159 protein-coding genes, 1 tRNA gene and 1 pseudogene (1 of these 161 cut by a window edge) are annotated in these 162159 nt (G+C 65.5%); 53 read left to right on the top strand and 108 right to left on the bottom strand.

What is annotated here, in order from left to right:
• Nucleotides 1–2: 2 nt before the first annotated feature.
• The 5 genes from ACY65G_RS25975 to ACY65G_RS25955 form a co-directional block, all read right to left on the bottom strand.
• The gene (locus ACY65G_RS25975; protein WP_464995882.1) at nucleotides 3–713 is read right to left on the bottom strand and encodes a succinate dehydrogenase iron-sulfur subunit; all 711 of its coding nucleotides are present in this window, start codon (nucleotides 711–713) and stop codon (nucleotides 3–5) included.
• An 11-nt stretch (nucleotides 714–724) separates the two neighbouring features.
• Nucleotides 725–2503 (bottom strand): succinate dehydrogenase flavoprotein subunit, encoded by a 1779-nt coding sequence (gene sdhA, locus ACY65G_RS25970; protein WP_464995883.1) that lies wholly within the window; start codon nucleotides 2501–2503, stop codon nucleotides 725–727.
• A 3-nt stretch (nucleotides 2504–2506) separates the two neighbouring features.
• Nucleotides 2507–2869 carry a succinate dehydrogenase, hydrophobic membrane anchor protein gene (gene sdhD / locus ACY65G_RS25965; RefSeq protein WP_130188206.1) on the bottom strand — a complete coding sequence of 121 codons (363 nt, stop codon included), beginning with the start codon at nucleotides 2867–2869 and terminating at the stop codon, nucleotides 2507–2509.
• 1 nt (nucleotide 2870) lies between these two features.
• Nucleotides 2871–3293 (bottom strand): succinate dehydrogenase, cytochrome b556 subunit, encoded by a 423-nt coding sequence (gene sdhC / locus ACY65G_RS25960; RefSeq protein ID WP_465000164.1) that lies wholly within the window; start codon nucleotides 3291–3293, stop codon nucleotides 2871–2873.
• Between the two features lie 323 nt (nucleotides 3294–3616).
• Entirely contained in the window at nucleotides 3617–4456 is an 840-nt protein-coding gene (locus ACY65G_RS25955; RefSeq protein WP_465000163.1) for a GntR family transcriptional regulator, read from the bottom strand.
• 427 nt (nucleotides 4457–4883) lie between these two features.
• Between ACY65G_RS25955 and ACY65G_RS25950 the strand changes: the two genes are divergently transcribed.
• The 5 genes from ACY65G_RS25950 to ACY65G_RS25930 all read left to right on the top strand — a co-directional run bounded on the left by ACY65G_RS25950 (nucleotide 4884) and on the right by ACY65G_RS25930 (nucleotide 11908).
• Nucleotides 4884–5873, top strand: a complete 990-nt coding sequence (locus ACY65G_RS25950; RefSeq protein WP_465000162.1) for a malate dehydrogenase — start codon at nucleotides 4884–4886, stop codon at nucleotides 5871–5873.
• Nucleotides 5874–5974: 101 nt separating this feature from the next.
• Nucleotides 5975–6976 carry an HpcH/HpaI aldolase/citrate lyase family protein gene (locus ACY65G_RS25945; protein ID WP_465000161.1) on the top strand — a complete coding sequence of 334 codons (1002 nt, stop codon included), beginning with the start codon at nucleotides 5975–5977 and terminating at the stop codon, nucleotides 6974–6976.
• Nucleotides 6976–7608, top strand: a complete 633-nt coding sequence (locus tag ACY65G_RS25940; protein ID WP_465000160.1) for a hypothetical protein — start codon at nucleotides 6976–6978, stop codon at nucleotides 7606–7608. Before ACY65G_RS25945 ends, ACY65G_RS25940 begins: the two co-directional genes overlap by 1 nt.
• 82 nt (nucleotides 7609–7690) lie before the next feature.
• The gene (acnA, locus tag ACY65G_RS25935) at nucleotides 7691–10402 is read left to right on the top strand and encodes an aconitate hydratase AcnA (RefSeq protein ID WP_465000159.1); all 2712 of its coding nucleotides are present in this window, start codon (nucleotides 7691–7693) and stop codon (nucleotides 10400–10402) included.
• Between the two features lie 240 nt (nucleotides 10403–10642).
• Nucleotides 10643–11908, top strand: a complete 1266-nt coding sequence (locus tag ACY65G_RS25930; protein ID WP_465000158.1) for a DUF2863 family protein — start codon at nucleotides 10643–10645, stop codon at nucleotides 11906–11908.
• Nucleotides 11909–11968: 60 nt separating this feature from the next.
• On the opposite strand, the gene ACY65G_RS25925 is transcribed toward ACY65G_RS25930, so the two are convergent.
• The 6 genes from ACY65G_RS25925 to ACY65G_RS25900 all read right to left on the bottom strand — a co-directional run bounded on the left by ACY65G_RS25925 (nucleotide 11969) and on the right by ACY65G_RS25900 (nucleotide 18007).
• Nucleotides 11969–12316, bottom strand: coding sequence for a hypothetical protein (locus tag ACY65G_RS25925; RefSeq protein WP_465000157.1), 348 nt, complete (start codon nucleotides 12314–12316; stop codon nucleotides 11969–11971).
• A gap of 5 nt (nucleotides 12317–12321) precedes the next feature.
• Nucleotides 12322–12789, bottom strand: coding sequence for a hypothetical protein (locus ACY65G_RS25920; RefSeq protein ID WP_465000156.1), 468 nt, complete (start codon nucleotides 12787–12789; stop codon nucleotides 12322–12324).
• Nucleotides 12790–12927: 138 nt separating this feature from the next.
• A complete protein-coding gene (locus tag ACY65G_RS25915) occupies nucleotides 12928–13392 on the bottom strand; it encodes a CYTH domain-containing protein (RefSeq protein WP_465000155.1) in 465 nt (154 codons plus the stop codon).
• The gene (locus tag ACY65G_RS25910; RefSeq protein WP_465000154.1) at nucleotides 13392–14516 is read right to left on the bottom strand and encodes a M14 family metallopeptidase; all 1125 of its coding nucleotides are present in this window, start codon (nucleotides 14514–14516) and stop codon (nucleotides 13392–13394) included. Before ACY65G_RS25910 ends, ACY65G_RS25915 begins: the two co-directional genes overlap by 1 nt.
• Before the next feature lie 380 nt (nucleotides 14517–14896).
• Entirely contained in the window at nucleotides 14897–16360 is a 1464-nt protein-coding gene (locus ACY65G_RS25905; protein WP_465000153.1) for a catalase, read from the bottom strand.
• Between the two features lie 141 nt (nucleotides 16361–16501).
• Nucleotides 16502–18007: an acetyl-CoA hydrolase/transferase family protein gene (locus ACY65G_RS25900; protein WP_465000152.1), complete on the bottom strand. Its 1506-nt coding sequence runs from the start codon at nucleotides 18005–18007 to the stop codon at nucleotides 16502–16504.
• A gap of 95 nt (nucleotides 18008–18102) precedes the next feature.
• On the opposite strand from ACY65G_RS25900, the gene ACY65G_RS25895 reads away from it, so the two are divergent.
• Nucleotides 18103–18987, top strand: a complete 885-nt coding sequence (locus ACY65G_RS25895; protein ID WP_465000151.1) for a LysR family transcriptional regulator — start codon at nucleotides 18103–18105, stop codon at nucleotides 18985–18987.
• Here ACY65G_RS25895 and ACY65G_RS25890 read toward each other — a convergent pair.
• A complete protein-coding gene (locus ACY65G_RS25890; RefSeq protein WP_465000150.1) occupies nucleotides 18984–19775 on the bottom strand; it encodes a transporter in 792 nt (263 codons plus the stop codon). The genes ACY65G_RS25895 and ACY65G_RS25890 overlap by 4 nt on opposite strands.
• 63 nt (nucleotides 19776–19838) lie before the next feature.
• A complete protein-coding gene (locus ACY65G_RS25885; RefSeq protein ID WP_465000149.1) occupies nucleotides 19839–20576 on the bottom strand; it encodes a metallophosphoesterase family protein in 738 nt (245 codons plus the stop codon).
• Between the two features lie 91 nt (nucleotides 20577–20667).
• On the opposite strand from ACY65G_RS25885, the gene ACY65G_RS25880 reads away from it, so the two are divergent.
• Entirely contained in the window at nucleotides 20668–20913 is a 246-nt protein-coding gene (locus ACY65G_RS25880) for a hypothetical protein (RefSeq protein ID WP_465000148.1), read from the top strand.
• Here the strand turns inward: ACY65G_RS25880 and ACY65G_RS25875 are convergent.
• Both ACY65G_RS25875 and ACY65G_RS25870 read right to left on the bottom strand, forming a co-directional pair.
• Nucleotides 20904–21398 carry a DUF6644 family protein gene (locus ACY65G_RS25875; protein WP_465000147.1) on the bottom strand — a complete coding sequence of 165 codons (495 nt, stop codon included), beginning with the start codon at nucleotides 21396–21398 and terminating at the stop codon, nucleotides 20904–20906. The genes ACY65G_RS25880 and ACY65G_RS25875 overlap by 10 nt on opposite strands.
• Nucleotides 21398–21742: a DUF6152 family protein gene (locus tag ACY65G_RS25870; RefSeq protein ID WP_465000146.1), complete on the bottom strand. Its 345-nt coding sequence runs from the start codon at nucleotides 21740–21742 to the stop codon at nucleotides 21398–21400. The genes ACY65G_RS25875 and ACY65G_RS25870 overlap by 1 nt, the downstream gene beginning before the upstream one ends.
• A 170-nt stretch (nucleotides 21743–21912) precedes the next feature.
• On the opposite strand from ACY65G_RS25870, the gene ACY65G_RS25865 reads away from it, so the two are divergent.
• The 5 genes from ACY65G_RS25865 (at nucleotide 21913) to ACY65G_RS25845 (ending at nucleotide 27816) form a co-directional block, all read left to right on the top strand.
• Nucleotides 21913–22245, top strand: a complete 333-nt coding sequence (locus tag ACY65G_RS25865) for a hypothetical protein (RefSeq protein WP_465000145.1) — start codon at nucleotides 21913–21915, stop codon at nucleotides 22243–22245.
• 82 nt (nucleotides 22246–22327) lie between these two features.
• Entirely contained in the window at nucleotides 22328–23581 is a 1254-nt protein-coding gene (locus ACY65G_RS25860) for an MFS transporter (RefSeq protein ID WP_465000176.1), read from the top strand.
• A 56-nt stretch (nucleotides 23582–23637) separates the two neighbouring features.
• Complete coding sequence (locus ACY65G_RS25855; RefSeq protein ID WP_465000144.1) at nucleotides 23638–24042, top strand: DUF2946 domain-containing protein; 405 nt, start codon at nucleotides 23638–23640, stop codon at nucleotides 24040–24042.
• An 80-nt stretch (nucleotides 24043–24122) separates the two neighbouring features.
• On the top strand, nucleotides 24123–26255 hold the full coding sequence (locus tag ACY65G_RS25850) for a TonB-dependent receptor (protein WP_465000143.1): 2133 nt from the start codon (nucleotides 24123–24125) through the stop codon (nucleotides 26253–26255).
• 16 nt (nucleotides 26256–26271) lie between these two features.
• The gene (locus ACY65G_RS25845; protein WP_465000142.1) at nucleotides 26272–27816 is read left to right on the top strand and encodes a PepSY domain-containing protein; all 1545 of its coding nucleotides are present in this window, start codon (nucleotides 26272–26274) and stop codon (nucleotides 27814–27816) included.
• Here the strand turns inward: ACY65G_RS25845 and ACY65G_RS25840 are convergent.
• Both ACY65G_RS25840 and ACY65G_RS25835 read right to left on the bottom strand, forming a co-directional pair.
• Entirely contained in the window at nucleotides 27762–28250 is a 489-nt protein-coding gene (locus ACY65G_RS25840; protein WP_465000141.1) for a DUF4265 domain-containing protein, read from the bottom strand. The genes ACY65G_RS25845 and ACY65G_RS25840 overlap by 55 nt on opposite strands.
• 102 nt (nucleotides 28251–28352) lie before the next feature.
• Nucleotides 28353–29567, bottom strand: coding sequence for an MFS transporter (locus ACY65G_RS25835; protein WP_465000140.1), 1215 nt, complete (start codon nucleotides 29565–29567; stop codon nucleotides 28353–28355).
• Nucleotides 29568–29720: 153 nt separating this feature from the next.
• On the opposite strand from ACY65G_RS25835, the gene ACY65G_RS25830 reads away from it, so the two are divergent.
• Entirely contained in the window at nucleotides 29721–30632 is a 912-nt protein-coding gene (locus tag ACY65G_RS25830) for a LysR family transcriptional regulator (RefSeq protein ID WP_465000139.1), read from the top strand.
• Between the two features lie 212 nt (nucleotides 30633–30844).
• On the opposite strand, the gene ACY65G_RS25825 is transcribed toward ACY65G_RS25830, so the two are convergent.
• Nucleotides 30845–32074: a glycoside hydrolase family 53 protein gene (locus ACY65G_RS25825; protein ID WP_465000138.1), complete on the bottom strand. Its 1230-nt coding sequence runs from the start codon at nucleotides 32072–32074 to the stop codon at nucleotides 30845–30847.
• A gap of 240 nt (nucleotides 32075–32314) precedes the next feature.
• Here ACY65G_RS25825 and ACY65G_RS25820 point away from each other — a divergent pair, with 240 nt between their 5' ends.
• From ACY65G_RS25820 to ACY65G_RS25810, 3 genes are all read left to right on the top strand, one after another.
• Nucleotides 32315–32602: a hypothetical protein gene (locus ACY65G_RS25820; protein ID WP_465000137.1), complete on the top strand. Its 288-nt coding sequence runs from the start codon at nucleotides 32315–32317 to the stop codon at nucleotides 32600–32602.
• 110 nt (nucleotides 32603–32712) lie between these two features.
• Complete coding sequence (locus tag ACY65G_RS25815) at nucleotides 32713–34497, top strand: methyltransferase domain-containing protein (RefSeq protein ID WP_465000136.1); 1785 nt, start codon at nucleotides 32713–32715, stop codon at nucleotides 34495–34497.
• A 154-nt stretch (nucleotides 34498–34651) separates the two neighbouring features.
• Nucleotides 34652–34918, top strand: a complete 267-nt coding sequence (locus ACY65G_RS25810; RefSeq protein ID WP_465000135.1) for a hypothetical protein — start codon at nucleotides 34652–34654, stop codon at nucleotides 34916–34918.
• Between the two features lie 29 nt (nucleotides 34919–34947).
• On the opposite strand, the gene ACY65G_RS25805 is transcribed toward ACY65G_RS25810, so the two are convergent.
• Nucleotides 34948–35079, bottom strand: a complete 132-nt coding sequence (locus tag ACY65G_RS25805) for a hypothetical protein (protein WP_465000134.1) — start codon at nucleotides 35077–35079, stop codon at nucleotides 34948–34950.
• A gap of 279 nt (nucleotides 35080–35358) precedes the next feature.
• Between ACY65G_RS25805 and ACY65G_RS25800 the strand changes: the two genes are divergently transcribed.
• The 3 genes from ACY65G_RS25800 to ACY65G_RS25790 all read left to right on the top strand — a co-directional run bounded on the left by ACY65G_RS25800 (nucleotide 35359) and on the right by ACY65G_RS25790 (nucleotide 38077).
• On the top strand, nucleotides 35359–36123 hold the full coding sequence (locus ACY65G_RS25800) for a PEP-CTERM sorting domain-containing protein (protein WP_465000133.1): 765 nt from the start codon (nucleotides 35359–35361) through the stop codon (nucleotides 36121–36123).
• Between the two features lie 387 nt (nucleotides 36124–36510).
• A complete protein-coding gene (locus ACY65G_RS25795; protein WP_465000132.1) occupies nucleotides 36511–37104 on the top strand; it encodes a PEP-CTERM sorting domain-containing protein in 594 nt (197 codons plus the stop codon).
• 229 nt (nucleotides 37105–37333) lie between these two features.
• The gene (locus tag ACY65G_RS25790; RefSeq protein ID WP_465000131.1) at nucleotides 37334–38077 is read left to right on the top strand and encodes a PEP-CTERM sorting domain-containing protein; all 744 of its coding nucleotides are present in this window, start codon (nucleotides 37334–37336) and stop codon (nucleotides 38075–38077) included.
• A 414-nt stretch (nucleotides 38078–38491) separates the two neighbouring features.
• Here ACY65G_RS25790 and ACY65G_RS25785 read toward each other — a convergent pair.
• Nucleotides 38492–38568 (bottom strand) — tRNA-Pro (locus tag ACY65G_RS25785).
• Nucleotides 38569–38693: 125 nt separating this feature from the next.
• Here ACY65G_RS25785 and ACY65G_RS25780 point away from each other — a divergent pair.
• Nucleotides 38694–39527: an SIR2 family NAD-dependent protein deacylase gene (locus ACY65G_RS25780; RefSeq protein WP_465000130.1), complete on the top strand. Its 834-nt coding sequence runs from the start codon at nucleotides 38694–38696 to the stop codon at nucleotides 39525–39527.
• A 6-nt stretch (nucleotides 39528–39533) separates the two neighbouring features.
• On the opposite strand, the gene ACY65G_RS25775 is transcribed toward ACY65G_RS25780, so the two are convergent.
• Nucleotides 39534–40259 (bottom strand): fumarylacetoacetate hydrolase family protein, encoded by a 726-nt coding sequence (locus ACY65G_RS25775; RefSeq protein ID WP_465000129.1) that lies wholly within the window; start codon nucleotides 40257–40259, stop codon nucleotides 39534–39536.
• Nucleotides 40260–40278: 19 nt separating this feature from the next.
• Entirely contained in the window at nucleotides 40279–40890 is a 612-nt protein-coding gene (locus ACY65G_RS25770; protein ID WP_465000128.1) for a TetR/AcrR family transcriptional regulator, read from the bottom strand.
• Nucleotides 40891–41015: 125 nt separating this feature from the next.
• Between ACY65G_RS25770 and ACY65G_RS25765 the strand changes: the two genes are divergently transcribed.
• Nucleotides 41016–41510 carry a GNAT family N-acetyltransferase gene (locus ACY65G_RS25765; protein WP_465000127.1) on the top strand — a complete coding sequence of 165 codons (495 nt, stop codon included), beginning with the start codon at nucleotides 41016–41018 and terminating at the stop codon, nucleotides 41508–41510.
• A gap of 217 nt (nucleotides 41511–41727) precedes the next feature.
• Here ACY65G_RS25765 and adeC read toward each other — a convergent pair whose 3' ends face one another.
• Genes adeC through ACY65G_RS25750 form a run of 3 tightly spaced genes read right to left on the bottom strand, consistent with a single transcriptional unit; the run spans nucleotide 41728 to nucleotide 47508 of the window.
• Nucleotides 41728–43137 carry an AdeC/AdeK/OprM family multidrug efflux complex outer membrane factor gene (adeC, locus tag ACY65G_RS25760; RefSeq protein WP_465000126.1) on the bottom strand — a complete coding sequence of 470 codons (1410 nt, stop codon included), beginning with the start codon at nucleotides 43135–43137 and terminating at the stop codon, nucleotides 41728–41730.
• Nucleotides 43138–43151: 14 nt separating this feature from the next.
• Entirely contained in the window at nucleotides 43152–46292 is a 3141-nt protein-coding gene (locus ACY65G_RS25755) for an efflux RND transporter permease subunit (protein WP_465000125.1), read from the bottom strand.
• A gap of 19 nt (nucleotides 46293–46311) precedes the next feature.
• Entirely contained in the window at nucleotides 46312–47508 is a 1197-nt protein-coding gene (locus tag ACY65G_RS25750) for an efflux RND transporter periplasmic adaptor subunit (protein ID WP_465000124.1), read from the bottom strand.
• A gap of 449 nt (nucleotides 47509–47957) precedes the next feature.
• Here ACY65G_RS25750 and ACY65G_RS25745 point away from each other — a divergent pair, with 449 nt between their 5' ends.
• Entirely contained in the window at nucleotides 47958–48293 is a 336-nt protein-coding gene (locus ACY65G_RS25745; RefSeq protein ID WP_465000123.1) for a four-helix bundle copper-binding protein, read from the top strand.
• Nucleotides 48294–48544: 251 nt separating this feature from the next.
• On the opposite strand, the gene ACY65G_RS25740 is transcribed toward ACY65G_RS25745, so the two are convergent.
• From ACY65G_RS25740 to ACY65G_RS25725, 4 genes are all read right to left on the bottom strand, one after another.
• Nucleotides 48545–48886: a hypothetical protein gene (locus ACY65G_RS25740; RefSeq protein WP_465000122.1), complete on the bottom strand. Its 342-nt coding sequence runs from the start codon at nucleotides 48884–48886 to the stop codon at nucleotides 48545–48547.
• A 167-nt stretch (nucleotides 48887–49053) separates the two neighbouring features.
• Nucleotides 49054–49824: a hypothetical protein gene (locus tag ACY65G_RS25735; RefSeq protein ID WP_465000121.1), complete on the bottom strand. Its 771-nt coding sequence runs from the start codon at nucleotides 49822–49824 to the stop codon at nucleotides 49054–49056.
• Between the two features lie 118 nt (nucleotides 49825–49942).
• A complete protein-coding gene (locus ACY65G_RS25730) occupies nucleotides 49943–51841 on the bottom strand; it encodes an MFS transporter (protein ID WP_465000120.1) in 1899 nt (632 codons plus the stop codon).
• Nucleotides 51842–51932: 91 nt separating this feature from the next.
• A complete protein-coding gene (locus tag ACY65G_RS25725; protein WP_465000119.1) occupies nucleotides 51933–52661 on the bottom strand; it encodes a class I SAM-dependent methyltransferase in 729 nt (242 codons plus the stop codon).
• An 83-nt stretch (nucleotides 52662–52744) separates the two neighbouring features.
• Between ACY65G_RS25725 and ACY65G_RS25720 the strand changes: the two genes are divergently transcribed.
• Entirely contained in the window at nucleotides 52745–53674 is a 930-nt protein-coding gene (locus tag ACY65G_RS25720) for a polysaccharide deacetylase family protein (RefSeq protein ID WP_465000118.1), read from the top strand.
• Here ACY65G_RS25720 and ACY65G_RS25715 read toward each other — a convergent pair whose 3' ends face one another.
• From ACY65G_RS25715 to ACY65G_RS25620, 20 genes and pseudogenes are all read right to left on the bottom strand, one after another.
• The gene (locus ACY65G_RS25715; protein WP_465000117.1) at nucleotides 53675–54268 is read right to left on the bottom strand and encodes a 4'-phosphopantetheinyl transferase family protein; all 594 of its coding nucleotides are present in this window, start codon (nucleotides 54266–54268) and stop codon (nucleotides 53675–53677) included.
• A 4-nt stretch (nucleotides 54269–54272) separates the two neighbouring features.
• The gene (locus tag ACY65G_RS25710; RefSeq protein ID WP_465000116.1) at nucleotides 54273–54716 is read right to left on the bottom strand and encodes an excinuclease ATPase subunit; all 444 of its coding nucleotides are present in this window, start codon (nucleotides 54714–54716) and stop codon (nucleotides 54273–54275) included.
• A 42-nt stretch (nucleotides 54717–54758) separates the two neighbouring features.
• A complete protein-coding gene (locus ACY65G_RS25705; RefSeq protein WP_465000115.1) occupies nucleotides 54759–55985 on the bottom strand; it encodes a beta-ketoacyl-ACP synthase in 1227 nt (408 codons plus the stop codon).
• Entirely contained in the window at nucleotides 55982–56743 is a 762-nt protein-coding gene (fabG, locus tag ACY65G_RS25700) for a 3-oxoacyl-ACP reductase FabG (protein WP_465000114.1), read from the bottom strand. The genes ACY65G_RS25705 and fabG overlap by 4 nt, the downstream gene beginning before the upstream one ends.
• Nucleotides 56740–57219, bottom strand: a complete 480-nt coding sequence (locus ACY65G_RS25695) for a hotdog family protein (RefSeq protein ID WP_465000175.1) — start codon at nucleotides 57217–57219, stop codon at nucleotides 56740–56742. The genes fabG and ACY65G_RS25695 overlap by 4 nt, the downstream gene beginning before the upstream one ends.
• Nucleotides 57208–58380, bottom strand: a pseudogene (locus ACY65G_RS25690) (beta-ketoacyl-ACP synthase); the annotation flags it as partial. The pseudogene ACY65G_RS25690 and the gene ACY65G_RS25695, both read right to left, overlap by 12 nt.
• A gap of 19 nt (nucleotides 58381–58399) precedes the next feature.
• Nucleotides 58400–58930, bottom strand: a complete 531-nt coding sequence (locus ACY65G_RS25685; protein ID WP_465000113.1) for a DUF3261 domain-containing protein — start codon at nucleotides 58928–58930, stop codon at nucleotides 58400–58402.
• Entirely contained in the window at nucleotides 58927–60180 is a 1254-nt protein-coding gene (locus ACY65G_RS25680) for an NAD(P)/FAD-dependent oxidoreductase (RefSeq protein ID WP_465000174.1), read from the bottom strand. Before ACY65G_RS25680 ends, ACY65G_RS25685 begins: the two co-directional genes overlap by 4 nt.
• Nucleotides 60161–62551: an MMPL family transporter gene (locus ACY65G_RS25675; protein ID WP_465000173.1), complete on the bottom strand. Its 2391-nt coding sequence runs from the start codon at nucleotides 62549–62551 to the stop codon at nucleotides 60161–60163. The genes ACY65G_RS25680 and ACY65G_RS25675 overlap by 20 nt, the downstream gene beginning before the upstream one ends.
• A gap of 2 nt (nucleotides 62552–62553) precedes the next feature.
• A complete protein-coding gene (locus tag ACY65G_RS25670) occupies nucleotides 62554–63156 on the bottom strand; it encodes a LolA family protein (protein WP_465000112.1) in 603 nt (200 codons plus the stop codon).
• Nucleotides 63153–63578 carry an acyl-CoA thioesterase gene (locus ACY65G_RS25665; RefSeq protein WP_465000111.1) on the bottom strand — a complete coding sequence of 142 codons (426 nt, stop codon included), beginning with the start codon at nucleotides 63576–63578 and terminating at the stop codon, nucleotides 63153–63155. The genes ACY65G_RS25670 and ACY65G_RS25665 overlap by 4 nt, the downstream gene beginning before the upstream one ends.
• Nucleotides 63565–65142: an HAL/PAL/TAL family ammonia-lyase gene (locus tag ACY65G_RS25660; RefSeq protein WP_465000172.1), complete on the bottom strand. Its 1578-nt coding sequence runs from the start codon at nucleotides 65140–65142 to the stop codon at nucleotides 63565–63567. Before ACY65G_RS25660 ends, ACY65G_RS25665 begins: the two co-directional genes overlap by 14 nt.
• A gap of 1 nt (nucleotide 65143) precedes the next feature.
• Complete coding sequence (locus ACY65G_RS25655; protein ID WP_465000110.1) at nucleotides 65144–66115, bottom strand: LpxL/LpxP family acyltransferase; 972 nt, start codon at nucleotides 66113–66115, stop codon at nucleotides 65144–65146.
• The gene (locus ACY65G_RS25650; RefSeq protein ID WP_465000171.1) at nucleotides 66112–66855 is read right to left on the bottom strand and encodes a glycosyltransferase family 2 protein; all 744 of its coding nucleotides are present in this window, start codon (nucleotides 66853–66855) and stop codon (nucleotides 66112–66114) included. The genes ACY65G_RS25655 and ACY65G_RS25650 overlap by 4 nt, the downstream gene beginning before the upstream one ends.
• A gap of 1 nt (nucleotide 66856) precedes the next feature.
• Nucleotides 66857–68629 carry an ApeI family dehydratase gene (locus tag ACY65G_RS25645; RefSeq protein ID WP_465000109.1) on the bottom strand — a complete coding sequence of 591 codons (1773 nt, stop codon included), beginning with the start codon at nucleotides 68627–68629 and terminating at the stop codon, nucleotides 66857–66859.
• Nucleotides 68622–69167: a COG4648 family protein gene (locus ACY65G_RS25640; protein WP_465000108.1), complete on the bottom strand. Its 546-nt coding sequence runs from the start codon at nucleotides 69165–69167 to the stop codon at nucleotides 68622–68624. Before ACY65G_RS25640 ends, ACY65G_RS25645 begins: the two co-directional genes overlap by 8 nt.
• A 4-nt stretch (nucleotides 69168–69171) precedes the next feature.
• Entirely contained in the window at nucleotides 69172–69441 is a 270-nt protein-coding gene (locus ACY65G_RS25635) for an acyl carrier protein (RefSeq protein WP_465000107.1), read from the bottom strand.
• A 9-nt stretch (nucleotides 69442–69450) separates the two neighbouring features.
• Nucleotides 69451–69705, bottom strand: a complete 255-nt coding sequence (locus ACY65G_RS25630; RefSeq protein WP_130188152.1) for a phosphopantetheine-binding protein — start codon at nucleotides 69703–69705, stop codon at nucleotides 69451–69453.
• On the bottom strand, nucleotides 69698–70486 hold the full coding sequence (locus tag ACY65G_RS25625) for a lysophospholipid acyltransferase family protein (RefSeq protein WP_465000106.1): 789 nt from the start codon (nucleotides 70484–70486) through the stop codon (nucleotides 69698–69700). The genes ACY65G_RS25630 and ACY65G_RS25625 overlap by 8 nt, the downstream gene beginning before the upstream one ends.
• Nucleotides 70479–71216: a beta-ketoacyl synthase chain length factor gene (locus ACY65G_RS25620; protein ID WP_465000105.1), complete on the bottom strand. Its 738-nt coding sequence runs from the start codon at nucleotides 71214–71216 to the stop codon at nucleotides 70479–70481. Before ACY65G_RS25620 ends, ACY65G_RS25625 begins: the two co-directional genes overlap by 8 nt.
• 464 nt (nucleotides 71217–71680) lie before the next feature.
• On the opposite strand from ACY65G_RS25620, the gene ACY65G_RS25615 reads away from it, so the two are divergent.
• The 4 genes from ACY65G_RS25615 to ACY65G_RS25600 all read left to right on the top strand — a co-directional run bounded on the left by ACY65G_RS25615 (nucleotide 71681) and on the right by ACY65G_RS25600 (nucleotide 75623).
• Nucleotides 71681–73102, top strand: coding sequence for a HAMP domain-containing sensor histidine kinase (locus ACY65G_RS25615; protein WP_465000104.1), 1422 nt, complete (start codon nucleotides 71681–71683; stop codon nucleotides 73100–73102).
• Nucleotides 73092–73703 carry a hypothetical protein gene (locus ACY65G_RS25610; protein WP_465000103.1) on the top strand — a complete coding sequence of 204 codons (612 nt, stop codon included), beginning with the start codon at nucleotides 73092–73094 and terminating at the stop codon, nucleotides 73701–73703. The genes ACY65G_RS25615 and ACY65G_RS25610 overlap by 11 nt, the downstream gene beginning before the upstream one ends.
• Entirely contained in the window at nucleotides 73703–75082 is a 1380-nt protein-coding gene (locus ACY65G_RS25605; protein WP_465000102.1) for a sigma 54-interacting transcriptional regulator, read from the top strand. The genes ACY65G_RS25610 and ACY65G_RS25605 overlap by 1 nt, the downstream gene beginning before the upstream one ends.
• A 223-nt stretch (nucleotides 75083–75305) precedes the next feature.
• Complete coding sequence (locus ACY65G_RS25600) at nucleotides 75306–75623, top strand: BON domain-containing protein (protein ID WP_465000101.1); 318 nt, start codon at nucleotides 75306–75308, stop codon at nucleotides 75621–75623.
• Nucleotides 75624–75917: 294 nt separating this feature from the next.
• Here the strand turns inward: ACY65G_RS25600 and ACY65G_RS25595 are convergent, their stop codons facing one another.
• Nucleotides 75918–77240, bottom strand: coding sequence for a homoserine dehydrogenase (locus ACY65G_RS25595; protein WP_465000100.1), 1323 nt, complete (start codon nucleotides 77238–77240; stop codon nucleotides 75918–75920).
• Nucleotides 77241–77321: 81 nt separating this feature from the next.
• Nucleotides 77322–78551 (bottom strand): pyridoxal phosphate-dependent aminotransferase, encoded by a 1230-nt coding sequence (locus ACY65G_RS25590; protein WP_465000099.1) that lies wholly within the window; start codon nucleotides 78549–78551, stop codon nucleotides 77322–77324.
• A gap of 180 nt (nucleotides 78552–78731) precedes the next feature.
• Here ACY65G_RS25590 and ACY65G_RS25585 point away from each other — a divergent pair, with 180 nt between their 5' ends.
• From ACY65G_RS25585 to ACY65G_RS25575, 3 genes are all read left to right on the top strand, one after another.
• A complete protein-coding gene (locus ACY65G_RS25585) occupies nucleotides 78732–79118 on the top strand; it encodes an Mth938-like domain-containing protein (protein ID WP_465000098.1) in 387 nt (128 codons plus the stop codon).
• Nucleotides 79119–79230: 112 nt separating this feature from the next.
• Entirely contained in the window at nucleotides 79231–79707 is a 477-nt protein-coding gene (locus ACY65G_RS25580) for a peroxiredoxin (protein ID WP_465000097.1), read from the top strand.
• A 261-nt stretch (nucleotides 79708–79968) separates the two neighbouring features.
• Nucleotides 79969–81846, top strand: coding sequence for a PhoH family protein (locus tag ACY65G_RS25575; protein WP_465000096.1), 1878 nt, complete (start codon nucleotides 79969–79971; stop codon nucleotides 81844–81846).
• A gap of 135 nt (nucleotides 81847–81981) precedes the next feature.
• Here the strand turns inward: ACY65G_RS25575 and ACY65G_RS25570 are convergent, their stop codons facing one another.
• Nucleotides 81982–82800 (bottom strand): alpha/beta hydrolase, encoded by an 819-nt coding sequence (locus tag ACY65G_RS25570; protein ID WP_465000095.1) that lies wholly within the window; start codon nucleotides 82798–82800, stop codon nucleotides 81982–81984.
• A gap of 273 nt (nucleotides 82801–83073) precedes the next feature.
• On the opposite strand from ACY65G_RS25570, the gene ACY65G_RS25565 reads away from it, so the two are divergent.
• The 3 genes from ACY65G_RS25565 to ACY65G_RS25555 all read left to right on the top strand — a co-directional run bounded on the left by ACY65G_RS25565 (nucleotide 83074) and on the right by ACY65G_RS25555 (nucleotide 85319).
• Entirely contained in the window at nucleotides 83074–84204 is a 1131-nt protein-coding gene (locus ACY65G_RS25565; protein ID WP_465000094.1) for a sensor histidine kinase, read from the top strand.
• Between the two features lie 2 nt (nucleotides 84205–84206).
• Nucleotides 84207–85028 carry a LytR/AlgR family response regulator transcription factor gene (locus tag ACY65G_RS25560; RefSeq protein WP_465000093.1) on the top strand — a complete coding sequence of 274 codons (822 nt, stop codon included), beginning with the start codon at nucleotides 84207–84209 and terminating at the stop codon, nucleotides 85026–85028.
• 90 nt (nucleotides 85029–85118) lie between these two features.
• The gene (locus tag ACY65G_RS25555; protein WP_465000092.1) at nucleotides 85119–85319 is read left to right on the top strand and encodes a heavy-metal-associated domain-containing protein; all 201 of its coding nucleotides are present in this window, start codon (nucleotides 85119–85121) and stop codon (nucleotides 85317–85319) included.
• Between the two features lie 3 nt (nucleotides 85320–85322).
• Here ACY65G_RS25555 and ACY65G_RS25550 read toward each other — a convergent pair whose 3' ends face one another.
• Complete coding sequence (locus tag ACY65G_RS25550; protein ID WP_465000091.1) at nucleotides 85323–86042, bottom strand: glutathione S-transferase; 720 nt, start codon at nucleotides 86040–86042, stop codon at nucleotides 85323–85325.
• A 90-nt stretch (nucleotides 86043–86132) separates the two neighbouring features.
• Between ACY65G_RS25550 and ACY65G_RS25545 the strand changes: the two genes are divergently transcribed.
• Nucleotides 86133–86891, top strand: a complete 759-nt coding sequence (locus tag ACY65G_RS25545) for a sulfite exporter TauE/SafE family protein (RefSeq protein ID WP_465000090.1) — start codon at nucleotides 86133–86135, stop codon at nucleotides 86889–86891.
• A 4-nt stretch (nucleotides 86892–86895) separates the two neighbouring features.
• Here ACY65G_RS25545 and cueR read toward each other — a convergent pair whose 3' ends face one another.
• Both cueR and ACY65G_RS25535 read right to left on the bottom strand, forming a co-directional pair.
• A complete protein-coding gene (gene cueR / locus ACY65G_RS25540) occupies nucleotides 86896–87288 on the bottom strand; it encodes a Cu(I)-responsive transcriptional regulator (protein ID WP_465000089.1) in 393 nt (130 codons plus the stop codon).
• Nucleotides 87285–89522, bottom strand: a complete 2238-nt coding sequence (locus ACY65G_RS25535) for a heavy metal translocating P-type ATPase (protein WP_465000088.1) — start codon at nucleotides 89520–89522, stop codon at nucleotides 87285–87287. The genes cueR and ACY65G_RS25535 overlap by 4 nt, the downstream gene beginning before the upstream one ends.
• Nucleotides 89523–89732: 210 nt before the next feature.
• Between ACY65G_RS25535 and ACY65G_RS25530 the strand changes: the two genes are divergently transcribed.
• Genes ACY65G_RS25530 through ACY65G_RS25515 form a run of 4 tightly spaced genes read left to right on the top strand, consistent with a single transcriptional unit; the run spans nucleotide 89733 to nucleotide 93403 of the window.
• Nucleotides 89733–90629, top strand: a complete 897-nt coding sequence (locus ACY65G_RS25530) for an MBL fold metallo-hydrolase (protein ID WP_465000087.1) — start codon at nucleotides 89733–89735, stop codon at nucleotides 90627–90629.
• The gene (locus ACY65G_RS25525; RefSeq protein WP_465000086.1) at nucleotides 90626–92551 is read left to right on the top strand and encodes an ATPase, T2SS/T4P/T4SS family; all 1926 of its coding nucleotides are present in this window, start codon (nucleotides 90626–90628) and stop codon (nucleotides 92549–92551) included. The genes ACY65G_RS25530 and ACY65G_RS25525 overlap by 4 nt, the downstream gene beginning before the upstream one ends.
• Before the next feature lie 7 nt (nucleotides 92552–92558).
• The gene (locus tag ACY65G_RS25520; RefSeq protein WP_465000085.1) at nucleotides 92559–92984 is read left to right on the top strand and encodes a hypothetical protein; all 426 of its coding nucleotides are present in this window, start codon (nucleotides 92559–92561) and stop codon (nucleotides 92982–92984) included.
• 32 nt (nucleotides 92985–93016) lie between these two features.
• Nucleotides 93017–93403 carry a VOC family protein gene (locus ACY65G_RS25515; protein WP_465000084.1) on the top strand — a complete coding sequence of 129 codons (387 nt, stop codon included), beginning with the start codon at nucleotides 93017–93019 and terminating at the stop codon, nucleotides 93401–93403.
• A gap of 1 nt (nucleotide 93404) precedes the next feature.
• On the opposite strand, the gene ACY65G_RS25510 is transcribed toward ACY65G_RS25515, so the two are convergent.
• The 11 genes from ACY65G_RS25510 to rpsF all read right to left on the bottom strand — a co-directional run bounded on the left by ACY65G_RS25510 (nucleotide 93405) and on the right by rpsF (nucleotide 100941).
• Nucleotides 93405–94367 carry a GNAT family N-acetyltransferase gene (locus ACY65G_RS25510; protein WP_465000083.1) on the bottom strand — a complete coding sequence of 321 codons (963 nt, stop codon included), beginning with the start codon at nucleotides 94365–94367 and terminating at the stop codon, nucleotides 93405–93407.
• The gene (locus tag ACY65G_RS25505; RefSeq protein WP_465000082.1) at nucleotides 94364–94735 is read right to left on the bottom strand and encodes a cupin domain-containing protein; all 372 of its coding nucleotides are present in this window, start codon (nucleotides 94733–94735) and stop codon (nucleotides 94364–94366) included. Before ACY65G_RS25505 ends, ACY65G_RS25510 begins: the two co-directional genes overlap by 4 nt.
• A gap of 72 nt (nucleotides 94736–94807) precedes the next feature.
• Nucleotides 94808–94930: a helix-turn-helix domain-containing protein gene (locus ACY65G_RS25500; RefSeq protein ID WP_465000081.1), complete on the bottom strand. Its 123-nt coding sequence runs from the start codon at nucleotides 94928–94930 to the stop codon at nucleotides 94808–94810.
• A gap of 38 nt (nucleotides 94931–94968) precedes the next feature.
• Nucleotides 94969–95970, bottom strand: coding sequence for a bile acid:sodium symporter family protein (locus ACY65G_RS25495; RefSeq protein ID WP_465000080.1), 1002 nt, complete (start codon nucleotides 95968–95970; stop codon nucleotides 94969–94971).
• A 64-nt stretch (nucleotides 95971–96034) separates the two neighbouring features.
• Nucleotides 96035–97045 carry an anion permease gene (locus ACY65G_RS25490; protein WP_465000079.1) on the bottom strand — a complete coding sequence of 337 codons (1011 nt, stop codon included), beginning with the start codon at nucleotides 97043–97045 and terminating at the stop codon, nucleotides 96035–96037.
• Between the two features lie 23 nt (nucleotides 97046–97068).
• Nucleotides 97069–97695 (bottom strand): DUF47 domain-containing protein, encoded by a 627-nt coding sequence (locus ACY65G_RS25485; RefSeq protein ID WP_465000078.1) that lies wholly within the window; start codon nucleotides 97693–97695, stop codon nucleotides 97069–97071.
• A 66-nt stretch (nucleotides 97696–97761) separates the two neighbouring features.
• Nucleotides 97762–99147, bottom strand: a complete 1386-nt coding sequence (locus ACY65G_RS25480) for a replicative DNA helicase (RefSeq protein WP_130188127.1) — start codon at nucleotides 99145–99147, stop codon at nucleotides 97762–97764.
• Between the two features lie 293 nt (nucleotides 99148–99440).
• Entirely contained in the window at nucleotides 99441–99893 is a 453-nt protein-coding gene (gene rplI / locus ACY65G_RS25475) for a 50S ribosomal protein L9 (RefSeq protein ID WP_465000077.1), read from the bottom strand.
• 33 nt (nucleotides 99894–99926) lie between these two features.
• Nucleotides 99927–100217: a 30S ribosomal protein S18 gene (gene rpsR / locus ACY65G_RS25470; protein ID WP_107143310.1), complete on the bottom strand. Its 291-nt coding sequence runs from the start codon at nucleotides 100215–100217 to the stop codon at nucleotides 99927–99929.
• Nucleotides 100218–100249: 32 nt separating this feature from the next.
• Nucleotides 100250–100540: a primosomal replication protein N gene (gene priB, locus ACY65G_RS25465; RefSeq protein WP_465000170.1), complete on the bottom strand. Its 291-nt coding sequence runs from the start codon at nucleotides 100538–100540 to the stop codon at nucleotides 100250–100252.
• A gap of 14 nt (nucleotides 100541–100554) precedes the next feature.
• Nucleotides 100555–100941 (bottom strand): 30S ribosomal protein S6, encoded by a 387-nt coding sequence (rpsF, locus tag ACY65G_RS25460; protein WP_465000076.1) that lies wholly within the window; start codon nucleotides 100939–100941, stop codon nucleotides 100555–100557.
• A 314-nt stretch (nucleotides 100942–101255) separates the two neighbouring features.
• On the opposite strand from rpsF, the gene lexA reads away from it, so the two are divergent.
• Entirely contained in the window at nucleotides 101256–101972 is a 717-nt protein-coding gene (lexA, locus tag ACY65G_RS25455) for a transcriptional repressor LexA (protein ID WP_465000075.1), read from the top strand.
• Nucleotides 101973–102083: 111 nt separating this feature from the next.
• Here lexA and ACY65G_RS25450 read toward each other — a convergent pair whose 3' ends face one another.
• The 20 genes from ACY65G_RS25450 to ACY65G_RS25355 form a co-directional block, all read right to left on the bottom strand.
• Complete coding sequence (locus ACY65G_RS25450) at nucleotides 102084–102947, bottom strand: pepsin/retropepsin-like aspartic protease family protein (protein WP_465000074.1); 864 nt, start codon at nucleotides 102945–102947, stop codon at nucleotides 102084–102086.
• 3 nt (nucleotides 102948–102950) lie between these two features.
• Nucleotides 102951–104192 (bottom strand): cystathionine gamma-synthase family protein, encoded by a 1242-nt coding sequence (locus ACY65G_RS25445; protein WP_465000073.1) that lies wholly within the window; start codon nucleotides 104190–104192, stop codon nucleotides 102951–102953.
• A 140-nt stretch (nucleotides 104193–104332) separates the two neighbouring features.
• Complete coding sequence (purF, locus tag ACY65G_RS25440; protein WP_465000072.1) at nucleotides 104333–105853, bottom strand: amidophosphoribosyltransferase; 1521 nt, start codon at nucleotides 105851–105853, stop codon at nucleotides 104333–104335.
• A 39-nt stretch (nucleotides 105854–105892) separates the two neighbouring features.
• Nucleotides 105893–106396, bottom strand: coding sequence for a CvpA family protein (locus ACY65G_RS25435; RefSeq protein ID WP_465000071.1), 504 nt, complete (start codon nucleotides 106394–106396; stop codon nucleotides 105893–105895).
• Between the two features lie 20 nt (nucleotides 106397–106416).
• Nucleotides 106417–107397, bottom strand: a complete 981-nt coding sequence (locus ACY65G_RS25430; protein WP_465000070.1) for an SPOR domain-containing protein — start codon at nucleotides 107395–107397, stop codon at nucleotides 106417–106419.
• Nucleotides 107398–107404: 7 nt separating this feature from the next.
• Nucleotides 107405–108691 (bottom strand): bifunctional tetrahydrofolate synthase/dihydrofolate synthase, encoded by a 1287-nt coding sequence (gene folC, locus ACY65G_RS25425; RefSeq protein ID WP_465000069.1) that lies wholly within the window; start codon nucleotides 108689–108691, stop codon nucleotides 107405–107407.
• Between the two features lie 149 nt (nucleotides 108692–108840).
• Entirely contained in the window at nucleotides 108841–109713 is an 873-nt protein-coding gene (accD, locus tag ACY65G_RS25420; protein ID WP_465000068.1) for an acetyl-CoA carboxylase, carboxyltransferase subunit beta, read from the bottom strand.
• Nucleotides 109714–109917: 204 nt separating this feature from the next.
• Nucleotides 109918–110715, bottom strand: a complete 798-nt coding sequence (gene trpA / locus ACY65G_RS25415) for a tryptophan synthase subunit alpha (protein ID WP_465000067.1) — start codon at nucleotides 110713–110715, stop codon at nucleotides 109918–109920.
• A 119-nt stretch (nucleotides 110716–110834) separates the two neighbouring features.
• On the bottom strand, nucleotides 110835–112097 hold the full coding sequence (gene trpB, locus ACY65G_RS25410; protein WP_465000066.1) for a tryptophan synthase subunit beta: 1263 nt from the start codon (nucleotides 112095–112097) through the stop codon (nucleotides 110835–110837).
• A 71-nt stretch (nucleotides 112098–112168) separates the two neighbouring features.
• The gene (locus ACY65G_RS25405; RefSeq protein WP_465000065.1) at nucleotides 112169–112855 is read right to left on the bottom strand and encodes a phosphoribosylanthranilate isomerase; all 687 of its coding nucleotides are present in this window, start codon (nucleotides 112853–112855) and stop codon (nucleotides 112169–112171) included.
• Between the two features lie 17 nt (nucleotides 112856–112872).
• Entirely contained in the window at nucleotides 112873–113697 is an 825-nt protein-coding gene (gene truA, locus ACY65G_RS25400) for a tRNA pseudouridine(38-40) synthase TruA (RefSeq protein ID WP_465000064.1), read from the bottom strand.
• Between the two features lie 91 nt (nucleotides 113698–113788).
• Nucleotides 113789–116599 carry a motility hub landmark protein FimV gene (locus ACY65G_RS25395; protein WP_465000063.1) on the bottom strand — a complete coding sequence of 937 codons (2811 nt, stop codon included), beginning with the start codon at nucleotides 116597–116599 and terminating at the stop codon, nucleotides 113789–113791.
• A 142-nt stretch (nucleotides 116600–116741) separates the two neighbouring features.
• The gene (locus tag ACY65G_RS25390) at nucleotides 116742–117482 is read right to left on the bottom strand and encodes a PEP-CTERM sorting domain-containing protein (protein WP_465000062.1); all 741 of its coding nucleotides are present in this window, start codon (nucleotides 117480–117482) and stop codon (nucleotides 116742–116744) included.
• A 178-nt stretch (nucleotides 117483–117660) separates the two neighbouring features.
• Nucleotides 117661–118788 carry an aspartate-semialdehyde dehydrogenase gene (asd, locus tag ACY65G_RS25385; RefSeq protein ID WP_465000061.1) on the bottom strand — a complete coding sequence of 376 codons (1128 nt, stop codon included), beginning with the start codon at nucleotides 118786–118788 and terminating at the stop codon, nucleotides 117661–117663.
• A 68-nt stretch (nucleotides 118789–118856) separates the two neighbouring features.
• Nucleotides 118857–119930 (bottom strand): 3-isopropylmalate dehydrogenase, encoded by a 1074-nt coding sequence (leuB, locus tag ACY65G_RS25380; protein ID WP_465000060.1) that lies wholly within the window; start codon nucleotides 119928–119930, stop codon nucleotides 118857–118859.
• A 17-nt stretch (nucleotides 119931–119947) separates the two neighbouring features.
• Nucleotides 119948–120595, bottom strand: coding sequence for a 3-isopropylmalate dehydratase small subunit (gene leuD, locus ACY65G_RS25375; protein WP_465000059.1), 648 nt, complete (start codon nucleotides 120593–120595; stop codon nucleotides 119948–119950).
• A gap of 42 nt (nucleotides 120596–120637) precedes the next feature.
• Nucleotides 120638–120760 carry an entericidin A/B family lipoprotein gene (locus ACY65G_RS25370; protein WP_465000058.1) on the bottom strand — a complete coding sequence of 41 codons (123 nt, stop codon included), beginning with the start codon at nucleotides 120758–120760 and terminating at the stop codon, nucleotides 120638–120640.
• Nucleotides 120761–120872: 112 nt separating this feature from the next.
• On the bottom strand, nucleotides 120873–122276 hold the full coding sequence (gene leuC / locus ACY65G_RS25365) for a 3-isopropylmalate dehydratase large subunit (RefSeq protein ID WP_465000169.1): 1404 nt from the start codon (nucleotides 122274–122276) through the stop codon (nucleotides 120873–120875).
• Nucleotides 122277–122631: 355 nt separating this feature from the next.
• Nucleotides 122632–124566 (bottom strand): chemotaxis protein CheA, encoded by a 1935-nt coding sequence (locus ACY65G_RS25360; protein ID WP_465000057.1) that lies wholly within the window; start codon nucleotides 124564–124566, stop codon nucleotides 122632–122634.
• A complete protein-coding gene (locus tag ACY65G_RS25355) occupies nucleotides 124566–125405 on the bottom strand; it encodes a protein phosphatase CheZ (protein ID WP_465000056.1) in 840 nt (279 codons plus the stop codon). The genes ACY65G_RS25360 and ACY65G_RS25355 overlap by 1 nt, the downstream gene beginning before the upstream one ends.
• A gap of 342 nt (nucleotides 125406–125747) precedes the next feature.
• Between ACY65G_RS25355 and ACY65G_RS25350 the strand changes: the two genes are divergently transcribed.
• From ACY65G_RS25350 to ACY65G_RS25325, 6 genes are all read left to right on the top strand, one after another.
• Nucleotides 125748–126215 (top strand): universal stress protein, encoded by a 468-nt coding sequence (locus tag ACY65G_RS25350; RefSeq protein WP_465000055.1) that lies wholly within the window; start codon nucleotides 125748–125750, stop codon nucleotides 126213–126215.
• Between the two features lie 217 nt (nucleotides 126216–126432).
• Nucleotides 126433–127077, top strand: coding sequence for a response regulator (locus ACY65G_RS25345; protein ID WP_131144470.1), 645 nt, complete (start codon nucleotides 126433–126435; stop codon nucleotides 127075–127077).
• Nucleotides 127078–127498: 421 nt separating this feature from the next.
• Entirely contained in the window at nucleotides 127499–128302 is an 804-nt protein-coding gene (locus tag ACY65G_RS25340) for a Crp/Fnr family transcriptional regulator (RefSeq protein ID WP_465000168.1), read from the top strand.
• Between the two features lie 181 nt (nucleotides 128303–128483).
• Nucleotides 128484–128660 (top strand): hemin uptake protein HemP, encoded by a 177-nt coding sequence (hemP, locus tag ACY65G_RS25335; protein ID WP_465000054.1) that lies wholly within the window; start codon nucleotides 128484–128486, stop codon nucleotides 128658–128660.
• Between the two features lie 68 nt (nucleotides 128661–128728).
• Complete coding sequence (locus ACY65G_RS25330; RefSeq protein ID WP_465000053.1) at nucleotides 128729–129055, top strand: hypothetical protein; 327 nt, start codon at nucleotides 128729–128731, stop codon at nucleotides 129053–129055.
• Nucleotides 129056–129057: 2 nt separating this feature from the next.
• Nucleotides 129058–130227 carry a DUF2325 domain-containing protein gene (locus tag ACY65G_RS25325; RefSeq protein WP_465000052.1) on the top strand — a complete coding sequence of 390 codons (1170 nt, stop codon included), beginning with the start codon at nucleotides 129058–129060 and terminating at the stop codon, nucleotides 130225–130227.
• Nucleotides 130228–130614: 387 nt separating this feature from the next.
• On the opposite strand, the gene ACY65G_RS25320 is transcribed toward ACY65G_RS25325, so the two are convergent.
• From ACY65G_RS25320 to ACY65G_RS25300, 5 genes are read right to left on the bottom strand one after another with little or no spacing between them, the layout of a single operon-like run.
• Nucleotides 130615–131970: a sulfite reductase subunit alpha gene (locus ACY65G_RS25320; RefSeq protein WP_465000051.1), complete on the bottom strand. Its 1356-nt coding sequence runs from the start codon at nucleotides 131968–131970 to the stop codon at nucleotides 130615–130617.
• Between the two features lie 10 nt (nucleotides 131971–131980).
• Nucleotides 131981–133006 (bottom strand): FAD:protein FMN transferase, encoded by a 1026-nt coding sequence (locus ACY65G_RS25315; protein WP_465000050.1) that lies wholly within the window; start codon nucleotides 133004–133006, stop codon nucleotides 131981–131983.
• Complete coding sequence (locus ACY65G_RS25310) at nucleotides 133006–133842, bottom strand: DUF4198 domain-containing protein (RefSeq protein ID WP_465000167.1); 837 nt, start codon at nucleotides 133840–133842, stop codon at nucleotides 133006–133008. Before ACY65G_RS25310 ends, ACY65G_RS25315 begins: the two co-directional genes overlap by 1 nt.
• Before the next feature lie 10 nt (nucleotides 133843–133852).
• Entirely contained in the window at nucleotides 133853–134368 is a 516-nt protein-coding gene (locus ACY65G_RS25305; protein WP_465000049.1) for a DUF2271 domain-containing protein, read from the bottom strand.
• 15 nt (nucleotides 134369–134383) lie between these two features.
• Nucleotides 134384–135049, bottom strand: a complete 666-nt coding sequence (locus ACY65G_RS25300) for a PepSY-associated TM helix domain-containing protein (protein WP_465000166.1) — start codon at nucleotides 135047–135049, stop codon at nucleotides 134384–134386.
• A 221-nt stretch (nucleotides 135050–135270) separates the two neighbouring features.
• Between ACY65G_RS25300 and ACY65G_RS25295 the strand changes: the two genes are divergently transcribed.
• Entirely contained in the window at nucleotides 135271–135768 is a 498-nt protein-coding gene (locus ACY65G_RS25295) for a pyridoxamine 5'-phosphate oxidase family protein (protein WP_465000048.1), read from the top strand.
• 47 nt (nucleotides 135769–135815) lie between these two features.
• Here the strand turns inward: ACY65G_RS25295 and ACY65G_RS25290 are convergent, their stop codons facing one another.
• The 10 genes from ACY65G_RS25290 to ACY65G_RS25245 all read right to left on the bottom strand — a co-directional run bounded on the left by ACY65G_RS25290 (nucleotide 135816) and on the right by ACY65G_RS25245 (nucleotide 149407).
• Complete coding sequence (locus ACY65G_RS25290) at nucleotides 135816–136073, bottom strand: hypothetical protein (RefSeq protein ID WP_130188098.1); 258 nt, start codon at nucleotides 136071–136073, stop codon at nucleotides 135816–135818.
• Nucleotides 136074–136113: 40 nt separating this feature from the next.
• The gene (locus ACY65G_RS25285) at nucleotides 136114–136431 is read right to left on the bottom strand and encodes a KGG domain-containing protein (protein ID WP_465000047.1); all 318 of its coding nucleotides are present in this window, start codon (nucleotides 136429–136431) and stop codon (nucleotides 136114–136116) included.
• 191 nt (nucleotides 136432–136622) lie between these two features.
• A complete protein-coding gene (pdeM, locus tag ACY65G_RS25280) occupies nucleotides 136623–137306 on the bottom strand; it encodes a ligase-associated DNA damage response endonuclease PdeM (protein WP_465000046.1) in 684 nt (227 codons plus the stop codon).
• A complete protein-coding gene (locus ACY65G_RS25275) occupies nucleotides 137303–139762 on the bottom strand; it encodes a ligase-associated DNA damage response DEXH box helicase (RefSeq protein ID WP_465000045.1) in 2460 nt (819 codons plus the stop codon). Before ACY65G_RS25275 ends, pdeM begins: the two co-directional genes overlap by 4 nt.
• The gene (locus tag ACY65G_RS25270; RefSeq protein ID WP_465000044.1) at nucleotides 139759–141405 is read right to left on the bottom strand and encodes an ATP-dependent DNA ligase; all 1647 of its coding nucleotides are present in this window, start codon (nucleotides 141403–141405) and stop codon (nucleotides 139759–139761) included. Before ACY65G_RS25270 ends, ACY65G_RS25275 begins: the two co-directional genes overlap by 4 nt.
• Nucleotides 141398–142555: a ligase-associated DNA damage response exonuclease gene (locus ACY65G_RS25265; protein WP_465000043.1), complete on the bottom strand. Its 1158-nt coding sequence runs from the start codon at nucleotides 142553–142555 to the stop codon at nucleotides 141398–141400. Before ACY65G_RS25265 ends, ACY65G_RS25270 begins: the two co-directional genes overlap by 8 nt.
• A 127-nt stretch (nucleotides 142556–142682) precedes the next feature.
• A complete protein-coding gene (locus ACY65G_RS25260; protein WP_465000042.1) occupies nucleotides 142683–144389 on the bottom strand; it encodes a RecQ family ATP-dependent DNA helicase in 1707 nt (568 codons plus the stop codon).
• 127 nt (nucleotides 144390–144516) lie between these two features.
• The gene (locus ACY65G_RS25255) at nucleotides 144517–144915 is read right to left on the bottom strand and encodes an MAPEG family protein (protein WP_465000041.1); all 399 of its coding nucleotides are present in this window, start codon (nucleotides 144913–144915) and stop codon (nucleotides 144517–144519) included.
• A gap of 50 nt (nucleotides 144916–144965) precedes the next feature.
• Complete coding sequence (locus tag ACY65G_RS25250) at nucleotides 144966–148298, bottom strand: hybrid sensor histidine kinase/response regulator (protein WP_465000040.1); 3333 nt, start codon at nucleotides 148296–148298, stop codon at nucleotides 144966–144968.
• The gene (locus tag ACY65G_RS25245; RefSeq protein ID WP_465000039.1) at nucleotides 148295–149407 is read right to left on the bottom strand and encodes a hybrid sensor histidine kinase/response regulator; all 1113 of its coding nucleotides are present in this window, start codon (nucleotides 149405–149407) and stop codon (nucleotides 148295–148297) included. The genes ACY65G_RS25250 and ACY65G_RS25245 overlap by 4 nt, the downstream gene beginning before the upstream one ends.
• 167 nt (nucleotides 149408–149574) lie before the next feature.
• On the opposite strand from ACY65G_RS25245, the gene ACY65G_RS25240 reads away from it, so the two are divergent.
• Nucleotides 149575–150081 (top strand): GAF domain-containing protein, encoded by a 507-nt coding sequence (locus tag ACY65G_RS25240; RefSeq protein WP_465000038.1) that lies wholly within the window; start codon nucleotides 149575–149577, stop codon nucleotides 150079–150081.
• Between the two features lie 22 nt (nucleotides 150082–150103).
• On the opposite strand, the gene ACY65G_RS25235 is transcribed toward ACY65G_RS25240, so the two are convergent.
• Nucleotides 150104–150940, bottom strand: coding sequence for an HDOD domain-containing protein (locus ACY65G_RS25235; RefSeq protein WP_465000037.1), 837 nt, complete (start codon nucleotides 150938–150940; stop codon nucleotides 150104–150106).
• 76 nt (nucleotides 150941–151016) lie between these two features.
• Entirely contained in the window at nucleotides 151017–151307 is a 291-nt protein-coding gene (locus ACY65G_RS25230) for a putative quinol monooxygenase (protein WP_465000036.1), read from the bottom strand.
• 186 nt (nucleotides 151308–151493) lie between these two features.
• Here ACY65G_RS25230 and mutS point away from each other — a divergent pair, with 186 nt between their 5' ends.
• Both mutS and ACY65G_RS25220 read left to right on the top strand, forming a co-directional pair.
• On the top strand, nucleotides 151494–154178 hold the full coding sequence (gene mutS, locus ACY65G_RS25225) for a DNA mismatch repair protein MutS (protein ID WP_465000035.1): 2685 nt from the start codon (nucleotides 151494–151496) through the stop codon (nucleotides 154176–154178).
• Nucleotides 154175–155209, top strand: coding sequence for a hypothetical protein (locus ACY65G_RS25220; protein WP_465000034.1), 1035 nt, complete (start codon nucleotides 154175–154177; stop codon nucleotides 155207–155209). Before mutS ends, ACY65G_RS25220 begins: the two co-directional genes overlap by 4 nt.
• Nucleotides 155210–155316: 107 nt before the next feature.
• Here the strand turns inward: ACY65G_RS25220 and ACY65G_RS25215 are convergent, their stop codons facing one another.
• Complete coding sequence (locus ACY65G_RS25215) at nucleotides 155317–155859, bottom strand: FKBP-type peptidyl-prolyl cis-trans isomerase (protein ID WP_465000033.1); 543 nt, start codon at nucleotides 155857–155859, stop codon at nucleotides 155317–155319.
• Nucleotides 155860–156035: 176 nt separating this feature from the next.
• Here ACY65G_RS25215 and ACY65G_RS25210 point away from each other — a divergent pair, with 176 nt between their 5' ends.
• The 4 genes from ACY65G_RS25210 to ACY65G_RS25195 all read left to right on the top strand — a co-directional run bounded on the left by ACY65G_RS25210 (nucleotide 156036) and on the right by ACY65G_RS25195 (nucleotide 158944).
• Nucleotides 156036–156704, top strand: a complete 669-nt coding sequence (locus ACY65G_RS25210) for a PEP-CTERM sorting domain-containing protein (protein WP_465000032.1) — start codon at nucleotides 156036–156038, stop codon at nucleotides 156702–156704.
• Between the two features lie 67 nt (nucleotides 156705–156771).
• On the top strand, nucleotides 156772–157905 hold the full coding sequence (locus ACY65G_RS25205; RefSeq protein WP_465000031.1) for a ribosomal protein uL16 3-hydroxylase: 1134 nt from the start codon (nucleotides 156772–156774) through the stop codon (nucleotides 157903–157905).
• A gap of 9 nt (nucleotides 157906–157914) precedes the next feature.
• Nucleotides 157915–158385, top strand: a complete 471-nt coding sequence (locus ACY65G_RS25200) for a DUF7931 domain-containing protein (RefSeq protein ID WP_465000030.1) — start codon at nucleotides 157915–157917, stop codon at nucleotides 158383–158385.
• A 277-nt stretch (nucleotides 158386–158662) separates the two neighbouring features.
• Nucleotides 158663–158944, top strand: coding sequence for a hypothetical protein (locus tag ACY65G_RS25195; protein ID WP_465000029.1), 282 nt, complete (start codon nucleotides 158663–158665; stop codon nucleotides 158942–158944).
• Nucleotides 158945–159130: 186 nt separating this feature from the next.
• Here the strand turns inward: ACY65G_RS25195 and bamC are convergent, their stop codons facing one another.
• The 4 genes from bamC to ACY65G_RS25175 form a co-directional block, all read right to left on the bottom strand.
• Nucleotides 159131–160258 (bottom strand): outer membrane protein assembly factor BamC, encoded by a 1128-nt coding sequence (gene bamC / locus ACY65G_RS25190; protein WP_465000165.1) that lies wholly within the window; start codon nucleotides 160256–160258, stop codon nucleotides 159131–159133.
• A gap of 132 nt (nucleotides 160259–160390) precedes the next feature.
• On the bottom strand, nucleotides 160391–161278 hold the full coding sequence (gene dapA / locus ACY65G_RS25185) for a 4-hydroxy-tetrahydrodipicolinate synthase (protein WP_465000028.1): 888 nt from the start codon (nucleotides 161276–161278) through the stop codon (nucleotides 160391–160393).
• Nucleotides 161279–161357: 79 nt separating this feature from the next.
• Nucleotides 161358–161939, bottom strand: a complete 582-nt coding sequence (locus ACY65G_RS25180) for a class I SAM-dependent methyltransferase (RefSeq protein WP_465000027.1) — start codon at nucleotides 161937–161939, stop codon at nucleotides 161358–161360.
• A 114-nt stretch (nucleotides 161940–162053) separates the two neighbouring features.
• Nucleotides 162054–162159 carry the 3' end of a site-2 protease family protein gene (locus ACY65G_RS25175; RefSeq protein ID WP_465000026.1) on the bottom strand. Its footprint extends 569 nt past the window's final position, so 106 of the gene's 675 nt are visible here — the last part of the coding sequence; the start codon falls outside the window, past its right edge; its stop codon occupies nucleotides 162054–162056.

Raw genomic sequence — 162159 nt, 5'->3', positions numbered from 1 at the left:
GATCAGATCGCGCGGCGGACCATCAGTTCCTTGATCTTGCCGATGGCCTTGTTCGGGTTCAGGCCCTTCGGACAGACGTCCACGCAGTTCATGATCGAGTGGCAGCGGAACAGGCGGTACGGGTCTTCCAGGTTGTCCAGGCGCTGGCCGGTGGCTTCGTCGCGCGAGTCGGCGATGAAGCGGTAGGCCTGCAGCAGGCCCGCCGGGCCCACGAACTTGTCCGGATTCCACCAGAACGACGGGCACGACGTGGAGCAGCACGCGCACAGGATGCATTCGTACAGGCCGTCCAGTTCCTCGCGCTCGGCCGGCGTCTGCAGGCGTTCCTTCTCGGGCGGGATCGACTCGTTGATCAGGAACGGCTTGATCGACTCATACTGCTTGAAGAACTGCGTCATGTCCACGATCAGGTCGCGGATCACCGGCAGGCCCGGCAACGGGCGCAGGATGATCGGTTCGGACAGTTCGTTCAGGTTCGTCGTGCACGCCAGGCGGTTCTTGCCGTTGACGTTCATCGCGTCCGACCCGCACACGCCTTCGCGGCACGAGCGGCGCAGCGCCAGCGAATCGTCCACGTCGGACTTGATGCGCTGCAGCGCGTCCAGCAGCATCTTGTCGGTGTCCTTCAGCTCGACCGTCAGGTCCTGCATGTAGGGCTTGGCATCCTTGTCCGGATCGTAGCGGTAGATCTTGAATTTGAGAGTACGTGCCATGTTTTGCTACCTTAGAAAGTGCGTGCTTTGGGCTTGAAGGTTTCCACCGTCAGCGGCTTGGTGACGACCGGCTTGTACTCCAGGCGGCAGCCTTCGGAGAACCACAGCGTGTGCTTCATCCAGTTTTCGTCGTCGCGGTTCGGGAAATCGCTGTGCGCGTGCGCGCCGCGCGATTCCTTGCGGGCCACCGCGGAGGTGATCGTGGCCTTGGCCGTCTCGATCAGGTTGTCCAGCTCCAGCGCTTCGACGCGGGCGGTATTGAACACCTTCGACTTGTCCTTGAACGACACGTGCTTGCGGCGCTCGTCGAGCTTCATGATCTCGTCGAAGCCCGCTTTCAGCAGCTCGTCGGTACGGAACACGCCGCAGTATTTCTGCATCGTGGCGCGGATGTCGTTGGCCACGCCCTGCACCTTTTCGGAACCGGTCGAGGTTTCCAGGCGGTTCAGGCGGTCCATCGCGAAGTCCGATGCGTCCTTCGGCAGATCCTTGTGTTCCTTCGCCTTCAGGTTCGAGGCGACGACATGGTTGCCGGCCGCGCGGCCGAACACCACCAGGTCGAGCAGCGAGTTCGTGCCCAGGCGGTTCGCGCCGTGCACCGACACGCAGGCGCATTCGCCGATCGCGTACAGGCCGCCCACGATCTTCTGCGAGCCGTCGGCCGACGGTGCCACGACCTGGCCATGGATATTGGTCGGGATGCCGCCCATCTGGTAGTGGATCGTCGGCACGACCGGGATCGGTTCCTTCGTCGCATCCACGTTGGCGAACTTGTGGCCGATTTCCAGGATCGACGGCAGGCGCTTCTCGATCGTCTCCTTGCCGATGTGGCGCAGGTCGAGCAGCACGTGGTCCTTGTTCGGGCCCACGCCGCGGCCTTCCTTGATTTCCTGGTCCATCGAGCGCGACACGAAGTCGCGCGGCGCCAGGTCCTTCAAGGTCGGCGCATAGCGCTCCATGAAACGCTCGCCCTGCGAGTTGATCAGGATGCCGCCTTCGCCGCGCACGCCTTCGGTGATCAGGACGCCCGCGCCGGCCACGCCGGTCGGGTGGAACTGCCAGAACTCCATGTCCTGCAGCGGCAGGCCGGCGCGTGCCGCCATGCCCATGCCGTCGCCGGTGTTGATGAACGCGTTGGTCGATGCGGCGAAGATACGGCCGGCACCACCGGTGGCGAAGATCGTCGTCTTCGCCTGCAGGATCATCACGTCGCCCGTTTCCATTTCCAGCGCGACCACGCCGATCACGTCGCCTTCGCTATCGCGGATCAGGTCCAGCGCCATCCATTCGACGAAGAAGTGGGTGCGCGCGCGGACATTGCGTTGATAAAGCGTGTGCAGCAGCGCGTGGCCGGTACGGTCGGCCGCGGCGCAGGCGCGCTGCACGGCCTTCTCGCCGAAGTTCGCGGTATGGCCGCCGAACGGGCGCTGGTAGATCGTGCCGTCGGGGTTGCGGTCGAACGGCATGCCGAAGTGTTCGAGTTCATACACGACCTTCGGGGCTTCGCGGCACATGAATTCGATCGCGTCCTGGTCGCCCAGGTAGTCGCCGCCCTTGACGGTGTCGAACATGTGCCAGAACCAGTTGTCCTCGGCCATGTTGCCCAGCGAAGCACCGATGCCGCCCTGTGCGGCCACCGTGTGCGAACGGGTGGGGAAGACTTTCGACAGCACGGCCACGTTCAGGCCGGCTTCTGCCAGTTGCAGGGAGGCGCGCATGCCGGAACCGCCGGCGCCGACGATCACCGCGTCGAAGCGGCGTACCGGGATGGAAGATTTGATTGCTGCCACGATTTACACACTCCAGAGGATCTGCACCGACCACACGGCGCACGCGATCAGCCACATGGCCGACGCGGTTTGAATGAGGAAGCGAACGCCCACGTTCTTGATGTAGTCCTGGTAGACGGACACGACGCCGACCCAGGCGTGGTAGAACAGGCCGATCAGCGTGGCCAGGGTGAACAGCTTGAACCATGTCTGGGCGAACAGGCCGGCCCAGCCCTCGTAGGAGAAGTTATTGCCGGTCAGGAAAGCGCCCAGCAGCACGACGGTGTATACCACCATCACGATGGCGGTGGCGCGCTGCGCGAGGAACTCGCCCAGGCCGTAGTGGGCGCCGACGACGAGGCGCTTCGGTCCGATATTGTTTTTCATCTCAGAACACTCCGAACAGTTTCAGGGCGACCAGGAACGTCACGACCAGGCTGATGGCCAGCACGGCGACCGACGTCTTGCGGGCGGAATCCTTGTCCAGGCCCACGTGGGTATCCATCACCAGGTGGCGGATGCCGGCGCAGAAGTGGTGCATGTAGCCCCACACCATGGCCAGGATGACCAGCTTCGTGAACGGATGCTGGGCGATGCCCTGGAAGTGCGCGAAGGAGATCTCGGAACGGATGCTTTCCTGCAGCAGGTACAGGATGAACGGCAGCAGCACGAACAGCAGCATGCCGCTGATGCGGTGCAGGATCGACACGATGGCCGACAACGGCATGCGGTACTGGCCCAGCTCACCGATGTGGATGTTGCGGTATTCCCGGCGCGGCTTGCGCCGGGGGTCCTTGATGGCTTCAGTCATGGCTTACCTCCCCTTGAGTCTTGCTTGTTATCAGTCGCTATCAGTTGCTATTAGCTGCCTAAGCGCTGGCTGGTCGCCGCAACAGGCCATCCCTTGCTCACCGTGACTTTCCCGTCACTTGTTCATGTCTTCTGTTGCTTATTTTCTGCTTACTTGCTGCTTATTCGCAGCAACTTTGCGTAACGACAATGATGAGACTGCGATTGTTACCCATTTCCCCACAACGACCAATATCTATTCTTACATAACACCAAATTTTTGCTGCACCGCTCCATTCGTTTGCGCTGCCCATCGATTTTTTGGGTGCACAGCGCTCCGGATCGTCAATTCAAGTCATTCTGGTAGTGGTGGCGGCTGGTCAGATACAGGCCGCGGCGCAGCTCCACCGGTTTGTCGCCGTACGTGAATGACACCCGTTCGGCTGAAAGGAGAGGCGAGCCCGCCTCCACATGGAGCAGCGCGGCATCTTCGGCGCCCGCCAGCACGGCGCGCACCTTCTCGTCGGCGCGGATCATCCGCGTGCCGAACTCGGATTCGAACAGGCCGTACATCGGCCCCTTGTATTCGGACAGCCGCTCGGCCGTCAGGCCCTTGAACAGCTGGCCGGGCAGCCACAGCTCCTCGACGATCGTGGGTACGCCGTCGAACGACTGCACCCGCTTGATGTAGACCGTGGCGTCGCCGGTCTTCATGTCCAGCAACCGCGCCACATCTGCCGGGGCGCGCAGGCGCTTCACTTCGAGGAAGCGGCTTTCGGGGTAATGCGGCTGCCCCTCGTCCGGGCGCAGCCGCAGGAAACGGATATGGGCGCGCGCCTCGTGGTGGGTGGACACGAACGTGCCCTTGCCCTGCCGGCGCATCACCAGGTTGTCCGCCGCCAGTTCGTCGATCGCCTTGCGCACGGTGCCCTGGCTGACCTTGTAGCGATTGGCCAGCTCCACTTCGCTGGGAATCATTTCGCCCGGCTTCCACTCGCCCGACTGCAGGCTCTGCGTGATCAAAGCCTTGATCTGCTGGTACAGCGGAGAGAAGGTCGGCGCAGGTGCCGCGGGAGCCGGGGCGGAAGCTGGCGCGGGAGTACTCGGGGTCGCGCCCGGGGCCGGTACAGCCGGCGCGTTCGCACTGCTGCCTGGGCTGGGCTGGTTGGGCGTGACAGGATTCATAGACCGCGATTTCACCACAAAAGGAACTGTCCGTCCAGTAATAAACCGACTAAGTTATATGTCTTATATAAGACATAAGATAGCATTGACAGAAGGCTTCTACAAGCCTACACTCGCCGTCGATGTTATTCCGGGCGACGCTCCGATGGCGCACCGGACGGGATGGCATCCAGGCCCCACCGCAGGCGAAGGTTGGCGAAACCCGTGCGAGATTCGCGCGAAAATCGTTGAAATACACCCGCAAGGCTGAGCCTTTGCAAGGAACGAATTTGGTATCATTGCAGTTTTACCAGCAGGCCGCCGCTTCGGCGCGGCGCCGGTAAGGTTCTGCACCCCGGGTCTTGCAACCAGGTTCTGCGACGCAGGCCCTGCAAGCAGGTCCGGCAACCAGATCCGTCAGCTTCTTTATTCCACATGGAGATTCATCATGGCTAAAACCCCAATGCGTGTTGCCGTAACCGGCGCCGCCGGCCAGATCGGCTATTCCCTGCTGTTCCGCATCGCCAACGGCGACATGCTGGGCAAAGACCAGCCGGTCATCCTGCAACTGCTCGAGATCGACAACGAAAAGGCACAGAAGGCGCTGAAGGGCGTCATGATGGAAATCGACGACTGCGCGTTCCCGCTGCTGGAAGGCATGACCGCCCACGCCGATCCGCTGACCGCCTTCAAGGATGCCGACGTGGCCCTGCTGGTCGGCGCGCGTCCGCGCGGCCCGGGCATGGAGCGCAAGGACCTGCTGGAAGCCAACGCGCAGATCTTCACGGTGCAGGGCAAGGCGCTGGACCAGGTTGCTTCGCGCAACGTGAAAGTGCTGGTCGTGGGCAACCCGGCCAACACCAATGCCTACATCGCGATGAAATCGGCACCGAGCCTGCCGGCCAAGAACTTCACCGCCATGCTGCGCCTGGACCACAACCGCGCCCTGTCGCAAGTGGCACAGAAGACCGGCAAGCAGGTGAAGGACATCGAAAAGCTGACCGTGTGGGGCAACCACTCGCCGACGATGTACGCCGACTACCGCTTCGCCACCGTGAACGGCGAGTCCGTGAAGGACCTGATCAACGACCAGGAATGGAACGCCAACACGTTCCTGCCGACCGTCGGCAAGCGCGGCGCCGCCATCATCGAAGCGCGCGGCCTGTCGTCGGCCGCATCGGCAGCCAACGCCGCCATCGACCACGTGCGTGACTGGGTGCTGGGCACCAACGGCAAGTGGACCACGATGGGCGTGCCGTCCGACGGTTCCTACGGTATCCCCGAAGGCACGATGTTCGGCTTCCCGGTCACCACCGAGAACGGCGAATACACGATCGTGCAGGGCCTGGAAATCGACGAATTCTCCCAGGAACGCATCAACCTCACGCTGAAGGAACTGACCGAAGAGCGTGAAGGCGTGAAGCACCTGCTGCCGTAATCATCTCCCCCGTGGAACCGGTCGACAATTCGCCGCTCCACACAGCTCGCCGCGCCGCCGTCACCGGCCGCGCGGCGGTCTCTTCATCCGGAACATCCACGATGCATCCATCCGAGGTCTTATTCCAGGGCGAACGCCAGCCGCTGTTGTTGCCGGCCTGCGACCATTACGCAGGCTCCGAAAAGCTGATGCGCAAATCGATGGCCCTGCAACAAGAGCTTGGCCCCGTGTTCGACATCACGTTCGACTGCGAGGACGGCGCCGCCGCCGGCAACGAGGAAGCACATGCGCAGCTCGTAGCAAGCCTGGTCAACTCCGCCGACAACAAATTCAACCGCATCGGCGCCCGTGTGCACGACGTGTCGAGCCCGCATTTCGCGCGCGATGTCGAGATCATCGTCGGCGCCGCGGCCAGCCGCCTTGCCTACATCGTGCTGCCCAAGCCCGACAGCGTGCAGGACGTCATGAAAGCCATCGACGCCATCAACCAGCACGCCGTGAAGGCTGGCCGGGAAAACTTGCCGGTGCATGTGCTGATCGAAACGCACGGCGCGCTGCGCGGCGCGTTCGCGATCGCCGCCCTGCCCCAGGTCGAATGCCTGTCGTTCGGCATCATGGACTTCGTGTCCAGCCATTACGGCGCGATTCCCGCGAATGCGATGCGCACGCCGAACCAGTTCACGCACCCGCTGGTGGTGCGCGCCAAGCTGGAAATGGCGGCCGCCTGCCATGCGCATGGCAAGGTGCCGTCGCACAACGTCACCACCGACATCAAGGATTCGGCCGTGGTCGCGAACGACGCGCAACGCGCGCTGGCCGAATTCGGCTATACGCGCATGTGGAGCATCCACCCCAGCCAGATCAAGCCGATCGTCAAGGCGTTCGCGCCCCGGCTTTCCGAAGTGAATGAATCGGCGGCGATCCTGGGCGAGGCCGCAAAAGCCAACTGGGGGCCGATCAGCCAGCATGGCCGCTTGCACGACCGTGCGAGCTATCGCTACTATTGGACGGTGCTGCAGCGCGCCAGGCTGGCAGGCCTGAATTTGCCGGAGGCGGCAAGCGCGCTGTTGGAGCCGCAACCCAACGCAACGGAAAATACCTGATGTCCATCCTGAAATTCATCGCCGCCTGCGGCGCCGCGTGGGCGCTGGCCTGCGCCCCGGCCGCCCATGCCGCCGTCGAAACCGCGAAGCCGAAAGCGGAGGCGAAGAAAAAGCCCGCCCCGGCCGCCAAGCAGCAGTCGAAGGCAAAGTCGAATACGAAATCGAACGCGAAAGCGAAAGCCAAGCCGGCGCCCGTGGTGCCGGCCGCACCCGATCCCGAGGCGGACGAGCCCGACGTGCTGGGTTCCGCCGTGGTCGACTATGACTGCGAACTCGGCAACAAGGTCACGATCTACCAGAACACCGGCGACGAAAGCCATGTCGCCCTGCGCTGGAAAACCCGGCTGCACCGCCTCACGCGCGTGGCCACCACGACGGGTGCGCAGCGCTTCGAGAACAAGTATCACGGCCTGATCTGGATCGGCATTCCCGCCAAGGGCATGCTGCTCGATTCCAAAAAGAATCGCCAGCTGGCCAACGAATGCCGCAATGCCGAGCAGCTGAAACCGGCGGAAGCGCCGGCGGTCATCGAAGCGGCCGCAGGCAAGCCGACTTCGGCCCCTTCCGCGCCCCCGGCCACGTCGGCCGGTGCCGTACCCGCGGCGCCGGATGCGCCCAAGACACATATGTAACGCTGTAATAAAGAACAGTGCAGTAAAGAACAGCAGTACCCTCGATCAATAAATGAACCGACGCCCACCTGAAGGAGAGGTTATGTCTAGCAACACTTTCAACACGCTCAAGGATTTTCCGATTTCCGGCAAAACCAAGGGCAAGCTGTACTCCCTGCCCGCGCTGGAACAGGCCCTGGGCGCCAAGATCTCCCGTCTGCCGGTGTCGATCCGCGTGGTGCTCGAATCCGTGCTGCGTAACTGCGACGGCAAGAAAGTCACCGAAGAACACGTGAAGCAGCTGGCCAACTGGGGCCCGACCGCCGACCGCACGGACGAGATCCCGTTCGTCGTCGCCCGTGTGGTGCTGCAGGACTTCACCGGCGTGCCGCTGCTGGCCGACCTGGCCGCGATGCGCAACGTCGCCTACAAGCAGGGCGCGAACCCGAAGAAGATCGAGCCGCTGGTGCCGGTCGACCTGGTCGTCGACCACTCGGTCACGATCGACCACTTCCGCGAGCCGGGCGCGCTGGACCTGAACATGAAGCTGGAATTCTCGCGCAACAACGAGCGCTACCAGTTCATGAAGTGGGGCATGCAGGCGTTCGACACGTTCGGCGTGGTGCCGCCGGGCTTCGGCATCGTCCACCAGGTCAACCTGGAATATCTGGCGCGGGGCGTGCACAACAACAACGGCGTGTACTACCCCGATTCGCTGGTGGGCACCGACTCGCACACCACGATGATCAACGGTATCGGCGTGGTGGGCTGGGGCGTGGGCGGCATCGAGGCGGAAGCCGGCATGCTGGGCCAGCCCGTGTATTTCCTGACGCCGGACGTGATCGGCGTGAACCTGACCGGCCGCCTGCGCGAAGGCTGCACCGCGACCGACCTGGTGCTGACCATCACCGAACTGCTGCGTAAAGAGAAGGTCGTCGGCAAGTTCGTCGAATTCTTCGGCGAAGGCACCGAATCGCTGTCCGTGACGGACCGCGCCACCATCGGCAACATGGCACCGGAATACGGCGCCACGATGGGCTTCTTCCCGGTCGACGACAAGACCATCGAGTACTTCGAAGGCACCGGCCGCACGCCGGAAGAAATCGCCGCGTTCCAGGCCTACTTCAAGGCCCAGGGCATGTATGGCGTGGCCAAGGCCGGCGAACTCGATTTCACCCGCGAAGTGAACCTGGACCTGTCGACGGTGACGCCGTCGCTGGCCGGCCCGAAGCGCCCGCAGGACCGTATCGAGATCGGCAACGTGAAGTCCACCTTCACCGACCTGTTCTCCAAGCCGACCACGCAGAACGGCTTCAACAAGAACCCGGCCGACCTGACCACCGCATATGAAACGACGAACGGCGTGCAGGTGAAGAATGGCGACATCCTGATCGCCGCGATCACCTCGTGCACCAACACGTCGAACCCGAGCGTGCTGCTGGCCGCCGGCCTGCTGGCCAAGAAAGCCGTGGAAGCCGGCCTGACCGTGGCACCGCACATCAAGTCGTCGCTGGCTCCCGGCTCGCGCGTCGTCACCGAGTACCTGGAAGCGGCCGGCCTGCTGCCTTACCTGGACAAGCTGGGCTTCGGCGTGACCGCCTACGGCTGCACCACCTGCATCGGCAACGCGGGCGACCTGACCCCGGAACTGAACGCCGCGATCACCAGCAACGACATCGTGGCTGCCGCCGTGCTGTCCGGTAACCGCAACTTCGAAGCACGTATCCACCCGAACATCCGCGCCAACTTCCTGGCATCGCCACCGCTGGTCGTCGCCTACGCGATCGCCGGCAACGTGACGCGCGACCTGATGACCGAGCCGGTCGGCAAGGGCGCCAATGGCCGCGACGTGTACCTGGGCGACATCTGGCCGACCTCCGCCGAGATCGAATCGCTGATGAAGTTCGCGATGAACTCGGATGTGTTCAAGGCCAACTACGCCCAGGTGAAGAGCAACCCGGGCAAGCTGTGGGAAGCCGTGTCGTCCGTCGAAGGCCAGGTCTACAACTGGCCTGACTCGACGTACATCGCCGAGCCGCCATTCTTCGAGAACTTCGAAATGACCCCGCCCGCTTCCGACAGCGCCAACATCACCGGCGCCCGCGCGCTGGGCGTGTTCGGCGACTCGATCACCACCGACCACATCTCCCCGGCCGGCTCGATCAAGGAAGACGGCCCGGCCGGCAAGTGGCTGAAGGAAAACGGCGTGATGAAGGCCGACTTCAACTCCTACGGCTCGCGCCGCGGCAACCACGAGATCATGATGCGCGGCACGTTCGCCAACGTGCGCATCAAGAACAAGATGATCCCGCCGAAGGCCGACGGTTCGGCAGTCGAAGGCGGCATCACGATCCACCAGCCGTCCGGCGAACAGCTGTCGATCTACGACGCGGCCATGAAGTACGTGGGCGAAGGCACGCCGACGATGATCTTCGGCGGCGAGGAATACGGCACCGGCTCGTCGCGCGACTGGGCGGCGAAAGGCACCCAGCTGCTGGGCGTGAAGGCCGTGATCACCCGTTCGTTCGAGCGTATCCACCGTTCGAACCTGGTGGGCATGGGCGTGCTGCCGCTGCAGTTCATCGGCAACGACAGCGTGGAATCGCTGGGCATCACCGGCAAGGAAACCTACGACCTGGTCGGCCTGGAAGGCGAGATCAAGCCGCAGCAACTGGCCACCCTGGTGATCACCCGCGAAGACGGCTCGAAGCAGGAAGCCACGGTGCTGCTGCGCATCGACACGCCGATCGAAGTCGACTACTACAAGCATGGCGGCATCCTGCCGTTCGTGCTGCGCCAGCTGCTGGCCGCGTAAGTACTCACCGCTTCGCCAAGAACGCCGGGTTTCCCCGGCGTTTTTTTTGCCTCAAAAATGGGGCGGTACGGCGGCCGCCGTCCCCATTTCCCGGGCAATGTTTCTCCAAAAATGGGGACGTACCCCATTTTTGGAGAAACATTGCTGCTACTCATCCGTCCCGCACGCTCGGACAGTCCTCGGCGAATCAACTACAATACGTTCGATAAGTTTTTCACCACTACCGAGATTGATAGCGCCATGCGTCGCCCATCCAAAGATTCATCCCCAAAATTGTCTGCCGACAGCCAGCGCCTTTCCACCCTTGCCCAGGCCGTCGGCCAGGCGGGCAGCCGTCTCGAGGAACGCAGCTGGGAGCGCGCGCTGGACGTGCAGTTGACCAAGCTGCTGAAGACGAGCCACCAGGACACCGTCGATGCCGCCCTGAACAGCCTGTTCGCCGCCGACCTGAATGCCTATGACGTGCTGATGGACAGCGTGGAAGCCGTCAGCGAATCGGCCACCATCACGGTCGAGACGGAAGGCGCGCCGGTGCAGCACGACGTGCTGCTGGTGGCGGCGCCGATCCTGGCGTGGACCCGCTATGCGATCGCGTCCGGCCCGATCCCGGCCGATGTCCTGAACACGCTGTCGGCCCACTTCTCCGCCCACCTGTTGGCGGACGGCACGAAGCTGGCCATGGCCTCGAACCTGTTCTCGATCGACCAGTTGCCGCGCACCCATGCGGAAACGTATGCCAAGATGCACAAGCTGGCCCAGGCCGCGGTGAAGGGCGTGGCCGTGAAGTCGGACGTGAAGCCGCCGGAAACGGCGCCTTTCCTGGCCGACACGCGCTACCTGATCGCCGCCATCGTGGCACCGGCCGGCGGCCCCATGTTCCGCTGGCAGATGCCGGGTGCCCACCTGCACCAGGCGGACGAACGCCGCACGGCGCTGGAATCGTGGCGCACGCAGGCCACGCCCACCGTGGCCCGCCTGCTGCCGGGCTGCGGCATCGAACTGCTGCTGCCGGAAGCCTATTACATGGCCTGCCGCGAAGCCGACAAGCTGATCCGCCCGGTATCGATCCGCGCCGCCGTCCACTACCTGACGCACACGCTGGCCTGCGAACCGGCCGACCTGCGCGCGGTCATCGCCGGCTTCGGCGAGGAATCGGCCGATGGCCAGGTGGACGAGTACCGCGTGGCGTTCACGCGCCGCTCGGATACCGACGTGATCTACGGCGTCGTCTGGCCGCTGTACGGCCAGGAAGACGAGGAAGGCACGCCGCCCGAAGGCCCGCTAGCGGGTGGCCTGGCGAACCTGCTGCAGCCGCGCACGCCGGTCGAGGAAATCGTCGAGCACCTGAGCGCGGCCGGCGTGACCGTCGTGAAGAAACTGTCGGAGCGCTACGTGGCCGAGTATTGCGACGATTGCGGCGCGCCCCTGTTCGCCGATCCTGTGGGCGAACTGGTACATGCCGAAATGCCGGAAGACGCGCCGGCCGGTACGGAACACTTCCACTGATCCACGCCGGCAAATAAAAAAACCTCGCACATGCGAGGTTTTTTTTCTCCCGGCGGAACGTCAGCGCGTCAGGTTACTGTTACCCGACGTATTGTTGCCATTGCCGGCCTTGCGGGTGTCGGCGTTCGGGTTGCCATGGCCGGACGTGTCGTCCGGCGCGGCCTTGTCCCGCCCTGCCCGGTTCGCCGTACTGCCCAGCGGCGCCGGGTCCCTGCCGGGTACCGGACGCACCTTGTCGCTGGTCTTCGGCGCCGTGGGGGCCGCCTTGCGGTTCGCTGAACTGCTGCTGGCGTCGGCATCCTGCAAGCCCACGCTGCCGGGCTTGTTCTTCAGCGCATCGCCAACGGTCGACTGGGCGGCGGCGCCACCCACCACGGCCAGACCCAGTGCGAGGATGAGCGCACGCATGGCGGTCAGCGCTTCAGCGAACCCGCCGAATTGCTTTCGGTACCCGAATTACTGCCGCTGTTCGAGCCGTTGCTCGTGCCGCCGCTTGTACCGCCGCTCGTGCCGCCGCTTGTACCGCCGCTTGTACCGCTATTGATGCCGGCGCCGGTGGCGCCGCCCGTGGTGCCGGTATTCGAGCCGCCGCTCGTGCCGCTCTCGGTGCGCGTGGCATCCATGCCCTGGCCCGGCGTGCCGGCCGCCTGGCTGCCGGTGGTCGTGCCGCCGGCCGAGGTGCCCGAGCTGGCGCCCGCTTCCTTGCCACTATGCTTGCTGCCATGCTTCTTCGATTTGGACTGCTTCGTGTCCCCGGAAGTCGCCTGGTTGCTGGAAGCGCCCTGCGCGCGCTGCGGGTCGGTAGAGTTGCTCTGGCCGCTCTGGGCATAGGCGGCGGTGGCCATCGTGGCGAGGACTGCTGCGATCAAGGTCTTGCGCATGGTAGGGCTCCTGTCATGGTCGGTACGGTCCCGATGACCGTGGACGACAAGATTAGCGTTTTCGCCATGCGCGCAGCATCGGCGCCCGCACCGTCATCCGGTCGGAGGGCTCCTACCTGCCTCGACAATAAGCCCGCTCTACCACCGCGAATACGGATGTCCGATCAGGTTGGAATTCAGGTAGCGCTTGTCGTGCGTGACCTCGGCGCCCACCCAGTCCGGCTTGTCGAACACCGTGTCCTCGGCCGGCAGTTCGATCTCCGCCACCACGAGGCCGGCGTTCACGCCGAGGAATTCGTCCACTTCCCACACGAACCCGGCGAACGGGATGCGGCGCCGGTACTTCTCGATGATCGGCTGCTCGCACAGCCGGTCGAGGAATTCGGCGGCATCGGCCATCGGCAGCGGATATTCCCACTCGCCGCGCGACACGCCGACCGCCTTGCTCTTGATCGTCATGACGGCATGGTCCCCTTCGATGCGCACGCGCACCACGCGCTCGGGGTGCGACGACAGGTAGCCCTGGCGCAGGAGGACCGGTTCGCCCTCCTTCAGCCAGCCGTCGCCCAGCACGAGGAATTTGCGTTCGATTTCGATGCCCATCAGTCGTCCAGCGAAAGGAGGATCGGTTGCAGGATCGCGGCGCCCAGCGCGGCGCTGCGCGCGCCGTTCCAGCCCACGTGCGGCACGGGCAGGTCGGCGTTGTCCTTGAACGGCATTTCCAGCGTCAGCGACAGGCAGCCGAAATGGTGGCCCACATATTTCGAGGCCAGCGTCAGCACGTCCGCCTTGTACTTGCTGATCGGGTAGCCGACGGCATCCTGGAAGTCCGGGCTGGCGTTCTTGTAGCGCTCGATGAACGCCTTCTGCGATACCCCCTGCTGCGGCGTGAACGTCTCCAGCATCTCGTTGCCGGCCACGAAGTTGTACGGCAGCGCCTCGTCACCATGGATGTCGAAGAACATGTCGACGCCGGTCTGGTGCAGCTTTTCCTTCACGCACAGCACTTCCGGCGAGCGCTCCGCCGTCGGCGTCATCCATTCGCGGTTCAAATTCGCGCCGGCCGCGTTCGTACGCAGGTTGCCGCGCACCGAACCGTCCGGGTTCATGTTCGGCACGATGTAGAACACGCAGCGCTGCAGCAGCTTGCGGGCGATCGGGTTGGCGTCGTCCAGCAGCGCATCGATCAGGCCTTCGACGAACCACTCGGCCATCGATTCGCCCGGGTGCTGGCGGGCGATGAACCAGATCTTCTTTTCCGCCGCCGGGTCCCCGATCACCACCAGGTTCATGTCGCGGCCATCGACGGAGGAACCCAGGTCGAGCACGCGCGCGACGGGATTCTCGGCCACTTCGCCCAGCAGGCGCAGGTGGCGTTCCCACGAATACGGCTCGAAGTACGCGTAGTACACGCTGTCCAGGTCGGGCGTGTGGCGGATCGTCATCACCTCGCCGTCGAACGACGTCGGCACGCGGAACCAGTTCTCGCCATCGTAGCTGGCCACCGCGTTGTAGTCCTCGAAGCCCTTGGCATAGGTTGCCTGGCCGGCATTCAGGAAGCGCAGGTTCAACCCCGTGCCGCGCACACCCTGCACGCGGAAGTGGAACCACTGGTGGATGTCTGCATGCGAATCGCTGCGCAGCTTCAGCTCGATATTGGCGGGATTCTCCGCGCTCACGACGTCGATCGCGCCGGAGTCGAAGTTCTGACTGATTTTGATGGTCATTGGGGGATCCGTTGGGTTTGGATGGCGTTATTGTCCTTGGTTTGAGTCCTGAATGCAAAAAAGGCGGACCTCACGGCCCGCCCCTTTTACCAGTTGAGCCCGTGTCCCGGTGGTGAAGCAGGGGTTTCGCGGAGCATGCTCCGCGCCTGCGTAACGGCGCTGCCTTGCAAGGCAGCGCTCCTTCCTGGCACGAGGACACGAGCTCAGCAGGTTTCTCTCATTCGAGATTCTGCCAGGTTTCTTACGGTTCGGTTGCTGCTGAGCCCGTGTCCCGGTGGTGAAGCAGGGGTTTCGCGGAGCATGCTCCGCACCTGCGTAACGGCGCTGCCTTGCAAGGCATCGCTCCTTCCTGGCACGGGGACACGGGCCCGGCAGGTGAATCAGTCGACGTTCCGCCCGCGCGCCTTCAATGCGGCGCGCACGCCGGCACCGTAGGCCCTGTCGGCCTTGTCGAAATGCCCCAGCTGACGCTGGACGATCTCGTCGGACACCTGCGACAGCGGGCCGGCCAGGTTGTCGAACAGGTTCTGCTGCTCGGCCGCGTCCAGCACGCGGAACAGGTTGCCCGCCTGCGTGAAGTCGTCGTCCGTGCCGCGCGGGTCGTACAGGCCGGCCGGGCCGTTCACCGCCATCGCCGGTTCGCCGTTGCCCAGGCCCGTGACACCCGTGCCGCCTGCCTGGATCGTGTGGTAGTTCTGCTCCGCGCCACCGTTCGTAAAGGCCATCGCGCCATCGCGCTGCTGGTTATGCACGGGGCAGCGCGGCGCGTTCACCGGCAGGTACTGGTGGTTCGTGCCCACGCGGTACAGCTGCGCGTCGTGGTAGGCGAACAGGCGGGCCTGCAGCATCTTGTCCGGCGAGTAGCCCATGCCCGGTACCACGTTGGCCGGCGACAGCGCGGCCTGTTCCACCTCGGCGTGGTAGTTGGCCGGGTTGCGGTTCAGTTCCAGCACGCCCACCTGCTGCAGCGGGAAGTCCGCATGCGGCCACACTTTGGTGAGGTCGAACGGGTTCCAGCCGGTGCGCTGCTCCCATGCGGCCAGCTCGGCTTCGGTCGCCACCTGGATCGACACGGTCCAGCGCGGGAAGTCGCCGCGGGCGATCGCGTTGAACAGGTCGCGCTGCGCGTAGTCCGGGTCTTCGCCGGCGATGCGGGTCGCATCCGCGGCGGTCAAATTCCTGATGCCCTGCTGCGTGAGGAAGTGCCACTTCACGTAGACGCGCTCGCCAGCATCGTTGACCAGGCTGTAGGTGTGGCTGCCGAAGCCGTGCATGTGGCGGTAGCCGTCCGGCGTGCCGCGGCTGGAGAACAGCGTGGTCACCTGGTGCAGGCTTTCCGGCGCCTTGCTCCAGAAGTCGAACATCATCGTGGCCGACTTCAGGTTCGTTTGCGGATCGCGTTTCTGCGTGTGGATGAAGTCCGGGAACTTGATGCCGTCCTTCAGGAAGAATACGGGCGTGTTGTTGCCCACCAGGTCCCAGTTGCCTTCCTCGGTATAGAAGCGCACCGCGAAACCGCGCGGATCGCGTTCGGTGTCGGCACTGCCCTTCTCGCCGCCCACGGTCGAGAAACGCAGGAACGTTTCCGTTTGCTTGCCGATCGCCGAGAACAGTTTCGCCTTGGAGAAGTTCGAAATGTCGTGCGTGACGGTGAATGTGCCGTAGGCGCCCGAACCCTTGGCGTGCACCACGCGCTCCGGAATGCGCTCGCGGTTGAAGTGCTGCAGCTTCTCGATCAGGTGGAAGTCCTGCAGCAGCAGCGGACCACGGGAGCCGGCGCTGGCCGAATTCTGGTTGTCGGCGACGGGAATGCCGGATGCGGTGGTGATTGGCGGCTGGCTCATGGTTGGCTCCTCAGTGGTGTGAACGTGAGGAAATTTTACGTTCAGATGCCGCATTGGAAAAGCCAATTAATTAAATCGATATGATAGCTATTCCCAATGGAAGAGCTACCCCTCCCCGTTCTCGCAGGGAGTCGTTGCTTTTCAAGCAGCACGCATATGCCGCGCGGTGCGATACCGCTCGTGCCACGACAGCGCTTCTTCCAGCACGTGCGGTGTCTGGCCGCCGCGTTGCAGCGCGCGCTCGTAATAGTCCCGCAACTGCGGGCGGTAGAACGGGTGGGCACAGCGTTCGATGATCAGCGGCGCCCGTTCGCGCGGGGCCAAACCCCGCAAATCGGCAAAGCCCCATTCAGTGACGAGCACGTCCACGTCGTGTTCCGTGTGGTCCACGTGCGCGACCATCGGCACCACGCTGGAAATGGCGCCATCCTTCGCCTCCGACTTGCTGACGAAGATCGCCAGCTCGCCGTTGCGGGCGAAGTCGCCGGAACCGCCGATGCCGTTCATCATGCTGGTGCCCCCCACGTGCGTGGAGTTGACGTTGCCGTAGATGTCAAATTCCAGTGCGGTATTGAGTCCGATGATGCCGAGACGGCGCACGATTTCGGGGTGGTTGCTGATTTCCTGCGGACGCAGCACGATCCAGTCGCGGTACTTGTCGAGATTGGCCAGAAAGCGCTCACGTACCGGTGCCGACAGGGTGATCGACGACGCCGACGCCAGTGCCAGCTGCCCCGAATCGAGCAGGGCGATCGCGCTGTCCTGCAGCACTTCGGAGTACATCGACAGGTTGTGGAACGACGATTGCGTGAGGCCATGCAGCACGGCATTCGCAATGGTGCCGATGCCGGCCTGCAGCGGCAACAGTTCGGGGCCCATGCGGCCGGCCGCCACCTCGCCTTCGAGGAAGGCCACCACGTGGCGGGCGATCGCGTCGGTCTGTTCGTCCGGCGGCAGCACGGAAGACGGGCTGTCCGGACTGTCGGTCACCACGATCGCGGCGATCCGCTCCGGGTCGACCATGATCGCGGTGGTGCCGATGCGCTGGCCCGCCTGCACGAGCGGGATCGGCTCGCGCGCCGGGCGCGGGCGCGGCACGTAGATGTCGTGCAGGCCTTCCAGCGCCATGGGCGCGGCCAGGTTCAGCTCCACGATCACGTGCCTGGCACCCTGCACGAAGCTGGCACTGTTCCCTACCGCCATCGTGGGCACAATGGCGCCATCCTCGCGGATCGCGCAGGCTTCGATGACGGCGATATCGATCTGCGGCAGCGCGCCGCTGCGCAGCTGCTCGGCCGTTTCCGACAGGTGCTGGTCGATGAACATCACCTCGCCCGTGTTGATCTTGCGGCGCAGCGATGCGTCGGCCTGGAACGGCAGCCGGCGTGCGATCACGCCGGCGTTGGCCATCATGCCGTCGCTGTCGTTGCCCAGCGAGGCTCCGGTGATCAGCGTGAGGTTCAGCGCCTGTTCGCGGGCGCGCTCGACGAGCGCGCGCGGCAGCGCCTTCGCATCCCCGGCCTTCGTGAAGCCGCTCATGCCGACCGTCATGCCGGGTTCGAACAGGCGGGCGGCCTGCTCGGCAGGCTGGATCCGGGCCAGCAACCCGGGCCGGCGGATGCGTTCCGCCACGTTGCGATCATCCATGGTGTCCTCCCCTAATCTTTATTCGATAAGCGGAGTATAGGATCGCCATTCATGGATAATATGACTTATATTCACCGAATCCATTCGCAAAATTCATGGACATCCGATCCCTGCGCTACTTCGTCGAAACCGCCCGCCTGTCCAGTTTCACGCAGGCGGCCGAGCTGCTGCACGTAACCCAGTCCACGATCAGCAAGATGGTGCACCAGCTCGAGGAGGAACTGGGCACCCCGCTGTTCGTGCGCGACGGCCGCCGGCTGGGCCTGACCGACACCGGCCGCGTCGTCTACGGGCGCGGCCAGGAGATGCTGGCCACGATGCGCACGCTGGCTGCCGAGGTGCGCGACGTGCAGGCCGTGCGGCGCGGCACCCTCACCGTCGGCATCCCGCCGATGATCAACCTGCTGTTCACGCCCGTGCTGAAGGCGTTCAGGGAGCGGCACCCCGACATCGCCCTCGTGCTGCGCGAGGAAACCGGCCCGGGTGTCGAGCGCCTGGTGGCAAGCGGCGAGCTGGAAATCGGCATGACGGTGCTGCCGGCCGATGCCGGGCTGTCCGTCGCCACGCTGCCGGTGGCCAGCTACCCGATCTGGGCGCTGGCGGCCGCCGGCACCTTCCAGCGCCAGCGCCGCACGGTGAAGCTGTCCGCCCTGAAGGATGTGCCGCTGGTGCTGCTGACGGACGACTTCGCGCTCACTCGCACGCTGCGTCGCGCGTTCGCGCAGGCCGGTTTCGAACCCGCGGTGGCCGCGCAGAGCGGCCAGTGGGACTGGCTGGTGGAAATGGCCTCCGCCGGCATCGGCGTCGCGCTGCTGCCGGAACCGTTCATCGACCGGCTGGCGGACGAATCGCTGCAGGCCGTGCGCATCGTGGAACCGGAACTGCCGTGGCAGGTGGCGCATGTGTGGAACGGCCGCTACCTGTCGCACGCGGCGCGGGCGTGGCTGGACGTGTGCGGCGAGGTGCTGGGACCAGCTTAGAGCCGGAACGACAGCCCCAAGGTGAATGCATGGTCGGGCGTGCGCCCGTTCAGGCCGCGCGAATACATCGCGTCGACCTGGCAGTCGCGCGTGAGCAGCCATGCGGCGCCCACATCCACCTGCGCCTGCGTTCCGCCATTCTTCGCCTTGGCAATGCGCGGCGCGGCGTATTCCACGAACGTGCGGAATCGGTCGTTCCATGAACGGTCCAGCACGATGCCGAAGAAGCCGTTGACGGCATGCGAGCCATCGTCGTTCTTCGCGCGCGTCACGCCCGGCATGACACCCAGCGACAGGTCGCCCGGCAATTCCCATTCGGCCGCCATGCTCAGCGACGGCTGCACGCCGTTGCCGCGGAATGCCCGGGAGCCGCTGTCGAAATCCGCTTCGAGGATGAAGCCCAGCGACGGCATGCCCCCTGCCCCGTCGCGCGCATGCCATTTGATGCCCAGCGTATCGTCGGCCCAGCCCCGGTCCCGCGCATGGGCCGCGCCATCGGTGCGATGGTCCACGTGGCCATCCGTTTCGATGCGCAGCTCCAGCGTATCGGTGACGCCGACCCGCAGCAGCAGCGGCGTGGTAACGGTGCGTTCCGTCGCATCGCCGTCCCGGTCGCGCTCGATGCCGGCGCCCACCTCGACCTGCACGCGCCCTTTTCCCACCACTTCGCTGGAATCGACGAAGTCGGGACGGTCGGTATTGATTGGCTCATCCTGCTGGGCCAGCGCGGCCGGCGGCGCGAGCGCAGCGCACAACAGCAACCCTGGCATGAGAGAGTACAGGCGCATCGGCGTTCCATTTCAGACAGATGACGCCAGTCTAGCGCCGCGCCGGCGGCGCTGCCGTACGATTCAGGGCATGCGCCCCGTGCGCAGTGCGTGCCCCCAGTCCGGCCGGCCATTGCTCTCGGCCAGCAGCGCGGCAAACTCGTAGTCATAGGGCACGGCGATGTGTTCGACCAGCCAGCCGGCCGGCGTGCGTTCGACGATGGCGTAGCGCGCATGCGGGGTCAGGTTTTCCGCCTTGTTGGGGAAGTCCCTGTCGTCGTTAAAGGCCTGCAGGCCCACGCTGCCGGGGTTGACGACCAGCCGGCCGTCGTCGAGCAGCACGCTGCGCGGGCCGTGGGTATGGCCGCACAGGATCAGCGATGCGCGCGCATCGCCGGCGCGCTCCAGCACCTCGTCGTAGGTGGCCGGGCGGCGGCCCGTTTCCAGCACGGTATCGGTCCAGTACACGATGTCCGACGATGGCGTGCCGTGCACCAGCAGCACATCGTCCGTCAGCCGCAGCGTGGCGGGCAGCGAGTGAAGCCAGGCGCGCTGCACTTCGGTGATCTGCTCGTGCGCATAGCGGTCCGAAGCGCCCATCTTTTCCGGCACGTGCATCAGCACCTGGCGCTCGTGGTTGCCGGCGATCGTGGGCATGTCCAGCGCCATCAGGCGCTCGGCCGTTTCGCGCGGCTGCAGCGGGCCGGACACGATATCGCCCAGGTTCACCGTCACGGTCGCGCCGCGCCGTTCGATATCGGCCAGCACCGCTTCGAGTGCGCCGAGATTGCCGTGGATATCCGTGATTGCCGCGATCTTCATGGGCTTCTCCTGTGTGGTTGGTGGCCAGTATAAGCGCGCGGCGCCCGGCGCAGCGCGATGCTACATTGCGCTTTTCACAAAGGAACCGACGATGGAATTCGAATACCGGGGTTACACGATCCGCACGGAAGAATACGAAGACACCACGGCGGTGCACGGCCACCAGTGGCTGTGCACGATCATCATCAAGGGGCACGTGGATACCTGGCAGGACCGTTTCCCTGCCGATCAGGGATTCGCCACCCAGGCCGCGGCGGCCGAGGGCGGTGCGCTGATCGCCCGCGCATACCTCGACAAGAAGCTTGCCGGCTCCGGGCAGGGCAACCCTCAGGTATAAGCCAGCAGCCGTCCGCAGGCGATCACGCCGAACCACAGCAGCAGCGACAGCGCCGCATGCGCTTTCGCGCCAGCCGGCGCAGGCGTTGCCACGTCCCATGCGGCCACGCCGCGGTAGACGCCCATGTGGAAGACGAGGGCATTCACCCCGGCGACAGCGATCAGCGCCAGCTTCAGTGCGAATGTGGGGTTGGCAAGGAAGTCGCGGGGCTGGCTGGCGAACAGCAGCAGGCCGGCCGGCACGATGAGCAGCAGGCTGGCCACCGCCCACGGCAGCAGGTGCGCCCCCAGCGCCCGCACGGGCAGGCCGCGCGCGCAGCCGAGCACGCGCAGGTCGAACATGGCCACGGCACCCACGAGGATCGCGAAGCCGGCGATATGCACGGTCTCGACGATCGGGTACAGCCAGACACCGTCGCGCATGGCCGCCGCCACGGGCGTGGCGGCCAGCCGGTCTGCCTGTGCCGACAGCCAGCCCACCTCCATCAGCGCAGTTCGGTGGTCTTGTCCTTGACCGTGATGCGCTCGGCCCGCAGTTCATCGGCCTTGCTGCGGTGCGGGTAGCCCTGCACCGTCACCTGGCCGCCCGATGCGAGCGCTTCCTTCGGCAAGCCGCGGCTTTCCATCCGCGATGGCGGCGCCAGCACCACATGCCATGTCTTGTCGGCCGTTTTCAGCGACACGTGGCCATGCGGCTGCGAATAGCCGCTTTCGGTGATCGTGCCGGTCAGGGTCAGCGGCTTGTCGGCGTTGTATTCGCTCCAGCCATGGTGGGCGAAAGCGGTGGCGGCGGTGCCGAGCGCAAGGAACACAGCGAAAACACGTTTCATTGATGCCTCCTTCGATGGGGATGCGAGCACTTTAGCCGAACGGTGTGAAAGAGCAAGCATCGCACGGCCTGTGCCGGGAATTCGCTACCACGCGATCGACGTGGGGGCGGCGGATTCTGGCACAATCGTTCGTGCCAGTTGGCAAGCATCCAACGACATCCCGGGAACGTATGTCTACCGACCTCGATGAATCCAGGCGCGCGCATGGTGTCGGCTTCGTCACCGGCGCCGCACCGCCGGACGGCGAGTCGTACACGCTGAATTTCTGTTTCCCCGGCTGCGCCGTGGAACATGTGTCACCTGTCGAGGTCTTGTACAGCCGGGTGACCGAAGGCGGCAGATATCGCCACGGCGCACGCTTTCATGCATTGCCGGAAGCTACGGTCGCGCAGATCGTCGACTACGTCACGAGCAGCAAGCGGGACGAATCGACGCACGATGCACTGGCTACCGCGGCACAACGTTCCATACAGGAGAAGATAACAGGTGAGCACAACAGTTGAATCAGCAGACAAAGCAGAGCCATCGGCCGCAAGCCGGCCGCGTCATCCTGCCGGAACCAGGGAAGCGCAGCCGTCGTCCCCCCTGAGCCGCCAGGATTACAAGACGCTGTCCCTGGCGGCGCTCGGCGGTGCGCTCGAATTCTACGACTTCATCATCTTCGTGTTCTTCGCCACCACGATCGGCGCGCTGTTCTTTCCGCCCTCGATGCCGGACTGGCTGCGCCTGTTCCAGACCTTCGGCATCTTCGCCGCCGGCTACGTGGTGCGGCCGCTGGGCGGCATGGTGATGGCCCACTTCGGCGACCTGCTTGGCCGCAAGAAAATGTTCAACCTGTCGATCGTGCTGATGGCGGTGCCCACGCTGATGATCGGCCTGCTCCCCACCTACGCCACCGTGGGCCTCGCCGCGCCACTGCTGCTGTTGCTGTTCCGCGTGCTGCAGGGCGCGGCCGTGGGCGGCGAGGTGCCAGGCGCCTGGGTATTCGTGTCCGAGCACGTGCCGGCGCGGCGCATCGGCTATGCATGCGGTACACTGACCGCCGGCCTCACGTTCGGCATCCTGCTTGGTTCCCTGATGGCGAGCGGCATCCATCGCTTCTTCACGCCCGCCGAAGTGCAGGCCTACGGCTGGCGCATTCCGTTCCTGCTGGGCGGCGTCTTCGGGCTGGGCGCCATGTACCTGCGGCGCTGGCTGCATGAAACGCCCGTGTTCACCGAACTGCAGCAGCGCAAGGCGCTTGCCGCCGAGCTGCCGATCAAGGCCGTGCTGCGCGGGCACCGGCGCAGCGTCGTGCTGTCGATGCTGCTGACGTGGATGCTGTCCGCGGGCATCGTCGTGGTGATCCTGATGACGCCGGCGCTGCTGCAGAAGCTGCACGGCTTCGATGCGCCCACGGCGCTGCAGGCCAACACCGTGGCCACGCTGTGCCTGGCGTTCGGCTGCGTCATCGCCGGCCTGCTGGCCGACCGCTTCGGTGCGCGTCCCGTGCTGCTCGGCGGCGCCCTGCTGCTGGGCGCCTGCACCTGGGTGTTCTACACCACGGTGCCAGTGCGGCCCGACCTGCTGCTGCCCCTGTACGCCGTGCTGGGGTTCAGCGTGGGCGTGGTGGGCGTGGTGCCGGGCGTGATGGTGCGCGCGTTTCCGGCGCCCGTGCGGTTCTCGGGAATCTCGTTTTCCTACAACCTGTCGTATGCGATCTTTGGCGGCCTCACGCCGATCATGGTGACATTGATGCTCAAGAGCCAGCCGCTGGCGCCGGCGTATTACGTGATCGGGCTCTGCGCGCTGGGCGTCGTCGTGGCGCTGGCCATGGGCCGGCAGTCGCACGAGACCTGAGCACACGCCTGCACGCACGGCGCGCGGCGGACGTGCCGCGCTGCTAGAATGCCCGCATGTTCAAGACCCGACAATGGCGCACTTGCTTCACTTGGCTGGCTTTCATTGCCATCCTGGCTGCCGCATTGATGCCGTCCGTGTCGCGCGCGCTGGCGGGCGACCAAGCCGGGAACCTGATGATGGCCGAGATCTGCGCGCCCAGCGGCATGAACTACGCGGACATGAGCTATGCCGACATGGCCGCCGCGGGCATGGTCGAGCCGGACGACAGGCGCGTCGGCCATATGGATGATTGCGCCTGGTGCCGGCTCCAGGCCGACACCCCGGCGCTGCCCGCCACCGCGATCGCCGTCGCACGGGGCAGCATCGCCGCGCCCCGCCCGCCGCTGTTCTACCACTCCCCCGCCCCGCTGTTCACCTGGGCCGCCGCCCAGCCGCGTGGCCCGCCCCTGCCGGCCTGATCGCTCCAACGCACGTGGCCACCCACGGCCACCGAACCATGCCGCCTCCGCGGCTACCGATCATTTCAGGCAGGACCACCATGAACATCGCATTTCCCGCGTCGGTGCCGGCGCGCACCCGTCTCTTCCTTTGTTGCCTGCTGGCGATCGCCGTTCGGCCCGGCCCGGCCGCCGCGCAGGACGCTACGCTGCCCACCGTACTCGTCACCGCGCGCGCCGACAACGGCGGGCTGGAAGCGCGGGCGTCCGCCGGCTCGAACCTCGACCTGAGCCGCTTCGACACACCGGCCAGCATCGACATCATCACACGCCGCCAGCTCGAAGAGCGCGGCGACATCAACCTGCTTGACGCCATCACCCGCGCACCCGGCATCAGCGCCATGCCACACCCCGGCAACGGCAATTCCTCCGTGGCGGCACGCGGCTTTACCGACACCACGTCCGTCATGCGGCTCTACGACGGCATGCGCCAGTACGGCGGTGCCGGGCTGACGTTCCCGTTCGACACCTGGTCCGTCGAACGCATCGAGGTGCTGCGCGGTCCCGCTTCCGTCATCCACGGTGACGGCGCGATCGGCGGCGTCGTCAACGTGGTGCCGAAGCAGCCCACGCGAGGCGCGCCGGAACACGAACTGCAACTGGGCATCGGCAACCAGCGCAGTCGCCGCGCGGCCTTCGGCAGCGGCGGCGCCATCGACGAACGCTGGTCGTACCGCATCGACGCCAGCATGGAGCGGGCCGACGGCTGGGTGGAGATGGGCGAGCACAGCAACCGCGCCGTCTCCGCCGCGCTGCGCTTCGATGTGTCGCCGGCACTGAACATTCGCGTGGGCACCGCGCGCGGCAGGCAGGAACCCATGCGCTACTTCGGCACGCCGCTCGTCGACGGCAAGCCGGTGCCCGCGCTCGCGCACAAGAACTACAACGTGGCCGACAGCGTGATGCGCTTCGACGACCGTTGGACCGACGTGCTGGTGAGCTGGACGCCGACCGAGACTGCTGCCGTGCGCAGCCGCTTCTACCGCATCGGCAGCGACCGACACTGGCGCGATGTGGAAGGCTACTACTACAACGCTGCAACGGGCCTGCTCGACCGCGCCGATGCCACGGAGATTTACCACGACCAGTCGCAGACCGGGAACACCACGTCCATGACCGTCAAGGGCAGGCTGTTCGACATGGACAACGCGGTGTCCGCCGGTTTCGACATCAACTCGTCGAAGTTCACGCACACGAACAACACGTATGTCGGCAGGGTCGCCTCGGTGGATTTGTACGATCCCGTTCCCGGCAATTTCGCCAGCCCGGTGCCGACGATCCCGAGGTATCACACACAAGCCAAACAATATGCGCTGTTCGCCGAGGATCGTTTGCAATTGACGCAGAAGCTGTCGGTCCTGGCGGGACTGCGTTATGACCACGCGGCACTGCGCCGCGACGACCTGGTGGCGCGGCAGCAGGCCTACGACCGCACGTTCACGAACGTGGGCTGGCGCGCCGGCACCGTGTACCAGGCGACGCCGGCGCTGACGTTCTATGGGCAGTATGCGAAGGCGGCCGATCCGATCGGCGCGCTGCTGTTCCTCTCGACCGGCAACAGCAAGTTCGACAACGCGAGCGGCCGGCAGCTGGAAATCGGCGTCAAGCACGCGTTCGCGCAGGGCGGCGAATGGACGCTGGCCCTGTACGACATCGCCAAGAACAACCTGCTTACGCGCGATCCGGCCAATCCGTCGCAGAGCCTGCAGGTGGGCGAGCGCTCGTCGCGCGGCATCGAGGCCACGGTGGCGGCGGCGCTGGCCCCGGGCTGGCGCATCGACGCGAATGCTTCGCTGCTGCGCGCCCGCTTCGAGGACTTCAACGAAACGGTGGGCGGCAAGGCCATTTCACGGGCCGACAACACGCCGCCGGATGTGCCGGAACGCCTGGCCAACGTGTGGCTGAACTGGGACTTTGCAACCGCCTGGACGGCTAGCGCCGTCCTGCGCCACGTAGGCGAGCGCAACGCCGACAACGCCAACACCTTGAAGCTGCCCGCCTACACAGTGACCGACCTGTCGCTGCGCTGGCAGGCGGCGCCGCGCACGCGCGTGACACTGCGCGCGGCGAACGTGTTCGACAGGCGCTACTTCACCACGGCCTATTACATGCCGCAGCAGTGGTTCTACGGGCCGGATCGCAAGCTGGACCTGGTGGTGGATCACCGGTTCTGACGGCCGGGCACGTGCCATGAAACGCACCCTCTACCTGATCCACCGCTGGACAGGCATCGGCATGTGCCTGCTGATGGCCATCTGGTTCGCCAGCGGCATCGTCATGCTGTTCGTCGGCTACCCGAAGCTGACGCCGGCCGAGCGGCTTGCCCCGTTGCCGGCCTTGCAGCGGCAGGGGTGCTGCATCGATCCCGGACTGGCGATCGAAAACAGCCGCACGGGCGCCGTGGAAGCGCTGGCGCTGACATCGATCGGCGGCACGCCGCACTACGTGCTCCATGGCCCTGGAGGGTCCCGGGTCGCGGTCGATGCCATGACCGGCCGGGAACATGCCGCCGTCGATGCGGCGCAGGCGGTGCGTGCCGCCAGCGCCTGCGCGGCCGGCGCACCCGCGCGGTACGAAGGCACCGTGCACGAAGACCGCTGGACGCACGCGCGCGGCCTGAACCCGCACCGTCCACTTCACGTCGTGGAACTGGAAGACGCGGCTTCGACACGCGTCTATGTGTCGTCCACGACCGGCCAGGTAGTGCTCGATGCACCACGCGCGGAGCGCCGGTGGAACTTCGTCGGCGCCTGGCTGCACTGGCTGTACATTTTGAAGAACCAGCCGACCGATCCCGTGTGGACGTGGACGCTGATCGCCATTTCCAGCGTAGGCGTATTCACGTCCGTCACCGGCATCGTCAACGGCATCTGGCGGTGGCGCTTCAAGGGCCGCTACAAGAACGGCTTCCGCACGCCGTATCGTGAGACGGCCATGCGCTGGCACCACCTGCTCGGGCTCACGTTCGGCGCCATCCTGTGCACGTGGGTGTTCAGCGGGTTGATGTCGATGAATCCAGGCGGGATATTCGATGCGAAGGGCTTGAGGCCCGATGTCGTGGCGATGCAGGCCGGCAGTCCTGGCACCTCGCGATTGCCGTTATCCGCCGGCGATGCGCTGGCGTTGCTCGGCCGCGAGGGGTTTGCGGCCCGCGAGCTGGAATGGCGGGTGCTGGATGGCGAGCCGTTCATCCTGGCGCGCGATGGTTTGAACGACACGCGCATCGTGCGGGCTTCCGGCGGGAGCTTCGCGGTGGCTTCGTCCTGGCCCGAGGAAAAGCTGCGTCGCATGGCGGGCAAGGCACTGCCCTATCCCATCGCTTCTTTCGAAATGCTGGCGGAATACGACGCCCATTACTACAGGCGCGATACAGCTTCGATGTACGGCGGGAACGAACGGCGCCTGCCTGCGCTGCGTGTCGTGTTTGCCGATCCGTCGGCCACGTGGGTGCATGTCGACATGCGCACCGGCCAGGTGGAACTGAGCGCCGACCGCTCGCAGCGCGCGGGCCGGTGGCTGTTCAACTTGCTGCATAGCTGGGATCTGCCGGCGATGCTGTCGGCGGAATGGACACGGATCGGTGCCCTCATCGCACTGAGCATTGGCGGCATGCTGCTCAGCGGGACAGCGGTAGTGATCGCGCTGCGGCGGGTGGCAATCCGGCGCACCACAGCATCACGTCATTGCCACCAGTCGAGCAGCGTTTCATCCTCCACGTCTTCGAAGTTCTTGTAGATGTTCGCGAAATACCATTGGATGCCGGTCTCCTCGGTGAACGCATCGAACACCCGGCAGATGGCGGGCAGCCCGGCCGAAGCAGGCACCGTGAGGGCGAGATTGCCGCGATACGTGCCGTCCAGCGTGCCATACAGCTGCTCGCCCACGTTCCGCTCCAGGTCCGCCACGGCCCGCGCCGGGATATCGTCGGCATAGACGTGGATGCAGAAATTCCCGCCACGGTCCACCACGGTGGCCGGCACTGCGCCGTCGCCGATCTCCACGATATCGCCCCGCGCCAGATTGAGCGCGAGCCCGGGCGACGACAGCAGCTCGTACCGGTCCCCGCCAAGGCTGTGCGCGGGTACTTCCTCGCACACCGGGCCGTTTTCCCGCATTGCCACGAACAACGCGATCAGCGTGGTTCCTTCCTCGTCCATCCGGTGTGCCACGGCTTTCTCCTCATTCCATACGCTGGTGTGCCGTGATGATACGCCGTCCCGGCTGCCTGCCCTGTGCGGGCAAGGCGCGGTTTCCGCAGCCACCGGTTCGGCTCACCGATGGTCGGTGCGGGATGTCCGGAACGCCAGCACCGCAGCCGCCACCAGCAGCACGGCGCTGGCAACGAAGGTGGCACGATAACCGCTGCCATCGAACAGCATGCCGCCGATGACGGAACCCACGGCGATACAGAGCTGCACCACCGCCACCATCAACCCGCCGCCGGCTTCGGCATCCGTGGGCAGGGCCTTCGCCAGCCACGACCACCAGCCGGTCGGCGCCGCGGTTGCCATCAGGCCCCACAGGCCAAGCAGTACGAACACCGCCGGTGCCCAGCCGCCGAAGGCAACGAGGGCCAGCGCGACGAGCGCCATCGCCAGCGGGATCAGTACCAGCGTGCGGTACATGCCCCAGCTCAGCAGTTTGCCGATCAACAGCGTACCGGACAGCCCGGCAATGCCGATCACCAGCAGCACCATGGACAGGGTGGCGAAGTCCACGCGGGTGACCGTTTCCAGGAACGGGCGCACATAGGTGAACAACACGAACTGGCCCATGAAGAACGCGCCCACCGCCAGCATGCCGGTAACGACCAGCGGTCGTTTCAACAGGCTGAAGACATTGGCCGAACCGGTCGTGCGCGGCGCAACCTTCATCGAAGGCAGGCTGACCCATTGCCATGCCAGCACCAGCAGCGCCATGGGAACGAGGCAGAAGAACGCGCCACGCCAGCCGATCGTGCCGCCAAGGTAGCTGCCCAGCGGCGCCGCGACGACCGTGGCCAGCGCATTGCCGCCATTGAAGATCGCCAGTGCCTTGGGCACGCTTTTCGGCGGCACAAGCCGCATCGCGACCGCCGCCGACATGGACCAGAAGCCCCCCACCACCACGCCGATCAGCGCCCGGCCGATCATGTAGGTGGCATAGCTGGTCGCCATGCCGACCACCAGGCCGGAAACGCCCATCAGGGCGGTCAGCCACAGCAGCAGCGTCTTGCGGTCCATCGTGCCCGCGAGCCTGGCAATGGAAAGGCTGGTCAGCACGGCGAAGGCGCCGGAGATGGCGATGCCATAGCCGGCCAGGCCTTCGCTCACGCCCAGCTCCCCGGCGATCGGCGTGAGCAGGCTGACGGGCAGGAACTCGGACGCGATCAGCGTGAACACACAGAGCGTCATCGCCAGTACGGCGCCCCATCGTGCCGGCGCATTGCCTGTTTCGCCTGCCCTGGCAGGGTCGCTCGCAGCGACTTCGGATAGTTGTGCGGTCATGGATACTCAGATATGCAGCGTTGTGAATCACCAAAACAGGCGGAGCCGGTCCACCCGCGGTTGGCTTCTTGAGAAAAGGGCTCCATGGTGCGCGATGTCGATTACTTTGATTAGTGGGTACAATCTTGATGTACTTGTGAAAAAAACTCAGCAATGAAAAATGCGAAGATCAACGACCTGCAGGCATTCCTCGCCGTCGCCCGCGAGCAGAGCTTCACCAAGGCTGCCGCGAGGCTGGGGGTGACGTCATCCGCATTGAGTCACACGATGCGGGCGCTGGAGGAAAGGCTGGGCGTGCGCCTGCTTGCCCGCACCACGCGCAACGTCTCCTGCACCGAGGCCGGCGAGCGGCTGCAGCAGGCGATCGCGCCCCTGTTCGACCAGATCGTGCTGGAGGTGGAGGCGCTGGGAGAATTGCGGGAAAAGCCGAGCGGCACGATCCGCGTGACGTGCACCGACGATTCGATCGAACAGTGCCTGCGGCCGATGCTTGCCACCTTCCTGCACGACTACCCCGATATCACCGTGGAGCTGTATGTCGACTACGGCTTCACGAACGTGGTCGAGGAGCGGTTCGACGCAGGCATCCGCCTGGGCGAAGCCATCAGCAAGGACATGATCGCCACCCGCATCGGCCCCGACTGGCGGATGATCGTCGTCGGCTCGCCGTCATACTTCGAACGCAGCGCACCGGTCGAAACGCCGTACGACCTCACGGCGCGAGCGTGCGTGAACATCCGGCACCGCGCGTCGGGCGCCATCTACGCGTGGGAGTTTGAAAAGGATGGCAAGGGATTCACCGTGAAGGTGCCTGGACAGCTGGTGTTCAACAGCTCCCTGCATGTGCTGAATGCCGCCGTGGACGGTATCGGCCTGGCCTACGTGCCCGACTACATGGCCGAGCCTTACCTGGCCGATGGACGGCTCAGGCAGATCCTGCCGCAGTGGTGCCCGTACTTTTCGGGCTTCCACCTGTATTACCCGAACAGGCGCCATGCATCGCCGGCTTTTTCGGCCTTTGTCGAGGCCGTCAGGTATCGCCAGCCAGCGGCAACCGGCGAATGATGCATGGCCCGTGCGGCATGCCCCGCTGGCAATGAAGTACCTGTGCTATCCAGCAATGCCGTGACGTGAAAGTGGTCAGAAAAAACCAATATCCTGTCTGTCCCGATGGATTTCAGCGCATTTCACGCGATTCCGCTCCTGAACAACGGCGTTCCAGGACAGACCTCAGGCCATCGCGGCGCCGGAGACGGCCCGCGATGTGGCCGTCACGCCTACCTGGCCTTCGGCTTCGTATAGGTCTTCCAGCTATCGAGCACCGGCAACGCCCGCCCTTCGAAATCGAACAGCGTGGTATTCGACACCACGTTGGAGCCGGGCGTGCCGTTCTCCCACACGGCCCAGCCGACGCCCGGCGTTTCGATCATCACCGGATCCCAGTACAGCACGCCGATCACGTGCGGGGTCGCTTTCATGGTCGCCAGCAGCTCGTCCATGAACGCCTTCTGCCCTTCCGGTGAACTCATCGACGCCGGGTAGGGGCCGTTGTGCGTCAGCTGGCCGGGCCAGCCGCTCGGCAGCAGCGGCGCGAAGTTGAACCCGGCTTCCATCACCAGCAGTTCCTTCTTGTAGCGCGCGGTGACGGTCTTCGCGAAGCTGGCCATCTCCGACACGGTCTTGCCGGTCCAGAACGGATAGTACGAAGCGCCGATCACGTCGTACTGCACGCCGTGCGCCTTCAGGTTATCGAAGAACCAGTTGTACTTGCCGACGTTGCCGCCATCGTCCAGGTGGATGACGACACGTGTCGCCGGCGACACCGCCTTCACCGCATCATGGCCCGCCTGCAGCAGCGACGCCAGCCGCGTCCAGCCCAGCGGGTTCGCTTGCCCGTTCGGGAACAGTTCGCCATAGGGGTACAGGATGCCGCCGGCGATCTCGTTGCCGAGGGAGACGAATTGCGGCGCGGTGCCCTGCTCCTTCATGGCCAGCATGACTTCGCGGGTGCGCTCGTACACCAGTTCCCGCACTCGTTCGAAGCGCTGGCCTTCGTCGGCGATGGCGGCGAGTTCGTCGCGCCACGCGAACGGCACGGCCTGCTGGCCGCCGTTGGTCCAGAAGTCGCTGTAGTGGATCGTCAGCTGGATCTGCATGCCCAGGTCGGCGCTGCGCCTGGCGAGCGCCAGTACGTCGTCCAGGTCCTGCGACCCGGCCGGCCAATGCCAGCCGCCATTTCCGTGGCCCGGGCCGGGCTGGTCGTAGAGCCGCAGCCGCGCGATATTGTGGCCCGCGGCGGCAAGGATCGAGAGGGCGTCGCTTTCGCGGCCCTCGCGGTCGGTGTAGCGCGCGCCGTTGTCTTCCATGAGGGTCAGCACCGATACGTCGCCGCCCGCCAGGAACTGGTTCGATTTGCCGACGGGCGCCGCGTGGGCATGGATGGCAAAAGCGCACAGCAGCGCCGCGACACAGCCACCGGCGATACGGTCAAGCATCCTGTTGATCATTCGTCTCCTCCGAGGTTTTGCATAGTTGTTGTCGGTCCGCGGCTGGTGCCACGGACCATCGAAGTCTAGCGAGGGACGATGCTTTTAAGTTAAGCATTTTTTGCAACGAACTATGCTTTGTTGGCATAGCGGGGATGCGTGACGGCGTCCGCCCGGCGCACATGCATATGCGATGGCTGGTCTGGACAAGGGGAACGTGGAACGGGAGCGTAGAATACGGCCTTTTAAAGGGTAAACAATATGAAGAAAACGGATCTCGCAAAGTTCGATGCGAAAAAATTGATGGGCAAGACGACCGCGCCGGGCGTGGCGGGGTTCGGGAACGCCGGTGCGCCTGCCGTCGACAAGCGCGAGCAGCGCAAGCGTGACCAGGCACTGGGGCTGGTGCCGTTTGCGGTGAAACTCAATGGCGACCTGGTGAAGCAACTGCAGGCGCTGGCCGCTGAAACGGGCGCTGATTTGAATACGACGGTTGCCGAGGTGCTGGCGAAGGGGCTTGCCGTCCAGGCGGGCGCAGCGAAAGACTGAAACTGGCGGGCACTTGCCAGGGTGCCTTGCAAAATTCCCTGGCGATCCGCGCCAGGATCGTACGAGTCCGACTAGAATCGTTCGACGTCACTAAAGCGAACCGGCAGTCGATGCCAGCAATCCCTTTCTACGAACAACACGCGGCCCGGCTGGCCGCCCAGTACGAGTCGCTGGACTTCCAGCAGGTGCATGCCGGGTTGCTGGACCTCCTCCCCGCCCCCGGCGCGGCAGTGCTCGATATCGGCGCCGGCTCGGGCCGCGATGCCGCATGGTTCGCGGCGCATGGCTACGAGGTCGTTGCCGTCGACCCCTCCGATGCCATGCTCGCGCAGGCGCGGGAACTCCACCCCTCCCACAAGATCCGCTGGCTGTCCGACAGCCTGCCGGACCTCGTCAAAGTGCCACGGCTTAACCTGCGGTTCGACCTCATTTTGCTGTCCGCCATGTGGATGCACATTCCGCCGGCGGACCGCCAGCGCTCGTTGCGCAAGCTGGCAACGCTGCTGGCGCCGAACGGCCGCATTGCGATCAGCCTCCGGCTCGGTGCGCCCGACACGGAACGGGCGATGCACGAGGTATCGCTGGCGGAGCTGACGGCCCTTGCCCAGCAATTCGGACTGCGCATCGTTCGCACCACCGATAGCGCGGACAGGCTGGGCCGGGCAGAAGTCTCCTGGACGAACGTCGTACTGGGGCTGCCCGACGACGGCCTCGGTGCCCTGCCGCTGCTGCGCCACCTGATCCTGATGGACGAGAAGGCGTCCACCTACAAGATCGCACTGCTGCGCGTGATCGCCCGGATCGCCGATACCGCATCGGGGCTGGCGCGCCATGAAGCCGATTCGGTGGTGGTACCACTGGGACTGGTATCGCTGTTCTGGCTGCGCATGTACAAGCCGCTGATCGAGAGCGGCCTGCCGCAGATGCCCCCATCGCGGCTGGGCACCGGCCCCGGCTTTGCGACGGACAATTTCCATGCACTGCGCCCCATCGCGGCGGTGGAGCTGCGCACGGGCTCCCGGTTCAAGGGCGACGTGGCGTGGCACCTGCACCGCAGCCTGTCCGAGATCTCGCAGATCATCCGCGACATGCCGGCGAAATACCTGCGCTGGCCCTCCGGCGGCAATCCGATTTTCGAGATCGTTCGGCGCCGCCTGGCTTCCACGCCGCCGGAACTGGTGATCGACGAAGCGTTCCTGTGGAGCTTCGGTGACTTTCGCGTGCCGCTGGAGATCTGGCAGGCCCTGAGCCACTACAACGTGTGGATCGAGCCGGTGCTGGTGGCCGAATGGGTGCGGCTGATCGAAGGCTATTCCGCCAATCGCCAGCCGGACGTGCGCATGCTGGCGCACCGGCTGCTCGCCTGGGCGGACCCGGTCCGCGATACCGGCTTTGCCCGGGCCGCGGTCGACCGCCTGCGCGCGGCGGGCAAGCCGGTGTACTGCGTGTGGTCCGGCGCTCGCCTCAACGGTGCATACGACGTCGATCACTGCTTCCCGTTCGCGGCATGGCCTTGCGGCGATGCGTGGAACCTGATGCCGGCTGCGCGCCAGATCAATATCCAGAAATCGAACCGTCTCGTTACGCAGACGGCGCTCGATCACGCCAGCGAACGGATCGTCGACTGGTGGTCCAATGCGTTCCTGGACCAGGGCGAGGACCATCGCGATGGATTCTTCCTCGAGGCGGCACAGACCTTGCCGCTGCTCGTCGCCACACCGGGCACGGCGGATGTCATCGATGCGATGAAACTTCATCGCGTGAGGCTGGGCAAGGACCAGGGGTTGCGGGATTGGGAACTGCCCGGTGCCGCTGGCCGCCAGCGGGCGCCTGCCGACAGCTCGCCGCATGCTGCAACGGCGTTGTCGGGGGACGATCCGATATTACGGTCCTGAAATTGCGGCAGATTCCTGGCAGGCTTCGCCACATCGTGCCTTCAGGTCAGCTTGCAAGGCAGGCGTTCCAGGATGGCAAGGGCTGGAAAGCTTTGAGAGGATGGTAGAGAAGCCGCGAATTCAGTTTGCACAAACGTCCGCCCCATTGCACCCCATGCAAGGCGCCATCGGATACGATCATGAGCCAGGCCAGGAAGCCCTTATTGCGGAATTCAATCTGCGCGCCCGCCCATGCGTGGTCGTAAACTGTGCGGTGATCGAATCGCCCAAGCCGCCGATGATCGTGCCGCCGATGATCGTGCCGCCGATGATCGTGCCGCCGGCCATCGCGCCGCCGCCAATCGACAACTGCTGGCCACTCTGCGAACGCACCACCGCGAACGAGTTTCCGGCCGAGTCCACCTCGACCATGACGGGGTAGTGCCGATCTGGCGGAACCGGCGGAGCCACCTATGCGACGCCGTCCCCGAGATCGGTGATCGCCAGATTCGCTGCGATCAGCCCTGCTTCGGCAGCGGCATCGGGCGTGACGATGGTGTTCGCGGTGTAGATGCCATGTCTGGCGAGCAGTTTGACGCTCATGCGGAGGCCCTCTTCATGAAATCTCGGTTGGCGGTTTCAGACACGTCTGATTGCTCTGCCAGGGCTTAGGGAAATCATCTGGACAATAAAAAACCGGCGCTTGCCCAGTTGGATCCTCGAGCTTTTGGCCACCTGCTCCATGCATTTCCACCGATGACGACAAACTGTTTCGAATAATGCCAAAAATACATTATTATCGAGGTCGCATGGCTGGCGGCAAACGATCAGCCCAGAATGCACTGCGACCACGATACTCTCACAACGACTACGGAAGAAAAAATGGCATCCAATCTTGCTTGTACAGCGCTCGCTGCGCTGATCTTGGCGACCTCGGCTATGACCAATGCAGCACCGATCGTTGTACCCACCTTCTCGCTCGACCTGGCACCTGGTTCCAGCGGACAATTTGCAAGCATCGTGTCGAGCAATGCCGCCGAAACTGTTCTGTCATTGGACATTCCAGACGACGGGCTGCACTTGGCTGCTAGCGGTGGCAATCCCCAATCCGAATACTTCAGCAGCTCCGCGATACTGAATGCTGCGGAAGGATATCGCGTGACGGGAATTCGCTTTACCGCCTCTGTTACGGGGTCGTTCCAAGCTGGACAGCCGCCGGCCGGTGCCACCAACATCCGCTATGGCGATGCCGGTAATCGATTCGGAATATATTTCGGCATGGATTCTGCACCGGGTGCTTATATCTACCAGGAAAGCTACCTCACTGAGGAAACGATCGACGTCACGGTGCCAATTTCCAACAGTGGCTCGCCACTGGATTTCCAATTTGAAATCGCTGCGACTGCGTGGGGATACGCGACTTACTTTACTCCTTATACGCCTACTCCTGGTATTCCTAATCCTGATTGGGATTGGGCATCAGACAAGGTATATGGCCGTGGACAGATCGACGTCTGGAATCCGCAATTGACGATCTACACCGAAGCTCTGCCAGTTCCCGAACCAGCGACTTACGCGATGTTTGCTGCTGGCATGCTCGTTGTGCTGGGCGCCCGCCGCCGCAGAAAAGCCGGCTGCAAAATGTAAAATCCCGCGACCTTTCGAAGCGGATTCTTCGCGGGAATGGGTACATTCAGCGGCATCCACAGGAAGGAATCCACCGCCAAACGCAGAAAGCCCGCAGGTTGAAGCGCGGGCTTTCAGCGCTCATCCCTATCTCGTCAGCAGCAATGTGTTTCGGCGATAGTTTTCGAGACTCACCATACGGGCTGCAAAGGTGGTCCGCGTCACTTTCGCGCCACCCGGTTCAAGGTCTGTTCCTTGACGCGTTGGCCGCTGCCCTGGTTTGCAAAAATGGCTACTTCATCTATGAAAGTGTTGCAGCTAAACAACTTCTAATTGTTTTATTATTGCTAATATGGTTCGGTGTTACGTCGTGACGTGGCTTCTTTTGACAACCATAGCGGGGAAACAATGATTCTTAGAAATGTATTGTCAGCTGCGGTACTGGCTTTCTGCAGTTCGTTCGCGCAGGCAAGTGCGCCTGTCCCGACATACTGGGAATTTACCTGGCAGGGCTTTTGGGTCTATCCAGGTGGCTGGTTTGGTTACGACGACCCCGATCGTGTTTTCAGCGGCACTTTCGCAGGCATAGACGGCGACTCCGACGGAGTGCTTGCATTGGATGAGGTGACCGAGCTTATCCTCGACGGTTTTAACTATGCAGCATGCCCTCCTGAAACGCCGACCTTTCAATGTGGCATCAGTTCTTTCTCGTACAGTGCTACTGGCGGCTTGGAATTCAAAGCTTCCAAAGTGAGCTATACCAATAACCCCTGGACAGGAGCGGGGAGCTGGATGGGTTTTAGCGACACGTATGAAGCCAACTACCGCATTTCACATGGCACTTTTGGATTGCAAATGCCCCTCGAGGAAAATGCATTGGAATTCAGGCCGTTCACCCGAACAACGATTACGCAAACAAGCCCCATTCCTGAACCAGCGACCTTTGCAATGCTGGGTGCTGGATTGCTTCTAGTGGGCGCGTCGAAGCTTCGCCGCAAATAGGTACAGCCGTCGTTTTGTGTCGCCGTATCTGCAGTTATCAGCCTGCGAAGGTGGTCCGCGCCACCTTTACGCCACAAGGTTTTAAACCACCTGGAGGGACGATAAATGTTCGAACTGCCCGGCAACATACAAAGTGAAGTGCTTTCATAACAACTTTTATTTTGGAAATTTTTTCATTTTTAGGGGGGTGACGTAAAAAATGAACTTCTTAATTAAGAATAGAGATCTCATGCGCTTATCCAATGCAATATTGATTGTCGCTGCCTTTGCACTTCCTGCAGCACACGCTGACACAATCTCCGTGCCGATGTTCTCTATGACGTACAGCAGTTTCGGTGAGGGCAATACGATTGACTATCCCGAAGGCCCTGACGGCATCAATATCGTAGCAAGCGGCGCAAACGCCACCACGCTGAGCCTCGGCCATGTCGGGCAATACATGCAGATGGAAGGAGCATGGTCCATACCAAGCTCTGTCCAGTCTTACACATCGATGCAGTTCCAGGCCGCGGACGGTTATAGAATCACCGGGATCGAATTTTCCGCGACCGTCTCCGGCATCCTCACGCCAGCTGAAGTTCCCGCCGATGCCGTGGGTGCTTCTCACACCGCCGGTTTCAACATCGCAAGTGCTTATGCTGGAATAAACGGCTCTTCACAAGCGCTTTATAGCCAGAACGATGTCACTAATGAAGTGATGCTTGGAGGATTTGTCGAGAATAGTGCCGGGTTCGGCGCGTTCGACTTCAGTCTTCAGGTTGGTGCGATGGCGCAGGCGGCCTACGCAAACTGGTGGGCTTTGGAGGACGGTACGCCCGTCGAATATTTTTCCATCGGTACATCGGCTCTTCAGTATCTGAACCCGACGCTGACCGTCTATACCGAGGCACTGCCCGTTCCGGAACCGGGTACGTGGGCCATGCTGGCAGCTGGGCTCGTTTTCTTCGCACTCCGCCGGCCGCGTCACTCCTGATGCCCATGAGGGCCGCAACCGTACGGCCCTCATGCTGCAGCAAGTTGCTCCGCAGCTTTTCGCCAGCACACCGGGAATCACGGCTTCATCGTGAACTCGACATGGTTGTCCGGTCAGACACGCCTGTTTGAGGGTCGATTCCTTGCAGAAAACCGTGTCCGCTCGGGGAAGCGAACGTGCAGGAGGCGTTGCAACCGCAGATAAAGCCTTGGAGCACCGCATTGGTTATCCCCTACTGGCTTGAATGGTACTGGTGCACTCGGTCAGCAATTTCTTTCGACGTCCTGCTCGTGGGCGTGGATGGCCCCCAACACTCAGCAGAAATGACAAACCCACCTGCCGAGTATTGGACAAGTGTCCAATACTCGGCAGGTGGGTTCATGTACAGCACGCGCTGTATGTCATTGATTCTTCTGGTCGGGGCGAGAGGATTCGAACCTCCGACCCCTTGCACCCCATGCAAGTACGCTACCAGGCTGCGCTACGCCCCGACGAGAGCCCGGATTATAGCAGAGGGGTTTGAGTTTTTGCCATGCCATTTTTGCACAAGAGCAGGCTTGCCTGTCGGCAGCGATCGCCGGCACCGCATTTGACATGGAGAACGGTAGAATCCAGGATGACCAACCTGCCCGATATTCTCCAACTCGACCGTGCCGCGGACCTGCTCCGCCAGGCGGACGCACTCATCGTGGCGGCGGGCGCCGGCATCGGCGTCGATTCCGGCCTGCCCGACTTTCGCGGCAACGAAGGCTTCTGGCGCGCCTACCCGGCGCTGGGCGCAGCCCGCATCGCATTCACGACGGCCGCGTCGCCGACCACCTTCAGGGAAAATCCGGGCCTGGCCTGGGGGTTCTATGGCCACCGATTGAACCTGTATCGCGCCACCATCCCGCACGACGGATTCAGGCTGCTGAAGGCTTGGGGCGAGCGGATGCCGCATGGCTGCCACGTCTTCACCAGCAATGTCGACGGCCAGTTCCAGAAGGCCGGCTTCGCCGCGGACAGGATCCACGAATGCCACGGCTCCATTCACCACCTGCAATGCCTGGAACCGTGCAGCGACGCGATCTGGGAGGCGGATCGCTTCATCCCTCGAGTGGACGAAACGGCGTGCCAACTGGAAAACGCGCCGCCCCGCTGCCCCCGCTGCGGCGGCATGGCGCGGCCGAACATCCTGATGTTCGGCGACTGGGGCTGGATCGAACGGCGCAGCGCGCAGCAGGCGGCGCGGCTGGAGCGGTGGCTGGACCAGGTGGAGCGGCCGGTCGTGATCGAACTGGGCGCCGGCACGGCGGTTCCGTCGGTGCGGCACTTCAGCCAGCAGGTGATACGGCGCGGTGGGAGGCTCGTGCGGATCAATCCGCGCGAGCCGCACGTGCCGACCGACAAGGATGTGGGACTGGCGGCCGGCGCGCTCGAAGGCCTGCAGGCCATCGCAGCGCGCCTGTAGGCCGGCTTAAACGAAGCGGACGGCGATGTCCGTCAGGCCGTCGACATGGCCGACCAGGGTCTGGCCGCGCTGCACGGCGCCCACGCCTTCCGGCGTGCCCGTGAAAATCAGGTCGCCCGGCTGCAGCGTGAAGTAGGTGGAGAGGTTGGCGATCGTTTCGGGGATCGACCAGATCAGCTCATTGATATGGCCGGACTGCTTCGTGGCGCCGTCGATCTGCAGCGTGATCGCCGCGTCTTCGATACCGGCCACCGAGGCCACAGGGTGCAGCGTGCCGACCGGTGCCGAGAAGTCGAACGCCTTGCCGATTTCCCACGGGCGGCCGGCGTCCTTCATCCTGTTCTGCAGGTCGCGGCGCGTCATGTCGAAGCCGACCGCGTAGCCGAAGATATGCGATGCCGCAGCGTCGACGGCGATGTCGGCGCCGCCCTTGCCGATGGCCACGACCAGTTCGCACTCGTGGTGGAAATTGTTCGTCTGCGGCGGGAACGGCAGCTCGGCCGTGGTGCCTGGCGCCACCGCGACCACGGCGTTCGCGTCGCCCGGCTTGGTGAAGAAGAACGGCGGTTCGCGGCTCGGGTCGGAGCCCATTTCGCGGGCGTGGCCGGCATAGTTGCGGCCCACGCAGTAGACGCGGCGGACGGGGAAGCGGGCGTCGGTGCCTTCGATGGCCAGCGATGCCGCTTCGTGCGGCGGGAAGATAAAGTTGGTAGAACCAGTGAAGTCGGTCATTGCGTCCTTTGTTTGGATGTCAGCTGAACAGCAGGGCCCGCAACGCCAGGCGGAACGACTCGGTCAGCATGTCCGGGTCCATGTCCGGATTGTGCACGGCGCGCACGGGCAGGCCCTGGAACATCGTGATCATAACGTTCATCCGCGCATCGAGCAGGGCGTCGTCGACGGACAGTCCGTGCCTTGCCCGCCCGGTCTTCAGGATCGTGCGAAGCAGGACCCGCGTGCGGCGGTCCGCGTCGCGCGCCACCGCGGCGATCTGCGGATTGCGCGATGCTTCGGCCGTGATTTCCAGCGGCAGGATCCACGTTTCCGGTTTGAGATCGTCGCGCACGGCGCGCGGCACTTCGTCCAGCAGCGCCTGCAGCGGATCGTCCTTCAGCTCGAAGCCGCGCATCAGCGCCGACACGCGCTCCACGTTTTCCTCGACGAACGCGGCAATGATCGCGTCCTTGCTGTCGAAGTAGTTATAGATGTGGCCCGCGCTCATGCCCGCGGCCTTCGATATCTCGGCCATGCTGGCGCCATGGAAGCCGCTGCGGCCGAAACAGGCGGCAGCCGCGTCGAGCACCTGGCGGCGCCGGTGGCGCGCCTTTTCCGGGTCGTGATGGCGTTTTTCGGTATTGCTCATACTGCCTTTCAGGGGCGCTGGCGGCTGATCCCATAGCTGGCCACCCCGATATTGTCAAACGTATCCCCCGTGCACGCGCACGGATGCTATCATTTTCTACGACCGCTACTTGCGCAAGGATGACCATGTCAACCAGGACTTCCCGCACGATCGAAATGCGGCCGGCGGAAGCCGCCGACCAGGCCTTCATGGAACTGCTGTACGCCAGCACCCGTACCGCCGACCAGCGCATGGGAGCCTGCGATGCCCGTACCGAGGCGATGCTGATGGCCCTGCAGTGCCGTGCATGGCAAACGCAGCAGCATTCCCTCTACCCCTATGCCGACACGGCCATCATCGTCGAACGCGAGCGGCCCATCGGCGCCCTGCACGTGAACTACGGTTCCGACGAAATCCGCATCCTCGACATCAGCCTGCTGTCCGAATGCCGCAGCCGCGGTATCGGCCTTGGCCTGCTGCGCAGCCTGCAGGCACAGGGCGTGCGGATGCGCGTGCCCGTGCGGCTGGATGTGCTGCCCGGTACCCGTGCGCAACGGTTGTTCCAGCGCTGCGGGTTCACGCTCAACGGGGCAAATGGCTTGTATCTCTGCATGGAGTGGATGCCGCCGTTGTTGACTTGATGGGTTGCTCGGCTATAGCGTGGCTGTGAACGGTGCACGCCGAGCATGCTTGATTCCACCCCAAGCCCAAAACCTGGGATCAGGAAGGAGTGCTGGCATGCATGCCAGCACCGTTCCGCAGGCGCGAACCATGCTTCGCGAAACCCCTGCGCCACCCCGGCGGATCTGACCCCGGCTTCTGCCGTTGGGTTGAATGACGCCAACGGCTCGCCGGCTATTACTGCCAGCCGCCACCGAGGACCTTGTACAAGGTCACCTGGTTCGAAGCTTTCGCCAGCCGCGCGCTGATGTACGTCTGCTGGGCAGCGTAGAGATTACGCTGCGACACCAGTGCGTTCAGGTACGACTCCGCGCCCTTCTGGTAACGCTGCTCGTGGATCCGGTAGCTCTTGTTGGAAGCTTCCACCAGCGCGGCCTGCGATGCCACGCGCTCGTCGAGCGTGCCACGCTGGGCCAGCGCGTCCGATACTTCGCGGAACGCCGACTGGATCGACTTTTCATACTGTGCCACGGCGATGTCGCGGTTGGCCCGGGCCAGGTCCAGGTTGGCCTGGTTGCGGCCGCCCGCGAAGATCGGCAGGTTCAGCTGCGGGATGAACGACCACGTACCGGCGCCCGCCTTGAACAGGTTCGACAGGTCGGAACTGGCCGCGCCGGCCGACGCCGTCAGCGAAATGCTCGGGAAGAACGCGGCCCGGGCCACGCCGATATTCGCATTCCACGCCTGCAGCGTGCGCTCGGCGGACAGCACGTCCGGCCGGCGCTGCAGCACTTCGGACGGCACGCCTTCCGGCAGCTCGGCCAGCTGCGTCACCGATTGCAGCTCGCCTTGCGGCAGCAGCTCGGCGGGCACCGGAGCACCGGCCAGCAATGCCAGCGCGTTCTGGTCGGCTGCCACCTGGGCCGTATAAACGGCCACGTCGCTGCGCGCCGTTTCCACGCTGGTCTGGGCTTCGTACATATCCAGGCCGGACGTCGCGCCCGCCTCGAAGCGGCGCTTGCTGAGCTCATAGGAGATCTGCTGGCTCTTCAGCGTGTCCTGCGCCAGGCGCAGGCGTTCCTGGTCCGCGGCCAGCGTCAGCCAGGCGTTGGCCACTTCGGCCACGAGGCTGATCTGCTGCGAACGGCGTGCCTCTTCGGTGCCCAGATATTGCTGCAGCGCCGCTTCGGACAGGTTCTTCACCCGGCCGAAGAAGTCGAGTTCGAAGGCTGGGATGCCCAGGCCCGCGGTGTACTGCCGCGTGATGTAGCTTTCGCCGGTGGCGGACAGGTTGTCCGGCACGCGCTGGGCCGTCTGGCTCACCGAGGCGTTCAGGCCGGGCACGCGGTCGGCGCGCTGCACGCCGTACTGGGCGCGCGCGGCTTCGATGTTGAGGATCGAGACGCGCAGGTCGCGGTTGTTCGCCAGCGCCAGCTCGACCAGCTTTTCCAGCTGTTCGTCGGCGATGAATTCGCGCCATTGCACGTCGTAAGCCTGCTTCGCATCCTGCGATGCGGCCGTGGGCTGGTACGCATCGCCCTGCGGCCATGCCGGCGTCACCGGCGCCGCGGGGCGTTCGTACACGGGCGCCAGGCTGCAGCCGGCCAGCAGCGCGGTCACGGCCAGGGTAATCAAGGTCTTGGTCATGTTTCTGTTCACTTTCATACGGTAGTGCCGGCGGCGGGTTGCGCGGTCTTCGCGTCCTTCGACGCGAACATGCTGCGCACCAGCACGAAGAACACGGGCACGAAGAAGATGCCGAGGAACGTTGCCGACAGCATCCCGCCCAGCACGCCCACGCCGATGGCGTTCTGGCTGCCGGAGCCGGCGCCGCTCGCCAGGGCCAGCGGCAGCACGCCCAGGCCGAAGGCGATCGACGTCATCAGGATCGGGCGCAGGCGCAGCTTTACCGCTTCCAGCGTGGCTTCACGCACGTGCATGCCGCCTTCCTGCAGTTCCTTGGCGAATTCCACGATCAGGATCGCGTTCTTCGCGGCCAGGCCGACCACGGTCAACAGGCCCACCTGGAAGTACACGTCGTTCGCCAGGCCAAAGCCCCACGTGGCGAGCACGGTGCCGATGATACCCAGCGGGATCACCAGCAGCACCGAGAACGGTACCGACCAGCTTTCATACAGCGCGGCCAGGCACAGGAACACGATGAGGATCGAGATCGTGTACAGCATCGGCGTCTGCGAACCGGATTCGCGTTCTTCCACCGACAGGCCGGTCCACTCGTAGCCGATGCCCGGCGGCAGTTGCGCGATCATCTTTTCCACTTCGGCCATGGCTGCGCCGGAGCTCACGCCCGGCGCCGGGCTGCCCTGGATGTTAACGGACGACAGGCCGTTGTAGCGTTCCAGGCGCGGCGATGCGTAGATCCACTCGCCGGTGGCGAATGCGGAGAACGGCACCATCTCGCCGGCGTTGTTGCGCACGAACCATTTGTTCAGGTCTTCTGGCACCATGCGCGAATCCGGCTGGCCCTGCATGAACACCTTCTTCACGCGGCCGCGGTCGATGAAGTCGTTCACGTACGACGAGCCCCAGCCCACGGACAGCACGCGGTTCACGTCGGCCACCGCCAGGCCCAGGGCCGTGGCTTTCTGCTGGTCGATCGTCACCTTGTATTGCGGCGTGTCTTCCTGGCCGTTCGGGCGCACACCCACCAGCGCCTTGTTCTGCGCGGCCATGCCGAGCAGCTGGTTACGCGCGCCCATGAGCGCCGTGTGGCCCACGCCGCCCACGTCCTGCAGCTGCAGGTCGAAGCCGGAGGCATTACCCAGTTCGATCACGGCCGGCGGTGCGAACGAGAACACCATCGAGTCGCGCAGCTGCATCAGCGCGCCCATGGCGCGGCCGGCAATGGCGCTGACCTTGTTTTCGGCACCCGAACGCTCGGACCAGTCCTTCATCCGCACGAACGCGATACCGGTGTTCTGGCCATTGCCGCCGAACGAGAAGCCGGCCACCGCGAACACGGAAGCGACGTTGGCCTTTTCCTGGTTCATGAAGTAGTCCTCGACCTTCTCGATCGTCTTCAGCGTACGTTCCTGCGTGGCGCCGGTCGGCAGCTGGATCTGCGTGAACAGCACGCCCTGGTCTTCTTCCGGCAGGAAGGAGGTCGGCAGGCGCATGAACACCACGGCCAGCACGGCCAGCAGCACCGCATAGAGGATCATCGACGGTGCGCGGCGGCGGATCATGCCGGCAACGACGCCCTGGTATTTGTTGGTGCTCTTCTCGAACGTGCGGTTGAACCAGCCGAAGAAGCCGCGGTTCGTCAGGTGATGGCCCTTTTCCACCGGCTTCAGGAACGTGGCGCACAGCGCCGGCGTGAAGATCATCGCCACCAGCACGGACAGCACCATGGCCGACACGATCGTGATCGAGAACTGGCGGTAGATCACGCCCGTGGAACCGCCGAAGAACGCCATCGGCACGAACACGGCGGACAGCACCATGGCGATACCCACCAGCGCGCCGGAGATCTGGCCCATCGATTTCTTCGTCGCTTCCTTCGGCGACAGGCCCTCTTCCGTCATCACGCGCTCGACGTTTTCCACGACCACGATCGCATCGTCGACCAGCAGGCCGATGGCAAGGACCATGGCGAACATCGTCAGCGTGTTGATCGAATAGCCCAGTGCGGACAGCACGGCGAAGGTGCCCAGCAGCACGACCGGCACGGCCATCGTCGGGATCAGCGTGGCGCGGAAATTCTGCAGGAACAGATACATCACGAGGAACACGAGCACGATGGCCTCGATCAGCGTCTTGACCACTTCCTCGATCGACAGTTCGACGAACGGCGTGGTGTCGAATGCGACAACGGCCTTCATCCCTTTCGGGAACAGCTTGCTCATCTCCTCGACCTTGGCTTCCACGGCCTTGGCGGTATCGAGCGCGTTGGCGCCGGTGGCCAGCTTCAGGGCGATACCCGTGGCGGCCTTGCCGTTGAAGCGTGCCACGGTGGCGTAGTTCTCGCGGCCCAGCTCCATCCTGGCCACGTCGCGCAGGTGCACGGTGGCGCCGTTGGACTGTGTCTTCAGCAGGATCGCGCCGAACTGCTCGGCGGTCTGCAGGCGGCTCTGCGCCGTCACGGTGGCGTTCAGCTGCTGGCCGGGCACGGCGGGGGCACCGCCCAGTTCACCGGCCGAGACTTCGGCGTTCTGCGCCTGCACCGCCGTGATCACATCGGCCGGCGTCAGCTGGTAGCTCGTGAGCTTGGTCGGGTCGAGCCAGATGCGCATCGCGTACTGGGAACCGAACAGCGTCACGTCGCCCACGCCCTGCACGCGCGACAGCGGGTCGAGCACGTTGGCCGCCACGTAGTCGCCCAGGTCGGCCTGGTTCATGCTGCCGTCTTCGGACACGAAGCCCAGCACCAGCAGGAAGTTCTTGGTGGCTTTCGATACTACCAGGCCCTGTTGCGTCACGGCGGTAGGCAGCAGCGGCGTAGCCAGCTGCAGCTTGTTCTGCACCTGCACCTGGGCGATGTCCGGGTTGGTGCCGCTCTTGAACGTCAGCGTGATGCTGATGCCGCCCGTCGAATCCGACGAGGAGCTCATGTAGCGCAGGCCGTCGATGCCCTTCATCTTCTGCTCGATGACCTGGGTCACGGCGTCTTCCACGGTTTTCGCGGAGGCGCCCGGATACGAACCGGAGATCGAGATCGACGGCGGCGCGATACTCGGGTACTGCGCGATCGGCAGTCCCCAGATCGCCAGGGCGCCCCCGAGCATGATGACGATGGCGATCACCCACGCGAAGATGGGGCGATCGATGAAAAATCTAGCCATTTATTGGACTCCTGCTTGCTTAGTGAGCCGCGGCGGCCGGCTTGGCGGCGGCGGTGTTGGCGGCGGCAGGTGCCACGACAGCGGGTGCGCCCGGCTTCACCTTCTGGATGCCTTCGACGATCACGCGGTCGCCGGCGGCCAGTCCGGAACTCACCAGCCACTTGTCGCCGCTGGTGCCGGTGGTGGCGATCACGCGCTGCTCGACGATGCCCTGCCGGTTCAGTACCAGCGCCGTGGCTTCGCCCTTCTGGTTGCGGGTCACGCCTTGCTGCGGCACGGCGATCGCCTGCTCGTTCACGCCATTCTCGACGACGGCGCGCACGAACATGCCCGGCAGCAGATCATGCTTCGGGTTCGGGAACAGCGCGCGCAACGTCACGTTGCCGGTGCCCGGGTCCACGGCCACGTCGGCGAACTGCAGCTTGCCTTCCTGCGCGTAGGTGGAGCCGTCGGCCAGCTTGAGCGTGACCTTGCCGGCCGATTTCGTCACGCCGCCGCTTTCCAGCGACTTCTTCAGGCGCAGCAGTTCCCCGCTGGACTGCGTGACGTCGACATAGATCGGGTCGAGCTGCTGCACGGTCGTCATGGCCGATTCCTGGTTGGCCGTCACCAGCGCGCCAGCAGTCACATTCGAGCGGCCGATGCGGCCCGAGATCGGCGCTTCCACGGTCGTGTAGCCGACGTTGATGCGCGCGCTCTGCAACTGCGCTTTCGCGGATTCCACGTCGGCACGGGCCTGCGCTTCGGCAGCCACGGCGTCGTCATAGTCCTGGCGGCTCACGCCTTCGATCTCCACGAGTTCCTTGTAGCGCTTCACTTTCGGGCCGGCCGTCAGCAGGTTCGCTTCGGCACGGGTCAACGCCGCCTTGGCCGCGCTGAACGTGGCCTGGTAGGTGGCCGGGTCGATCTGGTACAGCGGCGTGCCAGCCTTCACATCGGCGCCCTCCGTAAACAGGCGCTTCTTTACGATACCGGCGACCTGCGGACGCACTTCGGCGACCTGGAACGCGGACGTGCGGCCCGGCAGTTCGGTGACCACGGCCAGCGCTTCCGGCTGCACCGTGTAGACAGCCACCTGCGGCGGCGGCATCTTGCCGCCCGGCGCGCCGGCCTGCTGTTTTTTGTCGGAATCGCAGCCGGCGGTCAGCGCCGCCGCGCATGCGAGGAAAAGAATGCCGGCCGAACGCAGCGGCGGGCGGGAGAGCGTGTGTGCCATACCTGGTCTTTCTGATTTGTGGGGGCGTTGCGCGATAGAATGAACGATCATTCTAATACAAATCAGAAACGCACGCATTAAATGACTTTAGAGTCACCAATAAGCGACAGCGTTTGACATCGTTTTCAACATGATGGCAATTTTGCCATTGCCTGGCGCCGAACAGTCGCCGGCAGGCCGTTGACGTGGTGGATTGCCTCCCCGGTCACACCCCGCCTCTCCTCTCGCGCCGGTCGACGCAACGGCGCTGGCTGGTGGCACGCGCAGTCGGGCTTGCAGCAAATGCCCCGGCAGCGCGATGGATGACAATCCGAAACGTGTGCCGGTTCGTGGCCGCACAAGCGAAAATTCGCTTTTCGCCAGCGGGAGCGGCGGCCGAACCCACGCCTGGCCTCCCGCACATCTCACCGTGCCGGCCCCGACCGGCCACCATCATTTCGGAGAACTTCATGAACGACCAGGACTTCCGTGAATGCATCGATGCCTGTAACGCCTGCGCCACCGCGTGCGACAACTGCTCGACCGCCTGCCTTGCCGAGGAAGACGTCAAGATGATGGCGCGCTGCATCGCCCTCGATATCGACTGCGCACAGATTTGCCGCCTCGCCGCGGCCTGCATGGCGCGCGGCAGCCAGTTTGCCGCTGCACTCTGCGGCTTGTGCGCCGACGTCTGCCAGGCATGCGGCGACGAGTGCGCACAGCACGAGGCGGACCATTGCCAGCGCTGCGCGCAGGCATGCCACCACTGCGCCGAAACTTGCCGGGCCATGGCGGCGAGGTCGTGAACCAAACCGCGGAAAAGAAAGAGTAGAAGCGTCACGCCATTGCCGCTTGGCAGGCACGGAGCATGCCAAGCGAAACCCCGGCCGCGCCTGCAGGCAAACAATAAAATGTGCCCCAGGTCGTTCGATGAGAAGACCGATTTTGGCAGGTTGCGGCCGGCCGGGACAGGCCCTGCCCAACCCGAAGCGAACCTTTCAGGACGCTGCGGGCGCGCGGCGCATCCTGGTTGCACAGGTTGTCGATGCCAGGCCCGTTATTCCGCCGACGACGACAGCACAGCCGGCGACTTGCGCCGCACGTTCTCTTGCGCAACCAGGCGCTCGGCGGTGATCCGCGAGATGCCAACGTCGAGAAGGGCTTGCAGACAGCGGGACGGCTCGAAGCCTGGCTGGCCATTGAGAACGGCATCGATATAGAGTGCGGTGAGCTTGTCTCGACGTTTTTCCATCGCTCCAGTATGGCACACATGAGTCGTGAATAGCTCACCTTCGCCATGCGTGCGTGCAGGGCACGCGCCGTTCAAGCGGACCTTCGGGCCGATCTCGGCAACCGAGTAACTGGCACCGCTTTGAGCAGCCCAACCGTGGGCGGCCATGGCAATATCCGGTCGAGTGAAAAGAAGTGATACGTATCGTCCCAGCTTTCATCACCGTACTGAAGCCCTGGGCGAACGACACGCTTTCCGGTGTTGTTTTGATGCCAGCTCAGCAATAAAAAAGCCTCCCGGCCGGTGGCGGGAGGCTGTTGCCGAAGAGCGGCAGATCAGGTGGTCGTCGGGGCCACGTAAGGCACGAACGTCATCGTCACGTTCTGCAGGTAGATGCTGGTGGTCGCCTCGAAGCCGGAGTCGATGCCGAGCAATACCCAGACTTTGCCTTCGCCATCGGTCTTCACCTTGAAGCCGGTATTGTTGCGCACCATTTTCGATGCGTATTTCGGCGCGCCTTCGCATGGCAGGCCGTTGGCGATGTTACCAAGCATCATCGACGCGGCGCCGGGGGCCGCCTGGTTGCCGTGGTCGATGTTGAGGCGGACGTCGCCGTTCGTGGTGACGGGTTTCGGTTCGGCGGCCGACGCGGCGGCGATCACCCACACGGATTCTCCCGGCGCGCCACCCACGCCCATGCAGCCCGACTGGGCATTGCTGAGCAGGTTCAGCGACGTGACGGCGAATGTGTATTCCGTGTTGGCCACCAGCCCGGTGATCTGCTTCTTCACATACAGCAGCAGGTCGTCGCTGCGGTTCGTGCCGCTTACGTAGTAGGCCTTCGTGTCCTTGTAGCCGCTGATGCCCAGGTCGTCGGTGCTGCGGTGTTCGAAGACGACGTTGGCGGGCGCGGTGTCGGTCGTGTAGTCGCTCGACTCGCCAACCCAGCCTTCCGTGCCCCGCTGGAAGTCCTGCGTCACCACCACCGAGTAGGCGCCCGAGGTGCCGGTACCGGTGGAAGTCTCCGCCGGATCGTCATCGCCGCCGCAGGCGGCCAGCAGGGCCAGGGTTGCTACCGACAGGGCGGCTTTCCAGTTACGGGTCATGTTCGTTGTCTCTCTTCTATGCATGGGAAAGGAGGCAACATTTTAGAAAGGAAACTGCAACTTGTGTGATCTAATTGTAACGAGTTGTACACCTGCGCATCGGCATCGCTTCTTCCCTTTATTTCCAATCTCCGCGTAACGCCAGCACCGCCTGCTGCAGCACCTCCGGCGTGGCTGCATCCGGCGGCATCGGCTGGCCCACCGCCAGCGCAAGCCGCGAACGCAGGCCCTTGCGGAAGGCGCGCTCGAACACGTTGTCCTGGCTGCGCGACAGCACGTGGCCCCACAGCCCGCGCAGCGCCATCGGAATGACCGGCACCTGCGAGCGCTCGATGATCTTGGCGATGCCGCCCTTGAATTCGTTCATCTCGCCGGTCGTTGTCAGGCGCCCTTCGGGGAAAATGCACACCAGTTCGCCATCGTGCAGCGCGTGGGCGATGTCCACGTAGGCCTTCTCCAGCAGCCACGGGTCTTCCTTGGCCGGCGCGATCGGGATCGCCTTCCCGGTGCGGAAGATCCAGCCCAGGATCGGCGTCTTGAAGATGCGGTGGTCCATCACGAAGCGGATCGGCCGCGGGCTGGCCGCCATGATGACGACCGCGTCGACATAGCTGACGTGGTTGCAGACGAGGACTGCGGCGCCCTGCTCCGGGATGCGGCCCGCTTCGACCACCTTCACCTTGTGCACCGTGTGGATCAGCAGCCAGGCCAGGAAGCGCATGAGGAATTCCGGCACCAGCGAGAAGATGTAGACGGCCACGAGGCCGTTCATGATGGCGGTGGCCAGGAACAGTTCGGGAATCGTCAGGCCCTGGCCCAGCAGCAGGATCGCCACGCCGGCCGCCGCCACCATGAACAGCGCGTTCAGGATGTTCATGCCGGCGATCGTGCGCGACAAGTGCTTCGGATCGCAGCGCAGCTGGATCAGCGCGAATAGCGGCACGATGAAGAAGCCGCCGAAGATACCGATCATCACCACGTCGAACAGGATGCGCCAGCTGCCCTGCTGCGCCAGCATGGCGGCCGCATCGATGGTGCCGGCCGGCACGGCATAACCCTGGCTGGCGAAATACAGGTCGATGCCGAACAGCGACAGGCCGATCGATCCGAACGGCACCAGGCCGATTTCCACCTTGTGGCCGGACAGCTTCTCGCACAACAGCGAACCGGCGCCGATCCCCAGCGAAAACACCGTCAGCAGCAGCACGAACACGCTGTGGTCGCCCTTCAGGTACGTCATCGCGTACACGGGGAACTGCGCCAGGATCATCGCGCCATAGAACCAGAACCACGAATTGCCCAGCATCGACAGGAACACCGTGCGGTTGCCGGACGAGTACTTCAGGTTGCGCACCGTTTCCGCGAACGGATTCCATGCGATCCGCAAGTCCGGTGCCGAGGCCGGCGTGACGGGAATCCGGTAGCTGGCCACCAGGCCGAGCACCGCGAAGCCGACGGTGGCGGCAGCCACCGCGGGAATGCCCATCTCGCCGTGCATCACCAGCACGTCGCCGAACACCTGGCCCAGCAGAATGCCGACGAAGGTACCCATCTCCACCATGCCGTTGCCGCCCGTGAGTTCCTCGGGTTTCAACTGCTGCGGCATGTACGAATACTTGACGGGGCCGAACAGCGTGGAGTGCGTGCCCATCGCGAAGACGGCCAGCACCAGCAGCCACAGGCTGTGCGTCATCCACCCGAGGGCGGCGATGCCCATGATGACGATCTCGGCCCACTTGACGAACCTGACCAGCGCCGATTTCTCGAACTTCTCGGCGATCTGGCCGGAGGTGGCGGAAAACAGCACGTACGGCAGGATGAAGAGGCCAGGGATCAGGTTCGTCACGATCGACGGCGACAGCGTGGTCCAGCTGGCCGCGTCGAACGTGAGCACCACGATCAGCGCCGTCTTGAACAGGTTGTCGTTGAAGGCGCCCAGGAACTGGGTCCAGAAGAATGGCGCAAAGCGCCGCTGCTTCAACAGCGTGAACTGGCTTGCGTGGTGCGTCTGGCTCATGGGCAGGCGTGATGGTCGATGAAAGAATGCACAAAATACAGCACAAGCGGGCAACGGACAACCGCCGCCCGGCTCCCGGACAGGTAGCCGCTCAGGGCTTCCTGGCCACGAGGTTGATCAGCGTTTCCTCGCGCACGGCCGGCGGCTTGATGCGCAATACAGTCTCCAGCAGGCCCAGGTCTTCGCGGCTCCACCACAGGAACGGATACGACACGGCGCTGTCCGGCACATCGAAGCCGGCGTCGCGCACCATCGCCAGGTATTCGGGTGCCGTCTTCTGTACGTCCATCGGGTGGCGGAACAGCAGGCGGATGATCCACGAATGGATATAGCGCCGCGTCGATTCCGCGAACAGCAGCACGCCGCCCGGTTTCAGCACCCGGAAGAATTCGGCGATCGCGCGCTCCTGGTCGATCAGGTGGTGGAACGTCTGGTGGCAGAACAGCAGGTCCACGGACGCATCGGGCAAGGCGATGTTCGAACTGGAGCAGCAGACGAATTCCGCCGCGATGCCGTGCTGCGCCACTTCCTTGCCGGCAGCATCGATCATCTCCGGGTCGATGTCCATGCCGATCAGCCGCTTCGGCGCGAAGCGCTCGTGCAGCTTGGCCAGCGAGCGGCCGTAACCGCAACCCACGTCGGCCACCACGTCGAAGCTCTTGCGACCGGCGGGCATCAGGCGATCGAGGTCGGCCAGCGCCCGTTCCAGCACGTGCACGGTCCACGTTGGCGTGCGCAGGAACCATTTGCCGAATTCCGTTTCCGGCACGTGCGGATCGGTGGGCGCCGCCGCCTGGGCGCGCTGTGGCTGAACATTCATACAATTTTCCCCAATATTGATGCGGGCACGCCCGCTTTCGCCAATTTATAATGCAGCCCCGATTTTCATCCCGAGCTTTCAACGTGCCGTTCCGAACCTTGCTGCTTGTCGTTCTTGCCGCTGCGGCGAACCTGACCCATGCGCAGGACACCGGGCCAGCGCCCCTGCCCGCCGCGCCGCCCGCGTTGTGCCCCGCCCCGCTGGCGCCGGAGCGCGTTCCCGATACGCCGGCCGCGCCGGCCCCGATACGCTTCCTGCTCAGCTTCGACGACGGCCCGAGCGGCTCCAGCGGCGACAACTCCACCGTGCGCGTACTCGACACCCTTGCCCACAACGCCGTGCAGCCCGGCATCAAGGCCGTGTTCTTCACGCAAACGCGCCACTGGCACGGCGGCGGCACCGACGTCGGCCGCGCGCTCATCCAGCGCGAACATGCCGAGGGCCATGTGGTCGCCCTGCATTCGGCAACCGCCACGCATGCCAACCACCGCTTCATGGCGACGGCGGAGCTGGACGACTCGTTGCGCCGCGGCGTGGACGACCTGCGCACGCTGACCGGCACTGCGCCGCGCCTCGTGCGCCCGCCGTTCTGGGCCTACGACGCCGCCACGCTGGACAACTACCACCGCCACGGCCTGCGCATGCTGCTGACGGACCTGAACGCCAACGACGGCAAGATCTGGGGCGTCAACTTCAGCTGGCACAAGCGCTCCAACATGCTGGCCATGCTCACGGAAACCCGCAAGCGCTGGGCCGCCGGCGCCATGCACACCGTCGACGGCACCACGCCGGTCGTCGTCACGTTCCACGACGTGAACAGCTATACGGCCCGCAATCTCGAGGTCTACCTGCGCATCCTCGTCGACGTCGCCCGCGAACTCGACATGCCCGTGGCCGCGAAGCCGTTCTACGACGAGCGCGACGCGCTGGAACGGGCCGCGCTGGCCAGCACCGTCGACAGCGCCGCCGAACATCCGCGGCTGCCGGGGTTCTGGAACTGGCTGTGGCAGTAGTCACAGCTCCACGACTTCCAGCAACACGGGCCGCGCCAGCGGCACGGCGCTGCACACCGCTACCGCCAACTCCTCATGCGGCAACGCATACGTGCCGCCAGCCTCCCCCCCCAGCTTGACCCGCGCCTCCTGCGCACTCCACTCGCGATAGAACGCCTCGACCTGCCCCTCCCGGGGCAGCGCGGCGAGGCGCGCGCACGTGGCCGCATCGAACGCATGTTCGGCCAGCGCGGCGACATCGCGCGCAGCATCCTTCATCTCGATATCCAGCCCGAGCGCCGTATCCAGGCTGGCCGCGCAGGACACCCAGGGCCCGCTGTGCGACACCGACAGCCCCGGCAACGGCACACCCGGCGACACCAGCCAGGGCGCCCGGCCGGGTGCCCCGCCCAGTTCCACGGACCGTGCCGGCACGTGCAGCAGCGCGCCGATGGCGATCCGCAGCAGCGCCCGCGCGGCGATGAACTGGCGCCGGCGCGCTTCGCGCACGAAGGTGCGTTCGCGTTCGCCGGCGCCGAGCCACTGCCGATACTGTGCGAGCCGCGCCTCGTCCAGCCCGTCGATACGGGCCAGCCACACGTGCGCGGCCGCCATGGCCTCAGTCGGCCAGCTTGACGAATTCGGCCTTCAGCGCCACGCCGCTGACGATGTTGCCGTCATGGCATTCGAACTCCGTCTGGCTCGACATTTCCTTGTGCTTGTAGTTGCTGACGATGTTGACCACCGCGTTGGCCCCTACCGACTCAGCCTTCTTCTTCAGTGCCAGCATGGCGGACAGGAACGCCCAGTTGCAGGCTTCTTCCGGCGACTTGCCGACGCTGTTGGTCTTCTGGCTCGTGCTGTCGGACGTAATTTTCGACGCCACCTTCGGGGTCTTCTGGTCGCCGAAGTAGAACTTCACCGTGTCGCCCAAACGCCCTTTCGCGTCGTTCACGTTCATCGCGCCTTCGATCGGCATCATCATCTGGCGGTCCGCCGCGACGGCCGGCAGGGTGGCGATGGCGCTTGCCGCGAGAACCATCGTCAACATCGCTTTTTTCATTTTTCTTCCTTTGCTGTGGTGGATAAACCTGGTTTCTTCTTTTCAGACGCGCTTGAAGATCAGCGACGTGTTGATGCCGCCGAACGCGAAATTATTGGACATCACGTACTCGCACAGCAGCGCGCGGCCTTCGCCGGCGATATAGTCGAGCGGGGCGCATTGCGGGTCCACGGCGTCGAGGTTGACGGTGGGCGCGAACCAGCCCTCGCGCATCATCTCGATGCTGATCCATGCTTCCAGCGCGCCGCAGGCGCCCAGCGTGTGGCCCATGTAGCTTTTCAGTGAGCTGATCGGCACGGCGCTGCCGAACACCTGCTGCGTGGCGTGCGATTCGGCCACGTCGCCCTGGGCGGTGCCGGTGCCGTGCGCGTTGACGTAGCCGATCGCGGACGGTGCGAGCCCTGCGTCTTCCAGCGCCAGCAGCATGGCCGTCTTCATCGTTTCCGCGTTCGGCTGCGTCACGTGCACGCCGTCGCTGTTGGTGCCGAAGCCCACCAGTTCGGCGTGGATCGTGGCGCCGCGCGCCAGCGCATGCTCGCGCTCTTCCAGCACCAGCGCGCCGGCGCCCTCGCCGATCACGAGGCCGTCGCGCTGCCCGTCGAACGGGCGCGGCGACGTGTGCGGCGCATCGTTGCGCGTGCTCGTGGCGAACAGCGTGTCGAACACGGCCGCCTCGGTGGCGTCGAGTTCCTCGGCGCCGCCGGCCAGCATCGCCGTCTGCGCACCGCTCTTGATCGCTTCATACGCATAGCCGATACCCTGGCTGCCCGACGTACACGCCGACGACGTGGTGTAGACCCGCCCCGTCATGCCGAAGAACACGCCGATATTGACCGGTGCCGTGTGCGCCATCATCTTGATGTACGTGGTGGCATTGATGCCCTTCGTGGTGCGGTCCTCCATCATGCGGCCGAAGTCGCCGATGGCGCTCGGCGTGCCGGCCGAGGAACCGAACGACACGCCCATCCGGCCCGACGTGAGCAGAGGATGGTCGAGCAGGCCCGCATCCTGCAGCGCCAGTTCGCTGGCGCGCGTGGCCATCAGCGCCACGCGGCCCATGCTGCGCGTGGTCTTGCGGTTGTAGCGCGCCGTGAGTTCGAACGGCGCGGCCGGCGCGCCCAGGTTCGTGTTCAGGCCTTCGTAGCTGGCCCACTCCTCCATCCGCACGATGGCGTTGCGAAACTCGCCCAGCCGCCGGCGCACGGCGGCCCAGTCATTGCCGATCGGGCTGATGCCGGCCATGCCGGTGACGACGACGCGGCGGCTCATGCCAGGCCACCGTTGACGGAAATGACCTGCCGCGTGATGTAGGCGGCATCCTCGCCCATCAGGAAGCTGACGGCGGCGGCCACCTCTTCCGGCTTGCCGATGCGGCGCGCGGGAATCAATTTCAGCGCCTCGTCCATCGGCACCTCGCTCGTCATGTCCGTTTCGATCAGGCCGGGTGCCACGCAGTTCACCGTGATGGCGCGCTTGGCCAGTTCCAGCGCCAGCGCCTTCGTGGCGCCGATGATGCCCGCCTTGGCCGCACTGTAGTTGACCTGCCCGCGGTTGCCCACGAGGCCGGACACGGACGCCAGCGTGACGATGCGGCCCGGTTTGCGGCGCTGTACCAGCGGCATCACCAGCGGGTTCAGCACGTTGTAGAAGCCGTCCAGGTTCGTGCGCAGCACGATGTCCCAGTCTTCGCCGGGCATCGCGGGGAACGCATTGTCGCGGGCGATGCCGGCATTGGTGACGACGCCGTAGTAGCAGCCGTGCTCGGCGATGTCCGCCTCGAGTGCGGCGGCCGTGGCGGCACGGTCGGCAACGTCGAACTGCAGCACGCGCGCAGCACGTCCTATCTCGACGATCTGCGCGGCCACCGCGTCGGCTTCGGCGCGCCCGCTGCGGCAATGCAGCACCACGTCATAACCGTCGCGCGCCAGGCGCAGCGCGATCGCCTTGCCGATGCCGCGCGACGATCCCGTCACCAGCACGCTTGGCGGCCGTGCCATCGGCCCGTTGTTAAGTTGTTCCGTACTCATACCGCTGTTCCACCTGAAAGAAACTCATTGACATTGTCGGGCTGGTACACCGTGACGGTGGCCGTGGCCACCGTGCTGCCCCCGGTGTCGATCCGGCACTCGAACGCGCCCAGGCCGTTGTCGCCCTGGAGCGCGCGGTGCGCGTGCACGTGCAGCACGCTGCCCACTGTAAATGCGGGAATGCCCGCTTCATATTTGCGCGATCCCAGCAGGAACCCGACCTTGACGGGATCGCCGCGCCGGCGCGCCAGCCAGCCGGCATGCGCCGCGATCGCCTGCGCCATGTATTCGATGCCGACCCACGCGCCGACGGCCGTACCGTCGCAGAACATGCTGTCCGGCCGGATCGTCACCTCGGCGCACAGGTCGTCGTCGCCCGCGCTGATCACGCGGTCGAGCAGCACCATCTGGCCGGAATGCGGGAGGATGTCGGCGACCGGTGGAATGGCCGCCTCCGTCTCGCCGCGTGCCAGCACCAGCACGGCGTTCGAACCGCCGAAGGCAAAGGAATTGCTCATCACGCGGCGCAATGGCCGGCCCAGCGTGGCGCCGGCCGGCACCAGGTTCAGCGCCGGCAATGCGGGGTCGGGCGCGCCGTCCCACAGGTGGGGTGGCAGCGCGCCCTGGTCGTTGTCCGGTTGCAGCGCGATCCAGCACAGGGCCGCCTCGATCGCCGCCGCGGCACCCAGCGTGTGGCCGGTAAACGGCTTCGTCGAACTGGCCGGCATCTCGCAGCCGAACAGGTCGGCGATCACCTTCGATTCCATCGCATCGTTCTGCTGCGTGGCCGTGCCGTGCATGTTGATGTAGTCGATGTCCGCCGGCTGCAGGCCGGCGCGGCGCAGCGCGTCGGTCATGGCAATCCGCGCGCCGGTGCCCGCCGGATCGGGCGCCGACATGTGGTGGCCGTCGGACGATTCGCCCCAGCCGGCCAGCCTTACCGCCGCCGGTTCGCGCGTCAGCAGGAACAGCGCGGCGCCTTCGCCGATATTGATGCCGTTGCGGTGCGCGCTCATGGGGTTGCAGCGCGCGGCGCTGACCGATTCCAGCGCCGAGAAACCTGCCACCGTGAAGGCGCACAGCGAATCGGCGCCGCCCGTCACCACCGCGTCGCACAGGCCCATGCGAATCAGGCGCGCGGCGCTGGCCATCGCCTTGGCGCTGGACGAGCAGGCGCTCGAATGCGCATAGGCGGGCCCGCCGATCTTCAGTTCCTCGGCCAGCATGGCGGCCGGCGACCCCATCTCCTGCTGGCCATAGTGGAAGCCTGGCGCCAGTTCCCCGTGCGCGGCGCGGTACATCAGCGCTTTCTCCGTTTCGGCGATGCCCGACGTGCTGGTGCCGACGATGACGCCTACCCGGTCCGCGCCGAAACGCGCCACGGCCGCATCGACGGCCGGACGGATCTGCGCCAGTGCGGCCAGCGCCAGCGCGTTGTTGCGGCTGCGCCACGCAAGCGGCAGATGCTCGACGGACGGCAGCGCGGCGCGCACCTGCCCCAGCGGCAGCTCGCGCCCCGGCGAGCAGTCGGCCGTGGGCAGCACGCCGCTCTGGCCGGCGAACAGGTTCGCCCGCACTTCGGCGAGGCCGCTGCCCAGCGCGCACACGATGCCGCATTCGTTCAGGTAGACGTTCATTGCTTTCATCACCAACTCTTCATTCGGGGGCGAACTGGATCGTCAACCGGTATTTATACCGCAGGTTCTCCAGCACGACCGTGCCGCTCCAGCGCGGCTGGCCGCTGTAGGCGATCTTCATGATGGGCTCATCGTTCAGGTACAGCGTACGGCGCAGGCCTTCCTCTTCGATGCGCCAGCCGGCCGGCAGCGCCCGCGCCACCGCTTCCACGGGCCACAGCGTGAGCTGCATGTCTTCCAGCACGTCTTCCGCACGCACCTGGCGCGGCAACATCACGTGCCGCCATTCCTTCACTTCCTTGCCGTCGAAATGCACCGTCAGCACGCGCTGGCCGAACGCCAGGCCGACCATGTCGATCGCTTCCGGCTCGACCTGCAGCGCCACGTCCATATCGTCCGTGCGGCCCGCTCGCTCCACCTTCAGGTGCTGCTGCACGCTGATCGTCTCGCCCAGCGCGGCCGGGGGCAGCTTGAGCCCGAGCCTGGCGGGTGGTGGCGGCGCCGAAGCGCAACCGGCCAGCGCGGCGGCCAGCGCCAATGCTGAAATCAACCGAGCTCGCACGCCGCCTCCAGGGCCGCCAGCCGGCGCGCCGTCTCTTTCACATACGGGTTCGACTGGTCCCACGCGTAGCCCGCGAGGATCGCCGAGATCATGCGGCGGATTTCCGGCTGCTGGCGCTCATGGAAGATGATCGTCTGGAAACCGCCCTTGTACCACGATTCGACAAAGGCACGGAAAGTATCGACACCGCGGCGCAGCGGCGCACCGTAGTCGGCCTGCCAGTCCACCGTTTCGCCGGCGAACTGGCGTTTCAGCGCGGCGGCGGCCAGGCTGGCCGACCGCACGGCGATCGTCACGCCCGACGAGAACACCGGGTCGAGGAATTCGCCGGCATTGCCCAGCAGTGCGTAGCCTTCCCCCCACAGCTTGTCGACATTGGCCGAATAGCCGGTGATCTGGCGCGCCGGCGTGTCCCACGTGGCGTTTTCCAGCAGCGCGGCCAGCGACGGTTCCTCGGCCACGATCATTTGCAGCCGCTCGGTCGGCGAACCCTGGTACTGCTCGAGGTACGACGTTTCGGCGACGACGCCCAGCGAGCAGCGGCCGCCGGCGAACGGAATCGTCCAGAACCACACGTTCGTGTGCTTCGGGTGCACGGTGACGCGGATCTTGTTGCGGTCGAAGCCGGGTTCGGAGCCACCGCGAGCGCCGATACCGTCCTGTACGTGCGTGAAGATCGCGCCGCGCACGGGAAAGTTCGACGGCGTTTCCAGCTTCAGCAGGCGTGGCAGGATGCGGCCGAAACCGCTGGCATCGAGGATGAAGCCGGCGTCGACCTGGTACTGTCCGCCATCCGGGTTCCTTACCGTGACAAGCGCCCGGCCGCCCGGCTGGCCCAGCGCGATGTCCAGCACTTCATGGCGGAAGCGGATCTCGGCGCCCTGCTTTTCGGCCTCTTTCGCCAGCAGGTGGTCGAAGTCGGCGCGCTGCACCTGGTACGTGGTGCCCCAGCCTTCCGAGTGCTTGTCGCGGAAATCGAAGTCCGTGTACACGCCGTTCCTCATGAAGGCGGCGCCGTTCTTGTACTGGAAGCCTGCTTCGACGACGGCGCGCAGCATGCCCGCCTCCTCCAGGTACTGCATGCTCTGCGGCAGCAGGCTTTCGCCGATCGAAAAGCGCGGGAACTGTTCGCGCTCGATCACGAGCACCTGGCGGCCCTGCTTGCGCAGCAGCGCCGCGGCCACGGAACCGGCGGGCCCCGCGCCAACGATCAGGATGTCAGCTGATTCCAATTGCATCTGCATTTGTTTTCTCTTTTATATTGTGGGATACACCGAAACAGGGAACCGCCAGCCATACCAGCAGCGTGCCGAGCAGCATGGTCAGCCCGAACGCCTGCAACGCCGGCGTATTCGACAGACCCAGCAGGCCGAATGCCAGCAAGGTGTTGGCCGCCGACAGGCCCACCGCCAGCCAAGGTGTCGCATCCTTGCGGTCAGCGCTCCTTCCCGATTCTTCCTGCATGAAGATGCCGTAGTCGACGCCCACGCCCAGCAGCAGCATCAGCGCCAGCACGTGGAACAGCTGCAGGTTCTGGCCCGCGTAGCCGAGGATCGCCAGCGTGGCCACGCTGGCCAGCGCAGTCGGCGCGATCACGCGCCATGCCCGGCCCCGGTAGCGCGGCAGCAGCAGCACGAACACCACGCAGTAGGCCGCCAGCACGACAAAGCCCATGTTCACGCGGTAGCGGCCCAGTACCGACGAAATCTCTTCCACCTTGTCGACCCACTGCACGCCGGCCAGGCCATCGGCCAGCGGGCGCACCTGCGGCACGGCCGCCATCGACAGCCCGCGCAGCGCGACGATGCTGGCGAATTCGCCATGCTCCTTGCCGAGCCACAGGTGGCGCCACGGCTCGCTGGCCGGCGCCGCCATGAACGCATCGATGCCGAGCGGCGTGCCGGCCGCGCGCAACGCATCCGCCGTTGCCTTGACCCATCCTGCATCTTCGCCGGCCTGCCGCGCGACAGCGGCCAGCGGCCCGTCCGTTCCCAGCAGCTTCAGGTCGACCAGCGCGCGGCGCTCCTGCTGCGTGCGCGCCGACGGCACCCAGTTCGACACGGCCTGGTACCCCGAGAGCTTGCCTGCAGCCACCAGGCGGTCGAGCCGCAGCTTCAGCGCTTCCTCGCGCTGCAGCACGGTTTCGGCCGAATCGCCGCGCACGAGGAAGAACTGCACCGGCGTGGGCGCGTCGAGCAGCTTGCCCAGCTTGATCTGGTCGTCAACCAGGTGCTTCGGCGGGTTTTGCAGCAGGCGGATGTCATCGTTCGCCCCCAGTTTGGAGATACCGAATGCGGCCACGGCACCGAACGCCGCGACCGCGATCCACGTGCCGGCATTGGCGCGCAGCAGCGGCCAGCGCGCCAATGCCGCGCCGTAGCGTTGCACCAGCACGCCACCCTTCAGGCTGCGCGGGCCGATCAATTGCGGGAAGCAGCAGATCACCGTGAGCCACGCAAAGATCAGCCCCAGCGCGGAAAACACGGCCATCTGGCGCAGGCCCGGGAATGGCGTGAACGCCAGGCCCATGTAGCCGATGACGGCGGCCAGCAAGGTGAGCGCGAGGCCGGGCAGCAGCTTTTTCAGCAGCGCGCGCGAGTCGACCGATTCGCCGGCGGAGAGCCGGTTGCACAGGAAGTAGATGCCGTAATCCTGCGCCACGCCCACGAGGCTGGCGCCGAACACGAGCGTCATCAGGTGGATCTGCCCGAACAGCAGCCAGCACACCGACAGCGCTCCCAGCACGCCCACGCCGATCGACGTCAGGATCAGCGCGATCGGCTTGAGGGTGCGGAACGCGAGCCACGTCAGCAGGATGATGCCGGCAACGGACCCGGCGCCGATCGTGTGCATTTCCCGGCTGGCCTGCGAACCGGCATTCGCGGCATGCAGGACCACGCCGGCCTGGATCACGCGCGCCTGCGGCGCGGCCTCGCGCGCCGCGGCCACGGCCGCCTCGAGCACCGGCAGCACCTGGCCCTGCGCCGTCATCGACAGCGCGGGCACCTTCAGCTTCAGCGGCAGCAGCACATACTGTTTTTCATCGTCGGCCACGAACAGGTGGCCGTCGCGTGGCCGCACCGGCGTTTCCTGCGCCCGCTCCTGCACCCAGCCGGAGAACAGGCCGAACGGGTCGTCCTGCCAGGCCCCCAGCTTGGGGCCGCCGAACGGCGCGTAAAGTTTCGCCAGCGCCTGCTGAGACCAGAACGCCGCGCCCTCCTTCTGCAGTTGTGCCTGCTGGGCCGGCGTCATCAGCACGAGCCGGTGCTGCTGGAACAGCGACAGCCATTCGGCCTGCACGCTGTCGCCCGCCGACGCCTTGTCGAACAGGCCGGGATGTTTCGCCAGCACGGCGGAATAGGCGTCCGCGGCCCGCTTCGCGTCGTCCCATTCGGCGGCGCCCACGAGGACGATCACGCGCTGCTGGGCCGCATCCACCATATGCGCGAAGGAACGCTGCAGGATCGGGTCGCGTTCCTGCACGGGCAGCAGGGCCATGATGTCCGTGTCCGGCACGATGCGCTTGACCAGCCACAGGTAGCCGTTATGGCCGAGCAGCAGGGCCACGGCGACGAGCCATGCCAGCGCAAGCGTGCGTCCGCGCGTCATCATCAGAACAGCGCCGCCTCTTCGGCGGTCATCGCCTTGTCGCCCGCCTCGATCTTCGAGAACACGATGCTCGTGCGGTCGCCGGATGCTTCGCTGATGACGATATTGTTCACGTAGGCGCCGCCATCGAGCTTGATGGTGCCGATCGCCTTGGCCAGCGCGGGCTCGCGCGCTTCGAGCGTGACGTTCCAGCTGGCGGCGCCCACGGTGCCGTCCACCTTGAACAACTGTTCGAGCTGCGCCAGGTCGCCGGCCAGCAGCGAGAACAGCACCTGGTTGATCATGCGCACCGTCGGTTCCGTCCTGGCGTCGAGGCGCATCGCCACGCGGTCGCCCTGGTAATGGACGATCTCGCCCTTGGTCAGGCGCAGGGTGTTCGGGAACGGCTGCAGCGTGCGCCACAGCACGCCCTTTTCCTGCACCACGCAGAAGCGGCCGTTGGCGGCCAGCGGCTTCTTCATGCCGGCCAGCGTCTTGCTTTGGTCGAAGCGGCCGCACATCACCTTGGGCTTGGCCAGCATCGCCTGGATCTTCGCCACCGGCACGGCGGCCTGCGCGCCCGCGGCGGAGAGAACCAGCACGGCGATCGTCATCATTGTTTTCATTGCAGTCCCAGTTTTGTCAGCAGCACGGGCGGCGACACATAGCACATCTCGTTGCTCGCGATATTCACCGCCACCATCGTGGTGGTGGCGCGATTGAGGCGCTTGCCCGATGCCGCGTCCGTGATCAGGTAATCGATCTTCAGGCAGTTTTCCCACTCGACGATATCGGCGCGCAGCCGGATCTTCTGGCCGAACGTGGCCGGGGCCACGTAGCGCAGGTGCATGTCCACGACGGGCCACGCATAGCCGGATTCCTTCATCTGCGGGTAGTTGTAGCCGATCTTGTCGAGCAGCGCGCAGCGCACCACTTCGAGGTATTTCACGTAGTTGCCGTGCCAGACGATCTCCATCGGATCCAGGTCGAAGAACTGGACTTCCATGTCGACCTCGGCGAACCAGCGGCTCTCCTTAACCTTGCGCATACAACTCCCAGGCCCGGCCACGGATGCGCGCCACCAGCGAGCGCAGTTCGCCGTCCAGGCGGCGGTCCTCGTCGATCGGCGCGATGTCCAGCGCCTCGATCATCGCGGCCAGATGTGGTTGCAGCGCCAGTTCCGGGCTTGCGCGGCCGCGCAGCCAGGCCCCCTGCCGTACCGTGATCAGCAGCGCCGCCACGACCTGCTCGGTCAGTTCCAGCACGCGCAGGCAATCGCGCGCGGCGATCGTGCCCATGCTGACCTTGTCCTGGTTGTGGCATTCCGTCGAACGCGAGAACACCGAGGCGGGCATCGTCAGCTTCAATGCCTCGGCCGTCCACGCCGAGGCGCTGATCTGCAGCGCCTTCAGGCCATGGTTGATCGCCGCGCGCGGGCCCGTGCTGCCGGACAGGTTGGCCGGCAGGCCGTTGTTGTAGCGGGCATCGACGAGCAGCGCCATCTGGCGGTCCAGCAGGTCGGCCACATTGGCCACGGCATTCTTCATGCCATCCATTGCGAAGCCCACGTGGCCGCCATAGAAATGGCCGCCATGCAGCACGCGCTCGTTGTCGCCGTCGATCAGCGGGTTGTCGTTGGCGCTGTTCAGCTCATTCTCGATGTTCTGGCGGAACAGCGGCATCGCATCGGCCAGCACGCCGATCACGTGCGGCGCGCAGCGGATCGAGTAGCGGTCCTGCAAGCGCTTGCCGTTGCGCTCCCACTCGGTGGTGGGCAGGTCGTGGCGCAGCATCGCGGCCACGTGCTGCATGCCCGGGTGGGGTTTCACGGAGAACAGCACTTCGTCGAAATGGTGGGCATTGCCGTCCAGCGTGTAGGACGCCAGCGCGGTGATGCGGGTTGCCAGCTTCACCAGGTATTCCGCGCGTTCGTAGGCCAGGCAGGCCAGCGCCGTCATCACGGCGGTGCCGTTCATGATCGCCAGGCCTTCCTTCGGCCGCAGGCGCAGTGGCGTGATGCCGGCCTCGCGCAGCGCGACGGCGGCATCGACGGTCTCGCCGTTGCGCAACACCTCACGCTCGCCGCACATCACCGCCGCCAGGTAGGACAGCGGCGTGAGGTCGCCGGAAGCGCCCACCGAGCCTTCGGACGGGATCAGCGGCAGCAGGCCGGCGTCGAGCAGGCGGGTGATCTGCAGCAGCAGCTCGACCGACACGCCCGAGTATCCCTTGGCCAGCGATGCGAGCCGGGCGGCCAGGATGGCGCGCGTCTGCGCCGCATCGAAATACTCGCCCAGGCCGCAGCCGTGGTATGTGTACAGGTGGTGCGGCAGTTCCGGCACCAGCTCGGGCGGCACGGTCACGGTGCACGAATCGCCGTAGCCCGTCGTCACGCCATACACGGTGCCATCCTCGCGCAGCAGGCGGTCGAGGAAATCGGCGCCGCGCGCGATCGTGGCGCGAAATGCCGGATCCGGCGACAGCTCCGCGCCGGCACGGCCATGGGCGATGTCGGCGATGTCTTCGATCGTCAGCCGGTCGCGGTCGAACCGGACCGCGCGCCGCGTGGCCTCGAGTTCAGCCTCGAATTCAGCCTTGACGTCAGCCTGCATGTCATTGAGTTGCATCGTTGTCTTCCAGTTTCTTGTTCTGTTCCGGCAGGTGCCAGAAATCGTAAAAATTGAACCACTGCAGCGGTGCCCGCGCGGCATGGTGTTCCAGCCGGGCCGCGTAGGCCTGGGCCATCGACGCGAGCGCCTCGGTGCGGCCCTTGCGCGGCAGCCGCACGCCATCGCGGAAGCGCTCGATGTGCACTTCGGTGACGCCGTCGACGCATACGGTGAACAGCAGGTAGACCGGGCATTGCAGGATGCCGGCCAGCAGGTAGGGGCCGACCGGGAACGGTGCCGTCTCGCCCATGAATTGCGCGGATGCCACGTGCTCGTTGCCGGACACTGGCACGCGATCGCCGGCGATGACGACGAATTCGCCGCGGCCGATCCGTTCGGACAGCATCATCGCCGTGGCCGGCGTCATTTCCGTCACCTGCAGCAGGTTGGTCTGGCTTTCCGGGTTCAGCTTGCCCATCAGGCGGTTGAACGCCTGCGCGTGCTTGGTGTGCACGAGCACCGTGGACTTGATGTCATTGCGCTGGCGCGACAGCACGCGCGTGAGCTCCACATTGCCCAGGTGCGAGCAGACCAGCACGCCGCCGGTGCCTCGCGCCACGGCATCCTCGATGACGTCCGCGCCATGGAAGCGCACGCCGTCGAGCCGGTACAGGCCGCCCCACAGCAGCAATTTGTCGAGCAGGTTCTCGCCGAAGCTGGCGAAGTGGGCCAGCACGCCGCCGGCCGGCTTGCCGGTATGGGCCCGCACGCGGCGCAGGTAGTCGCGCGAGGCGCGCCGCGCCCGACCCTGCGTGAGCAGGTACCAGCCCAGCACCGGGTACAGCGCGATGCGGAACGGCCAGCGGCCGAACACGCGGCAGATCCAGAACAGGAAGCGCATGCCGGCCACGAAGCTGACTTCGTCGATCGACGCCCAGTGGCGGCGGCTGTCGTCGACGGCGGTTTTTCCGGTCACCGGCGCCTCCACTTGCGGGCCAGCAGCAGCGGAATGCGCGGCAGCATGCCGAAGAACAGGGCCGTGTGCATGGCCGAGATCAGCACGTTGTCGCGCCAGACGAGGAAATGCGACACGCCGTCTTCCGGGTAGCGCACGCGTGTGGGCTGGTTGACGATCTCCACCCCGCGCCAGTACAGCCGCACCAGCACGTCGGTATCGAAGTTCATGCGCCGGCCCAGCCGCCTGCTGGCCGCCAGCGCATTGACGGGAGCCACCGGGTAGACCCGGAAGCCGCACATCGAATCCCGGATGTCGAACGACAGCGTGTTGATCCATACCCAGATGTGCGTGGCGTAGCGGCCATACAGCCGCGCCTTCGGCACCGACTCGTCGTAGATCGGGCAGCCGCAGATCACGGCATCGGGCCGTGCCCTGCCTTGCTCCAGGAATTGGGGCACGTCGGCCGTGTCGTGCTGGCCGTCGGCATCGATCTGCAGGACGTGGGTGTAGCCGAGGTCCGTGGCGCGGGCGATGCCCGCCAGCACGGCGGCGCCCTTGCCGCCATTGACGGCCAGGCGCACCAGCGTGACGCGGTGCGGTTCGGCGGCGGCGATGTCGTCCAGCACGCGGGCGCAGGCGGCCGTGCTGCCGTCGTCGACGAGCACGCAGTGCAGGCCATGCGCCAGCAGCCGGCCCGTGACGGCGCCGATCGCGCCCTTGTGGTTGTAGACGGGGACGACGGCGCAGGGGTTGAACATGTCAGCCACGCCCTGGCTCCGGATGGAACAGGATGCGGCCGCTGGCATGCTGGCCCGACGACGAGCGGAAGGCGAACGTCAGCTGGGCCTTGGCCGGATCGTGCAGCATTTCCAGCTGCACCGGCATGTCGGGCTGGATCACGTGCTGGAACTTCAGCGCGTGCATCGCGCGGAACGCGGCCGGCAGCGCGAAATAGTCACGGCCATACCGGATTGCCCATTCCACCTGGGCCACGCCCGGCAGGATCGGCGCTTCCGTGAAGTGACCGTCGAAGTATGCGAGGTTGGCGGGGGCGATGATTTCCAGCAGCACCCGGCGGCCGTCGGCGTCGCGTTCCAGTTCGCGCACCTGCGGCAGCCGCGGTGCCGGCGTGAGCAACGCCAGCAATGCCGCCACGGTGGTCTTGCCCTGCGCATTGACGGGCAATGCGTCCAGGTAGCGCCAGCGGCGCGGCAGGGCCACCGCATCCACCACGCCGGCCAGCACGGTGCGCAGGCGCGCGTTCAGTGCCAGCTTGCCTTCGCCTTCGAGCACGGCGCGGCCGGCCTTGGTCGGCACAACGAAGGCGGCCAGCACCTGGCGCTGGCCGGCGTCCGGCTCGCACAGCGCCACGCGGGCTTCGGCGGCGAATCCCGACGCAAGCAGCGCGGCTTCGATGGCGTCGAGCGAGATGCGCTTTTCCTCGATCTTGGCGATGCGGTCGCCGCGGCCCAGCAACTGGAACCGCCCGCCTGCCAGCTCGCGGGCGCGGTCGGCCAGCGGCAGCCAGCCGTCGTCCGGCAGGTGCGGCGAGCGCACTTCGAGGAAGCCGTCGGCCAGGCGCCAGCCGACGGTGGGAAATGGTGTCCACGCATCGTCGACGACGGCCGGCAGCGCGGCACGCTGGCGCCACGCGATGCCGCCCGTCTCCGAACTGCCGAACACCTCGACGGGAATGCTGCCCAGCAGCTTGCCGCAGGCTTGCGCGGTATCGGCCGGCAGCGGGCCGCCGGACGAGAACACGGCGGCCACGTTGTCGCGCGCGCCTTGCCAGTCCAGGTGCGCCGGCAGGCGCTTCAGGTGCGCCGGACTGGCGACCAGCACGCAACGCTGCGCGGCCAGCGCCGGCGCCAGCGCTTCCGGGAAGGCGATGCTGGCCGCATGGATGGCACGGCCCGTGTTCAGCGGCCACAGCACCTTGAACAGCAGGCCATAGATGTGCTGGTGCGAAACGGTGGCAATGACCGTGGTTGCGATCCCGGCGGCGTCGCCGGCGCGCCGGCCGAACAGCACTTCGAGCGTGTCGACTTCGCTGGCCATCTGGCGCAGCTTCTTTGGAATGGCTTGCGCCGCGCCGGTGCTGCCGGAGGTGAAGACCACCAGCGCATCGGCTTGCGGGTCGAGTTCGCGCAGCGGGGCCAGGACAGGCGTGCCGCTGCCGGCTTCGCCCGGCGCCAGCGGTGCGCACGACGCGGGGAACTCGCCGAGGAAACCGTGCACGTGGCCACGCAGGTTGGCGCAGGTGGCGTCCAGCGTATCGGCTGCCAGCCAGACTGTCTTGCCGGCCTGCCAGGCGCCCAGCAGCGCCGCGGCGAACTCGATGCTGTCTTCCAGGTACAGTGCAAACTGGCTGCCGTCGCGGTCTTGCAGCAACGCGCGCCATGCATCGAGGCGCGCCAGGAAGGCGGCCGTATCCACGGCAGCGCCGGCGCGCACGCCAACGGGAATGGAAGACGGCCGCGCGGCGAGCCGCACGGCCAGCGTGGTCACGGGGTTACCATGATACTCAGACATGATGCAGTCGCTTGAAGCGTATCCGCACGAGGAATTCCCCGCCGAACAGCACTCCCATCAGGATGTAGGAAACGAGGCCCGTGTAGAGCGACCACACGGCGTCGCTGGCCCACAGTGCCGTGCCCAGCGCCACGGCGCCATTGAAGACAAAGAAGCCGCACCACACCTGCGTGACGGTACGCATGTAGGCGCTGGCGATCGGCGCAAACTCCTCGCCAGACAGCCGCGCCATGCGCTCGATGGCGGAAACGGGTGTGGCCAGGCTGGCGCTGAATGCGACCAGCAGCGCCACGTTGACGAGCACCGGATACAGTTTCAGGGGCAGCAGCACGTTGCTCCACACGGCGCAGCCGACCAGCACCAGCGCGCCGGCCACGGACCAGCGCGCGGCCGCCGAGATCTTCAGCGCTGGCAGCCGCGCCGCGGCGGCCAGCAGCAGCAGCAGCGCAAGCCAGCGCGGCTCGAAGCGGCCATGGCCCAGCCAGATCGCAAGCGGGTATAGCACCGTGACGGCCACGGCCACGACATTGCTCAGCATCCGTTCAGGCCACCGGCTCCGCCATGCCGGCCAGCGCGTCGACGACGTCGCCGATCGTGCGGATCGTCTTGAACACTTCCGGCGCCAGGCGCTTGCCCGTCAGCTGCTTGAGCTTCACGGCCAGGTCGACGGCGTCGATGCTGTCGATGTCCAGGTCGTCGTACAGGTTCGATTCGGCGGTCAGCGATGCCTTGTCCAGCTCGAACATGTCGGCCAGCAGGTCGATGACCCAGGTCTGCAGCTCTTCGCCGCTCATGGTGGTCAGATCAATCATGTGCACTCCTCATTGCTTGCGATTGGTTTCGATCATCGCCGCCAGCGCCCGCACGGAGGCGAAATGGCGGCGCGTATCTTCCGAGTCTGCCGAGAGCGAAATGCCGTATTTCTTCTGCAGGGCCACGCCCAGTTCGAGCGCATCGATCGAATCGAGCCCCAGTCCGTCGACGAACAGCGGCGCATCCGTATCGATATCCTTCGGGCTGATGTCCTCCAGCTGGAGCACGTCGATGATCAGTTCCTTCACTTCTTGTTCAAGCATGGCCTTGGTACTTCCCCGTAAAATAGTTCTGTAAAAATTCGGTCAGCCGGCGCGCCGCCATCACGTCGCTGCTGCCGTGGATGAATGGTTCCACCGCCAGGTCATCCTGCACTTCGAGCGAGAAGAGCACCCGGCGCGGCGGCACCCGCCACCATTTTTCTCCCTTGCCCAGCGTGGGCGGATCGCACCGGATCACCACCGGCGTGATGGCGCGCGCGCCGCGCACCGCCACGTTCGCGGCGCCCCGCTTCAGGCTGATGGTGCCGCTGGCGGGGGTGCGCGTCCCCTCCGGAAAAATGATCAGGTTGTTGCCGCTCTCCAGCGAGGCGATGCAGTCCCTGACCAGGCCCTCGCCGTCGCCTCCGCTCTTTCCGCCGTCATTGCTGATATAGCCCGCCGCCCGCACCGGCCCCCGCGTGAACGGGTTGTTCCACAGCGTGCCCTTGACGATGCAGTCCGCGTTGCGCACGAACGCCATCAGGAATACCGTGTCGATCAGCGTGGGGTGGTTCGCCAGGATCAGCAGACCGCGCCGGTCCAGCTTTTCCAGCCCGCGCACTTCGTAGCGCAGCACGCCGAGCGCGCGCATCACGTCGACGTAGGTGCGAAACGCCAGGCGGATGATCGTGCGCGCCGCCGCCACACGCCGTTCGCGCCGCCATACCAGCAGGTGAAGCAGCGGGAACACGGCCAGCCGCATCAGCAGCCCCCCTACTCCGAACAATGCGAAAGACAGGCCGGTGGCGCCCACGCGCCAGTACCGCCCCAGTCGTTCAACCATCGCGGCTCCAGCGCCAGCGCTGCCGTCCAGCGGTGCGTTCCAGTTGCGCCGCGCCGCCGGCAAGGAAGCGCAGCACGTCGAGCGTGCCGGGCAGGCCGCCGCTCTCCTCGTCCGCATCGGCGGCGGCCCAATGCAGTGACAGCCGCTCCCCTTCCCCTTCCGCCGCCATCAACCACGCGAAGGCGTGCGGCTGCTCGGCGCGGTCGGCAAAGGGCGCGAACACGGACGGCAACGGACAATCGGCGGCAACGAGCAGCACTGCCGGCTCGCCGTCGGCCAGCAATCCGCAAGCCTCGATCACTGCATGCTCGAGCGTGCCGCTGCCGGCCGCGAGCGCGATGTGATTGGCCCGGTCGCCGCGCGCGATGGAAAACAGGCCGGCGTTCGCGTTATGCACGGACATGCCGAACGCGGTCGGCGACAGCGGCACGCCGCCCGCCAGGTCATCCAGCAATGCGATGGCGCGCGCCGTTTCACCATGGCGCGAACAGAACACGGTGGGAACGCCGGCGCGCCCGCCGAGCGCCGAGTAAGCTGTTTCGAGCGCCATCTTGCCCAACTGGCCGAGACGACGGCGCAACATCGCCGGCATGGCCCGCACACCGGGCTCGCCTTCATGGGCAATCGGTGCCGGCGCTGCGGCCCAGGCTGCCCACTCTTGCGCCGTCGTCACGCCGGGCGCCCAGGCAGCATGCCCGAGAATGGAAAAACTGACGCCTGCCCTGTACATTAACGATCCTCGTCGCGGTGGTAAAACTCTTGCGTGCGCCACTACGAGTGTTTCTGTGGCAGGCATTAAGCGGAAATTATAAGCGAGCTGTACTGCAAAACCCAAAACTATCGGCCGCTGGCGTTGCGTTTGGATCATTCCGTGCGGCACTATCTCCAAACGAGCGGCCATCGCAGCAAAAGCGGCAGTTTAGCAATGCAAAGTGGCCTGAAAGTCATTGAATTGTCACCAACACGGCTTTTTTTGTAACGTCTCGCGTCTTTGCACGGGATTCTCACCAATTGTCACGCTATTATTCGCCGCTCGCACAAAATCGTTACCCGTTTATTAATTGATGAACATTCCACGGATACATCGCGTACTTAATATGTACCCGGTTGCTGATCGATAAAGCAACAACGCGCCAGTGAATTCAATTATTATCCCTTAGTCAACATTAATTGCGAGTTACGCCCTCCCGTCTCATGCCCATCAAGCTTTCCTTTCGTGTGCTGTCGCTGATTGCCTTCCTGCTGATTGCCGCGCTGCTGAGCGCCGCGTCGGTACTGGCGCTGCTGACATTGAACCGGCTTGCCGAGGACAGCCGGGAAACGGGCAACGATGCGATCGCGTTGACCGCCAACGCGCAGCGCGTGGCCGAACGCAGCGTGGCGATGGAGCGCAGCGCGCGCCAGTTCCTCGTGCTGGACGATCCCGCGTTCCTCGAACGGTTCGGCGAGGCCTGGCGCGATGCGCTGACGGCGCTCGATGCGATGGCCGCCGAGCTGCCGGGCGGCGAACCGGCCGCCTTCGCGGACTGGCGCCGCAACGGCCAGGCCGCCCGCGAGGCACTCGACATGCCCGCCTCCCACCGCGGCGCGGCGCAGTTGCGCCTCGATGCCGCGCTGGCACAGCTGCCAGCCATCAACAGCGAGCTGACCCACCACGTGCAGGCCGAAGTGGACCGCCGCAATGCCGCCATCACCGAGGAGCTGGAAACGCGCCGCAACGTGCTGCGCGGCCAGCTGGCGCTGTCGATCGCGCTGGCCGCCGTGCTGTCGATCGCGTTCGGCGTGTGGCTGGCGCGGCCGCTGCGGCAGATCGAAAGCGCGATCGGCCAGCTGGGCGGCAACCGCTACGACGTGCCGATCGCCATCACGGGCCCGGACGACCTGCGCCGCATGGGCCGCCACCTGGACTGGCTGCGCCAGCGCCTGGCCGACCTGGAGGCGGACAAGGCGCGCTTCCTGCGCCATATCTCCCACGAGCTGAAGACGCCGCTGGCGGCGCTGGTGGAAGGCGTGGCCTTGCTGGAGGATGAAGTGGTGGGCCCGCTGGGACCGAAGCAGCATGAAATCACCGGCATCCTGCGGCAGAATACGGCGTCGCTGCAAAACCAGATCGAAGACCTGCTGCGTTACAATGCCGCCAGTTTCGATGCGCAGCACCTGCTGCGCGAGCCAGTCGACATGGCGGCCCTGCTGCATCGGGTCGTCGACAGCCAGCGCCTGCAGTACGAAGCGCGCAGCCTCGTCGTGATGGTCGAAGGCGGCGCGCCGGCAATCGCGGCCGATTCCGCGAAGCTCGCCATCGTGGCCAGCAACCTGCTGTCGAACGCCGTGCGGTTTTCGCCCGAGGGCGGCACGGTGCGATTCATCGTCGCCGGCGCGAACGGCATGCTGCGGGTCGACTGCATCGACCAGGGTCCAGGCGTGGCCCCGGCCGATGCGCAACGTGTGTTCGAACCGTTTTACCAGGGCGAACGCCAGCCGCCCGGCGCACGGCGCGGCAACGGCATCGGCCTGTCGATCGTGCGCGAATACGTGACCGCCCACGGCGGCACGCTGCAATTACTGCCCTCGTCGCCGGGGGCCCACTTCCGTCTCGAACTGCCTTATGAAAACTGATCCAGGATTGTCCACTTCTCTTTTGCGTGGCGCGGTGCTGCCACCGCTGCTTGCGCTGGCGATGTTGCTGTCCGCCTGCGGATCGCAGCCCAGCGTGCTGGCGCACTATGGCGCGCCGCCGCCCGTGAAGCCGATGCCGATCCGGGTGGAGGCGGTGGCGCTGCCGGACGAGGTGATGCCGCTGCTCGTCTACCACCTGTCGCTGCGCAAGATGACGCAGGGCGAACTGCTCAAGGAGCTTTCCGGGCTGCTGCAGCAACAGCGCACGCCGAAGGTGACGCTGCAGACCGGCATGATCCTGATGCTCACGCGCGGCGGCGGCGACCTGGCGCGCGCGCAGGGGCTGTTCGATGGCGTGGCCGGCTCGCATGAACCGGGCACGCAGGGGTTGCGGGCCTTTGCCCAGCTGCTGTCGAGCCATTGCGCGGAAGCGCGGCGCCTGTACGACCAGGCCGACAGGCTGTCCACGCAGCTGAAGGACACGACGCGCAAGACGGAGCAGTTGAGCGACACGGTCGAGGCGCTGAAGGCGATCGAACGGGGACTGCCCGTGCGGCCGGCCAATGGCGCGAACGGCGCGTCGGTGCCGGGAGCGCGCTGATGGCCGCGATGAAAGCCCACCTGCTGCTGGTCGACGACGACGACGACCTGCTGCGCCTGCTGTCGATGCGGCTGACGGCGAACGGTTACCGTGTGACGACCGTGGGCAGCGCCGAGGCGGCGCTGGCCCGGCTGTCGATCGAACTGCCGTCGCTCGTGATCAGCGATATCCAGTTGCCGGAACGCGACGGCATGGCGCTGTTCCAGGAAATCCGCAGCCAGTACCCGGCGCTGCCGGTGATCCTGCTGACGGCCCACGGCACCATTCCCGACGCGGTGGAAGCCACCACGCTGGGCGCCTATGCCTACCTGACGAAACCGTTCGACGCGAAGATCCTGCTGGACCGCATCAGCCAGGCGCTGGCACTGACAGCGCCGGCCTCCATCGGGCCCGAGGGCGATGACGACTGGCGTGCCGAGATCATCAGCCGCAGCCACGCGATGGCCGAGCTGCTGGCCGAGGCGCGCCTCGTGGCCGCGTCCGACGCCAGCGTGCTGATTCGCGGCGAGAGCGGCACCGGCAAGGAATTGCTGGCGCGGGCGATCCACCGTGCCAGCCGGCGCGCGAATGCCCCGTTCATCGCCGTCAATTGCGGCGCGATTCCCGAGCAACTGCTGGAATCGGAACTGTTCGGCCACGTGAAGGGCGCGTACACGGGTGCCGTGTCGAGCCGCGAAGGGCTGGTGCAGGCGGCCGACGGCGGCACGCTGTTCCTCGACGAAATCGGCGACATGCCGCTGCTGCTGCAGGTGAAGCTGCTGCGCGTGCTGCAGGAGCGCGTGGTGCGCCAGCTGGGCTCCGACGTGGGCCGGCCCGTCGACGTGCGCGTGCTGTCGGCTACCCACCGCGACCTGGACGCCGCGATGCTCGAGGGGCAGTTCCGCGAAGACCTGTATTACCGGCTGAACGTGATCACGCTGACCTTGCCGGCGCTGGCACAGCGGCGCGAGGACATCGGCCTGCTGGCCACCCGTTTCCTGCAGATGCTGGCATCGAAATACGGCAAGACCGTCAACGGCTTCGCGCCGGACGCGCTGGAAGCGCTGACACGGTCCGCCTGGCCAGGCAACGTGCGCCAGCTCTATAACGTGGTCGAACACGTGTGCGCGTTGGCGACGGCGCCGCTGGTACCGTTGTCGCTGGTGCAGCGCGCATTGCGCGTGCCGACGCTGGAAGTTCTCAGCTATACGGAAGCCAAGCAGCGCTTCGAACGCAACTACCTCGTGCAGTTGCTCAAGCTCACCGATGGCAATGTCTCCGATGCCGCACGGTTGGCCGAACGCAACCGGACCGAGTTCTACCGGCTGTTGTCGAAGTACGACCTGAATGCTTCTCAATTCCGCGAGGGTGGCACTGTCGCCGACGAGCGACAGGAATAAATTGTTGTTTATCAAGTAGTTAGCTCATCCGGGCCGGGAACTGTCGCCATACCACGACAAAACCGGTCCAGAACACCCCGCTTTTCGATTCATGTCAGCAACATAATCTTGCTGGAAACTCCAAGCTGTTGATTTAGCTCGACTTTTACGAGCTGGCACGGCGCTTGCAAGTAGTTGAGCAACGTCTCATGGCGTTCCTTAAACTACGATGGAGATTCATACCATGACGAACACCAAACTGATCGCCTCCCTGCTGGCTGCCGCTTCCCTGACCTTCGGTGCCGCCGCTTTCGCCGCCGAACCGCAACAGGATGCCGCCATGGCAGGCGCTGCCGCCGCCGCCGGCGACACCGCGCTGACCTCGAAAGTCAAGGCTGCGCTGGCTGACCAGAAACAGATCGGTGTTTCCGCCAACCAAGGCGTAGTGACGCTGTCCGGAGCCGTACCGAGCACCGATGAAGGCACCAAGGCCATCCAGGCCGCTTCCGCTGTCGAAGGCGTGAAGGAAGTGAAAAGCGAACTGACCGTCGCATCCAAGTAATCCCCACAGGAGAGCATCACCTTGAATACCGGCCCCGGAGCAGGGGCTGTATGGAAGTAGTAGTACCGGCAGTAAGTAGCATCTGAGAGTAGCAGAAGTACCTCCCCTTCCAGCGGGCGCACGCAAGTGTTGCCCGCTTTTTTTTGCTCTCAGCAAACGTTGCCTGAAACCGGGGTCAGACCCCGAGTTTTGGAAATATTGCCTGAAATCGGGGTCTGACCCCGGTTTTCAGAAATGTTTCGGACGAAAAAAACGGCCCGCAGGCCGTTTCGTGGTGTTGCCGGTGAATCCGGATCAGGACAGGTTCTCGAGCCGGATCTTCGTCACGTTGCCGAGCACGGTAGGCAGGCCTTCCATGCGGGCGATGGCGGCGAGGACTTTCTTTTCCTGCGTCTGGTGCGTCAGCATGATGATGTCGGCCTGGATTTCGCCTTCGCCCGGTTCCTTCTGCATCATTGCGTCGATCGAGATGCCGCTGTCGGCCAGGATGCGGGTCAGGTCGGCCAGCACGCCCGGCTGGTCGGCCACGCGCATGCGCAGGTAGTAGCTGGTGGTGATTTCGGCCATCGGCAGGATGGCGATATCGGCCAGCTCGTCCGGCTGGAACGCCAGGTGCGGCACGCGGTGTTCCGGATCGGCGGTGGCCAGGCGGGTGATATCGACCAGGTCGGCGATCACGGCCGAAGCGGTCGGCTCGGCGCCCGCGCCCTTGCCGTAGTACAGCGTGGCGCCGATGGCGTCGCCCTGCACCAGCACGGCGTTCATCGCGCCTTCGACGTTGGCGATCAGGCGCTTGGCCGGGATCAGCGTGGGGTGCACGCGCAGCTCGATGCCTTCCGCGCCATCGACGCGGGCGCGCTTGGCGATCCCCAGCAGCTTGATGCGGTAGCCCAGCTGCTCGGCGTACTTGATGTCCACCGCCTCGAGTTTGGTGATGCCTTCCACGTGCGCTTTCGCGAACTGCACGGGGATGCCGAACGCGATCGCCGACAGGATCGTGGCCTTGTGCGCCGCGTCCACGCCTTCGATGTCGAAGGTGGGATCCGCTTCGGCGTAGCCCAGCGCCTGCGCTTCCTTCAGCGCCGTGTCGAAGTCCAGGCCCTTGTCACGCATCTCGGACAGGATGAAGTTCGTGGTGCCGTTGATGATGCCGGCGAGCCACTGCACGCGGTTGGCCGTCAGGCCTTCGCGCAGCGCCTTGATGATGGGGATGCCGCCGGCAACGGCCGCCTCGAACGCCACCATCACGCCCTTTTCCTGGGCAGCCTTGAAGATCTCGTTGCCGTGCACGGCCAGCAGCGCCTTGTTGGCGGTGACGACGTGCTTGCCGTTGGCGATCGCGCGCATGACGAGTTCGCGGGCGGTATCGTAGCCGCCGATCAGTTCGACGACGATGTCGATCGACGGATCGTCGACGATGTCGAACGGATCGGCCACCACCTTCACTTCGCCATTCGTGCGTTGTTTCGCGCGTTCCAGGTTACGGGCCGACACGGCCACCACTTCGATGCCGCGGCCGGCGCGGCGGCGGATCTCTTCCTGGTTGCGCTTCAGGACGTCGAATGTACCGCCCCCGACATTGCCCACGCCCAGCAAACCTACTTTGATCGATTTCATGTTCTACATTTCATTGCTGGCGCGCGATTCACCGCACGCCGGGTTGATCGGTCAGCCGTTGTTTTTCAGACCTGGTGTTCGTTAACCATGCCCGTGCCGGCGGCGGTAGCCTTCGAGGAAGCGGCCGATGCGGCCGAATGCTTCCGTCATGTCGTCCGCATTGGGCAGGAACACGACGCGGAAGTGGTCCGGCGCGATCCAGTTGAAGCCCGTGCCCTGGACGATCAGCACCTTGGTCTCGGCCAGCAGGTCGTACGCGAACTGCTGGTCATCCGCGATCGGATAGATCTTCGGATCGAGGCGGGGGAACATGTACAGCGCCGCCTTCGGTTTCACCACGCTGATGCCGGGGATATCGGTCAGCAGCTGGTAGGCGAGGTCGCGCTGCTTGAGCAGGCGCCCGCCGGGGCCGACCAGGTCCTGGATGCTCTGGTAGCCGCCGAGCGCAGTCTGGATCGCAAACTGGCCCGGTGCATTCGCACACAGGCGCATCGAGGCCAGCATGTTCAGGCCCTCGATGTAGTCCTTCGCGTGTTTCTTCTCGCCCGAGACGACCATCCAGCCGGCGCGGTAGCCGCAGGCGCGGTAGTTCTTCGACAGGCCGTTGAACGTCACGCACAGCACGTCCTCGCACAGCGAGGCGATCGACGTGTGCTGCGCACCGTCGTACAGCACCTTGTCGTAGATTTCATCGGCATAGATGATCAACTGGTGCTGGCGCGCCAGCTCGATGATCTGCAGCAGCACCTCGTCCGGGTACAGCGCGCCGGTCGGGTTGTTCGGGTTGATGACGACGATCGCGCGCGTGTTCGGCGTGATCTTCTTGCGGATGTCGTCGATGTCCGGGAACCAGTCCTGCTGCTCGTCGCAGATGTAATGCACGGGGCGCCCGCCGGACAGGCTGACCGCGGCGGTCCATAGCGGGTAGTCCGGCGCCGGCACGAGCACTTCGTCGCCGTTGTTGAGCAGCGCGTTCATCGACATCACGATCAGCTCGGATGCGCCGTTGCCCAGGTAGACGTCGTCGATCGTTACCCCGGCGATGTTCTTGCCCTGCGTGTAGTGGACCACCGCCTTGCGCGGCGCGAACATGCCTTTCGAATCCGTGTAGCCGGCCGCGTTCGGCAGCTGGATTTTCATGTCCTGCACGATCTCGTCGGGCGGATCGAAGCCGAACACGGCGAGATTGCCGATGTTGAGCTTGGTGATCTTGTGGCCGTCCTCCTCCATTTGCCGGGCCTTTTCCGGCACCGGACCACGGATTTCATAGCAGACTTCTGCCAGCTTGTTCGATTTCTGAATCGGTCGCAAAATCTTCCCCGGTAATACTGGCGTGGCACGCGTTGCGCACACCGATGCTGCATTGCGAAAATGACCCATTCTGCCGAATAAAGTTCGATTAGGCAACCGCGCCGGGGCGGTTCCGATGGCAAAACGTTACAATAGAGCCTCCTTCGCGACCGACAGTCCGGCCAACGGGCGATAATTATCATGAAGCTTCATTCGAGCAATACCCAGCAATACCAGACCGTGACCGGGTATTTCCCCGGTGGCGTGGAAATCAATGCCCAGCCGTTCGACTACAGCCTGCTCGTGCTGCCCGAGAAAGCGCCGCAGCCATGGCCGGTGGCCCGCTTCACCGACCTGAATGCCGAGCATTTCGAGCAATTGCTGGCCGAAGCGCCGGACGTGGTGATCCTGGGCACCGGCGAACGCCAGCGCTTCGTACACCCGCGCCTGTCGGCGCCGCTGACGTCGAAACAGATCGGTGTCGAGTGCATGGATACGAACGCGGCGTGCCGCACCTATAACATCCTGATGGGCGAGGGGCGCAAGGCGCTGCTTGCCCTGATCATTGAAAAAGACACCGCCGCCTGAGGCGCTGGTCCCTTGCCCGTACCCTTGATTTACCGCACAGCGCCGCCATATCGAAACTGCATCGTTCCGGTTTCCGGAGCGCTGCGCACCAATTCCTTCCAGGAGAAACAGCGTGGCCGATAGCCCCGACCAACTTCATGCCCCCCTGCCCGACTTCTCGGCTACGATGACGAGCGGCCAGACGTTCACGCTGGCCGGCCGCCCGGCCACGGCCACCGTGCTGTTCTTCTACCCGAAGGACAACACGCCCGGCTGCACGACGGAAAACATGGCGTTCCGCGACCTGCACGAGCAGTTCAAGGCCGCCGGGGTGGAGATCTATGGCATCAGCCGCGATTCGCTGCGCTCCCACGAAGGCTTCAAGGCCAAGCTGGGACTGCCGTTCGAACTGATTTCCGACCCCGACGAGGCGGTATGCCAGGCGTTCGGCGTGATGAAGCAGAAGAAGATGTATGGCAAGGAAGTGCGGGGTGTCGAGCGCAGTACGTTTGTCATTGACGCCCAAGGCAGGTTGGTGAAAGAATGGCGTGGCGTGAAGGTTCCCGGTCACGTCGATGAAGTGCTGGAATTTGTAGCGCGCCGGGGCTGATATCAAGATTGCGACCGAGCCCGCCGCCGCCATTCCGGTTATCCTTAACCGAGTTTCGTGCCGATTTTTCATACGGCGTTCGAGCACAAGTTCGTGTAACCAGATTTTGAGTCAACAGCGTTCTCCTCTCCTCTCTGTCATTACTTCCGTAGTTCCGCTACCCGGGCACCCTGCTGCCCTCTCGGCATCCCCTGTATTCCCCATCGACCTGTCACCGTGGCCACTGTCGGCCATGGGCGACTTTTTTAAGACGAGATCCTGATGCCACTGCCAAAACTGCCCACCAAGCCGGCCACCCTGCTGCTGGCAAAAGATTACCCGAAGGCGAGCGGCGCCAACCCGGTGCCGTTCCCTGAACACGATGCGCCACCGACCAAGAAATCCACGCGCGGCAAGAGCGCCGAGGTACTGGACACCGTGACGCCGACGGTGCTGGCCGAAGCGCTGCCACCGGTGCCGCCAGCGAAGAAGACCACGCGCAAGGGCGCCGCGAAGACCGCGGCCGAAGCGCCTGCCGTGGCCGATGTCGCGCCGGTGGTGACGCCGCCGGCGAAAGTGGCCTATCCGGCCACGGCCTCCGCCGCTCCCGCCAGTGCGGAAGCCGCGCCCGCCACCGCGAAAGCGCCGCGCGCGAAAGTCACGCCGATCAAGGCCGAGGCGCCCCATCCGGCCAAGCACAAGCCGGTCGAAGTCACGATCAAGTCGTCGACCAGCCGCCATGCCGACCAGATCGGCGGTACGAAGCTGTTCGTGCTGGACACGAACGTGCTGATGCACGACCCGACATCGCTGTTCCGTTTCGAGGAACACGATGTGTACCTGCCGATGATGACGCTGGAAGAACTGGACAACCACAAGAAGGGCATGTCCGAAGTCGCGCGCAATGCGCGCCAGGTGTCGCGCACGCTCGACGCGCTCGTCGCCAATACGGACGACGACGCGATCGAGCAGGGCATCCTGCTGTCCAAGCTGGGCAACAAGGATGCCAAGGGGCGCCTGTTCTTCCAGACCAAGCTGCAGGTCGCCGACCTGCCGGAAGGCCTGCCGCAAGGGAAAGCGGACAACCAGATCCTGGCCGTGGTGCGCTCGCTGGAAGCCGACCAGGAAGGCCGCGCCGTGGTGCTGGTGTCGAAGGACATCAACATGCGCATCAAGGCGCGCGCCCTGGGCCTGCCGGCCGAGGATTACTTCAACGACCACGTGCTGGAAGATACCGACCTGCTGTACTCGGGCATCGTGCAGCTGCCGGACGACTTCTGGAACAAGCACGGCAAGGACATGGAGTCGTGGCAGGAAAACAAGAACGGCTACAGCACCACGTACTACCGCGTGACGGGGCCGTTCGTGCCGTCACTGCTCGTGAACCAGTTCGTATTCCTGGAACCGAACAACGGCGAAGCATCGTTCTATGGCCAGGTGAAGCAGCTGAACGGCAAGACGGCCGTGATCCGCGTGCTGCGCGACTACTCGCACAACAAGAACAATGTGTGGGGCGTCACCGCGCGCAACCGCGAGCAGAACTTCGCGCTGAACCTGCTGATGGATCCGGAATGCGACTTCGTCACGCTGCTGGGCCAGGCCGGCACCGGTAAAACGCTGCTCGCGCTGGCTTCCGGCCTCGCCCAGGTGCTGGAGACGAAGCTGTACAACGAGATCATCGTCACCCGCGTGACGGTCCCGGTCGGCGAGGACATCGGCTTCCTGCCGGGTACCGAGGAAGAGAAGATGAGCCCGTGGATGGGCGCGTTCGACGACAACCTCGAAGTGCTGAACAAGTCCGACAACGACGCCGGCGAATGGGGCCGCGCGGCCACGCAGGACCTGATCCGCTCGCGCATCAAGATCAAGTCGCTGAACTTCATGCGGGGCCGCACGTTCGTCAACAAGTTCCTGATCATCGACGAGGCGCAGAACCTGACGCCGAAGCAGGTCAAGACACTGGTGACGCGCGCCGGCCCGGGCACGAAGATCCTCTGCCTCGGCAACATCGCCCAGATCGACACGCCGTACCTGACGGAAGGCTCGAGCGGCCTGACCTACGTAGTCGACCGCTTCAAGGGATGGGCACACAGCGGCCACGTCACGCTGGCCCGCGGTGAGCGTTCGCGCCTGGCCGACCACGCGAGCGACGTGCTGTAAGCACTCCCGCTCCGCAAAGCCCCGCCCGCGCAAGCCGGCGGGGCTTTTTTCTGCCTGCAATATTTCCCGAATTCGGGGTCTGACCCCGAATTTCATGCGCGGCAGGGTGCCTTCCTGTCCCTCACCAATCGGCAATTATTTCTGCTGCTTCAGGTAAGCGCGCAGGCCGTGGGTGAGGACGAGGGGAAAGACGCTGGCGTGGTCTTCGTCGGCGAACACCTTCAGCGTGGTGGCGAGGCCGGGATAACGGTGCGCGGCAAGGGCGGCGTGGAATTCGCGCATGTCGGCCACCATGTCGGCGTCTTCCGTGGCGCGCGAACGCTGCTTGCCGGGCGCCAGCGTTTCCCGGGCGCCGATGCCGAAGAAGACGGAAGCCGGCAGGTCACGGTGCGCCGCGCCGTAGGCCTTTTCGCGGTCGAACATCACGCCCCGGTCGAACCATAGCGAGGGGCTGCCGAGGATGTAGTGCTCGAACGTGCGTGGCTGGGTAAGCAGCACCTGCAATCCCAGCAGACCGCCGTAGGAATGGCCGACGAAGATCTTGCGCCGCATGTCGGCGCGGTAGTGCGCGGCGACCAGCGGGAACACATCGGCGGCGATGAAGCGTCCATAGCCATCGGCCTCGCCGTAGGCCAACGGACGGCCGGGCATGTCGGACCGGTGGCGGCCATTTCGCGACACGCTCGGCGTGTAGTCGCGGTTGCGGCTGTAGACGGCGGAATCGCCCTTCGCGTACGACAGCCCGACGACGATCGCTTCCTCCATGTCGGCATGCCGGTGCAGCCGCGAAGCGATGCCGCGCGCGACCGGGAACGCATAGCCGGCGTCGACCACGAAAATCACCGGGTAGCGCCTGGTCGATGTGCGGTACGAGTCGGGCAGCGCCACGTACACCTGGTAGTCGCGCCCGAGTGCGGTCGCGCGCACGTCGCGCACTTCGGTGTCGTCGAGCACGTAGGCGGGCGCGGCGGCCGGCTTACCGGCCGTACTGGCGGCAGCAGCAGCAACAGCAACAGCAGGAGTAACAGTAGCCGTAGCGGCGGCAGCGGCAGTGCAGCAATACAAGGCAAGCAGGGGTATCGACGATTTCAATGCGGTCCTCCATGTTTTGGGAAGCCGATTGTGCCGCGCACCGGCAACGCCGCCGACCGCGCCGGGACGAATTGCCGCTTTCACGGGACGGTCGGCCCAGGGCGGCCGGGAAGGCGGCTGGTATACTTTTCGCCAATGAACCTGCCCGCCCACCTGCCCGCTCCTCCCCGCCCTTCCGGCATGCCGAAGCCCGCCGCCAGGACCGTGATCCTCAGCGCGCTGGTATGGACCGCGATCAGCGCGCTGGGCGCCCTGCAGACCTACAGCGACAACCTGCGTACCGGCGTGGCCAGCCACTATCCGGTGCTGCTGGCCACGTGGTTCGTCGAATACGCCATTCCGCTGATGGTGCTGTCCGCCGTGCTGGTGACGGTGCTGGGCCGCTGGCCCGTGCTGGTGGCGCGGCCGCGCAGCGTGGTGTTGCTGTTCATCGGCCTCGTGCTGCTGTTCCAGCCGGCGCAATGGCTGTACATCGCGTGGCTGCGCGACTACCTCGACATCGCCAGCTTCGACGATGCGCGCCGCCTGCTGATGAAGATGCTGCTCGTCGGCTGGTTCACCACCACCGCCACGTTTGCCGCCATCCTGGCGATCCACTACTGGCGGCAGGCCAAGGAGCGCGAACTGGCCTGGCAGCGCGCGCAGAACGACATGCTGAACCTGCGCCTGCAACTGGAGGAGCAGCGCATGCTGGCGCTGCGCGCCCAGCTCGAACCGCATTTCCTGTTCAACGCGCTGAACGCGATCAGCGCCCTCGTGCGCGCCGGCGACAAGCCCGTGGCGCTGGCCGGCATCGGCCGCCTCAGCACCCTGCTGCGCTACGCGCTGGCCGCCAGCACCGACCAGACGGCCACGCTGGCGGCGGAACTGCAGTTCGTACGCGACTACCTGGACCTGCAGCGGCTGCGCTACGGTGCCCGGCTGCGCATCGCGATCGATGGCGCGGACGACGCGCTGCTGCACGATGTCGACTGCCCTCCCCTGTCGCTGCAGCCGCTGATCGAGAATGCGCTGCGCCACGACCTCGATTGCCATGACGGCCCCGGCGACATCACGCTGTCGTTCGCGCGCGATGGCCGCGAGATGGTCGTCACCGTCACCAACCCGGTCAGCGCCGCGGTGTCGCCCAATCCCGGCGCCGGGCTCGGGCTGGCCAACACGCGCGACCGCCTGCGGCGCCAGACGCCCGGCGCATCGCTGCGCGCCGGCGTGCGGGACGGGCGCTTCGTGGCCGAAGTGCGCCTGCCGCTGGCGGCGCAGGAGTGACCATGCCGATCCGCTACCTGATCGTGGACGACGAGGAGCCGGGCAGGATCAACCTGCGCCTCGCGCTGGGCGACCACGCCGGCTGGGAATCCGCGGGCGAATGCGACGGCACCGCGGCGGCCCGCGCCAGCCTGGCGCGGCACGACGTGGACGTGGTCTTCCTCGACGTGCAGATGCCCGGCGAAACGGGCCTCGTGCTGGCACGCGAACTGTCCCGCCTGCGCGAACCGCCGCTGGTCATCTTCGTTACCGCATACAGCGCCCACGCCGTCGACGCGTTCGAAGTCCATGCGCTGGACTACCTGCTGAAACCGCTGGACGATACGCGGCTGGCGCAGGCCGTCGAGCGTGCCGCCGCGATGCTGCGCCAGCGCCAGCGCGAAGCCTATGGCGCCGCGCTGCGCGACCATGCCGATGCCGGTGCCGCCGTCGCCGCCGCCGGCGCTGTTGTCAGCACCGATGCCGGCACCGCTGCGATCGCCAGTACCGCGCCGTACCTGAAGCGCATCGGCGTGCGCTCGGTAGGCCGCATCGAGCAGGTGATCGTCGACGAAATCCTGTGGATGGAAGCGGCCGGCAACTATGTCGAACTGCACCTGCCCGGGCGCACGGTACTGCACCGTATCACGCTGAACCGCCTGGAAGCGCTGCTCGACCCGGCACGCTTCCTGCGCGTGCACCGCGGCGCCATCGTGCGGCGCGACCAGATCGCCAGCCTGTCCACCGGCGGCGAAGGCAGCCACCGGCTGGCGCTGCGTTGCGGCGGCGTGGTACCGGTCAGCGGCAGCTACCTGGCCGCGCTGAAGGCAGCCATTGCAGGGTGAGCCGCGGGCAAGACCGTTGACCGGCGCGCGCTTGACCTTCCCCCCATGGGAAGGGTTAGAGTAAGCGCATCGTCAATCGAGGAGGATCCCATGTACGAACTGCAGGTGGAAAACATGAGCTGCGGCCACTGTGTCGCGGCCGTCACGAAAGCCGTCAAGGCGATCGATGGCAATGCCCAGGTCGATGTCGACCTGGCCGGCAAGGCGGTGAAGGTGCAGTCCGGCGCCGCGCTCGACGCGGTGAAGGCGGCCATCGCCGATGCCGGCTATCCGGTCACCGGCGCGCGCTGAGCGTTATTTCTCCAGCTCCGGATAGCGGCGGAAGATCCCGTCTTCGTTGAAGGGAATCCGCCGCTTCGACGCCAGGTAGGCGGCGATGTTCGGCCGCTGCCGCACCGCTTCGCACAGTGCAACGAGCCGCGGCCACCGCGGTTCCAGCTGCGCCATCGTTTTCGGGAATGCATAGCGCAAGCCCTCGACGAGCTGGAACAGCGACAGGTCCACGTATGTCAGCCGCGCCCCGACGGCGAAATTGCCGCGCGCCGGATTGGCCGCCAGCACGTTCTCGAAGTAACCCAGGAATTTCGGGATCCGCGCCGCGCGAAAATCCTTCGAGCGCGCCCGCGCTTCCTTCTTCTGTTCCTCGTAATAACTGTTCACCGAGACCGGATGGTGCGAGTCGTGCGCCTCGGCCACGATATCGGCGATCGTCAGTTGCAGCTGGTTGCACCAGAGCCGGCCCTTTTCGGTGCGCGGCGCCAGGCCGTGGCGGGCACCGAGGAACAGCAGGATGTTCGTTGTCTGCCCGATCAGCAGGTCGCCCGCGCGCAGCACGGGCGGCGCGAAGGCGGGCAGCGGTTCGCAGCGGAAGTCCAGCGACGCTTCCACTTGCGGCATGCCCTTCGCGCCGCGCGCCACGTCGCGATAGGCAATGCCGGCTTCTTCCAGCGCCAGGCGCACGAATTCGCCGCGGCCCTGGATCGTGGGCCAGTAATACAGGGTATAAGGTTCCATGAAGACTCCACAGTTAGGGTCGCGGCCATTCTAGCCCGGCTGTTCGCGGCACGGCGCTATAATCGACCGACCTCCCACGCCTCCCCCGCCATGGCCGTTCCTCCGCTCGAGTTGACCCAAGTACTGATGCTGGCCGGCGCCGGCCTGTTTGCCGGCACCCAGAACGCGCTGGCCGGCGGCGGGTCGTTCATTACGTTTCCCGCATTGCTGCTGGCCGGCCTGAACCCGCTTGCCGCCAACATGACGTCGACGATCGCGCTCTTCCCCAGCCAGGCCACGTCGGCCATCGCCGGGCGCCGGCTCGCCGAGGACGTTGGCCCGCTGACCTTCCGGCAGATGTTCGCGATCAGCGTGGTCGGCGGCATCGCCGGCGCACTGCTGCTGCGCGTTACGCCACCCACGTTCTTTGCCCGGCTGGTGCCATGGCTGGTGCTGTTCGCCACGTCGATGTTCGCGTGGGGCGCGTTCCGCAAGCAGCCGCCGCATACGGCCAGCGGCATGCCGGCATGGGCGCTGGCACTGGTCCAGGTGGTGATTTCCGTCTACGGCGGCTATTTCGGCGGCGGTATCGGCTTCCTGATGCTGGCCGCGCTGACGTTCGCCGGGCAGCAAATCCGTGCCGCCACGGCCACCAAGAACATGCTGGCGATGGCCATGAATGCCGCGGCCACGCTGATCTTCGCGTTCTCGACCCTGGTGAGCTGGCCGGCGGCGTTCGCGCTGTGCGCCGGCGGCATCGGTGGCGGGCTGCTGGGCGCGTGGCTCATCCACCGGCTGCCGCAGCGGGTGATGCGCTTCTACGTCGTGGGGGTGGGCGCGGCGCTGACCGTGTGGATGTTCCTGCGCTGACCCTTCAGCCATCCCTGGCGATGCCTTGCAGGATCGGACAGTCGGGCCGGTCGTCGCCGTGGCAGCAGGCGGCCAGCGTGGCGATCGTGTCGCGCATTTCCGTCAGTTCGCGGATGCGCTCGTCCAGCTCGGCCACATGGTCCAGCGCGATGCGCTTCACATCGGCGCTGGCGCGGCCGCCGTCCCGCCACAGCGACAGCAGGCCGGCAATGCGCTCCAGCGAAAAACCCAGCTTGCGGGCGCGCCGGATGAAGCGCAGCGTGTGGAGTTCCCTGTCGCCATAGACCCGGTAGCCGCTGTCCGTGCGCGGGGCCGCCGGCACCAGGCCGATGCTTTCGTAGTAGCGGATCATCTTCGCCGTCACGCCCGACGCGCCGGCGGCCTGGCCGATATTCATGCTTCCTCCTTTTTCGGTTGCCAGTGCCCCGGTTTCCAGCCATTCAGGAGCAGCGCGTTCGTGATCACGCTGACCGACGACAGCGCCATGGCGGCGCCCGCCATGACCGGATTGAGCATGCCCAGCGCCGCCAGCGGAATGCCGGCCAAGTTATACACGAATGCCCAGAACAGGTTCTGCCGGATCTTGGCGAACGTGCGGCGCGAAATGTCGAGCGCATCGGCCACCAGCGCCGGGTCGCCCCGCATCAATGTGATGCCCGCCGCGTGCATCGCCACGTCGGTGCCGGTCGACATGGCGATGCCCACGTCCGCCGCCGCCAGTGCCGGTGCGTCGTTGATGCCGTCGCCCACCATCGCCACCCGCGCGCCTGCCGCCTTGAGCGCGGCGATATGCGCCGTCTTGTCGGCCGGCAGCAGGTTGGCGGCCACGCTGCCGACACCCACCGCGGCGGCCACGGCCCGTGCGCTGCCGGCGTTGTCGCCGGTCAGCATCGTGGTGGCGATGCCCCGCGCATGCAGCGCCGCCACGGCGGCCTGCGCCGTGGCTTTCGGCGGATCGGCAAACGCGACGAGGCCGAGCAACCGGCGCGTGCCGGCGTCGGCCAGCCACGACACCGTGTGGCCGGACTGTTCGAGCGCCAGCGCTTCGGCCTGCAGCGGTGCCAGGTCGACGCGGCGTTCGTCCATCAGGCGCGTGCTGCCGAGCACGAGGTCGCGGCCGTCCACCGTGGCGGCGAGGCCCCGTCCCGGCAGTGCCGTCACCGCCTGGGCCACGGGCACGTCCAACGCGCGCTCGTGCACCGCCTCGAGCACGGCGCGGGCCAGCGAATGCTCGCTGCCGCGCTGCACGGCGGCCGCCAGCGCCAGCAACGCCGGCTCGGCGATGCCATGCGGGCGCAATGCCGCCAGCACGGGCCGCCCCTGCGTCAGCGTGCCGGTCTTGTCGAACACCACGGCCGTCACGCCGTGCGCCGTTTCCAGCGCCGCCGCATCCTTGATCAGAATGCCATGGCGGGCTGCCACGCCGGTGCCGGCCATGATCGCGGCAGGCGTGGCCAGGCCCAGCGCGCATGGGCAGGCGATGACGAGCACCGTGACCGCGTTGATCGTGGCCGTTTCCAGCTGGCCCGTGGCGAACCACCAGCCGGCGAGGGTCAGCGCGGCGATCGCCAGCACGACCGGCACGAACACGGCGCTTACCCGGTCCACCAGGTGCTGCACGGGCGCCTTGGCCGCCTGGGCATCCTCGACCAGGCGGATGATGCGTTCCAGCGTGGTTTCGGCGCCGGTGGCCGTGGTGCGCACCAGCAGCAGGCCTTCGCCGTTGATCGCCCCGCCCGTCACGCGGTCGCCGGGCCGGCGCGCCACCGGCAGGCTTTCACCGGTGATCAGCGCTTCGTCCACGTCGCTCGTACCCTCCACCACCTCGCCGTCGACGGCGATCCGCTCGCCCGGCCGCACCACGACGATGTCGCCGGGACGGACCGTGGCGATCGGCACGTCGGCATCGCTTTCGCCGCGCCGCACGCGTGCCGAGTCCGGCCGCAACGTGCGCAGCGCGCGGATCGCGGACGTGGTCTGGCGCTTGGCGCGCGCCTCCAGCCACTTGCCCAGCAGGACCAGCGTGATGACGACCGACGAAGCCTCGAAATACAGGTGCGTGCCATGACCGGACAGCAGCAGGTACACCGACAGGCCATAGGCGGCGCTGGTGCCGAGCGCCACCAGCAGGTCCATATTGCCCGCCCCGGCCCGCGCCGCCTTCCAGCCGGCCCGGTAGAAGCGCGCGCCGAGCAGGAATTGCACGGGCGTGGCCAGCAGCCATTGCAGCCAGGGCGCCGCCATCCAGCCGATGCCGAGCGGTGCCAGCAGCATCGGCGCGGCCAGCGGCACGGACAGCAGCGCCGCCAGCAGGACCGGCAAGCCTTCGTTGGCGCCGCGCAGCCAGCCGTGCACCGTGCCGCCGGCGGTTACCGGCTCGCCGGATGCCGGCGTGGCCGGGCCGGCCGGGTCGACCACGGGCGCGGCTTCGTAGCCGGCATGCTCGACGGCGGCCCGCAGCGTGTCGAACGGCAGCGGCGCCGTCGTCTCCACGCGCGCCGTTTCGGTGGCCAGGTTCACGCTGGCGCTGCGCACGCCCGGCACGGCGGCCAGCGCCTTCTCGACGCGGCCCACGCAGGCCGCGCAACTCATGCCGCCAATGCGGACGTCGTGCGTAAATTCTTTCTTCATCGGGATACTCCTGCTGCCATGATGCTGCCATCATCAAGTATCCCATGATGGGAAGGTCAAGGCATTCGCTGCAGAACGGCACGACCGTGCGTTTGCCAACGGGAAATCCAGCAGCGGTGGCAAAACCCGCCAGAGCGGATGAAAAACCCGCTATCATCCGATGGAATTTGCCGGCATAGCCGGGCCGGAACATACAGGAATGGGGTGCGGATGAAATTCAGATTCTGGGGGGTGCGCGGCTCGATCCCCTCGCCGGGACCGCGCACGGTACGCTACGGCGGCAATACCACGTGCATCGAGGTGCGCAGCGACGACGGCACGCTGATCGTGCTCGACGGCGGCACCGGCCTGTTCTGCCTGGCCCAGGCGCTGGTGGCCGCGCCGTGCCGCCCCATCGAAGCCAATATCTTCATCACGCACAGCCACTGGGATCATATCCACGGCCTGCCGTTTTTTACGCCCCTGTTCATCGCGGGCAGCCGCGTACGCCTGCATGGCGTGACCGATCCGGATACCGGCAACGGCATCAGGCATGTGATGGGAGTGCAGTTCCAGAACAGCTACTTCCCCGTCGGCGAGGCGCAGATGGCGGCGACGATCGAGTACCGCACCCTGGCGGTCGGCGAGGCGGTGCCGGTCGGCGACGCCGTGGTGCGCAACGTGGTGATGGGCCACCCGGTCACCGACCTCGGCTACCGCATCGACTGCAACGGCAAGTCGGTATTCTTCACCGGCGACCATGAGCCCCTGTTCAATCCCCATGGCGAAGGGCAGCCGGAGCACGCCGCATTCGCGTCACAGATCGCCCAGCGCAACGCCGCGATCGACGAGCTGGCGCATGGCGTGGATGCGCTGATCGCCGACTGCTCGTACACGCGCGAGGAATATCCCGCGAAGATCGGCTGGGGCCATGGCACCTTCGACAGCGCGCTGGCGCTGGCGGTGCGCACCGGCGCGAAGGCGCTGTACTGCACCCACCATGAACCGACCCGCAGCGACGACGAGCTGGAAGCCGTGTTCGCCGAAGCAATGGCGCGCCACGCGCCGCTGCCCGGCGGCCTGCGCGTGTTCCTTGCCTGGGAAGGGCTGGAAGTCGAGCTGCCATGAACACGGTGGCCGACATGCGGGTGCCGTTCCGGCAGGCCCTGGCGGCACTGGCGGGGCAGTTGCGGGCGCTGGGCAGCGTGGACGAGATCATGCTCGATGCCGGCGGCGCGGTGGCCGGCCTGTTCTCCTGCGACCGCTTCACGCTGTATGCCGTCGATGCCGAGGGCGACTACCTGGTGTCGAAAGTGAAGGCGGCGCCGCACGGGTCCCGCGACGTGAAGGTGGCGATTGCCTCGCATGCCATCGTGGGCCACGCGGCGCTGGCGCGGTGCGCGGTCAACATCGCCGACGCCTATGACGAAGCCGGACTGGCACGCGTGGCGCCCGGCCTGCGCTTCCCGCGCGGCGTGGACGAGCGCACCGGCTACCGCACGAAGCAGGTGCTGGCCGTGCCCGTGCTGGCACCGGGATCGCAGGCCTTGCTGGGGGTGATCCAGCTCGTCAACACGCGCGACGGCAAGCCTTTCGGCGCCCAGGCCGTGGAAGGCGCCGTACTGCTGGGCGAAGCGCTGTCGGCATTGCTGGCGACGCCCCCGGGCCGCGCGCAAGCCGCGCAGGCCCTGCCCGCCGCGCTGGAAACGGTCGCCGCGCGCGCCGTGGTGCCGGTGCCCGCCCTCGACGAGCCGGCACGGCTGCTGGCCCGCATCGTGGCCGATGCGCACCGGCTGGGCGCATCGGCGATCCATATCGAAGCGCCCGGCACGGGAAGCACGGAAAGCACGGGGTGCACGATCCGTCTGCGCCGCGACGGCGCCCTGGGCCGGTATGCCAGCCTGCCATCCGCCCGCGCGGCGGCACTGGCCGGGCACATCGAAGCCGTCGCGAAGCTGGCCGACGCGGCGCCGGGCAAGCCCCGGCAAGGCACGATCGACGGCGGCGCGCACGGCTTGCCGGACATGCTGCTGCAGGCGATCGCGATCCCGTCGGTGGCCGGCACGGACCTGGTATTGCGCCTGGTGCCGGCCACCACGCCCCTGTCGCTGGAGCAGTTGGGCCTGGCGCCGGACGAGCTGGCCGGACTGCGCCGCATGATGGCGGGCATGCGCGGCCTGCTGCTCGTGTGCGGGCCGCACGATGCGGGCAAGAGCACCACGCTGCGCGCGCTGCTGGCCTGCCTGGATGGTGCGGAGCGCAAGATCTGCAGCGCCGAGGAAGTGCCGGCCCCGGCGCGGCCGAACATGCTCCAGGTGCGCGTGGGCGCCGGCAACGCCGCGGCGCTGGACCTGGCCGGTGCGCTGGAAGCGTTCCGGCACGCCGATGCGGATGTGATCGTGGCCGATGCGCCGGGCGGCCGCGCCACTGCCGGCCTGGCGGTGGAAGCGGCGCTGATGGATCGTCTGGTGCTGGCCGCCCTGCCCGGCGGCGGCGCGGCGGAGGGGGCGCTGCGCCTCGTCGACCTGTGCGCCGATCCCTTCGGTGCCGCCACCGCGCTGGCCGGCGTGCTGGCGCAACGGCTGGCCAGGCGGCTGTGCACGGCGTGCCGCCACCCGTATCATGCCGGCGCGGCGGAGCTGGACCTGCTGCTGACCGAATACTGCGAGGAACTGCAGCCCGATGCCGGCGCTTCCGCCGATGCCGATGCCGATGCCGATGCCGATGCCGATGCCGATGCCGAGGTTGCCAGGGGGCGCGTGCTGGCGGCATGGCGTGGCCGCCATGCCGATGCCGCGGGCCGCTTCACGCTGTACCGGGCCGTCGGCTGCGCCGCGTGCCAGGGTGGCTACCGGGGCCGCATCGGCCTGTTCGAACTGATGGCCGTGGGCGAGCGGACCGCGCGCATGCTGGTCCGGCGCCCCGGCGTGGCGCGCCTGGCCGGCGCGGCGATCGGCGATGGCATGCGCACGCTGAAGATGGATGGCATCGACAAGGTATTGGCGGGCATCACCGACATCCGGATGGTGCGCGCCGCTTGCGCAAGATAAGGAACACATGGAGAAACTGAAGGGTACCGTCACTGAACTGCGGCGCGGCAAGACCGTGTCGCACAACCCGAAGACCGGGACCAGCGTGATTCACGCGGCCGTGTTCCGGCTCGACGGCCAGCTGGTGAAGATCGTCTCGAACGCTCCGCTGGTGATCGCCGAGGGGCAGGAACTGCTCGTGGTCGGGAAGCGCCGCGCCAAGCTGTTTACGGCCTATGCGCACCGCAACCTCGCCACGGGGCACGAAGGCCACGAAGGCTGGGCCACGCGCCTGCTGGTGACGATCCTCGTGGTCACGTGCGCGCTGTGGCTGGGCGCCCTGATGGGTGGCGATTACGGAACGGTGTTCGGCCTCGTGTTCGTGGCGCTCGGCTTCGCGATGGCGTGGCGCTCGCTGGAAGTCATCCAGGCGCTGGTGATGCTGCGGCGCTGAGTGTCGATCGATCGTCAATCGAGGGGAAAACGATGCTGTCCCATGTCTTCATCGGCGTGACCGACTTCGGCCGTGCCTTCACGTTTTACTCGGGCGTGATGGAAGCGCTCGGGCAGCCGCTGCGCTTTCGCGACGACTCGCGCCCGTGGGCGGGCTGGATGCCGCGCGACGCGCCCCGCCCGCTGCTGCTGGTCGGGGCGCCGTTCGACGGCATGCCGGCCACCGCCGGCAATGGCGCGATGACGGCGCTGCTGGCGCCGGACCACGCCACGGTCGACCGTGCCCATGCCGCCGCGCTGGCCCGTGGGGGCACCTGCGAGGGGCCGCCGGCATTGCGGCCCGAATACCACGCCAGTTACTACGGCGCCTACTTCCGCGACCCGGACGGCAACAAGCTCTGCGTGGCCTGCCACGACTGAACTACAGTCGCTTGCCGAAGCACACCGCCGCATCGATACCGGCATACCTGCCGAAGTTGGGGATGCGCAGGTAGCCCTGCGCATCGTAGAAACGCACGGCGCGCGCATTGACCTTGCGCGTTTCCAGCCACAGGCCGCGGTAGCCGAGCGCGCCGGCCTGCGCTTCCAGGAAGGCCAGCACGGCGCTCCCCGCGCCGCTGCCGGGCCGCGCGTACATGCGCTTGATTTCGGCGATATCGCCATCGCCGGGAAGCCGGCGCAGCGCGCCGCAGCCGACTGCCGTGCCCGCGGCATCGCGGGCGATCGCGAACAGTGTGCAACTGGCGGGATCGAACGAGGCGTTGCCGCCGTCGCCGGTGATCCCGCGCAACACGCCGGACAGCTCGTCCATCAGCGCCACGGCGTCGCTTGAAGCGGGATCGGCGACGGCCACGTCGATCGCCGGGCCGAGTACCTTGTACATGACGCGGGTGGCGCCGAGGGTACGGCCTTCCAGGATCGCATAGCGCGGAATGTCGCCGGCGGTGCGGTAGCCCAGGCCGGCGTACAGGTGCTGCGCGCCGCTGCCCACCCATGTGTCGAGCACGAGCAGCGTGCGGCCCAGTGCCCGGGCGCGCGCCTCGGCCGCTTGCAGCAGCGCGCGGCCGATGCCCAGCCGCCGGCTGCCCGTGTGCACGAGCATCTTGTTGATTTCGGCGCGGTGGGCGCCGTTCGCCGGCGTGGCCAGCGCCAGTTGCACCGTGCCGCGGACGATGCTGTCGCCGTCGCGGGCCACGAACAGCGTGCGCGCGCCGGCATCGACCTGCGCGGCCACATCGTGCCAGAAACGGCGCGCATCGGCCGGCGCGAACGGCGGCAGGAAGCCGACGCTGGCGCCGTGCGCCACGCAGTCGTGCAGGACATCGGCCAGTTCGGCGGCGGCGGCGCGCACGCCGTCGCCCGTCAGTTCGTCGATCGTGATCATGGTTCGCAGATGGCGATGAGGTAGTGGGCCCCCGTGGTGCCGGGGCAGGAGAAACGCGTGGCGCCGTACAGGCGGAAGCGCAGACAGTCGCCCGGCTGCAGCCGGTACGTGGCGCCATCGAGCGTGTAGTCGAGCAGGCCGTCAAGAAGCCAGATGTGCTGTTCCAGCCCCGCCTGGGGCGGCCGCTCGTAGTCGATCACGGCACCGGCCGGCAGCCGGCCTTCGACCAGTTCGCCACGCAGGCCCTGCGCCGGCGGCGACACCATGCGGCGGGTAAAGCCGCTGGCGGGGTCCGTCCACACGGCCTGGTCGGCCGCCTTGACCAGTTGCGGGCCGCCCTCCTCGACGGCGGCGATCAATCGCGACATCGGCATGCCGTAGGCCGCGCACAGCTTGCCCAGCAGGGCTGCCGTGGGGCTAGATTCGCCGCGTTCCAGGCGCTACAGCGTGGCGCGGCTGATGCCGCTGGCCTGCGCGAGCGCGTCCAGCGACCAGCCGCGCGCCTCGCGCAGTGCGGCCAGCCGGGCGACCAGCTTCGCTTCGAATTGTTCATGATTTCCCATATCCGAGAATATATCCCAGATATGAGAAGAAAGGTCGCTTACTCCGTGGTGCGTTGCGCGAAGCGTTGCGCCATGACCGAACACACCATCAGCTGGATCTGGTGGAACAGCATGATCGGCAGGATCACCATGCCCAGCGACGACGTGGCAAACAGCACTTTCGCCATGGGCACGCCGGAGGCGAGGCTTTTCTTCGAGCCGCAGAACACGATGGTGACTTCGTCCTCGCGCGAGAACCCCAGCTTGCGGCTGGCGTACATCGTGAGGGACAGCACCACGGCCAGCAGCACGCAACAAACGATGCCCAGCGTGACGAGGACGGCGGGCGACAGCTTGTGCCACAGCCCTTCGACGACGGCCGCCGAAAACGCGGTGTAGATCACCAGCAGGATCGACCCCTGGTCGACGTATTTCAGCGCCGGCTTGTGGCGGTCGATCCATTTGCCGATCACGGGGCGCAGCAGCTGGCCGGCAAGGAACGGCACCAGCAACTGGAGCACAATGGCCAGCACCGCGTCACCCGTCGAACGTTCCACGTGTCCCTGCACGACGAAGGCGGACACCAGCAGCGGCGTGATGAAGATGCCGAGGAAGTTCGATGCCGAGGCGCTGCAGACGGCGGCCGGCACGTTGCCCCGGCCCATCGCGGTCAGCGCGATCGACGACTGCACGGTCGATGGCAGCATGCACAGGAACAGCAGGCCCACGTACAGGTCCGGCGTCAGCAGCTGCAATGCCACCGGCTTGAACGCCAGGCCGAGGATGGGAAACAGCACGAACGTGGTGCCGAGCACCAGCAGGTGCAGGCGCCAGTGCGTGATGCCGGCGATGACGGCCTCGCGCGACAGCTTGGCGCCGTGCAGGAAGAACAGCAGGCCGATGATGAACGTGGTGATATCGCCAAGCACCACGGCTACCTGGCCGGTACAGGGCAGCAGGGTGGCGACGCCGACGGTTGCCAGCAGGACCAGCGTGAAATTATCGGGCTTGAAGCGGGACAGGAAAGCAAGGCGGGAAAGGGAAGCGGGAACGGAAGGCATCCGATATTCTAGCCGAATACAAAAAAAGGGAGCCGCGGCTCCCTTTTTTGCATGCACGCGGCCCTTACAGGATCTGCGTGCCGACCCACCAGCCGATGGCGGCCACGAAAGCCGACGCCGGGATCGTGAAGACCCATGCCCACACGATGTTGCCGGCCACGCCCCAGCGCACGGCCGACAGGCGCTGCGCGGAACCGACACCGACGATGGCGCCGGTGATCGTGTGCGTGGTCGACACGGGCACGCCCCAGAACGATGCCATCAGCAGCGTGATCGCACCGCCCGTTTCGGCGCAGAAGCCGCCGACCGGTTTCAGCTTGGTGATCTTCTGGCCCATCGTCTTGACGATGCGCCAGCCGCCGAACAGCGTGCCGAACGAGATCATGCCGTAGCACGAGACGATGACCCAGGTGGGCGGCGCGGCGGCATCGGCGGCCACGTGGCCGGAGGCGATCAGCAGCATCCAGATGATGCCCATGGTTTTCTGGGCATCGTTGCCGCCATGGCCCAGGCTGTAGGCGGCGGCGGAAGCGAGCTGCAGGCGGCGGAACCACGTGTCGATGCGGCGCGGCGTGGATTTCACGAACACCCACGACACGATCAGCATGATCAGCGTGCCGAGGAAGAAGCCCAGCAGCGGCGCCACGACGATGAACACCACGGTCTTGATCAGGCCACTGGCGATCAGCGCGCCGGTACCGGCCTTGGCGACCGCGGCGCCAACGAGGCCGCCGATCAGTGCGTGCGACGACGACGACGGGATGCCGTAGTACCAGGTGATCACGTTCCACACGATGGCGCCCACCAGCGCCCCGAAGATCACGTGGTGGTCCACCACTTGCGGGTCGATGGTACCCTTGCCGATCGTCGTCGCCACGTGCAGGCCCACGATGAAGATCGCAATGAAGTTGAAGAACGCCGCCATGGCCACCGCGGTCTGCGGTTTCAGCACGCCGGTCGACACGACCGTGGCGATTGCATTCGCCGCGTCGTGGAAGCCGTTCATGAAGTCGAAGAGCAGCGCGAGGGCAATCAGGAGCCCCAGCGCGTAGATGCTGATTTCTAAGGTCTGCATGTTGTTGTTTTACCGTGCGACGCTTACGCGTTCTCGACGATGATGCCTTCGATGATGTTGGCCACGTCTTCGCAGCGGTCGGTCACGGTTTCCAGGATCTCGTAGATCGCCTTCATCTTGATCAGGTTGCGCACGTCCGGCTCGTCGCGGAACAGCTTGGACATGGCGGCGCGCATCACGTGGTCGGCGTCCGACTCCAGGCGGTCGATCTCCTCGCAGATGCCGACGATGTCGCGGGCATTGTCCATGTTCGACAGCAGGCCTACCGCATCCTTGACCTTCTCGCAGCATGCCAGCACCAGTTCGGCGAGGCGCTTGGCTTCCGGCGTGACGGCGTGCAGGTCGTACAGCGACACGGTCTGCGCGGCGTCCTCCATCATGTCCAGGATGTCGTCCATCTTGGTGATCAGCTTGTGGATGTCATCGCGGTCGATCGGCGTGATGAACGTCTTGTGCAGCAGGTCCACCGTGGTGTAGGTGATCTTGTCGGCCTGTTTTTCGATACTCTCGATCGCGTGCACGCGGTTTTCCAGGTCATCGAAATTGGTCATCAGGCCCAGCATTTCTTTCGCGCCCTTGACGCACAGTTCAGCATGCTGGTTGAACAGGTCAAAGAATTTGCCCTCGGTGGGCATCAGGCGTCCAAACATTTTATTCTCCGTTGGTTGATTCGGGGGTGCTGCCGGGACCGCCGCTCTAAGCGGTCCCTTTTTATATCAGTCGCCCTGGTAGATCGACAGGTTACCGGTGTAGTTGCCGAACTTGGTGTACATGCCCATCCACGTGAGGCGGATCGCGCCGATCGGGCCGTTACGCTGCTTGCCGATGATGATCTCGGCGGTGCCCTTGTCGGGCGAATCGGGGTTGTAGACTTCGTCGCGGTACAGGAAGATGATCACGTCCGCATCCTGTTCGATAGCGCCGGATTCGCGCAGGTCGGACATGACCGGACGCTTGTTGGGCCGCTGTTCCAGTGAGCGGTTCAGCTGCGACAGCGCGATCACCGGGCAATGCAGTTCCTTCGCCAGGCCCTTCAGCGAACGCGAGATTTCGGAAATCTCGGCGGCCCGGTTGTCGCCGGCCTGCGAGCCCGTCATCAGCTGCAGGTAGTCGACGATGATCAGGCCCAGCTTGCCACACTGGCGCGCCAGGCGGCGCGCGCGCGCGCGCATCTCGATCGGGTTCAGCGCCGGCGTCTCGTCGATGTAGAGCTGCGCTTCGTTCATTTTCTGGATCGCGTGCGTGAGACGCGGCCAGTCTTCGTCGTTCAGCTTGCCGGTACGCAGGCGATGCTGGTCGAGCTGGCCAACGGAGCCCAGCATACGCATCGCCAGCTGTGCGCCGCCCATCTCCATCGAGAACACGGCGACGGGCAGGCCCGCTTCGATCGCGACGTTTTCGCCGATGTTGACGGAAAATGCCGTCTTGCCCATCGACGGACGGCCCGCGACGATGACCAGGTCGCCCGGCTGCAGGCCGGACGTCATCTTGTCCAGGTCTGCAAATCCGGTGGGCACGCCCGTGATCTCGCTGCCGCTGTCGCGGCTGTACAGTTCATCGATGCGCTCGACCACCTGCGTCAGCAGCGGCTGCACGGCTGTCCAGCCCTGCGAGCCCCTGGAACCCTGCTCGGCGATCGCAAAGATCTTCGATTCCGCTTCGTCGAGCATCTGCTTGACTTCCTTGCCCTGCGGGCTGAACGCGTTGCCGGAGATTTCATCCGCGACGGTGATCAGCTTGCGCAGCACGCCGCGGTCGCGCACGATCTCGGCATAGCGGCGGATGTTCGCCGCCGACGGCGTGTTCTGCGCCATCGCGTTCAGGTATTGCAGGCCGCCCACTTCGTCGGCCTTGCCCAGCATCGTCAGTGCTTCGAACACGGTGATCACGTCCGCCGGCTTGCCGCCATTGATCAGGCGGATCATCTGTTCGAAGATGATCCGGTGGTCGTAGCGATAGAAATCCTCCGCGTGCATGAAGTCGGCGATGCGGTCCCAGGCGGCGTTATCGCGCAACAAACCGCCGATGACCGATTGCTCGGCTTCGATGGAATGTGGCGGGATACGGAGGGAATCGACTTGCGGGTCGGATGGGGCATTCATGGCGCGCATTATACCTGCATAAGCAGGCCAGAGTTCATAATGGTTGGCAAGATCGCTGCCCTGGAGGCAGCTTTGTGACAGCTCGATGACACCCTCGCAGCTCTGTTATAGCAGCCAAATGTCAGGCCTGTCGCCCTTCACGCGGCAGCGAAACAGCGCGTTCCGACACATGCTTCGGGTGCGGTTCGCGGGCTGCATGCAGGGCCTCGCGACGCCGGCGCCGGCAATAAAAAAGCCGGGCGAACCCGGCTTTTTTAATGTACGACGATCTTACCGAGGAAATATCCCGGTAATTAAGCAGCTTCGCCCACGACGGCGACGGTCACGTCGACCACCACGTCCGTGTGCAGGGAAACCGACACCGGGTGCTCGCCGGTGGTCTTCAGCGGACCGTTCGGCAGGCGCACGGCAGCTTTTTCCACGGCGAAGCCGGCTTTGGTCAGCGCTTCGGCGATGTCGAAGTTGGTGACGGAGCCGAACAGGCGGCCATCGACACCGGCTTTTTGCGACACGGTCACGGTCATGCCGTTCAGCTTGTCGCCCTGGCCTTGTGCGGCTGCCAGCTTTTCAGCGGCGGCTTTTTCCAGGTCGGCGCGCTTGGCTTCGAACTCGGCCACGGCGGCCGTCGTGGCACGGCGTGCCAGCTTTTGCGGGATCAGGAAGTTACGTGCGTAGCCGTCCTTGACCTTCACCACGTCGCCCAGGTTGCCGACGTTGATAACTTTTTCCAGCAGAATGATTTGCATAATGTTCTCCAGTTCTATCTGTACTGCTGCCGATTAGGCGTGGTGCAGATCGGTGTACGGCAGCAGGGCCAGGTAGCGCGCGCGCTTGATCGCGGTATCCACTTGACGCTGGTAGTGCGCCTTCGTGCCGGTCAGGCGTGCCGGCATGATCTTGCCGTTTTCCTGGATGAAATCTTTCAGGGTGTCGACGTCTTTGTAGTCAACTTGCTCAACGCCAGCGGCGGTGAAGCGGCAGAACTTCTTACGCTTGAACAGCGGGTTCTGCTGTTTGCGCTTTTCTTTCAGCTTGGCTTTGTTTTTGTCGAACTTTTTACCGAATGCCATTTTAGGCTCCTGTATTTAAATATTGTGTCGCTTCACGCGGCACGAAAATCAATGATGTGAAAAACCAGGCTCTTGCTGTTGCGGCTTTTCCTGGCGAGGAACCCCGAGAATTCGTAGGCCCCTCCCAGTGGCGCGCTGCTGAAACGGCCTGAAATCTCTCCCGCGGCAAGCGCGGCGATTTCAAATTCCGTCTGGCGGGCGATGCCTGCCTCGATCTGCTGCGAACTGTGCTGCAATATTGCATTCACGATCGGCAGCCCGGCGGGGGTATAACGTATGACTTCCCGCTCGGTGATCAGGCCAGTGAACTTCAGCTCGTTCAGCAAGACTCCAGGATTTAGGCTGCAGCAGCTGCCGGAGCGGCCGCGGCTTCAGCGCGGTGGCTCTTGGCGGCGTCTTCACGCTGGACCGACTTCATCATCGGCGAAGGAGCGGTTTCCGCTTTCTTCAGCTTGACGGTCAGGTGACGCAGCACGGCATCATTGAATTTGAACGCGGTTTCCAGTTCGACCAGAGTGTCGTTGTCGCACTCGATGTTCAGGCAGATGTAGTGTGCCTTGGCCAGTTTCTGGATGGAGTACGCCATTTGACGGCGGCCCCAGTCTTCCACGCGGTGCACGTTACCGCCGCGCGAGGTCACGCTGGCTTTGTAACGTTCGATCATCGCGGGCACTTGCTCGCTCTGGTCCGGATGGACGATAAATACGATTTCGTAGTGACGCATGCAAACTCCCTTAAGGACTGTTGATAGCCCACCCCGGCGTCAAGACGGGTGTGGGAAGAGGTAAGCCCGCAAGCATAGCAGGTATTTTGAGCGCTGGCTAGCCGCCAGCCTGGGCGCCGACGGGCTCGCAAGGGCTGTGCAAACGGGTAACGAGCATCGGGTTTTTTGCAACATTTCCCGCAAATTGGCGCTTGCCGCCGGTTTTCATGAAATATTTCTGCGCCTGAATCGTGTTTCCTCTTGCATTCGCACAGACACTGTACAAAAATACAGACTGTCTATATCCACAGCTATTCTTTACAGCTCATCGCACCATGATCAAGCTCACCGCAAGGCAGGAACAAATTCTCAACCTGATCAGGGATGCCATCGACACCACCGGCTTCCCGCCAACGCGCGCCGAGATCGCCGCCGAATTGGGTTTCAAATCGGCCAATGCGGCCGAGGAGCACCTGAAGGCGCTCGCGCGCAAGGGTGCGATCGAAATCACGGCCGGCACGTCGCGCGGCATTCGCCTGCTGGGCGACCGCGCCGCGCGGGCCGCGTCGGGGCCATCGGCGCCGGCGGGTGCACCCGGTTCTGGTCATGGGGCCGCGCATGGTACCGCGCATGGTACCGATTACATCCCGCAGGTGCCGGCGGCGCTGCTGATGCAGCTGCCGTTGATCGGCCGCGTGGCTGCCGGCTCGCCGATCCTGGCGCAGGAAAACCTGGAAAAAACCTACAGCGTCGACCCGGCCCTGTTCTCCGCGAAACCCGATTTCCTGCTGAAGGTGCGCGGCGAATCGATGCGTGATGTGGGCATCATGGATGGCGACCTGCTGGCGGTGAAGAAGGTGGACAGTGCCAAGAACGGCCAGATCGTCGTGGCCCGCATCGGCAGCGAAGTCACGGTGAAGCGCTACCGCCGCACCGGCTCCACGATCGAACTGCTGCCGGAAAACCCGGACTTCAAGATCATTACCGTGAAGCCCGAAGATGAATTCGCACTGGAAGGCCTGGCGGTCGGTCTGCTGCGCGCCTGGCACTGACATCCCTTCTGTCGCGCCCGCTTGCAAGGGCGGGCACGGCGCCTGATGTCGGCTGCCCTGGCCGGCACCATCCACATCATGCAGCGCTGCGACCGTGTCGCGGCGCCTGCCTTATCGCTCAACCTCACGAACCTGCCCTCCCGTCGGCCGCACCGCCACCCTGCCCCTGGCCTGGTCCACATGGATCGCATATTGGCCGAAAAAGTCGGCGCCAAGGATGCCGTCTGGCTGGAAGAAGCCTGGCAACGGCATCAGGTAGGGCGTGATCGCCGCCCCGCCGGGCAGCGAGACCGATACGAAGCTGCATGGCTTGTCCGGCCCGAACGCGTCGCACGGGGCCGGCCTGTCTCCCTGCTTTTCCACGGATTGCGGCTTGGCGATCGAGATGCTGGCGGCCGAATCGAACACGAGCCGATAGCGGGCCCGGTCATTCGACAAGGTCGCGACGATGCCTTCATGCACCCGCTCATAAGGAAGCGGCCGCCAGCCCGGGCCCGGATCGAGTGGCGCGCCGAAGCGCAAGGTGCGGGCGGACTGGTCGTACACGAAAGGCTGCCTGGCAAAGAGACCGAGGCCGACGACGGAGTGCGGCGGCAGCCCGGCACCATCGCCGATGTGCAGGCCCCACGCCTCGTACGACACGCCCGTCACCTCGCCGAACGATACGCCGTTGACGACGAGGTCGGGAATGACGAACTCCTCCTCCTCGCGCACCTCGCCGGTCAGGTCGGCGCTTCTTAACTTGCGCCCCGTGAGTTTCAGGCCGGGTATCTCGGCCATCACGTCGCGCGTCAGGTGCAGCGTACGGGACGAACCGGTGTCGAACGTGAACGGAAAGACCTTGCCGGCGATGGCCAGCTGCGCCACGGGGATGCCCTTTTCCAGCGCCAGCGGCACCGAGACTTCAGCCTGCGCGGCTGTGGCGGCAAACAGCGTGGCCAATGCGGCGGCGGCACCGATCCAGTGCTGCCTCATGCCTCATGCATCCAGCGCTTTGCGGAAATCGTCGACCAGGTCATCGGTATCCTCGATGCCCACCGATACGCGGATCAGCGATTCGGCGATGCCCATCGACGCGCGGCGCTCGGCTCCCATTTCGTAGAAGATCGTGTGCGCGACCGGGATCACCAGCGTGCGGGTGTCGCCCAGGTTCGACGCGGGCACGGCGATCCGCAGGCGGTTCAGGTAGTCGAAGCAGTCGATGCCATCCTGCAGTTCAAAACTGAACAGCGAGCCATGGGCCTTGAACAGGTCGGTCGCGATGGCGTGCTGCGGGTGCGACGGCAGGCCCGGGTAATGCACGGCGGCCACGCGCGGATCGGCTTCCAGCATCTCGGCCAGCGCCCTGGCATTGGCGCACGTGCGCTCCATGCGCAGCGCCAGCGTTTCGGCACCGACGGCAATGTGGTGCGCAGCTTCCGGGCCCAGCGAAGCGCCGAAGTCGCGCAAGCCCTTGGCGCGCACCTGCGTGATGCCCCACATCGCCGGCGCCGCCTTCTTGTAGTTCTCGAAGATGTTCGGGTAGCGGTTCCAGTCGTAGGTACCGGTATCGGTCAGGCTGCCGCCCAGCGCGTTGCCGTGGCCGGCGATCGATTTCGTCAGCGAATTGATGACGAGGCCGGCACCCACCGCTTTCGGACGGAACAGGTAAGGCGTGGTCATCGTGTTGTCGACGATGTACAGGATGCCCTTTGCCGCGCACAGCGCGCCGATGCGCTCCAGGTCCGCGATCTGGGTGCGCGGATTGGCGATCGTTTCGACGAACACGATGCGCGTATTGTCCTGCAGCGCGCTTTCGACATTCGCCACATCGGTCGCATCGACGAAATCGACGGCCACGCCCTGCCCGGCCACCGTCTGCCACAACGAGTTGGTGTTGCCGAACAAGAAGGACGACGAGACCACGTGGTCGCCGGCCCGCAGCAGTGCCTGGAACACGGCGCCGATCGCGCCCATGCCCGTGGCGAAGCACAGCGTGGCGACGCCGTCTTCCATCTTGTTGATTTTTTCTTCCAGCGCCGACACGGTCGGGTTGCCCTGGCGGCCGTAGCGGAAGCCCGGCTCGCGGCCCTGGAATACCGAGGCCAGTTGTCGCGCATCCGTATAGCCGAACGCGACCGACGTGTGGACGGGCTTGTGCAAGGAACCCTGCTCGATGGTCTTCTGGCGGTCGCCGTGCAGGATCGTGGTGGTAAAACCGTAGTTTTTCTTGTCGTTCATGTCTTATCAGAATAGTTGCCAAGAACCGGGGTCTGACCCCGGTTTCAGGAAATGTTTCCGAAAACCGGGGTCTGACCCCGGTTTTGGGAAACGTTCCAAGATTTCGGGCAATAAAAAGGGCTCCGCGAGGAGCCCGTGATTTACGCTTCGGTCATGGCCGCATTCAGGTTCAGGTGGTTGCGCGCGGCGTCCTCGACTTTTTCTTTCGGATTGTGGCGCGCTTGCTCGATGCGGTCCAGATAATCGGCCGAGATGTCGCCCGTGATGTACTTGCCATCGAAGCACGACGCTTCAAAGCTCGTCAGTGCGGGATTGACGTCCGAGATCGACCTTTTCAGGTCTTCCAGGTCCTGGTAGACCAGCGCGTCGGCCGTGATTTCCTTGCACACTTCCTCGACGGTGCGGCCGTGGGCGATCAGTTCGTCGCGGGTCGGCATGTCGATGCCGTACACGTTCGGGTACAGCACCGGCGGCGCGGCGGAAGCAAAGATCACTTTCTTCGCGCCGGAGTCGCGCGCCATCTGCACGATCTCGCGGCTGGTGGTGCCGCGCACGATCGAGTCGTCGACCAGCAGCACGTTCTTGCCCTTGAATTCGTCGCCGATGGCGTTCAGCTTCTGGCGCACGGACTTCTTGCGCAGTGCCTGGCCCGGCATGATGAAGGTGCGGCCGATGTAGCGGTTCTTGATGAAGCCTTCGCGGTATTCCTTGCCGAGGCGCAGCGCCAGCTGGATCGCGGCCGGACGCGACGAGTCGGGAATCGGCATGACGACGTCGATATCGTCCGCCAGGCCTTCGCGCTTGATCTTCTCGGCCAGGTATTCGCCCATCTTCAGGCGGGTGCTGTAGACGGAGGCGCCGTCGATCACGGAATCGGGCCGGGCCAGGTACACGTACTCGAACACACACGGGTTCAGCGACGGATTGTCGGCGCAGATGCGGGCATGCAGCTTGTTGTCGGCATCGACGAACACGGCTTCGCCCGGCTCCACGTCGCGCACGAAGCGGAAGCCGGCGCCTTCGAGCGCCACGGATTCCGACGCCAGCATGTATTCGGTGCCGTGCTCGGTTTCATTGATGCCCAGGCACAGCGGACGGATGCCGTGCGGATCGCGGAAGCCCAGCAGGCCGACATCGGCGATCTGCGCCACGGCCGCATAGCCGCCCTGCACGCGGCGGTTCAGTACCGTGACGGCGTCGAACAGCGTGCCCGCATCCAGCGAATAACCGGTGGTGGCGCGCATGATCTCGTGCGCCAGCACGTTCAGCAGCACTTCCGAATCGGAGTCCGTGTTGATGTGGCGGCGGTCGTTCTTGAACATCTCGGTCTTGAGCTGTTCCCAGTTGGTCAGGTTGCCGTTGTGCGCCAGCGTGATGCCGAACGGTGCATTGACATAGAACGGTTGCGCTTCCTCTTCCGACGACGAGCCGGCCGTCGGGTAGCGGCAGTGGCCGATGCCCGAATTGCCCATCAGCGAACGCATGTTCCGTGTACGGAACACGTCGCGCACGAGGCCATTGGCCTTGTGCATCGAGAACATGCTGCTGTGATTCGTTGCGATACCGGCCGCATCCTGGCCGCGATGCTGCAACAGCAGCAGCGCGTCATACAGCAGCTGGTTGACAGGTTGATGGGAAACGACGCCGACAATGCCACACATATTGTGCTCCTGAACAGGGTGCTGCTTGAGTAAGAAATTCTAAAATTGCACGTGCTGCGCCACGGCAGCGGGAAGGAACGGTTTCACGGTGCGCACGCCCGTTTCCGCATAGGGGGAGAACAGTGCCTCCCGCCAGAAGTACTGCTGCGGGATCGACGTCATGCCACACAATATGACGCCCGCCAGCACGATTACAAGCCCGCGCCCCAGCCCGAACAGCCCCCCGAGGCCGCGGTCGGCCAGCGACATGCCACCGGCCTCGACAAGGGCCGACACGGCCATCGACAGCAAGCCCATCAGGATGCGCACGCCGATGAAGAGTGCCAGGAACGCGACGATCAGCCGCACGACCTCGCCGGGGATCGCTGGCGGCAGCATGGCGGCCAGTTCGGCGGCATAGGCGTTGGCAATCACAAAGGCCACGACCCAGCCCAGCAGCGACAGCATTTCCTTCATCAGGCCGCGCAGCAGGCTGACAAGGGTCGACGTGCCCAGCACGAACAGCACCACGTAGTCAAAGATCGTTACAGCGGGAATCGTCACGGCAGCGCCACAGCGTCACGTCAGGCCGGGCTCAGGCTGCCCGACAGGCCGATCTTCTGCAGCCTGGCCTTGGCCTTTTCCGCTTCCTCGCGGCTACCGAACGGCCCCACCTTCACGCGGGTCAATTCGCCCGACGGCGATTTCTGCGTGAACGACTTGATGCCCGCATCGCGCAGCCTGCCCTGCAATTCCTCGACCTTGTCCTTCGCGGCCAGTGCGGCCACCTGGATCACGAAGCGCCCCGAGTCGGCCGGGGCCGGCGCGGCCTTGCCCTCCAGCAGCGCCAATGCGCGCGCGGCGTCATCCGTTTTCGGAACGGGCTTCGCTTCGGGCTTCGGGTCAGGCTTCGATTCGGGCTTCTTCGGTTCCGGTTTGGCTTCGGCCACTTTCTTCGGCTCCGGCTTCGGCTTCGGCTCGTGCCAGCTTTCCACCTTCGGCTCGTGCTTCGGTTCGGGCTTGTGCTCGGCCAGCTTCGGCACTTCGGCCCTGGGCTCGACCTTCGGCAGCGGGCGCGGCGGCGGCGAGACCACCGGCGTGTTGTCTTCCGGCTCGACGATTTCCTCGCTCTGGTCGAGCGCTTCGGCCTGCGCCGTCTTGGCGTCGATGGCGGCATCGGCGGCGGCCTCCGCCACGGCATCGGCGGCCGGCTCGGCATCGGCCTTCAGGCTGTCGGGCTTGTCCTTCGGAGGGATCTGGATCGCGATGTCGTTCGCCAGCGGCTTGGGCTCGGAGTCGAGCACCATCGGCAGGCCGATCGCCACGGCCAGGGCCAGCGCGATCGCACCGACCAGGCGGCGGCGCGCGCGCTTCTTTTCGGGCAGCACGGGGTCCGCCGCTTCCTTGCGGACACGGGTGCGGGGCGCCCCGGTGCCCGCGTCGGCGGACGAGGCACGCTTGGAGCGGGCTCGCTCCGTGATGGCGCGGTCATCCGCGGCCCGGTAGTAGCCGCTGTCTTCTGGGGACTGCTGCTTGTTTTTGCCGAATTTCGAGAACAAGCCCATGTATCAATCAGTGGAGGGAGGATTTGCGGGCGGCCATGACACCAGCCACCGTCAGGAACGAGCCAAAGACCACAATTCTATCATTCTCGCCCGCCCGGCTCATTGCATTTGCAAAAGCTTGTGCAGGCGTATCGAAGACATTGACGGTTTTTTCATGTGGATCGGGCACGGTAGCCTGCACTTTCGCAGCCAGTTCCGACGCGGACGCGGCGCGCGGCGACGGCAGCGTGGCCAGGCACCAGTGGTCGATCGAGCCGCCGATGGCCTTGATGACGCCATCGATATCCTTGTCGTGCATGGAGCCGAACACGGCGAACGTGTACGGGTGATAGCCCATATTGCCCAGGTTCTGGTTCAATGCCGACGCCGCATGCGGGTTGTGCGCCACATCGAGGATCACGCTGGGGCGGCCCGGCAGCACCTGGAAGCGGCCCGGCAGCTCGACGGTGACGAGGCCGTGCCGCACCTCCTGCGCGCCGACCGGCAGCTCGTTGCGCAGCACTTCCAGCGCGGCCAGCGCGGCCGATGCGTTCAGCAGCTGGTTGGCGCCGCGCAGGCTCGGGTAAGCCAGCGCGTTGCGGCGCTGGCCACGGCCACCGTAATTCCATTGCTGCTTGTCGCCCGAATAGTTGAAGTCGCGGCCCATCAGCCACAGGTCCGCGCCGATCGCATTCGCGTGGTCGACCAGCGCCTGCGGCGGCACCGGGTCGCTGCAGATCGCCGCCTTGCCCGGCCGGAAGATGCCGGCCTTTTCAAAGCCGATCTGCTCGCGCGTGCCGCCCAGGTAGTCGACGTGGTCGATGTCCACCGACGTGACGATGCTGACATCGGCATCGACGATATTGACGGCATCGAGCCGGCCGCCCAGGCCCACTTCGAGGATGGCCACGTCCAGCTGCGACTTGCTCATCAGGTGCATGATCGCCAGCGTGGTGAACTCGAAATACGTCAGCGGCGTGTCGCCACGCACGGCCTCGACGGCATCGAACGCTTCGACCAGCATGGCATCGGAGGCCAGGTCGCCATTCACGCGGGCACGTTCGTTGAAGTCCAGGAAGTGCGGCTTGATGTACAGCCCGACGCGGTAGCCCGCGCGCAGCAGGATCGATTCCAGCATCGCGCAGGTGGACCCCTTGCCGTTGGTGCCGGCCACCATGATCACCGGGCAGGTGAATTGCAGCTGCAGGCGCTCCTTGACGGCGCGGACGCGGTCGAGGCCCATGTTGATGACGGTTTCGGCGTGGCGCGATTCAAGCAGCGCGAGCCATTCTGGCAGGGTGGTCGGGGTTGACATGTCGGTTGGAGAAAAGCGGAGGGATTAGCGCAAAGACGTGATTCTAGCGCACGACATGAAACGGGGCCGGGTCTTGCGGACCCGGCCCCGTTTCATGTCGTGCCGCGTTGCCGCGGCAGTGTCAGGCGACGACGATCATGCCGGCATTTTCATGCCAGCACTTCAGCGGCCTGGTTCTGCAGCAGTGCCAGCAGGCGCGCGATTTCCTCGCGCATCTTGCGACGGTCGACGATCATGTCGATCGCGCCCTTGGTGAGCAGGAATTCGCTGCGCTGGAAGCCTTCCGGCAGCTTTTCGCGCACCGTGTTCTCGATCACGCGCGGGCCGGCAAAGCCGATCAGCGCCTTCGGCTCGGCCATCACCACGTCGCCCATGAAGGCGAACGACGCGGACACGCCGCCCATCGTGGGATCGGTCAGCACGCTGATGAACGGCAGCTTCTTTTCGGACAGCTTGGTCAGCATCGACGTGGTCTTGGCCATCTGCATCAGCGACAGCAGGCCTTCCTGCATGCGCGCGCCGCCGGTGGCGGTGATGCAGATGAACGGCACTTTCTGTTCGAGCGCCACCTGGGCCGCGCGGGCGAAGCGTTCGCCGACGACGGAACCCATCGAACCACCCATGAATTCGAATTCGAAGCACGCCACGACGACCGGCAGGCTCATGATCGAACCGCCCAGGCACACCATCGCATCGGTCTCGCCGGTCGCTTCCAGCGCCTGCTTCAGGCGATCCGGGTATTTCTTGCTGTCCTTGAACTTCAGCGTATCGACGGGCAGCGTTTCCTGGCCGATTTCATAGCGGCCGCCAGCGTCGAGCAGCGCATCGAGGCGCTCGCGGGCACGGATGCGCATGTGGTGGTCGCACTTCGGACACACATGCAGGTTCGACTCCAGGTCGGTACGGTACAGGACGGCCTCGCAGGAGGGGCACTTCACCCACAGGCCCTCGGGCATCGTCTTGCGAGCGGCAGCCTCCGAGCGCTGGATGCGCGGAGGAAGCAGTTTTTCCAACCAGCTCATATTTTCTCCTGTTGCTCTAACTTAGGGGCGAAGTGTAGCCGTTTATGCCTGTCGTGTCGAACATTCAACTTTGGCAATTTTCCGCACGCACGTCTGATTTTTTGCGGTGTGGAAGACATACTGCCGAGCCCGTGTTGCCGGGCAATAGCCCGGCTGCCAGGCAGTCGGATCATGGTCCGACAACACGGGCTGGACTTTAGTGGCTTATTCGTCGAGCGCCTTGCGAATGCCGGCGACGAATGCCTGTACGGCGGCCGGAGCCTGCTCCGGCTCGGCGGCTTCGATTTCCTGGATGATCCGGCTGCCGATGACGACGGCATCGGCCACGCCGGCCAGTGCTTTCGCCGTGGCGGCGTCGCGGATGCCGAAGCCCACGCCGATGGGCAGGCTGACATGCTGGCGGATCGCGGCGATGCGCTCGGCCACCTGGGCGGTATCGATGTTGCCCGCACCGGTCACGCCCTTCAGCGACACGTAGTACGAGAAACCGCTGCCCACCTTGGCCACCTGCGCGATGCGCGCCTCGGTCGACGTGGGCGCCAGCAGGAAGATCAGGTCGAGGCCGGCTGAACGCATCCTGGCGGCGAACGCCTCGCACTCCTCGGGCGGGTAGTCGACGACGATCGCGCCATCGGCACCCACCGCCCGGGATTGCTCGACGAATTCGTCCACGCCGATGCGCTCGATCGGGTTGGCGTAGCCCATCAGCACGACAGGCGTGTGCTGGTTGGTCTTGCGGAATTCGCGCACGTACTCGAACACGTGGCGGATGCCCACGCCATGCACGAGCGCGCGCTCGCAGGCGCGCTGGATGACAGGGCCTTCGGCCATCGGGTCGGAAAACGGCACGCCGAGTTCCAGCACGTCCGCGCCGCCCGCCACCAGGGCGTGCAGCAGCGGCACCGTCGATGCGGGCGATGGATCGCCTGCGGTAATGAAGGTCACGAGACCGGTCTTGTTTTGCGCTTTCAGCGCGGCGAAAGTCTGGGCGATACGGGACATGGTTGTTCTCTGCTTGAAGACCCCGACGGCAGGCGCTGGGGTCGGACCCGGCGGGTCCGACCCCGACCCGCCGTGGGGTTGGAATTGACGATAGCGACGCTTGGAAAAAGGTGCGGCGATCAGCCGAACTTGAGTCCCATGCGCTCGGCCACGGTGTGCATGTCCTTGTCGCCGCGGCCGGACAGGTTGGCCAGCACGATCTTGTCCTTCGGCAGCGTGGCGGCCAGCTTGGCGGCATACGCAAGCGCGTGCGACGATTCCAGCGCGGGGATGATGCCTTCGATGTGGCAGCAGTCGTGGAATGCGCTCAGCGCTTCCTCGTCGGTGATCGACACGTATTGTGCGCGGCCGGAATCCTTCAGCCAGGCGTGCTCCGGACCCACGCCGGGATAGTCGAGGCCGGCGGAGACGGAGTGCGTTTCGATGATCTGGCCGTCGTCGCTCTGCAGCAGGTAGGTGCGGTTGCCGTGCAGGACGCCCGGATAGCCCTTCGTCAGCGAAGCGGCGTGCTTGTCCGTATCGAGGCCCTCGCCCGCCGCTTCCACGCCGATCAGCTGCGTTTCCTTCTGGTCGATGTAGGGATAGAAAATACCCATCGCGTTCGACCCGCCGCCGATGCAGGCCAGCACGTAGTCGGGCTGGCGGCCCGTCATCTCCGGCATCTGCACGAGGCACTCCTCGCCGATCACGGACTGGAAGTCGCGCACGAGCATCGGGTACGGGTGCGGGCCGGCCACGGTGCCGATGATGTAGAACGTGTTTTCGATGTTGGTGACCCAGTCGCGCATGGCTTCGTTCAACGCATCCTTCAGCGTCTTCGAACCGGATTCGACGGGCACGACGGTGGCGCCCAGCAGCTTCATGCGGTAGACGTTCTGCGCCTGGCGCTTGACGTCCTCGGCGCCCATGTAGACGACGCATTCCAGCCCGAAGCGGGCGCAGATCGTCGCCGTGGCCACGCCGTGCTGGCCGGCGCCGGTCTCGGCGATGATGCGCGGCTTGCCCATGCGCTTGGCGAGCAGCGCCTGGCCGATCACGTTGTTGATCTTGTGCGCGCCGGTGTGGTTCAGGTCTTCGCGCTTGAAGTAGATCTGCGCGCCGCCGGCGATCTCGGACCAGCGCTTGGCGTGGTAGATCGGCGAAGGCCGGCCGACGAAGTGCTTCAGCTCGTAGCGGAATTCCTCGAGGAATTCAGGATCCTGGCTGTAGCGGACATAGGCCTCGTTCAGCTCGGCCAGCGCATAGGTCAGCGTTTCGGCGACGAACGAGCCGCCGTACGGGCCGAAGTGGCCGGTGCTGTCGGGCAGCTGGTAATCGGTGGCGTGGAACAGCGGTGCAGCAAGGGAAGCTGTGGGCGAAGATGCGGAAAATTCGGAAGTCATGATGGCGTTCTCTGGTAACGGGGGAACGCCGTCGGCGTACAACTCAGGTGTACACGCTCAGGTGTGCACGCTCATGCGACGTTCCCGGGGGTGGCATCGCCGGCCTTTACCGCGGCAATGAATTGCGCAATCAGGCCGGCATCCTTGATGCCCTTCGCGGCTTCGACGCCGGAACTGACGTCAACCGCCCAAGGGCGAACCTGCGCCACCGCGCCAGTCGCATTTTGCACGCTCAAGCCACCACTCAAAACGGCCCGATGCGCGAGTTCTTCTGGAATGAGAGACCAATCGAAAACCTTTCCTGCGCCGCCATAGGCATCGACATAGGTGTCGAACAGAAGCCCGGCAAACTGGGCGGCATGAGACCGCGACGAGGCGCGGCATTGTGCCTCGTATTCTAGCAGCTCGGCGCCGGTCGTGGACGGTTTTACCCGGAACACGCGCAGGAACGGGCGGTTCACGGCAGCCGCGGCCGCGGCGCACGCCTCGATTGTTTCATCGCCGTGGAACTGCAGCAACCCCACGGGGGCGACCCGCACGATATCCGCCACGTCATCCGCCGGCACGTTGACGAACAGCCCGACGGCAGTGACGAACGGCGGCAAGGTGGCGATCAGCTCGGCCGCGCGCTGCGGCGTCACGTAGCGCGGACTCTTCGGATAGAACACGAAGCCGATCGCATCGGCCCCGGCGGCCACGGCGGCGGCCAGGTCTTCTTCGCGGGTCAGGCCGCAGATCTTGATGCGGGTACGGTGCATGGTCATGTTCGACAATCTCAGAATGCGGGAAGGATGCGCGGGGATTCCTGCGGCAAGCCCCATTTGCCGTCGTACTCGATCTGCGCCAGGTACAGGCCGTCCGGCATGAACGTGGGCGCGGCGAGCGTGCGGTTGCGCCCTTCCAGCAATTCGCCCAGCCATTCCGGCTTTTCGCGGCCCTGGCCGATGTAGACGAGCGAACCGACCAGGTTGCGCACCATGTGGTGCAGGAAGGCGCTGGCCCGCAACGTGAACAGGATCATGTCGCCATGCTGTTCGATGCCGATCTCGTACATGTCCTTGACCGGCGTTTTCGCCTGGCAGCCGGCGGCGCGGAACGCGGAAAAATCATGCCGGCCGAGCAGCGGGTGGACCGCTGCGCGCATGCGCTCGACATCCAGCGGGCGATGGCAGAAGCCGGCGCGGCCGGACAGCAGCGGCGCGCGCACGGCATTGTTGTACAGCAGGTAGTGATACGTGCGCGAGCGGGCCGAGAAGCGCGCGTGGAAATCGTGTTCGGGCTGGAATTCGGCATCGCCGAAAGGGACGACTTCGTGCAATTGCTTCGCCCAGCGCACGCCGATCGAATCGGGCAGGAAGGCGTTGATGCCGCGCACCCAGGCATGCGGCTCGCGCTGCAGGCCGGTATCGAAATGGACGACCTGCCCCAGCGCATGCACGCCGGCATCGGTGCGGCCGGCGCAGGTGGTGCCGATGTGGACGCAGGCAAAGCGTTCGATGGCCTGTTCGAGCTTGTCCTGCACGGTCTGGCCATGCGGCTGGACCTGGTAGCCCTGCCAGTCGGCGCCGTTGTACTGGACGCCCAATGCGATGCGTTTCAATGCCTGCCCTGCCTCGGTGAAAGAGCGGGAATTATACGCGCAAGCATATGCGCATGGCCGGCCCCGGGCTGCAAGCCGGGGCCGCTGCCGGTCATCCCAGCTGCGCCAGCATCTGGTTGGCGCGCGCCACCTGCTCGCTGCTGCCGCCGCGCAGTACTTCGTCGAGCAGTTCGCGGGCGCCTTCCTTGTCGCCGATTTCCTGGTAGGCGACAGCCAGGTCGAGCTTGGTATCCATTTCCATCTGCTGCGGGGTCGGTGCAGCGGGAGCTGGCACGGAAGCGGGCTCCGCTTGCGGCGTGGCCGTTTCATCCAGGTCCAGGTCGATGCCGGTCAGGTCGAATTCCGGCGGCGGCGGTGCGGTGGCCGGTGCCGGCGGCAGGTCGGGCAATCCATGGTCCAACTCGTCCAGCGACGGGGCCGGCTCGCCCGGTCGGGCGGTACCCGGCGTGGCGACCGCGGGCGGGGGCACGTCGAAGTCCATCAGGTCGAGTTCGGCCAGCGGGTCGGCGCCCGGCGCGGCGGCCGAGGGTACCGGCGGAGCAGCCTTGTCGTCAGGCAGGTCGAAATCGAAATCCGGCGCAGGTGCCACGGCCGGTTGCGCCGGCTCGGGTGGCAGGTCGAATGCCAGGTCGAGCGGATCGGCCGGGGCGTCCGCGGCCTTGCCGGCTGCATCGTCCGCCGCCTTGGCTTCCTGCGGCGATGCCTCGAGATCCAGGCCGCCCAGGTCGAAGTCCAGGTAATGGTCCGCGTCGCCGGCCTCGTCCGCCCTCGGCTGCGCGGTGCCAGCCTGCCCCGCCGCCGGGGCATCCGGCTGCGCGGTCGCATCGCTGAAATCAAAGTCCCCCAGGCGATCGTCCGCAGCCGGCGCGGGTGGTTCGGCAAAATCGAAATCGAGCGCGTTGACGGCGGTTTCGGGAACCGGCTCCTTGCTCAGGTCGAGATCGAGGCCTTCGTGCGGTGCCGGTTCGGCGGCACGGGCGCGCGCCGCATCGTCCAGCGCGGCGGCGAAATCGCTGCCAGGCGCGGCTGGGCTGGCCGCATCGGCGGCAAGCGCCGCGGCACCCGCCGCGGCCGCGGTGGCGGCAACCGGACCGGCACCATCCTGTGCGCCATACAGCGGATTGTCCGGATCGACCGAACGGCCCAGCGCGGCGGCCTGCGCCCACTCGTCGCCTTGCCCCCTCGTCAGCGCATACAGTTCGTTGGCCTGGACCTCGAAGGCACGCAGGTCATTGCGGTTCGCATAGATTTCCAGCAGCTTCAGCCGCGCCGCGTGCCGTTCCGGGTGCGTGCGCAATGCTTCCTTGAGGATTTCCTCGGCCTGCGCATCGCGGCCATAGGCGATATAGACGTCGGCTTCGGCCACCGGGTCGACTTCGTTCATGTCGAGCTGGCTGGCGGACGGCGCGAAGTTCGAATTGAAGACGCTGTTGCTCGTGTCCACGCTCTGCCCGCCCGGCTCGGCAAACAGCGACTGCGCGCCCGCGTCGGCGGACGGCTCGGCCACGGGCACTTTCTGCGCCACGGTGGCGGGCGCGGCCTTGCGGCGGCGCGCCAGGATCAGCGCGGTACCGCCCAGGATCGCCGCCAGCGCGATACCGAGCGCGGCGATATTGTCCTTGACGGCATCCATGAGGCCGGGTTCCAGGCGTTCCGGCAGCACGACCGCGGCGGGCGGTGGCGCGGCGGGGCGTGCCGGCGCCGGGTTGGCGGCGGGCGCCACCGGCTGCGGCGCGGCCGCGACCGGCGAGCCATTGTTATCCAACTCAGGCACGGCGCCATTCTGCGCATCCGCGCCGGACTGGCTCTTCACTGCCATCAGGTTTTCCAGGTCGCTGACGTTCTTTTCCAGCTCCTTGACGCGCGCGGCGGCATCGGCCACCTGCTGGTCTTTCGCGATCTTGTCCTCGGTACCGGCCTTGCCGGAGGCCTCGCCCGCCTTCGACAGCTTCAGCTGGTCCTGGGCTTCGTTGACGGCGTTCGGCCGTTCCTCGACTTTCGCCGTGATCTTGCCGCCGGCGCTTTGCTGCGGCACCTGGGCCTGGGCCGGCGTGGCCGCTTCGACCTGGCTGGCCAGGCGATTGCGGTAGGCATTGAAGTCGGCCGCGTGCGCGATGACGACGCGGCGCGCTTCGGAACGGTCGGTGCCGCGCACCGCCTCCGTATCCGGCACCGACAGGATCCTGCCCGCCTTCAGGCGATTCATGTTGCGGCCGCTGAACGCCTCGGGGTTGGCGCGATACAGTGCCACCAGCATCATGTCCAGCGACACGTCGGCCGGCTTGATGCCGCTGGCGATGCCGGACAGCGTGTCGCCACGCTTGACGCGGATATCGTCGGCTTCTTCACGGGCGGCCTGTGGGCGCGCCGGCTGAGTGGCCGCCGGTGCAGGGGTGGATGGCGTGGCCGGTGCGCCGGCCTGCGCGGCGGCACGGTTGACGTCGACCGGTGCCGCCACCTGCGGCGATTGCGGGTTGCGCATTTCCGCCGGGTCCAGCAGGAATGTGTATTCTCGGACGAGGCGTCCGTTGGCCCAGGAAAGCTCGAGCAGCATGTCGACGAACGGCTCGTTGACCGGCTGCGCCGAGGTTACGCGGATGAAGCGCCGCCCTTCACGCTGCTCGATATCGAAGCGCAGGTTCAGCAATGCCGGGTTGAATTCGACGTTCGCGGCCTTGAAAGCTTCCAGCGGCGCCAGCTTCACGGCCAGGTCGGTTGCCTCTGCCGGCGTGACGGCCGTCAGCTCGATTTCGGCGCGCAGCGGCTGCCCCAGGGCGGACAGCACGGTGAGCTTGCCGAGGCCGGCGGCATGCGCCGGCGGGAGGATGGCTGCGCCGATGACGGCGCTGGCCAATGCGGACAACGCAAACGAAGCGACCCTGGAGCGTTTATATACGGGCATATTCTTATGGTGTTAAGTTGGCAACGGGCGGCCGGGGCTTGGCCGGACGTCCCAACATAACATCATGCCCGTGAGCATGCAAGCGCTGCTCCCGGAGCGCGCGCCCCCTATGAAAGGCTTGGTTCGTTTCTCGATTCGTTCCTCAAGCGCGGCGCCGCCGCAGCATGCCGCCAGCAAGAACGAGGCCGGTGCCCAGCATCAGATAGCTCGACGGTTCAGGAACCACGCTGACGACGGCCAACGCGCTGGCCGATATCTGCAGTTCGGAAATCAGGTCGTGGCCCGAATCGTTCACGAACTCGACCTGGAACCAGTCATCGAATGCCGTGCCGCCGCCGGGGTTGTACGTCGACAGCATCCTGGAATAGAGGCTGGGCGTGCCATCGTCGGAAGGCGTGAAGCGCACCGATACACCCGCCGCGCTGTTCTGCCCCGGCACCGGGGTGCCAATGGCAAGCGCCCCGGTGGCGTGGCCGGTGAAGATCAGTTTGGTTCGGGGACTCAGTATGTAGACGGCCTCCCAGAGGCCAACCGCCTGATAGATGCCGGCCTCGCCGATACTGCCGGACGCACCCATCGTGTCGCCACTGAACCAGGCCGTGGCCTGGGCGCTGCCGGCGACCTGCGATGACGACACCAGTTCGCCTGCGCTGCTGGGCTGTTCGTCATTGCTTTGTTCGTCGCCATAGAGCGCGGCGACGCTGGTCGCGGCAACCCGCCTGTTGATGGGGAAGGCGATGGAGGGCGCGATGCCATCGGCTGGATCCAGGTCGACCAGCTGGTAACGGTAATCGGAGAGGGATGCCTGCGCAGTCGAGTCCTGCGCGAGCGCGTTGCCGAACAATACTGCCAGGACGGACCCGGCAACGAGCGCGCGTTTCATGTCGGGCCTCGCTTGTCATTGTGATCATTCAGCCTAGCAGGCTTTCGATCGCCTGGCGAGGCCGGATATGCTTGCATACAACTTGTATGCGTAACGCAACGCATTGCATGGTGCGAGCCGGAGTGTCGACGCAAAAAAACCGGGCTCGCGGCCCGGTTTTTGCATGCCAATCTGCGGATTACTTGTCCAGCACGATGCGCAGCATGCGGCGCAGCGGCTCGGCCGCGCCCCACAGCAACTGGTCGCCGACGGTGAACGCGGAGATGTATTCCGGGCCCATCGACAACTTGCGCACGCGGCCGACCGGGATCGTCAGGCTGCCAGTCACGGCGGCCGGCGTCAGGTCGCGCACGGAAGCTTCGCGCGTGTTCGGCACGAACTTCACCCACTGGTTGTCGTTGGCGATGATGTCGTTGATCTCGTCCAGCGGCACATCCTTGTTCAGCTTGATGGTCAGTGCCTGCGAGTGGCAGCGCATCGCGCCGATGCGCACGCACAGGCCATCCACCGGGATCGCTTTCGTGGCGAAACCTTCGCCGCGGCCGAGGATCTTGTTGGTCTCGGCGCCGCCCTTCCACTCTTCCTTCGACTGGCCGTTGTTCAGGTCCTTGTCGATCCAGGGGATCAGGTTGCCGGCCAGCGGCACGCCGAACTGCTTGGTTTCCTCGGCCGACAGGCCATGCTGCGTGGCCAGCACCTGGCGATCGATTTCCAGGATGGCCGAAGCCGGATTGTCCAGCAGCGGCTTCACGGCGGCATTGATCGTGCCGAACTGGGTCAGCAGCTCGCGCATGTGCTGCGCGCCGCCGCCCGAAGCGGCCTGGTACGTCATCGACGTCATCCAGTCCACCAGGTTGGCCTTGAACAGGCCGCCCAGGCCCATCAGCATGCACGACACGGTGCAATTGCCACCGATAAAGTTCTTCACGCCCTTCGTCATCGCATCCTTGATGACGTTCAGGTTGACCGGATCGAGCACGATGACCGAATCCTTGTCCATGCGCAGCGTGGATGCCGCGTCGATCCAGTAGCCGTTCCAGCCAGCCGCGCGCAGCTTGGGGAACACTTCGCTCGTGTAGTCGCCGCCCTGGCAGGAGATGATGATCTCGCAGCGCTTCAGTTCGTCGATATCGGTGGCGTCCTTCAGCGTGGTTTCGTTCTTCGCCATTGCCGGGGCCTTGCCGCCCGTGTTCGACGTGGAGAAGAAGACCGGCTCGATGTGCTCGAAATCGCCCTCTTCCTGCATGCGCTGCATCAGCACGGAACCGACCATGCCGCGCCAGCCTACCAGACCTACTAATTTCATATCGTTACCCTCGGATGTTTTGGATGTTTTAGTGGAACGCGCCAGCGGCACGTTCCGTGTACAAGTGTTTATTTCGCCAGTGCCTTGACGACGGCGTCGCCCATCTGCTCGGTGCCCACTTTCGTGGTGCCTTCCTCGTGGATGTCGGCGGTGCGCAGGCCCTGGGCCAGCACGGCCTTGACGGCGTTGTCGATGCGGTCGGCCTGTTCGGCGCGGCCCAGCGAGAAGCGCAGCATCATCGCGGCGGACAGGATCGTGGCCAGCGGATTGGCGATGCCCTTGCCGGCGATGTCGGGCGCGGAGCCGTGCGACGGTTCGTACAGGCCCTTGTTGTTCGCATCCAGCGAGGCCGAAGGCAGCATGCCGATCGAGCCGGTCAGCATCGCGGCGGCATCGGACAGGATATCGCCAAACATGTTGCCGGTAACGATCACGTCGAACTTCTTCGGCGCGCGCACCAGCTGCATCGCGGCGTTGTCGACATACATGTGGTCCAGCGCCACGTCCGGATATTCCTTGTGCACATCGGTGACGATGTCTTTCCAGAACTGGAACGTTTCCAGCACGTTGGCCTTGTCCACGCTGGTCAGGCGCTTGTCGCGCTTTTGCGCGGCCTGGAACGCCACGTGGGCGATGCGGCGGATTTCACCCTCGGCATAGCGCATGGTGTCGAAGCCTTCGCGCTGGCCCTTGAACGGGCCGTCCGGGCATTCGCGCACGCCGCGCGGCTGGCCGAAATAGATATCGCCGGTCAGTTCGCGGATGATCAGGATATCCAGGCCCGACACCACCTCGGGCTTCAGCGTGGAAGCGCCGGCCAGTTCCGGATACAGGATCGCCGGACGCAGGTTGGCGAACAGGCCCAGGTTCTTGCGCAGGCCGAGGATGGCCTGTTCGGGACGCAGCGGACGGTCCAGCGTGTCGTACTTCCAGTCGCCGACGGCGCCGAACAGCACGGCATCGGCCGCCTTGGCCAGTGCCAGCGTGGCTTCCGGCAGCGGGTGGCCGGCCGCTTCGTAGCCGGCACCGCCGACCGGCGCGGTTTCCAGTTCGAACTTCTCGTCGAGTGCGTTCAGCACCTTGACAGCCTGGGCGACGATCTCCGGGCCGATGCCGTCGCCCGGCAGGATTGCGATTTTCATTTGTTATTTACCCGTTTTCAGATCGAGTTGGCCAGCCAGGGCTGGCTTGCCAGATGCCGCTCCTCGAACGCGCGGATCGTATCCGCGTGGCGCAGCGTGAGGCCAATATCGTCGAGGCCGTTCATCAGGCAATATTTGCGGAAGGCGTCGACCTCGAAGGGGTAGGAGATCTTGCCGTCCTGGGAGCGGATGACTTGCTGCTCAAGGTCCACCACCAGGCGGTAGCCGGGGAAGGCCTTGACTTCGTCGAACAGATGATCGATCTGCGCTTCGGATAAGACGACCGGCAGCACGCCGTTCTTGAAGCAATTGTTAAAGAAGATGTCGGCAAAACTGGGCGCCAGGATGGCGCGGAAGCCATATTGTTCCAGGGCCCACGGTGCGTGTTCGCGCGAGGAGCCGCAGCCGAAGTTCTTGCGCGTAAGGAGAATCGACGCGCCCTGGTAGCGGGGCTGGTTCAGCACGAAGTCGGGATTGACCGGACGTTTCGCGTTATCCATGCCGGGCTCGCCGTGATCCAGGTAGCGCCATTCGTCGAACAGGTTGGGGCCGAAGCCCGTGCGGCGGATCGATTTCAGGAACTGCTTCGGGATGATGGCGTCGGTATCGACGTTCGAGCGGTCGAGCGGGGCGACGAGGCCCTCGTAAATCGTAAATTTGTCCATGCTGCTCTTTCGGTTGCGCACGGCACCTGGCCGTGCTGCGTGTTATTTTCTGCCGGCGCCTTCGACGGCCTGGCCGACCTTCTGCACATCCTTGCCGAAGCCGGCAACCGTGTTGCAGCCGGTGAGGACGATGGTGGCGAGGGCGATGGCGAACAGGGTTTTCATGGTTCTGACTTCTTGTGAAAGTTTGGGTAGCGCTTGCTTTCACCCCAACCGCAAATACTGGGGTCAGACCCGGCGGGTCTGCCCCCGGACTCTGCCGTTGGGGTCGATCAGGTCAGCGGATCGCGCGGATGTCGACGAAATGGCCGGCGATACCGGCCGCGGCTGCCATGGCCGGCGAGACCAGGTGGGTGCGCCCGCCCTGGCCCTGGCGGCCTTCGAAGTTACGGTTCGACGTGGAAGCGCAGCGCTCGCCCGGCTCCAGCCGGTCGGCGTTCATGGCCAGGCACATCGAGCAGCCCGGCTCGCGCCATTCGAAGCCTGCGGCCCTGAAGATCGTGTCCAGTCCTTCCCGCTCGGCCTGTTCCTTGACGAGGCCGGAGCCCGGCACCACCATCGCCAGTTTCACGTTCGAGGCGCGCTGCTTGCCGCGCACGACGGCGGCGGCGGCGCGCAGGTCTTCGATGCGCGAGTTGGTGCAGGAGCCGATGAACACCTTGTCGATGCGGATATCCTCGATCGCCGTGTTCGGCTTCAGGTTCATGTAGACCAGCGCCTTTTCCATCGCCTCGCGCTTGACCGGGTCTCTTTCCTGGTCGGGATCGGGCACGCGGCCGTCGACCGGCACGACCATCTCGGGCGAAGTGCCCCAGGTGACCTGCGGCTTGATCTCGGCGGCATCGAGGGTGACGACCATGTCGAACTTCGCGCCCGGTTCGGTGTGCAGGGTGCGCCAGTACTCGACGGCGCGTTCCCAGTGCGGGCCCGCCGGTGCGAAGGGGCGGCCCTTCACGTAATTGATCGTGGTGTCGTCGACGCCGACCATGCCGGCACGCGCGCCCGCTTCGATCGCCATGTTACAGACCGTCATGCGGCCTTCCATCGACAGCGCGCGGATCGCGGAACCGCCGAACTCGATCGCGTAGCCGGTGCCGCCGGCCGTGCCGATCTTGCCGATGATGGCCAGCACGATATCCTTGGCGGTCACGCCGGGCAGCAGTTCGCCGTCGACCTGCACCAGCATGGCTTTGGACTTTTTCGCCAGCAGCGTCTGCGTTGCCAGCACGTGCTCGACTTCGGAAGTGCCGATGCCGTGCGCCAGGGCGCCGAAGGCGCCGTGGGTGGACGTGTGCGAATCGCCGCAAACGACGGTCATGCCGGGCAGCGTGGCACCCTGCTCCGGGCCGATCACGTGGACGATGCCCTGGCGCTTGTCGTTCATGTTGAAGTACGTGACGCCGTACTCCTTGGTGTTGTTGTCCAGCGTTTCCACCTGCAGGCGGGAAACAGGATCCTCGATACCGTGCGAGCGGTCGGTGGTGGGCACGTTGTGGTCTGCCACCGCCAGGTTGGCGGACAGGCGCCACAGAGAGCGGTTGGCTGCGCGCAGGCCGTCGAAGGCTTGCGGGCTGGTGACTTCATGCACGAGGTGGCGATCGATGTACAGGATGGCGGTGCCGTCGTCCTCCGTGCGCACCACATGCGATTCCCAGAGTTTGTCGTAAAGCGTCTTCATAATGCTGCTTGCTGCCTGTGTGTAGAAAGTTCCGTTTTGATTATGCCACAGTTTGTGCGCTGCAAAACAAGCCGACTTTCCGCCTCGTGGGCCGCGGTCCCTTGCATTTCCCTGCTGCGCGCCTAGGGCGCCGATGCTGCAAATTGTTGCTCCGAAAATGGCGGTCCGGCGAACCGGCGAACCGGCAGACCCTATTTTCGAGGAAACATTTCTCAAAACCGGGGTCTGACCCCGGATTCAGGAAATGTTGCGCAAAATTGGGGTCTGACCCCGGTTCAAAGCAATATTTTAGTTTAGAAAGCGAAAAAGCCTGCGATTGCGGTCGCAGGCTTTTCGGGTGATTTGCTTGGCGAACTGTCTATGCTGCCATGCGCACGCTGCTCCTGCAACCATCCATCAGGAACGATAGGCCCACGACGAGCACCAGCTCGCCCTCGGCCGAGCGCGCGGTACCGGTCACGCCTTCGACGGTCAGCGCCGTCATCGGCTTGATCACCAGGTCGGCGGTGCCGTCGACGGCGCCCACGGCCAGGATATATGGCTGTGGCGCGTTGATGACGATACCCACGCGTTCGGCGGACAATTCGTAGCCCAGCGCATTGGCCAGCGAACGCACCGGCAACGGACGGCCCTGGTCCTTCATCACGGGCGCGCCGCCCACTTCGTTGAACGTTTCCGGCAGTTCCACCACGCGCTCGACGACGGCCATCGGCAGCGCCAGCAGCGCGCCGGAGGTCGATACCAGCATCGTCGGCACGATCGACAGTTCGATCGGCAGGCGGATCGCGAACTTGGTGCCCTTGCCCAGCGCGGATTCGATGTGGATCGCGCCGCGGTTCTTCTCCACGGCGGTCTTCACCACGTCCATGCCCACGCCCCGGCCGGAAACCGACGACGCCACTTCCTTCGTCGAGAAGCCCGGCAGGAAGACCAGCTGGTACGACTCGTCGTCCGTCATGTTCGCGGTCGGCGAGATCAGGCCCTTCTCGCCGGCCTTGCGGCGCAGCGCGGCCGGGTCCATGCCCTTGCCGTCGTCCTGCAGCACGATCATTACGCTGTTGGCTTCCTGCCACGCTTTCAGCAGGATCGTTGCTTTCGGGTTCTTGCCGGCGGCCACGCGGGCGTCCGGGCCTTCCACACCATGGTCGAGGGCGTTGCGCAGCATGTGCACGAGCGGGTCGTACAGGCTGTCGACGACGACGCGGTCCACTTCCGTTTCCGCGCCCTCGATGACCAGTTCGACTTCCTTGCCCAGGTCTTTCGCCAGTTCGCGCACCAGGCGCGGGAATTTCTGGAACAGGCGGCCGACCGGCTGCATGCGGGTCGCCAGCGTGGCGCGCTGCAGCTCCGTGGAATAGCGCGACGCGCGCTCCAGCGTTTCGGTCAGGGCCGACATCAGCGTGGCGGCCTGGCCTTCGAACTTGAACTGTTGCAGGCGTTCCAGCAGCACGGCGGCCTGGTTGGCGGCCTGCACGGATTCGCCAGCCACTTCCAGCAGCGCGTCCAGCTTGACCGCGTCGATCCGGATGCTTTCCTCTTTCGCGGGCGCGGCATGGGCAGGCTTGCCCTCGTCGCGGCGCTCGACGCCATCCCATTTCTTCCCGGTGCCGGGTGCGACATCGGCGGCAGGCGCGGCGGCAGGCGCCGGGGCGGCCGGTGCTTCGGCCGCAGGCGCCACGGGAGCGCCAACGGCGGCGGTGACGGAGGCAGGAGCTGGCGCAGCAGCATGCACGGGTGCGCCGGCGGGACGGTTGTACGTCCCCGGAGGCACCACCGCCTCGTACATCGATTCCCAGTCCAGGCCATCGGCCGAGGGCGCGCGCGGCGCCGCCACGGCTGGTGCCGGCGCTGGTGCTGCCACGGGTGCCGGCGCAGGGGCGGCTTTCGCCGCCGGCTTGGCCGAGCTTTCCTTGCCCTCGATCGCTTCGTTGAGGATCGCTTCCAGGTCGGCCGGCATCGGCCCCATGCTTTCCGGCGAAGCACCGTTGTTCAGTTCCGCCAGCTGGTCGGCCACGAAGCCGGACGCCTGCAGCGCCGCTTCGATCGACAGCGGCGTGACGGGCGCGGCGCCGGTGCGCAGCGCATCGAACAGGTTTTCCGTCAGGTGGCAGGCGGACACGAGCGCACCGAGATTCATGAAGCCCGCGCCACCCTTGATGGTGTGGAACGAACGGAACACGGCGTTCAGCGTTTCCTTGTTCTGCGGATCGCGTTCGAGATGCAGCAGGTGCTCCTCGACATTGACCGCCAAGTCCATCGCCTCAACGACGAACTCCTTGAGCATATCGTCCATCAGAACCCCAGATCGGCAAGCAGGTCGTCCACATTGTCCTGGTTCAGCGCCACGGACGGAGCCGACGGCCCACTCATCAGCGACACTTCCAGGGCCTCTTTCTGCGCGATCAGCTCGCGCTTGTCAGGCGGCGCATTGTCTTTCAACAATTGAGCCAGCTCCGACTCGACCGTCTTGGTGATGATCACCACTTTCTTGATCAGCTGGCCCGTGATGTCCTGGAAGTCCTGCGCCATCATGATTTCCAGCAGGCGCGCCTTTTCGGCTTCGGTGGCTTCGGACACGGCTTGCGCAAATGCGCGCGAATCGCCGGCCAGCGTCTTGAATTCTTCAATGCTGAGCTTGCCATCGAACAGTGCGGCCCAGCGGTCTTCCATTTCCTTCGACTTCTTTGACAGCACGTCCTGTGCCGGCATGCCATCGTCCAGCGTGTTCAATACCTTGTTGGCAGCCTGTTCGGTCAGCGAGGCCACGTATTCCAGGCGGTCCTGCGCATCCACGATCTGGCTCGAGGCCTCCGTCAATGCCTTGTCGTAGCCCAGTTCGCGCAGCGAGTCGTGCAGCAGGCGGACGATGCCGCCCAGGCGTTCGAACATGGTGCCGTCCTGCTGGCCTTCCTCGGCGGCCGGAGCATCGGCCGCCTGCGCGGCGGCGGGAGCCGACGGTGCAGGTGCGGGGGCGGTGCGGGTCGAGGCGACCTCGTCGAACAGGCTTTCCAGGTCGTCATCGGCAGCGCCAGCGGCCGGCGCGGGGGCCGGAGCCGGTGCCGGGGTGGCGTTGGCACGCTGCGCGGACACTTCCTCAAATAATGCGTCGAAATCATCAGCGGCGTCGGTCATATCCCTGCTTCTCCATAATCAAAAAATGCTTTCGTATCAACTGCCTAAGGGTCCTGAGTGATGACGCTCGGCAATATTCACGCACTTCCGCGAGTGTAGCAGGGGGTCGTCCGCTTGTTCAATCTCGGTCCAGTCAATCCTGCGCGGCAACTGTAAAAGGCCGGTTTTCTGTTGTATTTGGGTCGCCCGGCATGCCACGATGTTTGTCATATACAAACATAATGTCAACGGCAAGCTTGTGCCGGACTCATCTCTCTATTGAGAAAGATCAAGTCTTTGCATTGAGACAAGAGCGCAATTCGCGACTACAATGAGGGAGCGCATGTATTCAAGGAGCGGGTCATGTACCGGAAAATTCTGATTACCACCGACGGTTCCGCCGTGTCCCGGATGACCGCCTGCGCCGGCGTCTCGTTTGCCCAGCAACTCGGCGCCGAGGTCCTTGCACTGTTCGTCGCGCCCGAGTACCAGTACCCGATTTATGTCGAGATCATTCCGCCCAGTTACCCCAGCGAAGAAGAGTACCGCGCCGCCATGGGGCGCGCCGGCCGCGATCACGTGCAAGCGATCGTGGCATCGTGCGACAAGAAAGGCGTGCGGTGCGAAAGCATGACCGCCTTTGCCGAAAGCGCGGCGCTTAAAATCGTGGAGATCGCGGAGCAGAAAGGCTGCGACCTGATCTTCATCGGCTCCCACGGCCGCAGTGGCTGGGGCCAGCTGTTGCTGGGCAGTGTCACCAACAAGGTATTGTCGCATTCGAAGATTCCGGTGCTCGTGCACCGCCTCCTGAAAGAACCCCTGCCCGATTAGGTTCGCTACGTCCCCCTAAGGCTCGTTACGTCCCCGTAAGGCTCGTTACGTCCATTAAGGCTCATTACGTTCACCTTGGGCTTGCAGCACCGAGGCTGGCAACATCCCGCCGTTACCGCCTCGAACACATTGCCAGAAACAGCCCATTCTGCTCCCGCATGGCTCGATACCGCGCCATCGGGATGACAGGCAACACCGGAGTGTCACCGAACCACCCATGATCAGAATAGTCATCGCAGACGACCACACCATCATGCGCGAAGGCCTCAAGCGCATCCTCGACGGTGCCCCCGATATCGACATCGTCGGCGAAGCCGTCGATGGCTTCGAGGTACTGCGCCATGTGCGTCAGGGCGGCTTCGACCTGCTGCTGCTCGACTTGTCGATGCCGGGCCGCAGCGGCGTCGACCTGATCCGCCAGATCCGCAGCGAGGCCCCCAAACTGAACGTGCTGATCCTTACCATGCACGAAGAGGAACAATATGCCGTGCGCGCCATCCGCGCTGGCGCCCAGGGCTACCTGACCAAGGAAAGCGCCGGCACGCAGCTGGTGGGCGCCATCCGCAAGGTGGCGTCGGGGCGGCCCTATATCAGTACCGAAGTCGCCGAGCAGCTGGCACTCAATATCATGATGCCGAATGAAAGCCTGCTGCATAAACAATTGTCGGACCGGGAATTCGAGGTATTCTCCTTGCTCGTATCCGGCAAGTCGATTACCGAAATCGCCAATAGCCTGCACCTGTCGGTAAAAACCGTCAGTACCCATAAAACGCGCATCATGCAGAAAATGGGGATGAGTTCACTGTCGGAAATGGTTCAATACGCAGTGGCGCATAAACTACTGTCGCCGTTTAAATCCTGACCCGCCGCGCCCGCCTGCGGGCTGCCTTCCCCCTCTGAAGCACACTCTCGGTCGGTAGGAGTAATCCTACAATATGGCGCCAGCTCCTACGAGCACATTCAGCGCATGCCGATATCTATCCCTCCCCCCCGTTGGCATACTGAAACCATTCCAAAGCGAGTTGCCGCAAATCCACACGAATCTCACTAAGCTTCACTGAGCTTCACCGAGCTTCACACAGGTTTCATTCGGATCGGCGGCACTAGCAAAAAAAAACCGGTAGTTCAAAACCGGATCCAAAACCAGGAATAGTTTCACTATCAGCTCTAAACCAATTCGCTGTTAAATCCGAACATACATGACCTGAAATCAGGAGATAAGCATGCTCCCCACGCAAATGTCCGAAACCCGAGTCGCCGCCCAGGCTGCGCAATCCCCCGCCATGGAAGCGGGCCGCCAGCGCCAGGGTCGTCTCTGGTCGAACCTGAAGGAAGTCTGCGACCTCCTGCATATTCCCGCGGCCTGCTCCGTCAACGCCGAGGAACTGCTGTTCCAGCACGTGCAGTTCAAGACCGGCCAGCGCATCCATACGATCGGCCAGCCGTTCGACACGCTGTATATCGTCAACTCGGGCTTCCTGAAAACGGTCCTGATCGACGAATTCGGCAACGAGCAAGTGCTGAGCTTCCCGATGAAAGGCGACATGCTGGGCGTGGACGGCATCCACAGCCGCCATTACTCGTCCGAGGCGGTCGCCCTGTCCGACTGCGACCTGATCCTGCTGCCGTTCAAGAAGCTGACCGCGCTCGGCCGCGTTCACGTGGAACTGGAACACATGATGTATGGCGTGATGAGCCGCGAACTGGTGCGCGAGCAGGCCATGATCGGCATGCTGGGCGCACTGAGCGCCGAAGCCCGCGTGGCCCGTTTCCTCGTGTCGCTGGCCGACCGCTTTGCCCAGATGGGTTATTCGAGCAAGCTGTTCAACCTGCGCATGACCCGTCATGAAATCGGCAGCTACCTGGGCCTGACCCTGGAAACGGTGAGCCGCACGCTGTCGGCCTTCAATGAAATCGGCCTGATCACGGTCGACCAGCGCACGATCGGCATCAAGGATCCGGATGCACTGAAAACCCTGCGCCGCCTGCCGCCTTCGCGTTCCCGCAGCAAGTCCGCTGCCAGCCGTGCCAAGGCCGCCGCCGAAGCCGCACCCACGCCGCCGGTACAACTGGTCGCCACGGTCTGACAGCGCCTCAACCTTTACCTCACCCAGCTTGGGCCCGCTTCGGCGGGCCTTTTTTTATCTTGGCCGCATGCATGCGGGGGTTGGCCATGTTCCCGCACGCCTGCCAAAAAACGCTTGCATTTCCGTCAGCGCTGACGAATAATGCAAATGCGAATCATTCTTATTTAAGGCGAAAATGACCATGCAGACCCAAGCCAACCAAACGAAGCCGGCGCCTGCTGCCCGGCAGCCCGTTCCCGTACGCCGCCTGACCACCGCCGGCCTCATGGAAGACCAGCGCGAAGTCGAGATCGAACATGCGGGCCGCATCTACCGCCTGCGCATCACGCAGCTGAACAAGCTGATTCTTACCGCCTGAATCGCTGCCTGAATCACCGGGCCATTCCAGCCAGCCGTCGCCAGCTGATAGTTCTAGAGGAGAGTTCGATGGCTATCGACCATACCGATCCGATCTACCTGGCACCCGCCGCCGGCGGGCAGCAGCCGGAGCTGATGCTGTCCGCCGTGCTGCACCTGATGTCCCACTACACGGCCGACGGCAAGGGCTGCGTGAAACTCGCTTCCGTCATCGAGCGCCACCTGAAGGCGCTGGCCGTCCTGCCGGGCCTGTCGCCCGTGCTGGCGGCCACGTGCCAGCAGTTGTCCGAACAATGGGCCAGCGTCGTGGAGCGCACGCTGCCGCCGCCGCAAAAAAAGGATGACGGTTTCCTTGCGCGGCTGATGACACGGGGCCGTGCGCCGCAGGTGGCCTGACCATGTGCGACAAGCATGCAGCCACGCCAGGCCAGGAGGCGCAAACGTCACGCCGGCGCCGCATCTGGGAACTGGGCCACACCTGCCATTGCCCGCTGGTCGGCGTATCGATGCCGATCGGTACCTTGCGCAAGCTGGTGGGCAAGATCACCGGCGGCCAGGTCCTGGCCGACGATTACGAGATCCACGTTGGCGCCGTCAGCGAATGCGGCACACGCAACCGCCTGTCCGAAGTGCTGCAAAAGGAACTGGAACGCCGCTACGCAGCCATCATCCAGCGCTTCCGTGCCGCGCGCACGACCGAGGCGGTGGGCGAACTGTGGCAAGCGGCCGTGGCGGGCGGCGATGTCGCCGGTGCGTTCTGGGCCGGCCTGACACACCCCCGATGCGCGCCCGAACTCGAAGAACGCATGTGCCGCGACCTGCACATGATCCAGCACCAGGCGGGCGCCTGTGCCCGCGCGGACATCAACCGCTTCAACGCGGTGGTCGAGGAAAACGGGCAACTGGCGCGCGAGCTGGCGAAGATGCAGCAACGCAGCGCCGCCATGCAGCTCGAACGCAACGCCGAGCAGGAACGCGATGCGCTGGCGCTGATGCAATTGCGCGCCCAGCTGGTGAGCCGCGACAGCACGATCGACGCGCTGCGGCATGAACTCGAAGGGTTGCGTGGCGCCATCCCCGACCTGCCCTCGCGCGAGCGCCTGGCGCAGCGGCTGGAGCAGAGCGACGAGCGCGAACGGCAATTGCGCGAGCAGGTGGCCGAGCTGCGCCGCGAACTGGCGCAGGCCCAGGCACAGGCCCCCACGCGCGACGAGGAGCCCGCGCCACCGGAACCCATCGAACACGTGATCCGCATGCCGATCCGCCTGACGGAGCGCAGCATCCTGTGCGTGGGCGGACGCAGCGGCAACGTGGCGTCATACCGCTCCCTGATCGAACGGGCGGGCGCCCAGTTCGCCCACCATGACGGCGGGCTGGAAGACAACGCCGGCAAGCTCGAAGCGAGCCTCGCGGCGGCCGATCTCGTGATCTGCCAGACCGGCTGCATCAGCCACAGTGCCTATTGGCGTGTGAAGGATTTCTGCAAGCGCACGGGCAAGCGCTGCGTCTTCATCGACAACCCCAGCATCTCCAGCCTGCAGCGCGGGCTCGAGGAACTGACTCCCTGAGTACCTCTCTCCGCGCTACCCCGCGCGGAACTCCCTCGGCCCCGCTCGCGCGGGGCTTTTTTTCAGCCGCACGATATCGCCCGGCAAAAGATTGCCTGGACCGGGGGGGGCGAAGCCGGGAGTGGCGCAGGGGTTTGGCGGAGCATGCTCCGCGCCTGCAGAACGATGTTGCCATGCAGGGCAACATCTTCAAGGAGCATCGCTCCTTGCCGGCGCAGCGGTACTGCCATGCAAGACAGTGCTCCTCCCAGACCCCGAATCCTGGAAAGATTGCCATGGATTGGGGTCTGACCCCGGTTTCTGGAACATGGATTGGGGTCTGACCCCGGTTTCTGGAAAGATTGCCATGGATTGGGGTCTGACCCCGGTGTCTGGAAAGATTGCCGGTCAGTAGACGTCGCGCCGGTACCGGCCTTCCGCCGCCAGCGCATCGACGGCGCTGGCGCCGAGGATGTCGCGCAGCGCGCGGTCGACACCGCCCGCCATGCCTTCCAGGCTGCCGCAGACGTAGATGGCGGCGCCGTCGGCGATCCACGCGCGCAACGTGTCGGCGGCCGGCGCCAGCAAGTCCTGTACGTAGACGCGGGTGGCGCCATCGCGCGAGAACGCGAGATCGAGCCGTGCGAGCATCCCGCGCTCTTGCCAGCCTGCGAGTTCGTCGCCGTAGTGCAGGTCGTGCGCACGCTGGCGCTCGCCGAACAGCAGCCAGTTGCGGCCCTGCCCGGCCGCCACGCGCGCGCGCAGATGGCCGCGCAGGCCGGCAATGCCGCTGCCGTTACCGACCAGGATCAGCGGCCGCGCGGCATTGTCTTCCAGGCGGAAGCGCCGGTGCTGCCGCAGCCGTAGCGGCACCGGCGCGCCCACTGCGGCGCTTTCGCACAGCCAGCCCGATGCGATGCCCGAACTGCCGTCGTCGTGCCGGTGCAGCCGCACCAGCAGGTGGACGCGACCATCGCCCGGCACCGACGCGATCGAATACTCGCGTGGCCGGTCCGGCTGCGCCGGCGGCGCCACCTGCACCAGGTCGCCCGATTGCCAGTCCGGCAACGCCCCTGTGGCCGGCACCAGTTCGATGTGATGGACAGGCGCGCCCGCGCTGCCCGGATTCATCAGCCGGCGCGCGGCCAGCCGCCATGGCACGAAGGCCGGGGCTTCCCAGTCCGGCGCATCGCTGGTACCCGCCAGGTGCGACAGGTGCTGGCGCCATGGCGCCAGGTCGGCCGTCGCGCCCCGGTCCACTTCCACGCGCGGGAACAGTGGTTGCGCGCCTTGCGCCGCAAGCCAGCCGTCGAGCGCCCGGCCGAAGCCGCAGAAATGCGCATAGCTGCTGTCCCCCAGCGCCAGCACGCCGTAGTGCAGGCGTTCCAGCGGCACGGCGCGCGTCATCAGCTTGCCGGCAAACGCCGCGCCGCCATCGGGTGCATCGCCTTCGCCATAGGTGCTGGCGACGAACAGCGCCCGCCCGGCGCCCTGCAATGTCGCGGCGGTTAGATCGCCCAGTTCCATCACGCGCACGCCGATGCCGGCCAGCCGCAGCGTGGCCGCCGTCTGTTGCGCGAGTTCCTCGCCGTTACCGGTCTGGCTCGCGTAGGCAACGATCCAGCTGGAAGCATCCCCGGCGGACGCAGCGGCAGCGGCGCGCTTGCGGCGCATGCGCAGCCACGGCAAATAACAGGTTACGCCATACGCGGCGAAGCAGGCGGCGGTCAGCGCCAGCCGGGTCATATCGTTCGTCAGGATCATGCTGGAGCGTTCATGCGAGATCGAGCATCGTCCGCATGTGCGAGCTCAAGTGTTCAACGAAGCCATCGGCCGTGCGCACGACGAAGCGGGCGGCGATGCCGCGCCGTTCCGCCAGCGCCAGCCCGTCGACCGGCCCCAGCACGGTCAGCGCGGTGGACCAGGCATCGCATGCCATGCAACTGGCATCCACCACGGTCACGGAAGCCGTGCCATGGTCGACCGGCGCACCGGTACGCGGATCGATCGTGTGCGCATGGCGCCGGCCATCCTGCAGGAAATAGCGCCGGTAATCGCCGGACGTGGCCACCGCCAGCCCGTGCAACGCGGCAATGATGCCATCGTCCCCGGCCGGGGCGCCATCCACGCCTTCCAGCGCCACCCACCAGGGCTGGCCATCCGGCTTCATGCCGGCACCGCGCAGTTCGCCACCCACTTCCACCAGGTAGTCGCGGATGCCCTGCCCTTCCAGCCACCGCGCCAGGCAATCGACGCCATAGCCCTTGGCGATGGCGGACAGGTCCAGCTGCACGCCGCCCGGCTGCAGCGCGCTGCGGCTGACGGGATCGAGCAGCACGCGGGCGGCCGGCAGCGCGGCCCGCGCCTGGTCGGGCGCCGGCGCCACGAAGCCGGGCTCGTCGTATCGGTTCACGGGGCCGAAGCCCCACAGGTTGACCAGCGCGCCGGCACAGGGATCGCAGGCGCCGCCGCTATCGCGGCACACGTCCAGCGCATACGCCAGCACGTGGAAGAACGCGGGCGGCAGCACCTGCCAGGTACCGGCCGGCGCGCGGTTGAAGCGGCCCAGATCCGAACCCGCATCCCAGTGGCTCATCTGCGCCACCACTTCGTCCAGCTGCGCCTGCAGTCCCTCCTGCAAGTCGGCTGCCAGACGCGGCTCATTGTCCGGCTGGGCCACCCGCGCCGACCAGCTCGTGCCCATGGTGAGGCCGCGATACTCCCTCACCCGCGCGCCGGCGGGCGGCGGTTCGGGCGAGATCGCGTGGGGCAGCAACGTGCGGCGCACCCCCTGGCCCATTACTCGGGCAGCACTTCCACCGTGCCCGAATACGTCACGCGACGTGCCGGCGGCTGTTGCTGCTGTCCCCCCTGGCCGCCCTGGCCACCCTGCGCCTGCGGTGCCGGCCAGCTGGCCGTCGCCACATACATGCCGGCGGCCGGGATCGTGAAGGTGATCTCGCCCTTGGCATCGGTATTGAAGCGCACTTCGTTCAGCGTGCCGCGGTAGCGCACGCCGCCCGGAATCAGGCTGAAGGGCAGGTTCGCAGCGGGCTTGCCATCCAGCAGGAAGCGCCACGTGGCTTTTTCACCGGCGCGCAGCTCGGTCGGGTTCGTCACCGGCACCAGTTCCAGGCCGCTGCCCGTGGGTTTCAGCACGCCGTCGCTGGGTTCGTTGGCCGTCACGAACGTTTCGATGCGGCTGTTGGTGCGCGTGACCTTCAGCTCCTGCGCGTTGGCCGGCACTTCCTTCGCCATGTTGGCTTCGAGACCGCGCCAGCGCTTCATCTCGCCATTGACCTTGTAGCTGGCGAACACGTTCTGGTTCACCAGGGCGATCTTGTAGGTGCCGTTCTTCGCCATCTTCACGTCGAACGAATTACGCAGCTTGCCGTTGGCCACGTTTTGCGGCTCCACCGTGGCGCCATCGGGGCCGATGATCGTCAGGCCGTCGAGCTTCAGCGGCACGTGGTCGATGTCGAACAAGCCTTCCGAGATGGCGGCATCGACGGTGACCCACGCTTCCCGGTCGTTCTCGACGAACGTCGACGACGGCAGTACCCATGGCTTGTGCGCCTGCGCGCCGAACGCTGCGCCGGCCAGTGCCAGCGCGATCACGGTTTTCTGAATACGCATCATGTTTTCCTTATGGCTTGAGCTGGACGACGACATTACCGAGTTCTTCCTTGCCTTTCGCGGCGAATTCCTTGGCCCCCTTCGGCGGCCATGCCACCGGCACCTTCACCAGTTCGCGCCCGCCCGCCTCGCGGGAAGCTTCCACTACCACCGTGTAGTCGCCGGCCGGCAGCTTGGCCAGCGCATCCTTCGCGCCAGGGAACGTCAGCGTATGCTCGCCCGGTGCACGGGTCGCGCCGGACACGCCGTCGACCGGCATGGCCAGGTCGCGGCCGGTCTTGCGCCACCACTGGCGCATGTCCTTCAGCCACTTCTCGCCGGCCTTGTCCTTTTTCTTCACGTCATACAGCACCGCCAGGTTCGTCACCACCTTCTGGTCCGCGTTTTCCAGCCACGCGGCAATGTACGGCTTGTGGTATTCGGCCACGTTCAGCTGCGGGATGTCCAGTTTCAGGGCCAGGTCGGCCGCCATCGCCTGCGCACTGACCAGCGGGATGCCGAGCGCGATGGAGTAGCGTAATTTCATGGTATGCCTTTTTTATTAATGGATGAACAACAGAGCAATCACGATCGGAATCAGCATCCCCAGCCCGATGACCGGCCAGGTGGAAGGCCGGTTGGCCGCGTGCATTTTCAGGATCAGGAATCCGGTGATACAGAACACCAGGCACACGACGGCAAAGATATCGATGAACCAGTTCCACGCCGTGCCCGTGTTGCGGCCCTTGTGGACGTCGTTCAGCCAGGAGATCCAGCCACGGTCGGTATTTTCGAACTCGGCCGCGCCATCCTCGAAACCGATGCGCACCCAGGCATCGCCGCCGGCCTTCGGCATCGGCAGGTAGACTTCGTCGACCGACCACTCGGCCTCGCGCCCGCCCGCCTTCACGGACCACGTATCGAGCAGCCACCGTTCGGCGGCGTCCGGCAGCGGCGCTTTCTCGCCGTCGCGTTCTTCCCCGAGCGTCTTCAATTGCGCGACCAGCGCGGCAGGCGCCGCGGCCTGCTTGCGCACGACCGTGGGCTTTGCTTCGATCTGCGCGGCGTGGTTCAACGTGATGCCGGTAATGGTAAACAGGAACATGCCCAGCAGGCACAGGGCGGAGGAAATCCAGTGCCACTGATGCAATTGCTTCAGCCACACGGCCCGGCTGGCATTCTTTGCCGTGGCTTGCAGTGCATCGACCCTCGCCTCTTCCTTTGCCATTTCCCGGTTGCCCGCTTCCCCGCCGACGTTTTTCATAGCTATGTTCTTGTAGTAATCAGTAGATGATAATGATTATCATTTGAAGCGTCAATGTGCAGCGTACCCGCTGTTACAAACGAAACAAATCTCCGATCGGACGGTCATGTACGGTAGCGTACAGAGGGTCCGGTTGCTCTCGCCTATGCTGGTCGCTTGTGTAGGACAAACTTGAAAGGAGCATCATGGCCACGTTCACTACCGAAGAACTGCACGATTTGCGCGACCGTATCAAGGATGTAAAGTTTGGCATGTTTACGACGCAGGATGCGAGCGGCGTACTGACGAGCCGTCCGCTGACCATGCAGCAGCTCGACGATGCCGGCAGCCTGTGGTTCTTTGTGTCGGACAAGGAAGCGTTCACGCATGAACTGCTGGACAATCCGTCGATCAACGTATCGTTCGCGGATGTCGACGATCACCTGTATGTGTCGGTGTCGGGCCGCGCCGAACTGCTGCGCGACCGCACGAAGGCCGAGGAACTGTGGAATCCGATGGTCAAGGCCTGGTTCCCGCAAGGCCTCGACGACCCGCACCTGGCCCTGCTGCGCGTCAATGTGCAGGCAGCCGAATACTGGGATACGGCCAACAGCAAGATGGTGACGCTGTTCGCCATGGCCAAGGCCGCCATTACCGGCAAGCCGCCCACGAACGTGGGGGAGCACCGGGAACTGGGCCATTGACGCACTGGCACAGCAAACAAAAACCCCGGCTCGTGGCCGGGGTGTCGTCATACACCGGAACTGGCTTCCGGCCCAGGTGCACCGCCTTCGGTGCCCGGGGGTTCACCGCCCTGTCGGGACGAATGGTCGCCGCTTTGGCGTGAACCCGGATCCGCGCCTTGGCGGTTGCCGGGGATAGGCTTGTCCAGGCGGCGTACTTCCGTCTCGGGCACGTCGACATTGCCGATGCCAGGATGTTCGGTATCTACCAGAACGAACGTATCTTCACTATTGTTGTTCTTGCGGGAATTGTCAGGTGGAGTCATACAGTTCTCCCGTGCCTGTGTTTACCCTGCTGTTGCGTTATCAGCCTTGGCGGTTTTCACCGCGGCTGTCGGACTGGCCGGCCTGGTTGCCCTGGTCGCTGTCGCTGGTGGCATTGGCGCGCGAGGCGCTCTGGCGATTGCCATTCTTGTGGCTCATGGCCCCTGCACGGCGTGCCTCTTCCGAGGTGAACTCGTGCGCGGTACCCTTGGCATGCGCTGCGCGACCACCTTCGGACGCAATTTCACGCTGCCGCTGCGGGTCCATCGATGCGAAGCCGCGATTGCGGGTGGTGCTCTGCTTGTTTCCTTGTCCTTCGCCTTGTCGAGTGCCTCGATTGTTACCCTGATTTGAAGCCATGGTGGTCTCTCCTGAAGTGACGCATTGGGGAACGGTGACGTGGGTGCAGTGAGGAGGGATCCCGGTGCCCGAGCGGGATACCGACCAGCGACGATCTTTGTAATAACGTTCGGGCAACAGGAGACTTCATGGTAGTGGAAGCACTGAACAGCAAATATAGGACGGCTACATGTCTGGGTGTAGGAGAATGCCTACTCAGGACTTATCGAGAAAATTTGATCATCCGCCACCAGGTAAAAACGCTCTCCCGGACCGGGCTCCACGGCATGCCCGCCGGTGAAGGCGCCGAAGGACGGCAGTATCGCTCCCTGCCGGCCCACGACGAAGCAGGGCAGCCGCAACGCATCGCGCCGCCCCGCCAGCCGGTAGACGGGATGCACGTGGCCGGCCAGCACGTAGCCATCCCCCACCTGGTCCGCCGGCAAGTCGGGGTGGTGGCAGAACGCGAACGGCCCGATCCGGTACGGCTCGTCGACCAGGTCGATGCGCAGCAGGCGCGACGGATCGCCGGCATGGCGGTCATGATTGCCGCGCACCAGGGCCAGCGCCAGCGCGGGATGGCGCTCGCGCCAGGCCAGCATCGCCTGCAGCGTGGCGCTGGCATGCGCCGCCTTCGCGTGCAGGAAATCACCCAGGAACAGGACGTGGCCGACATCGTGCGCCGCCAGCAGCGCATCCAGGCCCGCCAGGTTTTCGCTCGTCGTTCCACGCGGCACCGGCACGCCCAGCGCCCGGAACGAGGCCGCCTTGCCGAAATGGATGTCGGCCACGACGAGCATTCTTTCGCGCGGCCAGTACAGCGCCTTTTCCGGCAGCAGCAGCACGGTTTCGCCCGCCAGTTCGATCGCCTTGCCGCTTCCCGCCGCGCAATTCATGGTCCCGCCGCCTTTTCCAGCTCGCGCAGCACGCGCGCCACGCGATCGGACAGCTTTTCCGTACTGAGTTTTTCGCGGAACCGTTCCACCATCAGCGCAAAGCCGAATGGCGTGGCGCGCTTCGTTTCATGGAAGCTGACGGCACGTGCCTGCAGTTCTTCCAGCGTGGCGCGCAGCCGCTTCAGTTCCAGTTCCTGTTCCAGCACTTCGCGCTGCGCCTGCGTCAGCAGCAGGTTGCCGGCGTCATGCTTGCGGAACACCTCGAAGAACAGCGACGACGATGCCTGCAGTTGCCGGTTGCTTTTCGGCTGCCCCGGGTAGCCCTGGAAGATCAGCCCGGCAATGCGGGCGATCTCGCGAAAGCGCCGCTGCGACAGTTCCGTGGCATTCAGGCTGGCGATCACGTCTTCCAGCAAGCCGTCCGTCGTAAACAGCCCCACGTCACGCCCGGCGCCGGCAGCGAACACCTCCGCCCACGGCACCTCTTCCGGCGCCAGCAATTCAAAGCCGTAATCGTTGACGGCAATCGAGAACGTGGCGGGCCGCACCCGCCCCATGCGCCAGGACAGCAGCGACGCAAGCCCGATATGGACCGAGCGCCCTGCGAACGGATACATGAACAGGTGGTGCCCCTCGCGGCTGTGCACGCTTTCGATGACGGTGCGCTGCGGCGTCGGCAACGCCGACCAGCGCGCCTGGATGTCCAGCAGCGGCCGCACGGCTGCCATTTCCGGCCCACGAAAAATGCCTTCGGTGGCCAGCCGCATCTGCTCCAGCGCCGCGTGTGCCAGTTCGGACGACATCGGCATCTTGCCGCCCTGCCAGCGCGGGACGGCGCCCTTGGCGCCGGTAGCGCGCTTCACGTACGCCGTCATCTCGTGCACGCGCATGAATTCCAGGATGCGCCCGCCGAACAGGAAATGGTCGCCCTTGTTCAGGCGCGCGATGAACCCTTCCTCCACCGTGCCGATCCGCCCGCCGCTCTGGAACTTCACCTGGATCATCGCCTCGGACACGATGGTGCCGATACCCATCCTGTGGCGGCGCCCGATCGCCGCATCCGGCACGCGATAGACGCCCGCCTCGTCCGGCAGCACGCGCCGGTATTCCGGATACACGGTCAGGCTCTGGCCGCCGCGCGCCACGAAATCGAGCGCCCACTGCCATTCCTCCGGCGTCAGCTCGCGGTAGGACCATGCCGTGCGCACCTCGTCATACAGCGCCGCCGACGTGAAACCGCCGCCCAGCGCCACCGTGACCAGGTGCTGCACGAGCACGTCGAGCGGCTTGTCGGGCACCTGGCGCGATTCGATGTCGCGGTCCTTCACGGCCTGGATCGCGGCCGCCGCCTCCAGCAGTTCCAGGCTCTGCGTGGGCACGAGCGTCACGCGCGACACGCGGCCCGGCGCGTGGCCGGAACGCCCGGCGCGCTGCAGCAGCCGGGCGACGCCTTTCGCGCTGCCGATCTGCAGCACCCGTTCGACCGGCAGGAAATCGACCCCGAGATCGAGGCTGGACGTGCACACCACCGCCTTCAATTGCCCCTTCTTGAGCCCCAGTTCGACCCAGTCGCGCACTTCCCTGTCGAGCGAGCCGTGGTGCAGCGCGATCAACCCCGCCCAGTCCGGCCGCTCCTCCAGCATGTTCTGGTACCACAGTTCGGCCTGCGAACGGGTGTTGCAGAACACCAGCGTGGTCGCATGCCGTTCGATCTCGGCGATGACCGGCTTCAGCATCTGGAGCCCCAGGTGGCCGGCCCATGGAAAGCGCGACGGGTTGGCCGGAATCAGCGTATCGACGACGATTTCCTTGCGCAGGCTGCCTTCGACGACCGTGCCTGCGGGTACGCCATCGCGGCCGGCCGCCAGCAGCACTTCCTGTGCCCGCCGCAGGTTGCCCAGCGTGGCGGACAGGCCCCACACCACCAGGCCCGGATTCCAGCTGCGCAACCGCGCCAGCGCCAGCTGCGCCTGCACGCCCCGCTTGCTGCCCATCAGTTCGTGCCATTCGTCGACGATCACCATGTCCAGCAGCGAGAACTGCTCCTGCGCGTCGGCCTTCGACAACATCAGCGACAGGCTTTCCGGCGTCGTCACGAGTGCCTCGGGCAAGCGTTTCGCCTGCCTTGCGCGCGCGGCCGACGAGGTGTCGCCCGTGCGGGCATCGATGGTCCAGCCGGGGATCAGGTCGGCCGCCGAGTCGGACAGCGCGCGCAGGGTATCGGCGGCGAGTGCCCGCATCGGCGTCAGCCAGAGGACCCGCAGCCCCGCCTTGCGCCGTGGCGGTGCCGCCATGGCCCGCAGCAGCGCGGCAAACCACACCGCGTAGGTCTTGCCGGAACCAGTGGTGGCATGCAGCATGCCGGACTCGCCGGCCAGGGCGGCATTCCACACCTCGCGCTGGAACGGGAAGACCGTCCAGCCGCGGGCCGCAAACCAGTCGTCGACCGCCGTCATGCGCGGGAGGCTCCCGCCAGCAAGCCTTTCAGCATGTCGAGCGTATCGGCTTCCTCGACGGCCTTGTCGTCGCGCCGGCGCAGGATGCGGGGAAAGCGTACCGCGATGCCGGATTTATGCCGGGGCGACGCCTGGATACCTTCGAAGCCGATCTCGAACACCATCGTCGGCCGCACGCTGCGCACGGGGCCGAAACGCTCGATCGTGGTCTTGCGCACGGCGTTGTCCACCTGCGTGATCTCGGCATCGGTCAGGCCCGAATAGGCCTTGGCGAACGGCACCAGCTGGCGGCCGCCGTTGCCGTCGTTGTCCCACACGGCGAACGTGTAATCCGTGTACAGCGACGCGCGGCGGCCGTGGCCGGCCTGCGCATAGATCAGCACCGCGTCCACGCTGTAGGGATCGATCTTCCATTTCCACCACGTGCCCACGTCCTTCGTGCGGCCCACACCGTATTGCGCATCCTTCGCCTTGAGCATCATGCCTTCCACGCCGCGCAGGCGGGACTCTTCGCGGATCGTCGCCAGCGCTGCCCAGTCGTCCGCCTTCACGAGCGGGGAGATGCGCAGCTGCGGGCTATCCACCTGCGCCACCAGCTGTTCGAGCAGCGTGCGGCGCTCGCACTGGGGCAGCTTGCGCAGGTCGACGCCATCGCGCTCCAGCAGGTCGTAGGCCACCAGCACGGCCGGATATTCGGCCAGGAACTTCGGTGACAGCGCCTTGCGGCCGATGCGCTTTTGCAGGTCGGCGAACGGCGCCGGCGCATCGGCCTGCCCTTCCCCGTTTCGCCAGACGAGGATTTCGCCATCGACCACCGTGCCGTCCGGCAGCGGCAGTGCCGCCAGCTCGGGAAAGCGCTCGGTGATCAGGTCTTCGCCGCGCGACCATACCCAGCTGCCGTCCCGGTGCACCACCTGCGCGCGCATGCCGTCGTATTTCCACTCCACCTGCCAGTCTTCCAGCTTGCCCAGCGTGGCCGGATCGGCATTGAGCTGGTGCGCCAGGAAGAACGGGTAAGGCTGGCCGCCGCGCTGCGCGTGCTCGTCCGGCGACTCCTGTGCGATCAATTGCAGGAAACCCTTGGCCGTGGGGCGCACGCTGCCATCCGTCCAGCCCATCAGCCGCTGCGCGATCAGCTTGGCGTCCACCGCGGCGATGGCGGACAGCGCCCGCGTGACCAGCAGCTTCGACACGCCGACGCGGAAGCCGCCGCCGATCAGCTTGACGAGCAGGAAGCGCTCGCGCGTTTCCAGTTCGTCCCAGTACTGGAACAGCGCGGCGCGGATGGTTTCCGGCGCCGCGCCGCGCAACGGCGCGATGCGCTGTTCGATCCATTCGGCCAGGCCCACGTCGCTGCGGTGCCGGGGTTCCGGCAGGATGTGGGCGATCGTTTCGGCCAGGTCGCCCACGGCGTGGTAGCACTCGTCGAACAGCCACTCGTCGAGCATCGCGTATTCGGTCGCGTATTGCCGCAGCAGTTTCACGGGGATCGCCTGGCGCGGCTTGCCGCCGGCCAGGAAATACACGGCCCACGCGGCGTTTTCCGGTGCCGCGCTGCCGAAATAAGCCTTCAAGGCGTCGAGCTTGCGGTTGGTAGCGGTGGTTTCGTCCAGCTCCGCATACAGGCGCGCGAATTCACGCATCGCCATCCTCCTGGCCCGCGGGCCGGTCGCCGGTGCCCGCGGCCCGGGCGGCATCGGCCTTTTCCGGCACCACCCAGCGTTTCGCATCCGGATGCAGATCCAGTGGCGGTGGCGGTGGCGCCGGTGCCGGTGCTGCGCCTTCCTCGCCCGCAGCCGCCTCTTCGGCTTCGTCGTCGCCATACTCCGTGTCGAAGCCCTTGGCGTCGTAGCCGTTCTGGCACAGCCAGCGCACCATGATGGGAATCGAGCCATGCGTCACCACGACGCGCTCGGCACCGGTGCCCTTGATCGCCGCCATCAGCCCCGGCCAGTCGGCATGGTCGGACAGCACGAAGCCGCGGTCGACGCCGCGCCGCCGCCGCGCGCCCCGCAGCAGCATCCAGCCGCTGGCGAACGCATCGGAAAAGTCGCCGAAACGGCGCACCCACGGCGAACCGCCGGCCGACGGGGGCGCGATGATGATCGCGCTCTTCAGGTCGGCCTTGTCCACCTCGCTCACCATGCGCGTGGGCGGCAATGCCACGCCGGCCTCCCGGTACACGCGGTTCAGCGGCTCGACAGCGCCGTGGCAGACGATCGGGCCGATCGTGGGATCGAGGCCGGACAGGATGCGCTGCGCCTTGCCGAACGCATAGCTCAGCATCAGGCTGGCGCGGCCCTGTTCGGCGTTGCGGCGCCACCAGGCATTCATGTCGTCGAAGGTTTGCTGCTGCGGTTCCCAGCGGTAGATCGGCAGGCCGAACGTGGATTCGGTGATGAAGGTATGGCAGCGCACGGGCTCGAAGGGATCGCACGTGGCATCCGCTTCCACCTTGTAGTCGCCGGAAGCGACCCAGACTTCGCCGCCGCATTCCATGCGCACCTGTGAGGAGCCCAGCACGTGGCCAGCCGGATGCAGCGAGATGCGCACGCCATTGTGTTCGACGGTTTCACCGTACGCGAGGCCCTGCACGGTGATGTCGCCCAGGCGCGACTTGAGGATGCCGACGCCGGGCGCCGCCGCCAGGTAGTGGCCGTGCCCCACGCGGGCATGGTCGCCATGGCCGTGCGTGATGACGGCGCGGTCGACGGGCCGCCACGGATCGATATAGAAATCTCCCGGCACGCAGTACAAGCCTTCCCTGCGCACCACGACCATGTCCCCGGCCATATGTACTCCTCCTTGCGGCCATTCTAGCCAGCCGGCGGGCGGCACTCTGTCCGCCAGCGCACAATGCCCGGCGGCGGAGCAGATCGGTGGCGTGGATCAGCGGAGTAAATAGCGGGTCGGTAGCAGTTCACACCGGCTGCACGAACTCCGCCATGAAGGTTTTCGTCGTGTTTTCCGGGAACTCGATCGTGATCTGGTCGCCCGCTACCGACAGCACGGTGCCGATATCGAACTTCGGCACCTTGACCTGGCTGCCGACGACGAACGCGGGCAGCTGCGGCACCATCGGCCCGGGCGGCTCCTCGAACAGCGGTTCCTCGTCCTCGATCGGCTGCACGGCCGGTGGCGACACGCAGTTGTCGCAGCAGCCGCATGTCTTGACGCCCGCCGAATCGTCGCCGAAGTAATCGAGCAGCAGCTTCCAGCGGCAGTAGCCGCTCTGCGCATACGCCACCATCTGCTCGAGCGCCAGGTGATCGCGGTCCTGTTTTTCCTCGTAGACCGCGGCCAGCTGGACGAAATCGGCGGCCTTCGCATCGCGGTTCGTCAGCTGCCAGTCGAGCTTGCGGTTCTGCCGCAGCAGCTTGCCATCCTTCAGCAACTTCAGGCAGACCTTGAGCTGGCTGTCGGGGATATGCGCCACCGCCTCGCAGATGACGGCGCCCTGGCACGGCACCAGCGCAGCGGCGGCTTCGTACACGTCGCGCAATTCGTCCGCGGTGGGATAGTGCTTGACGAGGAAGAACTGCTGCAGGCGCTTGTCGTCCTGGAAGTACAGCAGCGTGCAGTCGGCCGCTTCGCCATCGCGGCCGGCGCGGCCCGATTCCTGGTAATACGCTTCGAGATTGGCAGGCACTTGCAGGTGGATCACGAAGCGCGTGTCGCTCTTGTCGATGCCCATGCCGAACGCGTTCGTGGCGACCATCACGCGGCGCTCGCCGGCCATGAACAGGTCCTGGTTTTCCTTGCGCTCCCGGGCCGGCAGGCGGCCGTGGTACAGCGCCACGCTTTCGCCCGCTTCCTCCAGCGCGGCGTGCAGTTCCTCGGCCGCCTTCACGGTGGCCGCATAGACGATGCCGACCCCGGCCGTTTCGCGCACGAGCCGCAGCGCCTGCGCCGTTTTCTCGGCGGGATTGGTAACCTGGAGCACGCGGTACCGCAGGTTGGGCCGGTACACCCCCGTGTTGATCACGTTCATGCGGCGTGCGCCCAGCTGCTGGGAAATATCCTTGACGACGTCCTCGGTCGCGGTGGCCGTCAGCGCCAGCACGGGCGGCTGGCCCAGCGCGCGCAGCGCGGCGCCGATTTCCAGGTACGCAGGGCGGAAATCGTGGCCCCATTGCGAAATGCAGTGCGCCTCGTCCACGACCAGCAGGGAGATGTGCGTTTCCTGCAGCACTTCGAGGAATTCCGGCGTGACCAGCCGCTCCGGCGTGCAGAAGATGATGCGGCTGTGGTGGCTGCGGATGCTGTCCAGCGCGTCCAGTTCTTCCTGGCGCGACAGGCTGCTGTTCAGCTGGGCGGCGCCGATGCCGATCTCCTCGAGCTTTTCCAGCTGGTCCTTCATCAGCGAGATCAGTGGCGAGACCACCACCGTGGTGCCCTTGAAGATCGAGGCGGGAATCTGGTAGCACAGCGACTTGCCGCCGCCGGTGGGCATGATGGCCAGCGTATCGCGCCCTTCCAGCACGCTGTCGATCACGCGTTGCTGGCCGGCGCGCAGGGAGTCGACGCCGAAGACGTTGTGCAGCAGCTTGCCGATGCGCTTTGTCAGCGCCGCGCCTGCCCGTTGCGCGCCACGCTGTTCGCTGGCGCTGAGGTTTCTGGTAACCATGTAAGGTGTGCGCCAAGGCGCCTGTGGACTATCGTACAAGTACGATAGTTCGCTTACTGACCAGCCGCCATAGGACACAACCTACTCTGCATGTAGGAGTGTTAACCTGGAAAATTCAGGCTATCTGTCAGGAATTGCCGAGCAGCGCGTACAGCACCATTGCCAGCCCCGCCATCGACACCAGCCACACCAGGGAACGCACCATCGGAACGCCGAAGGCGTAGAGCGGAACGTAGACGACCCGGGCGGCGAAGTACAGCCAGCAACCCCACCAGGTGAGTGTGCCTTCCACGCCGGCCACGTGCGCGGCCAGCACGGCACCGATGAACAGCGGCAGCGTTTCAAACAGGTTCAGCTTGGCTCGCTCCAGCCGCGCCGTGACCTTGCCCGGCGGCGGCGCAGCGCCATCGCGCGCACTCGCGTTGTACGCGGCACCCGTTTCACGCGTGCGCAGCGTCGAGTGCAGCAGGATCTGCACGATCGCCAGTACCAGGGTCCAGCCCAGCAAAGCCAGTTCGGTGCTCATGTCGTTCCTTTCGGGTGGGTGAAAACGTCCGGGCGCGGCCGGCACCGCGGTCAGGCGGGCCGGCCGACCTTGTCCAGTGCCGCCTGCAGGTCCATCAGGTCATAGGGCTTGCGCAGGCAGGTGGCCTCGAATTCCAGGTGGTCCAGTGCTTCCTTGCCATAGCCGGTCGAGAAGATGATGCTGGCGGTTTTTTCCTTCGCCACCCGGCGCGCCAGATCGATCCCCGACATGCCCGGCAGGCTGACGTCGGTAAACAGCACGTCGAATTCCTGGCTTTCCATCAGTTCCCAGGCCGACTCGCCATCGCCGACCCCGGAGACCGTATGCCCCAGCATGCCCACCAGTTCGCACACCATCTGCAGCGAATCCTGGTTGTCTTCCACCACCAGCACGCGCAGCGACCGGTCGTCGGCCGTGTGCGCCTGTGCATCCAGGAAGCGCGACTGTCCCTCGTGCTGGTGCTGGCGCGCCATTGCCTGCTGGCTGCGATTGTTCAGCACGTGCCGCAGCTTGCGCGCCAGGTCTTCGCGGCGGTAGGGCTTGCTGAGCAGCTCCAGGCCCGCGTCCAGCCGGCCGCCATGCACGATGGCATCCTGCGGATAGCCGGACGTGAACAGCACCGCCAGGTTCGGCAGCACCTGCTGGGCGATGCGCGCCAGCTCCGGGCTGCGCAACGGGCCGGGCATCACCACATCGGTAAACAGCAGGTCCACGTGCTCGCCGGATTCGATGATGCGCAGTGCCTGTTCGCCATTCTCGGCCGCCAGCACGCGGTAGCCGAGCGCGCCCAGCATGTCGAGCACGACGGCGCGCACGCCTTCATCGTCCTCGACAGCCAGGATGGTTTCGGTGCCGCCGCTCACCGGGCCCGTGTGCAGGCCGGCCTGCAGCAGCGTGTCGGCGCTTTCGGCCAGCATCGTGCGCGGCAGGTAGATCTTGATGCTGGTGCCCTGCCCCGGCTCGCTGTAGATGCGGATGTGGCCACGGCTCTGCTTGACGAAGCCATACGCCATCGACAGGCCCAGGCCCGTGCCTTCGCCCTCGGGCTTGGTGGTGAAGAAGGGTTCGAATGCACGCTGCAGCACTTCCGGCGTCATGCCGCAGCCGGTATCGGTCACCGACAGCATGACGTATTGCCCGGCCGGCACGTCCACCAGCTTGCTCACGTAATGCTCGTCGAGCACGGCGTTGCCCAGTTCGACCGTCAGGCGCCCGGCGCCCTGCATCGCATCGCGCGCATTGATCGCCAGGTTCAGGATCACGTTCTCGATCTGCCCCGGATCGACCAGCGTGTTCCACAGCCCGCTGCCGACGACGGTCACCAGGTCGACCGCCTCGCCCAGCGCGCGGCGCAGCAACTCGTCCATGTTCGACACGAGGCGGCCGAGATCGGTAACGGCCGGCTGCAGCGGCTGCCGGCGCGCGAACGCCAGCAGTTGCGATGACAGCTTGGCGCCGCGGTCGACGGCGGCGATCGCCATGTCCAGCCGCCGGCGCGCCGCGTCGTCGCCGCCCAGGTGCTGTGCCAGCAGGTGCAGGTTGCCGGAAATGATCTGCAGCACGTTGTTGAAATCGTGCGCCACGCCGCCCGTCAGCTGGCCCACCGCTTCCATCTTCTGCGCCTGGCGCAGCGCTTCCTCCGCCCTGTCGCGCTCGGCCACCTCGCGGCTCACGCGCTGTTCCAGCGTATCGTTCAGGTCGCGCAGCGCCACCTCGATGCGGCGGCGCTCCGTGATGTCGGTCTTCACGGCGATCAGCGCCACCGGCTGACCAGCCTCGTCGTCCAGCCGGCTCATGCTGCTGGCGATCCATACCCACTCGCCGTCCGGCCGCCGGTAGCGTTTCTCCAGCGTGAACGGGGCTCCCGTCTCCTGCAGCCGGGCCACCTGGGCGCGATTTTCCGCCAGGTCGTCCGGGTGGATCAGGTCTTCCATGTGCATGCCGAGAAGTGCCTCCTCCGGCCGGCCCAGCATCTGGCACAGCGCGCCGTTGACGCGCGTGAAGCGCCCTTCCAGCGACAGTTCGGACAGCCCCACGGAGGCCTGGCCGAAGATGGCGGCCAGCCGGTCCTGGCTCGTGCGCAATTGCTGCTCGATCTGCTTGCGTCCGGTAATGTCGAACGCCACGCCCACATAGCGGCGCTGCGCCGGCGTGGCGCCTTCGATGGCTTCGCCCTGCCGGGCCAGCCAGCGCACTTCACCCGTATCGGGCCGGCGGATGCGGTATTCGGTATAGGCCAGCGGGTTCGGATCGATGGCCAGCCGTTCCGGCCCCACGCGGCCGCGGTCGCGCGGGTCGACCAGCGACACCAGCAGCTGTTCGGTCACGTCCACGTCCGGCCCCAGGCCCCAGACGCGCCGGTATTCGGGCGACACCACCAGCTTGCCGCTCGACGGGAACCATTCGAAACTGCCGATCCCGCCGGCCTGCTGCGCCATGCGCAAGCGCTCTTCGGTGAGGATGTGGTCGGTAACGTCGACCCCTTCCACGAACACGCCGGTCACGCCGCCACCGACGGCGCGCAGCGGCTGGAAGACGAAATCGAGGTAGCGCGGTTCCAGCAGGCCGTTGTCCGCCAGCAGGTCGACCTTGATCTGCCGGCCGACATAGGGCTCGCCACTGGCATACACGCGGTCGAGCAGGTCGACGAAACCCTGGCCGCGCACTTCCGGCAGCGCCACGCCGACCGCCTTGCCCACCACATTGCGCCCGCCCACCAGCCGCTGGTAGGGCCGGTTCACGAGCTCGAACACGTGCTCCGGGCCGCGCAGCACGGCCATGAAGCTGGGTGCCTGCTCGAACAGTTCGCGCAGCAGCCCCGTTTCCTCGCGCAGGCGGCGGTTCTGCAGGTCCAGCTGCGCCCGGTCCTGCTCGCGCCATTGCTCCATCCGCACCCGCTGGGTCACGTCCACCACCGTGCACAGCACGCCGCCTACCGTGCCGCCGGTGTCGTACACGGGCGTGTAGAACAGGTCCAACCACACGTTCTCCGGCACGCCGTTGCGCATCAGCGTCAACGGCTTGGCGGGATGCTCCTGCGTCTCGCCGCGCAAACCCGCTTCCAGGATCGCCCGGTTCCAGTCCCAGATCTCGGGCCACGTGTCGGGCACCGTGCCGCCCAGCGCCGCCGGGTGCCGCGCGCCGGCGATTTCCACATAGCCCTCGTTGTAGATCATCACATGCCGTGGCCCCCACATCAGCACCATGGCGATCGGCGAATTGAGCACGATGTCGACGGTCGTGCGCAAGGCCGGCGTCCAGCCCGATGGCGCGCCGAGCGCCGTACCGGCCCAGTCGAAGGCCCGCACCAGGTCGCCCACGGCGCCACCGCCGCGCGGCAGGTAGCCGTCCGCGGGCTCCCTTGCGATGCCGGCCGTGTTCATGCGGCGGCCCGCACTACCGCGCGCGGCAGCGTGACCGTGACCACCGTGGTGCCCAGCGCCGTATCGGAAGCGATGTCGATGTCGCCGCCATGCGCATGCACGAAGGTGCTGGCGGTGTACAGGCCCAGGCCAAGGCCCTGGCCCGCCTTGCGCGCGCCATCGCGGTGCTGGTAGGGCTCGAAGATGCCGGCCAGCCGCGCGGCCGGGATCACGCCGCGGTTGCCGATCGTCACGCGCAGGCGCTCCGGCGCCGAGCCGTCCACGTTGACCAGCACCGCGTGATCCGGCTCGCCGTGCTGCAGCGCATTGCCGACCAGGTTCGAGATCACCTGGGCGAAGATGCCGGCATCGACGTGCGCGGCCGGGTCGCCGCGCACGCCGACCACCACGCGCGACGGCTTGTCCGGCGCGGCGAACTCGTCGGCGATTGCGCGGCACAGCTCGGCCACGTCGCGCGGCGCCTTCTTCAGTTCCATCTCGCCGGAGCGGATGCGCGCCAGGTCGAGCAGCTGGTCGACCATCTGCGCCATGCGCTTCGCGCTGCCGCCGATACGCTGCGCCGTTACCGCTACCTTCGGATGGTCGGTCATCATGGGCAGCAGCATGGCGCCGTTCATCACCACCGACAGCGGGGTGCGCAGGTCATGGCCCAGCACTGCCATGAACATCTCGTTCATGTGCAGCGCGCGCTTCAGTTCATCGAGCTGCTGCGACAGCTGCTTGCGCTGCAGGTACAGCTCGACGAAGACATTGACCTTGCTGATGAGCGCCTGGGCGTCGATCGGCTTGAACATGAAGTCGACCGCGCCCGCCTCATAGCCGCGGAACCGGTAATTGGTCTCGCGCGACGCGGCGGTGAGGAAAATCAGGGGAATGGCGCGGGTGCGCTCGCTGCCGCGCATCAGCTCGGCCAGCTCGAAGCCATCCATGTCCGGCATCTGCACGTCCACCAGCGCCAGCGCCACCTCGTGCACCAGCAGCAGCTCCAGCGCCTCCGCGCCGGATGCGGCCTTCAGCAGCGCGAGGCCCGGCCGCGCGAGCAGGGCTTCGATGGCAATCAGGTTTTGCGGAATGTCGTCGACGACAAGGATGTTGATCGGTGCGGTCACTGTAGTCGGGGCTTTCGAAGCGGATGCGCTTGGTGATTCATTATCCATGATGCTACAACTTTTGCCAAAATGACAGCGCATGGTTGAAACGACAACACCGGCCGGGCGGGTCGGCATGAAGCGGCATGTGCGGGTAGAATGCGCTCTTTGCCAGACAGGATCGCACGATGACTTTCTCCCTCTCCGACACCGCTTACCGCACCGACAGCCGCGAAGCCAAGGAAACCATGTATGCCGACCTGCGCTCGCAGCTGACGGGCCTGCTCCACGGCGAAACGGACTGGATCGCCAATACGGCCAATTTCAGTTCGCTCGTCTTCAACACGATGCCGGACCTGAACTGGGCCGGCTTTTATTTCCTGCCGACGCCGGACGAACTGGTGCTGGGCCCGTTCCAGGGCAAGCCGGCCTGCATCCGCATCAAACGCGGCCGCGGCGTCTGCGGTAGCACCGTCGAGAAGGGCGAATCGACCGTGGTGGCCGACGTGCATGCGTTCCCCGGCCATATTGCCTGCGATGCGGCCTCCCGTTCCGAACTGGTGGTGCCGGTGTTCGTGGGCGGCCAGGTCGCCGGGGTATTCGACCTGGACAGCCCGCTGCCGAACCGCTTCGACGACGTGGACGCGCGCGGCATCGAGTCGCTGGTGAACATCCTGGAACAGACGCGCGCCTGAGCGGCACCGCCCCGGGCGATTTTTACACCAGCAGCGCCGCGCTCATCGACTTGGCCTGCTCGGCCGCTTCGTCCAGCAGCGCGGCAACCTGCGGGTGCTCCTCGATATAGCCGGCCAGCGCCGCGGTGCGCGCCAGCATGTGATCCTGCACCTGCGGCAAGGGCGACGGCACGGGGCACAGATAGCGCGCCACCAGCAGCGTATCGCGCAAGCCTTCCGGCGGAATGCCGACGGCGCCGCCGCGCAGGGACACGATCGCCTGCGCCACCGGCTCGGGCACCTGCAGCTTCTTCATGATTTCGCGTGCGATGATTTCCTGCGCGGCCCCCATCCAGTCTTCCGGATCGTCGAGCAGGCCGGGAATCGCATCGGCACGCCCCAGCAGGTAGAAGCCGCCCACTTCATGCATGATGCCCGCGAACAGCGCGGTATCGGGCTCCACGCGCGTGATGCGGCCGGCGATCACATAGGCCAGTGCGGCCACGTGGGCCGAGTACTTCCATAACTGCTCGGCACGCATACGCAATTGCGCATCGCGGATGCGGGCGCCGAACTGGCGCACCACCATGGCCGCCGTCAGCGAATACAGGTTGCGGTAGCCCAGCCGCATCACGGCGGTGCGCACGCCCGTGGCCAGCGCCGCGCCGTTCGACCGGAACACGGCCGAATTGGCCAGCGCCACCGCGCGCGCGGCAAGGATCGGCTCGGCGAGCAGCTTGCGGATCACGTCTTCGTCGTGGCAATCCGGATCGGCCAGCGTCATCTGCAGCGACAAGGCGGCGTTGACGCTGGTGGGGAACACGAGTTCGCCACGCTGGGCTTCGGCGACGATTTGCGCGAAATCTTTGAGCTTTTCCATGGCTGAACTATACCTGTTCCGTTGCCGGCATGGTGTGTGACACAGAACGGGGCGGCAACATTTAGTGCCGTGCGGATCAGGCCAGCTTCGTCAGCTTGTCGATGGCGATGTCGGCCACGCCACCGACCGCCGCCGCCAGCGCCCGGAAATGCGGGGTCGCTTCGTGTTCCTTCAGTGCCGCCTCGCCGGACCATTCTTCCAGCATCACGAATTTCGCGGGCGCGCTGTTGTCGACGTGCAGCTCATAACGGTGACAGCCCGCTTCCGCGCGGCTGGGCGGCACCACCTGTTCAAGGGCACTGCGCACGGCGGCTTCGTGGCCCGGATGGGCGATGATGGTGGCGACGACGATCAGGGGCTGGGTCACGGTCTATCCTTTGGCTCGATGAAATGCGTAGTGTAAGGGGGATCGGTCGATCGTGCCGGAGGCACCCGTTGCGGAGCGCCGCGCGGATGGCGCCTTCACGCGCAGCTCCCCAATTTCAGCGATGCGGCGCCGCACAAACCGGTTAAAATGCACGCCCAACCGCACCATTCCTCAGCCGTAGAATCGATGAACGTTCCTTCCGAAATCAACGCCGCCGCCGTCAAGAACGGGCCCGCCGAAAAAGTCACGCCGATGATGCAGCAATACCTGCGCATCAAGGGCGAACACCCGACGATGCTGGTGTTCTACCGCATGGGCGACTTCTATGAACTGTTCTACGACGATGCCGAGAAGGCGTCGCGCATCCTCGGCATCACGCTGACGGCGCGCGGCCACGCCAACGGCGTGCCGATCAAGATGGCCGGGGTGCCGTTCCACTCGCTCGATGGCTACCTGGCCAAGCTGGTGAAGCTGGGTGAATCGTGCGCGATCTGCGAGCAGATCGGCGATCCGGCCACCAGCAAGGGGCCCGTCGAGCGCAAGGTGGTGCGCATCGTCACGCCCGGCACGCTGACCGACTCCGACCTGCTGCCCGAGAAATCCGACCGTCCGCTGCTCGCGCTGTCGATGCTTACCCAGCGCAAGGGCGTCACCTGCGGCCTGGCGTGGCTGTCGCTCGCCTCCGGCAACCTGAAGCTGATGGAATTCTCCGGCGACGCGCGCGCCATCAACGCGCGCCTGCTGCAGGAACTGGAACGCATCGCGCCGGCCGAGATCCTGCGCGCCGACGGCGGCGACCTGTTCGAGGAAATCACGATGTGCCACGTCAATGGCGTGCCCGAGTGGCACTTCGACGTGGTGCACGGCCACAAGGCCCTGCTCGACCAGCTGGGCGTGGCCACGCTGACCGGCTTCGGCGCCGATGGCATGGGCCCCGCGTTCGGCGCCGCCGGCGCGCTGCTGCGCTATGCGCAGGCGACGCAGGGACGCGGCCTGCAGCACGTGAAGAACCTGGCGTGCGAAACCGAGTCCGAGTTCATCGGGCTCGATGCCGCCACGCGGCGCAACCTGGAGCTGACGGAAACGATCCGCGGCCAGGAGTCGCCCACGCTGTTCTCGCTGCTGGACGGCTGCCGCACCGCGATGGGTTCGCGCCTGCTGCGCCACTGGCTGCACCACCCGCGGCGCGACCAGGCCGTGGCGCGCGGCCGCCACGACGCGATCGCCGCGCTGATGCAGGATGATGCCACCGGCTCGCTGGGCTTCCACCTGCAGCACGTGCCGGACATCGAGCGCATCACCACGCGGATCGCGTTGCTGACGGCGCGCCCGCGCGACCTGGCGGCACTGCGCGACGGCGTGCAGCAACTGCCGAAGCTGCAGAAATCGCTGGAACGCGTGCTGGGCCTGGACAGCGAGGACAGCCTGCTGCGCCGTATCCACGAGCAGCTGGCCACGCCCGGCGAGTGCGTCGACCTGCTGGTGCGCGCCGTGATGCCGGAACCGGCGACGATGGTGCGCGACGGCGGCGTGATCGCACGCGGCTACGATGCCGAGCTCGATGAACTGCGCGGCCTGTCCGAGAACGCCGGCCAGTACCTGGTCGACCTCGAGACCCGCGAGCGCGAGCGCACCGGCATCGCCAACCTGCGCGTCGAATACAACCGGGTGCACGGCTTCTACATCGAAGTGACCAACGGCCAGGCGGACAAGGTGCCCGAGGATTATCGCCGCCGCCAGACGCTGAAGAACTGCGAGCGCTACATCACGCCGGAACTCAAGGCGTTCGAGGACAAGGCCCTGTCCGCGCAGGACCGCGCGCTGGCCCGTGAAAAGGTGCTGTACGACCAGCTGCTGGCCGACCTCGCGCCGCATATCGGCTGCCTGCAGAAGATCGCCGCGGGCATCGCGCAACTGGACACGCTGACGGCGCTGGCCGGCCACGCGCTGCGCAACAACTGGTGCGCGCCGCAACTGGTGGCCGAATCGTGCATCGATATCCAGGAAGGCCGCCACCCGGTCGTGGAAAACCAGATCGAGCGCTTCATCGCCAACGATTGCCGCCTGCTGGCGGAACGCCGGCTGCTGCTCATCACCGGCCCGAACATGGGCGGTAAATCCACGTTCATGCGCCAGGTCGCGCTGATCACGCTGCTGGCCTACGTGGGCAGCTACGTGCCGGCCGCCAGCGCCACGATCGGCCCGATCGACCGCATCTTCACCCGCATCGGCGCCACCGACGACCTGGCCGGCGGCCGCTCCACGTTCATGGTGGAGATGACGGAAGCGGCGACGATCCTCAACGGCGCCAGCGAACAGTCGCTGGTGTTGATGGACGAGATCGGCCGCGGCACTTCCACGTTCGACGGGTTGGCGCTGGCCTGGGCCATCGCCCGCCATCTGATCGACACGAGCCGCAGCTTCACGCTGTTCGCCACCCACTATTTCGAGCTGACGCAGCTGCCGGAAAGCCATCCCACGGCCGCCAACGTGCACCTGTCGGCCGTCGAGCACAAGGACAGCATCGTGTTCCTGCACGCGGTGCAGGATGGCCCGGCATCGCAGAGCTACGGCTTGCAGGTCGCCCAGCTGGCCGGTGTGCCGCAAGGCGTGATCAAGGCGGCCCGCAAGCACCTGGCCCGCCTGGAAGCGCAGGCGCTCGACGCGACGCCGCAGCTGGACCTGTTCGCCGCGCCCCGCACCGAGCCCGATGATGGGCCGGATCGCGAGCCGGCCGCCGCAACGCCGGCGGCGGAAGATCCGCAGCTGGCATCGTTGCTGGCCGCGCTGGACGAGCTGGACCCGGATGCGTTGTCGCCGCGCGAAGCGCTGGACCGGCTGTACCAGCTGAAGCGCCTCGTGCCGGCATGACACGGCGCGCCGGCCCCGCCTTCGTGCTGCTGGGCGCCGCCTTGCTGGCGGCGGCGGTGCAGGCTGAAGGGGGAACAGGCGCAGCCGGCGCGGAACCGTTCGACGTCGCCGTCATCGGCCACACTTTTCCCGACGAGCTGGGCGACGCCGACCTGAAACGCACGATCGCCCGCGCCGACCGCGAGAAGCCGGCCTTCGTCATTGCCGCCGGCATCAAGTCCGAGGACGAACCCTGCAGCGACAAGCTCTACCTGCAGCGCAAGGCGCTGCTGAACAAATCCACCCAGCCGCTGATCCTCGTGCTGACCGGCGCCGACTGGACCGGCTGCCGCAACTCGGCGGGCCGCTCGAATGCGATCGAACGGCTGAACCGCATCCGCGAGATCTACTACGACGGGCAGGAAGCCCTGGGCCGCCGCCCGCTGGACCTGAACCGCCAGTCGACGATCACGAAATTTCGCAGCTACGCCGAGAACGCCTACTGGGAAATGCACGGCGTGCTGTTCGCCACGATCAACCTCCCCGCCCACAACAACCATTACCTGATCGAGGCGGGCCGCAACAGCGAATACGAGGACCGGCTGGTGGCCAACCGGGCCTGGCTGCAGCGGCTGTTCGGCATGGCCAAGCGACGCAAGCTCGATGGGCTCGTCCTGTTTTCGGACGGCGACGTGCGCATCCACGCCGAACCCGGGTTTTCGCTGCTGGCTGGGTTTTCCACGAAACACGACGGCTTTGCCGAAACGCGGCGGCTGACGCGCGTGCTGGCCGAAAACTACCCGGGAAAAGTGCTGCTGGTGGATGCGCACCGCGAACCGCCGGTGAAGGGCGATCCGCCGCCGGGCACGATCACGTGGCGCGGCAACCTGGGCCACGTGACGTTGCAGGGCGAGTGGAACATGCTGCGCGTGGCGCCGGGCGATGAACACCTGTTCACGCTGCAACGCGCGGAGGCTGAAAAAGCACACGGGCAGCCGAAGCTGCCCGTGGATGGTGGATCGCCGAAGCGGCCACCGCGGCCGGAACGCTGACACAGCCAGCGGTCCGGTCGCGCAGTCATCGCGCAATCATCGCGCAATCATCGCGCAGTTATCGCGCAATCATCGCTCAAATATGCGGTCGCGCAATGAGCCCCCATTCAGTGGATCGGCTGGGTGCGGAACTGGTCGCCCGCATCGCCTTCGTCCTCGTCGTCACCGTGGTGGTGGCCGTGGGCGCCATGCACGTGCTCGTGCGCGATCTCCTCGTCGGTGGCTTCGCGCACTTCCAGCACTTTCAGTTCGAAGCGCAGCGCCATGCCCGCCAGCGGGTGGTTACCGTCCAGCACGACCTTGTCTTCGGCGATATCGGTGACGGTGAAGATCATCGCTTCCTCGTCGCCCTCGCCATCGGGCATGCCTTCGAACTGCATGCCCACTTCGAGCGGCTCCGGCAGGCGCGAACGCGGCTCCACCTTCACCAGGTTCGGGTCATAGTCGCCGAACGCATCATCGGGTTCGATCTGGATGGTGTTGGCGTAACCGACTTCCTTGCCGTCCAGCTCTTCCTCGATCTTCGGCAGCGTGTTTTCATACCCGCCGTGCAGGTACACCATCGGCTGGCGGCCGTCCTCGATCAGGTTGTTCTGGGCGTCGGACAATTTGTATTGCACGGTAACGACGGTGTTCTTGGCGATCTTCATGAGACTTCCTTTCTGGTCAGATGGCGCCGATTATACCTCCACGCCGCCCCCTCCATCGCCATGCTGATACAGGGCGCAGGAAACCGTGGACAGGCGCCGGACGATGACTGACAATTGGTTAGCAAACGGCTTTTCATTTTGCCATCCATGTCATCCCTACCTTGCCGAGGAACACAATGAAGAAACCAGTACTGCTCCTGGCCGCATCGCTCCTCGTCGCCGGCACTGCCCAGGCGGCGCTCGTCACGGTCGACTATACGGTGCCCATCGCTTCGATCGGGGAAGAATACCTGGATCCGTATTCCTACGAGGAGGTCGGCACCACATTCCTCGGCGGCATCCAGGCATCCATCGGCGATGTCCTCACCGGCCGCTTTACCTATGACGATGCCGCGCCGCTGGCGGAGGGCTTCGGCGGCTGGTATGCGCAGGTGGTCTCGCATTCGGTGAGCTTCAGCCTGATCGACACCACGATCACGCTCGATAATTCGCTGGTCATCGCCTCTGGCACGCCTGCCGGGGATGGCCTTGGCGTGAACGGCAACGGCCATATCGGCGGCGAAAGCGATCCGCTGGCCGTCGTCGCTTTCGCCTTCGCAGCGCCGCCCGGCACGCATGGCCCCGGCACGTTGCCGTCGGCCGCGGACTGGCAATACTATGGCGCCAATGGCGCGAACCCGTTCCGGATGACCATCCATGGCAACGGCTACAACGCCTACCTGACCGGTGGCGACATGGTGTTCGCCGTCTCCGCGGTTCCGGAGCCGGCCACGGGCGCGATGGCGCTTGCCGGCCTGGCGGTCGTGGCCGCGGCAGCGCGGCGCCGCAAGGCGAAACAGGCATAAGCGCGCCACCCGCCGTCCCGCCCGTGCCTGAAGCGGGCGGCGGCCGTGGATGGCCTATAATCCGGGCATGAAAAAATCCGCACCGCTCCGCCTTCTCGGCGATATCACGCCTGCGCAGTTCATGCGCGATTACTGGCACAAGAAACCCCTGCTGATCCGCCAGGCCATTCCCGGCTTCAAGCCGCTGCTGCCGTTCGACCAGCTGGCCGAACTGGCAACGAAGGACTATGTCGAAGCACGGCTCGTCACGCTGACCGATGGCGAATGGGACATGCGGCACGGCCCGCTGCACGACCTGCCGCCGCGCACCCAGCGCGAATGGACGATGCTGGTACAGGGCGTGAACCTGCAGAGCGATGCGGCCGATGCGCTGCTGCGCCAGTTCCGCTTCGTGCCGGATGCCCGGCTGGACGACCTGATGGTGAGCTTTGCCACCGACGGCGGCGGTGTCGGCCCGCACTTCGATTCCTACGACGTATTCCTGCTGCAGGCCGAAGGCCAGCGGCGCTGGAAGATCGGCCCGCAAAAGGACCTGTCGCTGGTGGAAGGCCTGCCGCTGAAGATCCTCAGCAAGTTCAAGCCCACCGAGGAATTCGTGCTGGAACCGGGCGACATGCTGTACCTGCCGCCACACTACGCGCACGACGGCGTGGCGATCGGCGATTGCCAGACGTATTCGATCGGCTTCCGCTCGCCGTCCTACCAGGAACTGGGCGAGGCGTTCCTGCAGTTCATGGCCGATTCCATCGACCTGCCGGGCCGCTATGCCGATCCGGACCTGGAACCGTCGGCCAAGCCCGCCGAGATCCCGAAAGACATGCTGGGCCAGCTCGCGGACGAGCTCAACAAGATGCAGTTCACCGAAGACGATTTCACGATCTTCCTCGGCGAATACCTGTCCGAACCCAAGCACAACGTGTTCTTCACGGCGCCCGAAAAGCCGTTGCCGGCCGGCCGCTTCGCACAAACGGCAGCGAAGCGGGGCGTGAAACTGTCGCGCAAGACGCAGATGCTGTATCGCGGCAAGCACGTGTTCATCAACGGCGAATCGTTTGCGATCGGCCGTGCCGACAAGGCCGCGCTCGAGGCGCTGGCCAACAACCGCGTGCTGGACGGTGCGGGCGTGGCCGCCGCCTCGGAAGACGTGATGGAAGCGCTGTTCGCGTGGTACACGGACGGCTGGCTCGAACTGGACAGTTAGGAGAGCGTCATGGACAGGCAGACATTCGATAGCCGCGCCGGGTTCCAGGCCCAGCTGGAAGCCTGTCTGTCCCGGTCGCGCATCTCGCTGGCGATGTTCGATCCCGACTTTGGCTGGTGGGAACTCGGCAGCCCGGGCAACGACGCCTTGCTGCGCGCGTTCCTGCGCCACGGCGGGCGCCTGCAACTCGTCGCCCACAGCAATGCGCGGCTGGAGCGGGATGCACCGCGCTTCCTGCGCCTCCTCCACGATTATGGCCACCTGGTCGAATGCCGGCTCACCAGCCGGTCGATCGGGCACCTCACGGATTCGTTCTGCATCGGCGACGCCCATCACGTGGTGCGCCGCTTCCACAGCGATCATTTGCGCGGGGAAGCAATTTTTCTGTCTCCCTCGTCAACCACTTCTCATCTGGAACGTTATCAATCTATCTGGGCCGAAACGAGGCCCGGCTTGCAGGCCGGTGTCACTGGCTTGTAAGTCCGGAGCGTGAGGCCGGGTTGATAAGCCGGTAAGTTCAGGTCGGGTGTCAAGCACTAGATCTGGCAGCAATATTGTATGCATGAAAAAGTTGCGAAAGTGGCCTGTGTTGCTATTGCGACTCATTTAAATTCGCTATAATATTCTGTTAGGAAGTTTCCGTTGTCTGGGGCACCATATGGTCCGAATGGCCACGAAACGCCCTAGTGAGCGATAATTACCGGTAATTATTCATCGCAACACTGTCATCAATTAGTGAATTAATTAAGGAAAACAAATGAAAAAATCCCTGCTGATCGCCTCCCTGCTGGCTGTTGCCCTGGCTGCTTGCTCCAAGAAAGAAGAAGCTCCTGTTGCTCCTGCTACCGAAGCAACCGTACCGGCTGCTGACGCGACCGCTCCTGTCGCTCCTGCCGCTGACGCAACCGTGCCGGCTGCTGACGCTGCCGCTGCTCCGGCTGCTGACGCTGCCGCTGCTGCTTCGGACGCTGCTGCTGCCGCTTCGGCTGCTGCCTCCGCTGCTTCGGAAGCCGCTTCCGCTGCTGCCGCTGCCAAGTAATTGGCCTGGACCGCCGTCTTCGGACGGCATCCTGCTCAACCGCCCAATGGGCGGTTTTGTTTTTTTGACGCCTGTTTTCCGGCATTGCCGTTGCAGCCAAAAATCCGGCGTTTTCTCGCCGCGCTTGCAGTAAATATCAAAGGCAAAAAAAACCGGCCTTGCGGCCGGTTTTCTTTTCATGCTTGATTACTTCAACTCTTCCTGCAGCAAGGTCAGGATCTTTTCGGCCGTCGGCGTCGTATCCGCCTCGCCTTTGTTGTTCTGCACGGTAACCTGGCTGGTGTTGCCGGTTTCGGCAGCCTTGACGACGATGCGGTAGCGCTGCGCTTCCTTGTCCGCTTCCGACGAGCCCCAGCTGAACAGGCGGCCGAAGAAGCCTTTCTTCTCGACCTGGTCGGCCACGTAGCGCACGTAGTAGATGCCCTGCACGCGATCGCGGTCCTCGACGGTGAAGCCGGCGCGGTCCAGCGCCAAGCCCACGCGGCGCCAGGAGCGGTCGAAGCCCTCATCCGTTTCCACGTAGCGGTTGGCGCCCTCGCCCTTCAGGAAGGCATGCAGCGGCTGCACGATAGCGTTATCCACCGCGGTCCGGGCCGCCGTTTCCTCGGTGCCGCCCAGCTTGGTCAGCAGGCGCGCCAGGAACACGGCTTCCAGGTTCGGGTCGGAAGGCCGCGGCGTCCACGTCACGATTTCCTTTTCCGGCCCCTGGGCGATTTCTTCCGCGCCACGGTGGCTGATGTAGATTTCCGTGGTGCCGTCGGCATTGCGCTCGACGCGGGTGCGATATTTGTCACGCTCGCCCGTCGAGTAAGCCGAGTCGAACACCTTGCCGATGGTGCGGCGGATGATGTCCTGCGGGATCTTCGCGCGGTTCTCGTTCCACTCGGTTTCCATCACGCCCGCGGTCGCATTGTCGAGCGACAGCGTGAAGCCGGCATCTTCCCAGAACGACTTCAGCTGCGGCCACAGCACGTCCGGCGAAGCCTTCACGACCAGCCAGCGCTGGTTGCCGGCCCGCTCCACGCGCACCTTGTCGTTGCCGGTGGCGGCCACTTCATTGCCGCCGGCCGCCGCCGGGGCGGCATTCGCCAGGGTACCGGCGCCGGCACCGGACATGCTGGCGCGCTGCGCCGCGTAACCCGATGCGGTGGCCACGCCGCTGCCGCTGTCCGGCAGCGCGTAGCGATTATCCTTTTGCAGCTGGGTCAAGTCCGGCGGCACATCCAGCGTGCTGGCTTTCTTGGCCGATTTGTAGTCCACCGTGGTCTTGCCGACCACGGATTCGACCATGCCGCAGCCGGTCAGGCTGAGCATCAGGACGCCGAGCGCGAGGCCGCTTTGCGGAGTAAGGGAAGCTTTCTTGATCATGGGGAGACAGGGGAAAAAAGCTGAAGAAACCAGCTGGGTGATCGTCGCGGCGGCACGGAAGGCCGCCACGCTCCGGACTTACGCCAGCACGCCGGCTTCCACCAGGGCGGTACGTACCGCCTGGTGGAACTCGGCAGCGAGCGGCACCAGGGGCAGGCGGATACCGGCCGGCATGCGGCCCATTTCCGCCAGCGCCCACTTGGTGGGGACCGGGTTCGGTTCGACGAACAGTTTCTGGTGCAGGGGGAAGACCTTGTCGTTGATCTCGATGGCCGTGGCGATGTCGCCGGCCATCGCGGCCGCGCACATCTCGGCCATCGCACGCGGCGCCACGTTGGCGGTCACGGAGATATTGCCCTTGCCGCCCGCCAGCATCAGCGCCATGGCCGTGGGATCGTCGCCGGAAAAGACGGCGAAGTCCTTCGGCACCGACCGCAGCGAACGCAGCAGGTCGAGGCCGCGGCCGATGTTGCCGGTGGCATCCTTGATGCCGATGATGTTCTCGACGGCGGCCAGGCGCAGCACCGTTTCGTTGGCCATGTCCGCGACCGTGCGGCCGGGCACGTTGTACAGGATGACCGGCAGGTCCACCGCTTCGGCGATGGCCTTGAAGTGCTGGTACATGCCTTCCTGCGTCGGGCGGTTGTAGTAAGGCACCACTTGCAAGGTCGCATCCGCGCCCGCTTCCTTGGCATAACGGGTCAGCACGATTGCCTCGGCGGTCGAGTTGCCGCCGCTGCCCGCGATCACGGGAATGCGGCCGGCCACGCGGTCCACGCAGGCCTTGATCAGCGCGCAGTGCTCGGCCACCGTCACGGTCGCCGATTCACCCGTCGTACCGACGATCACGATACCATCCGTGCCCTCGGCAATATGCCAGTCAATCAGGCGGTCCAGGCTGTCATAGTCCAGACTGCCATCCGCATGCATCGGAGTCACGATTGCAACAATGCTGCCCTTAATCATATATTGAACCAATTGCAAATAGATTGAAAACGTCGATTGTAGACGATCGCTTGCGCGCGTGGGGTATTTCGCGGTGGTATCAGCTTTCGATACAGCCGAGCAGTGCCGCCTCGCGCGGGAACTCGGCCTTGACGGCGCAGATGCGCTGCACCACGGCCGCCGCCTTGCCCGCCGGGTTGCCTGCCGGGCTGCTCGAACTGACGATGCCATCCTCGAATGCGACGACACGCAGGCCCTGCTGCCGTGCCAGCTCCAGCAATTCGCCCGGCTTCAGCAGGAAATCGGGATTGCTCGGCTTGCCGAACGCGGCGTTGCCGTCCGCGAACGTTTCATAGACCAGCACGCCGTTCGGCGCCAGGCTGCCCACCATGTCGGCCAGCAGCGGGCGATGCAGGTAATTCGTGACGACGATGCCGGCGAACCGGTTCGGTCCGAACGGCCACGGCGTATCGCCCGCTTCCAGGTCGATGTCGCTGGTGACGATACCGGGTCCGGCGGTGGCAGCCAGCGCATCCGGGCGCCGGTCGACGGCGATCACCGCATGGCCCAGCGTGACTAGGTGGCGGGAATGGCGGCCATTGCCGCACGCGAGATCCAGCACCTCGCCGCCGGGAATCAATGGTGCAAAGCGTTGCACCCAGGGAGAAACCACGTCGCTCATCTGTTCCTTCTGGTAACACTCAAACGGGGCCGGCAGGCGCGCTGCGCCCGCCGGCCGGTTCATTGCCGGCCTTCACTGCGAGCCGTGCATGGGACTCGCATGGCCCAGCCGGCATCATATATTCATCAGCAATTGCAGGGGAAGTACCAGCAGCGCGATCAGTTCGATGAACACGCCGACCATTCCCCCCAGCAGCGGCGTCAGCACATTGAAATACATC

This window comes from Pseudoduganella sp. jia 12, assembly GCF_055502675.1.
This window is presented reverse-complemented; position numbering and strand designations above follow the sequence as displayed.

Coding starts and splice junctions, on each gene's coding strand:
- ACY65G_RS25975 (WP_464995882.1), bottom strand. CDS start 713: ATGGCACGTACTCTCAAATTCAAGATCTACCGCTACGATCCGGACAAG.
- sdhD (WP_130188206.1), bottom strand. CDS start 2,869: ATGAAAAACAATATCGGACCGAAGCGCCTCGTCGTCGGCGCCCACTAC.
- sdhC (WP_465000164.1), bottom strand. CDS start 3,293: ATGACTGAAGCCATCAAGGACCCCCGGCGCAAGCCGCGCCGGGAATAC.
- ACY65G_RS25955 (WP_465000163.1), bottom strand. CDS start 4,456: ATGAATCCTGTCACGCCCAACCAGCCCAGCCCAGGCAGCAGTGCGAAC.
- ACY65G_RS25950 (WP_465000162.1), top strand. CDS start 4,884: ATGGCTAAAACCCCAATGCGTGTTGCCGTAACCGGCGCCGCCGGCCAG.
- ACY65G_RS25945 (WP_465000161.1), top strand. CDS start 5,975: ATGCATCCATCCGAGGTCTTATTCCAGGGCGAACGCCAGCCGCTGTTG.
- ACY65G_RS25940 (WP_465000160.1), top strand. CDS start 6,976: ATGTCCATCCTGAAATTCATCGCCGCCTGCGGCGCCGCGTGGGCGCTG.
- acnA (WP_465000159.1), top strand. CDS start 7,691: ATGTCTAGCAACACTTTCAACACGCTCAAGGATTTTCCGATTTCCGGC.
- ACY65G_RS25930 (WP_465000158.1), top strand. CDS start 10,643: ATGCGTCGCCCATCCAAAGATTCATCCCCAAAATTGTCTGCCGACAGC.
- ACY65G_RS25925 (WP_465000157.1), bottom strand. CDS start 12,316: ATGCGTGCGCTCATCCTCGCACTGGGTCTGGCCGTGGTGGGTGGCGCC.
- ACY65G_RS25920 (WP_465000156.1), bottom strand. CDS start 12,789: ATGCGCAAGACCTTGATCGCAGCAGTCCTCGCCACGATGGCCACCGCC.
- ACY65G_RS25915 (WP_465000155.1), bottom strand. CDS start 13,392: ATGGGCATCGAAATCGAACGCAAATTCCTCGTGCTGGGCGACGGCTGG.
- ACY65G_RS25910 (WP_465000154.1), bottom strand. CDS start 14,516: ATGACCATCAAAATCAGTCAGAACTTCGACTCCGGCGCGATCGACGTC.
- ACY65G_RS25905 (WP_465000153.1), bottom strand. CDS start 16,360: ATGAGCCAGCCGCCAATCACCACCGCATCCGGCATTCCCGTCGCCGAC.
- ACY65G_RS25900 (WP_465000152.1), bottom strand. CDS start 18,007: ATGGATGATCGCAACGTGGCGGAACGCATCCGCCGGCCCGGGTTGCTG.
- ACY65G_RS25895 (WP_465000151.1), top strand. CDS start 18,103: ATGGACATCCGATCCCTGCGCTACTTCGTCGAAACCGCCCGCCTGTCC.
- ACY65G_RS25890 (WP_465000150.1), bottom strand. CDS start 19,775: ATGCGCCTGTACTCTCTCATGCCAGGGTTGCTGTTGTGCGCTGCGCTC.
- ACY65G_RS25885 (WP_465000149.1), bottom strand. CDS start 20,576: ATGAAGATCGCGGCAATCACGGATATCCACGGCAATCTCGGCGCACTC.
- ACY65G_RS25880 (WP_465000148.1), top strand. CDS start 20,668: ATGGAATTCGAATACCGGGGTTACACGATCCGCACGGAAGAATACGAA.
- ACY65G_RS25875 (WP_465000147.1), bottom strand. CDS start 21,398: ATGGAGGTGGGCTGGCTGTCGGCACAGGCAGACCGGCTGGCCGCCACG.
- ACY65G_RS25870 (WP_465000146.1), bottom strand. CDS start 21,742: ATGAAACGTGTTTTCGCTGTGTTCCTTGCGCTCGGCACCGCCGCCACC.
- ACY65G_RS25865 (WP_465000145.1), top strand. CDS start 21,913: ATGTCTACCGACCTCGATGAATCCAGGCGCGCGCATGGTGTCGGCTTC.
- ACY65G_RS25855 (WP_465000144.1), top strand. CDS start 23,638: ATGTTCAAGACCCGACAATGGCGCACTTGCTTCACTTGGCTGGCTTTC.
- ACY65G_RS25850 (WP_465000143.1), top strand. CDS start 24,123: ATGAACATCGCATTTCCCGCGTCGGTGCCGGCGCGCACCCGTCTCTTC.
- ACY65G_RS25845 (WP_465000142.1), top strand. CDS start 26,272: ATGAAACGCACCCTCTACCTGATCCACCGCTGGACAGGCATCGGCATG.
- ACY65G_RS25835 (WP_465000140.1), bottom strand. CDS start 29,567: ATGACCGCACAACTATCCGAAGTCGCTGCGAGCGACCCTGCCAGGGCA.
- ACY65G_RS25830 (WP_465000139.1), top strand. CDS start 29,721: ATGAAAAATGCGAAGATCAACGACCTGCAGGCATTCCTCGCCGTCGCC.
- ACY65G_RS25825 (WP_465000138.1), bottom strand. CDS start 32,074: ATGATCAACAGGATGCTTGACCGTATCGCCGGTGGCTGTGTCGCGGCG.
- ACY65G_RS25820 (WP_465000137.1), top strand. CDS start 32,315: ATGAAGAAAACGGATCTCGCAAAGTTCGATGCGAAAAAATTGATGGGC.
- ACY65G_RS25815 (WP_465000136.1), top strand. CDS start 32,713: ATGCCAGCAATCCCTTTCTACGAACAACACGCGGCCCGGCTGGCCGCC.
- ACY65G_RS25810 (WP_465000135.1), top strand. CDS start 34,652: ATGCAAGGCGCCATCGGATACGATCATGAGCCAGGCCAGGAAGCCCTT.
- ACY65G_RS25805 (WP_465000134.1), bottom strand. CDS start 35,079: ATGAGCGTCAAACTGCTCGCCAGACATGGCATCTACACCGCGAACACC.
- ACY65G_RS25800 (WP_465000133.1), top strand. CDS start 35,359: ATGGCATCCAATCTTGCTTGTACAGCGCTCGCTGCGCTGATCTTGGCG.
- ACY65G_RS25795 (WP_465000132.1), top strand. CDS start 36,511: ATGATTCTTAGAAATGTATTGTCAGCTGCGGTACTGGCTTTCTGCAGT.
- ACY65G_RS25790 (WP_465000131.1), top strand. CDS start 37,334: ATGCGCTTATCCAATGCAATATTGATTGTCGCTGCCTTTGCACTTCCT.
- ACY65G_RS25780 (WP_465000130.1), top strand. CDS start 38,694: ATGACCAACCTGCCCGATATTCTCCAACTCGACCGTGCCGCGGACCTG.
- ACY65G_RS25775 (WP_465000129.1), bottom strand. CDS start 40,259: ATGACCGACTTCACTGGTTCTACCAACTTTATCTTCCCGCCGCACGAA.
- ACY65G_RS25770 (WP_465000128.1), bottom strand. CDS start 40,890: ATGAGCAATACCGAAAAACGCCATCACGACCCGGAAAAGGCGCGCCAC.
- ACY65G_RS25765 (WP_465000127.1), top strand. CDS start 41,016: ATGTCAACCAGGACTTCCCGCACGATCGAAATGCGGCCGGCGGAAGCC.
- adeC (WP_465000126.1), bottom strand. CDS start 43,137: ATGACCAAGACCTTGATTACCCTGGCCGTGACCGCGCTGCTGGCCGGC.
- ACY65G_RS25755 (WP_465000125.1), bottom strand. CDS start 46,292: ATGGCTAGATTTTTCATCGATCGCCCCATCTTCGCGTGGGTGATCGCC.
- ACY65G_RS25750 (WP_465000124.1), bottom strand. CDS start 47,508: ATGGCACACACGCTCTCCCGCCCGCCGCTGCGTTCGGCCGGCATTCTT.
- ACY65G_RS25745 (WP_465000123.1), top strand. CDS start 47,958: ATGAACGACCAGGACTTCCGTGAATGCATCGATGCCTGTAACGCCTGC.
- ACY65G_RS25740 (WP_465000122.1), bottom strand. CDS start 48,886: ATGGCCGCCCACGGTTGGGCTGCTCAAAGCGGTGCCAGTTACTCGGTT.
- ACY65G_RS25735 (WP_465000121.1), bottom strand. CDS start 49,824: ATGACCCGTAACTGGAAAGCCGCCCTGTCGGTAGCAACCCTGGCCCTG.
- ACY65G_RS25730 (WP_465000120.1), bottom strand. CDS start 51,841: ATGAGCCAGACGCACCACGCAAGCCAGTTCACGCTGTTGAAGCAGCGG.
- ACY65G_RS25725 (WP_465000119.1), bottom strand. CDS start 52,661: ATGAATGTTCAGCCACAGCGCGCCCAGGCGGCGGCGCCCACCGATCCG.
- ACY65G_RS25715 (WP_465000117.1), bottom strand. CDS start 54,268: ATGGCGGCCGCGCACGTGTGGCTGGCCCGTATCGACGGGCTGGACGAG.
- ACY65G_RS25710 (WP_465000116.1), bottom strand. CDS start 54,716: ATGAAAAAAGCGATGTTGACGATGGTTCTCGCGGCAAGCGCCATCGCC.
- ACY65G_RS25705 (WP_465000115.1), bottom strand. CDS start 55,985: ATGAGCCGCCGCGTCGTCGTCACCGGCATGGCCGGCATCAGCCCGATC.
- fabG (WP_465000114.1), bottom strand. CDS start 56,743: ATGAGTACGGAACAACTTAACAACGGGCCGATGGCACGGCCGCCAAGC.
- ACY65G_RS25680 (WP_465000174.1), bottom strand. CDS start 60,180: ATGCAATTGGAATCAGCTGACATCCTGATCGTTGGCGCGGGGCCCGCC.
- ACY65G_RS25675 (WP_465000173.1), bottom strand. CDS start 62,551: ATGACGCGCGGACGCACGCTTGCGCTGGCATGGCTCGTCGCCGTGGCC.
- ACY65G_RS25670 (WP_465000112.1), bottom strand. CDS start 63,156: ATGAAAACAATGATGACGATCGCCGTGCTGGTTCTCTCCGCCGCGGGC.
- ACY65G_RS25665 (WP_465000111.1), bottom strand. CDS start 63,578: ATGCGCAAGGTTAAGGAGAGCCGCTGGTTCGCCGAGGTCGACATGGAA.
- ACY65G_RS25660 (WP_465000172.1), bottom strand. CDS start 65,142: ATGCAGGCTGACGTCAAGGCTGAATTCGAGGCTGAACTCGAGGCCACG.
- ACY65G_RS25650 (WP_465000171.1), bottom strand. CDS start 66,855: ATGTTCAACCCCTGCGCCGTCGTCCCCGTCTACAACCACAAGGGCGCG.
- ACY65G_RS25645 (WP_465000109.1), bottom strand. CDS start 68,629: ATGTCTGAGTATCATGGTAACCCCGTGACCACGCTGGCCGTGCGGCTC.
- ACY65G_RS25640 (WP_465000108.1), bottom strand. CDS start 69,167: ATGCTGAGCAATGTCGTGGCCGTGGCCGTCACGGTGCTATACCCGCTT.
- ACY65G_RS25635 (WP_465000107.1), bottom strand. CDS start 69,441: ATGATTGATCTGACCACCATGAGCGGCGAAGAGCTGCAGACCTGGGTC.
- ACY65G_RS25630 (WP_130188152.1), bottom strand. CDS start 69,705: ATGCTTGAACAAGAAGTGAAGGAACTGATCATCGACGTGCTCCAGCTG.
- ACY65G_RS25625 (WP_465000106.1), bottom strand. CDS start 70,486: ATGGTTGAACGACTGGGGCGGTACTGGCGCGTGGGCGCCACCGGCCTG.
- ACY65G_RS25620 (WP_465000105.1), bottom strand. CDS start 71,216: ATGTACAGGGCAGGCGTCAGTTTTTCCATTCTCGGGCATGCTGCCTGG.
- ACY65G_RS25615 (WP_465000104.1), top strand. CDS start 71,681: ATGCCCATCAAGCTTTCCTTTCGTGTGCTGTCGCTGATTGCCTTCCTG.
- ACY65G_RS25610 (WP_465000103.1), top strand. CDS start 73,092: ATGAAAACTGATCCAGGATTGTCCACTTCTCTTTTGCGTGGCGCGGTG.
- ACY65G_RS25605 (WP_465000102.1), top strand. CDS start 73,703: ATGGCCGCGATGAAAGCCCACCTGCTGCTGGTCGACGACGACGACGAC.
- ACY65G_RS25600 (WP_465000101.1), top strand. CDS start 75,306: ATGACGAACACCAAACTGATCGCCTCCCTGCTGGCTGCCGCTTCCCTG.
- ACY65G_RS25595 (WP_465000100.1), bottom strand. CDS start 77,240: ATGAAATCGATCAAAGTAGGTTTGCTGGGCGTGGGCAATGTCGGGGGC.
- ACY65G_RS25585 (WP_465000098.1), top strand. CDS start 78,732: ATGAAGCTTCATTCGAGCAATACCCAGCAATACCAGACCGTGACCGGG.
- ACY65G_RS25575 (WP_465000096.1), top strand. CDS start 79,969: ATGCCACTGCCAAAACTGCCCACCAAGCCGGCCACCCTGCTGCTGGCA.
- ACY65G_RS25565 (WP_465000094.1), top strand. CDS start 83,074: ATGAACCTGCCCGCCCACCTGCCCGCTCCTCCCCGCCCTTCCGGCATG.
- ACY65G_RS25560 (WP_465000093.1), top strand. CDS start 84,207: ATGCCGATCCGCTACCTGATCGTGGACGACGAGGAGCCGGGCAGGATC.
- ACY65G_RS25555 (WP_465000092.1), top strand. CDS start 85,119: ATGTACGAACTGCAGGTGGAAAACATGAGCTGCGGCCACTGTGTCGCG.
- ACY65G_RS25550 (WP_465000091.1), bottom strand. CDS start 86,042: ATGGAACCTTATACCCTGTATTACTGGCCCACGATCCAGGGCCGCGGC.
- ACY65G_RS25545 (WP_465000090.1), top strand. CDS start 86,133: ATGGCCGTTCCTCCGCTCGAGTTGACCCAAGTACTGATGCTGGCCGGC.
- cueR (WP_465000089.1), bottom strand. CDS start 87,288: ATGAATATCGGCCAGGCCGCCGGCGCGTCGGGCGTGACGGCGAAGATG.
- ACY65G_RS25535 (WP_465000088.1), bottom strand. CDS start 89,522: ATGAAGAAAGAATTTACGCACGACGTCCGCATTGGCGGCATGAGTTGC.
- ACY65G_RS25530 (WP_465000087.1), top strand. CDS start 89,733: ATGAAATTCAGATTCTGGGGGGTGCGCGGCTCGATCCCCTCGCCGGGA.
- ACY65G_RS25525 (WP_465000086.1), top strand. CDS start 90,626: ATGAACACGGTGGCCGACATGCGGGTGCCGTTCCGGCAGGCCCTGGCG.
- ACY65G_RS25520 (WP_465000085.1), top strand. CDS start 92,559: ATGGAGAAACTGAAGGGTACCGTCACTGAACTGCGGCGCGGCAAGACC.
- ACY65G_RS25515 (WP_465000084.1), top strand. CDS start 93,017: ATGCTGTCCCATGTCTTCATCGGCGTGACCGACTTCGGCCGTGCCTTC.
- ACY65G_RS25510 (WP_465000083.1), bottom strand. CDS start 94,367: ATGATCACGATCGACGAACTGACGGGCGACGGCGTGCGCGCCGCCGCC.
- ACY65G_RS25505 (WP_465000082.1), bottom strand. CDS start 94,735: ATGTCGCGATTGATCGCCGCCGTCGAGGAGGGCGGCCCGCAACTGGTC.
- ACY65G_RS25500 (WP_465000081.1), bottom strand. CDS start 94,930: ATGGGAAATCATGAACAATTCGAAGCGAAGCTGGTCGCCCGGCTGGCC.
- ACY65G_RS25495 (WP_465000080.1), bottom strand. CDS start 95,970: ATGCCTTCCGTTCCCGCTTCCCTTTCCCGCCTTGCTTTCCTGTCCCGC.
- ACY65G_RS25490 (WP_465000079.1), bottom strand. CDS start 97,045: ATGCAGACCTTAGAAATCAGCATCTACGCGCTGGGGCTCCTGATTGCC.
- ACY65G_RS25485 (WP_465000078.1), bottom strand. CDS start 97,695: ATGTTTGGACGCCTGATGCCCACCGAGGGCAAATTCTTTGACCTGTTC.
- ACY65G_RS25480 (WP_130188127.1), bottom strand. CDS start 99,147: ATGAATGCCCCATCCGACCCGCAAGTCGATTCCCTCCGTATCCCGCCA.
- rplI (WP_465000077.1), bottom strand. CDS start 99,893: ATGCAAATCATTCTGCTGGAAAAAGTTATCAACGTCGGCAACCTGGGC.
- rpsR (WP_107143310.1), bottom strand. CDS start 100,217: ATGGCATTCGGTAAAAAGTTCGACAAAAACAAAGCCAAGCTGAAAGAA.
- rpsF (WP_465000076.1), bottom strand. CDS start 100,941: ATGCGTCACTACGAAATCGTATTTATCGTCCATCCGGACCAGAGCGAG.
- lexA (WP_465000075.1), top strand. CDS start 101,256: ATGATCAAGCTCACCGCAAGGCAGGAACAAATTCTCAACCTGATCAGG.
- ACY65G_RS25450 (WP_465000074.1), bottom strand. CDS start 102,947: ATGAGGCAGCACTGGATCGGTGCCGCCGCCGCATTGGCCACGCTGTTT.
- ACY65G_RS25445 (WP_465000073.1), bottom strand. CDS start 104,192: ATGAACGACAAGAAAAACTACGGTTTTACCACCACGATCCTGCACGGC.
- purF (WP_465000072.1), bottom strand. CDS start 105,853: ATGTGTGGCATTGTCGGCGTCGTTTCCCATCAACCTGTCAACCAGCTG.
- ACY65G_RS25430 (WP_465000070.1), bottom strand. CDS start 107,397: ATGGGCTTGTTCTCGAAATTCGGCAAAAACAAGCAGCAGTCCCCAGAA.
- folC (WP_465000069.1), bottom strand. CDS start 108,691: ATGTCAACCCCGACCACCCTGCCAGAATGGCTCGCGCTGCTTGAATCG.
- accD (WP_465000068.1), bottom strand. CDS start 109,713: ATGAGCTGGTTGGAAAAACTGCTTCCTCCGCGCATCCAGCGCTCGGAG.
- trpA (WP_465000067.1), bottom strand. CDS start 110,715: ATGTCCCGTATCGCCCAGACTTTCGCCGCGCTGAAAGCGCAAAACAAG.
- trpB (WP_465000066.1), bottom strand. CDS start 112,097: ATGACTTCCGAATTTTCCGCATCTTCGCCCACAGCTTCCCTTGCTGCA.
- ACY65G_RS25405 (WP_465000065.1), bottom strand. CDS start 112,855: ATGCACCGTACCCGCATCAAGATCTGCGGCCTGACCCGCGAAGAAGAC.
- ACY65G_RS25395 (WP_465000063.1), bottom strand. CDS start 116,599: ATGCCCGTATATAAACGCTCCAGGGTCGCTTCGTTTGCGTTGTCCGCA.
- ACY65G_RS25390 (WP_465000062.1), bottom strand. CDS start 117,482: ATGAAACGCGCGCTCGTTGCCGGGTCCGTCCTGGCAGTATTGTTCGGC.
- asd (WP_465000061.1), bottom strand. CDS start 118,788: ATGAAATTAGTAGGTCTGGTAGGCTGGCGCGGCATGGTCGGTTCCGTG.
- leuB (WP_465000060.1), bottom strand. CDS start 119,930: ATGAAAATCGCAATCCTGCCGGGCGACGGCATCGGCCCGGAGATCGTC.
- leuD (WP_465000059.1), bottom strand. CDS start 120,595: ATGGACAAATTTACGATTTACGAGGGCCTCGTCGCCCCGCTCGACCGC.
- ACY65G_RS25370 (WP_465000058.1), bottom strand. CDS start 120,760: ATGAAAACCCTGTTCGCCATCGCCCTCGCCACCATCGTCCTCACCGGC.
- ACY65G_RS25360 (WP_465000057.1), bottom strand. CDS start 124,566: ATGGACGATATGCTCAAGGAGTTCGTCGTTGAGGCGATGGACTTGGCG.
- ACY65G_RS25355 (WP_465000056.1), bottom strand. CDS start 125,405: ATGACCGACGCCGCTGATGATTTCGACGCATTATTTGAGGAAGTGTCC.
- ACY65G_RS25350 (WP_465000055.1), top strand. CDS start 125,748: ATGTACCGGAAAATTCTGATTACCACCGACGGTTCCGCCGTGTCCCGG.
- ACY65G_RS25345 (WP_131144470.1), top strand. CDS start 126,433: ATGATCAGAATAGTCATCGCAGACGACCACACCATCATGCGCGAAGGC.
- ACY65G_RS25340 (WP_465000168.1), top strand. CDS start 127,499: ATGGAAGCGGGCCGCCAGCGCCAGGGTCGTCTCTGGTCGAACCTGAAG.
- hemP (WP_465000054.1), top strand. CDS start 128,484: ATGCAGACCCAAGCCAACCAAACGAAGCCGGCGCCTGCTGCCCGGCAG.
- ACY65G_RS25330 (WP_465000053.1), top strand. CDS start 128,729: ATGGCTATCGACCATACCGATCCGATCTACCTGGCACCCGCCGCCGGC.
- ACY65G_RS25325 (WP_465000052.1), top strand. CDS start 129,058: ATGTGCGACAAGCATGCAGCCACGCCAGGCCAGGAGGCGCAAACGTCA.
- ACY65G_RS25320 (WP_465000051.1), bottom strand. CDS start 131,970: ATGATCCTGACGAACGATATGACCCGGCTGGCGCTGACCGCCGCCTGC.
- ACY65G_RS25315 (WP_465000050.1), bottom strand. CDS start 133,006: ATGGGCCAGGGGGTGCGCCGCACGTTGCTGCCCCACGCGATCTCGCCC.
- ACY65G_RS25310 (WP_465000167.1), bottom strand. CDS start 133,842: ATGCGTATTCAGAAAACCGTGATCGCGCTGGCACTGGCCGGCGCAGCG.
- ACY65G_RS25305 (WP_465000049.1), bottom strand. CDS start 134,368: ATGAAATTACGCTACTCCATCGCGCTCGGCATCCCGCTGGTCAGTGCG.
- ACY65G_RS25300 (WP_465000166.1), bottom strand. CDS start 135,049: ATGGCAAAGGAAGAGGCGAGGGTCGATGCACTGCAAGCCACGGCAAAG.
- ACY65G_RS25295 (WP_465000048.1), top strand. CDS start 135,271: ATGGCCACGTTCACTACCGAAGAACTGCACGATTTGCGCGACCGTATC.
- ACY65G_RS25290 (WP_130188098.1), bottom strand. CDS start 136,073: ATGACTCCACCTGACAATTCCCGCAAGAACAACAATAGTGAAGATACG.
- ACY65G_RS25285 (WP_465000047.1), bottom strand. CDS start 136,431: ATGGCTTCAAATCAGGGTAACAATCGAGGCACTCGACAAGGCGAAGGA.
- pdeM (WP_465000046.1), bottom strand. CDS start 137,306: ATGAATTGCGCGGCGGGAAGCGGCAAGGCGATCGAACTGGCGGGCGAA.
- ACY65G_RS25275 (WP_465000045.1), bottom strand. CDS start 139,762: ATGACGGCGGTCGACGACTGGTTTGCGGCCCGCGGCTGGACGGTCTTC.
- ACY65G_RS25270 (WP_465000044.1), bottom strand. CDS start 141,405: ATGCGTGAATTCGCGCGCCTGTATGCGGAGCTGGACGAAACCACCGCT.
- ACY65G_RS25265 (WP_465000043.1), bottom strand. CDS start 142,555: ATGGCCGGGGACATGGTCGTGGTGCGCAGGGAAGGCTTGTACTGCGTG.
- ACY65G_RS25260 (WP_465000042.1), bottom strand. CDS start 144,389: ATGGTTACCAGAAACCTCAGCGCCAGCGAACAGCGTGGCGCGCAACGG.
- ACY65G_RS25255 (WP_465000041.1), bottom strand. CDS start 144,915: ATGAGCACCGAACTGGCTTTGCTGGGCTGGACCCTGGTACTGGCGATC.
- ACY65G_RS25250 (WP_465000040.1), bottom strand. CDS start 148,298: ATGAACACGGCCGGCATCGCAAGGGAGCCCGCGGACGGCTACCTGCCG.
- ACY65G_RS25240 (WP_465000038.1), top strand. CDS start 149,575: ATGACTTTCTCCCTCTCCGACACCGCTTACCGCACCGACAGCCGCGAA.
- ACY65G_RS25235 (WP_465000037.1), bottom strand. CDS start 150,940: ATGGAAAAGCTCAAAGATTTCGCGCAAATCGTCGCCGAAGCCCAGCGT.
- mutS (WP_465000035.1), top strand. CDS start 151,494: ATGAACGTTCCTTCCGAAATCAACGCCGCCGCCGTCAAGAACGGGCCC.
- ACY65G_RS25220 (WP_465000034.1), top strand. CDS start 154,175: ATGACACGGCGCGCCGGCCCCGCCTTCGTGCTGCTGGGCGCCGCCTTG.
- ACY65G_RS25215 (WP_465000033.1), bottom strand. CDS start 155,859: ATGAAGATCGCCAAGAACACCGTCGTTACCGTGCAATACAAATTGTCC.
- ACY65G_RS25210 (WP_465000032.1), top strand. CDS start 156,036: ATGAAGAAACCAGTACTGCTCCTGGCCGCATCGCTCCTCGTCGCCGGC.
- ACY65G_RS25205 (WP_465000031.1), top strand. CDS start 156,772: ATGAAAAAATCCGCACCGCTCCGCCTTCTCGGCGATATCACGCCTGCG.
- ACY65G_RS25200 (WP_465000030.1), top strand. CDS start 157,915: ATGGACAGGCAGACATTCGATAGCCGCGCCGGGTTCCAGGCCCAGCTG.
- ACY65G_RS25195 (WP_465000029.1), top strand. CDS start 158,663: ATGAAAAAATCCCTGCTGATCGCCTCCCTGCTGGCTGTTGCCCTGGCT.
- bamC (WP_465000165.1), bottom strand. CDS start 160,258: ATGCTCAGCCTGACCGGCTGCGGCATGGTCGAATCCGTGGTCGGCAAG.
- dapA (WP_465000028.1), bottom strand. CDS start 161,278: ATGATTAAGGGCAGCATTGTTGCAATCGTGACTCCGATGCATGCGGAT.
- ACY65G_RS25180 (WP_465000027.1), bottom strand. CDS start 161,939: ATGAGCGACGTGGTTTCTCCCTGGGTGCAACGCTTTGCACCATTGATT.